Below are 215,497 nucleotides of genomic sequence, written 5' to 3'. Positions count from 1 at the left end.
CTCGTCCTCAAACGCCGGACGGGCTGGGTAACTCAGCCCCTCCGGCGTTTGAGGAGCGGGGTCTGGGGCGGAGCCCCAGAAGGATGGGACGGGTAGGGGCGGCGGGGGCGAGGAAAGTCCTACGCCAGACCCCGTCGTGCCACAGCCGGCGGACGCCACCCCGCGATCGACGCCACCATGTCCAGCACCTGCCGCGTCTCCGCCACCTCGTGCACCCGATACACCTGCGCCCCCAACCACGCCGACACCGCCGTCGTCGCCAGCGTCCCCACCACCCGCTCCTTCAACGGCTTGTCCAACGTCTCGCCCACGAAGTCCTTGTTGGACAGCGACACCAGCACGGGCCACCCGGTGTCCACCATCTCGCCCAGCCTCCGCGTCGCCTCCAGGCTGTGCCGCGTGCTCTTGCCGAAGTCGTGCCCCGGATCGATCATGATCGACTCCCGAGGCACCCCCAACCCGGCCGCCCGCTCCGCGAGCCCGACGGTCACCCGCAGAATGTCGGCCATGACATCGTCGTACGCCACCCGATGCGGCCGGGTCCGAGGCTCCGCCCCACCCGCGTGCGTACACACAAGCCCCACCCCGTACCGCGCCGCGACCTCGGCGAGCCGCGCGTCCACCCCACCCCACGCGTCGTTCAGCAGATCCGCCCCGGCCTCGCACACGGCCGCCCCGACATCCGCCCGCCAGGTGTCCACGCTGATGACGACGTCCGGGAACCGCCGCCGCACCTCCGCCACGAACCCGACGGTCCGCCGCGCCTCCTCCTCGGCCGTCACCTCTTCGCCCGGGCCGGCCTTGACCCCGCCGATGTCGATGATCGCCGCGCCCTCGGCCACGGCCTGCTCCACGCGCGCGAGGGCGGGCTCGTCGAGGAACGTCGCCCCTTGGTCGTAGAAGGAGTCCGGGGTCCGGTTCACGATCGCCATGATCACCGGCTCGTGCGCCTCGAATTCGCGCCTGCCCAGCCTGAGCATCCCCTGTGACCTCTCCTAGTACGAGCCCGTCTTCGGCCGCCTGCGACCCTAACTGTCAGACCCGCATGGCACGATCGGACCCTGACACATTCAGCTTCCGAACATCGAGTTTGGGGACCACAGCGATGGTTATGTTCTTGTTCCTGGTCGTCGCCCTGGCCGTCGTGGTGGCCGCGGTGACGCTGGCCGTGGTGGGCGGGGGAGAGAGCGACGGCCCGCTGCCCGAGGTGGCCCCCGAGCGGCTCCAGGACCCGCTGCCGCCGGACCGCCCGGTCACCCGCGCGGACGTGGACGAACTCCGCTTCCCCCTCGCCGCCCGCGGCTACCGCATGGCGGACGTCGACGACGCCCTGAACCGCGTCGCCGCCGAACTCGCGGAGCGCGACGCGCGCATCGCCGACCTGGAGTCCGCGCTGGCGGGCGCCCGTGCCGGTGCCCACATCTCCATGGAGAAGCCCGCGCACGGCCCGGGGGAGCAGCAGTGAGCGACGGCACCGCCCTCGCCGGCCCGGACGGCGCGCTGCGCTGCCCCTGGGCGCTGTCCACCGAGGACTACGTGGCGTACCACGACGAGGAGTGGGGCCGCCCGGTCCACGGCGACCAGGCCCTCTTCGAGCGGGTCAGCCTGGAGGCCTTCCAGTCCGGCCTCTCCTGGATCACGATCCTGCGCCGCCGCCCGGGCTTCCGTGCCGCCTTCGCCGACTTCAAGATCGAGGCCGTCGCCGCCTTCACCGACGAGGACCGCGAACGCCTCCTGGCCGACGCGGGCATCATCCGCAATCGCGCCAAGATCGACGCGACCATCGCCAACGCGCGCGTGCTCGTCGACTGGGCTCCGGGCGACCTGGACACCCTCATCTGGTCCCACGCCCCGGACTCCGCCACCCGTCCGGCCCCCAGGACGCTGGCGGATGTCCCGGCGGTCACCCCGGAGTCGACGGCTCTGTCGAAGGACCTCAAGAAGCGCGGCCTGCGCTTCGTGGGCCCGACGACGGCGTACGCGCTGATGCAGGCGTGCGGCCTGGTGGACGACCACCTGGCGGACTGCGCGGCCAGAGGCGACCGGTAACCGGCAGGGGTCCTTCCGAAGGCCGACACGCCCGGCGGAAACCCCGTGTCGGCCCTGCTCGCCCCGGTACCGGCCCTACCGGCCCAGGTACTTCGGCTTCTCCTTGTTCACGAAGGCCTGCACCGCGATCGCGTGGTCCTCGGACTGCCCGGCCCGCGTCTGCAGCTCGTCCTCCTTGTCCAGGGTCTCCGTCAGGGAGTGGGAGAGCCCGTAGGCCACCGCCTCCTTGATCGCCGCGTACGCCACCGTCGGTCCGACGGCGAGCGCGCGGGCCACCTTCTCGGCCTCGGCCCGCAGCTCGCCGGCCGGGACGACCCGGTTCGCGATCCCCAGCTCGTAGGCGTCCTGGGCGCTGATGCTGCGCGGGAAGAGCAGCAGATCGGCGGCGCGGCCGGGGCCCACCACGCGCGGCAGCGTCCACGAGATCCCGGAGTCCGCCGTCAGCGCCACCCCGGCGAACGAGGTGTTGAAGGCCGCCGTGTCCGCCACCACCCGGTAGTCGGCGGCGAGCGCGAACCCGAGGCCGGCGCCCGCCGCGACCCCGTTGACCCCTGCCACCACGGGCTTCGGCATCTGCGTCAGCGCCCGCACGATCGGGTTGTAGTGCTCCTTCACCGTGCTCATGGTCTGCCCGGAGCCGGTCTCACGGTCCGACGCCAGCAGCGTGATGTGCTCCTTGAGGTCCTGCCCGACGCAGAACGCCCGGTCGCCGGCGGACGTCAGCAGCACCGCGCGCACGGCGTCGTCGGCCGCCGCGGACTCGACCGCCTCGCGCAGGGCCACCTTCGTCGCGATGTTCAGCGCGTTCATCGCCTCGGGGCGGTTCAGCGTGATCGTCGCGAGTCCGTCGCCCACCTCGTAGAGCACGGTGTCGGCCATGGTGATGTCCCCTCCGGTGTCGCGGCTCGGGCGTACCGTCCGGTACGCCCCTGTCCGAAGGACAGCATGGCGGAGATCACCGTCCGGGGACCGGAGCGGTCGTGTGACCTGCGTCAAAGAAATCTCGACGGATTCCGGTCCGCGGAAGTCCGTGCGGCGGCGGAGTATCGCAGTCACATCGCCGAATTGAGTGGTTTTGCTCGCGCGCGTTGCCCAAGCGATGCCGACTGATGTTGGTCATCGGGTCCTGAGATGCGGGATAATGGCCTGGAAGCAATGTGTTCGATGCCGGTGTCGTGCGTCCCAGTCACTCGCTGTGGCCACGCGTGCCCTCTTGGGCCGTCGGCTTTGACGATGAGCTGGTTTCAGGAAGGGGAACGAGCATGGCGGCCATGAAGCCGCGAACGGGCGATGGCCCGCTCGAGGTGACCAAGGAGGGGCGGGGCATCGTCATGCGCGTTCCGCTCGAAGGCGGCGGTCGACTCGTCGTCGAGCTGACCCCTGACGAGGCCGACGCGCTCGGCGACGCCCTCAAGAAGGTCGTCGGCTGACGCGCACGCGACCAGACCCGTCACTGCCCCGGCATCGTCTTCGATGCCGGGGCAGCTGTTTGCCCGTCTTCCTGTTCCGTCAGCGCTTGACCGCGCACAGCAGGCCGTCGCCCACCGGCAGCAGCGACGGCACCAGTTCCTGGCTCTCGCGCACCGCGCGCAGCAGCTCGCGCAGCCGCAGGACCTCGGTGGGCTGCGGGCCCGAGTCGACTGTGCGGCCGTTGGCGAAGACGCCCTCGAAGACCACCAGACCCCCCGGACGGAGCAGGCGCAACGATTCAGCGAGGTAGTCGAGGAACTCCAGCCGGTCGCCGTCGCAGAAGACCAGGTCGTAGCCGGCGTCCGCGAGCCGGGGCAGCACGTCCAGGGCACGGCCCGGGATGAAGCGGGCGCGGTTGCTGGCGAAACCGGAGGCGCGGAAGGCCTGGCGGGCGAAGCTCTGGTGCTCGGGCTCGGGGTCCACGGTGGTCAGCACGCCGTCCGCGCGCATGCCGTGCAGCAGATGGACACCGGAGACGCCGGTGCCGGTGCCGATCTCCGCGACCGCCTTCGCGTCCACGGAGGCGGCCAGCAGACGCAGTGCGGAGCCCGTGCCGGGCGACACCGAGCGCAGCCCCGCCTCACGGGCCCGGTCCCGGGCCCAGCGCAGCACTTCGTCCTCGGCGACGTAGGCGTCGGAGAACGCCCAGCTCGTCTGCCGGTTGCCGGTAATGACCCTCTCCTGTCCCCGTGGTTGCCTGGGCGTGACTGTATCCGCTGGCGTCGGGAACCCGCAGATGGGACCAGGCGTTTAGAGGGGTGGAAGAAGGAGCGGGGGGACACAGTTGGATCACGAAGACGAGCAGGGGGACGAGCGGGGCCTCGAGCAACTGCTGACGCAGCCGCCCGAGCCACGCCGGTCCTCATCAAATTCTCGTAAAACCGCTTATCCGGAGCTAACGGGCGAGGTGGCTATGGTAGGGGCTCCACTGGACACCACCAGAGCCGACAGGGGAGGTGCGGCTGCGCCTATGGATCGGGGAGGAGTGCTGCGGCGCTTCCTCGGATCGGCGGGCAGGCCGAAATCCGTGAACGACACCGCTGCTGACCCCAGCCACGCCGCTGACCAGACCCAGACCGCGACTTTCTCCACCGACGCGGACGGGCAGGCGTGGACTCCGCCCACGTGGGAGGAGATCGTCAGCACCCACAGCGGCCGTGTGTACCGGCTCGCGTACCGCCTGACAGGTAACCAGCACGACGCCGAGGACCTCACGCAAGAGGTCTTCGTCCGCGTCTTCCGCTCCCTGTCCACCTACACGCCCGGCACCTTCGAGGGCTGGCTGCACCGCATCACCACCAACCTCTTCCTCGACATGGTCCGCCGCAAGCAGCGCATCCGTTTCGACGCGCTGGGCGAGGACGCGGCCGAGCGACTGCCCAGCCGTGAGCCCTCGCCCCAGCAGGTCTTCAACGACGCGCACTTCGACGCGGACGTCCAGCAGGCCCTCGACACCCTCGCTCCGGAGTTCCGCGCCGCGGTCGTCCTGTGCGACATCGAAGGACTGTCGTACGAGGAGATCGCCGCGACCCTCGGGGTCAAGCTCGGCACCGTCCGCTCCCGGATCCATCGTGGCCGTTCCCAGCTGCGCAAGGCCCTGGCGCACCGTTCGCCGGAAGCCAGGGCGGCCGAGCGCCGTTCCTCCTTCGTGCCACGGGTGCCCGCACTGGGGGGAGGGGGCGCGACCGCGTGAGTGGATCACGACCCAGCCCCGCCGAGGGGCGCTTTTCCGAGCAGCATCTGGGAGACCGACTCTCCGCCCTGGTGGACGGAGAGCTCGGTCATGAGTCGCGCGAGCGCGTCCTCGCCCACCTGGCCACCTGTGCCAAGTGCAAGGCCGAGGCCGACGCCCAGCGACGCCTGAAGAACGTGTTCGCGGAGGCGGCGCCCCCGCCGCCCTCCGAGAGCTTCCTGGCCCGTCTCCAGGGGCTCCCCGGGGTAGGTGACACGGACGGCGGTGGCTCGCCGTTCGGCGGGGGCGGATTCTCCGACGGCTTCGCCGCCCGCCCCACCGCCGGAGCCGGAGCAGGCGCCGGGACCTCCGGGGTCTTCGGACTGAGGCGCGCCGAGCGCTTCGAGTTCGGTTACGTGCCGGCCCGTCCGTACACCCCGGCAGCCGGGCCCGGTCCGCTCCCCATGCCCGCGGCGGCCGACCGAGGGTTCCGCATACACGACGTCAGCCGGCACGAGGCCGAGCGCTCCGCCTCGCGCGGAATGCGGTTCGCGTTCGTCGCCGCCGGCGCGGTGTCGCTGGCCGCGATCGCGCTCGGTGGCGTCACCAGCGGCGTCCCGACCGACACCGCGGACGCCCGCGGCGGCACCGGCACGGGCAGCAACGTGACGCCGATGCGCACGCAGGGCACGGGAGCCGCGACGGCGCCCGAGTCCCAGCGGCGCCGTGGCGCCGTCGGCCCCCTGCTCGCACAGGGCCAGAGCCAGCGCACGCTCGGCGCCCCGGTCGCCCCGACCTCGGTGTCCGCGCCCCTGCTGCCCGGTGTACCGAGCCCCGCGGTCGCCGGACGCGAGGAGACCATGCACACGCTGGCCACGCCTGTGGTGTCCGGTGTCGCGGCCATGTCCCCGCTGATACGTCCGCTCGGCACCACCTCGCCGTTCGCCCTGACCTCGTGGTCCACCACGCCGGAGGTCACGGCCCCCGGCAGCCTGCTCGCCGCACCCGTCCCCGACACGACCTCCGCTCCTTCCTCCCCCACCTCCCCCACCTCTCCGCGCACGGCCCGCTGACCGGCCCCTGCGCCACGGCTCGCGAACCTGGTTGAATCCTGTGAGGGCCGCGCCCTGTGCAGGCAGTCGGGCGCGGAGTCGACGAACCGCGACCGCCGACGACGAGCCGTGTCGCGGTCAGCTGTGGGGAGAGCAGTGAACGAGGGGAAGCCGACGAAGGCGAAGTGGTGGAATCGTCCACACCCGCAGGACCCTTCGGGGGCGGCGGGGACGGACGGTTCCACCGACGGTGATTTCGAGTTGGCCCGGCCCGCTTCCGCGGAAGGCGACTTCGAGTTGGCGCGGCCGGCTTCCACGGAGGGTGACTTCGAGTTGAGGCGCCCGGAGAGCGTGCCGCCGACAGAGGTACCGGACGCGCCTTCCCCCCAGGTTCCCGACGAGCGTCCCGAACCCCTGCACGCCCCCGACCCCTTCAGCACCCCGCCCTACGGCGAGCCGGGCCCCTGGGCCTCCGCCCCACCGGTCCAACAGCCGCTCCCCGCCGCTTCCCCCACGCCCGTGTCCACCCCCTGGCAGAACTACGACCCCTGGGCCGCCCCGGCCGCCCCCCTCCAGCAGACCGGCGCGGCCATCGACGGAGTCGCCTCGCGGCGTCGGCGCCTGCGGCGGGCCCTGGTCGGCGGGGCCGTGGCGCTCGCGCTGCTCTCCGGAGGCGTCGGGGGTGCCATCGGGGCGTATCTGGAGCGCAACGGCGGTGTGGGGGGCGTACAGCTGCCGCAGGCCGGCAAGGAGCCGGTCGGGCGGGCCGCGGACAGTGTGGCCGGGATCGCCGCGCGAGCCCTGCCCAGCGTGGTCACCCTGCATGTCACCGGTTCCGAGGAGTCCGGCACCGGCACCGGGTTCGTGCTCGACGACCTCGGGCACATCCTCACCAACAACCACGTCGTCGAACCCGCCGGTGCCTCCGGCGAGATATCGGTGACCTTCAACAGCGGGGACACCGCCAAGGCCACCGTCGTGGGACGGGACAGCGGATACGACCTCGCCGTGGTGAAGGTGAGCGGTGTGCGGGGGCTCAGCCCCCTGCCGCTGGGCAACTCCGACAACGTCCAGGTCGGCGATCCCGTCGTCGCCATCGGCGCCCCCTTCGACCTGGAGGGGACCGTCACCTCCGGCATCATCAGCGCCAAGTCGCGGCCCATCACGGCCGGCGACAGCGTCGACGGCAGTGACGTGTCGTACGTGGACGCCCTGCAGACCGACGCGCCGATCAACCCCGGGAACTCCGGCGGACCGCTGCTCGACTCGCGGGCCCGGGTCATCGGCATCAACTCCGCGATCCGTTCCGCCGACGACGGCTCGGACTCCGGCGGCGGCCAGGCCGGTTCCATCGGGCTCGGCTTCGCCATCCCCGTCAACCAGGCCAAGCGCGTCGCCGAGGAACTGATCAACACCGGCAGGGCGACCCACCCGGTCATCGGCGTCACCCTCGACATGGACTACACCGGCGACGGCGCCCGGGTGGGCACCAAGGGCAGCGGCGGCAACCCCGCCGTCAACGCGGGCGGCCCCGGCGACAAGGCCGGCATCAAGGCCGGCGACGTCATCACCGAGGTCGACGGTCAGCGCGTCCACTCCGGCGAGGAGCTGATCGTCAAGACCCGGGCCCACCGTCCCGGCGACCGACTGGAGCTGACCGTGCGGCGCGACGGCAAGGAGCTGACGATCTCGCTGGTGCTCGGCTCCTCCGACGGCGACTGAACCTCGTACCGACCGAACCTCGTACCGACCGATCCCCGACAGCAACTGACAGGAACCTCACACGTGAGGTCACGACCCCTGGTCCACAAGGCAAACAACCGGGAAAACCGGCATGCGGGCGCACTCGGAGCGCTCGGGACAGTACCGGTCGAAGCGGATCGCCGGGTACCGTGGATCCGGCCCGGACCACAAGGAGCATCAGGTGTTCAATGACATAGGACCGCTGGAGCTGGTGACGCTCGTTGTCCTCGCCGTGCTCGTCTTCGGTCCGGACAAGCTCCCCAAGGTCATCCAGGACGTCATGCGGACGGTGCGCAAGATCCGCGAGTTCTCGGAGAGCGCCAAGGAGGACATCAGGCAGGAACTCGGCCCGGAGTTCAAGGACTTCGAGCTCGAGGACCTCAACCCCAAGACGTTCATCCGCAAGCAGCTGGACAATGACGAACTGGGGCTCAAGGAGATCCGCAACGGCTTCAACCTGAAGAAGGAGATGGCCGAGGTCACGGACGCGGTGCAGAGCCGCGACGCCGACCGGTCGGACTCCTCCGGTTCCGCCTCCTCGTCCGGTTCGGCGGGCTCGTCCGGTGCCTCCGGCGGTCGTATCGACATGACCAAGAAGCCCGAGGACGACGACCGCCCGCCCTTCGACGCGGACGCCACCTGAGCCGTACGAACACGGCCGGTCACCTGCGTCGTACGTGACGCGTTTCATACCCGGTGGGGCCTTCGCGCGCCCTGAACCGGCCTCCTGAGCGACCCACGCGCCCGGCGGTTTCCCGGTTGCCCGCGGCGGGGTGGCTATGCTGCCGAGTTGTTGTGCGGGCCGGCGGCGAAAAAGCAACGCCGCCCGAAGGGGGGCGGGCCGCTTCGGCCCGACGAGAACGAGGAGGCGTCCGGGCACATGGAGACGACGAGTCAGGCGGTCGCACAGGCGCCGACCGCGGAGGGTGGACAACAGGTCCCCTCCGCCCGGCGCACGGTCGACGGCTACCTGCAGGCGCCCTTCCCGTGGTACGGCCTCGACGAGGCCTTCACGGGGCCGCGCTGGTTGATGCAGGTCGGTACGGCGGCCGACGGGGCCGTCGAGCACGGGTCGATCGGGCACGGTGACGAGCCCTCGGTCAAGAACGAATACGCGGTGGGCTCCGCCGGTGAGCCGAAGGAGAAGTTCGCGGTCGTCGTCACCGTCGCCGCGAGCCCGTCCCGGCGGAGTGCGGACGGGACGGGGTTGCTGGAGGCCACGTCGGTCTCCTCGGCGGCCTGGCTGGCCGGCGTGGGGCTGCTGTCCTTCACCTGGCCCGGGCAGATGGACCACTCGCTGCGGGACGACTGGCTGGACCAGCAGACGGAGACCGCCTGGGTTCTGGCGGACGACCTCGAGGGGGCTGACTGGTCGACCCTGTCCCTGCCCGTGGACGGGGTGCCTACGCCCTTCCACTACCGGGAGTCCGAGTTCGGGTGGGTTCTCGCCGGGTCCACGCCCGAGGGCGTGCATGTGGGGGCGTACGGGCGAGGGATGAGTGCCTATGGGCTCGCGTTCGCCGTGATCAAGGACATCGGCGCGTACGAGTAGCCGTTTGTGGGGAACTGCTCCGCCGGCGTGGCTGGTCGCGCCCACGCGGCGGAGCCGCACATCGATACGGCCCCGCGCCCCTTGGGTCCGCCGACTAGAACTTGTTCTTGGGAGTGATCCCGAGTGACAGTCCCGAGAGGCCCCTCTGCCGGCCCCCCAGCTTGCCCGCGATCGCCCGCAGGGCCGCGCCCGCCGGGGAGTCCGGGTCCGTCAGGACGACCGGTTTGCCCTCGTCGCCGCCCTCGCGGAGGCGGACGTCGATGGGGATGGAGCCGAGGACGGGGACCGAGGCGCCGGTCGTGCGCGTGAGGCCGTCGGCCACCGACTGGCCGCCGCCCGAGCCGAAGACGTCGACCATCTCGCCGCAGTGCGGACAGGGCAGGCCGGACATGTTCTCGACGACGCCGACGATCTTCTGGTGGGTCTGCACGGCGATGGAGCCGGCCCGCTCGGCGACCTCGGCCGCCGCCTGCTGCGGGGTCGTGACGACCAGGATCTCGGCGTTGGGCACCAGCTGGGCGACCGAGATGGCGATGTCGCCGGTGCCCGGCGGGAGGTCCAGGAGCAGGACGTCCAGGTCGCCCCAGTAGACGTCCGAGAGGAACTGCTGGAGCGCGCGGTGCAGCATCGGGCCACGCCACACCACCGGCGCGTTGCCCGGGGTGAACATGCCGATGGAGATGACCTTCACGCCGTTCGCCGACGGCGGCATGATCATGTTCTCGACCTGGGTCGGACGCCCCTCGGCGCCCAGCATGCGCGGCACGGAGTGGCCGTAGATGTCGGCGTCGACGACGCCCACCTTGAGGCCGTCGGCCGCCATCGCCGCCGCCAGGTTCACCGTCACCGAGGACTTGCCGACCCCGCCCTTGCCGGAGGCCACCGCGTAGACCCGGGTGAGGGAGCCGGGCTGCGCGAAGGGGACCTCGCGCTCGGCCTTGCCACCGCGCAGGGCGGTCGCGAGTTCCTTGCGCTGCTCGTCGCTCATCACGTCGAGGGTCACGTCGACGCGGCTGACACCGTCGACCGCGGCGACCGCATCGGTCACGCGTTGCGTGATCGTCTCCCGCATCGGGCAGCCGGAGACCGTGAGGTACACGGTGACCGCGACCGCTCCGTCCGCGTCGATCTCCACGGACTTGACCATCCCGAGCTCGGTGATGGGCCGGTTGATCTCGGGGTCGTTCACCGTCGCCAGTGCCTGGCGCACCGCGTCTTCGCTAGCCATAGGGTCGATGGTACGGCGCCGAGGGGGCCCTTCGGCCAGCCCCTCAACGGTCGTCTGCGTCACGCCCGGCGGACCGTTCTGCCGGGAATACGACGTGTCCGTCCCGCCGGCCCTCTATCTCCTTGACGAGGTCCTGCAGCTCGGAGCGGATCCAGTCGCGGGTCGCCACCTCGCCGAGGCCGATGCGCAGCGCCGCGATCTCGCGGGTCAGGTACTCGGTGTCGGCGATGGACCGCTCGTTCTGCTTGCGGTCCTGTTCGAGGTTGACCCGGTCGCGGTCGTCCTGCCGGTTCTGCGCGAGCAGGATCAGCGGGGCCGCGTAGGAGGCCTGCAACGACAGCATCAACGTCAGGAAGATGAACGGGTAGTTGTCGAAGCGCAGATCCCGCGGCGCGAAGATGTTCCACAGCACCCACGCGATGATGACGACCGTCATCCAGACGATGAACCGCCCGGTGCCCAGGAACCGTGCGATGCGCTCCGAGAACCGTCCGAAGGCCTCCGGGTCCCACTCGGGCAGGAGCCGGCGCCGCGCCGGCCGGGGCTGGTCCAGCCGGGCCCTCGCGCGCGTGCTCGCCGTCGCCCCCGCCGGGGTGCGCTCGCGGCCGTTCTCACGCTCAGCCATGCGCCGTCGCCTCCTCCCCTTCGATCGGTTCGTCGCGTCCATCGGGTTCGTCGGGTTCGGCGGGCTCTTCGGATTCCTCGGTCTCGTCGAGGTGGAACTCGGTCTCCCGCCAGTCCTCGGGCAGCATGTGGTCGAGTACGTCGTCCACGGTCACCGCGCCCAGCAGCGACCCGGCCTCGTCGACCACGGGCGCCGCGACCATGTCGTACGTGGCGAAGAACCCGGCGACGACGGGCAGCGCGGCCTTCGGGTCGAGGGTCTGGAGGCTGTCGTCGAGGATCGAGCTGACCAGCGTGTAGGGCGGGTCGCGCAGCAGGCGCTGGAAGTGGACCGTGCCGAGGTACTTGCCGGTCGGGGTGTCGTCGGGCGGCCGGCAGACGTAGACCTGGGCGGCGAGCGCGGGGGAGAGGTCGGCGTTGCGCACGCGCGCGAGGGCGTCGGCGACGGTCGCGTCGGGGCGCAGCACGATCGGCTCGGTCGTCATCAGACCGCCGGCCGTGTGCTCCTCGTAGGACATCAGGCGTCGCATGTCGGCCGCGTCGGAGGGCTCCATCAGGTTCAGCAGCCGTTCCTGGTCCTCCTCCGGCAGTTCGCCGAGCAGGTCGGCCGCGTCGTCCGGGTCCATCGCCTCCAGGACGTCGGCGGCGCGCTCCTCCTTCAGCTTGCCGAGGATCTCGATCTGGTCGTCCTCCGGCAGCTCTTCGAGGACGTCGGCCAGGCGGTCGTCGTCGAGGGCGGCGGCGACCTCGGCCCGCCGCTTGGGGGCCAGATGGTGCAGGACGTTGGCGAGGTCGGCCGCGCGCAGCTGCTCGAAGGTGGCCAGGAGGCTCTCGGCGCCCTGTCCGTGCTCCTCCAGGGAGAAGCCGGTGACCGCGGACCACTCCACCGTCAGCGTCTCGCCCCTGGCCCGCCTGAAGGCGCCGCCCTTCTTCCCCTTGCGCACGAAGACGCGGCCGACCTCCCAGTCCCGGCGGGCCGGCAACTGCTGCACCGACAGGTCGAGGACGGTCACCTCCTCGTCGGTCTCGGCGAGCGTGACCCGCCGGTCGAGGAGCTCACCGAACACGAGGCGCTCGGTGGGCCGTTGCTCGAATCGGCGGACGTTGAGCACGCCGGTGGAGATGACCTGGCCGGACTCGATGCCGGTGACCCGGGTCATGGGCAGGAAGATCCGGCGGCGCGTGGTCAGTTCGACGACCAGGCCGAGCACGCGCGGAGGGCGCCGGGCCACGCGCAGCATGACGACGACATCGCGGACCCGGCCCACCTGGTCGCCGTTGGGGTCGAAGACGGGAACGCCCGCGAGATGCGAGACGAAGATCCGGGAAGGGGCGCCCGCTGCCATGAACGCGCCTCCTTTTCTTCCTGTTTCCTACGGGTGTTCCGCATGGTTTCCTACGGGTGTTTCGTACGGTGTTCCTTTTCCGAATTGCCCGCTCGGACGGCCTTCAGGCTAGCCCGTCCCGATCGGGTCCGCCCTGGTAGGGGGTCCGGACGGACCGGCTCCGTTCGGTCCGCGCGGCCCCGGTACGCTGCCTCCGTCCCGCGACAGAAAGGCAGCCCCAGCCGTGACCGTGATTGCCCAGGGCCGTACCCGCAGAGTCGCGCTGGTGAGCGCGGTGTGCGCGCTGGTGGTGACGGGGACCGGGTTGCTCACGGGGTGCAGCGAGGATCCGGACGCGGGCACGAACGGGGTCGGCAAGCTGCCGGCCGCGACGATCCAGTCCAAGTCGAAGGCGGCCGCCGACTCCGCCACGGCGGTGCGGCTTGCCGGGAACGTCGTCACCAACGGGCGGACGTACACGCTCGACATGCGGCTGTCGGCCGACGGCGGCACCGGCTCGGTCACCTCGAAGGGGGTGGCCTTCGGGCTGCTGCGCGTCGGTGAGCAGCTGTACCTGAAGGCCGACGCGGCGTTCTGGAACCAGGCCGACGGCGGCTCGGACGCGGGCGCCGCGAGCTCGCTCGACGGCAAGTACGTGAAGGTGCCCAAGGGTGACCCCTCCTACCAGAAGTTCAGTGGCTTCACCGAGAAGGACGTCCTCCTCGACGGACTGCTGACGCTGCACGGCACGCTCGCGACGGCCGGCCACCACGAGCAGTCGGGCACCCGGACCATCCGCATCACCGGCGACGAGGGCTCAGGCGGCACGCTGGACGTCTCCCTGAAGGGCGAGCCCTACCCCCTCCGGCTGCAACGCGCCGGCGGCGCGGGCACCCTCACCTTCTCGGCCTGGGGCCAACAGTTCCCCCTGGCCGAACCGAAGGACGACGAAACGGTGGACTACGGCAAGCAGCTGCCGACGTCGTAGCGGGACCGAACTCGCCCTCGCCGTCAGCCACTTCCGCGTACCGACCGCTACTTCCGTCGCCGTTTGCGGAACAGCAGCCGCGGCAGCCCCGCCGGAGCCGGCTGACGCGTGGTCGCCGGTGAAGGCAGCGGCGCCTGCGCCAGATCCCCGTCGGGCAACGGCGCCACAGCCCCCGTAGGAACCAGGCGGAGCACCCGGCACTCGCGCGCCCAGCGCTCCGGCATCGCCTCGCCGTCGGGGGCGTTCAGCCGCTTGCCCTTCAGCTCGGCGACCGTCGCCTGCCACGCCTCGGAGTCCGGGGTGAGTTCGACGACCTGCGCCGACCAGGAGACCAGCCGGCCGCCCTTGTCCTTGCTGCGCACGGTGACGTCGGCGGAGCCGCCGTCGGTCAGCCCAGGCAGCGGCTGCTCGCCCGGACCGTCGCCGACCAGACAGGCCGCGCCCTCGTGCCAGACGTGCCACAGGGCGCGCGCAGGGACGCCGGGACCGTTGACCCAGACAAGGCCGGACTTCTTCGTGGCCTCCTCGACGAGGGCCTGGTCGAGCAGCTCGCTTGGCATCGGCTCCGCGGTCATGGGCGCAGCCTATCCAGCGCCGCTCCCGGCACCCTCACAGCCAGCCGTTGCGCTTGAGGGTGCGGTGGATGACCAGACAGACGCCCACGATGAAGGTCATCACCATCGGGTACCCGTACCGCCAGTGCAGCTCGGGCATGTGCTCGAAGTTCATGCCGTACACGCCGCACACCATCGTCGGTACGGCGATGATCGCGGCCCACGCGGTGATCTTCCGCATGTCCTCGTTCTGCGCGACGGACGCCTGCGCGAGGTTGGCCTGGAGGATCGAGTTGAGCAACTCGTCGAAGCCGATGACCTGTTCCTGGACGCGGGCGAGGTGGTCGGCGACGTCCCGGAAGTACTTCTGGATGTCCGGGTCGACCAGCCGCATCGGCCGCTCGCTCAGCAGCTGCATGGGCCGCAGCAGCGGCGACACCGCGCGCTTGAACTCCAGTACCTCACGCTTGAGTTGGTAGATCCGGGCCGAGTCGACACCGCGCGAGATACCGCCCCGCCCGGGCGAGAAGACCTCGGTCTCGACCTCGTCGATGTCGTCCTGCACGGCGTCGGCGACCGCGACATAGCCGTCGACGACGTGGTCGGCGATCGAGTGCAGCACGGCCGAGGGGCCCTTGGCGAGCAGCTCGGGGTCGTCCTGCAGCCGGTGCCGCAGCGCGCGCAACGAGCCCTGGCCGCCGTGCCGGACGGTGATGAAGAAGTCCCGTCCGGTGAAGCACATGACCTCGCCGGTCTCAACTACCTCACTGTTCGCGGTGAGTTGGTCGTGCTCGACGTAGTGGATGGTCTTGAAGACGGTGAACAGGGAGTCGTCGTAGCGCTCCAGCTTGGGGCGCTGGTGGGCCTGGACGGCGTCCTCCACGGCCAGCGGGTGCAGCCCGAACTCGCTTGCGATACCGGCGAATTCGGCCTCGGTCGGCTCGTGCAGACCGATCCACACGAAGCCCCCGTCGCGGCGCACCTGCCGCATCGCCTCGTGCGGAGTGCACGGCGTCGGCGTCACGACGCGGGTGCCGTCGCGGTAGACGGCGCAGTCGACGACGGCCGACGGAGTGCCGGGGTCACGGGTGGTGTCGTACGCGCCGGTGTCCTTGCGCAGCGAGGGACGCGACGGGCGTACTGCGGCACGCAGGTCACGGATCATCGACATGGCAGGCTCCTTCGTGACAGGCAACAAAGGGCGGCGGCGACGGGTGGAACTACCCGGAATGGGGACGTCCTGACTGCGGGTGTGTTTGGCACGTCCACAAAGCGGGGAGCACCGCATCGTCGCGGCAGCGGAGCTTCGTTGCTGGATCAGCTACTGCTTCAGATCAGACAGATCACAGAGATCAGGCAAAACGGAATGAAGTGCTCTTCCGTGCGAGGACGCGAGTGTGAGAGGCGGCGGTTGCCGGAGTCACAGCAGCTGCATCAGCGGGCGGAAGAACGAGTGGTACTGCACGGTCGACTTCGATCCATGACAGCCCCACCTCCTCCGGCCGGTCCCTCGTAAGGGAGTCTCAATCCCTCGAAAGGGAGTGGTGTCGGCGTCGGGACCTGATCGCGACGCTCAAGCGTGCTGCCCCGAACCACCGGGCAAGACTAGCAGTGACCCGAAGTGTCAAGCCGCCGCTTTGCCCGGTACTGACGAGTTCTATGCTCGCGACATGGTTGATGTTCTTCCTCTGGTCGAGGCCCGGTTGCGCACCGCGCTGGGCGAGCCGGACGCGCGCGCGGCGGTCACCTTCCTCGGCACGGACCGCGTCGAGGTGCTGCGCTTCCAGGAGGGCGACATCGTCCGCTACGCCACGCTCGGCATGTCCGCGCAGCCGATGAGCGACCCCGCCGCGATGCTCGCCGACCCGGTCGCGGGACCGCGCGCCGAACTCGTCCTCTCCGTCCGCGCCGGACTCGCCGATACGGACAAGGCGCTCCGCCCGCTCGCCGTGCTCGCCGCGTCTCCGCAGGTGGAGGGCGTGGTCGTGGCCCCGGGCGCCTCCCTCGACGTGGGGGAGCCGCTGTGGCCCGGCGCCCCGTTCACCTCGGTCCTGGTGGCCGAGCCGGGCGGACTGGTCGAGGACCTCGAACTGGACGCCCCCCTCGACCCGGTCCGCTTCCTGCCGCTGCTCCCGATGACCCCGAACGAGGCGGCCTGGAAACGCGTCCACGGCGCCCAGGCCCTCCAGGAGCGCTGGCTGACGAACGGGACGGACCTGCGGGATCCGTCCCGCAGGTCCGTCCCGCTGGAGTGAGCAAGCTCACCGGGCGGTGGCCGAAAAGCTTCAGTTGGCAAAGACCGTGACACTGTCCTCGACGGCGTGCCGCGTCTCCAGCTCCGCCGCCTCGTGCGTGAGCGCCTTGCGCCTTACGACGACCACGACCGCGCCCAACAACGCCGTGACCGCGGCGACCACGAACGGGATGTGGATGTCGCTCCACTCCTCGATCTTCGGCGCGAAGAACGGCGCCGCCGCTGCCGCGAACCACCGGACGAAGTTGTAGCCCGCGCTCGCCACCGGGCGTGGCGCGTCCGAGACACCGAGCGCCAGCTCCGTATAGACGGTGTTGTTCACGCCGATGAAGGCGCCGGACAGGATCGTGCAGACGACGGCCGCGGTGTGGTCGCCGTAGCCGAGGACCAGGACGTCCGCCGCGAGCAGCACCAGCGAACCGCCGAGCACCTTCAGCGAACCGAACCGCTCCTGCAGCCGCGGTGCCACGAACACGGAGAAGACGGCGAGCAGGACGCCCCAGGCGAAGAACACCGCACCCGACTTGTACGGGGTCATGTCCAGCACGAACGGGGTGAAGGCCAGCACGGTGAAGAACGTGTAGTTGTAGAAGAAGGACGAGGCCGCCGCGGAGGCGAGTCCACCGTGGCCGAGCGCCTTGATCGGGTCGAGGATCGAGGTCTTCGTCGTCGGCTTCGGCTGTTCCTTCAGGAACACCGTGATGCACAGGAAGCCGATCGCCATCAGGAACGCGGTGCCGAAGAACGGGTAACGCCAGCTGGCGTCGCCGAGCAGCGCGCCGAGGAGCGGGCCGCACGCCATGCCGAGGCCGAGCGCCGACTCGTACAGCAGGATCGCCGCGGAGCTGCCGCCCGCCGCCGCGCCGACGATGACGGCGAGGGCCGTCGAGACGAAGAGCGCGTTGCCCAGACCCCAGCCCGCGCGGAAGCCGACGAGTTCGGCGACGGAGTTCGAGGTGCCCGCGAGACCGGCGAAGACGACCACCAGCGCGAGCCCGAGCAGCAGGGTCTTGCGGCCGCCGATACGGCTGGAGACGAAGCCGGTGACCAGCATCGCGACGGCGGTGATCAGGAAGTACGAGGTGAAGAGCAGCGAGACCTGACTGGCCGTGGCGTCCAGGCCCTTGGCGATGGACGGCAGGATCGGGTCGACGAGTCCGATGCCCATGAAGGCGACCACGGACGCGCCGGCCGTCGCCCATACGGACTTGGGCTGTCGCAGGATGCTGGTCGCTCCCGCGTCGAATGGGTCGTCCATGCGGTCGTGCATGCTTCCTCCACCTCTCTCGCTGCTCTCCGACTGGGAGATAGTTGGTATATGCACATAGTAAGTTAGGTGGGCTAATTAATGCAAGCTACATGTAGTTCTGCTCGGTAAGGCTTCCGTCCGGACGGGTGATCGTCCTTGACGTGCGCGAGCGAGGGTAGGACCGTGGGGCCCTATGAGGGGCGAACCCAGTTGCCCGAAGTGTGGTGGCCGGGTCAGGGCTCCCGGACTCTTCGCCGATTCCTGGCAGTGCGATCTGCACGGGACCGTGCATCCGCTGCAGCCCGTGATCCCGCCCAGCGTCGAGGCCCTCGAAGTCGTCGTGCACCGCACGCAGGTGCCGGTGTGGATGCCGTGGCCGCTGCCGGTCGGCTGGCTGTTCACGGGCGTGGCCTGCGCGGGCGACGACCGCAGCGGGGGTCGTGCGACGGCCGTGGCGTGCTCCGGTCCCGGCCCGCTCGGCGGGATCGGGGAGCTGATCCTGGTCGCCGAGGAACTGGGTGTCGGCCTGGGCGCGCGGTACGCGGGGATCGACGGACCGGACCCCGGGCCGTACATGAACGTGGAGAAGCCGCCGCAGGCGAAGGTGCTCGCGGCCGGGCGGCCGACGCCGCTCTGGCATGTCGCCGGTGCCTCCGACGACCGGGCCGTGTTCGCGGGTGAGGCGCTCGGGCTGTGGCTGTGGGCCGTGGTGTGGCCCGAGCAGTCGGGATTGTTGATGTACGACGAGCTGGTGCTCACGGATCTGCGGGACGCGGGGGCGGAGGTGGAGCTGGTGCCTTGTGGGGCGTTGGCGCCGCGCTTGCTTCAGCCGTAGCGCCTACTGGGGTGGGGGTTCTGTTTTTGGGGCGGGTGCGGGTTGTGTCGGGCTGGTCGCGCAGTTCCCCGCGCCCCTGGGTCGGTTGGCGTAGCCGTTAGTCTTGGGCGGTCCCCTTTTCCGTCAACCCGCTGGAGTTCGCGTAGTGCGTATCGATCTGCACGCCCACTCCACCGCTTCCGACGGTACGGACACCCCCGCCGAGCTGGTGCTCAATGCCGCCGATGCCGGTCTTGACGTCGTCGCGCTGACCGATCACGACACCACGCGCGGGTACGCCGAGGCGATCGCCGCGCTGCCGGAGGGGCTCACGCTCGTCACCGGGGCCGAGCTGTCCTGTCGTATCGACGGGGTGTCCATGCACCTGCTGGCGTACCTCTTCGATCCGCAGGAGCCGGCGCTGCTCGCCGAGCGGGAGTTGGTGCGGGACGACCGGGTGCCGCGGGCCCGGGCGATGGTGGCGCGGCTTCAGGAGTCCGGGGTGCCGGTGACCTGGGAGCAGGTGGCGCGGATCGCCGGGGACGGTTCGGTCGGCCGGCCGCATGTCGCGACCGCGCTGGTCGAACTGGGCGTGGTGGCGACGGTGGACGAGGCGTTCACGCAGCAGTGGCTCGCCGACGGCGGCCGGGCCTACGTCCCCAAGCACGAGACCGACCCCTTCGAGGCGATCCGGCTGGTCAAGGCCGCCGGCGGTGTCACCGTGTTCGCGCATCCGGGCGCCAGCAAGCGCGGTCGTACCGTGCCGGAGTCCGCGATCGCCGAGCTGGCCGTCGCGGGGCTCGACGGCATCGAGGTCGACCACATGGACCACGACCTGGAGACGCGGGCGCGGCTGCGGGGCCTCGCGAAGGAACTGGGGCTGCTCACCACCGGGTCCAGCGACTACCACGGCAGCCGCAAGACGTGCGTGCTCGGCGAGTACGTCACGGATCCCGAGGTGTACGGGGAGATCACGCGGCGTGCGACGGGGGCGTTCCCGGTGCCGGGGACCGGCGGGGCCTGACACCCACGCCCGGTCGTCCACTTCCCCCTTTCCCGTTTCTCTCGCAAGGCCTGTGCTCACCCATGTTCGATGTCGCCGTCTTCGGCTCCCTCTTTTTGACCCTGTTCGTCATCATGGATCCCCCTGGGATCACCCCGATCTTCCTCGCCCTGACCGCCGGCCGCCCCGGCAAGGTGCAGAAGCGGATGGCCTTCCAGGCCGTCTGCGTCGCCGGAGGCGTGATCACCGTCTTCGGGCTGCTCGGGCACCAGATCCTCGACTATCTGCATGTCTCCGTGCCCGCGCTGATGATCGCGGGCGGGCTGCTGCTTCTGCTGATCGCCCTCGATCTGCTCACCGGCAAGACCGACGAGCCGAAGCAGACCAAGGACGTCAACGTCGCGCTCGTACCGCTGGGCATGCCGCTGCTGGCCGGACCCGGCGCGATCGTGTCCGTCATCCTGGCCGTGCAGAAGGCCGACGGTGTCGCCTCGCAGGTGTCGGTGTGGGCGGCGATCCTCGCGATCCACGTCGTGCTGTGGGTGGTGATGCGGTACTCGCTGCTGATCATCCGGGTCATCAAGGACGGCGGCGTGGTGCTCGTGACGCGGCTCGCGGGGATGATGCTCTCCGCGATCGCCGTGCAGCAGATCATCAACGGGATCACACAGGTGATCAAGAGCGCCTGAGGCGTTCGTATACGCAGAGGCCCTGTACGGCATCGGTGCCGTACAGGGCCTCTGAAGTGTGGTTGAGGGGTCCGCGTAAGTGTTACGAGGCCTTGGTCTCGGCGGGGCGGATCCACAGACGCTGTCCTATGGCGGCGGCCTGTTGCACGATCCGGTTGACGGAGGCGGCGTCCACGACGGTGCTGTCCACGGTGGTGCCGTCGACCTCGTCGAGACGCATGATTTCGAAGCGCATGGCTTCTCCCTTCGTCTGGTCATCCTCCTGAGGAGAACTACTTGGTTACTGATGTAGTCAACGGGGTGCGTGTTACAAACATTCCCTACGCTAAGGAAATTTTTCGAACGGCTAATTACTGACCGGTAAGAGACTCTCAAGGTGCACACAGGAGACTGACCGGGACCGGTTGTGTTCGCAGCGTGACCGCCGGGACAATGGAGGCAATGAGAGACGACGACCTGACGGCGCTAGGCGCCCGTATCGACCGCACGAACGAGCTGCTGAGACGCATGCTCGCCGAGGTGGCGAAGACACCCTCGACCCATGCGATCTTCGTCGACGCGGGCTACCTGTACGCGGCCGCGGGACGACTCGTCGCCGGCACGGAGGACCGCCGCTCCTTCGACCTCGACGCCGAGGGCCTGATCGAGGCGCTCATCGACAAGGCACGCACGATCTTCGCGGACAGCAGGCTGCTGCGGGTCTACTGGTACGACGGCGCCCGACGCCGCATCCATACCGCCGAGCAGCAGTCCATCGCTGAACTCCCGGACGTGAAGGTCCGGTTGGGCAACCTGAACGCCAACAACCAGCAGAAGGGCGTCGATTCACTCATCCGTACCGACCTCGAATCCCTCGCCCGGCACCGCGCCATCAGCGACGCGGCCCTGCTGGGCGGCGACGAGGACCTGGTGTCGGCGGTCGAGGCGGCGCAGGGGTACGGGGCCCGGGTCCACCTGTGGGGCATCGAGGCCCCCGAGGGCCGCAACCAGGCCGAGCCCCTCCTCTGGGAGGTCGACAGCCAACGCACCTTCGACCTCGACTTCTTCAAGCCGTACGTCGCCCGCCGCGCCGCCCCCGCCTACGAGACCACGGCGACCCGGCCCACCCGCGAGGACGTCCGCTTCGTCGGCGCCCAGATCGCGGCGAAGTGGCTGGCCGCGCGGGGGCGCGAGGCGTTGGTGGAACTGCTGCCGGGACACCCGTACCTGCCGGGCTCGGTCGACCAGGATCTGCTGGTCGAGGCGGAGGGCCTTCTCCAGTACTCGTTGCGCGGACAGGCCGATCTGCGACGGGCGCTGCGCGACGGGTTCTGGGAGCACTTGCAGACGCAGTACTAGGGTTCGTCTTCAAAGATCGTTAGGTGATGGATCATGGTGGCTTGATCTGCCGGAACGCTACGGGCCATGGCAGACCGTCTGCACCCGCTTCCGCCGCTATGCCCTCGACGCCGTGTTCACCCGAGCACTGCGGCAGAGCCAGGCCCAGGCGGACGCGGCCGGTGGCATCGACTGGCTCGTCCAGATCGACTCCACCATCGTCCGGGCCCACCAGCACGCAGCCGCTGCGGGCGAAAAGAGGGAAGCACCGGCAGGACGAACTGGACGATCACGCCCTCGGCCGGTCCCGAGGAGGGCTGTCTACCTGCGGCGACGCGGCATCGCGCACAGGCTCAAGGGCTTCCGCGGCACAGCCACCAGGTACGACAAGACCGCCACCTCCTACGAAGCAGCGATCGCACTCGCCTCGTTCCTGCTCTGGGCAAGATCTCTTTGACGGGCGGTCGTCAGAGCCCAAGGCCACCCGCGACCGAGACTGGCCCTAGATGTCCAAGGCCGGCCTGCACTCGCTGACCCAGCACCTGGCGATGGATCTCGCCTCCCACGGCATCCGAGTCAACGCCGTCGCCCCTGCCGTCGTACGCACCCCGATCTATGAGGAGTTCATCCCCAAGTCCGACGTCGACTCCGCGCTCGACGGCTTCAACTACGCGGCGATCTCGCGGACGACATCCCAGAACGCGTCGGTGCCGGGCGCTTCGGCGTGCGCGAGCAGGGCACGCCGAACCGCGCGCGCGTGAGCGGGACGGGCCGCGGCGAGAGCGGCCCGGCCTTCGTCCGTCGCGATGATCAGTACGCGTCTGCCGGGTCCGATCTCGCGTTCCACGAGCGCGCGTTCGGCCATCCGGGAGAGTTGCCGGGACAGTCGGGCGCGTTTCCAGTCCAGCATGATTCCGAGGTCCTGCTGAGGCATACGGCCGTCACCGTTCTCGATCACCCGGGAGAGCACGGCGAAGTCGGCCGCGGACAGTCCGGCCGCGCTGTGGATCTCGCGGGCGACCTCGGCGAGCACTGCGTCGTTCGCCCGTTTCCAGGCGACCCAACGCGCCATCTCGGAATCATTGAGGGGCTGCGTCATGGGGCCACCGTATCGGCAGGTTGCTGTGTAAACGGGTATCGGGTGCAGCGCGAACCCCGTTTGCATGCAATGGCGTTGCCAGGCGGCTCGGGCAGGCCAAAGCCCCGTTCCTGTCCGGACTGCCGCGGCTTCTGACGGTCTCGCGGCTCTCCGAACGGGGGACCACGGTGGCCTCCTGGCACCAGGTGCACGTTCTGCACGTCGCCCAGTGCTACGCCAAGCCCGGGAGCTCACGCGTTTGCCGTGCGGGCATGGCGGAGCAGGGCTTCGACGGCCCGGTCGACGTCGGCCTCGTCGGTGGCCCAGTCCGAGACCGAGATGCGCATCAGGCGCTCACCCCGATAGGTCGTACCGGTGAAGAACGCCGTTCCCTCGGCGCGGACCGCCGCCATGACGGTCTCGGCCAGGCGCCCGTGATCGCCGTCGAGGGCCCGCCACCGCACGAGGACCTGGTTCGAGGCGATCTCGTTGACGATTTCCGCCTGCCCGCTGGCCTGGAGAGCCTGTGCGAACCGGCGGGCCAGTGCTGTGACCCGGTCGACCAGCTCGGTGAGTCCGTCCCGGCCCAGAGCGCGGAGAGTCGCGTAGACCTGCACTCCGCGGGCGCGACGGGAGAATTCCGGGCCCCAGTCGAACGGGTCGCGGGCGCCCGTGTCCTGTTCGAGGTAGGACGCGGTCACGCTCATCGCGGCCCGGTGGGCAGCCGCGTTGCGGCAGAGGGCGATGCCGCAGTCGTAGGCGACGTTCAGGAGTTTGTGGCCGTCCGTCGACCACGAGTCCAGGCGTTCCAGCCCTCGGACCCGGTCGGCCATGGCGGGTGAGGCCGCGGCCAGCAGCATGACGGCGCCGTCGACATGGACCCAGGTCGGGTTTCCGGCTGCTCGGTGCGCGTCCGCCAGGTCGGCCACTGCCGAGAAGTCGTCAAAGGCGCCGGTGTTGACGTTTCCGCACTCCACGGCCATGATCGTCGGTCCGTGGATCGCGGCCAGTGCCTCCCGGAGCAGGTCCGGCCGGACACGGTCCTCGGAGTCGCAGGCCACGGTGACGACGGCCTGCTCGCCCAGGCCCAGGAAGCGCAGTGCACGCAGGACGGTGGCGTGGGCGCCTGCCTTCACCACCACGGTCAGCGGCGGCGCTCCACGCAGACCGCGCGCCTCGACGTCCCAGCCGACCTCCCGGAACACCTCGTGCCGGGCCGCGGCCAGGCAGGTGAAGTTCGCCATCTGCCCTCCGGTGACGAATCCCACCGAGCTCCGGGTCGGCAGGCCCAGCAGATCCACCAGCCACTGTGCCGCCAGTTCCTCGGCCACTGCCACGCCTGGCGCGCCGGCGAACATCGGCGCGTTCTGGTCCCACGCCGACACGAGGACCTCGGCGCCGAGCGCGGCCGGGTGAAGCCCGCCCACGACGAAGCCGAAGTAGCGTCCGCCGGCCTGACCGGTGATGTACGGCTCCATGTCACGGGCGAGTTCCCGCACGACCTGCTCCGCCGCGACACCGCCCGCTGTCGGAGGTCGGTCCAGCACCGAGAGGATCGCCTCGTGATCGGCCGCCGAGGGCAGGACCGGCCGGTCGGGAAGTGCTTGCAGGTGTTCCAGTGCCGCACGCGTCGCGGTGTCCAGCACCGACGTCCAGTCCACTTGTCGCATCAGGTCTCCATCCGTCTTCCGGGCCCCGGCGGGCCAGGCTTTCCTCTTGGGTCCGGCTGCAACGAGTCCTGGCGCGCAGGCCGCCGTCATCGTTTCCCATCACATGTGGGAGGCCGCAGACAGATCGGCCGAGCTCCGGATCTTCCAAATGAGGGATCACGTCACGGCATCACCCTACGTCCGAGTTGCTATGTAAACACATGCGGTCCATAGTGATTTACATGGCAACTCAAGACAAGCGCGCAGTGCTCATCACCGGCGGCGGCGCCGGTATCGGTCTCGGACTGGCTCAGCGGTATCTCGCCGCGGGCCACCGCGTCATGATCACCGCCCGCGGCGCCGACCGACTGGCTACGGCGGCCGGCCGTCTGCCCGGCATCGAGACCTTCCGCAACGACATCGCCGCCCCAGAGGAGCGGCAACGCCTCGCCGACCATGTCCGGCAGGTGATGCCCGAGCTGGACGTGGTGATCAACAACGCCGGCATCCAGCGACGCGTCGGCATCGCCTCGGACCGAGCCCCCTGGGCCGAGGCGCAGAACGAGATCGACATCCTGCTCGCCGCGCCGGTCCACCTCGGCCGCCTGCTCGTGCCGCACCTGCTGGCCCATGGCCGCCCCAGCCTGCTGATAAACGTCACCTCCGGCGGAGCCTTCTTCCCACAGCCGTTCGCTCCCCTCTACAGCGCGTCCAAGGCAGCGCTGCACAGCTACACCGTGAACCTGCGCCACGCCCTCAAAGCCACCCAGGTGCGTGTGGTCGAGCTGATCCCCCCGGCCGTGGCCACCCAACTCGCCGGACCTGGCCAGGCACACGGCGCCGATCTGGACGAATACTGCGACACCGTCTTCCCCCTCCTGGACGGCTCCCACGCGGAGGTCGGCTTCGGCGGCACCGCAACAGCGGACTTCGTCGCACAACGCGCCGCCGAGCAAAGCATCTTCGATGCCATGGCCGAGCGCCGGCCGGTGCCCGTCTTCGGGCTCGACGGCCAGGTCACGGACTAGTCCTCACTGCCCCGTACTGAAGGGCTGCCGCTCCTCGGGGAGGAGTCAAGTCCACGCTTGAAGACCAAACACGCACACATCTACCGTGATGACTTGACGATCACGCACATACGCATGGCTCGGTCTTCCACACGAGGTCGTCCCGTGGCCGCCCGCGGTATCAGTGGGTCACGTAACTCCCATTCGCGGTCGGTGAGTTCATGGCTCCGTATCAAGCCACCATGATCCATCACCTAACGATCTTTGAAGACGGACGCTGGTACTGGCTTCCAGTGGTGACCGGTACTGGTTTCTGCTGGTGCGCCCGGAATCAGCGGACGCCGTCCCAGAAGTCCGCGAAGGCGCGGGCCGTTTCCTCGGGGCGGTCGGTGTTGGGGGAGTGCTCGGCACCCTGGACGACCGTCCGACGGGCGCGCAGCCGCAGGGCCATCTCGTCGAGCAGCGTCACCGGCCAGGTGTCGTCACGCGCACCCGACAGGACGTGGAACGGCAGTGGTACGGCGGCCAGTTCGGCCACGCGATCCGGCTCGACGCACAACTGGCGTCCCGTGGCGATGAGTTGGGCGGGCTTGTTGCCCAACCAGCGGCGCCGCAGGTCTTCCTGGTCGTCGAGACCGTCGTCCAGCCCGCCCGCTTCCGTCTCCTCCGGCGGCTGCGGTTCCATGGCCTGGATCGCCTCCCACACCTCGGCCAGGGTCATCACGGCCAGCGCGTCCCGCAGCAGCTTCACGCGCTGCTGCTGCGAGGAGGAGATCTGGGCCGGACCGGAGGCCATGAGGGTCAGTGACCGGAAGGGCGAGTGGTCCAGGAGGACGGCGGCACGGGCGATCTGACCGCCGAGCGAGTGCCCGACCAGATGCACGGGCCCATCGTGGACGGCAGCGGCCTGGGCGAGCACGTCCCGCGCCAACTCCTCCTGCGCGTACGCCGATTCGTCATCCGCCGGCCCGTCTGACTCGTACTGTCCTCGCCCGTCCACGGCGACCGTCCGGTACCCGCGCGCCGCGAGCCGCTCGTGCAGCGGATTGAAGTCCTCCTTGCTGCCGGTGAACCCGGGCAGCATCAACGCCACACCCCGCGGCTCGACACCGGCGGCCACGGGTGCGTCGACAACGGCGAACTCTCCGCGCGCGGTGCGCAACGAGTACGCGCGGGCGCCGGGAGGCGGGGTGAAGGACGGAGGCCTGCTCATACGCCGAGGCTATCTGGCGGGTGTGACGGGGAGGGGGTCGGGCTGGTTCACGGGGGGTGTCCGGGGGTGGGGTGGAGGGGGGCTGGTCGAGGTGGGGCGGAGGGGGATGGTCGAGGTGGGCTGGGCTGGGCGGGGTGGCCGGGGTGGGGCGCGATTGGGCTCGGCGGATGTCCGGGGTGGGGTGGAGGGGGATGGTCGAGGTGGGCTGGGCTGGGCAGGGTGGCCGAGGTGGGGCGGGATTGGGCTCGGCGGGGCGGAAATCTCTCGGGGTGGAAATCCATCGGGTGGGAACCCCGGCGGGGTGGGCGGTGTACCAGAAGTGTCATGCGGTTCGGGGCGGACCGCGGCGGTGCGAGCGGGAGGGGGCGATCGGGGTGGAGCGAGCCGGGTGGGCGCGGAGTCGGAGCACGGGCGGGCCGAGGAGAGCGCGGTTCCCGACGAGGGCGTGGGCCGAAACGCCGACGGCCCGGCCCACAGGACGTGGGACGGGCCGTCGGGGAGAGTGCGCGGTCAGCTGTCCGCGGGCTCCGTGGCTGTGGCGGTCGCCTTGCGGGTACGCCGTACCGTCTTGGGCTTTGCCTCGGTCGGCTCCGGGACGGTCTCGGCGGTCGCCGCGGCCTTCCGGGTACGACGCGGCTTGGTCGCCGGCTCCTCCACGGACTGGGCCGGGATGTCGGCCGTGACGGCCGCCGCGGTCTTGCGGGTGCGGCGGGCCTTGGGCTTGGTCTCCGTGCCCTCCGCCGTGTCCACGACGGTCTCGGCAGCGGCGGCGACCTTGCGGGTGCGGCGCGGCTTGACCTCGGCCGGCGCCTCGATGACCTCGGCGGTCTCCGGGGCGGCGGTCACGGCCTTGCGGGTGCGGCGGACCTTGGGCTTGGCCTCGGTGGCCTCGGCCGTGTCCACGACGGCCTCGGCGGTCGCCGCGGCCTTCCGGGTACGGCGCGGCTTCGCCTCGGCCAGCTCCGTGACCTCCGCCACCGCCACCGCTTCCACGGGCTCGGCGGTCTTGCGGGTGCGGCGGGCCCTGGGCTTCGTCTCCGTGGCCTCCGCCGTGTCCACGGCGGTCTCGGCGGCAGCGGCGGCCTTGCGGGTGCGGCGCGGCTTGGCCTCGGCCAGTTCGATGACGTCGGCGACCTCGGTGGTCTCCGCGGCGACGGCCGGCTCGGCGGCCTTGCGGGTGCGGCGAGCCCTCGGCTTGGTCTCCACCGCTTCCACCGTGTCCACGGCGGTCTCGGCGGCAGCGGCGACCTTGCGCGTACGACGACGCGGGGCGGCGGGAGCCTCCGGCTCCGTCACGGTGACCGGGGTCGCCACGACGACCGGAGCTTCCACGACAACCGGAGCCGCTACTGCGACGGCGGCCTGCGTGGCCTCCACCGGCGTCTCCGCGGACCGGCGGGTCCGGCGGCGGCGCGACTTCGACGCGGTCTCAGGGGCGTCCAGGGCGGGGCCCTCCGCCGTGGTGACCGCGGCCTCGGCGGCCTCGGTCGGTACGGCCGCGACAGCCGTCACCGGCTCCGACGCACCGTTACGGGTACGGCGCCGACGACGCGGGGTACGCGTGCCGGTGGCCTCCTCGGCCTCGGGCACGGCGGACACCGGAGCGGTCGTGGCGGTCGCACCGTCCAGCGGCGTTCCGTTGCGCGTTCGACGACGGCTGCGGGGCGTACGCGCGGGACGCTCGCGGTCGCCGGAGCGGGACTCGTTCCGGTCACCCCGATCGCCGCGGTCACGGTCGCCTCGTCCGTCACGGTCGTTTCGACCGCCGCGGCCGCGCGGGCCGCCACGGCCGCCCGTCTCGCCCAGGTCCTCGAGCACCTCCGCCTCTAGACCGGCGCGGGTGCGCTCGGCCCGGGGCAGGACACCCTTGGTGCCCGCGGGGATGTTCAGTTCCTCGAAGAGGTGCGGGGACGTGGAGTACGTCTCCGGCGGGTCGTTGAAACCGAGGTCCAGCGCCTTGTTGATGAGCTGCCAGCGCGGGATGTCGTCCCAGTCGACGAGGGTGATCGCGATGCCCTTGGCACCCGCGCGACCGGTACGGCCGATGCGGTGCAGGTACGTCTTCTCGTCCTCGGGGGACTGGTAGTTGATGACGTGCGTCACGCCCTCGACGTCGATGCCGCGGGCGGCGACGTCGGTGCAGACGAGCACGTCCACCTTGCCGTTGCGGAAGGCGCGCAGCGCCTGCTCGCGGGCGCCCTGGCCGAGGTCGCCGTGGACCGCGCCGGCGGCGAAACCGCGCTGCTTGAGCTGGTCGGCGAGGTCGGCCGCGGTGCGCTTGGTGCGGCAGAAGACCATGACCAGGCCCCGGCCGTCGGCCTGGAGGATGCGCGAGACCAGCTCGGGCTTGTCCATGTTGTGCGCGCGGTAGATGTGCTGCGCGGTGTTCGCCACCGTCGCGCCCGCGTCGTCCGGCGCGGTGGCGCGGATGTGCGTGGGCTGCGACATGTAGCGGCGGGCCAGGCCGATGACCGCACCCGGCATGGTCGCCGAGAACAGCATGGTCTGGCGCTTGGCCGGCAGGAAGTTGATGATCTTCTCGACGTCGGGCAGGAAGCCCAGGTCGAGCATCTCGTCGGCCTCGTCCAGGACGAGCGCCTTGATGTGCTTGAGGTTGAGCTTCTTCTGGCCCGCGAGGTCGAGCAGTCGGCCCGGGGTGCCGACGATGACGTCGGTGCCCTTCCGAAGGGCCTCGACCTGGGGCTCGTAGGCCCGGCCGCCGTAGATCGCGGTCACGCGTACGTTGCGGACCTTGCCCGCGGTCAGCAGGTCGTTGGTGACCTGCGTGCAGAGCTCGCGCGTGGGGACGACGACGAGCGCCTGCGGGGCGTCGGTGAGGGCCTCGGGCTTGGCGCGGCCGGCCTCTACGTCGGCCGGGACGGTGACGCGCTCGAGGAGCGGAAGGCCGAAGCCCAGCGTCTTGCCGGTGCCGGTCTTGGCCTGGCCGATGACGTCCGTGCCCGAGAGGGCTACGGGGAGGGTCATCTCCTGGATGGGGAAGGGAGTGATGATGCCGACGGCTTCAAGCGCCTCGGCGGTCTCGGGAAGGATTCCGAGATCTCTGAACGTCGTAGTCAGGGTTTTGCCTCTTCTGTGTGCGCGGCGCGAGGCGAGCGAAGGGGTCGTTGACGGACCGTGCCGGGGACGTCGGCTGCCTTACGGACATCGGGCCGCAGGGCACGGGACCTCTGCCGACGCTCTAGCGCTCGTACCGCTGAGGGTTCCCTCCGTACTCCGTGCGCAGAGTGCGCACGGCCCAGAGGGCTGTCAGGTCGGAGCCGATCGGGCCACCGACCGGGCATCCTCAAACGTGCGGCCGCACGAGGTACGTCGTCGTTATGGACGTGCGTACTCAGCAGGCGCATTACCACCATACCCCGGAAACGTGCACACGCGATGGCCGAATTGGTCACGTAGTCGTCGTCACACTGATTGACCAGGGACTTCCGCCTCGCGGCGAGCGGGCTATTGTGCGCTTCATGACGACCTCTGACAAGCCTGACAACGCCTCCGACGCAACCGGGGAGACGACCGGAGAGGCGACTGCCGACGCCCCCGTCGAGCACACCGGGGTCGCCGCCCAGGACTGGGCGACGGCCGCCGCCGACCCGCAGTACCGTGCCGCGGTCGTCGACCTGCTCGGCGCGCTGGCCTACGGGGAGCTGGCCGCGTTCGAGCGGCTCGCGGAGGACGCCAAGCTGGCGCCGACGCTGGCGGACAAGGCGGAGCTGGCGAAGATGGCGTCGGCCGAGTTCCACCACTTCGAGAGGTTGCGGGACCGGCTCACGGAGATCGGCGAGGAGCCCACGCACGCGATGCAGCCGTTCGTCGCCGCGCTGGACGGGTTCCACCGGCAGACGGCGCCCTCGGACTGGCTGGAGGGGCTCGTCAAGGCGTACGTCGGTGACTCGATCGCGTCCGACTTCTACCGGGAGGTCGCCGCGCGGCTCGACACGGATTCGCGGGAACTGGTGCTGGCGGTTCTCGACGACACCGGGCACGCGGGGTTCGCGGTGGAGAAGGTGCGGGCCGCGATCGATGCGGAGCCGCGTGTGGGTGGGCGGCTCGCGTTGTGGGCTCGGCGGTTGATGGGGGAGGCGTTGTCGCAGTCCCAGCGGGTTGTCGCTGACAGGGATGCGTTGTCGACGATGCTTGTTGGTGGGGTCGCCGATGGGTTCGATCTTGCTGAGGTGGGGCGGATGTTCTCTCGGATCACTGAGGCGCACACGAAGCGGATGGCTGCGTTGGGGTTGGCTGCGTAGCGCTCTGTGGGGGTGGTTGCGGGGGGTTTCGCGGCTGCGGCCCGGTGGGGGCTGGTCGCGCAGTTCCCCGCGCCCCTAACTGCCTTAAAGCCAGGGCGACTTGTTTGCGCCGCCCGTCCCCTACCGCCTTACCGCCCTACGCCGGGGCTGAGCGCCTGCGGAGTCTGCGGCTCGGGCGCAGGAGCAGGGAGAGGGACGCGGCGGAGATTACTGCCGCGCCCAGGAGGATCACGAAGAGGTTGCCCGGGTCGAGGGCGCTGTGGGTGACGAAGGCGCCGAAGAGGGCGCCGGCGACGCCGGTGGCCAGGACCAGGGAACGGGTCGGTAGGCGGTGTGCCAGCCGATGGGATGTCACGGCCGCCAGCACCAGACCGAGAACGGCGGCGGCGAGCGCTTCCAACAACATCACGAGGGGTCCCTCCCACATGGCCTGCCTGCGCATCACGTTCGTAGGCCGTCATACCCGTGACCTGCGGAATGCAATCCTCCCCTGTGGATGACTTGTGCTCCGTTTGTGGAGAGGAGCAACAGGGAGAACAGCGGGGAGAACGGCAGAGGGGCCCGGCGACCGAAAGTCGCCGGGCCCCTCTGTTCGCGTGTGCCTAGAGCGCGCCGAAGCCCACCTTGCGCGGGGCCGCCTCACCCAGCTCGACGTAGGCGAGTCGCTCGGCCGGGACGAGGACCTTGCGGCCGTGCTCGTCCACGAGGGTCAGCAGCTGCGACTTCCCGGCCAGTGCCTCGGCCACGATCCGCTCGACCTCCTCGGCACTCTGACCGCTCTCCAGAACGATCTCGCGGGGCGCGTGCTGCACGCCGATCTTGACCTCCACGGCTATGTCCCTCCGACGGTCATGAAGTGCGCGACCTGTCCGCGCCCTACCCAGCACACATTAGCCCGGTGAGGGGACGTGCACGGTCCGCGCCCCAACGCCAGGAGCGAACAACGGACGGGAACAAACGGCCGCCCGGGGCCATGGTGGCGTCAGTGGTGCTGGTCGGTGCCGTGCAGCGGGAAGCCCGCGATACCGCGCCAGGCCAGCGAGGTCAGCAGCTGCACCGCCTGGTCACGCGGGACGCTGCGGTCGCTGTGCAGCCAGGAGCGGGCCACCACCTGGGCGAGCCCGCCGAGCCCGGAGGCCAGCAGCATCGACTCCGCCTGGGAGAGGCCGGTGTCCTCGGCGATGACCTCGCAGATCGCCTCGGCGCACTCGTTCGTGACCTTGTCCACGCGCTCGCGCACGGCGGGCTCGTTGGTCAGGTCCGACTCGAAGACCAGGCGGAAGGCGCCGCCGTCGTCCTCGACGTACGCGAAATAGGCGTCCATCGTCGCGCGCACGCGCTGCTTGTTGTCGGTCGTCGACGCGAGCGCCACGCGTACCGACTGGATCAGCGACTCGCAGTGCTGGTCGAGAAGTGCCAGGTAGAGGTCGAGCTTGCCGGGGAAGTGCTGGTAGAGCACCGGCTTGCTGACGCCCGCCCGCTCGGCGATGTCGTCCATCGCCGCCGCGTGGTAGCCCTGCGCCACGAACACTTCCTGCGCGGCGCCCAGCAGCTGGTTCCGTCGGGCACGGCGCGGCAGGCGCGTACCCCTCGGGCGCGCGGCCTCTGTCTGCTCGATGGCTGTCACGCCGCCTCCCAAAGTCGTCCTCTTGCGGTGAGCGCCGCGTCGCCATCGTACTTTTCGGTAACCGTGGTGTGCGCGGTGCGAGCGCAGAATTTCACGGACGGGACCGTGGTGATACCCGAAAAGGCGGTTTCGGACCTCTTCGATGTGGGCAAAAGAGCCTCTTCCGCCCGGTCAGGGGCCGTCGACTTCGTTGTCTTCGGTGGCAAGCGGTCGTCCTCAGCGGTAGTCGTCCTCGTCCAGCGAGACGACCCTGCGCTGTTCGATCAGGTCGGCCTCGGCCGCCCTGTCCTGATCGGCGTCCTCCAGCGGCTCGTCGCGGGCGGGCACGACATCGGCGTGCTGCTCCGCCGCGTCCGCCTCCGGTGCCTCCACGTCGATCGCCGTCGCTTCCTCGGCGCGCTCGTCCTGGAATGTCTCGGGATCGGTGGGGTCGATGGCCATGATGGGCTCCCTTCCTACGAATGTCCCCGGAAGAAGCAGGGGCTACAAGCGGGTGCCCTCTCCACGAGCGTAGGAGACACCGGATCCGGACGCTATGCGACCGTGCGCGCGATCTGTGACGGCGAACACACGAGCCCCTACGTGATCGTCTCGTAACATTGCCGCATGTCTTCGACCGAGCCGCCGTCCGTGCCGGCGTCCAATGTGCTCCCGAAGGTGTCTCCCGTCAGGGTCGCGGACGGCGAGCGGCTCAGATCGGTCGGGCTGCCGGGCATCACACTGACGATCCGTTCGCGACCCCCCGCGCGCGAAGGGCTGCCGCCCGCGCTCTACGTCCATGGCCTGGGCGGTTCCTCGCAGAACTGGTCGGTGCTGATGGAGCGCCTGGAGGGCGTCGTCGACGGCGAGGCCCTCGATCTGCCGGGCTTCGGCGACTCCCCGCCACCTGACGACGGCGACTACTCGATCACCGGGCACGCGCGCGCGGTGATCCGCTACCTCGACGCGGCCGGGCGCGGTCCCGTGCACCTCTTCGGCAACTCGCTCGGCGGCGCGGTCACCACGCGCGTCGCGGCGCTCCGGCCCGACCTGGTGCGCACGCTGACCCTCGTGTCGCCGGCGCTGCCCGAGATCCGCGTGCAGCGCAGCGCCGTGCCCACGGTGCTGATGGCGCTGCCCGGGGTGACCGGGCTGTTCACCCGGCTCACCCGGGAGTGGACGGCGGAGCAGCGCGTCCACGGCGTTCTGACGTTGTGTTACGGCGACCCCGGCATGGTGACGCCGGAAGGACTCCACGACGCCGTGGAGGAGATGGAGCGGCGGCTCCAACTGCCGTACTTCTGGGACGCGATGACCCGTTCCGCGCGCGGGATCGTCAACGCGTACACGCTGGGCGGCCAGCACGGGCTGTGGCGCCAGGCCGAACGCGTCCTCGCGCCCACCCTGCTCGTCTACGGTGGCCGGGACCAGCTCGTCGGCTACCGCATGGCACGCAAGGCAGCCCGCACCTTCCGCGACTCCCGCCTGCTGAGCCTGCCGGACGCGGGGCACGTGGCGATGATGGAGTACCCGGAGCTGGTGGCCCGCAGCTTCTGCGAACTCCTCGCCGATACGGGGGAGTCGGTGCCCTCCGACGCGCGGGGCGACTTGGCCGGTGGGGCCTCTGGTGCCTACGGTGCTGGTGTCGCCGACGACTCGTCAGTCGCCGGGCGCGGCGACGGTGGCGTCAAGGACGACGTCGCCGGCGAGAGCGCGAAACCCGAGCGCTCCAGGACTGTGGGTTCGAGGACGGGGCGTGCGAAGGTGGCCGGCGAGGGTGACGGAGTCGGCGAGAGCGCGAGGAGCTGAGGGGGGACGTGGGACGCCACAGCCGTCGCGGTATCGCCAAGGGCGAGGCCGCCGACAGCGCGGGGCGAGGTGCTCGGACGGCGCGATCGGAGTCCGGGGCCGGGTCCGCGGCTGCCGCGGGCGGGGAGTCGAGTGCGGCTTCCCGGCAGGGGCAGCAGCAGGATCGGCAACGGGAACAGGGGCAGCGGCAGTGGCCGGGTTCGGCTTCGGCTTCGGAGTCCGGGGCGGGTCCGCGCTGGGTGCCCGGCTTCGGTGCGGTGCCTCAGGTGCCCGGGCCTCGGCGCGGGGACGGTCCGGTTCCTGGCGCGGCTCCCGGAGCGTGGCAGCAGGGCGGCCGGCCTCAGCAAGGACAGCGGCAGGGGCAGCAACAGCAGCACCAACAGCAGCAGGGACAACAACAGGGACCGTGGCAGGGCTCGGGCGGTCCGGGCGGTCGGAGCGGAGCGGCACGGATGGCTGACGGGACGCCGGCACACGGCTTTCCGAGGGCCGCCGACGGGACGCCCGCGCGCGGGGTACCGCGCCTTCCCGATGGCACGCCCGCGCGTGGAGTGCCCTTCTTCCCGGACGGGACGCCTGCGCACGGTTTCCCTCGGCTTCCGGATGGCACGCCCGCGCATGGTTTTCCTCGCCTTCCCGACGGCACACCGGCGCACGGATTTCCCCGGCTTCCGGACGGCACCCCCGCCCATGGTTTTCCTCGGCTTCCCGACGGCACCCCCGCGCGTGGAGTGCCTCGGCTTCCCGACGGGACTCCCGCGCATGGTTTCCCCCAGGTACGTGGGGGGCACCCGCAGCAGCGTGAATCCGGTGGCGGGTGGGGCGAGTTGAGGGGCGCGGGTCCGGCGGGGCCCGGTACTGCGGCGCCGCGGCGGCGACAGGCGCCCTCGGGCGGTGCGCGGCAGGACTACGTCGACGCCTTCGGTGAGAACGACGACGTCTTCGCCCCGCGCGGCCGGACCGCGACGGACCTCTACGACTCCGGCACCGAGTGGGACCGCCGCACCGGCGTCGGTGTCCCCTCCGAGACCGACGTCGACGACCAGGGCGTGCCGCCGACCGGCGTGCCCGCGACGGCCAAGGGCGGCAAGGGGCGGGCCTTCACCGGTATCGCGGCCGCGGCCGTCGTCACCGTGCTGGCCGTCGTCGTCGCCGGCCAGGTCGCGGACGGACGTGACGACGAGGGCGTACGGACGCAGGCGGCCACGGATCAGGGGCGGGACGCCCGGGACTCGTCCTCGCGCGGGGACGGGCGGCCGACGCCGTCCTCGTCGCCGAGCGTGGCGACGCTGACGTACACGCAGAAGATGGACAAGAAGTACCCGCTGAGCGCCAAGCTCAAGGGGTCGGGGAAGTTCGACGCGATCCCGGGGATCGCCAAGGCGCCCGGCAAGGGGCAGAAGTACACGTATCGCGTGGACGTGGAGCAGGGGCTCGGTCTCGACGGGGAGCTGTTCGCCGCCGCTGTGCAGAAGACGCTCAACGACGACCGGAGCTGGGCGCACAACGGCGCCCGCACCTTCGAGCGCGTCTACTCCGGTGAGCCGGACTTCGTGATCACGCTCGCCAGCCCCGGTACGACCGCCGAGTGGTGCGCCAAGTCCGGTCTGGACACCACCGAGGACAACGTCTCCTGCGACTCGGCCGCCACCGAACGAGTGATGATCAACGCATACAGATGGGCACAGGGGTCGACGACCTACGGTGACGAGATTCATGCCTACCGGCAGATGTTGATCAACCATGAGGTCGGTCACCGGCTGGGCTACCACCACGTGACCTGTGACAAGAACGGCCAGCTCGCGCCGGTGATGCAGCAGCAGACGAAGTTCCTGGACCATGACGGGATCCACTGTCTGCCCAACCCCTGGGCGTACCCCGGAAGTTGACGCGCAGGGTGACCGGTGGTGCTTATGTCACATTGACATGCGTTGATCGGTCATACATATTGCTGCGCATGTGGTCTAGTCAATCCGTCGAGAACAGCGCCGCCATCGAGCTGGCGCTCATCGGCGTGACCCCGCTCTGCGTGGCCGACATCCACTGTCGCTGACGTTCGCCCCTGGGCGTTCGCGTCGCGATCTCTTCTCTCCGCCGTGACCCGGTCACGGCCTCTCGACGACCTGACGCCCGGGCAGACGTCTGTTCACTTTCGTCTCACCCCTTGTCAATCCGTCTCACCATTCGAGCCATGCGGTTCGAGCCACCCGAGAGGTCGTCATTCCGATGCGTCAACCGTCCGTAAACAGCCGCAGAGTGCTCGCGGCATCCGTAGGCCTGGTTCTGGCAGCGGGTGTCGCCGCCTGCGGACCGGACGACAACGATGCCAAGGGCTCCGGCGGCGGTGACTCCACGCCGCACAAGGGCGGCACGCTCACGGTCCTGAACTCCGACCCGCAGCAGGACTTCGACCCGGCCCGCCTCTACACCTCGGGCGGCGGCAACGTCCCGTCCCTGGTCTTCCGTACGCTCACCACCCGCAACCGCGAGAACGGCGCGGCCGGTGCCAAGGTCGTCCCGGACCTCGCCACCGACACCGGGCGCCCCAACAAGGACGCGACCGAGTGGACGTACACCCTGAAGAAGGGCCTCAAGTACGAGGACGGTACGGCGATCACGTCCGCCGACATCAAGTACGGCATCGAGCGGTCCTTCGCGCCCGAGCTGTCCGGTGGCGCGCCCTACCTGCGGGACTGGCTGGTCGGCGCGGCCGACTACCAGGGGCCCTACAAGGACAAGAAGGGCCTGTCGGCGATCGAGACGCCGGACAGCCGGACCATCGTGTTCCACCTGAACAAGCCCGAGGGCGAGTTCCCGTACCTGGCCACGCAGACGCAGACCACGCCCGTCCCCAAGGCCAAGGACACCGGCACGAAGTACGAGGAGCACCCGGTCTCGTCCGGCCCCTACAAGGTCGTCACGAACGAGAACGACGGTGAGCACCTCGTCCTGGAGCGCAACACGTACTGGTCGGCCTCGGTCGACGACGAGCGCAAGGCGTACCCGGACAAGATCGACGTACGGTCGGGGCTCGACTCCTCCGTGATCAACCAGCGGCTGTCGGCGTCCCAAGGGGCGGACGCGACCGCGGTCACCACGGACACCAACCTCGGCCCGGCCGAGCTCGCCAAGGTGTCCGGCGACAAGGAACTGGCCGCGCGCGTGGGCACCGGGCACTTCGGCTACACGAACTACATCGCCTTCAACCCGACGGTGAAGCCGTTCGACGACGCCAAGGTGCGCGAGGCGGTCTCGTACGCCATCGACCGCTCGTCCGTGATCAACGCGGCGGGTGGCTCGGCGCTGGCCGAGTCCGCGACGACCTTCCTGCCGAACCAGAAGTCCTTCGGCTACACGCCGTACGACCTCTTCCCGGCGGGGGCGACCGGCAACGCGGCCAAGGCCAAGGAGCTGCTGAAGGAGGCCGGTTACCCGAAGGGGCTCACCGTCACGCTGACGCACTCCAACAGCAAGGACTTCGAGACCAGCCCCGAGATCGCGACCGCGATACAGGACGCGCTCAAGAAGGCCGGCATCACGGTCAAGCTCCAGGGCCTGGAGGACAACGACTACCGGGACAAGATCCACAACGTGAAGACCGAGCCCGGCTTCTTCCTCGCCCACTGGGGTGCCGACTGGCCCTCCGGCGGTCCCTTCCTCGCCCCGATCTTCGACGGCCGACAGATCGTCAAGGATGGATCCAACTTCAACAACGGCCTGTTGAACGACAAGTCGGTCAATGCAGAGATTGACGCGATCAACAAGTTGACCGATCTTGACGCTGCCGCCAAGAGGTGGGGTGCACTGGACAAGAAGATCGGCGAGCAGGCGCTCACCGTGCCGCTGTTCCACCCCGTCTACAAGCGACTGGTCGGCCAGGACATCAAGAACGTCGTGATCAGCGACTGGACCGGTGTGCTGGACATCTCGCAGGTCGCGGTCAAGTAGCGCCGTGAGCGAGGCACTTGTCGCCGCCGAGACCCCCGGGACGGGCATCGAACCCGTCCCGGGGGTCTCGGGGGCCCGTCAGTTCTGGCGGCGGCTGCGCACGCAGCGCGCCGCCCTCGTCGCGGCGGCCGTCGTCGCGCTCCTGGTCCTGGTTGCGCTCGCCGCGCCGCTGCTCACGGCGATCGAGGGCCAGGACCCGACCACCTACCACCCCTCGCTCATCGACTCCGCGCGCGGCGGCGTGCCGATCGGGTCGTTCGGCGGGATCAGCGGCGACCACTGGCTGGGTCTCGAACCGCAGACCGGGCGCGATCTGTTCGCGCGGCTGGTCTACGGCGCCCGCGTCTCCCTGGGGGTCGCGTTCGCCGCGACCGTGATCCAGGTCCTCGTGGGTGTCGTGATGGGCATTGCGTCCGCGCTCGGCAGTGGATGGGTTGATCAACTGTTGAGCCGGATCACGGACATCTTTGTCGCCATGCCCTTGATGATCATGGCGTTGGCACTGCTCGCGATCGTCCCTTCGAGCTTCCCGCGGCCCGTGCTGGTCACCCTGGTCATCGGGTTCATCGCGTGGGGCAACATCGCGAAGATCGTGCGCGCCCAGACGCTCACCCTCAAGGGGCTCGACTACGTCTCCGCCGCCCGGCTCAGCGGCTGGGGCACCTGGCGGATCGCCCGCAGGGAACTGCTGCCAGGGCTCGCCGCGCCGGTCATCACCTACGCGGCGATCCTCATGCCGGTCAACATCAGCGTCGAGGCGGCCCTGTCCTTCCTCGGCGTCGGCGTGAAGCCGCCGACACCGTCGTGGGGACAGATGCTCACCGCGGCCGACGTCTGGTATCAGGCGGCCCCGCAGTACCTGCTGCTCCCGGCCGGCTCGCTGTTCGTCACCGTGCTCGCGCTCACCGTCCTCGGCGACGGTGTCCGCACCGCCCTCGACCCGCGCGCTGCGTCTCGCCTGAGCGTCGGCACGGGCCGCAAGCGCGAGGCGAAGGCAGGCAAGGCGGAGGGCGTGGTCGGCAAGACGGAGGGCGCGGCAGGCAAGGGTGCGTCCGAGGCCGGCCAGGCTGCGACCGCGTCCGAGGCCGGTAAGGAGGGCCCCGCATGAGCGGCTTCGGAGGCTTCGTCCTGCGTCGCGCCGTCGGCACCGTGGTGACCCTGCTGGCCATCTCGGTGATCGTCTACGTCGTCTTCTACGCCACCCCCGGCAACGTCGCCCAGATCACCTGCGGTCCGCGCTGCTCCCCGGAGCAGGTGCACCAGGTCGCCCAGCAACTCAAGCTCGACGACCCGCTGTACGTGCGCTACTGGCACTTCCTGCTGGGTCTGGTCGCCGGCCAGGACTACTCCACGGGCACCTCGGTGGAGCACTGCTCGGCGCCCTGCCTCGGGCTCTCGTACCAGAGCGACCAGCAGGTCATGGACATCATCCTGACCAAGCTCCCGGTGAGCCTCTCGCTGGTGCTCGGCGCGATGGTCCTGTGGCTGATCCTCGGCGTCGGCACCGGTGTGCTCTCCGCCTGGCGGCGCGGCCGGTTCACCGAGCGGCTGCTGACCGCCCTGACCCTGGCCGGCTGGGCCACCCCGGTCTTCGTCATCGGCCTCGTCCTGATGATCGTCGTCTGCGGCGAACTGCAACTCCTGCCCTTCCCGCAGTACGTGAAGTTCACCGACGACCCCGAACAGTGGGCGTGGAACCTCCTGCTGCCCTGGCTCTCGCTCGCCCTCATCGAGGCCGCGGCCTTCGCCCGGATGACCAGGGCGTCGATGCTGGAGACGCTGGCCGAGGACCACATCCGCACCTTCCGGGCCTACGGCGTCGCCGAGCGGACGATCGTCGGACGGCACGCCCTGCGCGGCGCGCTGGCCCCTGTCATCGCCCTCAACGCCAACAACGTCGGCTCGGCGATCGGCGGCGCGGTCCTCACCGAGACCCTCTTCGGCCTCCCCGGCATCGGCCAGGAACTCGTCCACGCCGTCGACGTGGTCGATCTGCCGGTCGTCGTCGGCATGGTCCTGGTCATCGGGTTCTTCGTGGTCCTCGCCAACGCCGTCGCGGACGTGCTGTACGCGCTGGCCGACCGACGGGTGGTACTGACGTGAGTGCGGGTGGTACCGATGTGAGTCCGGGTGGTCCTGAGGTGAGTCCGGGTGGTGCTGACGTGAATCTCGTCCAAGTCACGGATCTGTCCGTCGAGTTCGGCGACCTGCGGGCCGTCGACGGCCTCTCCTTCAGCCTGAGGCAAGGGGCCGCGGTCGCCCTGGTCGGCGAGTCCGGCTCCGGCAAGTCCACCGTCGCCTCGGCCCTGCTCGGGCTGCACCGCGGCACGGGCGCACGGGTCGGCGGCTCGATCGAGGTGGCCGGCGTCGACGTACAGAAGGCGTCCGAGGACGAACTGCGGCGGCTGCGCGGTGCGAAGGCCGCGATGGTCTTCCAGGACCCGTTGTCCTCGCTCGACCCGTACTACGCGATCGGTGACCAGATCGCCGAGGTGTACCGCGTGCACACGCGCGTGTCTCGGCGAGCGGCACGCGCGCGTGCCGTGGAGGTGCTGGACCGGGTGGGAATTCCGGACGCACAGCGCCGGTCGCGGTCCCGCCCGCACGAGTTCAGCGGCGGCATGCGTCAGCGCGCGCTCATCGCGATGGCGCTCGCCTGTGAGCCCGACCTGTTGATCGCCGACGAGCCGACCACCGCGCTCGACGTCACCGTCCAGGCCCAGATCCTCGACCTGCTGCACACGTTGCGCGAGGAGACCGGCATGGGGCTGCTGCTCGTCACGCACGACGTGGGCGTCGCCGCCGAGAGCGTCGACGACGTGCTCGTCATGCGGCACGGGCGCGTGGTGGAACACGGGGCGATCGCCGACGTCCTGGGGGCGCCCGTCCAGCCGTACACACGTGAACTGCTGGCTGCGGTCCCGCGCGTGGACGCGCCACGAGCACCTTCGCAGCCCTCGGAGGAGGTCGTCCTGGAGGCCGTCGGGCTCAGGCGTGAATTCGGGCGCGGGAAGCGGGCGTTCACGGCCGTGGACGACGTGTCGCTGACGATCCGGCGGGGCGAGACCGTCGGGATCGTGGGTGAGAGCGGCAGCGGCAAGACGACCCTCGGGCGGATGCTGGTCGGGCTGCTGGAGCCGACGGCGGGGGAGGTTCGATACGAGGGCCACGCGCGCGTGGGTGTGCGGCCGGCCGTGCAGATGGTCTTCCAGGACCCCGTCTCCTCCCTCAACCCCCGCCGCAGCGTGGGCGAGTCGATAGCCGACCCGCTGCGCGCGCGTGGCGAGCGGGACGAGAAGCGGATCAGGGGGCGCGTGACGGAACTGCTGGAGCGCGTGGGACTCGAAGGGGCGCACTACGACCGCTACCCGCACGAGTTCAGCGGGGGCCAGCGCCAGCGCGTGGGCATCGCGCGGGCGCTGGCGGCCGACCCGCGCGTGATCGTCTGCGACGAGCCCGTCTCCGCGCTGGACGTGACCACCCAGGCCCAGGTGGTGGCTCTGCTCGGCGAGTTGCAGCGCGAACTCGGACTCGCGCTCGTCTTCATCGCGCACGACCTCGCCGTCGTGCGGCAGGTGAGCGACCGGGTCGCGGTGATGCGCCGCGGCCGGATCGTCGAGTCCGGCCCGGCCGACGAGGTGTACGACAACCCTCAAGACCCGTACACCAAACAGCTCCTGGCCGCCGTACCGGCACTGGACCCGCAGGTCGCGGCCCGGCGGCGGGCCGCGCGACGAGAGCTGGCCGCCGCTTGACGAGAGCTGGCCGCTGCCTGACGGAACGTAACTGCTTGATCCCTTAGCGCGATCGAACGCGATCCGCACGGGAAAGTTACGACCGTTCACCCCTTCTGGTGGCGCGACGGACAACCGTCCGTCGCGCCACCGCCTTGTCCGCATACGTTCGTCCCGCTGCGAGTCGCCGGGTCAACGGCGGCTCCCCATACGGGAGATCGGGGGTGCACCTGTGCGCATCGGACTGCTTACGGAGGGTGGCTATCCGTATGTGAGCGGTGACGCCAGGCTCTGGTGCGACCGGCTCGTGCGCGGGCTCGGGCAGCACGAGTTCGACATCTACGCGCTCAGCCGCAGCGAGCGCCAGGAGGCCGAGGGCTGGGTCGAGTTGCCGCCCCAGGTCAGCCGGGTGCGGACGGCTCCGCTGTGGGGCGCGGAGGACGACGGGGTGAGCTACGGGCGCCGGGCGCGCCGACGGTTCGCCGAGTACTACGGCGAGTTGGCGGCCGCGCTGTGTGCGGGGGCCGGAGCGGGTGCGGGTGCGGGGAGTGTCGGGGGGCCTTCCGGTTCCTCGGGTTCCGCGGGCGACGCCTCTTCCGCGGGTGGCTCCTTCGATGCTTCCGGTTCCTCTCCCTCCGGTTCTTCCGAGGAGGCCTCCGCCACTCAGGCGGACCGTTTCGGCAGCGCTCTGTACGGGCTCGCCGAACTCGCCCGCGACGAGGGCGGACTGGTGGGCGCGCTGCGCTCCGAGGCCGCCGTGAGCGCCCTTGAGCGCGCCTGTCGTGCGCCCGGCGCCCTGCGCACGGCGCGTGAGGCGCGCGTACCCGATCTGCTCGCCGTGGCCGCGCAGTTGGAACGCGCCCTGCGCCCCCTCTCGCTCGACTGGTGCGAGGAGGACGGGCTCGGCTCGGTCGACCTGTGCCACGCGGCGTCCGGCGGCCCGGCCGCCCTGCCCGGGCTGCTCGCCCGCCACTTCTTCGGCGTACCCCTGCTGGTGACCGAGTACGGGGTGCGGCTGCGCACGCACTACCTGGCCGCCGCCGAGGCGCCCCCCGCCGTACGGTCCCTGCTCGCCGCCTTCCACGGCAGGCTCGCCGCCGAGATCTACGACCGGGCCACGATCGTCACGCCCGGCAACACGCACGCCCGCCGCTGGCAGGAGCGCTGCGGCGCCGACCGGGCCAAGCTCCGCACGGTCTACCCGGGCATGGACGCCACGCACTTCGCCGAGGTGGGGGAGTCCCCGGAGTGCGCGGACCCCGACACGCTGGTGTGGGTCGGGCGGGTCGAGCCCACCAAGGACCTGGTGTCGCTGCTGCACGCCTTCGCGGAGATCCGCAAGGAGGAGCCGAAGACCCGGCTGCGGATCGTCGGCACGCCGGCCGGCGAGGAGGGCGCGGCCTACCTGGGGCACTGCCGGGCGCTCGCCGCGCAGCTCTTCCCCGACGAGGCCGACGGGATGCACGCCGTCGGCGACAACCCCGTGTCCTTCGAGGAGATCGGCGGGCCGGAGGTGCCCTCGCCGGCCGACGCGTACGCCGCCGGTTCGGTGACCGTGCTGTCCAGCGTGGTCGAAGGCTTCCCGATCACTCTGGTCGAGGCCATGTTCTGCGGGCGGGCGACGGTGTCCACGGACGTCGGCGCGGTGGTGGAGGTCATCGGGGGCACGGGGCTCGTCGTACCGCCGCGCAACCCCCGGGCGCTCGCCGAGGCGTGCGTGACGCTGCTGCGCGACCCCGAGCGCCGTGCACGCCTGGGCGCCGCCGCCCGCGCGCGGGCGCTCGAACTGTTCACCGTCGAGCAGAACATCACGGCATTTCACGGCATTTACCTGGAGATCGTCTCGCAGACGCCGGTACGCCGGGTCGTCCTCGACGACACCGGGGAGCCGCTGCCGTTCGCCGCCCCCGCCGAGGCCCACGTACCGGGCCGCTGGACCGGCCCCGCCGCCCGCGTCGTCGCCCGCGGCGGACCCGGCTGGGCAGCGGGCGCCCCGGTTCGCGCGACGACGGCGACACCGGCCACGGCACCCGCCGCGACGCCTACCGCGACACCTGCTGCGGAGGGGGCCCGATGAGCGACTTGGGAGAACTGGACCGACCCGGCACGCCGACCAACCCCGGGGCGTGGGACGAACGGTCGGGGGAGTGGGTCGGCGGCGACGCGGATCCCAGCGACGGGGACGGGGGTGCGGCGCTTGGTGACGCGAGCGTGGGGCGTGGTGACGGGAGCGTGGGACAGGGGCGCACCGGCGCAGATGCTGCCGCAGCCTTTCCCGCAGCATCCGGCACCACAGCCGCCGCAGCCTCAACCTCGCCCACCGCACCGAGCTCCGAAGCCCCCGCCACCCGTCGCCGCGCCACCACCGCCGACCCTGTCAAAGCGCTGATGCACCGTCACCGTGACCTGTGCGAACGGGCCGTGGACCCGCTGGAGATCGCGGCAGGGCTGGAGGCGCACGGCGTCACCGATCGGACCGCGACGCGCTTCCGGCACCGGGACGTGTTCTCGCTCGCGGAGGAGATGTACGCCCGCGCCTCCCACGGCGAGGAGACGCGGCCGACCCCCGAGGCCCCCTCGGCCCCGGGCGCGCGCGCCGGCTGGGCCCTGCTCGCCCTCCTGCCGGGTGCGTTGTGCGCGGCGACGGTGATCGGCCTGCCCTTCACCCACGGTCGGCCGCGCCTGATCGTGGCCGTCGTCGGCGTTCTCGCCGTGGCTCTCGGCCTGCGCGCGGCGCTCGCCCGCGGCCCGCTGGGCATGCCCGACCGCACGTCTTCGGGACCTGCCCCGCACACCCCCGGCACCGGCCTGTGGGCGTGCTGGCTCGTCGCCTACGCCCTGTTCGGCGACGGGCTCCTGAGCGCGGCCGTCGGCGGCGGCCCCGACAGCCTGCCCACCGGCGCGGCCGACGGCCCCTGGCCCGTCGCGACCGCCCCCGTCCTGGCACTCACCCTCGCTTGCGCCCCCGCCGCCTGGAGCGCTCACCTGTTCACCGCGCGCGCCCGGCGCAGACTGACGGCCAGCCGCGGCTTGGCGGACTTCGCCGCCTCCGTACGGCCGCTGCTGCTCGGCACGTTCGCCCTGTTCCTGTGCGCCCTGGCGGCCCTGCTCGCCGTGTGCGCCACCGCACTGGACCAGCCCGCGGCCTACGCCCAGGCCCTGACCCTCGGCGCCCTCCTGTTCCTCGCCCGCCTCCTCACCACGCACGGCTTCACCCATGCACCCGCGCTCGTCCTCACCGTCACGGCCACCGCCGAGGCGGCAGCCCTGGTCACGGTCTTCGCGGCCCGCCTTCCCGGCTGCGGTTTCCTCGCCACCCCCGTGGAAGCCCTCGTCGACGCCACGGGCCCGGGCAGCGTCCCGGCCCTGGCCTGCGCGGCGGCCGCCCTGACCCTGCTGGTCCACACGACCCGCACCCTCACCCGGGCCTCGGCCCACGCACCGGCCGACCGGCCGTGCTGATCCGGCACGCCCCGCCCACCGCCCACCGCGCCGCGGGCGCCCGACCCCGAGGCAACGGCACCACCCTCGCTGAAGGAGAACACCAAATGATCACCTCCCGACCCGAACCCTCGGCTCCGGGAGCCGTGCGATGAGAGTCCTGCTGATCGGAGCCAACGGCTACCTGGGCCGCTTCGTCGCCGACCGTCTGCTCGCCGACCCGGCCGTCCAGCTCACCGCACTCGGCCGCGGCGACGACGCCGACGTCCGCTTCGACCTCGCGTCCGGCAGCCCCGGCGCCCTCACCCGCTTCTTCGACGCGGTCCATCCCGGCGTGGTCGTCAACTGCGCCGGCGCCACCCGAGGCGGCGCCCGTGAACTCGCGCGGCACAACACCGTCGCCGTCGCCACCGTCTGCGAGGCCCTGCGCCGCAGCGGCTGCGGCGCCCGGCTGGTGCAGATCGGCTGCGGCGCCGAGTACGGCCCCAGCCAGCCCGGCTCCTCCACCGCCGAGGACGCCGTGCCCCGCCCCGGCGGTCCGTACGGCGTCAGCAAGCTCGCCGCCACCGAACTCGTCCTCGGCTCCGGCCTGGACGCGGTCGTGCTGCGGGTCTTCTCACCGGCCGGTCCGGGTACGCCCGCCGGCTCGCCGCTGGGGCGGCTCGCCGAGGCCATGCGGCGCGCCATGCAGTCCGGCGACGGCGAGCTGAAACTCGCCGGCCTCGGCGCCCAGCGCGACTTCGTCGACGTACGCGACGTGGCGCGCGCCGTGCACGCCGCCTCGCTCTCCGCCGCCCAGGGCGTCATCAACATCGGCTCGGGCCGCGCCGTCCGACTGCGCGACGCCGCCGCCACGCTCGCGCGGGTGGCCGGATACGGCGGCGCCCTCCACGAACTGGACGGCCCGCCCGGCCCCTTGATGCGGTCGGGCATCGGCCACCCCCGCACCGAGTCCGACCACGCCTCCCCGGTCGCGTACCCGTACCCGGACGGCTGCGGCAGCTGGCAGCAGGCCGATGTGCGCACCGCGCGCGACCGGCTCGGCTGGCGGCCCCGGATCAACCTCGAAGAGTCCCTGGCCGACATCTGGATGGAGGCGGCATGCCGTATCTGACCAGCACCAGGGCAGGCACCGCGAGCACCGACGTCCGCACCGGGCTCGGCATCCCGGGCTACGCCCACCCCCTGGTCGCTCCCACCGAGTGGGCCGAACTCACCCGCCCGGGCACGCCCCTGCACTGGGTCGTCCTCGACGTCGCCGACGGCCCCGGCGCCCGCCCCGACCCGCACTGCCTGGAGGCGGCCGGGCGGCTGCGCAACGCGGGCGTGCGGGTCCTCGGCAACCTCGACAGCGCTTACGGGGCCCGCACCTTCGGGGAGCTGATCTCCGACGCGCACCGCTACCGCGACTGGTACCGGGTCGACGGCTTCCTCGTGGACCGCTGCCCGACCGAGCGCGCCTCGCTCCCGGAGATCGGCCGCACCGTCGACACGCTCCGCTCGATCTGCGACGACGCTCATGTCGTCCTCGGCCACGGCACCCATCCGCACCCCGGGTACGTCGAGTGCGGGGACCAGTTGGTGACCTTCGCCGGGTCCTGGAGCGACTACCGGTGGTCGCAGGTGGCCGAGTGGACCGCGGACCATCCACCCGAGCGTTTCTGCCACTTCGTCCACGGCGTGCCCGGCCCGCACCTCGAAGAGGCGCTGCGCATCGCCCGCTGGCAGGGCGCGGCGACGATCTACTTCACCGACCGCACAGACAGAGGCGGACGCGCCGATCCCTGGGAGACCCTGCCCGGCTACTGGGACGACATCGTCTCGCGGGTCGGGACGGGTGTCTCGGAATGAAGATGGGCATGGCAGTGTTACAGGGAGAACAACCGTAGTGATTGACCGATCAACGGAGTCCCCGTGTCGCTGCCACCCCTGGTCGAGCCAGCTGCTGAGCTCACCGTAGACGAGGTCCGCAGGTACTCCCGCCACCTGATCATCCCGGACGTCGGGATGGACGGGCAGAAGCGGCTGAAGAACGCCAAGGTGCTGTGTGTGGGCGCCGGCGGCCTGGGCTCGCCGGCGCTGATGTACCTGGCCGCGGCGGGCGTGGGCACGCTCGGCGTCGTGGAGTTCGACGAGGTCGACGAGTCGAACCTGCAGCGTCAGATCATCCACAGCCAGGCCGACATCGGCCGCTCCAAGGCCGCGTCCGCGCGCGACTCCGTCCTCGGCATCAACCCGTACGTGAACGTCGTCCTCCACGAAGAGCGGCTCGAGGCCGAGAACGTGATGGACATCTTCAGCCAGTACGACCTGATCGTCGACGGCACGGACAACTTCGCGACCCGCTACCTGGTCAACGACGCCTGCGTGCTGCTGAACAAGCCGTACGTGTGGGGCTCGATCTACCGCTTCGACGGCCAGGCCTCGGTCTTCTGGTCCGAGCACGGTCCCTGCTACCGCTGCCTCTACCCGGAGCCCCCGCCCCCCGGCATGGTCCCCTCCTGCGCCGAGGGCGGCGTCCTGGGCGTGCTGTGCGCGTCCGTCGGCTCCATCCAGGTCACCGAGGCCATCAAGGTCCTCACCGGCATCGGTGAGCCCCTCGTCGGCCGCCTGATGATCTACGACGCCCTGGAGATGCAGTACCGCCAGGTCAAGGTCCGCAAGGACCCCAACTGCGCGGTCTGCGGCGACAACCCGACCGTCACCGAGCTCATCGACTACGAGGCCTTCTGCGGCGTCGTCTCCGAGGAGGCCCAGGAGGCGGCCGCCGGCTCGACGATCACTCCCAAGCAGCTCAAGGAGTGGATCGACGACGGCGAGAACATCGAGATCATCGACGTCCGCGAGATCAACGAGTACGAGATCGTCTCCATCCCGGGCGCCAAGCTGATCCCGAAGAACGAGTTCCTCATGGGCACCGCCCTGGAGACCCTCCCGCAGGACAAGAAGATCGTCCTGCACTGCAAGACGGGTGTCCGCAGTGCCGAGGTCCTCGCGGTCCTGAAGTCCGCGGGCTTCTCCGACGCCGTGCACGTCGGCGGCGGCGTGATCGGCTGGGTCAACCAGATCGAGCCGGACAAGCCGGTCTACTAGGCGAACAGCCTGGTGTACCAGGCGAAGGCCTTCTCGAAAGGGGCTCGGCACCGTGGGTGCCGGGCCCCTTTCCGTTGCCCCGACTCGGGCCAGGGCCGCGAGCGTGCGGGCCGCGAGTGAAGGCGCTACGAGGCGCAGACCTTGCCGTCCTTCGGGACCGTCCCCTTCAGCAGATACGCGTTCACCGTGGAGTCGACGCAGTCGCTCCCGCTCCCGTACGCACCGTGCCCCTCGCCCTTCCAGGTGAGCTCCACGCCGACGCCCTTGCCCAGCTCGTCGGCCATCTTCCGGGCGCCCTCGTACGGTGTCGCCGGGTCGCCGGTGTTGCCGACCACCAGGATCGGCGCCGCGCCGGGCGCACTCACCTCCGGGGTGTCGTACTGCCCGGCCACCGGCCAGTCGTGGCACCAGCCGGCCGTGTCCCAGCCGAGGAAGTCCCCGAACACGGGCGAGATCTTCTCGAACGTCGGCAGCAGCTTCTTCGTCTCCTCGGCGGTCGGCCGCTGCTTGTCGTCCAAGCACGATATGACCCGTTGGGAGTGGGTCGTCGTGCCGTAGTGCCCCGAGGTGTCACGTTCGTTGTAGCCGTCGGCGAGGTCCAACAGCTCCGAACCGTCGCCTTGTTCGGCCGCGTCGAGGGCGCTGGTCAGCGTCGGCCAGCCGGCCTTGCTGTAGAGCGGCAGGACGATGCCGGTGACGGCCAGCGTCTGGGTGAGCTCGCGCCCGGACGACGTCGACAGCGGCTTCGCGTCGAGCCGGTCGAGCAGGTCCGCGATCTTCCGGGTGCCCTGCTTCGGGTCCTGCCCGGTCGACTTGAGGTAGTCGTCGAGGGCGCGCTGGAAGCCTCTGGACTGGTTCTCCGCGTGGCCCACGGTGTCGGCGCTGGGGTCGACGACCGCGTCGAGGATCAGCCGTCCCACGTTCTTGGGGAACAAGTGGGCGTACACACCGCCCAGTTCGGTGCCGTACGAGATGCCGAAGTAGTGCATCTTCGCGTCGCCGAGGACCTGGCGCATCAGGTCCATGTCGCGCGCGGTGTCCGTCGTCGACACGTGCGCCAGCAGCTTGCCGGTGGCGTTCTTGCAGCCCTTGCCGAAGTCGAGGGCGTCCTGGAAGTACGCCTTCTCCTCGGCCGGGGTGTCCGGGGTGGCATCGATGTCCTCGGCGGCCTCGATCGCCTTGTCGCCGCGGCAGCGCACGCCCTCGCTGCGGTCGACCCCGCGCGGGTCCCAGCTCACCAGGTCGTACCGCTCCCGCAGGGAGGAGGCCGTGGCCGCGTACGACGGCAGGGTGGAGACACCGGAGCCGCCGGGACCGCCGAAGTTGAACAGGAGCGAGCCGATGGGCTTGTCGCCACGGGACTTGCCGCGGATCAGCGCGAGGCCGATCGTCTCGCCGTCCGGCTTCGACCAGTCCAGCGGCACCTTGAGCGTCGCGCACTGCCAGTCGCTGCCCGGCGCAGAGGAGTCGGCGGTGGCCTTGCAGCGTCCCCAGTCGAGCCGCTGCGCGGTCAGGGAGGCGGGCAGGACGGCGCTCGTACCGGCGGAGTCGGAGGAGTCGGCCGACGGCGTGGCCGCCGCGCCCGTGTCTCCGTCCCCCTTGCCGTCGTCGGACGACGAGCCGCCGCTACAACCCCCCACCAGCAGCGCGGCGGCGGCCCCCAGCGCCGCCCACCGTACGAGTCGCGCCATGTGCGTTCCCCCCTCACGAGCCGCCGGCACATCGGCCGGCCGACGGCGGTCAGGCCATAGTAGGCGGATCACGCCGAGCCTGCGGAGAGCTGTGAATAACCTCCTGACCTGCACGTTTTCCTGGAATTCGGGAGATGGTGGGCAAGGCCGGGTTCAGGAGCAGACGGTGCCCGCCGCCGGTACCTTCCCGTCCAGCAGATAGCCGTTCACCGCGTTCTGCACGCACTTGTTCTTGCTGTCGTAGGCGCCGTGCCCCTGGCCCTTGTACGTCAGCTCGACGCCGACGCCCTTGCCGAGGGCGTCCACCATCTTGCGCGCGCCCTCGTACGGCGTGGCCGGGTCGCCGGTGTTGCCGACGACGAGGATCGGCGCCGAGCCGGCCGCGCTCACGTCGGGATGGTCGGCCGCGCCCGCCACCGCCCAGTCGGTGCAACTGACCATGCCCCACGCCAGGAAGTCGCCGAACAGCGGCGATGCGGCCCGGAACTCCGGCAGCTTCTCCTGCACGAAGTCCGAGGTGTACCGGGGCTTGTCGTCGGCGCAGTTGATGGCGATGTTGGCCGCCGAGATATTGCTGTACTCGCCGTTCTCGCTGCGCCCGTTCATCGAGTCGGACAGCAGCATCAGGATCCTGCCGTCCCCGTCGTACGCCTGCTCCAGGCCCTCGGTCAGGTACTCCCAGAAGTCCTTCGAGTACAGCGACTGCGCGATGCCGTTGGTCGCGGCGGTCTGGGTCAGCTCGCGCGGGAGGATGCCCGGGATCGGCTTGCTGTCGAGGTCCTTGAGCAGCTTGGCGATGCGGTCCTTGACGTCCTGCGCGGTGTCGCCGACCGGGCAGTCCTCGACCTTCGACGTGCAGTCCTTCGCGAAGTTGTCGAGCGCGAGCTGGAAGCCCTCGGCTTGGCCGAGCGAGCCCTGTTCGGAGTTCTGCGTGGGGTCGACGACTCCGTCGAACACCGCGCGTCCCACGTTCTTGGGGAACAAGTGGGCGTAGACACCGCCGAGTTCGGTGCCGTAGGAGATGCCGAAGTAGTGCAGCTTGGTGTCGCCGAGCACCTGCCGCATCAGGTCCATGTCGCGGGCCGCGTCGGTGGTGCGCACCTGCGGCAGCACCTTCTTGGAGTTCTTCTCGCAGGCCGCGTTGAACTTCTTGGTGTTGTCCAGGAGCGCGGTGCGTTCGGCTGCGTCGTCGGGGGTCGCGTCCTGCTGGAAGTACGCGTCGAGCTGCTGGTCGTTCTCGCACTCCACGGGGGCGCTGCGGCCGACTCCGCGCGGGTCGAAGCTGACCAGGTCGTAGCGGGTGCGCAGCTTCGCGTAGTCCGCGCCGAAGGCGGGCAGCGTGGTGACGCCCGAGCCGCCGGGGCCACCGAAGTTGAAGACGAGCGAGCCGATGCGCTTGCTCTTGTCACCGCTGGTCTTCGCCCGGATCAGTGCCAGACCGATCGTGTCGCCCTTGGGTTTGTCCCAGTCGAGCGGTGCCTTCAGGGTGGCGCACTGCCACTCGTCGCCGCCCGCCAGTGGCGAAGGGGCACCGCCGCCACCCTCCGCCTGGGACGGCGCCGGGCAGTCCTTCCAGCCGAGCGTCTGGGCCGACAGATCCTCGTCCTTGGGGTCGTCGTTGCCGCAGCCCGTCAGTACGGACGACAGCAGCACGACGGAGGCGGTCAGGGCAACGGCCCGCAGGCGAGGAGGGTTCGGCATGGTCCCATCCTGCGGTCGCACGCGACGGAGCGCTCGGGGCACGGGCCGTACGAGGTACGGCGCCCACGCGTGCGTACTGCGGGGTGACGCCGAGTGCGTACGCGAGGCGATGACGACTGCGACGTACGCGCGCGTACGTCCTACAGGGAGCCCTTGCGCGAGAGGTGGTTGAAGGCCAGCCAGCCCGGCAGCACCGGCAGCCACAGCGTCAGCAGCCGGAACAGCAGCACGGAGGGGGCGGCGACCTCCTTGGGGAGGCCGACGGCGATCAGACCGACCGTCAGGGTGGCCTCGACGGCGCCCACACCGCCCGGAGTCGGGGCCGCCGAACCGAGCGCGTTGCCGGCGAGGAAGACGACGGCGACGCTCGCGATGCTGATCGAGGTCCCCTCCTGGCCGAACGCGCGGATCGAGGCGTCCAGGCACATCACGAAGCAGGCGGTCAGCAGCAGCATGCCGCCGATGCCGGTGATGAGCTTCTGCGGCCGCTGGAGCACGTCCAGCATGCGCGGCACGACACCCGCGAAGAGCGACCGCACGCGCGTGACGACGAATTTGCGCAGGAACGGCACCGAGGTGACCACCAGCACGAGCACCGCGACCGTCAGCAGACCCGCGATGACCGTCCGGGACGGCGACAGCGACGGCGTCTTCTCGGTACCGGTCAGATAGCCGAAGGACAGCAGCATCAGGATGTGGCAGCCGAGTCCGAACAGCTGCGAGGCGCCGACGCTCGCCACCGCGAGCCCCGGCCGCACCCCCGCGCGCTGCAGGAAGCGCGTGTTGAGGGCGACACCACCCACGGCGGCCGGCGCGACGATCTTCACGAACGAGCCGGCGACCTGCGCCCCCACGGTCCGCAGGAACGGCACCCGCTCGGGCACGAACCCCAGCAGCGCCATCGCCGCCGCGAAGTAGCTCGCCGCCGAGAACAGCACGGCCGCCGCGACCCAGCCCCACTCGGCGTTGGCCACGAGCGGCCCCAGCTCGATGTGGGTGAGCTGCGTCAGCAGGAAGTACGCGCCGATGGCACCGGCGATGAAACTCATCAGCGTGCGCGGCCGCACCCGCTCCAGGCGAGCGGGCTCCACCGGTGCCTGCGGCCTGATCCGCAGCACCTCGTGCCGGATCAGCGTGAGCAGGTCGTCCTCGCGCGCCTCCTCCAGCGCGTCGTCGATGGCTCGCTTCTCGGCCCGCTGCTCCGCGCGCGCGGCCTTCTTGTCGGGCTTTTCGAGTACGGGCGTGGTGTGGTCGTGCCCGGCCGCGGCGAGGCGGGCCTGCTTGTCCTGGTGGGACGCCTCCAGAACCGCCTCACGCTCGCGCTGGGCCCGCTCCCGGGCCAGCCTGCGCAGGGTCGCGCGTGAGGTCCTGCTGAGCGCGATGGGCTGCAGCATCGGCAGGCAGTCGGCGACCGCGTCCGGGCCGAGCACGCTCACCGCGGAGGCCACCGCGCGCTCGGCGCCCACCCGCAGACCGAGGGTCACCAGCAGCTGCGAGATGTCCATGCGCAGCAGCAGATCGCCGGCCGCGATCTCTCCGACGCGCAGGTCGGTGAGGATCACCGTGCCGGAACGATCCACCAGGATCGCGTCGCCCACCAGCCTGCGGTGCGCGATCCGCCGGGACTGCAGGGCCTGCACCTGGCGCCACGTGTCGCGCAGCAGCTCGTCGGTGATCTCCTCGTCCGACATCGAGTCCAGGGTGCGCCCGCCGGTGTGCTCGTAGATGAGCATGACGGCGTCGGGGCCCAGTTCGGAGGTCGCGATCAGCTTGGGCGCGTTGGCGCCGGCCGCGATGGCCGCGTACGCGAGCAGCGCCTCCTGCTCCAGGGCCTGGCGCAGCGACTGGAGGCTGCTGCGGGTGGCGAAGCCGCGCAGGGTCAGATTGCGCCACGCGCGGTAGAAGAAGCCCTGAGCCTGCTGCTCGCGGTCGACCACCGTCACGTCGAGGGGTGGACCGTCTTCGAGGGTGACGAAGTAGCGCCGGCCGCGGTCGCCGGTCTCGGAGGTCTCCGGCACCTCCTCGCGCGCGGCGCTCACCGGGCGGAAGCCCACGTGCCGCAGCCCGGCCATCAGCGTGCGCCCGGTGGGACGCACGTTGGGCGAGCCGACCGCGTACAGCGTCCCGTAGGCGACGGTCCAGCCGATCAGGACCGTCAGGATGATCGAGAACGGCGTCGTGTACCCGGTGACGAGCATCGAGAAGGCGTCCAGGCACAGCACGATCCACAGCACCGCGCGCCAGCGCGGCCGGCGCGACATGCCGACGGCCGTCATGTAGGCGATGACCGGCGCGAGATAGCCGTGCACCGGGTCCGTGAGGGCGTGGATGTCACCGGGGGAGGGCTGGGTGAGCGCCTCCTGGATGGAGCCGGGGGCGGCCTTGGCGACCCAGAGGTCGGTGGCCAGGGTCACACCGTGCGCGAGGACCGCCGCGAGCACGCCGTCGGCGATGCGCAGTCCGTCGCGTTTGATCAGGCGCTCGATCGCGAAGGCGACGGGCACCAGGAGGATCGCGATGCTGGAGGCCAGACCGGCGATCTTGATGAGCAGATCGGGCGCCTGCCCGGTGCCCTTGTTGATGTCCTGTTCGAGACCGGAGGTGGTGCCGTGGGCGAACGCGGCGATCGCGAGGAGTACGGCGACGGCCAGCACGCCCACCAGGAGGCGCATCAGGTCGGAGGGGCGGTGCACGCGCGCGGGGAGCAGCGGTTCGTCGCCCTCGACCTCTTCGCTGTGCACCTCGTCGGTGCAGTCGGCGTCCTCCTGGACGCCTCGATCGACGTCCTTGGCGGCCGTCTCGTCCGCGGTCGTGTTTTCGCCGTCGGCGGTGTCCGGGCGCGACGAAGCGTCAGAGGTGCTTTCCGCATCCTCCGGGTGCGCACCCTGTTGCTTCATCGTCTCTTCTTGATCTCGTATCACCGGTCACCGCCCGCATGATGGTGGCATGCCCCACCGACACACGGGGGCATCAGGGTGCAAATGCGGGGGCGCACAGTCTGCCCGATGCGCCGTCTGGGGGCGAGGGACACCCACCGTGGCGGGCTCGTCACATTGTCGGTGGCGTGGTGCAGGATGGGCCGGATGAGCGAGGAGAGCCTGCCGCGGGACATCCACCCCGAGCCCCCGGACGCGCTGCCGGAGTACGCCGAGCGCGTCCTGGAGGTCACCGAACTGATTCCGCCCGGGCGTGTCATGACGTACGGAGACGTGGCCGAGTGGCTGGAGGAGGGCGGCCCCCGGCAGGTCGGCCGGGTGATGGCCCTCTACGGGAGTGCCGTTCCGTGGTGGCGCGTCATGCGCGCGGACGGCGTCCTGCTGCCGGGCCACGAACTGGAGGCCCTCGGCCACTACCGGTCCGAGGGCACGCCTCTCAAAGAGGCGAGCAGGGCCGCGGAGGGCCATCTGCCGCGCGTCGACATGAGGCGGGCGCGGTGGGACGGCGGCGAGCGCGCGGACGGTCACACCTGACAGCTTCCGGCATACGGCGCCCCCGGGTGCGCCGCGTGATCCGTACGGGGGAACGGGGGCACGTCCGTGGCATGACGTACGTTCGTGGAGCAGGGGGCGCACGTGACCCGCGTGCCGTGAGCGTCTTGTGGGAAGAAGCGGAAGCGCTGCTTCCAGGGAATCCGTCGGCGTAGCGTCGGCTGCACGCGTCCCGCTCACCCCGCGATCACCGCCCTGCACGCGCGGTGGCCCGACAACCAGCACAACCACCAGGACCGGCGAACCACGTGAGCTCCTCTTCCTCCACCAGGCGCCTGGCGCACCCCCAGGTGCGTCAGGGGGACCGTGGCGCTTACCGACTGGTACGAACCCCACCGGACCGACCGGCTCCCCCTCGTCTGGACGCGCCACAGCGCGCGGTGGTTGACCACCGGGCCGGACCACTGCTGGTCCTCGCCGGACCGGGCACCGGAAAGACGACCACGCTCGTCGAGTCGGTGGCCGCCCGGATCGACCGGGGCGCCGACCCCGGACGCATCCTGGTGCTGACGTTCAGCCGCAAGGCGGCCGTCGAACTGCGCGACCGCATGGCGGCCCGCACCGGAGCCGCCCGCGCCCCCCAGGCGACCACCTTCCACTCGTTCTGCTACTCCCTGGTCCGCGCCCACCAGGACGCCGATCTGTTCGTGGAGCCGCTGCGGCTGCTCTCCGGTCCCGAACAGGACGTCGCCGTACGCGAACTTCTCGCCGGGCAGCCCGACCTGGAAGGGCTGGGCCTCGCGCACGTGCGCTGGCCCGACGAACTGCGCGCCTGTCTGACCACCCGCGGGTTCGCCGACGAGGTCCGCGCGGTCCTCGCCCGCAGCCGCGAACTCGGCTTGGACGCGGGCGCTCTGGACGCCTTCGCCCGCCGCATCGGCCGCCCCGACTGGCGCGCCGCCGCCGCCTTCCTCGCCGAGTACCTCGACGTGCTCGACCTCCAGGGCGTGCTCGACTACGCGGAACTGGTCCACCGCGCGGTGCTCCTCGCCCGCCAACCCGAGGTCGCCGCACAACTGGCCGCGCGCTACGACACCGTCCTGGTGGACGAGTACCAGGACACCGATCCCGCGCAGGTACGGCTGATGCACGCCCTGGCAGGCGGCGGCCGCACCCTCGTCGCCTTCGGCGACCCCGACCAGTCGATCTACGCGTTCCGGGGCGCCGACGTGAACGGCATCCTGGAGTTCCCGGACGCCTTCCCGCGCGCGGACGGCCGCCCGGCGCCCGTCGAGGTCCTGCGCACCTCCCGCCGCTCCGGCGCCGGCCTGCTCACCGCGACCCGGCTGCTCACCCAGCGCCTGCCGCTGACCCGGCTCCCGGCGGAGAAGGTCCGCGCCCACCGCGAACTCGCCCCGGTCCGGGACGGCGGCCGCGTCGAGGTGTACACGTATCCGACGCCCGGTACGGAGCTCGACAACATCGCCGACATCCTGCGCCGGGCCCACCTGGAGGACGGCGTTCCCTGGGGCGAGATGGCCGTCCTGGTGCGCGCCGGGTCCCGCACGATCCCGACGGTCCGCCGCGCGCTCACCGCGGCCGGCGTGCCCCTGGACATCGACGGCGACGACCTGGCCCTGCGCCACGAACCGGCGGTGGCGCCTTTGCTGACGGCCCTTCGGGCGGTGGCGACGGCGGAGGCGGCGGGTCCCGAAGGGGGCGCGGAGACGACGGGTTCCGAGGCGGGCGCCGATACGACGGACCCCGAGGAGGGCGCGGATGCGGAGGCACCCGTGCGCTCGGACGGGGACGCCGATGCCGTACGCGCCTCGGAAGCCGATGACGTACGTGTCGCGGTGGACGCCTCCGAGGATGCCTCCGACGGGCCGCAACAGCCTCCCGAAGAGCCGCCGTCGGACACCTCCTGGCTCGACACCGAGACCGCCCTCTCCCTGCTCGCCTCCCCCCTCGCCGGCATGGACGCCGCCGACCTGCGCCGCCTCGGGCGGGCTCTGCGCGACGAGGAGCGGGCCGCCGGCAACGCGCTGCCGCCGCCGTCGGACGTCCTGCTCGCGCGGGCGCTCGCCGAGCCCGAGCGCCTGGTCGCGCACGACCCCGCGTACGCCCGGGGTGCCCAACGCCTCGGCGCGCTGCTGCGCAAGGCCCGTGAGCGACTGGCGGGCGGCGGCAGCGCCGAGGAGGCGCTGTGGGACCTGTGGGAGGGCACTCCGTGGCCGGCGCGTCTGGAGCGGTCCGCGCGGCGCGGTGGCGCGGCCGGGCGCAACGCCGACCGTGACCTCGACGCCGTGTGCGCGCTGTTCGCGACCGCCGCCCGCGCGGAGGAGCGCAGCGGTGGCCGGGGCACCCTCAACTTCCTCGCGGAGATCGACGCCGAGGACATCGCCGCCGACACCCTCACGCGGCGTGCCGTACGCCCCGACGCCGTACGCCTGATGACGGCGCACCGCTCCAAGGGCCTCCAGTGGAGCCTGGTCGTCGTCGCGGGCGTCCAGGAGGGCCTGTGGCCCGACCTGCGCCGCCGCGGCTCCCTTCTGGAGGCCGACCGCATCGGTCGCGACGGACTCGCCGAACCGCTCACCCCGGGCGCCCTGCTCGCCGAGGAACGCCGCCTCTTCTACGTCGCCGCCACGCGCGCGCGTGAGCGACTCGTCGTCACCGCCGTGAAGGCACCCGCCGACGACGGCGACCAGCCCTCCCGCTTCCTCACCGAACTCGGCGTCGAGCCCAAGGACGTCACCGGCCGCCCGCGCCGCCCCCTGTCCGTCGCCGCGCTCGTCGCCGAACTGCGCGCCACGACGGTCGACCCGCGCGTCTCGGACACCCTCAGGGAGGCCGCCGCCCACCGGCTGGCCCGCCTCGCCGCGCTCGCCGACGACGACGGCCGCCCACTCGTCCCGTCGGCCCACCCCTACCGCTGGTGGGGCATGTACGAGCCGACCGAGAGCAAGGTGCCGCTGCGCGACCGCGACCACCCCGTCGTGCTCTCCGGAAGCGCCCTCGACCAACTCGCCAACACCTGCGCCCTGCAGTGGTTCCTGGGCCGCGAGGTGAAGGCCGACGCACCCGCCACCGTCGCCCAGGGCTTCGGCAACGTCGTGCACGTCCTCGCCGACGAGGTCGCCTCCGGACACACCCCGGCCGACCTCGCCGTCCTCATGGAGCGCCTCGACTCCGTGTGGAACGCGCTCGCCTTCGACGCGCCCTGGAAGTCGGCGCAGGAGAAGGAGAACGCGCGCGTGGCGCTCGAACGCTTCCTGAAGTGGCACGTCATGGACCGCACCGGGCGCACGCCCGTGGCCAGCGAGCACGACTTCGACGTCACCATCGGAGCGGGCGACTACGAGGTGCGCATCCGCGGCCAGATGGACCGCGTCGAGGCGGACGGCGAGGGCCGTGCGTACGTCGTCGACTTCAAGACCGGCAAACAGGCCGTCAGCAAGGCCGAGGTCGTCCACCATCCGCAGCTCGCCGTCTACCAGCTCGCCGTCCGCGAGGGAGCGGTCGACGAGGCCTTCGACGGCGTACGGCCCGAGCCGGGCGGGGCCGAACTCGTGCAGCTGCGCCAGGGCGCCGCCCAGCGCGACGGCGGCGAGACCCTGCCCAAGGTGCAGGCGCAGGAGCCGCTGGAGGGGGAGTGGGTCGGCGACCTGCTCGCCACCGCGGCCGGCAAGGTCCTCGACGAACGGTTCACCCCGACCGCCGGACAGCACTGCTCGCACTGCGCGTTCCGGGCGTCGTGCAGCGCGCAGCCCGAGGGGCGGCACGTGGTGGAGTGAGCGCGCAGCCCGAGGGGGCCTTGGTGGAGTGAACGCGCCGGTGTGACCCGTCGCACCACACGTGCTGACCAGCATCTCTCCCGGCCCGAGGGGCGATTCGTCCGCCACTGTCAGTGCGCGCCGCTAGCCTCTCCGACATGCCCGCCCGTATCACCGATCCCGATCAGCTCAAGGAGCTCCTCGGCATCCCCTTCACCCCGGAGCAGACGGCCTGCATCGTCGCGCCGCCCGCCCCGCAGGTGATCGTGGCCGGAGCCGGGTCCGGCAAGACGACGGTGATGGCGGCCCGCGTGGTGTGGCTGGTCGGCACCGGTCAGGTCGCGCCCGAGCAGGTTCTCGGGCTCACGTTCACCAACAAGGCTGCGGGCGAACTCGCCGAGCGCGTCCGCAAGGCGCTCATCAAGGCGGGCGTCACCGACCCCGACGTCATCGACCCGGACAACCCGCCCGGCGAGCCGGTGATCTCGACGTATCACGCCTTCGCCGGCCGTCTCCTGACCGACCACGGCCTGCGCATAGGGCTGGAGCCGACCTCCCGTCTGCTCGCCGACGCCACCCGCTTCCAGCTCGCCGCGCGCGTGCTGCGCGAGGCGCCGGGCCCCTACCCGGCGCTCACCCGCTCCTTCGCCGACCTGGTCAGCGACCTGCTCGCGCTCGACGCCGAACTCGCCGAACACCTCGTACGACCCGAGGCCCTGCGCGCGTACGACGCCGGGCTGCTGCGGTCCCTGGAGAGCGTCAAGCTCACCAACGCCGACCTGCGCAAGGTCCCCGAGGCGGCCGCCGCGCGCCGTGAACTCGCCGACCTGGTGGTCCGTTACCGGGCTGCCAAACGCGAGCGCGACCTGCTCGACTTCGGCGACCAGATCGCCCTGTCCGCGCGGCTCGCGGGGATCCCCGAGGTGGGCCGGATCATGCGCGAGGAGTTCCGCGTGGTCCTCCTCGACGAGTACCAGGACACCTCGGTGGCCCAACGCATCCTGCTGGCGGGGCTGTTCGGCGGCGGCACCGGCCACCCGGTGACCGCGGTCGGCGACCCCTGCCAGGCGATCTACGGCTGGCGCGGCGCCTCGGTCGCCAACCTGGACGACTTCCCCGAGCACTTCGCGCACCCCGACGGCCGCCTCGCCACCCGCCAGTCGCTCAGCGAGAACCGCCGCAGCGGCGGCCGCCTCCTCGACCTGGCCAACGGCCTCGCCGAGCCCCTGCGCGCCATGCACGCGGGCGTGGAGGCCCTCCGCCCGGCCCCCGGCGCCGAACGCGACGGGACAGTGCGCTGCGCGCTGCTGCCCACCCACGCCGAGGAGATGGACTGGCTCGCCGACTCGATCGCCCACCTCGTCCGCACCGGCAAGGCGCCCGGCGAGATCGCCGTCCTGTGCCGCACCGCGACCGACTTCGCGCAGATCCAGGGCGCGCTCGTCGCCCGGGACGTGCCCGTCGAGGTGGTCGGCCTGTCCGGGCTGCTGCACCTGCCCGAGATCGCCGACCTCGTCGCCGTCTGCGAAGTGCTCCAGGACCCCGGCGCCAACGCCTCCCTGGTCCGCCTGCTCACCGGCCCCCGCTGGCGCATCGGCCCGCGCGACCTCGCCCTCCTGGGGCGCCGCGCCCGGTTCCTCGTCGCGCACGCACGCGTGGACGCCGGCGACGACCGGGACCGCCGGCTCGCCGAGGCCGTCGAGGGGGTCGACCCGTCCGAGGTGATATCGCTGGCGGACGCCCTGGACACCTTCCTGGAGATGCCGCTCGATGCCGAGCGGGACGACGACGGGCTGCCCTTCTCGCCGGACGCGCGCGTGCGCTTCGCCCGCCTCGCCGCCGAACTGCGCGACCTGCGCCGCTCGCTGGCCGACCCGCTGATGGACGTCCTGCACCGGGTCCTCGCCGTCACCGGCCTGGAGGTGGAGCTGTCGGCGTCCCCGCACGCGCTGGCCGCGCGCCGCCGCGAGACCCTCTCCAACTTCCTCGACGTGGCCGCCTCGTTCGCAGCGGGCGACGGCGAGGCCACCCTGCTCGCCTTCCTTGCCTTCCTGCGCACCGCCGCCCAGTACGAGAAGGGCCTCGACAACGCCCTGCCCGGCGGCGAGAACACCGTCAAGGTGCTCACCGCGCACAAGTCCAAGGGCCTGGAGTGGGACGTCGTTGCCGTCCCGGGCCTGGTCGCCGACAGCTTCCCCAGCGCCCGGGGCCGCGAGAAGTGGACCGCTCAGGGAAAGGCGCTCCCGCACGAACTGCGCGGCGACGCCGACACCCTGCCCGACATCGACTCCTGGACCTCCCGGGGCCTGAAGGACTTCCAGGAGTCCATGAAGGAGCACCAGCACACCGAGGAACTCCGGCTCGGCTACGTCACCTTCACCCGCCCTCGCTCCCTGCTCCTCGGCTCCGGCCACTGGTGGGGCCCCAGCCAGAAGAAGCCGCGCGGACCCTCCGAGTTCCTCCAGGACCTCTACGAGCACTGCGCGGCCGGCTTCGGCGAGATCGAGGCCTGGGCCGACGAGCCCGCCGAGGACGAGGAGAACCCGGCCCTGCATCAGGAGGGCGCCGACCAGGTGTGGCCCCTGCCCCTGGACGACGCCTCCCTCGCCCGCCGCCGCGCCGCCGCCGAGACCGTCCTCGCCCACCTGGAGGACCTCGCCTCCCACGAGGACGGCCATCCGGCGGCCACCCACGACCCCGACGACCACGGCGACCCGGACTGGCCGCCACCACCGGACGACGACCCGTACGAGGGCTACGAGGGACCGCCCGACCCGGACGGGGAGGAGTACGGCGCCGAGGACGAGGTCCCCTTCCTCGAAGAGGAGCCGACCGACTGGGACGCCCTGTCCCCGGACCGCCCGGCCGTCCCCCACCAGGCGACCGCCCCGGACCGCCGCCAGGCCGCGGCCCCTAACCGCGCCGAGCACGCGCGCGTACCTACGGAGCACACCCCCGTCAGCCCGGAGCGCTCGCGTGCCACCCCTCGCCGCCCCCGCCTCACCCCCGAAGAGGCCCGCGCCATCGCCTCCTGGGACCGTGACCTCGACGCCTTGACCGGCGAACTCCTGCGTGCCCGTGAGGCCGTCACCGACGTCACCCTGCCCGCGTCGCTCACCGCGTCCCAGGTCTTGCGCCTGGCCGCCGACCCGGACGGATTCGCACGGGAACTCGCGCGCCCCATGCCGCGCCCCCCACAACCCGCCGCACGCCGAGGCACCCGGTTCCACGCATGGGTGGAGGCCCGCTTCGAGGCGTTGACGCTGCCCATGCTGGAACCGGACGACCTGCCCGGCAGCGAGGCCGAGATCGCCGACGAGCGCGACCTGGAGGCCCTCAAGGACGCCTTCGAACGCACCGAGTACGCCCACCGCACGCCCTACCGCGTGGAGGCCCCCTTCCAGCTGGCCATCGCCGGCCGGGTGGTTCGCGGCCGCATCGACGCCGTCTACAAAGAGGGCGACGGCGACGCGGCGACGTACGAGATCGTCGACTGGAAGACCAACCGCACCCGCACCGCCGACCCCCTCCAGCTCGCCCTGTACCGGCTGGCCTGGGCCGAGCAGCGGGGCGTACCGCTGGAGTCTGTCGGCGCCGCGTTCCTGTACGTGCGCGGCGGCGACGTCGTACGTCCCGAGGGGTTGCCGGACCGGGCCGCCCTGGAACGGCTGCTGCTGGAGGAGCCGGACGGGCAAGCAAACTGTGAGGAACCGCCCACCGAGGATGTCAGCGCGGGCCGATAGGCTCGTGACCATGAGCCAGACCCCGGACAGCGCCGTCCGTACGTACATCGAGCAGCACAGCGCCGCCTTCCTCGACGAACTCGCCGAGTGGCTGCGCATCCCGTCGGTCTCGGCCCAGCCCGACCACGCGCCCGATGTCCGCAAGAGCGCCGACTGGCTCGCCGCCAAGCTCAAGGAGACCGGCTTCCCGACCACCGAGGTCTGGCAGACGCCGGGCGCCCCCGCCGTCTTCGCCGAGTGGCCCTCCGACCTCCCCGAGGCACCCACGGTCCTCGTCTACGGCCATCACGACGTGCAGCCCGCCGCCCGCGAGGACGGCTGGGACAGCGAGCCCTTCGAGCCCGTCGTCCGGGACAACCGCCTCTACGCGCGCGGGGCGGCCGACGACAAGGGCCAGGTGTACTTCCACGCGCTCGGCGTCCGCGCCCACCTCGCCGCCACCGGCCGCACCGCCCCCGCCGTCCACCTCAAGCTCCTGATCGAGGGCGAGGAGGAGTCCGGCTCCCCGCACTTCCGCGCCCTCGTCGAGGAGCACGCGGACCGGCTCGCCGCCGACGCCGTGATCGTGTCCGACACCGGCATGTGGTCCGAGGACACCCCCACGGTGTGCACCGGCATGCGCGGCCTCGCCGAGTGCGAGATCCAGCTGCACGGACCCGACCAGGACATCCACTCCGGCTCCTTCGGCGGTGCCGTGCCCAACCCGGCCACCGCCGTGGCCCGCCTGGTCGCCGCCCTCCACGACGAGCACGCACGCGTGGCGATCCCCGGCTTCTACGACGGCATCGTCGAGCTCACCGACCGCGAGCGCGAACTCTTCGCCGAGCTGCCCTTCGACGAGACGGAGTGGCTGCGCACCGCCAAGTCGCACGCCACCCACGGCGAGGCCGGCCACACCACCCTGGAGCGCGTCTGGGCCCGCCCCACCGCCGAGGTCAACGGCATCGGAGGCGGCTACCAGGGCCCCGGAAGCAAGACGATCATCCCTTCCTCGGCCATGGTGAAGCTCTCCTTCCGCCTGGTCGCGGGACAGGACCCCGACCACGTCGAGAAGGCCGTCCGTGCCTGGGTCGCCGCGCACCTGCCCACCGGCATCCGGCACGACATCGTCTTCGGCGCCGCCACGCGCCCGTGCCTGACACCGCTGGACCACCCCGCCCTCCAGTCCGTCGCCCGCGCGATGGGCCGCGCCTTCGAGAAACCCGTCCGCTTCACCCGTGAGGGCGGCTCCGGACCGGCCGCCGACCTCCAGGAAGTCCTCGGCGTGCCCGTGCTCTTCCTGGGCATCTCCGTCCCCTCCGACGGCTGGCACGCACCGAACGAGAAGGTCGAGCTCGACCTGCTCCTCAAGGGCGTCGAAACAGCCGCGTACCTGTGGGGCGATCTCGCGGAGACCTGGCGCCGTGCGCCCTGACCACCGCGCACCGTCCGGACTCACAGCATGCGAGGGGCACACTGGAAGAACCGTCCCGAACCGCTCGACCTGGCCGGACCCGGTCGCCTCCCGCCGTACGTCCCGCCGAACCGCCCGCCGAAACAACCCGTTCCCCTGGGGGAGTTGGAAGCACACGTGACCACCTGGACCGACCACACCGCCGACCGCCCCATCTCGCTCACCGCCCCGAGCGGCATCGACCGCGCCGCCCACCACCGGCTCGACGAGGCCTGGCTCGCGGCGGCGTGGAGTCACCCCACAACCCGCTGCTTCGTGGTCTCCGGCGGCCAGGTCCTCATAGACGAGACCCCGGACGGACGCACCGAGATCGTCATGACCCCCGCGTTCGAGGCGCCCCTGACCGAGGCACACCGCTACTTCCTGGGCACCGACGAGGACGGCGTCAGCTACTTCGCCCTCCAGAAGGACGCCCTGCCCGGCCGTATCGACCAGTCCGCCCGCGCGGCAGGCCTGCGCGAGGCCGGTCTGCTCCTGTCGCCGCGCGACGCGGGCCTCATGGTGCACGCGGTCGGACTGGAGAACTGGCAGCGCACCCACCGCTTCTGCTCCCGCTGCGGCGAGCGCACCGCCATCGCGGCGGCCGGCCACATCCGCCGCTGCCCGGCCTGCGGCGCCGAGCACTACCCGCGCACCGACCCCGCCGTGATCATGGCCGTCACGGACGACGAGGACCGCATCCTCCTGGGCCGTCAGGTCCACTGGCCCGAGGGGCGCTTCTCGACCCTCGCCGGCTTCGTCGAGCCCGGCGAGTCCATCGAGCAGGCGGTGCGCCGCGAGGTCTTCGAGGAGGCCGGCATCGCCGTCGGTCAGGTCGAGTACGTCGCCAGCCAGCCCTGGCCGTTCCCCTCCAGCCTCATGCTCGGCTTCATGGCCCACGCCACCTCGACCGAGATCGACGTGGACGGCGAGGAGATCCACGAGGCCCGCTGGTTCTCCCGCGACGAACTGGGCGCGGCCTTCGAGTCCGGCGAGGTGCTCCCGCCGTACGGCATCTCCATCGCGGCCCGCCTGATCGAACTCTGGTACGGCAAGCCGCTGCCGACGAGGAGCGTCTGACCGAACGAGGAAGGCGGCCTCCGAGACACACGTGCGTGGCTCGGAGGCCGCCTTCCTCTGCTGCGGCAGCGGGAGCGGTCAGACGCCGACCTTCTGCTTGACCTGCGCCAACGAAGGGTTGGTCAGCGTCGATCCGTCCGGGAAAAGAACCGTGGGCACCGTCTGGTTGCCCCCGTTCGCCTTCTCCACGAACAGTGCCGACTCCGGGTCCTGCTCGATGTTGATCTCTTCGTACGCGATGCCCTCGCGGTCCATCTGGCTCTTCAACCGGCGGCAGTAGCCACACCACGTGGTGCTGTACATCGTCACAGTGCCCGGCATGTCTCTCGCACTCCTCAGCTGCTCGGGGATCCGTCCTCGCAGAGAGGGAACGTACTTGAAAGGGCCACCATTCCCACACCCGGTGCGGCGCCGGGCGTGATGCCTGCCGCACCGGCGTGACGCCTGCCGCATTAGTACGACTGCGGGGGTCTCCCTGTGGACAACGGACTCACCTGTCTCCGGCGACCTGGCAGCATGGCCGTGTGACAGCAGCAACGCACTCCACGCTCTTCCCGCAGGTACCGGATTCGGCCGACGCGGTGCTCGAGGGGCTCGACCCCGAGCAGCGCGAGGTGGCCACCGCCCTGCGCGGTCCGGTGTGCGTGCTGGCAGGCGCCGGCACGGGCAAGACACGGGCGATCACCCACCGCATCGCCTACGGAGTGCGCGCCGGGATCCTGCACCCCTCCAGCGTGCTGGCCGTCACCTTCACCAACCGTGCCGCGGGCGAGATGCGCGGCCGGCTGCGCCAGCTCGGCGCCGCCGGCGTCCAGGCCCGCACCTTCCACTCGGCCGCCCTGCGCCAGCTCCAGTACTTCTGGCCGAAGGCGGTCGGCGGCTCCATGCCCCGGCTCGTCGACCGCAAGATCCAGCTCGTCGCCGACGCGGCGGCCGCCTGCCGCATCCGCCTCGACAGGGGCGAACTGCGGGACGTCACCGCCGAGATCGAATGGTCCAAGGTCACCCAGACCGTCCCCGCCGACTACGCCCTCGCGGCCGTCAAGGCGGGCCGCGACGCACCCCGGGACCCGGCGGAGATCGCCCAGCTCTACTCGGTCTACGAGGATCTCAAACGGGACCGTGGCGTCATCGACTTCGAGGACGTCCTGCTGCTGACCGTCGCCGTCCTCCAGGACCGGCACGACATCGCCGAGCAGGTCCGCTCCCAGTACCAGCACTTCGTGGTCGACGAGTACCAGGACGTCAGCCCCCTCCAGCAGCGCCTCCTGGAGCTGTGGCTCGGCGAGCGGGACAACCTGTGCGTGGTCGGCGACGCGAGCCAGACGATCTACTCGTTCACCGGAGCGACCCCCGACCACCTCCTGGACTTCCGCACCCGCCACCCCGGAGCCACCGTCGTCAAGCTCGTCCGCGACTACCGCTCCACCCCCCAGGTCGTCCACCTCGCCAACGGACTCCTCGCCCAGGCCCGCGGCCGGGCCGCCGACCACCGCCTGGAGCTGATCTCCCAGCGCGCGGCCGGCCCCGAGCCCGGCTACACCGAGTACACCGACGAGCCCGCCGAGGCCGAGGGCGCCGCCCGTCGCATCCGTGAACTCATGGACGCCGGTGTCCCGGCGAGCGAGATCGCCATCCTGTTCCGGACCAACGCCCAGTCCGAGACCTACGAGCAGGCGCTCGCCGACGCCGGTGTCCCCTACCAACTGCGCGGCGCCGAGCGGTTCTTCGACCGCCCCGAGGTGCGCAAGGCGAGCATCGCCCTGCGCGCGGGCGCCCGCTTCGGCGGCAACGACTCCCTCCTCGACGACGTCGTCGACCTGCCCTCCCAGGTGCGTGCCGTGCTGTCGGGGGAGGGCTGGACGTCCCAGCCCCCGGCCGGCTCCGGTGCCGCCAGAGAGCGCTGGGAGTCGCTGGCCGCACTGGTCAACCTCGCCCAGGACTTCGCCGCCGCCAAACCCGGCGCGAGCCTCGCCGACCTCGTCGCGGAGCTGGACGAGCGGGCCAACGCCCAGCACGCCCCCACCGTGCAGGGCGTCACCCTGGCCTCCCTGCACTCGGCCAAGGGCCTGGAGTGGGACGTCGTCTTCCTGGTCGGCGTCGCCGAGGGCATGATGCCGATCACCTACGCGAAGACCGACGAGCAGATCGAGGAGGAGCGCCGCCTCCTCTATGTCGGAGTCACCCGAGCCCGCGAGCGCCTGCACGTCTCCTGGGCACTCTCCCGCTCGCCCGGCGGCCGTCCGAGCCGCCGCCCGAGCCGCTTCCTGGACGGACTGCGCCCCGGCTCCATCGGCGCGGCCGGCCGCGCGGCCGCGGGCGGTCCGGGGGGCGTCGAGCGCGGCTTCACCACCAGCAGACCCGCTGCCGCCGTGCCGCGGCGCACCCAGCGCACGCCGGCTCGCTGCCGGGTGTGCGGACGCACGCTCACCGATGCCGGCGAGATGAAACTGATGCGCTGCGAGGACTGTCCGTCCGACATGGACGAGGGGCTCTACGAGCGGTTGCGCGAGTGGCGCGCCGTCCAGGCGCAGCGCAGCGGGCAGCCGGCCTTCTGCGTCTTCACCGACAAGACGTTGATGGCGATCGCCGAGGCCGTCCCGGACGACGACGGCGAGTTGGCACGGATCCCCGGCGTCGGCGTGCGCAAGCTGAACCGCTACGGGGCCGAAGTCCTGGCCATCTGCGCAGGCCAGGAGAGCGGGGAGGACGACGAGGAGGACTGATTCAAACTCGTCGAGAAAATAGTTTGCGCATGCCCCGGCAATCCCCATAGGTTCTTATCCACGGGGACGGAGGCCTTCTCGAAGGCCCCGATTCCGTGCTCTACTTACATATCCGTGGACTGGTTCACCCCAGTCCCCCCGAGACGCCGAGAGGAGGCGAGTCCAGTGATCAGCATCAACAGCAGCTACACCAGCGCCGTCAAAATGACCGATCGCTCGGTCGTCGCCTCCCTGTGCATTCTCGACGCCTCGTTCCAGGGCACCGGTCTGTCCGGCATCCGTGCCGCCCAGCCGGCGTCCTCCGTGTCTCTCGCGGGTCTCCCCGTCCTGGGTCTCCCCGTGAATGAGCGCAATGAGCGACCGACTAAGGCACTGGAAGCAGTAGCGGCAAAGGCGCAGGCCTATGCCTTTACGGCGACCGGTGCCGGAAGCCGGAAGAAGACGACGCAGCACCACCTGATGTGGGCCTTCCGTGGGCCAGAACCCTGGAGTGATCCAGCCTGATCGTCGATCAGGCCGGCGCCTTCAGGGCCGCGGAACCCCACCCGGGATCCGCGGCCCTTCTGTTTGTCCCCGAACGGGGACGACGGAGCGAAGGGGCCTCGGGACAGAAGCAGCACCCGGTACCCAGCCGCCACCCGGTCCAACAGGACCGGAATGACCAGACGAGGAAGACCGACCGTGCATCTCGAAGCGCACGCCCCGTCCGTACCGCCTTCCGAAACGATCTCCCCGCCCGGCCTCACGGAGGACTCCACCTTGACCGCGCTCACTCCGCTCACCGCGCTCACCGCGCTTGACGACGCCATCGAGAACCTCGGCGTACCCGTCCCCTGCCGTTCCTACGACCCGGAGGTCTTCTTCGCCGAGTCGCCGGCCGACGTCGAGTACGCCAAGGCCCTGTGCCGCACCTGCCCGCTGATCGAGGCCTGCCTCGCCGGCGCCAAGGAGCGGCGCGAGCCCTGGGGCGTCTGGGGTGGCGAGCTGTTCGTCCAGGGTGTCGTCGTCGCCCGGAAGCGGCCGCGTGGCCGCCCGCGCAAGAACCCGGTCACGGCATGAACATCGCAGGAACGATCGACCGCCCCGTCACGCACGACCCCAAGAAGCAGGCCCCGATGAAGCCGTCCACCAACGAGCCCACTGCCGGCTCCGCGATCGAAGACACCACCACCGGCGCGACCGACTCGCGCCAGAACAGGACCCGCGAGATGCAACTCATCCCAGAAGCCCTGGCTCGTGCGCATATGCACGACCGACTGCAGGAGGCGGAGAGCGAACGCCGGGCAGTGAGCCTGGCGTCCGCCCGCCGGATGCAGCGCCGGGCCGAGCGCGCCTCGAGGCGTGCCCGCCGTGCGCTGGCCATCGCCGTCATGCAGTAACCGATCACACCTGAAGCAGTGGCCTCCCGATCAGGGAGGCGAAAGCTCCCCGCGGGGGCCGGTCCGTCCGAACGGACCGGCCCCCGCGGTCATGTGGTACAGCCGCCGGGATCACGCCTCCGCGGCGGACTCCTCGGCCACGTCCGCCACGTGCTCCGTGTCCTCCGCGTCCACAACGTCCTCCAGGACGAACCCCGGCAGCCACTCCTCCAGTTCGTCGCGCAGACGGACCGTCGCGCCCAGCTGGCACAGGACGCCGATCGTGCTGAGCGTCACCCGGTGTATCAGCAGGTACGCGGGCGGCAGGTTGAGCTGCTTGCCGAGCTGGTGGGCGGGGGAGCGGGGGTCGGCGACACGGGCCGCCTGGCTGCGCATCCAGCCGCGGGTGAAGGTGAACTCGTCGGCCCGGGCCGGCTCGATGATCGGCACCAGGTAGTCGAGAACGGCGCTCGGGTCCAGCTCTATGGAGTCCTTGACGAAGCCCTCCGCGCACAGGAGTTCGTAGACCGCCTCCGCGTCTCCGTCGAGCGTCATCCGCAGGGAGTCCCCGATCGGGGTCGGTAGACCGCCCGGAAGCCGGTCGACCGTGCCGAAGTCCAGGACGCCCAGCCGCCAGTCGTCGTCGCCTGCCGGGCCGCCGGGCAGCAGACGGAAGTTGCCCGGGTGCGGGTCGGCGTGCAGGAGGCCGGTGCGGGCCGGGCCGGAGAACAGGAAGCGGGCCAGCAACTGCCCGGCGCGGTCGCGCTGTTCCGGCGTGCCCTCCGAGATGATCTCCGAGAGCGGGATCCCGTCCATCCACTCGGTGATCAGCACCTGCTCGCACTGGTGGACCACACCGGGCACCACGACATCCGGGTCGTCCAGGAACTCCTCGGCGTGCGTTTCCTGGGCCTGCGCCTCCAGGCCGTAGTCCAGTTCCTCCGAGACGCGGTCCTTCAGCTCCGCGATCAGGGGCTTGATGTCCATGCCCGGGATGAGCGGACCCAGGAGACGGGCGAAGCGGCTGAGCTGGTTGAGGTCGGAGAGAAGAGCCTCGCCTGCTCCCGGGTACTGCACCTTGACCGCCACCTCGCGGCCGTCGTGCCACACCCCGTGGTGCACCTGCCCGATCGAGGCCGCCGCCGAGGGCTTCTCCTCGAACTCCAGGAACAGCTCCTGCCAGTCCTTCCCGAGCCGCTCCTCCAGCACCGCGTGCACGGTGCGCGTCGGCATCGGCGGTGCCGCCTCCTGCAGTTTGGTCAGGGCCGCCCGGTAGGGGCCCGCGACCTCCTCGGGGAGCGCCGACTCGAACACGGACAGGGCCTGGCCGAACTTCATCGCGCCGCCCTTGAGCTCACCGAGGACCTTGAACAACTGGTCCGCCGTGCGCTGTTGCAGCTCGCGGCCGACGAGCTCCGCCGACTCACCGACGATCCGCTTGCCCAGTCCCCAGGTCGCCCGCCCGGCGAAGCCGAGTGGCAGCGCGGCCAGCTTGGCAGTACGGGTGACCGCCTTGCGGGGAAGATCAGACATGCGCCCTCCAAGTCCCAGCCGGTCGTGCCGTGTCTGCCTTACGGCGGGACTCCTTCGACGACCGATGCCCCTCCATTGTCTCGTGTGACTGCTCGTCCTTAGGTGTGTGTTCCCCCTTACCTTTCTCCGCACCTGTCTCGGCACCTCTCTCCGCGGCCCCGCACGGGCATGCCGGATGCGCCCAGACCGGTCGCGCATGCCAGTTCAGACCCGGTAGGGACACCTCCCAGCGGGCGCCCGTGCTCGAAGGCCGCTGGCCGTCGAGGAAGGTGAGCGCATGTGCTGCGGCCAGGCCGGCGACGGTCGTGGCCAGCGTCAGGTCGCAGGGCCGCGCCTGACGCGGTGCCCCGGAGCGCCACTGCGCGACCAGGCGTGGCCAGACCGGGTCCCGGTCGGTGCGCCCCTCGTGCAGGCAGCCCGCGCAGCCCGTCTCACCGGGCAGGACCAGGGGGCCCACGACACCGGTCGCCTCCACCACACCGGCGTACAGATGCGGGGTGCCCGCGGCGATCAGCGGTTGGGCCTCGGCGGGGGCGGGCGCGTGCACCGCGACATCGTCGCGCGGGGCCAGGATCACCAGGGAGAAAACGGGGTCGTCGTCCATGCGGGTCGACCGCGGACCCCGGCGCGGCGGGCGGTCCGGCGCGGATCGGCGTGCCGACCGCCGGGCGGCCTCGTCCCTGCGGTCGCCGACCGACTCGACGGGCAGTCCGCCCGGGGAGACGTCCCACGGCTCGACCCGGCCCACATCGCGCACGTCCACCTCACCGATCCCGGCACCCGCCAGCAGCGCGGCGATGACCGCACCCACCCGGCCCGCACCCCGAATCTGCACGCGCAGTGACCGGCGGGCGGCGAGGCGGCCCATCGCGTCGCCCGGCTCGGCGGTGAGCAGGGACAGGGAAGCCAGGTCCGGGCGCAGCCGGTCGAGGACGTCCTTCTTGCCGCGCAGGGTGTCCGCGGCCGGGCCGCCTCCCCTCGCGTCGTCCAGCAGGCCGGCCCTCGCCAGCCCCGCCACCAGCGCGTCGACCTGCCTGTCGGGCAGGTCCGTGCGACGGCCCTCCTCGCGCAGCAGCGGCAGCCCGCGGGTGCCGTTGAGCTGGTCCAGGAAGCTGCCGGTCGCCGTGTCCATCGGCCCCAGGGTCAGCGCGTGCGTCGGAGCCATCCCGAACTGCACGGTGTTGAGATCGCGCCAGGCCCGCCTGAACGCCGGCTTCACCACCGGAACCATCCGGTCGTCGATCGGGTCCTCGATGCGACCCGCCCGATTCCTCTGATCCACCTCGTTCATCCGGTCCGTCTGATCCATTCGGTCCATCGACTGCATGGCAAGCCCCCGTCGTACGTCCCCGTGAGCCGGTGGAGCCCGTCCTGCTTCCGCCGGCGAGAGTCAGCATGCCCGGACCGGGCGAGGGGGTGCCGAAAGTTGTCCACAGGGGGTGGATATTCGTCGTACAAATCAAACGCTCGGTGGGGGATCGCCACGGAACCGTCCCGGAGTCGGGACTTCCCACGTGTGCAACGGGTAACGTCGGGGCGTGCCCGCCGACCCACTGCACAGCGCCGGAATGCCACAGCGCAGTACGACGAGCCAGCCGCCGAGCGGCTCGGGGGCGAGCGCGATCGAGGTTCGCAGGAGCGCCCGTCGCCGTAGGACGGTCTCCGCGTACCGCGAGGGCGATCGCACCGTCGTACTGATCCCTGCCCGGATGTCCGAGGCGGAGGAGCAACGCTGGGTCACCGTCATGCTCGACAAGCTCGCCGCACAGGAAAGCAAACGGGTGCTCGGCGACGACGAGCTCGCGGAGCGCGCCGCGCGGCTGTCGGCCCAGTACTTCGAGGGGCGGGCCCGGCCCGCCTCGGTGCGCTGGGTCACCAACCAGAACACGCGGTGGGGCTCGTGCACCCCGGCCGAGGGCAGCATCCGGCTGTCGCACCGGCTGCAGGGCATGCCCGAGTACGTCGTCGACTATGTGCTCCTGCACGAGCTGGCACATTTGCTGGTGCCCGGACACGGGCCGCGTTTCTGGCGGCTTCTGGAGGCCTATCCCCGCACCGAGCGGGCCCGTGGCTACCTCGAAGGGGTGGTCGCCGCCGATCGGCTGCCGCATCCGCCCGGAGCCCGCGGCGACTGACGGCTCCTGGTTGGCGCACAGGGGTCTTGTGTACCGGGTCTGTACCGACTTCCTCCGGTGTCGGCGTTTGCCGTTAGCCTGACGCGACGCACTCGCATTCGGGATGGGGGACGGTCGTTACGCATGGCCAGGGAATTCCAACGCGGCCACAAGGCCAAGATCAGTGACCTCACTGCGGGCACCGATCTGTACGTAGGTGTGCAGATCGGCGGCCCCGGGCTGACGTTCGACATCAGCTGCTTCGGTCTGGACGCCGACGAACGGCTCTCGGACGACCAGTACTTCGTCTTCTTCAACCAGCCGAAGACTCCCGAGGAGTCCATCCAGCTGCTGGGCGCCCAGGCGGGCGACACGGAGTCCTTCCGGGTCACGCTCGACCGGATCCCGGCGAAGATCCACAAGCTGTCGTTCACGGCGACGCTCGACGGCGCCGGACAGATGTCGCAGGTCGCCCCCGGATACCTCCGGATCGTCGCGGGCGGCGAGGAGGTGGCCCGGTACTCCTTCAACGGCACGGAGTTCTCCACGGAGCGTGCCGTGATGCTGGGCGACTTCTACCTGAAGGACGTGTGGCGGTTCGCGGCCGTCGGCCAGGGCTTCGACGGCGGTCTGGACGCGCTGCTGAAGAACTTCGGCGGCGAGGTCGCCGAGGAGGAGGCGCCCGCGGCGCCCGCTCCGCAGCAGCCGCAGACCGGCGCCGCCCCCGGATTCGCCCCGCCCGCGTTCGGCGCCCCGGCGGCCCCGGCGCCTGCGCCCGCCCCGGCTCCGTTCTCGCCCCCGCAGCCCGCACCGCAGGGCTTCACGCCGCCTCCGGCCCCGGCGCCCGCACCGAACATGCACGGCGCGCCGACCGTCATCGCGCCGATGACCCCGCCCGGCGGCGCCCAGGTGCCGCCGCCCGCCCCGGCCCCCGCGCCCTACGGTCAGCCGCCCGGCCAGAGCGCCCCGTCGCCGCCCGGATACGGACAGCCCCAGGCACCGCAGGCGCCGCACGCCCCGGGCCCGCCGCCCGGCTACGGGCAGCCGACCCCGCCTCCGGGCTACGGTCAGCAGCCGCCCGCCTTCGGGCAGGTCCCGGGACAGCAGCAGGCGTACGGAGTTCCCCAGGGCGCTCCGCAGGGCGGTGCCGGTGTGACCGCGGCGCTCCAGCAGTTCAAGGAGACGCCCACCGGTCAGCGCTGGACGCAGCAGAACAAGAAGCTCGTCCGCGTCGACCTCGGCATCGGCGGCCAGCCCGTGCTCGCCCGGCAGGGCAGCATGGTGCTCTACCAGGGCAAGGTCGACTTCAGCTACAAGGGCGCCGGGTTCGCCGGCCGGCTCGTGGGCAACGCGACCGGCCAGGAGATGCAGCTGATGCGCTGTACCGGCCAGGGCCAGGTCTTCCTCGCCGAGGAGGCCACCCACCTGCATCCCGTCGAGCTCCAGGGCGACGCGATCTGCGTCTCCGCCGAGAACGTCCTCGCCTTCGACGAGAGCCTCCAGTACGAGGTCCGCCGGATCGAGGGGCACGGCATCCCCGGGGGCGCGCTGTTCACGATGCAGTTCCAGGGCACCGGCACGATCGTCGTCAAGACGCACGGCACGCCCGTGGTGCTGCCGGTCACGCCGACCACCTTCGCCGACTGCAACGCGGTCGTCGCCTGGTCGGCCGCCGCCCAGGTGATCGTCTCGAGTCAGGTCCGCATGCGCCGCAACGCCTACCCGGGCGACACAGGCGAGAGCGTCAACCTGCAGTTCCGGGCCGCCCCCGGCAACTTCGTCGTCGTCCAGCCCTACGAGGTCTGAGGGAGCCCGTCATGAACCAGCCGCTCGCGGGCTTCGCCCCCGCACCCGTCACCGCCCGGATGGAGAACCACGGCAACCACATGCTGAAGGTCGCCATGCAGTCCGGAAGCGACCTCTTCGCGCGCGTGGGCTCGATGGTCGCCTACGAAGGCTTCATCCAGTACGAGCCCAACCCGCCCGCCGTCCGCCAGATCGCCCGCGACTGGATGACCGGCGAGGGCGCCCCGCTGATGAAGTGCTCCGGCGACGGTCTGCTCTACCTCGCCGACTACGGCGCGGACGTCGTCGTCATCAACCTCAACGGCGACGGCATCTCCGTCAACGCCACCAATCTGCTCGCCTTCGACAGCCACCTCACCTGGGGTGTCGAGCGGGTCAAGGGCCTGGCGAAGTTCGCCGGACAGGGCCTGTGGAACACCAAGATCACCGGTTCGGGCTGGGTCGCGCTGACCTCCCGGGGCAAACCGATCGTCGTCGACTGCGGCGGCGGCGAGGACGAGACGTACGTCGACCCCGACGCGCTCGTCGCCTGGTCCCCGAACCTCAAGGTGAAGGGCAAGCGCAGCTTCAAGGCGCAGTCACTGATCGGCCGCGGCAGCGGGGAGGCCTACCAGATGGCCTTCTCCGGTCAGGGCATCGTCGTCGTCCAGCCCAGCGAGGACAGCACCGACCGCCTCCGGGTCCGGGGCTGAGGGGGAGCCAGAACCGTCATGCAGAGCTCGCTTTTCGCCTACAACGACCAGCAGACCCAGGAACGCTGGAGCCTGCAGAACAAGCAGATGCTGCGCGTCACCCTGGAGGGTCACGACGACATCCTCGCCCGCAAGGGCACGATGGTCGCCTACCAGGGGCTCGTCGAGTTCGACGCCGAGTACCAGAACACCCAGCAGGCGTACGCGCGTGCCGCCACCGGCGAGGGTCTCAACCTGATGCGCTGCCACGGGCAGGGCACGGTCTACCTCGCCAACCTCGCCCAGCACGTCCATGTGATGGACGTCGAGCAGGACGGACTCACCGTCGACAGCAGCTATGTGCTGGCGATGGACTCCTCGTTGCACCACGAGGTCATCGCCGTCGACAGCCAGTACGGCATCTCCGGCTCGGGCAAGTACCAGCTCAACATCACCGGCCGCGGCCGGGTCGCCCTGATGACCTCGGGTGCGCCGCTGCTGATGCAGGTGACGCCCGACAAGTACGTCAACTGCGACGCCGACGCGATCGTCGCCTGGTCGACCGGCCTGCGCGTGCAGATGCAGGCCCAGACGCACTCCTCCGGGGTGTGGCGCCGGCGCGGCAACACCGGTGAGGGCTGGGAGCTCAGCTTCATGGGCAGCGGGTTCGCACTCGTCCAGCCCAGCGAGCTGCTGCCGCCGCAGCACACCCAGATCGGCGGCGGCCTCGCCGCGCAGTACGGCATGGGGCAGCAGGGGGCGCGGGCGCAGAACCAGGGCAACGTCTGGAGCTGAGCCTCCAGGAGTCCGACGCAACAGGAGCACGACGTAAGGGGCGCCGGCCATCGCGGGCGCCCCTTACCCGTTCACAGCCTGGCGCGGGTCGCCTCCAGCAGCCGCAGGACCGACTCGTCCGCCACGTCGGCGACCTCGTCGTAGCCGAACCAGCGCAGGTCGAGGGACTCGTCGCTGATCTCCTGCACGGCGCCCGGGGGCGCCAGAACCGCGTACTGCACGTCGAAGTGCCAGTGGCACGGCGCCGGGATCGCGTGGCGGTCCAGCCGGACCGGGCCGCCCGGCAGCAGGGTCAGCCCGGAGATGCCGGACTCCTCCGTGGCCTCGCGCACGGCGGCCGCCTCCAGGGAGGTGTCCTCCGGCTCGCAGTGGCCACCCATCTGGAGCCACATCCGCAGCTTCCTGTGCAGGGTCAGCAGCACGCGCTCGCGCGAGGGATCGACCACCAGGGCGCTCGCCGTGATGTGACCCGCGTGGCAGGCCTTCCACAGGCCGTCCGGGTGCGCCTGGAGATGATCCAGATAGGCCTGGCGCAGCTCTTCCTGGCCCTCGTACCCCTTCAGTACGAGGACCGCGTCGTCGTACAGGCTCACTCGCCGTCGTCGCCCTTGACGTCGCCCTCGGTGTCGTCCTTCTTCAGGTTCGGCTTCTCGGCGGAGCCGTCCGCCGCCTCGCCGAGCATCTTGTCGAGCTCGGAGAAGTCCAGCTGCTCGCGGTGCACGAAGCCGTCCGGGTCGTCCAGGTCGGAGGCGGTCGGCAGCATGTCCGGGTGGGCCCACAGGGCGTCCCGGCCGTCGACCCCGCGCGCGTCCGTGAGGGACGCCCACAGGCGGGAGGCGTCGCGCAGCCGGCGCGGGCGCAGCTCCAGGCCGATCAGCGTGGCGAAGGTCTGCTCCGCCGGGCCGCCCGTCGCACGGCGCCGGCGCAGGGTCTCGCGCAGCGCGTCCGCCGACGACAGACGCGGCTTCGCGGCCGCGTGGACCACCGCGTCCACCCAGCCCTCGACGAGCGCCAGCGCCGTCTCCAGCCGGGCCAGGGCCGCCTTCTGCTCGGGCGAGTCCTCCGGCTGGAACATGCCCTGCTGGAGGGCGTCCTGCAGCTGCTCCGGGTTCTGCGGGTCGAACTGGCCGACCACGTCCTCCAGCTTGGCCGTGTCTACCTTGATCCCGCGCGCGTACCCCTCGACCGCGCCGAACAGGTGCGAGCGCAGCCACGGCACGTGCGCGAAGAGACGCTGGTGGGCGGCCTCGCGCAGGGCGAGATACAGCCGCACCTCCTCCTTGGGCACGCCGAGGTCCTTGCCGAAGGCCTCGATGTTCACCGGCAGCAGCGCGGCCCTGCCCGCCGGGCCCAGCGGCAGCCCGACGTCCGAGGAGCCGACGACCTCGCCCGCGAGCACGCCGACGGCCTGCCCGATCTGCGTGCCGAACATGGCGCCGCCCATCGAGCGCATCATGCCGATCAGCGGGCCCGCCATGGCCTGCATCTCCTCCGGCAGGACATCGCCCATCGCCGCGCCGACGCGCTCCGCGACCGGGTCCACGAGCTCCTGCCACGCGGGCAGGGTCGCCTCGACCCACTCCGCGCGGGACCACGCCACCGCGGAGCCGGAGCCCGACGGCAGGGAGGTCGCGTCGTCCAGCCACAGGTCGGCCAGGCGGACGGCCTCCTCGACCGCGGTGCGCTCGGAGGGGCCGACGCTCGCGTCCTTGGTGCCGTCTTCGGTGCCCTGGGCCACGGTCTGGCGGGCGATCTGTTTGGCCATGTCCCAGTTCACCGGGCCGCCCTCGTACGAGAGCATCTGGCCCAGTTGCTGGAAGGCCGCGCCCAGGTCGTTGGGGTTCAGCGAACCGAACATGGCTGCGAGCGGATTGTCCGCACCGGGGCCGCCAAAGCCGCCGGCGCCGGGCAGCCCGCCAAATCCGAACGGGTTGGCCGGGCCCTGACCACCACCGCTCTGCTGGTCCTTCTTCTTGCCCTCGTCGCCGTCGTCCGGCTCCTCCGGCGGAAGGCCGAATCCGAATGGGGTGTCACTCACGGGATTCCTCGGCTGGTAAGGCCACCGGTTGCCTCCGGCGGCACGACTGCCCGATAACACCACCCAGCGTAGACACCGCGGACCGATCGGGCCTCGGTGCTTCGCCGACTCGCGGCCTGCGGCAGGATGGATGCCACCTGGTACGTACGCGTCACTCGCGCTCGTACTGAAGACAACCGCTGGAGACGCCCGGTGAGTTCCCCAGATCCGCAGGTTCGCGCAGCGCGAAACGAATCAACCCCGCCCGCCTTGCGCGGGCCCGTCGTCGCGGTCACCGGCGCCGCGACCGGCATCGGAGCGCTGCTCACCGAGCGGCTGGCCGCCTCGCGGGAGATCAAGCAGGTCATCGCCATCGACGAGCGGCGGGGCGAGTGCGCGGCGGCCCAGTGGCACATCCTGGACGTACGGGATCCGGCCATCGCCGACAAGCTGCGCGGCGCGGACGTCGTCGTGCACCTCGCGCTCGACCTGGACCTGGAGACCGACGCCGCCGCCCGGACGGCGTACAACGTCCGGGGGACGCAGACCGTGCTGACGGCGGCCGCCGCGGCCGGGGTCCACCGGGTCGTGCTGTGCACCTCCGCGATGGTCTACGGGGCGCTGCCGGACAACGAGCTGCCGTTGTCGGAGGATGCCGAGCTGCGTGCGACGGCCGAGGCCACCGGCGTCGGCGACCTGCTGGAGATCGAGCGGCTCGCCCGGCGCGCGCCCCGGGCGCACCCGGGCCTCAATGTCACCGTCGTGCGGCCCGCCGTCCTCGTCGGTGGCACCGACACCGCGCTGACCAGGTACTTCGAGTCGCCCCGGCTGCTCGTGGTGGCCGGTTCGCGGCCCGCCTGGCAGTTCTGCCACGTCGAGGACCTGTGCAGTGCCCTGGAGTACGCAGTCCTGGAGAAGGTCGACGGGGAACTCGCCGTGGGCTGCGAGGGCTGGCTGGAGCAGGAAGAGGTCGAGGAGCTCAGCGGGATCCGGCGGATGGAGCTGCCGTCCGCAGTCGCGCTCGGCGCGGCGGCCCGGCTGCACCGCATCGGGCTGACACCGTCCCCGGCCGGTGACCTGGCCTACACGATGTACCCCTGGGTGGTCAGCGGGAGCCGGCTGCACGACGCGGGCTGGCGGCCGCAGTGGACCAACGAGGAAGTGCTCGCGGAGCTTCTCGAGGAGGTCACCGGGCGGCACACGGTCGTCGGCCGGCGGCTGGGCCGCAAGGACGCGACCGCGGCCGGTGCGGCGGGCGCGACGGTGGCCCTGCTGGGCGCGGCGGCCGTGGTGCGGCGCGCGCGGAAGGCACGGCGGCGGATCTGATCCGCGTGCTCCCTGCGGCGCGCCCCCTGTAGGAGGCTCCAAGGCGGCACGCGTGCGTGCCTGGTGAAAGTGCTATTCCGCGTCGTCGCGCGCGTGAGGCACGATGGAGTCATGGCATCCACGAGCGACCACCCCGGTGAGCAGGCCGCGGACGACCCCATCAGGCTGATCGCGATCCGCGACACGGCCCTGTCCGTGGACGAGGTCTTCAAGGCCGTCGGGGACTCCGCCGCCGGCGGGAGCACGTTGTTCGTCGGAACCGTGCGCAATCACGACGGCGGTGCGGACGTCGAGCGGCTCGGGTACTCGTGCCACCCCAGCGCCGAGGCCGAGATGCGGCGGATCGCCGAGAAGGTCGTCGCCGAGTACCCGGTGCGGGCTCTGGCCGCCGTCCACCGCATCGGCGACCTGGAGGTCGGTGACATCGCCGTCGTCGTCGCGGTGTCCTGCCCCCACCGGGGCGAGGCCTTCGCCGCGTCACGGAAGCTGATCGACGACCTCAAGCACGAAGTGCCGATCTGGAAGCACCAGACGTTCTCCGACGGCACCGAGGAGTGGGTCGGCGCCTGCTGACCCCCTTCGGCTGCTGCCGACCCCCTCGGCGCCTGCCGACCGGCGCGCGCCCCCGCGCGAACCACTGCGCGGCCTTCTTGGCGCTCCCTCCGGTTGCGTAACCGGACCCCGGGCATGAGCGTTGTCAGTGCGGCTGGTTAATCTGCTGATCAGTCAGTTCACGCGGACGCTCACCGGGGTTGGGAGGTCGACATGGGAGCGCTTGTCTGGTTGTTGATTCCGTTCATCGCCGCGGTCGGCGCCGGCCTGTGGGGCAGTTGGGCCAACCGCACCCGCAGAGTGCGCAGCGACGGCCCCGAGCTGGACGGATACGCGCGGTTCCGCGAAGCCATGGAGAAGTCCGAATCGCACACCTGACGCCCCGGCACCGGGAGCGGGGGTGGGGCTGACGGTGCGCTGACAGTGACGTCCCGTACTGTCATGCCATGCCACGCCGCACCGCGACGATGCTCGCCTCCACCCTGATGCTGATCGCGCTCCTGTGTGCGGGAGTCTTCATCCCCGTGCCGTATTCGGAGATGTCACCGGGGCCGACCGTGAACACGCTCGGGGACCACGACGGCGAGCCGGTGCTGCAGATCTCCGGCCACAAGACGTACGCGGCGACCGGCCACCTGAACATGACGACCGTCCGCGTCACCAGCGCCGACTACCGGATGAACCTCGTCGAGGCCGTGTACGGCTGGCTCGCGCACGACAACAAGGTCGTCCCGCACGACACGCTCTACCCGGACGGCAAGACGGAGGAGCAGTCGACCCAGGAGAACGCCGAGGAGTTCAGCCAGTCCCAGGAGAGCGCCAAGGTCGCCGCCCTGCGGGAGCTGAAGGTCCCGGTGAAGTCCTGGGTGATCGTCTCCACGGTCGTCAAGGACTCCCCGGCCGAGGGCAAGCTGCACGCCGGTGACGTGATCAAGGCCGTCGACGGCACCGCCGTCAAGGAGCCGACCGACGTCGCCGGCCTCGTGACCAAGCATCAGCCGGGCCAGGACGTCGTCTTCACGATCGTGCCGGCCAAGGAGCAGGCCGCCGCCGAGAAGGCGAACAAGACGGCGACCAAGACGCAGGACATCACGCTCACCACCACCGCCTCGGACGACGCCGGTGAGAAGCGCGCGATCGTCGGGATCTCCGCCGGGACCGACCACACGTTCCCGTTCACCATCGACATCAAGCTCGCCGACGTCGGCGGACCGAGCGCCGGTCTGATGTTCTCGCTCGGCATCTACGACAAGCTCACCCCGGGCAACCTCACCGGCGGCAAGTTCGTGGCCGGCACCGGCACCATCGACGACGAGGGCAAGGTCGGCCCGATCGGCGGCATCGAGATGAAGTTGGTGGGCGCGCGCAGCAAGGGCGCCCAGTACTTCCTGACGCCGGCCGACAACTGCAAGGCCGCCGCCAAGGACACCCCCGACGGCCTCACCCTGATCAAGGTGAAGACCATCGACGACGCCCTCGGCGCGCTGAAGGACATCCGCTCCGGCAAGACCTCCGCCCTGCCGAAGTGCACGACCTCGTAGCCGAACGGACTCCCCGGCACCCCTCGTAGGAGCCGCTACTCCTCGAACGTGGCCGCCAGTGCCTCCGCGAGGCCCGGTACCAGGTCGCCGCCCGTGAGGACCTCCGTCGGCGTGTCCTTCTCGCGCAGCCGCAGGGCCGAGTCGCGGGCGCCGTCACGCAGCACTGCGACCGTCATCCGGACCTCCTGGCGGCTGGGGTGCTCGGCCACCCACTGGGCGAGCTTCTTCTCGTTCAGCCCCTCGGGGACAGACGCCTCGGCGGACGGCGGCAGCATCAACCGCTCCACCGTGAGCGCGCAGCCGACCACCGCGTCGGGCCAGGCGATCGTGCCGAGGAACTCGTCCAGCGGTTTGCCGGCCGGGATCTCCTCCTGCTCGATCGGGGTGAGAGCGGTGACTTCCTGTTCGTCCGTCAGGCCGAGCTGGGCCGCGAGGGCGGGTTCCTGGACCCGCAACCGTGCGGTGTCTACGAGGGCGAAGAGGCGGGCGGGCTGGTCCCAGCCGAGGCCGGAGACGTACTCGTCGATCTCGAGTACGGCCCGGGTGAGCGGGCTCGCCGCCATGGGAGTGTTGGACATGGTCACAATCCTGCCTCGTTCGTCACCTGAATCGGGAACCGAGTAAACGGTGAGTAAGTTGCATAGGTGTGGGCCCGCGATCACGGGGGGCCACGGAAGGTCCACGAACACGCGGGCCTGACGGATCGACAGCGAACTTCGAGGTGCGCACCTTGGCTTTCCAGATGCCCGACCGCGGCGGAGGCCCGACGGGGCCGCGGATGAGAGTGGGCCGTCCTTCGCGGCGCGTCCGGACCCTGCTCATGACACTGGGGGTGCTGGCCGTCCTCGGCATGGCGTTCACCATGTTCGCGGGCTTCTGGACGGACTGGCTCTGGTATCGGTCCGTGCAGTACTCGTCGGTCTTCACCACCACGCTGTGGACCAAGATCGGCCTGTTCTTCGTCTTCGGCCTGCTGATGGCCCTCGCGGTCGGCTTCAACATCTGGCTCGCGCACCGGCTGCGGCCGCCGCTGAGCGCCATGTCGATGGAACAGCAGAGCCTGGACCGCTACCGGATGGGCATCGCGCCCTACAAGAGGTGGCTGCTGCTCGGCATCACCTCCCTGGTCGGACTGATCGCCGGCGCGTCGGCGTCCAGCCAGTGGCGCACCTGGCTGATGTGGGTCAACGGCGTGTCCTTCCACCAGAAGGACCCGCAGTTCCACCTCGACGTGTCCTTCTACGCGTTCGACCTGCCCTGGTACCGGTTCCTGCTCGGCTTCGGCTTCGCCGCCGCGATCCTCTCCGTGATCGCCGCCGCCCTCACCCACTACCTGTACGGCGGGCTGCGGGTCACCTCTCCGGGCGCGCGTGCCACGGCCGCCGCGACCGGGCACCTGTCGGTGCTGCTCGGCATCTTCGTCGCCCTCAAGGCGGTCGCGTACTGGCTCGACCGGTACGGCCTCGCGGTGAAGTCCAGCGACTTCAAGGCGACGGACAACTGGACCGGCCTGCGGTACGTCGACGCGAACGCCTATCTGCCGGCCAAGACGATCCTGTTCTGCATCGCCGTCATCTGCGCGCTGCTGTTCTTCGCCACCCTGTGGCGGCGCACCTGGCAGCTCCCGGTGATCGGCTTCGGCCTGATGGTGCTCTCGGCGATCCTCATCGGCGGGCTCTACCCGGCGATCGTCCAGAAGTTCCAGGTCCAGCCGAACGAGCAGGCCAAGGAAGCGCCGTACGTCGAGAAGAACCTCAAGGCGACGCGCGAGGCGTACGGCATCGACGACGCCAAGGTCACCGAGTACTCGGGGACCAGCAACACCGCGGACAAGACCAAGCTGCGCGACGACGTCGACTCCACGGCGAGCATCCGCATCCTGGACCCGAACATCGTCTCGCCGACCTTCCAGCAGCTCCAGCAGATCAGGAACTACTACGCGTTCCCGACCAACCTGGATGTCGACCGCTACAGCAAGGACGGCAAGGACCAGGACACGGTCATCGGTCTGCGTGAGCTGAACCTCAACGGCATTCCGAAGAACAACTGGATCAACGACCACTTCCGCTACACCCACGGCTACGGCGTGGTCGCCGCCAAGGGCACCACGGCCGACTCCGAGGGCCGCCCGGTCTTCACCGAGTCCGACCTCCCCTCCAAGGGCGACCTGGGCTCGTACGAGCAGCAGATCTACTACGGCGAGAAGACCACCACGTACTCGATCGTCGGCGGTCCCCAGAAGGAGATCGACTACTCCGACGACAGCGGCGAGAAGACCACCAGCTACACCGGCAAGAGCGGGGTCAACCTCTCCAACCCGATCAACCGGGCCGCGTACGCGGTGGCGTTCAGCGAGCCGCAGATGCTCTACTCCGGCGCGATCGGCGAGGGTTCGCGGATCCTGTACAACCGCACGCCCAAGGAGCGCGTCGAGGCGGTCGCCCCGTGGCTGACCATCGACGGCGACGCCTATCCGGCGGTGGTGGACGGCCGTATCCAGTGGATCGTCGACGCGTACACCACGACGAACGGATACCCGTACGCCTCCCGTACGACCCTCGGTGACACGACGGCGGACTCGCTGACCGCGACGAACAACTCGCGTGCGGTGGTGGCCCAGCAGAACCAGGTCAACTACATCCGCAACTCGGTGAAGGCGACCGTCGACGCGTACACCGGCCAGGTCAAGCTCTACCAGTGGGACACCGAGGACCCGGTCCTGAAGACCTGGATGAAGGCGTTCCCGAACACGGTGAAGGCGAAGTCCTCGATCTCGCCCGAGCTGATGGCCCATCTGCGGTATCCGCAGGACCTGTTCAAGGTCCAGCGCGAGCTGCTCACCCGCTACCACGTCAAGGACGCCCAGACGTTCCTGTCCGGCAGCGAGGTGTGGCAGGTGCCCGACGACCCGACCAACAAGTCGGGCAACGCGGTGCCGCCGTACTACCTCAGTATGAAGATGCCCGACCAGGCGTCCCAGGCGTTCTCGCTGACGACGACCTTCACGCCCAACGGCCGGGACAACCTGAGTGCGTTCATGACGGTCGACGCCGAGGCGGGCAGTACCGACTACGGCAAGATCAGAGTGCTGAAACTGCCGACCAGTACGACCGTCAACGGGCCTAAACAGGTGCAGAGCCAGTTCAACTCCGAACAGGACATCGCCGAGTCGATCAAGCTGCTCAAGGGCGGCGACTCCGAGGTCGAGTACGGCAACCTGCTCACGGTCCCGTTGGACGGCGGACTGCTGTACGTGGAGCCCGTCTATGTGCGCGGTGGCGGACTCAAGTACCCACTGCTGAGAAAGGTGTTGGTGACCTACGGAGGCAACACCGCCTTCGAGGACACCCTCGACGAGGCCCTCAACAAGGTCTTCGGAGCGGAGGGTCCGGTCACCACACCACCGGACGACACCACCACCAACCCGCCACCGACGTCCAACAACCCCACGGTCCAAGAGGCGTTGAACGACGCCCAGAAGGCCTTCGACGCCGGCCAGGCGGCCCTGAAGAAGGGCGACTGGGAGGCGTACGGCAAGGCGCAGAAGGATCTGGAGGACGCGCTGCAGCGTGCCGAGGACGCGCAGTCCAAGGCCGACAAGACCAGCGGCAGCGGTGGTGGGAAGAGCAGTGCCAGCCCCAGCACCAGTCCCAAACCGAGCACCAGTCCCAGCGCGACGAGCAGACCGAGCAGCAGTCCCGGCAGCACCTGACCGGGGCCGCACGGCACTTGACCGGCCGGATGACCGGTCAAGTGCCCCCCTCGCACCGTGGTACGGTTGCCACACAACGGCGCGGGGTGGAGCAGCTCGGTAGCTCGCTGGGCTCATAACCCAGAGGTCGCAGGTTCAAATCCTGTCCCCGCTACTGCAGTTCGAAGGCCCGGATCCTTTACGGATCCGGGCCTTCGACGTGTGCGAACGCATGTACCGAGCCCGAGTTGGCCGTGCCGCTGCGGGGAGTTGAGGGAACTGTGTTTGACTTGTCTCTCTGTGGGCATGTCGACAAAACGCTGAAGTGACCTCACTGGCTGCGGTATACCAGGTGTACCCAGGTTGCAGGTGGTGCGACGATGGACGTTATGGGGGACAAGGCAACTCTGTTCGAGACAGGGCGATTTGTGCAGCCCTCCGGGCAGGACGATGCCGTGGAGGCCGCCGAGGAGGCTGCCGAGGAGCTTCGTCAGCGGCTCGCGGCCGAGGCCGGCGACGCCGAGGCGAAGAGTGTCCTCGGGGCCATGTTGCTGCGCCGTGGCGACCTCGACGGTGCCGAGCCCCATCTGCGTGCCGCCACCGCGGCCGGTGACCGTGCCGCCGCCAACAACCTGGGAGTCCTGCTCCACCAGCGCGGATACGCCGACGAGGCCGCCGGCTGGTGGCGGATCGCCGCCGTCGCCGGATCGGCCGCCGCCGCGCACGCCCTCGGGCGCCACCACCGCGAGCGCGGGGACGAGCCCGCCGCCGAGTACTGGCTGCGCCAGTCCGCCGAGCAGGGCCACCCGCTGGGCGCCTACGCGCTCGCCGATCTGCTGGAGCACCGCGGTGACGCGGGCGCCGAGGACTGGATGCGGGCCGCCGCCGAGCGGGGGCACCGGGAGGCCGCGTACCGACTGGCGCGTGCGATCGACCGCCGGGCCGCGCACGAGAGCGAGACCGGGACCGGGTCCGACAACGGCGCCGCGCTGCTCGCCGAGGCCGAGCGGTTCTACCGGCAGTCCGCCGCGCGCGGGCACCGGCGGGCCGCCCTCCAGCTCGGCGCGATCCTGGAGCGGCGCGGCGAGCTCAAGGAGGCCGGGCGCTGGTACCTGACGTCCGCCAAGGACGGCGAGGCGCGGGCCGCCTGCGCCCTGGGCTTCCTGCTGCGCGACGCCGGCGACACCGAGAGCGCCGCCGTGTGGTGGCTGCGCGCTGCCCAGGACGGCGACGGGAACGCCGCCAACGCACTGGGCGCCCTGCACGCCGAGCGCGGCGAGACCCAGACCGCCGAGCGCTGGTACCGCGCGGCGATGGACGCGGGCGACGACAACGGCGCGTACAACCTCGGGCTGCTCTGCGCCGAGCAGAGCCGCACCGCGCAGGCCGAGCAGTGGTACCGGCGCGCCGCCTACGCCGGACACCGCGAGGCGGCGAACGCGCTGGCCATCCTGCTCCTCCAGGGCGGCGACACGGCAGGCGCCGAGCCCTGGTTCTCCAAGGCCGCGGAGGCCGGCAGCGTGGACGCGGCCTTCAACCTGGGCATCCTGTTCGCGGGCCGCGACGAGGACGAGGTCGCGCTGCGCTGGTACGAGCGTGCCGCGGCGGCCGGACACACCGAGGCGGCGCTGCAGGTCGGCATCGCCCGGCTGCGCGACGGCGACGAGCGCGCGGCCGAGCGGCATCTGCGGTGCGCGGCCGGCGGCGGCAGCCCCGAGGCGGCGTACCGGCTGGCCACCGTGCTGGACGCGCGGCGCCCGCCGGAGCCGGCGCACGAGCTGGGCGAGACGGTGCACGAGAAGACCGAGTGCGAGGAGTGGTACGAGCGCGCGGCCTCCCAGGGGCACCGGCGTGCCCAGGTGCGCGTCGGCATGATGGCCGCGGCCCGCGGCGATGTCGTCGAGGCGGCCCGCTGGTACCGGGCGGCGGCCGAGGCCGGCTCCCGCAACGGCGCCTTCAACCTCGGGCTGCTGCTCGCCCGGGAGGGCAGCGAGCCGGAGGCGGCGGTGTGGTGGACCCGCGCTGCCGACGCCGGGCACGGCCGTGCCGCGCTGCGCCTCGCCCTGGTCTACGCGCGGCGCGGCGAGCTGGCGGAGGGGCAGCGCTGGGCCGACCGCGCGGTGACGCTGGGGCCGGCCGAGGTGAGTAAACGGGCGGCCCGGCTGCGGGACGCCCTGGGCCAGGAACTGTCGGCCTGAACGGCGTAAGCCCTGGTCAGAGGCTTATCCGAGGCTGCCTGTTAATCGATTTGCTTCTGCTCGCGTGGCTGACGTAATGTTGCGTTTACCGACGCGGGGTGGAGCAGCTCGGTAGCTCGCTGGGCTCATAACCCAGAGGTCGCAGGTTCAAATCCTGTCCCCGCTACTGAAGGCCGAAGGCCGGAACTCATCAGAGTTCCGGCCTTCGGTATGTTCCCGGGTGCTCACGGCACGTGGCCGACCGCCTCCTCGTACAGCGACCGGTCCACCGTCTTCGACTCCGGCAGCGGATCGCCCGTCGCGACGCCCTGCGCCCGGTAGGCGGACTGGAGGCGGGTCGTGGTGCCCTCGCGGATCTCCCAGTCCATACGGAGCGACGGGGTGGACTTCAGGACCGCCTCGTCGGTCTTCAGGAGCTTCGCGAGATAGGCGACGAAGCCGGCGTCTTTCTTGTAGTCGTTCGCGAAGTACGTGTTCACCGTGCGGATGTACGCCCGCAGCAGGGCCACCCCGGCGTCCACGTCGTCGTGCAGCAGGCTGCGGCCGTACAGCATGCCCCCTAGGGGCTCGCCGAGCGGCTGGCCGCCCAGGAAGGCGTATCCGGGCTTTCCGTCGACCTTGCGCCAGATCGGGTCGAGCAGCCAGGCCGAGTCGACGCCGCCGTTCTGGAGGGCGGTGAGGACGTCGGCGGAGCCCAGCTGGCGGTACTGGATCTTGTCGAGGCCGCCGCCGTGTCCCTCCAGGGTCTTCTCCATGGGGTACGCGATCACGGAGCCCTTGCCGATCATCGTGCCGAGGCTGCGGCCCGCGAGCCGGACCCGGTCCGCCGTCTCGCCGTCCTTCAGCCGTGCCCACAGACCGCTCTTCGACTTCGCGGCGGGCGAGAAGTTCCCCGCGACCCACTTGATGTCGAAGCCGCCCTTGATGCCGTTCATCACGGCCGCCTCCGGGGCCGCCCACATCGCGTCGATGTCCCCCTTGGCCAGCAGCGGCAGCGCGTCCGGCGTCGGCAGGACCTTCAGGGTGACGTCCAGGCCCTCCTTCTTGAACTCGCCCTTGTCCAGGGCGACTTCCAGCGGCGCCACGTACTCGGCGCTCAGCGTGCCCGTCGCGATCGTCACCTTCCGCGTCTTGGCGAGGGGGTGCGGGCCGGGCGCCAGCGGCATGCAGCGGGCCGGCAGGCGGTCGGTCGCCAGGTTCGCCGGGTCCGTCCAGGACGTCTTGCCGCAGCCGTCGACGGGCTGGATGGTGCGCCCGCCCCTGCCCGCCGTCGCCCCGGCGTCGTCCGGGTACGGCGTCGACGAGCAGGCCGCCGACGCGAGCAGCGCGGCCACGGCCGCCGTCACACCGTAGGCACGCCCGCGACCGTGCCAGCCGTACTCATGCCTTCTCATGACTGTCCCCTTCCCCGGTCCCGAGGTGCCCATGGCGTCAGCAACCGGCCCGCGATCCGCACCAGTTCGGAGAAGAGCACCCCGAGGACGGCGACGCAGACGATGCCGACGAACATCACGTCGTTCTGGAACAGCGCGCGCGAGTCGAAGATCAGGTGGCCCAGGCCGTCGCTCGCCGCGATCTGCTCCGAGGCGACGATGACCAGGACCGCCACGCCCGCCGCGATCCGTGCGCCGACCAGGACCGCCGGCAGCGAGGCCGGCAGCAGGACGTGCCGGAACATCTGCCAGGGCGAGGCGCCGAAGACCCGGCCCGCGTCGAGGTGGCCGGACGGGATCGCGATCACCGCGGACATCGTGGAGATCCAGACGAAGAAGAACACCGTCGCCGCCACCAACGCCACCTGCGGGCCCTCACCGAGACCGAACATGTTCAGGAAGACCGGCAGCAGCGCCAGCTTCGGGACGACGTAGAGGGCGTCCAGGAGGGGCTCAAGTGCTGCTCTGATCAAGGGCAGTGAGCCCATCAGGAGGCCCAGGGCGTAACCCGCCGCGGTGCCGATCGCGTAGCCGCCCAGCACACGCTTCAGGGTCGCCCACACGTCCGGCCACAGGTCACCGGCGGCGGCCCGGTCCCAGCCGTCGGCCAGGATCGTGGAGGGCGCGGGGTAGACGCGGGCGTCGATCCACCGCTGATCCGCGGCCAGTTGCCACCACAGGATCAGTACGAGGGGTACGGCCGCCGCCAGCGACAGCTCCAGGGCGCGCCGGCGGCGGTGGGTGCGTACGGGGTGGAGTTCCTCGGGGCCCGGGCGGCGGACCAGGACCGATTCGGGCTGTCTGCCGGGGGCGATCGTCGTCATGCCGGCACCGCCTCTTTCCGCAGCAGTTCCCACAGTCGGCTCTTGAGGGCCGTGAACTCGGGCGCCGAGCGGATGTCGCCGGTGCGCGGGCGGGGGAACGGCGGGCGGTGCTCGGCGATGATCCGGCCCGGGCGGGCCGACATCACCAGGACGCGGTCGCCCAGGACGATCGCCTCCTCCAGGCTGTGGGTGATGAACAGCGTGGTGGTGCGCAGGGCTTGGGTGATCTCCAGCAGCTCGTCCTGGAGGATCATGCGGAGTTGGGCGTCCAGGGCGGCGAACGGCTCGTCCATCAGCAGGAGTTCGGGCTCGACGGCGAGGGCCCGGGCGATCGCCACGCGCTGGCGCATGCCGCCGGAGAGGGTCGCCGGGTAGGCGTCGGCGAACTCCGCCAGGCCCATGCGGGCCAGCCAGTCGGCCGCGCGGGCGTTCGCCTCGCGGCGCGGGACGCGCTGGACGTCGAGGCCGAAGCGGACGTTGGCCTGGACCGTCTTCCAGTCGTAGATGCCGTAGTCCTGGAAGATCATCGCCGCCGGGCGGGGCGACGAGGCGCGGATCGCCAATGTGCCGGTGCTCGGGCGCAGCAGGCCGGCGGCGATCCGCAGCAGCGTGGACTTGCCGCAGCCGGAGGGGCCGACGACGCAGACGAACTCGCCGGGGGCGACGGTGAGTTCGAGGGGGCCGAGGGCGTCGACCGCGTGCGGGGCGCGGCCGAAGACGCGGGTCAGGTCGGTGGCGTGGAGTTTGGGGTGCGGGTCTCCCACGGTTGCTCCTTGCGGAGTTCGTTACGGAGTGGAGGGTGACGGAGTGGAGGGTGCCGCACGACGATATGACGGGTCGTCAGATTGAGGAAGCCTGTAGACGACAACAGAAACCCGGCATCCATGGAGGATGCCGGGGCTTCGAGGGAACTCGGGTGTGGCTAGGCCGCCGAGCAGTTCGGGCAGACGCCTCGGTACGTCACCTCGACGTCCGAGACCTTGAAGCCGAAGCGCTCCGAGTCGGGGAGGTCGGCCAGCGGGTTGCCGCTCGGGTGGACGTCCTTGATCGTGCCGCACTGGGCGCAGACCAGGTGGTGGTGCGGCTGGTGCGCGTTCGGGTCGTACCGCTTGGCGCGCTTGTCGGTGGAGACCTCGAGAACCTCGCCGAGGGAGACCAGCTCGCCCAGCGTGTTGTACACCGTCGCCCGGGAGATCTCGGGGAGCTTCGCGACAGCGCGCGCGTGCACCTCGTCGGCGGTCAGGTGGACGTGCTGGCCGTCCAGAACCTCGGCCACGACACGCCGCTGTGCGGTCATCCGCCATCCGCGTCCGCGCAGCCGCTCCAGAAGGTCACTCATGCAGGTCAGTTTAACAGCGGGAGGCCCAGAAGCCGAACAGGTGTGACTTTGGAGCCTGCCCGGTCTTGGACTTTGTCCACGGTGGCGCCCGCGAGGGCGCCACCGCGCGATCAAGCCGGTACGTGCTGCCGGGCCGGGACCCAGCAGCGGATGATGTCGCGGACCGAGACGATGCCGACGGCGTCGCCGCGGTCGAGGACGACGAGGTGGCGGAAGCCGCCGTGGGTCATGGCCGCGGCCGCCTCTTCCAGCGTCCAGGACGGGGCGGCGAAGACGACGTCGGTGGTGGTGTGGGCATGGGCGCGTTCGGAGTCCGGGTCCTGGCCGAGGCCGATGGAGTTGAGGATGTCGCGTTCGGTGAGGATGCCGATGCCACCGGCGTCGGGGTCGAGGACCACGGCGGCGCCGATGCGGCGGGCTGACATCAGGGCGGCTGCCTGGCGGAGGGTGTGGGCGGGACCGATCGTGAGCACCACGGTGCTCATGGCTTCGCGGACGAGCATGGGCTGCGAGTCACCTCCCGGGAACCCCTGATAGTTCAGGGATTCACAAGTTCACAAATTGAGGGTGCCCTCAGAGTCCCAGGTAAAGCAACGGTCAACAAGAGGGCGCGCACGGCCAATTGAGGGCGTGCGTGCTCATGTGTGCTCGCCCGCTGGTGCCGGCGCGCCCCTCGGTCACGCGGCTCAGTAGCGCTGGTTGAGGTATCCCAGCAGCTCGTCGTGCAGCAGCCCGTTCGACGCCGCCGCGTTGCCGCTGTGCGGGCCGGGGCGGCCGTCGAGGCCGGTGAACTCGCCGCCGGCCTCCGTCACGATGATCGCGTTGGCGGCCATGTCCCACAGGGACAGCTCCGGTTCGGCGCAGATGTCCACCGCGCCCTCGGCGACCAGCATGTACGGCCAGAAGTCGCCGTACGCGCGCGTGCGCCACACCTCGCGGGTCAGGTCCAGGAAGCCGTTGAGGCGGCCCTGCTCCTCCCAGCCGGAGAGCGAGGAGTACGCGAAGGAGGCGTCCGTCAGCTTCGAGACGCGGGAGACGCGCAGCCGGGAGGCCGAGGAGAGGCTGCGGCCCGTGAAGGCGCCGTGGCCCTTGGCGGCCCACCAGCGGCGGCCGAGGGCGGGGGCGGAGACGACGCCGACGACGGGCCGGTAACCGCCCTCGGCGGCCTCCATGAGGGCGATCAGCGTGGCCCACACGGGGACCCCGCGGACGTAGTTCTTGGTGCCGTCGATCGGGTCGACCACCCAGCGCCGGGGGCCCGTGCCCTGGACGCCGAACTCCTCGCCGAGGAACGCGTCGCGCGGGCGGCCGCGCTGGAGCTGGCCGCGGATGATCTCCTCGGCCGCCTTGTCCGCCTCGGTCACGGGAGTCATGTCCGGTTTCGTCTCGACCTTCAGGTCGAGCGCCTTGAAACGGCCCATGGTGGCCGAGTCGGCGGCGTCCGCGAGGACGTGGGCGAAACGGAGGTCATCCTGGTAGTCCGGCATGGAACGCACGCTATCCGTCGGCGTCGCGCCGGTGCCAGCGTCCCCACCTCACGGTTTGGCGGCACATTGACGGGCCGCGGCCGATCGGTCCACGGGGTGTGACGGCACGTAGTGTCCGACGGGCGCCCCCCAGTGCGCTCGCGAACCCTTGACAGTGCTCCCTCGCGCGTCAAATCTGGGCGCAGAGTGCTCCGCCCGAGGGAGGCGATGATGCCTGCAGCGCGGGAATCCCTACTGGACGCCGCCTATACGGCGTTGGCCCGTCGGCCGTGGTCCACGGTGCGGATGGTGGACGTCGCCGCCGCGGCCGGTGTGTCCCGGCAGACGCTCTACAACGAGTTCGGCAGCAAGGAGGGGCTCGCCCGGGCCCTGGTCAGACGAGAGGCCGACGGCTATCTGGCCGGCGTCGAACGGGCGCTGGCCACCCACGCCGACGCCCGCGACCGGCTCACCGCGACCGCCGAGTGGACGGTGTCCTCGGCCCGCGAGAACGCGCTCGTACGGGCCATGCTGACCGGTTGCTGGAGCGAGCGGCTGCCCTCGCCGACGCTGTCCGCGGTGCCGTCCTCCTCGGCCGTACCGGCGCAGCGGCGGGCCGACGGTCCGCTGCCCTCGCCCGGCGACTTCGTGGCGATCGTCCGCGACCGGGCCGTGATCCAGCTCTCCGCCCCCGGCACCCCCAAGTCGGAGACCGCCGACCTGACCCGCTCCTGCGAACTGGTCACCCGCCTCGCCCTGTCCTGCGTCTCGGCGCCGCCGGGGGAGGGAGGCGTGTCCGACCTGATCCGAACGGCCCTGTCCCGCCAGCCGGCCTGACGGGGCCCGGCGGCCGTGCGGCGGAGAGTCGCAGGCGTCGCGAGCGGCCGGACGCGCTCACCCACCGCCTCGACGGCGTGAGAACCCCGGCCGCGCTGTCGTCTCGCCGACCGCCGGCTCGGCCTTCCCCTGCCGCGCTCGGGCGCGGAGGAAGCGGAGGAATTCGCCGCGCCGCCGCCGCGACGGAGGTTCCCGGCGATGCCCCTGCGTCGCGCGACCGCGCCTGCCGGGTCACGCCCGATCCGGCCAGGGCGCCCGGCACCCGCAGCCGACCTGATCCGCCGGACGGCCCTAGTGCGCCGAGCCCGACAGCTGGAGGCCGATCACGCCCACGATGACGAAGCTGATCGAGATGAGCTTCAGGGTGGAGACCAGGTCGCCGAGGAAGATCATTCCGTAGATCGCGGTGCCGGCCGCGCCGATGCCGGTCCAGACGGCGTATGCGGGGCCGACGTCGAGTTTCTTCAGGGACAGGGTGAGCAGACCGAAACTGCCGAGTGCGAAGACACAGAACGCGATCGTGGGCCACAGTCGCGTGAAACCGTGCGAGAGCTTGAGGCACACGGCGAATCCTGTCTCCAGCAACCCGGCCACCACCACCAGCAGCCACGCCATGTGCTTGTCCTCCCGTATGCGGCTCGGTGCGATTATGCACTTGCCGCACACAGGTAGCGCCAAACAACGCGGAGGTCAGTCGCCTTCCTTCCGCTCCCGGGTGGAGAGCAGCCGGCGCAGCGAGTACAGCCGGGCCGGGTCCGCGTGCCCCTCGGCCACCCACGCGTCCAGCGCGCAGTCAGGCTCGTCGTGACTGCACGCGCGCGGGCAGTCCGCGGTGCCGGGCTCCAGGTCGGGGAACGCCTTGATGACCCGGGACGGGTCCACGTGGTGCAGGCCGAAGGAACGGACGCCGGGTGTGTCGACGACCCAGCCCGAGTCGTCCGGCAGCGGGATCGCGCGCGCCGACGTCGTGGTGTGCCGGCCGCGTCCGGTGACGGCGTTGACGATTCCGGTGCTGCGCCGCCGCTCCAGCGAGACCAGCGCGTTGACGAGGGTCGTCTTGCCGACCCCGGAGTGCCCGACGAACGCCGTGATCTTGCCGTCCAGCTGCTTGCGCACCCGCTCCACCGCGCTGCCGTTCTCCAACTCCTCGCGGCTCGTGACGACGTAGGGGACGCCCAACGCGCCGTACATCTCCAGGAGTTCGTCGGGCGGGGCCAGGTCCGACTTGGTCAGGACGAGCAGCGGGTCGAGGCCGCCGTCGTAGGCCGCGACCAGGCAGCGGTCGATCAGGCGTGGCCGGGGTTCGGGGTCCGCCAGGGCCGTGACGATGGCCAGCTGGTCGGCGTTGGCGACGACCACGCGCTCGTAGGGGTCGTCGTCGTCGGCCGTGCGGCGCAGCACCGAGGTGCGTGGCTCGATGCGGACGATCCGGGCGAGGGTGTCCTTGTCGCCGGACAGGTCGCCGATGATCGCGACCCGGTCGCCGACCACCGCGGCCTTCCGGCCCAGTTCGCGGGCTTTGATCGCCATCACGACCCGGTCCTCGACCAGACAGGTCAGCCGGCCCCGGTCCACGGTGAGGACCATGCCCTCGACCGCTTCCTCGTGCTTGGGCCGGATGTTCGTACGCGGCCGGTTGCCCTTGCGGTTGGGGCGCTGACGGATGTCGTCCTCGTCGGTGTTCTTGCCGTAGCGGCGCATGACTGGTTCCCGTGCCCCTACGCCCCGAGCATCCCGGTCCACAGGTCGGGGAAGTCCGGCAGGGTCTTCGCCGTCGTCGCCACGTTCTCGATCTGCACGCCCTCGACCGCGAGGCCGATGATCGCGCCGGCCGTCGCCATGCGGTGGTCCTCGTAGGTGTGGAAGATCCCGCCGTGCAGCCGGCGCGGGCGGATGTGCAGGCCGTCGGCGGTCTCGCTGACGTCACCGCCGAGTTCGTTGATCTCCTTGGTGAGCGCGGCCAGCCGGTCCGTCTCGTGCAGGCGCAGATGCGAGACACCGCGCAGGGTCGAGGGGGAGTCCGCGAGGGCGGCGACCGCCGCGATGCCCGGGGTCAGCTCGCCGACCTCGCTCAGGTCCACGTCGATGCCGTGGATCGCGCCGGATCCGGTGAACTCGAGCCCGTACTCGGTGAGTTCGCAGGAACCGCCCATCTCGGTGAAGATCTCGCGCAGCTTGTCGCCCGGCTGGGTGGTGCGGGCCGGCCAGTCCGGGACGACCACCTTGCCGCCGGTCACCAGGGCCGCCGCCAGGAACGGCTGCGCGTTCGACAGGTCCGGCTCCACCGTCAGGTCCCGGCCGAGGAGCGCGCCCGGCGTCACCCGCCACACGTTCGGCTCGCCGCCCGACTCCGGGGTGTCCACCTGGGCGCCGACCGCACGCAGCATGTCGACCGTCATCCGGATGTGCGGCAGCGAGGGCAGCGACGAACCGATGTGCCGCACCTCGACGCCCTGGTTGAAGCGCGGCCCGGACAGCAGCAGCGCCGACACGAACTGCGAGGAGGAGGAGGCATCGATCTCGACCGGCCCGCCGTCCAGCGCCCCGCCCCCGTGCACCGTCAGCGGCAGCGTGCCGCGCCCGTCGTCGTCGATCCGCGCACCGAGCACGCGCAGCGCGTCGATCACGCCGTGCAGCGGACGCTCGTACGACCTCGGGTCGCCGTCGAAGCGGACCGGACCGTCGGCAAGGGCGGCGACCGGGGGCAGGAAGCGCATGACCGTGCCCGCGTTGCCCACATCCACCGTCGCCGGGCCGTGCAGGCCGGTCGGGAGCACCCGCCAGGTCTCGCCCGTGCCGTCCGGGCCGACCCCCTCCTCGATGTCCACACCCATCGCCCGCAGGGCGGCCGCCATCAGCAGCGTGTCCCGCGAACGCAGCGGGCGGCGCAGCCAGCCGGGCTCCGAGGCCAGCGCGGCGAGGACCAGGGCCCGGTTGGTGACCGACTTGGACCCCGGCACGTGGACCGTCGCGCGGACGGCTCCGCTCGCGTGCGGGGCGGGCCAGAGTGAGGTGTGTGCGGGGTTTACGGTCATGCGCTCCACCTTAGTGGCTGTCGGTGACCGGAGATCTTGATCAAATGCGGCGAAACCACGGCGAAACAACGGCATGGGAAGTGCCGTGCATATATGCGCTCACCCGGTCCTGTCCGGCCGGCCGGGGCCGCCGCCGCTCAGACGTCGAGCAGCCAGCGCCCGCCGCCGATGAGCGCGCACAGTGACACCGCGTGGAACAGGAAGAACCACAGCCCCGCCGGTACGTGGGTCAGCCGCGAGAGCTGGTCCGCGTCCGAGTCGCCCGCGCCGCCGCGGCTCCGCTTGGCCTGCAGCTCGAACGCCGGGCGCACCCCGCCCACCAGCAGGAACCACACCACCGCGTACGCGAACGCCGCCTGCACCTGCGGCCCCGCGAGCCACGACACCACCAGGAACGTGCCGCCCGTGAGGACCACCGTCAGCGCGCCGTACGCGTTGCGGATCATCACCAGCATCGCCACCAGCAGCGCCGTCGCCAGCCACAGCAGCAGCGTGATGTGCCCGGCGGCCAGCAGCGCGGCGCCGCCGAGGCCGAGCAGCGGGGGAGCGGTGTAGCCGGCCGCCGCCGTGAGGATCATGCCGAGGCCGTGCGGCTTGCCGCGGCTGACGGTCAGGCCGCTGGTGTCCGAGTGCAGTCGTATGCCGTTGAGCTGCCGGCCGGTCAGCAGCGCGACCAGTCCGTGGCCGCCCTCGTGGGCGATCGTGATGGCGTTGCGCGACAGCCGCCACAGGCCGTGCGGGACGATCACCGCGAGCGCGGCGACCAGGGTCGCGATCACCACCCACAGATCAGGATCGGGCTGGGTGCCGAAGACCCGGTCCCAGAGGTCGGGCAGCGAGGTGGCGGCGAGGCTGTCCATGTTCGGCGGTGGCTCCCTCTGGTGACGCGGAATCTGGCAGTGTTGCACGTATGTGCGGACGGTATGCAGCGAGTCGTGGACCCGAGGATCTCGCAGGAATCTTTGAGATCGAGAAGTGGGAGCCCGAGGAGACGCTGCCTCCCGACTACAACGTGGCCCCGACCAAGGAGGTCTACGCAGTCCTGGACCGTCCTCTTAAGGACGTGCCCGATCCGCGACCGGTTCGCCAGCTGCGCAAGCTGAAGTGGGGCCTGGTCCCGTCCTGGTCGAAGACGCCCGAGGGCGCCGCCCGGATGATCAACGCCCGCGCCGAGACGGTCCACGAGAAGCCGTCGTACAAGCGGGCCTTCGCCACCCGCCGCTGCATCATCCCGGCCGACGGCTACTTCGAGTGGGTCACCGGCACGCAGGAGCGGGATCTCGAGGTCGAGGGGAAGAAGAAGCGGCCGCGCAAGCAGCCCTACTTCGTGCTGCCCGCCGACGGCTCGGTCTTCGCGATGGCCGGCCTGTACGAGTTCTGGCGGGACCGGACCCTGCCCGACGACCACCCGCTGGCATGGTGGGCGACCTGCTCGGTGATCACCACCGAGGCGGAGACCACCCCGCTCGCCGTCGCCCCCGAGGAGGGCCCGCGCGCCCTCGCCGACATCCACCCCCGGATGCCGCTCATGCTCACCCCCGACCGCTGGGACACCTGGCTCGACCCGTCCCGCTCGGACGTCGAGGACCTCCGCTCCCTGCTCGTGCCCCCGCCCACCGGCCTGATGCGCGCCTACCCGGTCTCCACGGCGGTCAGCAACGTCCGCAACAACGGCCCGGAGCTGCTGAAGGAGCTGGAGGGGCCCGAAGAGGGCACACTCTTCTGATGTGACGACGAAGATCATCAAGACCGGGATCGCGACGGAGATCGTGACCGAGATCGTGACCACGGACGCGGGGGACGCCCGTGTCACCTGGCACCCGGCGAAGAAGCCCCGGCTGGTGCTGGCCGTGAGCCACGGCGCGGGCGGCGGCATCGAGGCGCGGGACCTCCAGGCCCTGGCCGCCGTCCTGCCCGGGCACGGAGTGAGCGTCGCGCTCGTCGAGCAGCCCTGGCGGGTGGCCGGCAAGAAGGTCGCGCCGGCGCCCAAGACCCTCGACGTCGGCTGGCGGGGCCTGTGGCCCGCGCTGAGCGCGCCCGGGCTCCCGGTGGTCTCCGGCGGACGCAGTGCCGGCGCCCGGGTCGCCTGCCGTACGGCGACCGAGCTCGGCGCGCATGCCGTCCTCGCCCTCAGCTTCCCGCTGCATCCGCCGGGCCGCCCGGAGAAGTCCCGCGCCGGGGAACTGCTCGGATCCGGGGTGCCCACCCTCGTCGTACAGGGCGGCAACGACCCCTTCGGCCGGCCCGAGGAATTTCCCGACGGGGAGTTCGAGCTGGTCGAGGTGCCCTTCGGGGATCACGGGTTCGCGGTGCCCAAACGGGCGGACATCGGCCAGGACGAGGCGCTGGGGATCATCACGGACGGTGTCGTCCGGTGGATCACGTCACTCGGGTAAAGAGCGGGAATGTGCGGCGGCGGCCCACTGTTGAGCGGGACAGAAGTGCTGAACAAGCAGCACTTGAAGCAGTGGGAGAGGAAGTCCGCCGTATGGGTTCGACCATCTGCCCGAGCCGTGACAGCCGCACTGACCTGGACTGGACGGTGCTGACTGCGGCCAAGACCACCCCGATTCGAGGGGCGGCGGGGACGGGTCGTCGTCTATCCTCCGAAGCTGGTGGGGCCGGTCTCGGTGCCACCCGCAATCTTGAGGAGGTGGGTCCGGTCACTGGGATCGACGCAGGGACCGACAACGGCCAGGCGGAGCTGCCCGAGGGCCAGGGCGTCAGCGCGGAGTCGACCACGGAGCGCCGTGCGCGCTTCGAGCGGGACGCGCTCGAATTCCTCGACCAGATGTACTCGGCGGCGCTGCGCATGACGCGCAACCCGGCCGATGCGGAGGACCTGGTGCAGGAGACGTACGCGAAGGCGTACGCGTCCTTCCACCAGTTCCGCGAAGGCACCAACCTCAAGGCGTGGCTGTACCGGATCCTCACGAACACGTTCATCAACTCGTACCGCAAGAAGCAGCGCGAACCCCAGCGCTCCGCGGCCGAGGAGATCGAGGACTGGCAGCTCGCCCGGGCCGAGTCGCACATGTCGACGGGTCTGCGCTCCGCGGAGTCGCAGGCGCTCGACCATCTGCCGGACTCGGACGTGAAGGAAGCGCTCCAGGCGATCCCCGAGGAGTTCCGCATCGCCGTCTATCTGGCCGATGTAGAGGGCTTTGCGTACAAGGAGATCGCGGACATCATGGGGACACCCATCGGAACGGTGATGTCCCGGCTGCACCGGGGCCGCCGTCAACTTCGCGGCATGCTGGAGGACTACGCCCGTGAGCGCGGGCTCGTCCCGGCCGGTGCCGGAGAGTCGAACGAAGCGAAAGGCTCGGGCTCATGAGCTGCGGAGAGCCGCACGAAACGGACTGCAGTGAGGTCCTCGACCATCTCTACGAGTTCCTCGACAGCGAGATGCCGGACGTCGACCGCGCCAAGTTCAAGCAGCACTTCACCGAGTGCTCGCCGTGTCTGGAGAAGTACGGTCTCGAAGAGGCCGTGAAGAAGCTGGTCAAGCGGTGCTGCGGTCACGACGACGTACCCACCGACCTGCGCGCCAAGGTCCTGGGGCGGCTCGATCTGATCCGCTCCGGGCAGGCGGTGCCGGACCACGACGTCGCCGCGGCCCCGCAGGAGTCGTAGCCTCCCGCAGGAGTCGCAGCCTCCCCGGACCCCGGGTTGAACGGGCTGTCGTCACTCGAACGTGCTAATCGGCGGGTCATCGGCCCGCGGACTCCCCCTGTGCCGCCCTAGGCTCCTGAAGTCTGGGCAGGCTCGGCCGGGGAGGGGCGTGATGGAGGCGGTTCCGGCACGGGCTCGTGCGTACGTCGCCTGTGCGGTCCTCGGTGCCCTGTCCTGTCTGCTGCCGCTCCCCACGGTGGAGACGCCGTGGTGGGCCGTCGGGTTGCTCGCCCTTGTGTACGCCGGGTGCGAGCAGGCCGCGGCACGGTGGCGGTTCGCCGGCACCTTCTACCCCGTCCTGCTCGCCGGCGCGTTCCTGCTGCCGCCGCCCGCCGCGGCCCTGGTCCCGCTGCCCGGGGCGCTGCTCTCCCGCGTCGACCAGCGCCAGCCCTGGCTGCGCCGCCTGTGGCGCGCCGCCCAACTGGCCCTCGCCGTATGGGCGGCGGCCCGCGTGCACTGGGCGCTGGGCGGCCGGGACGCGGTCGTCGGCTCCGACTTCCCGTACGCGCTGGTCCCCGCCGGGGCCGCGGTCCTCGCCTTCTGTCTGGCGCTGACCGTGCTCGACGGCGGGATCCGCGCGTTCGCCGAGCGGGTGCCCGTACGGCGGGCCTGGCGGGGGCTGTTCCTGCGTTCCCTCGCGCCGATCGCCGTGCACGGGCTGGCCGGGCTGATGATGGCCGTGCTGTGGCGCAGCCGGTACGGGCCCGTCGCCGCGCTGCTCGTGCTGCTGCCGATGTGCGTGTCCTGGTGGGTCTTCGCGCAGTACCACCGCGAGCGCGCCGCCCACCAGGCCACCATCCGGGCGCTGGTGCAGGCCGTCGACATCAAGGACGGCTACACCCGCGGACACAGCGAGCGGGTCGGCCAGGCCTCGATGATGATCGCGCGCGAACTGGGCATGGACGACGCCCGAGTTGAAGTACTCCGCTTCGCCGGCATCCTGCACGACGTCGGCAAACTCGGCGTCCCCACAAGGCTGTTGCGCAAGGACGGCCCGCTCACCCCCGAGGAGCGGCGGGTGATCGAGCTGCACCCCGAGTACGGACACGAGATGGTGCGCGGCATCGGCTTCCTCGGCGAGGCCCGGGCCGCGGTGCTCCACCATCACGAACGGCTCGACGGCAGCGGCTATCCCTACGGGCTGATGGGTGGTCAGATCCCCGAGCCCGCAAGGGTGGTGGCCGTCGCCGACGCCTTCGACGCGATGACGTCCACCCGCTCCTACCGCAGGGCCCGCCCGGTCGCCGCCGCGCTGGAGGAGCTCCAGCGGTGCGCGGGCGCCCAGTTCGACCCCCGGATGGTCACTGCGCTGACGCGTGCCCTGGCCAGGGACGGCTGGCACCCGGCGGTCACGGCCGACGAGGAACGGGACGCGTACGTCGTCCCGGGCTCGCCGGTCTCCGGTCGGTCGGGGGTGGGGTGATGCCGGCAAGGGGCATGCCGATGAGCGCTCCTCCCTCGCTGAAGCAGCTCATCCACGCCGCCGCCGCGCTCCTGGCCGCCGGTTCCCTCGGCGTCACCCTCTGGACCGGCCTCGACGAGCGGCCGGCCGCCCTCGCCTTCGGGGTGCTCATCACCGTCGGCGAGCTGACCCGGTGGACCGGTGCGCGGGTGCGGGAGGCCGCGCCCCTCGGAGCCGCCGGGGCACTGTCGTACGCGCTGCTCGGCGCGGACGCCGGACGGCCCACCGAGCACGGGGTCGCGCAGATCGTCACCGTCGTGTGCGCCGCCTCGCTGCTGGGCAGCGTGCCGCACATCGCCCGCGGACAGGGACCGGTCCTCGACCATCTGGCCCGCCGGGTGCTGACCGTCGCGTTCGCCGCCGTCTGCTTCCAACCCCTCTACAACCGGGGCGTGTTCGGCGAATGGGTCGGCCCCGCCTACGCCCTCCTCCTGCTCGCCCTGCTCTCCCTCACCGCCCTGTGCGACTGCGTGCTGGCCGCCGCGCTGGCCCGCTCCCGCACCGGCTGGCCCTTCGGCCCGCTGCTCCGCGACGAACTGCGGGCCCTGCTCGGCATCGGCTCCGCCGTGTGCGCCACGGGCGCGGTGATGGCGCTCGCGGTGGCCGTCGTAGGACTGTGGGCGCTCCCGGTGTTCTCGCTGCCCCTGCTGCTCACCCAGCTCTCCTTCAAGCGGTACGCGGCCGTGCGCACCACCTACCGGCAGACCATCGCCTCCCTGGCCCGCGCCACCGAGATAGCCGGATACACCCCCGCGGGGCACGCCCGGCGGGTGGCCGAACTCAGCCGGGCCGTCGGCCGCGACCTGGGGCTGACCAGGCCCGAGCTCACCGTCCTGGAGTACGCGGCCCTCATGCACGACATCGGCCAGCTCAGCCTCGTCGACCCGGTGCCGGCCGGCGCCACCGCCGTCTTGCCCGCCGCCGAACAGCTCCGGATCGCGCTGCTGGGCGGGGCCGTCGTTCGCCAGACCGGGGTGGACGCGGCGGTCGCCGTGGTCGTGGAGCGGCAGGCCGACCCCTATCGGGAGCAACCGGTCGCCGCCAGGATCGTGCGGGCCGTCAACGCGTACGAGGAGAAGGTGCAGGGCGCCGGTCCCGGCGGGCCCCTCACCGCCCTGGAGGAGCTGCGTCTGGCCACCGCCGGGGACTACGCGCCCGAGGTCGTGGAGTCGCTGGCCCGCGTCCTGGCACGGGACTGTCTGACCCTGCCCATGGCGGGGTAACCCATGGGTAATGAGCGGCCTCCCAGACCTACGTGGTTGGATGCGAAAGAGAATGAGAAGGTGTCCGGGGGCAGCACTGGCCAGCCCACAGAACGGAACTGGCAGGCGGGAATCGTGAGGATCTTCGGCAAGGGACGGCACCGGCCCTCCGCCTCCTGGCGGCAGGCCACCGATCGCGCCTTCACGCTGATCGGCGACGGCCGCTACGAGGACGCGGGCGCGCTGCTGACACGTGCCGCCGATCTGGAACCCTGGCTGTCCGAGTCCTGGTTCAACCTCGCCCTGCTGCACAAGTTCCGGCACGACTGGGAGCAGGCCCGGGCCGCGGGCCTGCGGGCCGTCGCCCTCCTCGACCGCGAGACGGGTGCACCTGACTGGTGGAACGTCGGCATCGCGGCCACCGCCCTCCAGGACTGGCCGCTCGCCCGACGGGCCTGGCAGGCGTACGGGCTGCGGGTACCGGGCGGTGCGACGAACTCCGGCGAACCGGTCGGGATGGACCTGGGCAGCGCGGCCGTACGACTGTCCCCCGAAGGGGAGGCCGAGGTCGTCTGGGGCCGGCGGCTCGACCCCGCCCGGATCGAGGTCCTGTCGATTCCGCTGCCGTCCTCCGGGCGGCGCTGGGGCGAGGTCGTCCTGCACGACGGGGTGCCGCACGGCGAGCGGACCACGACCGCCGGGCACGCCTACCCGGTCTTCGACGAGATCGAGCTGTGGGCGCCGTCGCCCGTGCCGACGTGGGTGGTCCTCCTCGAGGCCGCGAGCGAGGCGGACCGGGACGCGCTGGAGCAGTTGGCGGCGGACGCGGGATTCGCCGCGGAGGACTGGTCGTCGTCGGTGCGGTTGCTCTGTCGGACGTGTTCCGAGTCGCGGATGCCGTCCGACGAGGGTGACGGGGAGCATCTCGATCCGCACGATCACAGTGAGCCGGGGCATCCCGGGCCGCTGGGGCATCGGACGGACGGGCAGATGTGGGTGCCGGAGCGGGAGTGCGGGGTGGCTGCGCCGGCTTCGCTGGTACGGGGGTTGCTGGACGGGTGGGTTGCCGATAGTCCTGACTCTCGGGACTGGCGTGACCTGGAAGAGGTTTGTTAGGGAGCGTTGTCGACCGCGGGTCCGTTGTGGCTGGTCGCGCAGTTCCCCGCGCCCCTTGCGGGGCGCTCGCACGTACCCTGTATCAGCATCTTGAACCCCGTTTTACTGAGGAAGGCATACGTCGGCATGGCGCAGCAGGACACCGATCAGCAGCACGTGGGCGTGCTTCCCGTGGACGACGAGGGCTTCGTCATCGACGTCGAGGAGGCGGAGGAGCGGGAGAACGCCTGGCGGGAGCGGGGTGTCTCGCGGCCGATCACCGTCGTCGGGAATCCTGTGCTGCACAAGGAGTGCAGGGACGTCACCGAGTTCGGCGACGAGCTGGCGCAGCTGGTCGCGGACATGTTCGCCTCGCAGCGCACCGCCGAGGGCGTGGGCCTGGCCGCCAACCAGATCGGCGTCGACCTGAAGGTCTTCGTCTACGACTGCCAGGACGACGAGGGCAAGCGGCACGTGGGCGTGGTCTGCAACCCCAAGCTGGTCGATCTGCCCGCAGAGAAGCGGCACCTGGACGAGAGCAACGAGGGCTGTCTGTCGGTGCCCACCGCGTACGCGCCGCTGGCCCGCCCCGACTACGCCGAGGTGACCGGGCAGGACGAGCAGGGCAACCCGATCAAGGTCCGCGGCACCGGCTACTTCGCGCGGTGTTTGCAGCACGAGACCGATCACCTCTACGGCTACCTCTACATCGACCGGCTCTCCAAGCGTGAACGCAAGGACGCGCTGCGGCAGATGGCCGAGAACGAGCCGCGCTACCCGGTCGTCGCGAACGACTGACACCCCACAGGACCCGTCCGTACGGCGTCTGTTCAGGCATCCCTGCCGGAACAGGCGCCGTTCGTGTGTGCGTCGCACGTTCGATCGCGTATGCGCATCTAGTGATCCAGATTCGGTCACGCAAGGGGGTGTTCTAGGCATCGTGGGGTAGTGAAGGGAGCAAATCCGTTCCCAGAACGGTCAGTTGTGGTGCTGAATAGTAAGTGCGGGGATGCGCAACGGCGTGCGCCCGGCACGGCGGGAGGGGCGTACGCCGACTTGGCGGCTGAGAGGGGTTTGTTCGTGCCTGCTTTCCCACACAGCACCACATCGACAGCGATCGCGGTTCCACCGTCACTTGCTCTTCCGGTGATCGAGGCGGCGTTTCCCCGGGAACTGCATCCGTATTGGCCTCGACTCCAGGAGAAGACCAGGACCTGGCTGCTGGAAAAGCGCCTGATGCCGGCGGACAAGGTCGAGGAATATGCCGACGGTCTGTGCTATACGGACTTGATGGCCGGGTACTACCTGGGTGCCCCCGACGAGGTACTCCAGGCGATAGCGGACTACAGCGCGTGGTTCTTCGTCTGGGACGACCGACATGACCGAGACATCGTCCACCGGCGACCCGCCGAGTGGCGGCGGTTGAGGTTCCGCTTGCACGCGGCGCTGGATGCTCCCGAGAAGCATCTGCACCACAAGGACTCCCTGGTCGCGGGGCTCGCGGACAGCGTGGCGCGGCTGTACTCGTTCCTTCCCGGAACGTGGAACGCCCGTTTCGCGCGTCACTTCCACGAAGTGATCGAGGCGTACGACCGGGAGTTCCACAACCGTATCGAAGGGATCATCCCGACGGTCGAGGAATACCTCGCACTGCGCCGGCTCACCTTCGCACACTGGATCTGGACCGACCTCCTGGAACCGAGCGCGGGCGTGGAACTCCCGGACTCGGTAAGGAAACACCCGGCATTCCGGCGGCCCGCGCTGCTCAGCCAGGAATTCGCCGCGTGGTACAACGACCTCTGCTCGCTTCCCAAGGAAATCGCGGGCGCCGAGGTCCACAATCTCGGAATCAGTCTCGTCACCCACGAGGGACTGACACTCGAAGAAGCGGTCGCCGAAGTGAGGCGACGCGTCGAGGAATGCATATCCGAATTCGTCGTCGCGGAACGCGAAGCATTACGGTTCGCCGACGAACTCGACGACGGCACGGTGCACGGAAAAGAACTCGGCACCGCCGTCAGGGCCTGCGTCGCCAATATGCGGAACTGGTTCAGTTCCGTCTACTGGTTCCACCACGAGTCCGGCCGTTACATGGTCGACAGCTGGGACGACCGGTCCACACCCCCGTACGTCACCAACGAAGCGGCAGGTGAGAAATGACCGTCGAGTCTGTGAAGCCCGCGGCCGTCCAGGCCCCGGAGCTGCGCGAACCGCCCCTCGCGGGCGGCGCTGTCCCGGTCCTCGGCCACGGCCTGAAACTGGTCCGCGACCCGCTGGCCTTCATGTCCCGGCTGCGCGAGCACGGCGACGTCGTCCGGCTGAGGCTCGGCCCCAAGACGGTGTACGCGGTCACCACCCCCGCCCTCACCGGAGCCATGGCGCTCAGCACCGACTACAAGATCGACGGCCCGCTCTGGGAGTCCCTGGAGGGCCTGCTCGGCAAGGAGGGGGTCGCGACCGCCAACGGCCCGCGCCACCGGCGCCAGCGCCGCACCATCCAGCCCGCCTTCCGGCTGGACGCCATCCCCGCCTACGGCCCGATCATGGAGGAGGAGGCGCACGCGCTCACCCGGCGCTGGCGGCCCGGCGAGACCGTCGACTGCACCTCCGAGTCCTTCCGGGTCGCCGTGCGCATCGCGGCCCGCTGCCTGCTGCGCGGCGACTTCATGGACGAACGGGCGGAGCGGCTGTGCGTCGCGCTCGCCACCGTCTTCCGCGGCATGTACCGCCGGATGGTCGTCCCGCTCGGGCCGCTGTACCGGCTGCCCCTGCCGGCCAACCGGGAATTCAACCGGGCGCTGGCCGATTTGCACCTGCTCGTCGACGAGATCGTCGCCGAACGTCGGGCATCTGGTCAAAAGCCGGACGATTTGCTGACGGCATTGCTGGCGGCGAAGGACGACAATGGCGACCCCATCGGGGAACAGGAGATCCACGACCAGGTCGTCGCGATACTCACCCCCGGCAGCGAAACCGTCGCCTCCACGATCATGTGGCTGCTCCAGGTCCTCGCGGAACACCCGGAACACGCGGACCGAGTGCGCGACGAAGTCGAATCCGTCACCGGCGGCCGGCCGGTCGCATTCGCCGACGTCCGCAAGCTCACGCACACCAACAATGTCGTCGTCGAGGCCATGCGTTTGCGCCCCGCCGTATGGATATTGACGCGACGGGCGGTCGTGGACACCGAGCTCGGTGGCTATCGCATTCCGGCCGGGGCCGACATCGTGTACAGCCCGTACGCGATCCAGCGCGACGCGAAGTCGTACGCCGACAACCTGGAGTTCGACCCCGACCGCTGGCTGCCGGAGCGGGCGGGGGACGTGCCCAAATACGCCATGAGCCCGTTCAGCGTCGGCAACCGCAAGTGCCCCAGCGACCACTTCTCGATGGCCCAGCTCAGCCTGATCACGGCGGCGGTGGCGAGCGCGTTCCGCTTCGAGCAGGTGGCCGGGTCCAACGACACCACCCGGGTGGGCATCACCCTGCGCCCGCACAGCCTGTTGCTGAAACCCGTACCGAGGTGAGGGGTGGGGGTCAGGCGGCCTCCTCGGAGCCCGAACCCCGGAAGGTGCGTCGGTAGGCGTTGGGGGTGGTCCCCAGCGCCCGGACGAAGTGATGGCGCAGCGCGGCCGCGGTGCCGAACCCCGTTCGGCCCGCGATCGCGTCCATCGTCTCGTCCGTCCCCTCCAGCAACCGCTGCGCCAGCAGCACCCGTTGACGCAGGATCCAGCGGTAGGGAGTCGTCCCGGTCTCCTGCTGGAAGCGGCGGGCGAAGGTGCGCGGCGACATGTGGGCGCGCTCGGCCAGCTGCTCCACGGTGACCTCCTCGTCCAGGTGCCGCTCCATCCACACCAGCACCTCGGCGACCGTGTCGACCTGGGAGCGGGGCAGCGGCCGCTCGATGTACTGCGCCTGACCGCCGTCCCGGTGCGGCGGGACCACCATCCGCCGGGCGATCTTGTTGGCGACCTCGGGGCCCTGCTCCTTGCGCACGATGTGCAGACAGGCGTCGATGCCGGCGGCGGTCCCCGCGGAGGTGATCACCGAGCCCTCGTCGACGTACAGGACGTCGGGCTCCACGCTCAGCCCCGGGTACGCCAGCGCCAGCTCGTCCGCGTGCCGCCAGTGCACCGTGCAGCGCCGGCCGTCCAGCAGCCCGGCCGCGGCCAGCACGAAGACGCCGGAGCAGACGCTGAGCACGCGCGCCCCGCGGTCCACCGCGCGGCGCAGCGCCTCCAGCAGCTCGGGCGGGAACTCCCGGCTCTCGTAGCAGGACCCGGCCGGTACGGCGATCAGGTCCGCCGACTCCAGACGCTCCAGGCCGTGCTCGATGTTCATGGTGAAGCCCGCGTGGGAGTTCAGCCGCGGGCCCTCGGCCGAGGCCACCGCGAAGTCGTACACCGGCAGTCCGTCGTCACTGCGGTCGGTGCCGAACACCTCGCAGACGACGCCCAACTCGAAGGGGTTCACACCGTCCAGGACGATGGCGGCCACGTTTTTCAGCATGTCTCCACTGTGCCTCGGCATTGGCAGGAAGTCGAGGGTCTACGGCAGTCCTGCCACTGACGGTAAGGAGTCAAACGCGCGAGAGTGGTGTCCATGGATACCGCACAGATAGAAGGACTGATCGGAATGCTTGCTGTACTCGCCCTCCTCGTCCTGCTGGTGCTCCCGTCCGCCATCGGCATCGCGCACGACCGCCGCATCGACCGGCAGATCCGCGAGGCCGAGCTGGCCCGCCAGGAGCACCCGGAGCCGGCCCGCCCCGCACGGCGGCACGGCTACCTCACCACCACGGCGACCCACCACTCCTGAATGCCCTTGCAGGAGATCCGGCCGGACCCGGCGCCGCACAGCGGACGCGTCGAGCTCAGCCGGATCTTTCCTGTGGAGACGGCCTTGTAGGCGCCGCTCGCGTCACCGGGTTGCAGCACGATGCCGCTGTTGGTGGCCTCCAGACCGGCGCCCTCGGTGGTCAACGGCTTCCACGGGCGCTCGGCGGTGCCGTCCAGTTCGACCCGGACGACCTGCCCGGTCGTGAGGCACACGGTACGACCGCTGTCGTCGGCGCCGAGCGAACCGGAGACGGTCGCGCACTGCGAGGGATCGGCGGTCGGAGGCTCGGTCGTCGGGGACCGGGTCGTCGGGGACTGACTGGCCGACGGACTGGCCGTCGTGGGACCGGCGGTCGTGGGACTGGCCGACGTGGACGGCGACACACTGCCCGCGGAACTTTCGTCGCCGCCGGAGTCGCTGCCGCAGCCGGCGAGCACGAGCGTCAGGGTGGTCAGGGCCGTCAGGGCGAGAGCGGGGGTCGTGCGGTGAATACGCATGGGGCCTCCTCTGCCATTGGACGTATGACCCGTACGCCTGGATCCACGCCGGAGCCCTCTTGTACGCACGCCGGAGCCCCGGCCGCGAAGGCGGCGACCGGGGCCCGGGGTCTCGTGGCGGTCGTGGAGGTCAGCTGGTCGTGACGGCGGTGTCGTCGACGACGAAGCTGGTCTGGAGCGAGGAGTCCTCGACACCGCTGAACTTCAGGGTGACGGTGGAGCCGGCGAACGAGGACAGGTCGAAGGACTTCTGGGCGTAGCCGGTCGCCTTGTTGAGGTTGGAGTAGGTGGCCAGGGTCGTCGACCCGGCGGTGACCGTCAGCTTGTCGTACGCGCTGCTGGTGGAGGTCTCCGCGGTGTCGACGTGCAGGTAGAAGGTGAAGGTGGCCTTGCAGCCGGTCGGCACGGTCACCGACTGGGAGAGCGTGTCGGTGTGCGTGGAGCCGTACCCGTCGAGCCACGCGAAGTAGGAACCGCCGTGCGCGCTCTCACCGCTGTCGTTGGTGATGACCCCGCTGGACGAGGTCCAAGTGGTGGCACCCGACTCGAAGCCGGCGTTGCCGAGCAGCTGGGCCGAGGTGCAGGTCCCGCCGCCGGAGCCGACGGTCCAGGTGAAGGACGTCGAGCCGGTCGCGCCGGTGGAGTCCTTCGCGGTCACGGTGACCTGGTACGTGCCCGCGGTGGACGCCGTACCCGAGATCAGGCCGGTCGAACTGCCGATGGACAGCCCGGTCGGCAGCCCCGAGGCGCTGTAGGTGAGCGTGGCGCCGGCGCTGTCGCTCGCGCTGATCTGGAGGCTGACCGAGCTGCCGGTCGTCGTCGACCGGCTGCCCGGGTTGGTGACGGTCACCGTGTTGCCGGTGGTGGTGCCCGAGGCGAAGGCGGTCGTGCCGTTCGGGGTGCCCCAGCCGGTCGGACCGTCGTAGCCGGTGGCCGCGGTGCAGAAGTAACTCGTGGAGCAGGAGCCGTTGTTGCCGCTGGTCACGTCGTACAGGTTGCCGGTGTGGCTGTACGGGTACTTCGCCGGGTAGTCACTCGAACCCGGGGTGCCGGCGAGCGCGTACACGCCCGCGATGATCGGCGCCGAGGCACTCGTACCGCCGTACACCGCCCAGCCGGAGCCGCCGTAAGTGTCGTACACGGCCACGCCGGTGGCCGGGTCGGCGACCGCGGAGACGTCCGCCTCCATGCGCTTGCTGCACCCGGTGTCGGTCTGCCAACTCGGCTTGGCGTCATAGGCGGAGCAGCCGGACCCCGTCCCCTCGCTGCTGCTGGTCTTCCACACGGACTCGGTCCAGCCGCGGGAGTTGGAGGACGTGGACAGCGCGGTGCCGCCGACTGCCGTCACGTACTGGGAGGTCGCCGGGTACTCGGCGCCGTACGCCTCGTCGCCCGAACTCACCGTGATCGCGACACCGGGGTGCTTGAAGTACGCGGTGTCCTCGCTGGTCTGGGAGGAGGCCTCGTCGCCGCCCCAGCTGTTGGACACGAACTTCGCGCCGAGCGCGACGGCCTCGTTCTCGGCGGTGCCGAGGTCGGAGTCGTTCGCCGAATTCGCTTCTACGAGCGTGATGTTGCAGTTGGGGCAGACCGCGCTGACCATGTCGATGTCCAGCGCCTCCTCACCCGCCCAACCGGTGTCGTTCGAGGGCAGCGAGGTGGTGGAGCCGGTCTGACTGACCTGCTTGAAGCAGCCGTTGGCCTTCGTGCACGCCGACAGGCCGTACTGCGAGCGGTAAGTGGCCAGGTCCGACTCGGCGTTGGGGTCGTTGTACGCGTCCACGACCGCGACGGTCAGACCGGAACCGCCGGTCGAGGGCAGGTTGTAGGCGCTGTGCAGATTGGCCGGGCTGAGCCCCGAGGGCGCGGCGGCGAGCGCGGCGGCCAGGCTCTGCTTGATGTCGGTACGCCGCTGCGCGAAGCAGGACGCGTGTCCCGGGGCGGCGGTGGCGCACAGGTGCGTGGTCGGCACCTTCTGGCCGGCCTTGCCGGTGGAGTGGAAGGTCTGGCGGGAGGGGGAGGTGAGGGCGGCCGTGTTCTGGGTGACGCGGGAGGTGTGGGGAGCGGCGGACGAGGTGGCCGGGGCGGTCTGCGCCCCGGCGGCCGGTGCCGCCATCAGGCCCGCGACGGTGAGGGCGAAGGCGGGAACGGACAGGGCCAGAAGTCTTCGCAGACTCCGGCGGCGCTTGCTCGGGCGTGACTCACGCATGGGGTACTGCCTCCAACGATGGGGTTTCGGCAGGCCCGTGACGCGCGTAGCGGCGGCAGAGTGCGCAGTCATGAGCATGACATCTCGAACACCCTGTGCTGCCGCTATGCATGGCATGAACAGGACGGCCAGAACGTAACCGGGGGTGAGGAGGCGGAACCAGATGCGCCGGGAGAACTTTGCCGCCGCATAGCAGGTCCATGGACGGCCCATGGAAGCTCCATGGGCCGTCCCAGGACTTGAGGTCAGAAGTCCTCGTCGAGGTCGACCGAGCCCTCCACGGCCACCTGGTACGCCGACGGGCGGCGCTCGAAGAAGTTCGTCAGCTCCTGCACACCCTGCAACTCCATGAAGGAGAAGGGGTTCTCGGAACCGTAGACCGGCGCGAAGCCCAGCCGCTGGAGCCGCTGGTCGGCGACGCACTCCAGGTACTGGCGCATCGACTCGGTGTTCATGCCCGGCAGTCCCTCACCGCACAGGTCGCGCCCGAACTGCAGCTCCGCCTCGACGGCTTCCTTCAGCATGTCGGTGACCTGCTGCTGGAGCTGGTCGTCGAAGAGGTCCGGCTCCTCCTTGCGGACGGTGTCGACGACGTCGAACGCGAAGGACATGTGCATGGTTTCGTCCCGGAACACCCAGTTCGTGCCGGTCGCCAGACCATGCAGCAGCCCCCGGCTCCGGAACCAGTACACGTAAGCGAAGGCCCCGTAGAAGAACAACCCCTCGATGCAAGCCGCGAAGCAGATCAGATTGAGGAGGAAGCGGCGGCGATCGGCCTTGGTCTCCAACCGGTCAAGCTTCTCGACCTCGTTGATCCACCTGAAGCAGAACTCGGCCTTCTCGCGGATGGAGGGGATGTTCTCCACCGCGTCGAAGGCAGCCGCCCTGTCCTCCGGGTCGGGGAGGTAGGTGTCCAGGAGGGTCAAGTAGAACTGGACGTGGACTGCCTCCTCGAAGAGCTGGCGGCTCAAGTAGAGCCGGGCCTCGGGGGAGTTGATGTGCTTGTAGAGGGTCAGTACGAGGTTGTTCGCCACGATCGAGTCGCCCGTCGCGAAGAACGCGACCAGCCGGCCGATCATGTGCTGCTCACCCGGCGTCAGCTTCGCGAGGTCGGTGACGTCCGAGTGGAGGTCGACCTCCTCGACGGTCCAGGTGTTCTTGATGGCGTCCCGGTAGCGCTCGTAGAAGTCGGGGTAGCGCATGGGGCGGAGGGTCAGCTCGAAGCCGGGGTCGAGCAGGTTCTTGGCTTCGGTCGTCATTATTGGCAGGCCTCGCAGGACTCGGGGTTTTCCAGGGAGCAGGCGACCGCGTCGGGGTCAACGGCCTGCTGGACGGGGACGGTTGCTTGGGCCTGGGCGGCGCGGGCGATCCGGGTCGCCGGCCGCGAGCGCAGGTAGTACGTCGTCTTCAGGCCCTGCTTCCACGCGTACGCGTACATCGACGAGAGCTTGCCGATGGTCGGGGTTTCCAGGAAGAGGTTGAGGGACTGGGACTGGTCCAGGTACGGGGTGCGGGCCGCGGCCATGTCGATCAGGCCGCGCTGCGGGATCTCCCAGGCCGTGCGGTACAGCGCGCGGACCTCCGCCGGGATCCAGGCGAAGCCCTGCACCGAGCCGTTGGCCTCGCGCAGCGCCTCGCGGGTGCGGGCATCCCAGACGCCGAGGCGCTTCAACTCGTCGACCAGGTAGGAGTTGACCTGGAGAAACTCGCCCGACAGCGTCTCGCGCTTGAACAGGTTGGAGACCTGCGGCTCGATGCACTCGTAGACGCCGGCGATCGAGGCGATGGTGGCGGTGGGGGCGATCGCGAGGAGGAGGCTGTTGCGCATACCTACCCTGGCGATACGTTCCCGCAGTGCCGCCCAGCGCTCCGGCCAGGTCAGTTCGACGTCGTAGTGGTCGGGGTGCAGGACGCCCCGGGCCGTGCGGGTCTTCTCCCAGGCGGGGAGGGGGCCGTTGCGTTCGGCCAGGTCCGTCGACGCCTCGTACGCGGCGAGCATGATGCGCTCGGCGATGCGGGTGGAGAGGGCCTTGGCCTCGGGGGAGTCGAAGGGCAGGCGGAGTTTGAAGAAGACGTCCTGGAGGCCCATGGCGCCGAGGCCGACGGGACGCCATTTCGCGTTGGAGCGGCCCGCCTGCTCGGTCGGGTAGAAGTTGATGTCGACGACCCGGTCGAGGAAGGTGACGGCCGTGCGGACGGTCTCGTCCAGCCGGTCCCAGTCGATGTCCCGGCCGACCACGAAGGCGCCGAGGTTGACCGAGCCGAGGTTGCAGACCGCGGTCTCGCCGTCGTCCGTGACCTCCAGGATCTCCGTGCAGAGGTTGGAGGAGTGGACCGTGTGGCCCGGCTCGGCGGTCTGGTTGGCGGTGCGGTTGGCGGCGTCCTTGAAGGTCAGCCAGCCGTTGCCGGTCTGCGCGAGGGTGCGCATCATGCGGCCGTAGAGGTCGCGGGCCGGGATGGTCTTGCGGGCGAGCCCGGCGGCCTCCGCCTTGCGGTACGCGGCGTCGAACTCCGCGCCCCACAGGTCGACGAGTTCGGGCACGTCGGCGGGGGAGAACAGCGACCAGACGCCGTCCTCGTTGACCCGGCGCATGAACTCGTCCGGGATCCAGTGCGCGAGGTTGAGGTTGTGCGTACGGCGGGCGTCCTCACCGGTGTTGTCCCGCAGCTCCAGGAACTCCTCGATGTCGGAGTGCCAGGTCTCCAGGTAGACCGCGGCCGCGCCCTTGCGCCGGCCGCCCTGGTTCACGGCGGCGACGGAGGCGTCGAGTGTCTTGAGGAACGGGACGATGCCGTTGGAGTGTCCGTTCGTGCCGCGGATCAGTGAACCCCGGGAGCGGATGCGGGAGTAGGCGATGCCGATGCCGCCGGCGTGCTTGGAGAGGCGGGCGACCTGGTGGTAGCGGTCGTAGATGGAGTCCAGCTCGTCCAGCGGGGAGTCGAGGAGGTAGCAGGACGACATCTGGGGGTGCCGGGTGCCGGAGTTGAAGAGCGTGGGGGAGGAGGGGAGGTAGTCGAGCCGGCTCATCAGGCGGTAGAGCGAGGCGACTTCGTCCAGGGCGCGCGTGCTGTCGTCCTCCGCGAGGCCGGCGGCGACGCGCAGCATGAAGTGCTGGGGGGTCTCGACGACCTTGCGGGTGATGGGGTGGCGCAGCAGGTAGCGGCTGTGCAGGGTGCGCAGGCCGAAGTAGCCGAAGCGGTCGTCGGCGGTGCGGTCGATCAGTTCGTCGAGGCGGGCCGCGTGGACGCGGACGAACTCGGCGGTGCGGTCGGCGATGAGGCCCTCGCGGTGGCCGACGGCGACCGACTCGGTGAACGACGTCACGCCCTGCGAGGCGGCCTCGGCGCGGATGGAGACGGTCAGCAGCCGGGCGGCCACCTGCGAGTAGGCGGGGTCCTCCGAGATGAGACCGGCGGCGGCCTCCGTGGCCAGCTCGCGCAGTTCGGCCTCGTCGGCCTGCGCGGACCGGCCGCGCAGCGCGGCGGCGGCGACCCGGCCGGGGTCGGCGTCGGGGAGGTCGGCGGTCAGCTCGGTCAGGATCCGCAGCAACGCGGTACCGGGGCCGTCGGTCTCCGGCGCGGTGACTGAAGCCGGGTCGGCTGGCGCGATGGTCACGTGGGGCTCTCCCTCGCTGGGCACGGGGGCCAGGCGGAGGGCAGGGGGCAGCCACGAGCGCACGACGGCGTCGCGTCCCCGGCCCATTCCACGAGGCCCGGACGTCATGGCACCCGACCGGCTTGGTCGGGCGCGCTGTCGGCAGGTCCTCGGACTGACGCCCATACGTGTGCGAACACGCATGAGTACACCGTTGCGGGACAGTTCCGGATTCGCACCGGATTCCCCTGCGACGACAGCGAGCATGAGCATACATCTTGTGCTGGGTTGTAGGAGCACCCCTAGATGTTGTGTCGCGCGCCGACTTCGGAGCGTGTCAGAACGTCAACTGATAGGTGAGCAGCACGAAGTCGCCGGCCTCCGGAATGGGGTTCCAGTCCCGTTCCGGGACGCGGACGAAGCCGAGGCGTTCGTAGATGCGGTGGGCGGCGCGCATGGTCGGCTGGGTGGACAGGACGATGCCGGTGCAGTCCTCGGCGGCTCGTGCGCGGTCGACGCAGGCGCGGACGAGTGCCTCGCCGGCGCCCCGGCCGCGGGCCGCCCGGTCGACGGCGAGCATGCGGATCTCGGCCTCGGTGGGGCCGGCCCGCTCGGCCATGTGCGTGCCGGCCGTGACGAAGGTGACCCCGCCGAGGATCCGGTCCCCGTCCGCGGCGACCAGTACGTCGGCGACGGCCGCCCGCTTGGCCACGTCTTTGAGCTCGCCGAGGTACCAGTCGCTCTCGCCGAAGGTCAGCAGGTCGTCCTGGAGGTAGGCCTGGGCGGTGATCTCGCCGAGGGTCTCGTATTCGGTGGGGTGCGCTGCCCGGATCACGATGTCCATGCAGGCGAGTGTGCCCGACGGGTACGACAACGGGCCGCCGGATTTTCTCCGGCGGCCCGATGACCCGTTGACCGGGAGCGTCTAGTGCGAGGTCCCCGCCGTGGCCGGCGGCAGTTCCACCTCCACGCCCGGGTCGCCCGCGTCCGCGGTGTAGTCGCCCGGCTGCGTCTCGTCCACGCCCTCCGGGGCCTTCAGTGCCTTCAGGACGAAGGTCAGGACCACCGTGACGACGACGTTCAGGACGAACGCCGTGAGGCCGATGTAGCCGATCTCGCCGATGCCGGGGATCTCCTTGGAGGAGCCGCCGAAGTGCTTCTGGGTCGGGGAGGCGACGCCGTACGCGGCGGCCGTGCCGTAGATCATGCCGACCGCCCAGCCGGCGAGCAGGGCCCAGCGGTGGAACCAGCGGGTGAACAGGCCGCCGACCAGGGCCGGGAAGGTCTGGAGGATCCAGATGCCGCCCAGGAGCTGGAAGTTGATGGCGACCGTCTTGTCCATCGTCAGGACGAAGACCAAGGCGCCGACCTTCACCAGCAGGGACACCAGCTTGGAGACCTTGGTCTCCTGGGCCGGGGTGGCGTCCGGCTTGATGAAGTCCTTGTAGATGTTGCGGGTGAAGAGGTTCGCGGCCGCGATGGACATGATGGCCGCGGGCACCAGTGCGCCGATGCCGATCGCCGCGAAGGCCACGCCCGCGAACCAGTCCGGGAACATGTCCTCGAACAGCTGCGGGATCGCCAACTGCCCGTTGCTGACCTTCACTCCGGCCGCGATGGCCATGAACCCGAGCAGCGCCAGCAGGCCGAGCATCAGTGAATACAGCGGCAGGATCGTGGTGTTGCGGCGGATCACCTCACGGCTCCTGGAGGAGAGCGTCGCGGTGATCGAGTGCGGGTACATGAAGAGCGCGAGCGCGGAGCCCAACGCCAGGGTGGCGTACGTCCATTGACCCGCCTCGGCCGGCGCGAGGGCGCCGCGCGGCTTGCCGGTCGCCGGGTTGGTCTGCGCGAACGCCTCGCCGGCCTTGGCGAAGATGTCGTCGAAACCGCCCAGCTTGATCGGGATGTAGATGATCGCCACCGCGATGACGATGTAGATCAGCGTGTCCTTCACGAACGCGATCAGCGCGGGCGCGCGCAGTCCCGAGGAGTAGGTGTACGCCGCGAGCACGCCGAAGGCGATCAGCAACGGGAGGTCCTTCACGAACCAGTTGGTGTCGTCACCCCCGCCGACGCCCATCACGTCCAGGACCGCCTGGATGCCGACGAGTTGGAGCGCGATGTACGGCATCGTCGCGAGGATGCCGGTGACGGCCACCGCGAGCGAGAGGCCCTTCGAGCCGAACCGGCCGCGCACGAAGTCGGACGTCGTCACATAGCCGTGCTTGTGCGAGACCGACCAGAGGCGGGGCAGGAAGGTGAAGATCAGCGGGTAGACGAGGATCGTGTACGGCACCGCGAAGAAGCCGGCCGCGCCGGCCGCGTAGATCGCCGCCGGGACCGCCACGAACGTATACGCCGTGTAGAGGTCGCCGCCGAGCAGGAACCAGGTGACCCAGGTGCCGAACGACCGTCCGCCCAGGCCCCATTCGTCGAGGCTGGCCTCGTTCTCGGCCCGGCGCCAGCGGGCCGCCAGGAAGCCGACGACCGTGACGGCCACGAAGAAGAAGATGAAGACGGCGAGCGCTACGCCGTTCACGCCGTCGTTCACTTGGCGGCACCCTTCGTGCGGGCGCGCTGGTCACGCTGCCACAGCTGGTACGCGGTCATGGTCAGCGCGGTGGAGATCAGCACCCACAGCATCTGGTACCAGTAGAAGAAGGGGATGCCGATGAACGTCGGGTCGGTCTTGGCGTAGGAGCCGACCCAGAGCATCGCCACGAACGGGGCGATCAGACAGAGGGCGATCACCACGCGGACCGGTGTCACCACCGGTGGTTTCACTTCGGGCACTTCTGACATTCCGCGGCTCCGTCCCCTCACTGGCCACCAGGGATCGCCTGTGATCACCTGGGTAACGCGCAGGCAATGTAGGTCACGGTGTCACGGATGCGGAAGACCTCGTCCGCATATCGGTATGTCGATTCTGTGAAGGCCCGACAGATGGCCCAACGGGGCTCCGCGAAAGGCTCTCAGCAGCAACGGAAGCCCTGTCGCGGGTCCGCTTCCTGACGGTCCGTGCGCATCCGTTCGAAGGCCTTCCGCGTGGGTACCTCGGCCTGTGGATGGCCCTTGCGCAGGTGGACGACGTAGCGGTCGTACGCCGACTCGTCGGTCAGCTCGCGCACGTACCAGCGCACGCTTCTAAACGCCCGACGGAGTGACCGCATCGCGTTCCTCCTCCTTCTCCTTGTGGGTCGGGAAGAGGCCGGCCGGGGCCAGGATCCTGGACTCGACATAGGGCGCCTCGCTCAAGGTGGACAGCGCGGGCCGGCGGACGTGCCGGACACAGACCCGCAGCGAGTCCGCGATCACGACGATGATCAGGACCGCGAGGACGGCGGTGAGGACGCCGTCCACCGTGGAGTTGGTGACCACGGTGTGCATGTCGTCCATGGTCTTGGCGGGCGGTAGCACCTTGCCGGAGTCGATCGCGTCCTGGAAGACCTGGCGCTGCTTGAAGAAGCCGACCCGCGGGTCGCTGGAGAAGACCTTCTGCCAGCTCGCCGTCAGCGTGACCGTGGCGTCCCAGGCGAGCGGGATCCCGGTGATCCAGGCCCACTTGAGGCGGCCGGACTTGACCAGCAGGGTCGTGCAGACGGCGAGGGCGACCGCGGCCAGGAGCTGGTTGGAGATGCCGAAGATCGGGAAGAGCTGGTTGATCCCGCCGAGGGGTTCGTGGACACCGACCCACAGGAAGTAGCCCCACAGCGCGCACACGATCGCGCTGGTGATGGCCAGGCCGGGCTTCCAACTCACGTTCTTGAAGGGCCTGATGACGTTGCCGAGCATGTCCTGGAGCATGAATCGGCCGACCCGGGTGCCGGCGTCGAGCGCGGTCAGGATGAACAGCGCCTCGAACATGATCGCGAAGTGGTACCAGAAGGCCCGCAGGCTCCCGCCGGTGACCTTGGAGAAGATCTCCGAGACACCGACGGCCAGCGTGGGCGCGCCGCCCGTGCGGGAGAGCAGGCTCGACTCCTCGACCCGCTGCGCCGCCCGGGCGAGCGCGTCCGGTGAGATCTGGTAGCCCCAACTCCCCACCACCTGCGAGGCGTTCTGCACGGTGGTGCCGATGACCCCGGCCGGCGCGTTCATCGCGAAGTACAGACCGGGGTCGATGATGCTCGCCGCGAGCAGCGCCATGATCGCGACGGAGGACTCCATCAGCATGGAGCCGTAGCCGATCATGCGGACCTGCGTCTCCTTCTGGATCATCTTCGGCGTCGTACCGCTGGAGATCAGCGCGTGGAAGCCGGACAGCGCCCCGCAGGCGATGGTGATGAAGACGAAGGGGAAGAGCGAGCCGGCGAAGACCGGGCCGTTGCCGTGCCGGGCGAAGTCGGTGACCGCGTCCATCTTCAGCGTCGGCAGGGCGATGACGACCCCGAGGGCGAGCAGCGCGATGGTGCCGATCTTCATGAAGGTCGAGAGGTAGTCGCGGGGCGCGAGCAGCATCCAGACCGGCAGGATCGAGGCGATGAAGCCGTACGCGACCAGCCAGACCACCAGCGTCGAGGGCGCGAGGGTGAAGGTGTCGGCCCAGGAGGACTCGGCGACCCAGCGGCCCGCGACCAGGGCGAGCAGCAGCAGGCCCACGCCGATGAGGGAGACCTCGGCGATCCGGCCGGGGCGCAGGACCCGCAGGTAGAAGCCCATGAACAGGGCGATGGGGATGGTCATCCCGATGGAGAAGGTGCCCCACGGGGAGGCGGCGAGGGCGTTGACGATGACCAGGGCCAGCACACCGAGCAGGATGATCATGATGGCGAAGGCGGCGATCAGGGCCGCCGCGCCGCCGAAGGGGCCGATCTCCTCGCGGGCCATCTGCCCCAGCGACCTGCCGTCGCGGCGGGTGGAGAAGAACAGCACCACCATGTCCTGGACCGCGCCGGCGAAGACGACCCCGGCGATGATCCAGATCGTGCCGGGCAGATAGCCCATCTGCGCGGCCAGCACCGGGCCGACCAGGGGGCCCGCGCCGGCGATCGCGGCGAAGTGGTGGCCGAGCAGGACGCGCCGGTCGGTGGGGTGGAAGTCGATGCCGTTGTCGAGGCGTTCGGCCGGGGTGGCGCGGGTGCCGTCGACCTTGAGCACCTTCTGCGCGATGAACTTCGCGTAGAAGCGGTAGGCGATGGCGTAGGTGCCGAGGGCGGCGGCGACCATCCAGGCGGCCGAGACGTCCTCGCCCCGGGAGAGCGCTAGCACGGACCAGCCGGTCGCGCCGATCAGCGCGACAAGGGTCCAGATGGCGATGGAGCGGACGTTCGCGGTACGCACTGGGATGTCCTCCCGTCCATGCGGCGACGGGAGGAACGTAGAGCAGGAAAGGGAGTTGCGCTACACCGCGTGCACCACGCGGTGTGCGCTGTCGCAAGTCGCGACCGGCTCAGTGGCGCGAGTTGTCGAGTTCTCCCGGTCCGGTCCGTGGTGCTGCCGGCTCAGTCCTGCGGGCGCTTGAGGCGGGCCACGAACTTGTAGCGGTCGCCGCGGTACACCGACCGCACCCACTCCACCGGCTGCTCGTCCCGGTCCAGCGAGTGGCGGGACAGCATCAGCATCGGCAGCCCGACGTCGGTGCCGAGCAGGCCGGCCTCGCGCGGGGTGGCCAGCGAGGTCTCGATGGTCTCCTCGGCCTCGGCCAGGTGGACGTCGTAGACCTCGGCCAACGCCGTATAGAGGGACGTGTACTTGACCAGAGACCTGCGCAGGGCCGGGAAGCGCTTGGCGCTGAGGTGGGTGGTCTCTATGGCCATCGGCTCACCGTTGGCCATGCGCAGCCGCTCGATGCGCAGCACCCGGCCGCCGGTGGTGATGTCGAGCAGGTCGGCGAGCCGGTCGTCGGCGGTGATGTAGCCGATGTCCAGGAGCTGCGAGGTGGGTTCGAGGCCCTGGGCGCGCATGTCCTCGGTGTACGAGGTGAGTTGGAGCGCCTGCGAGACCTTGGGCTTGGCGACGAACGTGCCCTTGCCCTGGATCCGTTCCAGGCGCCCCTCGACCACCAGTTCCTGAAGCGCCTGGCGGACCGTGGTGCGCGAGGTGTCGAACTCGGCCGCGAGGGTCCGCTCGGGCGGCACCGGCGTACCGGGCGTCTGCGTCTCCGTCATGTCGAGCAGGTGTTTCTTCAGGCGGTAGTACTTGGGCACGCGCGCGGTACGGACGGTCGCCCCACCCTCGTTCTCCGCACTGCTGACGTCGGTGCTCATGGTCTGCCTTCCCGCTCCGGATGCGGCTCGTTTCGTGATCCCCTCTGTATACCGTCGCCACCAGTTTTGGTCTAGTCCACAGAGCCAAGTGGTCTAGCGGAGGAGCGTACTCCGGGGCCAGGGTTTTCGCTGCCTTCTTACTTAAAGGTTCCTGCATATGTAGGTCCCATAACGGCTGGTCAGGGCGGTTTCGAGCACCCTTGACAGGGCATCTGGTCTGGTCCAAGCTCCCGGTACTGGTCTACACCACTGGTCCAGGTCCCGGCCTAACGCGATGCGGGGAGGCCAGGGGGGTTTGTGGCATCCCTGAGGAGGGTGGCGTGAAGCGCAAGCTGATAGCCGCGATCGGAATCGCGGGAATGATGGTCTCCATCGCGGCATGCGGGGACAGCGACAGCAAGGACAAAGGGTCGGACAGCGCGGACGTCAAGTCGCTGACCGTCTGGCTCACCGTCGACGCGCAGAACAACTGGCCCGAGCTGGTGAAGGCCGCCGACGCCGCGATCGTGAAGAAGCACCCCGGCATCAAGATCAAGCACGAGTACTACGGCTGGCCGGACAAGAACACCAAGCTCGACGCGGTCCTGGCCACCGACAAGGTGCCGGACGTGGTCGAGATGGGCAACACCGAGATGCTGGCCTACATGGTCAAGGGCGCCTTCGCCCCGTTGGACGCGGCGAAGTTCGACAACTCCTCCGCGTGGCTGGACGGCCTCAAGGCCTCGGTGGAGTACGACGGCAAGACCTACGGCGTGCCGTACTACGCGGGTGGCCGCGTCGGCAACTGGCGCAAGGACCTGTTCGCCTCGGTGGGCGTCAAGACCGCGCCGAAGACGTACGCGGAGCTGACCTCCGCGCTGGACAAGGTGCAGAAGAAGGAGGGCGACAAGTTCTCCGCCTGGTACCAGCCCACCCGTGACTGGTACGCGGCCATGTCCTACGTCTACGACGCCGGCGGCTCCATCGCCAAGGAGGACGGCGGCCAGTGGAAGGCCAACCTCTCCTCGCCGGAGTCCATCAAGGGCCTCACCGAGTTCAAGAACGTCATCGACAAGTACATGCACGGTGACAAGACCAAGGACGAGTCCGACCGTTACATCGTCTACGGCCAGGGCAAGTCCGGCATGATCTTCGGTGCGGCCTGGGAGGGCGCGACCGCCGCCGACCCGAAGAACGACAAGACCGGCAAGCTCAAGGACAACCTCGAGAACTTCGTGATGCCCGGTCCGTCCGGCAAGAACATGCCGGTCTTCCTGGGCGGTTCCGACCTCGCCGTCCCGGTCAAGTCGAAGGCTCAGGCCGTCGCCGCCGAGTGGATCAACGCCTTCACCGGCACCACCGGCCAGAAGGGCCTGATCGCCAAGGGCAACCTGCCCAACAACAAGACCGACCTCGCCCCCCTGAAGTCCGACCCCGCCACCGAGGTCCCGGCCACCGCGGCCGAGTCCAGCTGGTTCGTGCCCATGGCACCCGGCTGGGGTCAGGTCGAGAAGGCCCAGGTCCTGCAGACCATGCTGCAGAGCATCGGCACCGGCAAGAAGTCGGTCGAGGACGCCGCGAAGGAAGCGGACGCCGCGATCGACAAGGTCATCAACACCAAGTGACCTGAGAAGCAGGGCCTCGCCCGGGGGGCGGGGCCCTGCTCCTCGTACGACCTGAGGGACCGCTGAGGAGCGCGCGATGAGTGCCGCAGACACGACCACCCCTGCCAAGGTGCCGACCCCGCGCCAGGCACCACCACCGGACGTTCCGGACCGGCCGAGGAGAAAGCGGACCAACGGCGGAGCCGGGACGCCCTGGCTGCTGCTCGCGCCCTGCCTGCTGATCCTCGTCCTGGTGATGGGCTATCCGCTGGTCCGCCTGGTCACCCTGTCGTTCCAGAAGTTCGGGCAGTCCCAGCTGTGGGGCTTCCAGCCGGCCGAGTCGGTCGGGTTCGACAACTTCACCAACGTGCTGGGCGACGGCGAGTTCTGGCAGGTCGTCATCCGCACGGTGATCTTCGCGGCCGGCTGCGTCATCTTCACGATGGTCGCCGGCATGCTGATCGCGCTGCTCCTTCAGAAGGTCTCCGGCTGGGTGAAGACCCTCGTCAACATCGCCCTGGTGGCCAGCTGGGGCATGCCGATCATCGTCGCCACCACCGTCTTCAAGTGGCTCTTCGACGCCGACTACGGCGTCCTGAACGCGGTGCTCAGCAAGCTGCCCGGGGTCGAGCTGATCGGCCACAACTGGTTCGCCAGCGGACCGCAGGGCCTCGCCGTGATCATGCTCCTGGTGGTCTGGGGAGCCGTCCCCTTCGTCGTCATCACGCTCAGCGCCGGTCTGACCCAGGTCCCCAAGGAACTGGAGGAGGCCGCCCGGCTCGACGGCTCGGGCGCGTTCAGCGTCTTCCGCTACGTCACCCTGCCGATCCTCAAGCCGATCATCGTGATGCTCACGACCCTGTCGGTCATCTGGGACATGGGTGTCTTCCCGCAGGTGTTCGTGATGCGCAACGGCCATCCCGAGCAGGAGTTCCAGATCCTGACCACCTACTCCTACGACCGTGCCTTCGTCGTCAACGACTACGGGCAGGGCTCGGCGATCGCCCTGATCACCGTCGTGCTGCTGCTGGGTGTGGTCGCCGTGTACATGCGCCAGATGCTCAAGATCGGAGAGGTCGAATGAGCGCCATCGCTTCCCTGGGCCGCCGTCGCAACCGGCAGGGCCGGTCGAAGGCCGGCTGGAACCTCCTCGGTCTGCTGGTCTTCCTCGTCGCGGGCTTCCCCGTCTACTGGATGATCAACACGGCGATCAAGCCGGCCAAGGACGCCATCGACCCGGACCCCAGCCTGCTGCCCACCGGCTTCACCCTGTCCAACTTCGACCGCGCGCTGGAGATCGCCGACTTCTGGGGCCCGGTCGGCCGCAGCCTCATCGTCTCCCTGACGGTCGTCGCGATCGGCATCGTCGTCGGCCTGCTGGCCGCGCTCGCCATCTCCCGGTTCGCCTTCCGCGGCCGGAAGATCGTGATCGTCGGCATTCTCGCGGTACAGATGGTCCCGCTGGTCGCCATGATCATCCCGGTCTTCCTGCTGCTGAACGACCTGGGTCAGTACGACAAGCTCTCCGGCCTGATCCTGACCTACCTGACGTTCATCCTCCCCTTCACGGTGTGGACGCTGCGCGGTTTCATCGTCAACATCCCCAAGGAGCTGGAGGAGGCCGCGATGGTCGACGGCTGCTCCCGCACCGGCGCCTTCGTCAGGGTCGTCTTCCCGCTCCTGGCCCCCGGCCTGGTCGCCACCTCGGTCTACGGCTTCATCCAGGCCTGGAACGAGTACCTGTACGCCCTGATGCTGCTCAGCCAGGAGAAGCAGACGGCGACCGTCTGGCTCGGCAACTTCACCACGAAGCACGGCACCGAATACGCGCCGATGATGGCCGGCGCCACCATGATGGCCGTGCCGATCGTGGTCCTCTTCCTCCTAGTCCAGCGCAAGATGGCCGCGGGTCTGACCGCCGGCGCCGTGAAGGGATAACGCCCCCTGATGACGACTCTCGCCCACGGCGCGGACACCCTGACGCGCGACGCCCTGACGGTCCTGCAACCCGGCTTCACCGGCACCACCGCACCCGACTGGGTGCTGCGCAGGCTCGGCGAAGGACTCGCCTCCGTCGGTCTGTTCGGCCGCAACATCGCCACCCCCGAGCAAGTCACCGCGCTGACCGCCCAGTTGCGGGCCGAACGCGACGACGTGCTGGTGGCGATCGACGAGGAGGGCGGTGACGTCACCCGTCTCGAAGTGCGCACCGGCTCCTCCTACCCCGGCAACCTCGCGCTCGGCGCGGTGGACGACGTCACGCTGACCCGGGAGGTGGCCTACGACATGGGCCGCCGGCTCGCGGCCTGCGGTGTCAACCTCGACTGGGCCCCGTCGGCCGACGTCAACTCCAACCCGTCCAACCCGGTGATCGGCGTACGTGCCTTCGGCGCCGACACCGCCCTGGTCGCCCGGCACACCGCGGCCTACGTCACCGGCCTCCAGGCCGCCGGCGTCGCCGCCTGCACCAAGCACTTCCCCGGCCACGGCGACACGGCCGTCGACTCCCACCACGCGATGCCGAGGGTGGACGTGTCGGCGGACGTCCTGGCGGACCGCGACCTCTCCCCGTTCCGGGCCGCGATCGCAGCCGGCTCGCGGGCGATCATGAGCGCCCACATCCTGGTCCCGGCCCTGGACGCGGACCTCCCCGCGACCCTCTCCCGCCGCATCCTGACCGACCTGCTGCGCACCGAGCTCGGCTACACCGGCCTGATCGTCACCGACGGCATCGAGATGCAGGCCATCGCCGCCGCCTACGGCATCGAACGCGGCAGCGTCCTGGCCATCGCGGCCGGCGCCGACGCGATCTGCGTGGGCGGCGGCCACAGCGACGAGGAGACGGTGAGCCGCCTGCGCGACGCCCTGGTCGCGGCCGTACGCTCCGGCGAACTCCCCGAGGAACGCCTGGCGGACGCGGCGGAACGGGTACGCGAACTGGCCCACTGGACAGCGACAACGGCGAGCAAGGAGCCGTACGCCTCCGACGCGGACGAGGTCGGTCTGGTCGCCGCCCGCCGAGCGGTACGCGTCACCGCCGCCCCGGACACCGCGTTCACCCCGCTCACCGAGGCGCCCTACGTGGCTCTCCTCACCCCGGTCCCGAACATCGCGGTCGGCGACCACACCCCGTGGGGCGTGGCGGCACAACTGGCCGCGCTTCTCCCCGGTACGGAGACGGACAGCTACTCCGGCGAGAACGCGGCCGAGACGATCCTGACGACGGCCGGCACCCGCCGCATCGTCGCGGTGGTCCGCGACGAACACCGCCACGACTGGATGGCGTCCACTCTCGACACACTGCTCGCGGCCCGCCCCGACACGGTCGTCGTGGAAATGGGCGTACCGATGTCTCCACCGCGAGGCGCCCTGCACGTGGCAACTCACGGAGCGGCAAGGGTCTGCGGCCAGGCGGCAGCGGAGATCATCGCGGGCGCGTAGAGGTTTTTGCTTTGAGGGGCGCGGGGAACTGCGCGACCAGCCACAACGGTCGCGCACCCCGCACTCAACAGAACCAGGCAGACGAAACCGTGTCCGTTAAATCCCTTGCCACGCAGGCTTGTTGACGAAGGTATGCCGGAAATAGTCCGCCAACTTCAACTTGGAAGCGGCCCCCTCGTCGACGACAACCGTCGCATGCCGGTGGAACTGCAAGGCTGACGCAGGGCACACCGCAGCAACAGGCCCCTCCACAGTCGCCGCCACCGCATCCGCCTTGCCCTCACCAGTCGCCAGCAACACCAAATGCCGCGCTTCCAGAATCGTGCCGATTCCCTGAGTGATCACGTGATGCGGCACCTGATCGATATCGCCGTCGAAGAACCGCGCGTTGTCCACCCGAGTCTGCTCGGTCAACGTCTTGATCCGCGTACGAGAAGCAAGCGAGGAACAGGGCTCGTTGAACCCGATGTGCCCATCGGTCCCGATCCCGAGCACCTGCAGATCGACACCGCCGGCCTCGCTCAGCGCCTTGTCGTACGCCTCACAGGCCCCCTGCACATCGGCAGCCGTCCCGTCCGGCCCCATGAACGCGTCCATGGAGACCCCCAACGGCTCCAGCACCTCGCGCCGCAGCACCGAGCGGTACGACTCCGGGTGCTCGGCCGGCAGCCCCACGTACTCGTCGAGCTGGGCGACCCGCGCCCGCGAGGCGTCCACATCACCGGAGCGCACCTTGGCCGTCAGCGCCTCGTAGATGGGCAACGGCGTCGAGCCGGTGGCCACGCCGAGCAGGGCGTCCGGCTTGCGCCGCAGCAGCTGTGCCATGGCCTCGGCGATGAGCTCGCCGCCCGACTTGGCGTCCGGAACGATGACAACTTCCACGCTGGGCCTGCCGATCTGAAGAGTGCCATGTGGTTTAGACCAATAGTGAGTCCAATCTAACAGAATCGGGTCTGTCCTCCCAGGTGGAACCTGCTGTTCTCCCAGGTGATCGGGCGGCACCCGCATTCCACCCGGAGGACGGGCATCATTCGCCGTGGGGGAGTCGAATGAGCCCCACCCGCACCCGGCCCGCTCGGAGGAAACCCATGACCGCCACCACACCGGATCCCCAGCGCGACCTCCCGGTCGACCTCCCGGGCGGGATCATGGCCCGCGAGATGGCCGAGCAGCCCGCCGTGCTGCGCCGCATCCTCGCCGAGGGTGCCCCCGGCATCCGGCAGGTGGCCCGGGAGATCGCCGCGCGCAACCCCCGCTTCGTCCTGCTCACCGCCCGCGGCACCTCCGACAACGCGGCCCTCTACGCCAAGTACCTCCTGGAGATCCGCCTCGGCCTGCCCTGCGGACTCACCTCGATGTCCACCACCACGGCCTACGGCGCTCTGCCCGACCTCACCGACGTCCTGGTCGTCACCGTCAGCCAGTCCGGCGGCTCCCCGGACCTGGTGGCCTCGACCCGCGCCGCCCGCGAGGCCGGTGCGATCACGCTGGCCGTCACCAACAACCCCGACTCACCGCTGGCGGGCGTCTCCGAGTACCACATCGACATCCTGGCCGGACCGGAGAAGGCCCTCCCCGCCACCAAGACGTACACGGCCTCCCTGCTCGCGCTCTACCTCTTCGTAGAGGGCCTGCGCGACGGCGACGGGGCCCCCGCCCAGGTGCTCCCCGACCTCGCCGAGCAGCTCCTCGCCCGGCAGGACGAGATCCGCGCCCTCGCCGGCCGCTACCGCTTCGCCGAGCGCATGGTCATCACCTCGCGCGGCTACGGCTACCCCACGGCCAAGGAGGCGGCCCTGAAGCTGATGGAGACCAGCTACATCCCCGCCCTCTCCTACTCCGGCGCCGACCTCCTGCACGGCCCCCTCGCCATGGTCGACAACGTCTCGCCGGTCATCGCGGTCGTCACCGACGGCAAGGGCGGCGAGGCCCTCCAGCCCGTCCTGGACCGGCTGCGCGGACGCGGCGCCGACCTCGTCGTCATCGGCCCCAAGAGCCAGGTCGAGCAGGCCTCGGCCGGCTTCGTGCTGCCCACCGAGGGCGTGGCCGAGGAGGTCCAGCCCATCCTGGAGATCCTCCCGCTCCAGCTCCTGGCCTACGAGGTGACGATCGCCCGCGGCCAGGACCCGGACGCGCCCCGCGCCCTGGCGAAGGTGACGGAGACCCGCTGAGATCGCCTCGCCGACCACCCCCGCACAGGAACCCCCACGGGTTAGGCTGCCGTCGGGGAAATAACAACAATCAACAGGCTTCAACGCATGGACACGCAGAGTGGTCTAGTCCAGAATTGAGGCGCTGGACGCACAGCCGCGAGACTTCCGCCTTCCCCGCACAGGAGGGCGGACCGAGGAACCGGAGCTCTCTGCCCTGACTGCCCCGGGTCCTCATCCTTCGGCCGACCGGGATCGCACACCCCACGGCCGTTGTTGCTCCGGGCTGCGGTGCCGGGAGGGTTGAGGGTCCCTCCCAGGCGCCGCGGCCCGCGGGTGTTTTTACGCCCCTCACATACCCCCAGGTACGCTCGCCACGTGCCCTCCATGAACGAACTGGTCCGCCAGCACACCGCACTCGACGACTCCGACCTCGAGTGGCTGCATCTGCTGGTCTCGGAGTGGCAGCTGCTCTCCGACCTCTCCTTCGCCGACCTGGTCCTGTGGGTGCCCACCCGCGACGGCACGCGCTACGTCTCCGTCGCCCAGATGCGCCCCAACACCGGCCCCACCTCCTACCACGACGACATGGTCGGCCACCTCGTCCCGCGCGGCCGCCGCCCCATGCTGGACGCGGCCCTGGACGAGGGCCGGATCGTGCGCGAGGGCGACCCCGAGTGGCGCGAGGAGGTCCCGGTCCGGGTCGAGTCGATCCCGGTACGACGGGAGGGGCGCGTCCTGGGTGTCATCGCCCGCAACACCAACCTGCTGACCGTGCGCACCCCGAGCCGCCTGGAGCTGACGTACCTCCAGAGCGCCTCGGACCTCGCCCAGATGATCGCGGCCGGCGCCTTCCCGTTCGCGAACCAGCAGATGGACATGGATGCCGCGCCCCGCGTCGGCGACGGCCTGATCCGCCTCGACGCGGACGGCATCGTCCAGTACGCCTCACCGAACGCGCTGTCGGCGTACCACCGCATGGGCCTCGCCTCCGACCTGGTCGGCCAGCACCTGGGCCGGACCACCGCCGAACTCGCCCCGACCCGGGGGCCGGTGGACGAGGCGCTCGCCAAGGTGGCCAGCGGCTGGGCACCGCGCGAGTTCGAGATCGAGGCGCGCGACGGGGTCATCCAGTTCCGTGCCATCCCGCTCAAACCCAAGGGCACGCGCATCGGTTCGCTCGTCCTGCTCCGTGACGTCACCGAACTGCGTCGCCGCGAGCGGGAGTTGATCACCAAGGACGCCACCATCCGGGAGATCCACCACCGGGTGAAGAACAACCTCCAGACGGTCGCCGCCCTGCTGCGGCTCCAGGCCCGGCGCATCGAGTCGGACCGTGGCCGGGAGGCCCTGGAGGAGGCGGTGCGGCGGGTCGGTTCGATCGCGATCGTGCACGAGACGCTCTCCCAGAACCTGGACGAGCGCGTGGAGTTCGACGAGATCGCCGACCGCGTCCTCGCGATGGTCGCCGAGATCTCGCCGGGCAAGGTGGCCGGCCGGCGCAGCGGCCGCTTCGGCATCCTGGACGCCGAGGTCGCCACTCCGCTGTCGATGGTCCTGACCGAGATCCTGCAGAACGCCCTCGAACACGGCTTCCGCGAGGGCGACACCGGCACGGTCGAGGTGTCGGCCGTCCGCGGCGGCACCAGCAAGGAGGCCCGCCTCCTGGTCACCGTCCAGGACGACGGCGTCGGCCTGCCCGAGGGCTTCGACCCGCACACCGACGGCAACCTGGGTCTTCAGATCGTACGGACCCTGGTGGAGGGCGAGTTGGGCGGCACGTTCGACATGGTCCCGGCGCCGGAGCGGGGGACCCGGGTGATCCTGGACGTGCCGGTGGAAGCCGACAAGTAGTCAACTCCCGGGAAAAGCCAGGGAGAAGCCCGGGATGAGCCCGGGGACAGCGGAAAGGTCCGGGGACAGCAAAGGGCCCCGGACCTTGTGTGGTCCGGGGCCAGTGCTCGTTGCTGCTCGTTCGCAAAGCGTAAGCGCATCGGGGGTACTGCGCGCTGCGGCTCGGGGGCGGGAGATGCGTACTCGCTGTACGCGCCGCCAAGCTCAGGCTTGTGGGGCGGGTGTTGTCAGGCGGTTGCCTGACGGGCCCGGTTGCGGGCGGCACGGCGCTTCATCGCGCGACGCTCGTCCTCGCTGAGACCACCCCAGACGCCGGAGTCCTGACCGGACTCGAGCGCCCACTGCAGACACTGATCCATAACGGGGCAGCGACGGCAGACGGCCTTGGCTTCCTCGATCTGCAGCAGCGCAGGACCGGTGTTGCCGATGGGGAAGAAGAGCTCGGGGTCTTCCTCGCGGCAAACGGCGTTGTGACGCCAGTCCATGGCTGCTACCTCTCCTTGGTATTACGTGCGGGTTGCTTGTGAATGTGAACGCTTTCACGAATCCCTCAACAAGTGAAGGGCCGAACGCCAGGTTCGCTGGCGGGGTCCTGTGGATTGAAGAGGGGTTCCGGTGATCCGTGGAGGCCGGTGTTGCGGGCCGTCTCGATCGCCACGTAGAGACTCGCAAACCTCAGCGGCGGATACAACCCCTTCTGGAAAGTTTTTTTTGATTCCTCGGTGTCGACTAGGTCACAGCCGTACTTCCATGGGGTGGACCCTGGCCTAAACGTTCGAGTGAAAGGACTTCAGCCCTTTCTGCTCACACAATCACACGCAGTGCACGGCGTACGCCTGTGAACGTCACGCTCGTGCGCAGTCCGAGGTGGTCGCCGTCCATCTGAAGGGGCAGGGGGACCTTCGAATGCAAGGTGAACTGGTCCAGGTCGTGCAGGGTGACCGCGTGCTTGCCGTGCGCTCCGCGTTCGGGGGACGAAGTGAGCAATTGTGTGGCATACCGGGCGGCGGAGACCGTGGACATGCGGCTGAGACCGAGTACGTCGAGCCCGGTATCGAACGAAGCCTTAGGCGTTGCGTACACCGGACGATTACCCAGATACGTCCACGGTGAGGTATTGCAGATTATGGAGGCCACCAGATCGGTCACCGGTTCGGCGTCGGGCCGCTCCAGTGTGATCGTGCCGTGCCGGCGATTGGGCTCCTGGATGAACTGGCGTGCGACCTGGCGCAGGTAAAGGGCGTGCGTGGATTTCTTTCCCCGCTCCCGCTGTTGCTCGACCCGGCCGACCACACCGGCGTCGAAGCCGAGCCCGGCGCAGAAGGTGAACCAGCGCGAGGGCACCGCCTCGTCCTCGGTGCCCGGGGTGCCGGCGGCGAGGCCCATACCGACCGTCCGTTCACTGCCCTCGCGCAGGGCGTCGAGCAGGGCGCCGGTCGCCTCGACGGCGTCGTTGGGCAGGCCCAGGGCGCGGGCGAAGACGTTGGTGGAGCCGCCGGGGACCACGGCGAGGCGGGGCAGACCGTTGGGGTTGGGGCCCGCGTGCAGCAGGCCGTTGACCACCTCGTTGACCGTGCCGTCGCCGCCGAGGGCGACCACCAGGTCGATGTCCTCGCTGTCCGCCGCCTGTCGGCCCAGGTCGCGCGCGTGGCCGCGGTACTCGGTGGTGACCGCTTCCAGCTTCATCTCGCTCGCGAGTGCATGAATCAGGACATCGCGCGTACGTGCGCTTGTGGTGGTTGCCGCCGGATTGACCACGAGAAGTGCACGCATGAGTTGCAGCGTACCTACTGGGTGGTACTCGGCACAGGTCGAGTAGGGATCAGGTAAGAGCAGAGGACGTGAGCCTCACCACGGCGGACGCTCCGGCCCGCTCCGGACGGTGCCGCCCCCGGGACTACCCTTCAGAGGTGACCAGTGAGCAGACTCCCACCGCTTCGGACAGCACCGACCCGCGCCCGCGCCGCCTGACCTACGCCGCCGCGCTCGCGGGTCTCGAGGGAATCGCGTTGGCCGTCGGGGGCCTGTGGATGCTCGTGGAGGGCCTGGCCGGCGACCCCGACGACCGCGGGTCCGCCGTCACCGGCGGCATCACCCTGGCCGTCCTCGCACTGCTGCCGCTGCTCGCCGCGCGCGGGCTGCTGCTGCGCCGCGGCTGGAGCCGGGGCCCCGCCGTCATCACGCAGATCATGGCGCTGCCGGTGGCCTTCACCCTGCTCCAGGCCGACAGCATCGCCATCCCGGCCGGGATCGCACTCGCCGTCGTGGCCGTGGCCGCACTGGTACTCCTGGTAAACCCGGAGACGAACCGAGCCCTCGGCATCCGGGGCCCGGGCGGAGCACAGGGCGACCAGAAGTAGCCAGGGCGTCGGGGCGACCGTAAGCAGCTCCTGCCTCAGGGCGACCGTAAGCAGCCCCTGCCTCAGGGCGGCCGCAAAGCGGCCCCGGCCCCGGCGCGCCCCTACTCCTCGACGAGCAGCTTTTCCCGCAGCTGCGCCAGCGTGCGCGCGAGCAGTCGGGAGACGTGCATCTGTGAGATGCCGACCTCCTGGGCGATCTGCGACTGCGTCATGTTGCCGAAGAACCGCAGCAGCAGGATCCGCTTCTCGCGCGGCGGCAGATCCTCCAGCAAGGGCTTGAGGGACTCGCGGTACTCGACGCCCTCCAGGGCCTCGTCCTCCGCGCCCAGGGTGTCCGCGACGGCCGGGGACTCGTCGTCGGTGTCGGGGACGTCCAGCGACAGCGTGGAGTACGCGTTGGCGGACTCCAGGCCCTCCAGGACCTCTTCCTCCGAGATGCCCAGCTTCTCGGCCAGCTCGTGGACCGTGGGGGAGCGGCCGTGCAGCTGCGAGAGCTCCGCCGTCGCCGTGGTCAGCGACAGGCGCAGCTCCTGGAGCCTGCGCGGGACGCGGACCGCCCAGCCCTTGTCACGGAAGTGCCGCTTGATCTCGCCGACGACCGTCGGGGTCGCGTACGTCGAGAACTCGACGCCGCGCTCCGGGTCGAAGCGGTCGACCGACTTGATCAGGCCGATGGTGGCGACCTGGGTGAGGTCGTCCAGCGGCTCGCCGCGGTTGCGGAAGCGGCGGGCGAGGTGCTCGACGAGCGGCAGGTGCATGCGGACCAGCCGGTTGCGCAGGTCCGCGTACTCCGGGCTGCCGTCCTTCAGCGTGCGCAGCTCGATGAAGAGCAGACGCGCTCCGCTGCGGTCCCGTGGGTCGTGGTGCGTGGCCTGCTGGACGCTCGGTGCGCCCGGCTGGACGCCGGGAGCGCCCTGTTGGACGCTCGGCGCGCCCTGCCCGTCGGCCTCGGGGTTTCGCTCGTGCTCGCTCATCGTCCCGCCCGTTGTCCTTCTCCGAGCGCCGGCCGCCGGACGGAGCGGGGGGATCCCGGTCCGTCCGTCCACGGGCGCGCTCTGCACGGCACCTTCCCGATCCCGCAGCCCGTCCGGGGAAGCGGTCTCCGAGGAGTCCTCCTCCGGATGCGGCCGGGCCTGCTCGGGGATGCCGGCCATACCGTCGATGCCGTCACCAATGCGTCGGGACCCGCCTGTGCCCTCGGCCGGCAGCTCCCGTGTGCCGCGCTCTTCGTCACGCACCGGCCCGTCCCCTGTCCTCACGCCGGCCCGGGTCCCGCGCCGCGCTGTTTGTAGAGGCTGATCGAAACGGTTTTGTCGTCGTCCACCGCGGAGGAGACCTTGCCTGCCAGGGCGGACAGGACGGTCCAGGCGAAGGTGTCCCGCGCGGGGGCGTGACCGTCCGTGGTCGGCGCCGAGACGGTCACCTCCAACGAGTCGTCGACAAGCCGGAAGACACAACTGAGCACCGAGCCGGGCACGGCCTGCTGGAGCAGGATCGCGCAGGCCTCGTCCACAGCGATGCGCAGGTCCTCGATCTCGTCGAGGGTGAAGTCCAAACGGGCCGCGAGGCCGGCCGTGGCCGTACGCAGCACCGACAGGTAGGCACCCGCAGCCGGCAGCCGGACTTCCACGAAGTCCTGGGTCGCGGGCTCGCCTGCGATCTGGGACACCCTCACCTCCAAGGTGGTACAAGCATTTCAGGGCCGAGGGTCGCCCCCCGGGGTAACGCGACGTGTGCTTCAGCGGTGACGCTATCGCGCTCCGAACTTTCCTGTCCCCAGGACCCCAACCCCTTGCTGTCACTCATAGTAAACCTTCGGATACGCTCCGTGGCTAGGGGGTCGGCGGGCCCAATTGGGAAGAGCGCGCGCCGGGTTGACGTACCCAGACGTCAGACCGTCGAACCGTCGGTGAAGCGGAGTCGTGCCGCGTCACACGAGCACATGGTCCACGAAGCACCAACGCCAGCTCTCACCGGGTTCGAAGGTCCGCATGATCGGATGACCGGAATCCTTGTGGTGCTCGGTCGCGTGCCGTCCCGGAGACGAGTCGCAGCAGCCGACATGGCCGCAGGTGAGGCACAGCCGGAGCTGGACCGGATGCGTACCGTCCCGTAGACACTCGGGGCAGGTTTCGTTGAGCGGTCCGGGTTGCGGGTGCGGCAGCGCGTCGGCATGCGTGCACTGTTTCATGATTGCCAGATTACGACGGCCGTGCGGATGGCCGCGCGGAAAACCAGAGGGCGGGCGAGGACGATGGACGTGATGCCACTGCTGTTGCTGGTGGCGGGCAGCGCCGCGGTGGCCGCGGCGGCGCGGCGCACACCGGTGCCGGCGCCGCTGCTGCTGGTCGCGGCGGGCCTGGTGGTCTCGTACGTCCCCGGAGTGCCGGGGTACACCCTCGATCCTGACGTAGTACTGCCGCTCGTGCTCCCGCCGCTGCTCTACACCTCGGCCACCGACAGCTCCTACCTCGACCTGCGCGCGCAACTGCGGCCGGTCGCGCTGCTGTCGGTCGGGTACGTGCTCTTCGCGACCTTCGTGGTCGGCTGGGCCGCCTACCAGATCGTGCCGGGGCTGCCGTTGACCGCGGCACTGGTGCTGGGCGCGGTGGTGGCGCCGCCGGACGCGGTCGCGGCCACGGCGGTCGCGCGCCGGGTCGGACTGCCCTCCCGGGTCACCACGATCCTTCAGGGCGAGTCCCTGGTGAACGACGCCACCGCGATCACCGCCTACCGGGTCGCGGTCGCCGCCGCGGTCGGTGAGGGCGCGACCTGGGCGGGCGGGATCGGCGAGTTCCTGCTGGCCGCGGTCGGCGGCGTGGGCATCGGCCTGATCCTGATGGTGCCGCTCCACTGGCTGCGCACCCACCTCAAAGAAGCGCTGCTCCAGAACACGCTCTCCCTGCTGATCCCGTTCGTCGCGTACGCGGTCGCCGAGCAGGTGCACGCCTCCGGTGTGCTCGCCGTGGTCGTTGTCGCGCTCTACCTGGGCCACCGCAACTGGGAGGTCGACTTCGCGACCCGCCTCCAGGAGGAGGCCGTCTGGAAGATGGTGGCATTCGTCCTGGAATCAGCGGTGTTCGCCCTGATCGGCCTGCAACTGCCCGTCGTCCTCAAGGGCCTTGGCGCCTACGAGGGTGGCCGGGCCGCCTGGTACGCGGTCGCCGTCTTCCTCGTGGTCGTCGCCTCCCGCTTCATCTGGGTCTATCCGGCGACCTTCCTGCCACGGATCCTTTCGGCCAGAATCCGCAGACGCGAGGAGAACCCCACCTGGAAGGCGCCGTTCGTCATCGGCTGGGCCGGCATGCGGGGCGTGGTCTCGCTGGCGATCGCCTTCTCGATCCCGGAGCACATGCACAACGGCGAGGAATTCCCCGGCCGCAACCTCATCCTCTTCCTGACCTTCACGACGGTCATCGGCACCCTCGTCGTCCAGGGCGTCACCCTGCCCCCGCTGATCCGCCTGCTGAAGCTCCCCGGCCGCGACACCCAGGCCGAGACCCTCGCCGAGGCCAACGCCCAGGCGCAGGCCTCACGAGTCGCCGAACAGCGCCTGGACGAACTCCTCGCCGACGAGAGCAACGCGCTCCCGCCGCCCCTCGCCGACCGCCTCCGCTCGGCCCTGGAACGCCGCCGCAACGCGGTCTGGGAACGCCTCGGCCAGGTCAACCCCATCACCGGCGAATCCGTCGACGACACCTACCGCCGCCTGTCCCGCGAGATGATCAGCGCCGAACGCGCGATGTTCGTCCGCCTCCGGGACGGCCGCTACATCGACGACGAGATGCTGCGCACGATGCTGCGCAGACTGGACCTGGAGGAGGCGGCGGCCTTCCGAGAGGCGGCGTGAGGCTCCGCCGGAAGCGCGGGGTGAGGGCGTCGACCGGTCGCGGTGATCGAACCTGACCGGCGGCGACCGAAATCCGGATGCGCCGGCTCGCGGGGCGGTCGCATACTCCCGGCATGGCTCCGCCCTCCGGCCGCTTCCGGGACCCGCGATGCACCGCTGACGACTTCCTCGGCTCGATCGTCGTGTGCTGCCCGGGCTGCGCGAAGGCCGCCCGTGTGGTTCCGGAGCCGGGGGCCTACGACCCCCGGGCCCGGATGCTGTTCAGGCCTCGACGTCTCGTCTGCCGCGGCTGTGGGCTGTCGCGGATGTGGAGCGGCCGCGAGGTCGCGCCGGCCCGCGGCTCGGCCGGTCCCGTGACGGATCCGTACTTCGGCACGCCGCTGTGGCTCCAGGTCGAGACCCGACACGGGTGGCTGTGGGCGTACGACCTCGAACACCTCGACCTGATCAGCCGTTTCGTCCGGGCGCGGCTTCGTGAGCGGGCGCCCTGGTACGACACCGGACGGAAGATGACGCTGGTGGCGCGCCTGCCGGTGTGGATCAAGCGGGCGAAGAACAGGGACGACGTCCTGCGTGCCGTAGGCCGGCTCAGGGAAAGGGCCGTCCGGTGATGACCGCCGCCACCGTCGTCCCGCGCGGGAACGCGCCTTCGTCGGCAAGGACGACAAGTGCGTACAGCGACTTGGCGACATACACCCGCTCGACGGCCACCCCGTGGCGCTCCTCGAAGTCGTCCGCGAACGCGTCGAGTTCGGGAGTGGTACGCGCGTAGCCGCCGAAGTGGAAGCGGTCGTCGAGGGTCCAGTCGCCGCGCGGGCCGCCGAAGGCCGCGTGTTGCAGGGACCGTATGTCGGCGCCCAGGAAGCCGCCTTTGAGGACCGGGATGCCCAGGGCGCGTTGGCCGGGGGCGAGGCCTGCCGCCAGGCCCGCCAGGGTGCCGCCGGTGCCGCAGGGGAGGGCGACGACGTCCGCGTGGCCGCGCAGTTCCTCACCCAGGGCCCGACAACCGCGTACCGCCTCGGTGTTGCTGCCGCCCTCCGGGACGACGTAGGCGTCCGACGCGTCGGCCTCGCGCAGCACGCGCGCGAGGGTGTCGGGGTCGGTCTTGTGGCGGTACGTCGACCTGTCGACGAAGTGGAGTCGCATGCCGTCGGCCACGCAGCGGGCCAGTGAGAGGTTGAGGGGGCGGTCCGCCAGTTCCTGGCCGCGGACCACGCCGATCGTGGGCAGGCCGAGCAGGCGGCCGGCGGCGGCCGTGGCCCGGAGATGGTTGGAGTACGCGCCGCCGAAGGTGACGACGGGGCGGCCGGCCGCGGCGGTGAGGTTGGGGGCGAGTTTGCGCCACTTGTTGCCGATCAGCTCCGGGTGGATCAGGTCGTCCCGCTTGAGGAGGAGACGGACGCCGTGGCGCGCGAACCGCTCGTCGGCCAACTCCTGGAGAGGGGAGGGGAGTCGGGGGTGCAGGGCGGCTGCCAGGTCGGGGGCGGCGGGGTTGTCGGAGCCGGTCACCCGGCCATTGTCCCGGCCGTGGGGCGGTCCCGCTCGTTCGGTGTTCGACGTGCCGATCGACTATGCGTCCGACTCTTCCCAGCCGCTGGTGATCCATTCCCGCTCTTTCGTGTAATAGCACCGGCACGCTCCGTGATGGAAGGGTTGCCCGTGCACATTGATGCTCCGGCGCTGACCGGCGCCGGTGCAGACCGGGAGGGCAATTCTCATATGTCGGTAGGCGAAGAGGTCCGTACGGAGCAGGGCAAGCCGCAGCAGAGTCTCGGCACGGCTGCCGCGCGGAACCTGGCCACCACGACCAAGTCCGCGCCGCAGATGCAGGAGATCAGCTCGCGCTGGCTGCTGCGGATGCTGCCGTGGGTGAACGTCCAGGGCGGTACGTACCGGGTGAACCGGCGACTGAGCTACGCCGTGGGGGACGGGCGGGTCACATTCGTGAAGACGGGGGACCGGGTCGAGGTCATCCCCGCCGAGCTGGGCGAACTGCCGGTCCTGCGCTCCTACGAGGACGAGGAGGTGCTCGCCGAACTCGCCCAGCGCTGCCGGCAGCGGGAGATCGCGGCGGGCGAGGTGATCGCCGAGTTCGGCAGCCCGACCGACGAGGTCTACCTGTTGGCACACGGCCGGGTCGAGAAGATCGGCCAGGGCCCTTACGGCGACGACGCGGTCCTCGGCGTGCTCGCCGACGGCGCCTACTTCGGCGAGGCGGCCCTGCTGGGCCCGGACGCCATCTGGGAGTGCACGGCCCGCGCGGTCACCGCCTGCACGGTGCTGACGCTGACCCGCTCGGACGTCGAGATGGTCGCCGAGCGCTCCGACTCCCTGCGCGAGCACCTCCAGCACGCGCGCTCGATCCCGGAGCAGCGCACCAACAAGTTCGGCGAGAAGGAGGTCGACCTCGCGGCCGGCCACTCCGGCGAGCCGGACATCCCGCACACCTTCGTCGACTACGACGCCCGGCCGCGCGAGTACGAGCTGAGCATCGCGCAGACCGTCCTGCGCATCCACTCGCGCGTGGCCGACCTCTACAACCAGCCGATGAACCAGACCGAGCAGCAGCTGCGGCTGACGGTCGAGGCGCTGAAGGAGCGCCAGGAGCACGAGCTGGTGAACAACCGCGAGTTCGGACTGCTCAACAACTGCGAGTACGACCAGCGCCTCCAGCCGCACGACGGCGTGCCAGGACCCGACGACCTGGACGAGCTGCTCACCCGGCGCCGCGGCACCAAGCTGCTGCTCGCCCACCCGCGCGCGATCTCCGCGTTCGGGCGCGAGCTGAACAAGCGCGGACTGGTCCCGGAGACCATCGAGGTGGCCGGAAACCGCATCCCGACCTGGCGCGGTGTGCCGATCTACCCGTGCAACAAGATCCCGGTCAGCGAGGCCCGTACGACCTCGATCATCGCGATGCGCACCGGCGAGGCCGAGCAGGGCGTGATCGGGCTGCAGCAGGCGGGCATCCCGGACGAGATCGAGCCGAGCCTGTCCGTGCGTTTCATGGGCATCAACGAACAGGCGATCATCAACTACCTGGTGACGGCGTACTACTCGGCCGCGGTCCTGGTGCCGGACGCGCTCGGCGTTCTGGAGAACGTCGAGATCGGCCGCTGGAGGTGACGTTTCTGCACCTCCGGGCCGTGTCCGCGCCGGTCGGGGAGGGTAGATCTCGGTCGTACGCGCCCAGCGGCAGCGGAAGCTCCACCGTCCGCGGACTGACCGAGGGAGATCCCATGGCCGAGTTCAGGACGGCGGAGCAACAGCCGGCGGCGGAGCAGTCGTCCGTCGCCGGGCCGTCGCTCGACGGGCACGAGGCGGCGGAAATCCTGGAGCGCACCCGGGCGTCGGTCGACCCCGAACTGCGCGCCGCCATCGACTCGTTGCCCGGCTCCATGCGCCGGATCGCGCTCTACCACTTCGGCTGGGAACACGCGGACGGCACACCGGCGGCGGGCAGCGCGGGCAAGGCGATACGCCCGGCGCTGGTCCTCACCGCGGCCGCCGCTCTCGGCGGACCGGGGGCGCGAGCATCGGCCGTACGGGCAGCCGCGGCCGTGGAGTTGGTGCACAACTTCACGCTGCTGCACGACGACGTGATGGACCGCGACACCACCCGCCGGCACCGGCCCACCGCGTGGACCGTGTTCGGCGACGCCGACGCGATCCTCGCCGGGGACGCGTTGCAGGCGCTGGCCCTGGGGCTGCTCGCCGAGGACCCGCACCCGGCGTCCTCGGCGGCCGCCGCCCGACTCGCCGCCTGTGTCGTCGAGTTGTGCGCGGGACAGCACGCGGACACGGCGCTGGAGCGGCGGCACCCCGGCGAGGTCACCCTCGACGAAGTGCTGACGATGGCCGAGGCCAAGACGGGCGCCCTGCTGGGGTGCGCGTGCGCCCTGGGCGCGCTGTACGCGGGGGCGTCGGACGACGACGTCGAGGCGCTGGACGCGTTCGGCCGCCAGGCCGGGCTCGCCTTCCAGTTGATCGACGACGTCATCGGCATATGGGGCGACCCGAAGCGCACCGGCAAGCCGGCCGGCGCGGACCTGGCCGTCCGCAAGAAGTCCCTGCCCGTCGTCGCCGCGCTCACCTCGGGCACCCCGGCGGCTGCCGAGTTGGCCCAGCTGTACGAACTCCCTTACGCCAAGGAGGATCTGGAGCGGACGGTGCTGGCCGTGGAGCGGGCCGGCGGACGCGACTGGGCGCAGGTCCAGGCGGCCGACCGGATGGCCCGCGCGATGGACGAACTGACCCGCGCGGTCGCCGACCCGGAGGCGGCGGGCGGACTGCTGGCGCTGGCGGAATTCGTCACGCGGCGCAGCAGTTGAGCCGGAACGCGGATACCGGGCAGCCACAGGACCGGTTCAGCCGAAGCGCGGATACCGGGCGGCCACCGGACAGATAGCGGAGGCAGGATCTGGGCAGGTATCTGGACCCCGGACCCGATCGACCGATCATGCGGCTCCTGACCCCGCACGGTCGGCGTCGGCTCCGGTTCGGGCGGGTCCCGCACATCCCCACGGTGTGCGGGGCCCGCCCTTGTACGCCCACCCACACTCGATAGGGTCAACGCCCGTACAGCCAAGGCTGGTTGAGACGAGGGGTGGGGCGATCCATGGGCGTGGTGATCCGGACGGCGGGCGAGGGCGACCGGGAGCTGGTGGTGCGGCTGCTGGACGAGGCCTTCCAGGAGGATCCGGTCAGCAACTGGGTCTTCCCCGGCGAGGAGTACTTCCGGGCGACCCATCACCGGCTGATGGCGGCCTTCACGGACATCGTGTTCGCCGAGGGCCGGATAGACATCGCCGAGGACGGCGCCGCGTGCGCGCTGTGGCTGTCCGTGCCCGCGGGGGAGCACGCCGACTCCGACGGTGAAGCCGGCTCCGACGGCGAGGACGACGGGCCCGTCCAACTGCGCGCCGCCGTCGACCCGGAGAACGAGCGCGTCGAGCTGATCGGCCGGCTGACGCAGGACATCCACCCCACCGACCGCCCGCACGAGTACCTGTGGATGATCGGCGTCGCACCGGGGCGCCAGGGCGAGGGCCTCGGCGCCGCGCTCATCGGCCACGAGCTCGACCGCTGCGACCGCGAGGGCCTGCACGCGTACCTGGAGGCGAGCAGCGCCCGCAGCCGCGCCCTGTACGAACGTCTCGGCTTCGCACTCGCCGACCGCCCCCTCGACCTGCCCGACGGCCCGCAGATGTGGCCGATGTGGCGCGAGCCCCGTATCTGACGTATCTCGCGAGCCCCGTGTCCGACGTACCGGACGTATCCGACTACCGGACGTATCCGACGCGAGCCCGCCGCCGCACGGACGGGCCCCGCACCTCAGGGGCCCTCCTCCGGCACCACCGTCGCCACGATCCGCTCCACCAGTCCCTCCGGCACACCCACCCCGGGCAGTACGCCGTCCAGGACGCCCGGCAGGGTCAGGTGCTCCAGGATCAGGCCGAGCATCGCGAGGTAGAGCACGGTGACCGTCTCGTCGCCGCCCGGCAGACCCGCCGCCCGGTGGAACGCCATGCCCTCCTCCAGGTCGGCGCGGACCGACTCGGTGTAGGAGGCGCGCAGTTCGGGCCGCCGGGTGGCCTCCAGGCGCATCTCCAGGAGGGCGAGATAGCCCGTCCGGTCGCCGGTCGCCCGCGCCATGATGTCCCGCATGAGGGCGGCGACCAGGGCCCGGTCCTTCGGCGCCTTCATCAGCTCGCCGGTCACCTCGGGGTCGGGCGCGAGGCGCAGGTGCAGCCGGGCGTCGATCTGGCGGAGCAGTTCGTCGCGGCCGGTGAAGTAGTTGGAGGCCGTGCCCGCGGGCACCCCCGCCTCGGCGTCCACCGCGCGGAACGTCAGCCCCCGCGCGCCCTCGCGCGCCAGCACCTCGACGCCCGCGTCGACGAGAGCGGCCCTGCGCCGCGGGTTGCCCGCCATACGGAATCCCCTCTCCTGCCTGACCGGATACGCCCGGCTCGAACCCGTTCCGGGGTTCACCCGGAAACACCCTTGCGACCACTACAACTGAAGTACTACAACTGAAGTGGTTCACACGGCATCCGCAGCCTACGGAAAGAGCACAGCTTGCGAAAGCTCACCTACTTCATCGCCTGCTCCATCGACGGCTTCATCGGCGACCCGGCCGGTGACGCGACGTCCATGTACGCCTTCGTCGACGAGGAGTTCCTCGGCTTCCTCGCGGCGGAGTACCCCGAGACCCTCGCGACCCAGGGCCGTCGCCACCTCGGCCTCGACGACCTGCCCAACAAGCGGTTCGACACGATCGTCCAGGGCCGGGCCAGCTACGAGCTCGCCCTGAAGGAGGGCGTCACCAGCCCCTACGCCCACCTGCGCCAGTACGTGGCCTCGCGCACGCTCGACGCGTCCCCTGACCCGGACGGCGAGATCATCTCCGAGGACCTGGCCGGCCGGGTCCGCGCGCTGAAGGCGGAGGACGGCGAGCTCGGCGTCTACCTCTGCGGCGGCTCCCGGGTGGCCGGCGAACTGCTCGACGAGGTCGACGAGTTGGTCATCAAGACCTACCCGCAGGTGTACGGCTCCGGTATGCCGATGTTCGGCGCAGGCTTCTCCGTCACCGACTTCACCCTGGAGTCCGTACGCGCCTTCACCAACGGCGTCCTCGTCCGCACGTACGCGCGCAAGCGCTGACCGTCCTACGCTGAGGGCATGGACAGCTCAGAGCACGTCTGTCCGGCCTGCGGACAGCCTGTGGAGACGGTCGTCCGGCGCCACAAGACGCTGGGCGCGTGGGTCCCGCGATGGGTGGCGGGACCGTGCAGGAACCCCGAGTGCGAGACGTTCCCGAACCCGGCGGAAGAACCCCCGGAAAAAAAGTCCTGAGAAATATCCTCACCCCTGTCGAGAACCTGGACCCGGCTCCGACGTCCCCCGTGAGAAGCCGCCCACGACCGGGCGGCACGAGCCGAAGGAGCGGACTCATGAAGTACCTGGTCATGGTGCAGGGCACACAGGCGGAGTACGACGGCATGCAGGGCAAGCCCAGCCCGGGCTGCCCGGCCTGGAGCGAGGCCGAGATGCAGGCGATGTTCGCCTACATGGGCGCCCTCAACGACGACCTGTCCGAGTCGGGTGAGTTCATCGACGCGCAGGGGCTGGCCGAACCGGCGAAGACCCGGCTGGTGACGCTCGGCGAGGACGGCAAGGCCGTGATCACCGACGGGCCGTACAGCGAGACCAAGGAGCTGATGGCCGGCTACTGGGTCCTGGACTGCGCGAGCCTGGAGCGCGTCACGGAGATCGCCGAACACGTCACCCGCTGCCCCCAGCCCGCCGAGGCCGTCAGGCGCGCGGTGGTCATCCGGCCCATCCCGGACGGCGCCGGGGACATCTGAGCCGGATGCGCGACACCACCGGGAGCACCGGCATCGAGGACCTGCTGCGCCGCCACGCGCCGCAGGTCCTCGGCGCGCTGGTGCGCCGGTACGGCCATTTCGACGCGGCCGAGGACGCCGTACAGGAAGCGCTGCTCGCGGCGGCCGGGCAGTGGCCGTCGGCGGGCGTGCCGGACAACCCGCGCGGCTGGCTGATCAAGGTCGCCTCGCGGCGGCTGACGGACGCGTTGCGCGCCGACGAGGCCCGCCGGGCGCGCGAGGAGCGGGCCGTGGCCCTCGAACCGCGCGCGCCGCTCACCGCCGGGGACCGGGCCCCGCGCGAGGACGACACCCTCTCGCTGCTCTTCCTGTGCTGCCACCCCGACCTGCCCCCGCCCGCCCAGATCGCGCTCACCCTGCGCGCGGTCGGCGGCCTGACCACCGCCGAGATCGCCCGCGCGTACCTGGTCCCCGAGCCGACGATGGCCCAGCGCATCAGCCGGGCCAAGGCGAAGGTGCGCGGCGTGCGCTTCGGCCGCCCGGACCACTGGCAGCACCGGCTGCCCGCCGTCCTGCACACCCTCTACCTGATCTTCAACGAGGGCTACACGGCGACCTCCGGTACGAGCCTTCAGCGCCGTGAGCTGTCCGGCGAGGCGATCCGGCTGACCCGGACCGTCCACCGGCTGCTGCCCGAGGACGGCGAGGTGGCCGGACTGCTCGCCCTGATGCTGCTCACCGACGCCCGCCGCGAGGCCCGCACCGGCCCGCACGGCGAACTCGTCCCGCTCGACGAACAGGACCGCGAGCGCTGGGACAAGTCGGCGATCGAGGAGGGCGTCGCGCTGGTGACGGGCGCGCTGGCCAGGGGACCGGCCGGGCCCTACCAGGTGCGCGCGGCCGTCGCCGCCCTGCACGACGAGGCACCGGACGCCTCGGCCACCGACTGGCCCCAGATCCTCGGCCTGTACGAGGTGCTGGTCCGTCTGGTCCCCGGCCCCGTCGAGCGCCTCAACCGTGCCGTCGCCGTCGCCATGGTCGACGGCCCGCACGCCGGGCTCGCGGAACTCACCGTCCTGGAAGGGGAGTTGGGCCACCGCCCGGACGCGGTGCGCGGACATCTCCTGGAGCGGGCCGGGGCGTACGAGGAGGCCCGCGCCGCCTACGAGTCGGCCGCCGGGCAGACCCTGAGCCTGCCGGAGCAGCGGTATCTGCGGGCGCGGGCGGCGCGGCTGGGGCCGTGACGTGTCGGGGCGGGACGGTGATGTGTCGGGGGCGGGGCGGTGAGGTGTCGGCGGCGGGGGCGCGCCCCGTACCGTGATCGCATGCCCGAGCCGATCCTGCACCTGACCGAACGCTCCCACTGGGACGCCGCCCGCGCGACGGGCACGTACGAGATCTCGACGCGTGGCCGGACCCTCCGGGAGGAGGGCTTCATCCACTGCTCGACCCGCGCCCAACTCCCGCGCACCGCCGCCGCGTTCTTCGCCGGCCTGGACGACCTGGTGGTCCTGGTCGTCGACCCCGATCTGCTCGACGTACCCCTGAAGTACGAGTCCGCGAAGCCCGGCGGCGAGGAGTTCCCGCACGTGTACGGGCCGATCCCGGTGGCCGCGGTCGTCGACGTGGAGCCGTGGACGTGACCGGCTTACCGCGCGGCCGGGTGTGGCGCCGGGCGCTGCTGGTGTGGGCGGTCGTCGTGGTCCTCGGGGGCGGACTGACGTTCCTGCTGCGGGACGCGGCGGAGTCGGCGTCGCAGCTCGGGCCGCGGGAGAGCAGCCCGAGTCCGTCGCTTCCGGAGGGCTGGGAGAGCCTGTGCCCGCAGGTCACGGCCACGGCCACCGCCGACCGGGACGGGGACCATGACGCAGGCGTCCTGTGCTTCATCAGGACCCGGCCGTAGCGGCCCCCTTCGGCAGTCCGCCCGTCTCCGGGTCCCGGCCGGTCAGGCAGTACAGGCCGCCCGTCGGGTCGCGCAGCACCGTCCAGTGGGTGCCGCGGGACACCAACTCGGCGCCCAGGCGCTCGTGTTCGGCCCGCGTGGCGTCGATGTCGGCGCAGGCGAGGTCCAGATGGGCGGAGGCCGGCCGCTCCTCGTCGAGGCGTTGCAGGAGGATGCGGATCGGCAGGCCGGCCGGCGGCTCGATCACGTGGAACTCGGGGTGCGAGCCGGGCCGTGACTGCCAGTCGGCCAACAGGGCGCTCCAGAAGGCGATTTCGGCGTCGAAGACGGACGGCGCGAGGTCGAGGCACACCTGGTCGAGACGGCTGCCGCGTACGACTGAGGGCCGGGTCGACTCCCCGTGCCACTCCACGGCACAAAACAACTGCCCACCGGGCGACCGCAGTACGGCCAGCGTCGTCCCATGATCGGCGACCAGCTCCGCGCCCAGCCCGAGCGCCGTCCTCGCGAACTCCCCTACGTCGTCCACCGCGAGGTCGAGATGCGCGCCGCCCGGGCCCGAGGAGACCCCCTGCACCTTGACGCAGGCGTCGGCCCCGTCGTGCAGGAGAGTCGTGAACTCCTTGTTCTCGCCACGGAGCTCGGAGAGCCGCGTGTCCGTGACGGCCGTCCAGAACTCGCAGGCGGGACCGAAGAGTTCGTACGGCCGGTCCACGAACGCGTAGGTCCACCGGACCTGTCGGCTCATCCCTTCCGCTCCATGAACCGCAACATGTTCCCCGCCGGGTCCCGGAACGCGCAGTCACGCACTCCGTAGGGCATGTCCGTCGGCTCCTGGATCACCTCGGCGCCGGATTCCCGGACGCGCGCGAAGAGGGCGTCGCAGTCCTCGGTGGTGAAGTTGACCCCGCGCAGCATGCCCTTGGCCAGCAGCTGCTCCATCGCCTCGCGGTCGGCCGGGGAGAGGTCCGGGTTCGCCGCGGGCGGCTCCAGGACGATCGACACGTCCGGTTGCAGCGGCGACCCGACGGTCACCCAGCGCATCCCCTCGTACTTGACGTCGTTGCGGATCTCCATGCCCAGGACGTCGCAGTAGAAGGTGACAGCCCTGTCGTGGTCGTCGACGGCGATGAAACAGTTGCTCAGTTTCAGGTCCATGGATCCAACCTAAGGTCGATACGGCGTCACGTCCGGCGGGGGCGTGTGTACGCCCGCACCACGCAGGGCGGGATCTCCGCGCTCTCCTCGTGCGAGCGGGCCCGGTAGGAGCTCGGCGTCTCGCCCACCAGCTCGGTGAAGCGGGCGCTGAACGAGCCGAGGGAGGTGCAGCCGACCGCCATGCAGACCTCGGTGACCGTGAGGTCCCCGCGGCGCAGCAGCGTCTTGGCGCGCTCGACCCGGCGGGTCATGAGGTAGCCGTACGGGGTCTCGCCGTAGGCGGTGCGGAAGCTGCGCTGGAAGTGGCCCGGCGACATCAGCGCGGTGCTCGCGAGGGCGGCCACGTCGAGGGGCTCGGCGTACTCGCGGTCCATCCGGTCGCGGGCCTGCCGCAGCCGTACCAGGTCGTCGAGATTCACCATGTCAGGATCGCACGATCCTCACTGCACGGGCGCCGGGTCCTGAACCTGCCTTTGCCTTGAGTTCGCCTGCTGTACGGAAGCGCTTGTTCCCATAAAGGAATGGACCACATCACGTTCCTCGTGGCCGTCGTCATCGTCACGGCCCTGGCCTTCGACTTCACCAACGGATTCCACGACACCGCGAACGCGATGGCCACCTCCATCGCCACCGGTGCCCTCAAGCCGAAAACCGCCGTGCTCATCAGCGGGGTGCTCAACATCGTCGGCGCCTTCCTGTCGACGGAGGTCGCCAAGACGATCTCCGGTGGCATTGTGGACGACACCCTGGTCACACCGGGGATGATCTTCGCCGGGCTCATCGGCGCGATCCTGTGGAACCTGATGACCTGGCTGGTCGGTCTGCCGTCCAGTTCCTCGCACGCGCTGTTCGGCGGTCTGATCGGCGCGGTGTGGGTCGGCGCGGGGGCCGACGGCGTCCACTTCGACAAGGTGGTCGAGAAGATCCTGATCCCCGCGGTCGCCTCGCCGATCGTGGCGGGTGTCGCGGCCCTGCTCGCCACCTACCTCGCCTACAAGCTGACCGCCCGGGGCCGCAAGGAGTCGGTGACCAAGGGCTTCCGGCTCGGTCAGATCGCCTCGGCCTCGCTGGTCTCGCTCGCCCACGGCACCAACGACGCCCAGAAGACGATGGGCGTCATCACCTTGACCCTGATCTCGGCGGGCGCCCTCGGCCACGAGGCGGGCCCGCCGGTGTGGGTGATCGCGTGCGCCGGTCTCGCCATCGGCCTGGGCACCTACCTGGGCGGCTGGCGCATCATCCGCACCATGGGCAAGGGGCTCACCGAGATCCAGTCCCCGCAGGGCTTCGCCGCGGAGACGGCCTCCACGACCGTCATCCTCACCTCGGCCCACCTCGGCTTCGCGCTGTCCACCACGCAGGTCGCCTCGGGCAGCATCCTCGGCGCGGGCCTGGGCCGGCGTCTGGCGGAGGTCCGCTGGGGCGTCGCCGGCCGGATGGCCGCCGCCTGGCTGATCACGCTGCCGTGCGCGGCGCTGGTCGGTGGTGTCTCGGCGGCCGCGGTCAAGCACGGCGGCAACTTCGGCACGGTCGTCGTCGCGCTGGTCGGCGCCGCGGTCGCCGCCGGCATCGTCGTCCTCTCGCGCCGCAACCCGGTGCACGCCGACAACGTCAACGACCACCACGAGGTCGCCGTCCGCACCGCGGCACCGACCCACGTCGGCACCGCCGCCTGAGCCAGGGAGACCCGACATGAATCTCGACTGGAACGCACTCGGCCAGGTCGCCGCGGTGAGCATCGGCGTCACGGTGGCCGTGGTCGTCGTCTTCGCCCTCGGCGTCCTCGGTCTCGCCCGTTTCGAGGGAGCGCGGGAGGATGGCGGGGGCACGTCGACCGTCGGCGCGGCCCAGGCCGGGCTCTGCTTCCTGGCGTGTTTGGCCGTGGTGGCGTACGGGATCTATCTCATCGTGCCGCAGTTCCACTGACGCCGATGACCCCACCACAGGAGGAGGACGGGATGACGACGCAACCCCTGCTGTCCGACCTGAAGGTCGACTACAGCGACCCCGACGAGCCCGTGCTCATCCGCCCGGACGGAAGCCCGGTCGACACCTGGCGGGAGAACTACCCGTACCCGGAGCGCATGGAGCGCAAGGAGTACGACTGGCACAAGCGGCTCCAGCAGATCGAGCTGCTGAAGCTGCAGAGCTGGATCAAGGAGACCGGGCGCCGGCTCGTCATCGTCTTCGAGGGACGGGACGCGGCCGGCAAGGGCGGCACCATCAAGCGGTTCACGGAGCACCTCAACCCGCGCGGGGCACGGGTGGTGGCCCTGGAGAAGCCCACCGAACGCGAGAGCGGCCAGTGGTACTTCCAGCGCTACGTCCAGCACCTGCCCACCGCCGGCGAGATAGTTCTCTTCGACCGGTCCTGGTACAACCGGGCCGGCGTCGAACGCGTCATGGGCTTCTGCTCGGACGACGAGTACCGCCGCTTCATGCGCCAGGCCCCGCTGTTCGAGCGGATGCTCGCGGACGACGGCGTGGACCTCATCAAGTTCTGGTTCTCGGTCTCCCAGGGCGAACAGCGCACCCGCTTCACCATCCGCCAGGTCGACCCCGTACGGCAGTGGAAGCTCAGCCCCATGGACCTCGCGTCCCTGGACCTCTGGGACGACTACACCGCCGCCAAGGTCGCCATGTTCCGCGAGACCGACACCGAACACGCCCCCTGGACCGTGGTCAAGAGCAACGACAAGAAGCGCGCCCGCGTCGAGGCCATGCGCAGCGTCCTGGCCCGCTTCGACTACCACGACAAGGACGAGGAGGTCGTGGGCAGCCCCGACCCACGCATCGTGGGCGAGGCGGCGGGCCTGCTGGAGGCGGGCGAGGACGACCAGGGGATCTTCGAGAGCGCCTGAGGCAGGTCCGCACGCCGAAGGGGCCCGGCCAGAACTTCGGCCGGGCCCCTTCGGGATGCCCGTCGACCTGCGATGGTGCACCGATCGCCGGTCTGTGGACGGGAAGTCCGTCAGGCCTTCTTGGTCTCCCAGAAGATCTTGTCGATCTGGGCGATGTAGTCGAGGGCCTTCTGGCCGGTCGCCGGGTCGGTGGACGCCTTGGCGGCCGAGAGGGCCTTCAGGGTGTCGTTGACCAGCTGGTGCAGCTCCGGGTACTTCTCGAAGTGCGGGGGCTTGAAGTAGTCGCTCCAGAGCACGGAAACGTGGTGCTTCGCGAGCTCGGCGCGCTGCTCCTTGATGACGATGGCGCGCGCTTGGAAGTGCGGGTCGTCGTTGGCGGCCATCTTGTCCTGCACGGCCTTCACCGACTCCGCCTCGATGCGGGCCTGGGCCGGGTCGTACACACCGCAGGGCAGGTCGCAGTGCGCGCTGACCTTCACCTTGGGGGCAAACAGGCGGGAAAGCATGGAGCATTCCTTCCTCGTGATCGTCTTCTCAGGTGGGACATTACTCCCTGGGAAGCTTGATTTCGCGGGTGCCCCCTAGGGCTTAGGACAAAAGTCCAGGGTCAGACTGAGACTGGTGGACGAACGACCGGGGAGGTGCCGGGGATGCCGGAGCTGTCGCAGGAGATCGAGCGGGGTAGGGCGCTGCTGCCCTTTGGGGTGGCCGAGGTGACCGGGCCGTCGATGGTGCCCACACTGCGGCACGGGGACCGTCTCGTGGTGCGGTGGGGGGCCAGGATCCGGCCCGGTGACGTGGTCGTCCTGCGGCATCCCTTCCAACAGGACCTGCTGGTCGTCAAGCGCGCGGTGGAGCGCCGCGACGGCGGCTGGTGGGTGCTCGGCGACAACTCGTACGCGGGCGGGGACAGCACCGACTACGGCGCCGTCCCCGAGGACCTGGTGCTGGGCAAGGTGCGTTTTCGCTACCGGCCGCCCAAGCCGGATCAGCGCTCGCCGCTGGCGGTGGCCCGCTGGGTGCTCTCGGCGGCCCGGCCCGTGCTCTCGGGCCGGTCGGCCTCCAGGCGCTTGCGGGCCCGGTAGGCGGCCACGTTGGCGCGGGTCGCGCAGCGGTCGGAGCAGTAGCGCCGGGAGCGGTTGGTCGAGGTGTCCAGGTAGGCGTTGCGGCAGGGGGGCGCCTCGCACAGGCCGAGCCGGTCCACGCCGTACTCGGTGAGGTGGAACGCCAGGCCCATCGCCGCGATCGCCGCGTAGCCCGCCGTCGCGTTGGACGGGTGGTCCGCCAGGTGCATGTGCCACAGCGGACGCCCGTCGTCGTCCCGGAAGTTGTGCCCGGAGATCTGCGGGCTCACCGGGAACTCCAGCAGCAGCGAGTTCAACAGGTTCACCGCGAGCGTCTCGTCCCCGCCGTCCGCCGCCTCGAAGACCGCCCGCAGCCGCGCCCGGACCGAACGGAAGCGCGTGACGTCGGCGTCGGTGGTGCGCCGCGCCGACTCCTGGTTGGCACCGAACAGCTCCCGCACGGCCTCGACCGAGGTCAGCCCGTCCGTCCCCCGGGCCGGCTCCTCGGTGTTGACGAGACGTACGGCGTAATCCGAGTAATAGGCCAGTTCCACTTGTAGTCCTTACAGAGGCGCTCTATGGTCGTGGGTGCGGTCGGGTAACAGCCGGTCGTGTATCCAGGGTATTACGCGGCTGAAGGGAAGAGGGGATTCCATGGCCACTGCGACCGGAACCGACTGGCAGTCCTGGCAGGAGAGCTGGGACCGGCAGCAGGAGTGGTACATGCCGGACCGCGAGGAGCGGTTCCGGATCATGCTGGACATGGTCGAGGCCTTCGCCGGCCCCGAACCCCGCGTCCTCGACCTCGCCTGCGGCACCGGCAGCATCACCGCCCGCCTGCTCGCCCGCTTCCCTAACGCCACCAGCACCGGCATCGACCTCGACCCCGCCCTGCTCGCCATCGCCCGCGGCACCTTCGAGGGCGACGACCGCGTCACCTTCGTAGAGGCCGATCTCAAGGATCCCGACTGGCCCACGCGACTGCCCCACGCGTCGTACGACGCCGTCCTGACCGCGACGGCCCTGCACTGGCTGCACACCGAACCCCTCGCTGCCCTCTACGGGCAGATCGGCGAACTGGTTCGCCACGGCGGCGTGTTCATGAACGCCGACCACATGATCGACGAGACCACGCCCCGGATCAACGCGGCCGAATCCGGCCAACGTCACCGGCAGATGGACCAGGCCCTGCGCAACGGCGCCCTGGACTGGGCCGAGTGGTGGCAGCGCGCCGCCCAGGACCCCGTCCTCGCCGCCCCCACCGCCCGCCGCTTCGAGATCTACGGCGCCCACGCGGACGGCGACATGCCCTCCGCCCAGTGGCACGCACGCGTGCTGCGCGAGAAGGGGTTCGGGGAGGCGCGTCCGGTGTGGTGCTCGCCGTCGGACACGCTGCTGCTCGCGCTCAAGTAGGCCGGCCCATACGGAAAGGGGCGGTACGGAGATCTCCGTACCGCCCCTTCACCGTCGTACCGCTACAGCACCTTGGACAGGAACGACTGCGTCCGCTCGTGCTGCGGGTTGGTCAGGACGTCGCGCGGGTTGCCGGACTCGACGACCACACCGCCGTCCATGAAGACCAGGCTGTCGCCCACCTCGCGGGCGAAGCCCATCTCGTGGGTGACGACGATCATCGTCATGCCGGACTCGGCGAGGTCGCGCATGACGTCGAGCACGTCACCGACCAGCTCCGGGTCCAGGGCCGAGGTCGGCTCGTCGAAGAGCATCAGCTTCGGGTCCATGGCCAGGGCCCGGGCGATGGCGACGCGCTGCTGCTGGCCGCCGGAGAGCTGCGAGGGGTAGCTGCCCGCCTTGTCGGCCAGGCCCACCCGCTCCAGGAGCTGACCGGCGCGCTCCCGGGCCGCGGCCCTGCTCGCGCCCTTGACCTGGATCGGCGCCTCGACGATGTTCTCCAGCGCCGTCATGTGCGGGAACAGGTTGAAGCGCTGGAAGACCATGCCGATGTCCCGGCGCTTCAGCGCGACCTCGCTGTCCTTGAGCTCGTACAGCTTGTCGCCCTTCTGGCGGTAGCCGACCAGCTCCCCGTCGACGTACAGCCGCCCGGCGTTGACCTTCTCCAGGTGGTTGATGCACCGCAGGAAGGTCGACTTGCCGGAGCCGGAGGGGCCGATGAGGCAGAAGACCTCGCCGGACTTCACCTCCAGGTCGATGCCCTTGAGGACCTCGACCGGACCGAAGGACTTGTGCACGCCCTCGGCCTTGACCATCGGGACGCCGGTGTCGCGCACGGGCGCCGCTGCTTTCTGCTCGGTCATGCCGTGGCTCCCTTCCTGCTGAACACGGGTGCCAGGTTGGTCCTGATCCGCTGCCACGGCGTCGGCGGCAGGCTGCGGCTGGAGCCGCGGGCGTAGTACCGCTCGATGTAGTACTGCCCCACGCTCAGCACCGAGGTGAGGATCAGGTACCAGGCGGCGGCCAGGAACAGCATCTCCACCGGGGCGCCGGAGGTCTGGCCGATGTCCTGGGCGTAGCGCAGGAGTTCGTAGAACTGCACCGCCGAGACCAGCGAGGTGGTCTTCAGCATGTTGATGACCTCGTTGCCCGTGGGCGGCACGATCACGCGCATCGCCTGCGGGATGACGATCCGGCGCAGGGTCTTGCCGTGGCTCATGCCCAAGGCGTGCGAGGCCTCGGTCTGGCCCTCGTCGACCGAGAGCAGACCGGCCCGGCAGATCTCCGCCATGTACGCGGCCTCGTTGAGGCCGAGGCCGAGCAACGCCGTCAGGAGCGGCGTCATGAAGTCCGACCAGTAGTTCTTGTAGATCGGGCCGAGGTTGATGTACTCGAAGACCAGACCCAGGTTGAACCAGACGAAGAGCTGGACCAGGACCGGGGTGCCCCGGAAGAACCAGATGTAGAACCAGGCGATGGACGAGGTCACGGGGTTCTTCGACAGCCGCATGACGGCGAGCAGGATGCCACCGACGATGCCGATCACCATCGACAGCACCGTCAGGAGCATCGTCTGGCCGACGCCCTTGATGATGCGGTGGTCGAAGAAGTAGTCCGGAACGGCGTTCCAGTTGATCTTGCCCTGGCCGAACGCGTAGATGATCGCGACCAGGAGGGCGATCGCGATGACGGCCGAGATGTACCGCCCGTAGTGCCGGACCGGGACGGCCTTGATGGCCTCCGGTCCGGCCGGGGGAGTGTCCTGCGGCTCCGCCGTCTTGTCGATGTCAGCAGTCACGGGGATTGCCTCTCAGTGTCCGCGGGCCGCGGTCACTTGCCGCCGTTGACGGCGGCGGCCGTGACGGCGCCGTCGGCGACGCCCCACTTCGTGATGATCTTGTCGTACTCGCCGTTCTTGATGATCGCGTCGAGCGCGGCCTGCAGGGCGTCCCGCAGCTGCGTGTTGTCCTTGGCGACCGCGATGCCGTACGGGGCGGCCTCGACCTGCTCGCCGACGATCTGGAAGTCCTTGCCGCCGCCCGAGGTCTTCACCGCGTACGCGGTGACCGGGAAGTCGGACGAACCGGCCTGGGCGCCGCCCGAGCGGACCCGGGTCTGGGCCTGCTGGTCGTTGTCGAAGGACTCGATCGACAGCTTCTTGCCGCTCGGACACTTCTTGGCCTCGGCCTTGGCGAGGTCCTCGGAGACCGTGCCGCGCTGCACCGCGATCTTCTTGCCGCACAGGTCGGCCCAGGTCTTGATGCCCTGGTCGTCGCCCTTCTTGGTGTAGATCGAGACACCGGCGGTGAAGTAGTCGACGAAGTCGACGCCCTCGCCGACCTTCTTGCCGGTCTCGGAGTCGACACCCTCCTGGCGGTCCTTGGTGTCGGTCATCGCGGACATGGCGATGTCGTAGCGCTTGGAGCGCAGACCCGTGATCAGGGTGTCGAAGGTGCCGTTCTCGAACTGGAACTTCACGCCGAGCTGCTTGCCCATGGCGTCCGCGAGGTCCGGGTCGATGCCGACCGTCTTGCCGGAGGAGTCCTTGAACTCGACCGGGGCGTAGGCGATGTCGGAGCCGACCTTGACGACCCCCTTGTCGCGGATCGCCTGGGGGAGCTTGGCGGCCAGCGGGGCCGAGCTGGTGGACGCGCTGCCGCTGTCGGAGCTGTCCTTGTCCTTGGTCTGGTCGCCGCAGCCGGCGAGCAGCAGAGTGCCTGCGACCGCGATCGCACCCACTGCGGCCAGGCGGTGGTGCGCGGCGGTGGTACGAAGCGTGGAGCGTGCGGTCATCTTGGGTTCCTCCGGCGGATGGGTTGATTTGCCGACAGGTCGACAGTGCCGTTGGGTCGACGAGAACACACGGCTTCGGGTGTCGCGACCTTGTGTGATTACGGCATCTTGCCATTCGGACTGAGCCGTTCAAGGTGCCAGCCATGTCAAAATCGGATAACGGGTGACCCCCGAACCGCGCCGGTTCGGTACGACATGTCCGGACCATCTGCGGGAATCCACTGTTCCGGCCGGAAGATCTTCGGCGCATCCCAGGATGCGGACCGGCGCCCCGAGGCGTTGATCACTGCTTAGGCGCCGGTCAGAGGCTTGTCGAGGACGTGTCCGCTTATTTCATGACGATTCTTGTCATCGAGATGTGACCTTCTCAACCCGCGATGTGACCTTGCGCCGAATGGACTCGTCCTCGGCGCGGGACGTCCGGTAAGAAGGTGCTTTACACCCCTCATCCGGGGCCCCGGGCGCGTGTGCGACGCGCCCGTCGCGTATGACCCGTACGCACCAATCACGTGGGCATGCGCGGTCCCGCCCACTTCTCACCCGAAGTGGCCCACCCTCAACCATTGAAGACTTAAGGGGTAAAACAAAGTGGCAGCGGAGATCGTCAATCCTCGCAGCGACAACAAGCCGGGACATAGCGACCAGGACGGCGGGGCCGAGCCCCTCGATTCCTTCGACCCGGCGTTCGCGCTCCACCGTGGCGGCAAGATGGCCGTGCAGGCCACCGTGCCGCTCCGGGACAAGGACGACCTGTCCCTGGCCTACACGCCCGGCGTCGCGCGCGTGTGCACCGCCATCGCCGAGCAGCCGGACCTGGTCAACGACTACACGTGGAAGTCGTCCGTGGTGGCCGTCGTCACCGACGGCACGGCGGTGCTCGGCCTCGGCGACATCGGCCCGGAGGCCTCCCTCCCGGTGATGGAGGGCAAGGCCATCCTGTTCAAGCAGTTCGGCGGCGTGGACGCGGTGCCGATCGCGCTGGCCTGCACCGGCGTCGACGAGATCGTCGAGACCGTGGTGCGCCTCGCCCCGTCCTTCGGTGGCATCAACCTGGAGGACATCTCGGCGCCCCGCTGCTTCGAGATCGAGCGCAAGCTCCAGGAGCGGCTCGACATCCCGGTCTTCCACGACGACCAGCACGGCACGGCGGTCGTGACGCTGGCCGCCCTGCGCAACGCTGCGCGGCTGAGCGGGCGGTCCATCGCGGATCTGCGGGCCGTCATCTCCGGCGCCGGCGCGGCCGGGGTCGCGATCGCGAGGATGCTGGTCGAGGCCGGTATCGGCGATGTCGCGGTCGCCGACCGCAAGGGCGTCGTCTCGGCCGACCGGGACGACCTGACCTCCGTCAAGCGCGAGGTGGCCGGCTTCACCAACAAGGCGGGCCTGACCGGCTCCCTGGAGGACGCCCTGTCCGGCGCCGACGTCTTCATCGGCGTCAGCGGCGGTACGGTCGCGGAGGCGGCCGTCGCCTCCATGGCGAAGGGCGCGTTCGTGTTCGCCATGGCCAACCCGGACCCCGAGGTGCACCCCGACGTCGCGCACAAGTACGCGGCGGTCGTGGCGACCGGGCGGTCCGACTTCCCGAACCAGATCAACAACGTGCTGGCGTTCCCGGGTATCTTCGCCGGCGCGCTGCAGGTTCGGGCCTCTCGGATCACGGAGGGGATGAAGATCGCGGCGGCGGAGGCGTTGGCGGGTGTCGTTGGCGATGACCTCGCCGCGGATTACGTGATCCCGTCGCCGTTCGACGAGCGGGTTGCCCCGGCGGTGACCTCGGCGGTGGCTGCGGCTGCTCGGGCCGAGGGCGTTGCCCGTCGCTGACGGTTCGGTTGTGCGGGCCGGTGGGGGTGCGCGTCCTGGGGGCTGCGCCCCCAGACCCCCATCGGCCTGCGGCCTCGTCCTCAAACGCCGGACGGGCTGAAGAAGGCCAAGCCAGGCCGGCTGAGAAGGAACGCCGGACGGGCTGAAAAATCCCAAGCGCTGGTCGGCGTTCATGGCAAGAGGGCGTGTGTCACAGCGCCCATCGGTTCCCCGCGCAACCGGCGGAGCCTATCGTCGACGCCATGTTCGCCGTCTACGCCGCCCGAATCGACCGCGACCAACCGCTCGCCGGACTGGAGTCGGGGGACCGACCCGCCCCCGAGGCCCGTCCCGGCTGGAGCACCGTCGATGTCAGGGCCGCCTCCCTCAACCACCACGATCTCTGGTCGCTCCGGGGCGTCGGACTCCCGGAGGACCGGCTGCCGATGATCCTCGGCTGTGACGCCGCCGGTGTCGACGCGGACGGCAACGAGGTCGTCCTGCACTCCGTTATCGGCCAGAGCGGTCACGGCGTCGGCCCGAAGGAACCCCGCTCCATCCTCACCGAGCGCTACCAGGGCACCTTCGCCGAGCAGGTCGCCGTCCCGACCTGGAACATCCTGCCCAAGCCGAAGGAACTCTCCTTCGCGGAGGCCGCCTGTCTGCCCACGGCCTGGCTCACGGCGTACCGCATGCTCTTCACCAACGCCGGTGTCCGCCCCGGCGACTCGGTCCTCGTCCAGGGCGCCGGCGGCGGGGTCGCGACCGCCGCGATCGTGCTCGGCAAGGCCGCGGGGCTGCGGGTCTTCGCCACCAGCCGGGACGAGGCCAAGCGGAAGCGGGCGCTGGAACTCGGCGCGGTCGAGGCGGTGGAGTCGGGCGCGCGGCTGCCGCAACGCGTGGACGCCGTCATCGAGACGGTCGGCGCGGCCACCTGGTCGCACTCGATCAAGTCCCTGCGTCCCGGCGGCACGGTCGTCATCTCCGGCGCGACGAGCGGCGACCGCCCCTCGCACGCCGAACTGACCCGCATCTTCTTCCTCGAACTCAAGGTCGTCGGCTCCACGATGGGCACCAAGGACGAGCTGGAGGACCTGCTCTCCTTCTGCGCCGCCACCGGCGTACGTCCCGTCATCGACGAGATCCTCCCGCTGGACCGCGCCCGCGAGGGCTTCGAACGACTGGAGTCCGGCGACCAGTTCGGAAAGATCGTCCTCACGAACGGCTGACCCCACTCTTCGCCTCTTTTCTTCTCTGCGCCGACGGCCGACCTGTGGTTCACGACGGGTCGGCCGTCGGCGTTTGTCAACTGTGGTTGACAGGCGAGGGGTGTCAACGTAAGTTGACATCATGACCGAAGCAACGGATCTCGCCGAGCGCGCGGGCGATCGCGATCCACGGGTCGGCCTACGGGCCGTCAGCGCCCTGCGCCGCCTGCTGGAGCAGTTGGAGGCGGTACAGGTGCGCAACGCCCGCAATCAGGGCTGGTCGTGGCAGGAGATCGCCGCGGAACTCGGAGTGAGCAGGCAGGCCGTGCACAAGAAGTACGGGAGGCATTGATGTTCGAGCGGTTCACCAAGGACGCCCGCACGGTGGTCCAGGGCGCGGTGGAGCAGGCGGAACGGTCGGGGGCGCGGTCCGTGGACGCCGAGCACATACTGCTCGCGCTGCTGGACCGCGAAGGCAGCCGCGCGTCCTTCGCCCTGGCCGCGCTCGGCGTGACCGACCCCGAGCACAAGGAGTCCGTACGCCGGGCCCTGGCCGAGGCACGACGCCGGGCCGGCTTGTCCCAGGCCGAGGCGGAGGCCCTCGCCGGGCTGGGCATCGACGTCTCGGAGATCGTCGCCCGGGTCGAGGAGGTCCACGGAGTCGGGGCGATGTCCGGGGACCGGGGGAGCGGCGGTCGGGTGACCGGCGGTCGCGGGCCTGGAGGCCGTGGGTCCGGCAGCCGCGGGCTGGGGCGCCGGCCCTTCGAACGGGGCGCGAAGGACGTCCTCGTACGAGCACTGCGCGCCACCCTCGCCCACGGCGACCGGCACGTCGGCGACGAACATCTTCTCCTGGCCCTCACCGTCATGCCGGGCGTACCGGGCGAGGTGCTCGCCGATCACGGCGTGACGCACGAGTCGCTGTCGCGGGTGCTGTACGGAGCGGGTGCCGACGGCGGCGAGGCCAAGGCCGGCTGATCGGGCCGGGCGCCGGACAGCGGCGATCAGCGACGACCAGGGCTCGGCGAACAGGGCGGCGAAGATGTGGCCGTGGGGGTGTCAGGGATGGGTACTGGGGTTGGGCCTGCCGAGAATGACCTGGTCCTTCGAAGGAGAGCCCATGACTGCGTCCGAACCGGCGTCCGATCCGGTGTCCGAGACCGTATCCGTGTCCGAGCCCGTGCCGCTCGTCCTCTTCCCGGCGGACGGAGCCGTGCGGGACGCCGTGACCAAGGTGGGCGGGCAACCGGTGTGGCTGGCGGAGCCGCAGTGGCCGCTGTCCCGGGGGACCGGGCGACCGATGGAGTTCCTGGGGCAGTTCGCCCTGGCGGGCGGTCGGCTCGCGTACCTCTTCATGACCGGGAGCGGCAACGACTCCGTCGACGGCACCTTCGACCCTGAGGGCGGGGAGAACGCCCTCGTGATCCAACCCGACGGCCGCGTCCCTGAGTTCGTGACCGTCGAGGAGCGGGCCGAGGGGCCGAGCGCAGGCGCCGACCATCTGCCGGGTGCCGCCGCTGCCGAGGGGGACGGGGAGAGCCGTCGGCCCTGGCAGTTCCTCGGCGGACCCGGGGTCGAACCGCACTGGCTCCAGGGCGAGGAGCCTCCCGGCGACGACTGGTCCCTGGTCGTCCAGCTCGACTCCGGCAAACTGCCCTTCGACGTCGACTTCGGCGACTCGGGCGTCGGTTACGCCTTCCTCGCCCCGGACGGCAAGGAGGGCCGGTTCCTCTGGCAGTGCATGTGACTGGCGCGCTGTATGCGGCCGGCGGCGCATGCGGCTGGTGGCGCGTGTGACTGGCGCCGGCTGTGAGGGGCCGGCCGGGCGCACTGTGGGGTGCGCCTGGTGCCGTCCCGCTCGCCCGCTCGCCCGCTCGCTCAGGCCTTCGGCGTACGCAGTATCGCCCCGATGTGCGCCGCCGCCGTCGACAAGTGGCGGCGGGCATCGCGCAGTTGGTCGTCCGTGACCCCGTGATCCCGGGCCGCGTCGCGGATGTCGTCCCGGAAGCGGTCGAGCAACCGGTCGAGGTCACGCGCCGCGTCACCGGTCGTCGAGTCGTCGTGCGCCCAGCTCGGCTCGAACTCGGCCGGGAAGTCCTCAGGCGTCTGCGAGTAGTCGGGCTGCGTGCCGGAAGCGTCCGCACCCGCACCGGTGGTACCAGCGCCGGCGCCCGCTCCCGCGCCACCCCGCCCGAACCCGAAGTCCTTCCCGAACTCCTTGCCGAAGTCCTTCCCGAACTCGCCGAACTCCTTGGCCAGTTCGGTCAGCCCCTCGCGCACCCCGGTCGGCCAGTCGCCCCGCGAGAAGTGGTCCTGCACCTGCTCCTGGACCCGCTTGCCGATGCGCTGCAACTCCTCCTGCGCCTGGGCCCGGGCCCGCTCCTGCGCCTCCTTGGCCTGGCGCCGGGCCCGCTGGGCCTCGTCACGGGCCCGCCGGCTCTCGTCCTTGGCCCGCCGGGCCTGTTCCTTCCACTCCTGCTTGACCCGCCGCATCTCCTCCTTGGCGACGCGCCAGGACTCCTTGTCGGTGAAGTCCCCGAAGTCGCCCGCGGGACCGGCGTGTTCGCCATCCCCGCGGCTCCTGGCGCCGGCACCGCTGCGGGCCTCGCTCGCCGCGGCCCGCATCTCGCGCCGCAGATCGCCCGCCGCGCCGCGCACATCGGCGCGGATCTCGGCGGCCAGCTCGGCCACCGACTCGCGGATCTCCAGCTCCAGGTCGGCCAGTTCGCCGCTGCGGTCGGCGAGTTCGGCGCGGCCCGCGTCGGTGATGGCGTACACCTTGCGGCCGCCCTCGGTGGTGTGGGTGACCAGGCCCTCCGCCTCCAGCTTGGCGAGACGGGGGTAGACGGTGCCCGCCGACGGCGCGTACAGCCCCTGGAACCGTTCTTCGAGGAGGCGGATCACCTCGTAGCCGTGGCGCGGGGCCTCGTCCAACAGCTTGAGCAGGTAGAGGCGCAGGCGGCCGTGGGCGAAGACGGGGGGCATGTCAGAGCACCTTCTTGTCGGTCGTACCGTCGGTCGGGGCGTCACTCGTGCCGTCGCCCGGGCCGGAAACGGAATTGTCCCCCGAGTTGCTGTCAGGTTCGGCCGACGGGTCGATGTCGTCGGTGGCGTCCGTGCTGTCGTGCTTGGTCAGCAGGTCGGCGTCCCGGGCCGCGTCGCCGGAGCTCGGAGCCGCATCCGGAACCTCAGCCTCGAAGTCGTCGACCTTCGCCTCGAAGTCGTCCGGCGTCGAGTCCCAGGGCCCGTCCTCAGGCCCGTCCTCCGTCGGAGGTCGCCGCAGCAGGGCGATGGAGCCCGAGACGGTGGTCGCTTTCAGGCGGCCGCTGCCCGAACCGAGCCGGCCGGTGATCCGCTTGGCGCCCCACTGGCCGCTCACCCGCAGGTCCTCGAAGGCGTTGGAGACCGAGCCGCTCGCGGTGTTGGCCTCCACCTCCGCGTCCGCCGGGTGCGGCAGCCGGATGGCGATCTCGCCGGAGACGCTCGTCAGGCTGACGTCGGTCGGGCGACCGGCCGGGTCGAGGTCGACGATCATCGAGCCGCTCACCGACTCCGCCTTGACGGAGGAGCCCGCGCCCTCGACGACGGTCAGATCACCGGAGACGGAGTTGAAACGGAGGTCGCCGCTGAGGGCCTGCGCCTCCACGTTCCCCGAGACGGTGTCCGCGCGGACCGGGCCGGTGAGCCGTACCAGCGTGGTGTCGCCGGTGACCCCCTTGACCTCCGCGCGCCCGTCGAGCCCGGAGACCACGGCCGCGGCGCCGACCACGCCCACCTCGACGCGGGTGTCCACCGGAACGGCCAGGGAGACGACGGCGGAGCGCCGCCAGCCCTTCCGGTCGAGCCACTTGAGGAAGCCCTTCCAGGGCAGATCCTCGTAGGCGACCGTGAGGGTGCCGTCCCGCTGGGTCACTGTCAGGGGAGGTCCCTCGATCCGGGAGACCTCCAGGCGGGCGGAACCTTCCTCGGTGCCCACCACGTTCACCGTTCCGTTGACGACTCGCACATGCAGCTCTCGCACGGGCTCATCGAACGTGAGCTTCCTCGGCTCTGCGACGGACCACTCGGACATGTTCCGGACCTCCCCGTCCTGACGCGCCATATCGCGTCTTCCGCTATTCACGATATATCGCGGTCGAGGAAAGTCAAGCCACTCGTTTGGGGGATATCGACCCCTAGGGGATGCCTTCGGGAGGGTCTAGGGAGGGCTCGGGGAGAGTCTGGGCGAGGTCTCGAAATGCCCCAGAGAGTGACCAGGCATGACAAATTGCCCTAGCGTGCGCGCATGCGTCGGCGCTTCGGAACGAACCGCTACTCGTCGTCCTCGTCGTCGTCCAACCGGGCCAGCCACGTCGCCAGCCGCTCCACCGGCACCTCGAAGTCCGGATTCAGATCGACGAACGTCCGCAGCTGCTCGGCGAGCCACTCGAAGGTGACTTCCTCCTCGCCGCGCCGCTTCTCCAGTTCTTCGATGCCACGGTCCGTGAAGTACATGGGTCAAGGATAAGTGGGCGGAAACGGCCGGGCCGCACCCCCGGATCGGGGGTGCGGCCCGGCCGCACGTGACAGCGGGTGGGGCTTACGCCTCGAACACCTCACGCACCAACTGCTCCTGCTCCGACTGGTGCCGCTTCGCGGAACCGACCGCCGGCGACGACCCGTGCGGACGCGAGATCCGCCGCAGTCGCTCGCCGTGAGGCACGTCCGCGCCGACCGCCAGGTCCAGGTGGTCGATCAGGTTGAGGGCGATGAACGGCCAGGCGCCCTGGTTGGCCGGCTCCTCCTGGGCCCACAGGTACTTCTCGACGTTCGGGTACTTGTTGACCTCCGCCTGGAGCTCCGCACCCGGCAGCGGGTACAGGCGCTCGACGCGGATGATCGCCACGTCCGTGATGCCGCGCTTGGTGCGCTCGGCCTCCAGGTCGTAGTACAGCTTGCCCGCGACGAAGACGACCTTGCGGACCGCGGCCGGGTCGACCGTCGAGTCGCCGATGACCGGGCGGAACTGACCCGACGTGAACTCCTCCGTCTTCGACGCGGCGGCCTTGAGGCGCAGCATCGACTTCGGGGTGAAGACCACCAGCGGCTTGTGGTGCGGGTTGTGCACCTGCCAGCGCAGGAGGTGGAAGTAGTTCGACGGGAGGGTCGGCATCGCGACCGTCATGTTGTTCTGGGCGCAGAGCTGGAGGAAGCGTTCCACGCGCGCGGACGAGTGGTCCGGGCCCTGGCCCTCGTAGCCGTGGGGGAGCAGGAGCGTGACGCCGGACGTCTGGCCCCACTTCTGCTCCGCCGCCGAGATGTACTCGTCGACCACCGTCTGCGCGCCGTTGACGAAGTCGCCGAACTGCGCCTCCCACATCACGAGCGCGTCGGGGCGGGCCAGCGAGTAGCCGTACTCGAAGCCCATGACCGCGTACTCGGACAGCAGGGAGTTGTAGACGTTGTAGCGCGCCTGCTCCTCCGCGAGGTACTGGAGCGGGGTGTACTCCGCGCCCGTCTCACGGTCGATCAGGACCGCGTGCCGCTGGCCGAAGGTGCCGCGCTGCGAGTCCTGGCCGGAGAGGCGGACCGGGGTGCCCTCCAGGAGAAGGGAGCCGACGGCGAGCGTCTCGCCCATGCCCCAGTCGATCGTCCCGTCCTCGACCATCGACGCCCGGCGCTGCAACTGCGGCAGCAGACGCGGGTGTACGTGGAAGTAGTCCGGGATGTTGACCTGGGACTCGGCGATCCGCTTGACGGTCTCCGCGGAGATCGCGGTGTTCACGGCGACCGGGAACTCCGCCTGCGGGTCCGAGATCGGGCCGGCGCTCGGCTGGGCCGTGACGGCCTCGCGGACCTCCGTGAAGACCTTCTCCAGCTGGCCCTGGTAGTCCTGGAGGGCCTGCTCGGCCTCTTCCAGGGTGATGTCGCCGCGACCGATGAGGGACTCGGTGTAGAGCTTGCGCACCGAGCGCTTCTTGTCGATCAGGTCGTACATCAGGGGCTGGGTGAAGGCCGGGTTGTCCGACTCGTTGTGACCGCGGCGGCGGTAGCAGATGAGGTCGATCACCACGTCCTTGTTGAACGCCTGACGGAACTCGAAGGCCAGGCGGGCCACACGGACCACGGCCTCCGGGTCGTCGCCGTTCACGTGGAAGATCGGGGCCTCGATCATGCGGGCCACGTCCGTCGCGTACATGGAGGAACGCGAGGACTCGGGGGCCGCGGTGAAGCCGACCTGGTTGTTGATGACGATGTGGACCGTGCCGCCGGTGCGGTAGCCGCGCAGCTGCGACATGTTCAGCGTCTCGGCGACCACGCCCTGGCCAGCGAAGGCCGCGTCACCGTGCAGGGCGACCGGCAGGACCGTGAAGTCCGTACCGCCCTTGTTGATGATGTCCTGCTGGGCGCGGGCGATGCCCTCGATGATCGGGTCGACCGTCTCCAGGTGGGAGGGGTTCGCGGCCAGCGAGACCTTGATCTGCTCGCCGTCCAGGCCCGTGAAGGTGCCGTTGGCGCCCAGGTGGTACTTGACGTCGCCGGAGCCGTGCATCGACTTCGGGTCGAGGTTGCCCTCGAACTCGCGGAAGATCTGCGCGTACGACTTGCCGACGATGTTCGCCAGGACGTTCAGGCGGCCGCGGTGGGCCATGCCGATGACGACCTCGTCCAGGCGGGACTCGGCGGCCGAGTCCAGCACCGCGTCGAGCAGCGGGATGACGGACTCGCCGCCCTCCAGGGAGAAGCGCTTCTGGCCGACGTACTTCGTCTGCAGGAAGGTCTCGAAGGCCTCCGCCGCGTTCAGGCGGCGCAGGATGCGCAGCTGCTCCTCGCGCTCCGGCTTGGTGTGCGAGCGCTCGATGCGGTCCTGGATCCACTTGCGCTGCTTGGGGTCCTGGATGTGCATGAACTCGATGCCGGTGGTGCGGCAGTACGAGTCGCGCAGCACGCCGAGGATGTCGCGCAGCTTCATCAGGGACTTGCCGGCGAAGCCGCCGACCGCGAACTCGCGCTCCAGGTCCCACAGGGTGAGCCCGTGCTCGGTGATGTCCAGGTCGGGGTGCTTGCGCTGGCGGTACTCCAGCGGGTCGGTGTCGGCCATGACGTGGCCGCGGACCCGGTAGGAGTGGATCAGCTCGAAGACGCGGGCGGCCTTGGTGACGTCGTCGTCGTGCGAGGCGTCGATGTCCTTGAGCCAGCGGACCGGCTCGTAGGGGATGCGCAGCGCCTCGAAGATGTCGTCGTAGAAGCCGTTCTCGCCGAGGAGGTAGTTGGCGACGACGCGCAGGAACTCGCCGGAGGCGGCGCCCTGGATGACCCGGTGGTCGTAGGTCGACGTGAGCGTCATGACCTTCGAGATGCCGAGCTTGTTCAGGGTGTCCTGGGAGGTGCCCTGGAACTCCGCCGGGTAGTCCATGGAGCCGACGCCCATGATGACCGACTGACCGGGCATCAGACGCGGCACCGAGTGGACCGTGCCGAGGCCGCCGGGGTTGGTCAGGGAGACCGTCACACCGGTGAAGTCGTCCATGCCCAGCTTGCCGTCACGCGCACGGCGGACGATGTCCTCGTAGGCCTGCCAGAACTCGAAGAAGTTCAGCGTCTCGGCCTTCTTGATGCCCGCGACGACCAGCTGGCGGTCGCCGTTGGGCTTCACCAGGTCGATGGCGAGGCCGAAGTTGATGTGCTCCGGCTTGACCAGGGTCGGCTTGCCGTCCTTCTCCGCGAAGGAGTAGTTCATCGACGGCATGGCCTTGATGGCCTGCACCATCGCGTACCCGATGAGGTGCGTGAAGGAGATCTTCCCGCCCCGGGCGCGCTTGAGGTGGTTGTTGATGACGATGCGGTTGTCGAAGAGCAGCTTCACCGGGACCGCGCGCACGGACGTGGCCGTGGGCACCTCCAGCGAGGCGTTCATGTTCTTCGCGACGGCGGCGGCGGGGCCGCGCAGCGTCACCAGCTCCGGGCCCTCGGCGGGCGCGGTCTGCGCGGCCGGCTTGGCCACCGCGGGCTTCGCCTGCGTCGGCGCGGGAGCCGTGGCCGGCTTCGCGGCCGGAGCCGCGGCGGGCGCAGCAGCCGCGGCTGCCGGCTTCGGGGCCGCGGGGGCCGGCGCGGGAACCGCCGGGGCGGCCGCGGCCGGCGCGCTGGGCGCCGCCGGAGCGGGAGCCGGAGCCTGATTCGTCGGGGTGGTCGCTACGGCCCCCGCGGCCGCAGTGCCCGCCGGAGCCGGGGCGGCAGCGGCGCCCGGCTTGTAATCGGCGAAGAAGTCCCACCAGGCTCGGTCCACCGAGTTCGGATCCTGGAGGTACTGCTGATAGATCTCGTCGACGAGCCACTCGTTGGGGCCGAACGCGGCAGCGGGGTTCTTCCCCGTTGCTTGGTCGGACTCGGTCGAGATGGTCGAGTTACTGGGGGACTGTGACGACACGGCGGCAACCGCCCTCTTCCGCTTCACAAGGTGATGGACAGCGGGAATTAAGGCTACGCCCCCATGACCGCGAAGGTCAGGCCGGGCCGGTTCATCGTCGTGTAAGTCACACCGGAAATCGTGTTTCGGGCCGTGAAATGGCGGGAAACAAGCGTGGTTCCGCTCTGGAACGAGGTGGCCGGAACGCGCGAACGCAGGCCCTGCGCACCGAACGGGCGGGCCTGTCGCAGATCACACGTGCCCGTCAGCGCGGACGCACCTGGATCTTGAAGTTCCGGATCGGACTTTACGTCAACTTGGTACGGAAGTCTCTCCCGGAAGGGTGACGAGGATCCGGCAACCCCGCTCGGATTCGGCCACTCCGATCCGGCCGCCGTGCAGATCCACGGCCCAACTGGCGATCGCCAGGCCCAGTCCCGTACCCCCGTCGCTGCCCGGGCCCTTGGAGGTGCCCGCGCCGCCCCGGTTGAAGCGTTCGAAGACCCGGTGCCACTCGGAGCGCGGGATGCCCGGACCCTCGTCGAGGACCTCCAGCTCCAGCGACTCCGGCAACGTCCCGCGCCGCGCCTTCACGACCACCCGGCCGTGCGCCGGGCTGTGCTTGACCGCGTTGTCGATGAGATTCGCCACGACCTGGTGGATCCGCTCCGGGTCCGCGTGCGCGGTCAGCTCCGGCGGCGAGACGTCGAGGTGCAGATGGACGTCGGTACGGGTGTGACTCCCGGAGCCCGACGCGATGCCCGCGCGCGCGGGCACGGCCATGTTGGCCTCCTTCAGCACGCCCGAGAGGTACGGCCACACCTCGAAACGCCGCTTGCGCAGCGGTACGACGCCGTTGTCCAGGCGGGACAGGTCGAGCAGCGTCTCCACCAGCCGCCCGAGGCGCTCCGTCTGCTTCAGGGCCGTGCGCATGGTCTCGGGGTCGGCGGGCGAGACACCGTCGACGATGTTCTCCAGGACCGCCCGCAGGCCGGCGATGGGCGTGCGCAGCTCGTGCGAGACGTTCGCCACCAGCTCCTTGCGCTGCCGGTCCTGGGCCTCCAGCTCGTCGGCCATGACGTTGATCGTCTGGGCCAGGTCACCGAGCTCGTCGCGCCGGTTCTCGCGCACCCGGCGGGTGTAGTCGCCGCGCGAGATGGACCGGGCGACCGTGTTCATGTCGTCCAGCGGGGCGGTGAGGGAATGGGCCACGAACTGCGTTATCAGCAGTGTGGCGATCATCGAGAAGACCGTGATGAAGCGGAGCTCCGTCTTGGTGTGCACCGCGATCATCGACAGACCGGTGGTGATCAGCACCGAGATGACGACGAGACCGCCGAGCTTGGTCTTGATCGAGAACGGGCGTACGCCGCCCCAGGGTTCCTCCCCGGGGCTCCTCCGTGCGGTCGGCCGCCCGTCGCTCATGGCGTCGGTGTCTCCAGCGCGTAGCCCACACCGTGCACCGTGCGGATCCGCTCGGCGCCGATCTTCCGGCGCAGCGCCTTGATGTGGCTGTCGACGGTCCGGGTGCCGGAGGCGTCCGCCCAGTCCCACACCTCGGCCAGCAACTGCTCACGGGAGAGCACCGCGCGCGGGGTGTTGGCCAGGCAGACCAGCAGGTCGAACTCGGTGGGAGTGAGGTGCACGTCCTCACTGCGCACCCGCACCCGGCGCTGCGCGTGGTCGATCTCCAGCTCGCCCAGGCGCAGGATGCCCGAGCGCGGGGTGGACGCGGCCACCACGGCCCGCTCCACCCGGCGCAGCAGGACGTGCACGCGCGCGGCCAGCTCGCGCATCGAGAACGGCTTGGTCATGTAGTCGTCGGCGCCGACCCCGAGCCCGACCAGCATGTCGGTCTCGTCGTCGCGCGCGGTCAGCATCAGCACCGGCACCGGGCGCTGGGCCTGCACGCGGCGGCAGACCTCCAGGCCGTCGAAGCCGGGCAGCATGATGTCGAGGATCAGCAGATCGGGCTGCCAGGCCTCGGCGGTGTCGACGGCCGACGGACCGTCGACCGCGGTCTGCACGACGAAACCTTCGGCGCGCAGACGGGCCGCGATAGCGTCGACGATGGTCGGGTCGTCCTCGACCACCAGCACCCGGCGCTGTGCGCCCGGGGTCGTCGCCGTGCTGCTGTGTGCGGTGTGTGTCTGCTCCATCGCCCGCCCCTGAGTTGCTTTCCGGAATCCGTGGGGTGATCCGTTGACTGCCCATGCCTGAGCATGCTTGCGATTGACGCTTGAATGATCCGCGCCAAGGCAGCAGGGTACGGGGAGTAACGGTGCCACGGCTATCCAGGTCGGACAGCGAGGTGCACGACGTCCGGAACTCCCCGGGCAACCGGGATCTCTTCGGTACGCACCCGTTGGAACCCGGCATTCCGCAGTGTTCCTTCAAATTCCGGAGAGGGCTGCGCCGACCACACCGCGAGCACCCCACCAGGCCTCAAAACCCTTGCGCAGCCTGCGAGTCCGGCCGCCGAGTAGAGCCCGTCATTGCCCTCGGTGACGGTCCAGCCCGGACCGTTGTCGATGTCCAGGCACAGCGCGTCATACGTGGCGCAAGTCTCATTGACGTGATCGAGCAGGTCGGTCTCGGTGATCCGGGTGCGCGGATCGGCGACCGCCTTGGTCGAAATACCGGACAACGGCCCGTCTAAATGCCAGTCCACGACGGCGTGCTCCCGCTCCACGACCGTGATGGCCCCCCAGCGCGGGTTCGCTGCCGCGTGTGCGAGCGAGAAGCCGACGCCCAGCCCGCCGATCAGCAGCTCCGGCCGCTCCCGATCGTCCAGCGCGCCGAGCGCCGCGTCGACCAGCAGCCGCTCCGAGCGGCCGTCCGAGGTGTCCATCAGGAAGCACCCGTTGGCGATGATCTGCAACAGCTCGCCGTGCCGACGCAGCACGACCTCGCCGTACGGCCCCTCGCGCCGGTCCAGGACCACTGGGCTGTCGTAGAAGGTGGTCATCGGCCCATCCTGCACGAACTCGGCTTGACGACCACGGGAATTAACGGTTGACCACCCGTGACCGGCGGACGTCCCGGAAGCCTGAGAGGTTCCTGAGAATCGCCTCCCGCGTGGCGTCGGTCATAGACAGAGACCCTGGGGGCGTCGAAGGCTGGAGGTGAAACGGAAGGAGCGCCTCACCGTGGAACCCGCCACCCCGACCGACGCGAAGGCCTCCGGCCTGCTGGACGGAGTACCGAGGCAGCGGAGCCGCTGTGCCGCGTCCACCGGTGATGTGGACGGGACGCCGGTACCGATATCCCCGGCGAAGGCTCTTCGAGTCCCGCGCGTCTGGCGTCTCCTCCCCACCCCCACCGGCACACCGTTCACCTTCGGCTTCGCGATCGTCCTCGCCCTCACCTCACTCCTGGTCGCCGACGCGGCACCCTCTCTTGTGCACGCCCTGCACCAGGGCTCCAGCACGGACGTGGCCCACCTCGTACGGACCCCGATGCTGGTGCTGCTCACCAGCGCACTGTGGATCGCGGGCGGGATCGTCACGCCGTACGCCGTCCTCTTCCTGCTCGTCCTCACCGCGCTGGAGCGGCGGATAGGCGGGGCGCGTACGGCGGTCGTCTTCCTGACCGGCCACATCCTGGCGACCCTCGCGACGGAGGTCCCGGTGGGGCTCGCGGTGCTGGTCGGGCACCTGCCGGACAGCTCGCTGCACCGGATGGACTACGGCATCAGCTTCGGCGTCGCGACGTGTGTCGGGGCGCTGGCCGGACTGGTGTCCCCGTGGGTGCGGTGGCCGTTGGTGGTGCTGTTCGGCGGAATGCTGATCGAGGACCTGATCGAGTTCACGGATCCCCTGACGAACTGGGGGCACGTGTTCTCGCTCGCGATAGGGCTGGCGATGTGGCCGGTGGTTCGCCGGTGGCGGGTCGTTGGGCGCTCTACTGGGCTGCCGCGTGCTGTTGTCGGGCGGCTGCCGACGCGTCGTGGCTGATCGCGCAGTTCCCCGCGCCCCTTAGGTCGTGAACTTGGCGCTGGTCAGGAGGGCGGCGGTGGTCCAGCCGAGGTGCTCGTACAGTGCTCGTCCGTCGGGGGTGCCCGCGAGGACGCCGGTCCGGGCGCCTTGTTCGGCCGCGGTCGCCTGAAGGGTGCGTACTACGAGGCCCCCCAACCCCCTGCGGCGATGAGCCGGGGCCGTCTCCACCCTGTCCACCACGGCCGTCGGCCCGCTGACGCCGACCTGTCCGCGGGCCGCCAGGGCGCCGTCCGGGGCCGTCACCACTGCCTGGGTGACGGGGCCGCGGGTCCAGGTGCGCAGCCGGTAGCCGTCCGGCGCGGCCGGCGGTGCGTCCCGGGTCAGCGGTACGGACATCAGGAACCCCGGGTTCGGGTCGATCCACCACCCCGGGCCCAGCCACCCCTGTACCAGCGTCGGATCCGTGAACACCTTCAGCCAGACGCCGTACCCCGTCACGGAGTCCGCCACCTTCCGTACGACGGTCTCCTCGACGTCGTCGCCGATGTCCCCCAGCACCCTCCGGGAGACCTGCTCGACCTGCCCCACGTCGACGCTCCACCCCCACGGCTCCTCGACGGGCGGCGCGGCCCCGCGCGACAGAACCCATCCGCTCACCCAGGCGCGTACGAGGTCGTTCACAACATCCTCCGGTAAGGATTGATCGGGCCATCAGGGTATTACGTGATCCTGGATCGGCGACACCCCTCAAATGCAGCCCGGCACAAACCCAGCCCGTCCGGCGTTTGAGGACAAGGCCCCTTCAGGGCCGGCGCGGGGGTCCGGGGGCGGCGGCCCCCGGAAACGCCCAGCTCAACGCCGGTTTGCTCACAGCGAACAGTGGACCGGGAACATTGGCGGAGCCCCACGCATTGAGTCGGCATAGCTCAACTTGAATGCCGAAGGGGAGATCATGGCTTCGACGTCCACACCGCTCACCCTGCCCGTGCTGCCGCTCGACGGCGAGGTCGTGCTGCCCGGCATGGTGGTTCCGCTGGATCTGAACGACACCGATGTACGTGCCGCGGTGGAGGCCGCGCAGGCAGCCGCCCGGAACGAGCCCGGAAAGCCGCGGGTGCTGTTGGTTCCACGGATCGACGGGACCTACCCGAGCACCGGCGTGCTCGGCACCGTGGAGCAGGTCGGCCGGCTGGCCGACGGTGACCCGGGTGCCCTGATCCGCGCCCGCGGCAGGGTCCGGATCGGCGCCGGTACCACCGGACCGGGTGCCGCCCTGTGGGTCGAGGGCACCCGGATCGAGGAGACCGTGCCCGAGCCGCTGCCCGGTCACGTCACCGAACTTGTGAAGGAGTACAAGGCGCTCGCCACCGCCTGGCTGCGCAAGCGCGCCGCCTGGCAGGTCGTGGACCGCGTCCAGGCCATCGACGACGTGGGCCAGCTCGCCGACAACTCCGGTTACTCGCCGTTCCTCACCACCGATCAGAAGATCGAGCTGCTGGAGACCAGCGACCCGATCGCCCGCCTCAAGCTCGCCACCCAGCAGCTGCGCGACCACCTCGCCGAGCAGGACGTGGCCGAGACGATCGCCAAGGACGTCCAGGAGGGCGTCGACAAGCAGCAGCGCGAGTTCCTGCTCCGCCGCCAGCTGGAGGCGGTCCGCAAGGAGCTGCGCGATCTGAACGGCGAGCAGGAGGGCGAGGAGTCCGACGACTACCGCGCCCGCGTGGAGGCCGCCGACCTGCCCGAGAAGGTCCGTGAGGCCGCGCTCAAGGAGGTCGAGAAGCTGGAGCGGTCCAGTGACCAGTCCCCCGAGGGCTCCTGGATCCGCACCTGGCTGGACACGGTCCTCGAACTGCCGTGGAACGAGCGGACCGAGGACGAGTACGACATCCGGGGCGCCAAGGCGATCCTCGACGCCGAGCACTCCGGCCTGGAGGACGTGAAGGCGCGCATCACCGAGTACCTGGCGGTGCGCAAGCGCCGTACCGACCGCGGTCTGGGTGTCATCGGCGGTCGGCGCGGCGGTGCCGTCCTGGCCCTCGTCGGCCCGCCCGGCGTCGGCAAGACCTCGCTCGGCGAGTCCGTCGCGCACGCCATGGGCCGCAAGTTCGTCCGCGTCGCCCTCGGCGGCGTCCGCGACGAGGCGGAGGTCCGCGGTCACCGGCGTACATACGTCGGCGCGCTGCCCGGCCGGATCGTGCGGGCCATCAAGGAGGCCGGTTCGATGAACCCGGTCGTCCTGCTGGACGAGATCGACAAGGTCGGCTCGGACTTCCGCGGCGACCCCGCGGCGGCCCTCCTGGAGGTCCTGGACCCGGCGCAGAACCACACCTTCCGCGACCACTACCTGGAGGTCGAGCTCGACCTGAGCGACGTGGTCTTCCTGGCGACGGCCAACGTGCTCGAAGCCATCCCGGAGGCCCTCCTGGACCGGATGGAACTGGTCCGGCTCGACGGCTACACCGAGGACGAGAAGGTCGTCATCGCCCGCGACCACCTGCTCCCGCGCCAGCTGGAGCGGGCGGGTCTGAACGAGGACGAGGTGGTCATCGACGAGAGCGCCCTGCGCAAGCTCTCCGGCGAGTACACGCGCGAGGCGGGCGTCCGCACCCTGGAGCGCTCCATCGCACGGCTGCTCCGCAAGGTCGCGGCACAGCACGAACTCGGCGAGCGGAAGCTGCCGTTCACCGTCACGGACGAGGACCTGCGCGCCCTGATCGGCCGCCCGCACCACGTCCCGGAGTCGGCGCAGGACCCGGCCGAGCGCCGTACGGCGGTCCCGGGTGTCGCCACCGGCCTCGCGGTCACCGGCGCCGGCGGAGACGTCCTGTTCGTCGAGGCGTCCCTCGCGGACCCGGAGACGGGCGCGGCGGGCCTGACCCTCACCGGTCAGCTGGGCGACGTGATGAAGGAGTCGGCGCAGATCGCGCTGTCCTTCCTGCGCTCGCACGGAGCCGAACTGGAACTGCCGGTCGCGGACCTGAAGGACCGCGGCGTGCACATCCACTTCCCGGCGGGCGCGGTCCCCAAGGACGGCCCGAGCGCCGGCGTCACCATGACGACGGCCCTGGCGTCGCTCCTGTCGGGGCGCCTGGTCCGCACGGACGTGGCCATGACGGGCGAGGTCTCGCTGACCGGCCGGGTGCTCCCGATCGGCGGCGTCAAGCAGAAGCTGCTGGCCGCGCACCGGGCGGGCGTCACCACCGTCATCATCCCCAAGCGCAACGAACCCGATCTGGACGACGTCCCCGCGGAGGTCCTGGACAAGCTCGACGTCCACGCCGTGACCGACGTCCGCCAGGTCCTGGAACTGGCCCTGTCGCCGGCCACCAACGGCGCGGAGACGGAGTCGGAGGTTCCGGTGGCGGCGTGACGGACGCCAACGGATAGGGGAAGGCCCGGGTCCCGTGAGGGAGGCCCGGGCCTTTTTCTTACGCCCTGTCTCATGTCCTGTCCGCTGTCCTGTCCGCTGTGCTGTCCGTGTCAGCCGTTGGCAAGGGCCACGACCCGGTCCAGCGCCCCGTTGAACTTGTCGTGGTCGCCCACGGTCGGTCCGGACGAGGTGTACTGCCACATCGTGTAGTAGCTCCACCCGGCCGGCAGCGTCCCCGGGGCGGTGGCGTACCGGGCGATCCACAGCGGGTTGGCGGTGGCGAAGCCGGCGTAGTCGCCGGTGCACTGGGTCCACCAGCTGGTGGCGGTGTAGATGACGGCGTCACGGCCCGTGCGGGCCTTGTAGGTGTTCAGGAAGTCGGCGATCCAGCTGACCATCGCGGCGGCGGTCTTGCCGTAGCAGGCGGCGCCGTAGGGGTTCCACTCGATGTCGAGGACGCCGGGCAGGGTCCTGCCGTCCCGGGACCAGGCGCCGCCGTGGTCGGCGAAGTAGTTGGCCTGGGTGGCGCCGCTGGTGGTGTCGGGGGTGGCGAAGTGGTACCCGCCGCGGATCATGCCGACGTCGTAGGAGCCGTTGTACTGCTGGGCGAAGTACGGGTTCGTGTAGTACGTGCCTTCCGTCGCCTTGGTGTACGCCCACCGGACCCCGCTGCTCCACAGGGTCGCCCAGGCGACGTTGCCCTGGTAGCCGGAGACGTCGACGCCCTCGGTCTGGGTGGCGTCACCGGGAACCGGCGTGCCGGCGCTGCCGTCGTGGGAGAGGACGCCGATGCCCATCCGGGCGGAGCCCCGGGCGGGGGTGTCGGCGGCGGAGGCCGGGACGGCGAGGACGAGGGTGAGGGCGGCGAGCAGGAGTCCGGTGAGGAAGGTGAGGAGGGTGGGGGAGAGGTGTCCGGGGCGGGCCGATCCGGGTCTGTGCACGGGCATGGCGTGCCTCCGAGGGAGAGGTGGGGGGAACGGCCTCTGCTGGCGTGAGCATGCCAGTCAAGGTCTGGTGGAGACGCTACGCAGCTCGACGAGCAGGTGGGAAGAGGGGCCAGAGGCTGCCGTTGGTCTAGCCCTGCGAAATACTTGCCGAGCTGCGGCGACGACGGCGTTCGGCGGAAACTTTCAGGACCGGGAAACCCCGGGAACAGCGAGGCAGGGGCTGACGTGGACGACGGTACGAACGGTGACGAACACCGTGTGGAGGCACAGGTGACACCGAGCGGCGCGGACCAGGAGCACCTTTCCGCCCCGAGCGGCGCCGACCAGGAGTACCTCTCCCTGGAGCGCGAACTGACGGTCCTGCTCCGGCGCGCCCGGGCCAGCCAGGGCGAGATGGCCCGCGAGGTCCACCCCGACCTGGAGACCGCCGCGTACGGCCTCCTCGTACGCCTCGACGAGCGCGGCCGGCAGCGGGCGACCGAGCTGGCGGCCTACATCGGCGTCGGCAAGGCCACCATGTCCCGGCAGCTGCGCGCCCTGGAGGAGCTCGGCCTGATCGCCCGCGAACCCGACCCCGCCGACGGCCGCGCCTGGCTGGTCGACCTCACCGAGGAGGGCCGCGGCCGGGTGGCCAAGGTCCGCGACGCCCGCCGCGCCCGGTACGTCAGCCAGCTCGCCCACTGGGACCGGCGGGAGGTCTCCGAACTGGCCCGGCTGCTGGCGCAGTTGAACCGGCAGGTGGAGAAGTAGCGCCCGGAATCGGGAGCCGGAAGCGGCACCCGGAATCAGCACCCTCGTACCGCGACCGCCCCCGCACGGCTCCCCTCACACCTCCGCGAACACCACCGTCGCGTCGTCGTGCGTCTTGCTCCGTCGCAGGAACACCCGCTCGGTGTCCGCGACTTCGAGTGCACGCACCCGGGCGACCAGTGCCGCCGCCCCCTCCTTGCGGACGAACCTGAAGCAGTCCTCCCAGTCGCCCTCGTGGAACTTCTCCACCCAGCGGGTGGCCCCGTCGGTCAGCGCGACCAGGGTGCGGACCTCCGTGCGGGGCATGGTGCCGGTCACCGCGCGCCCGGCCACCGAGGGATCCGCGGCCGCCGTGAAGAAGCCGCCCTCCTTGTTGCGGACCGCGGAGTCCACCAGGGCGTCCGTGGCCAGGGCCGAGCGGGGGAGGCGGGCGATGCGGTCGTCGAGGAGAGGGGAGACCGAGCCCGTCGGGGACTCGACCAGGAGGGCCGAGTCCGACAGGACCAGGTACTCGACCGACTCGGCCGACCAGCGGGCGACGACCACTGTGGCCTGTGGGGTGCGTGGGTGAGAAAGGTCACAGGTGTCCGCGTGGGCCGCCGCCGTACGGGCGATCGCGCGGGACAGGGCCTCGGCGAGCGGAACATCCGGGCGGGAAACGGTCAGTTCGGTCAGTGCGCCGCCGAGGCGGGCCGTGAACCAGGGGACGGAATGCAGACACCCCGTGCCGTCCTTCGGCGGTGTCACCCCGTCCAGGACGACGAGCGAGCCGCCCTGGCCGGAGGCGGGCAGCGTGACGCTCGCGAAGTCCTCGTTGGGGCGGGCCGGATCGCCGGCTTCCGATACAAGTTCCGTACGCATCCGGCCAGTCTGCACGACGTCTTCACAGGCTTCACCAAAGGCTGGCACGGGTCGCCGAGTTGACACACCCGTGCAGGTCAGAAGCCAGTTTTGGGGTGGAATCCGATGATCGCGGAAGGCGTGGCGGCACATAGTGCCACCGCCCGCCGCAGACGTCCAACCGGCCCGCCGGAAGCGGCCGTCCGGGATGCCGGAGGAACTTGCCCGCCAACTCCCCTCCGATGTTCACTCCTTCGGGTGGCGGGTCCGGTGATGCGCGACCACTGCCCACCGGCACTGGGAGGGTCGGGGACCGGTGGGGGCACCCCCTGCGCCCGCTCGGCCGGGAGCATGGGGGAGGGTGTACGCACAGTCGGCAGGAAGTGACGCGACGTCACCCCGCCCTTGGGTATCACGAGTCAGGAATGCGAGCACCGGTGCAGAAGACGCGGCCTCGTCGCACAGGCAAGCAGACGGCCTCCACAGGGAGCACGGAACACGCCCCCGAGACCGTCACCGGCAAGGGCCGCCCCACCCACGTACGCAACCGGCTGATCGTCGCCGTGGCGGTCGTGGCCGCGGCCGTCGCCGGGGCCGGGGCGCCCACCGTTCTCACCGCGTCCGGTCGACTGAGCGACTCCCAGGACCTGGTGACGTTCGCCGAGCAGACCCAGGACGCCCTCGCGCTGGCCCACTCGCTGGCCGACGAGCGCGACGAGGTGACCTCGTACATCGCCGCCGGGCGGCCCAAGTCCAAGGCCCCCTCCGAGGACAGCGGCGCCCGCGTCGACCGCCAGGTCGAGGACCTGCGCGCCGACACCGACCTGCCGGCCGCCCTGCGCGGCGACCTCGATGGCATCGCGACCCTGCGCCGCGCCGCGCTCACCGGGCAGAGCAGCGCCCTGGAGGCGCACAACGCCTACTCCGCCGCGATCACCGAACTGCACCGGCTCGCCGAGGAGTTGGCCGAGCGGATGCCGGCCCGCGCGGGCTCCGGCGGGTACGCGCTCGCCGAGTTGGACTCCGCCGTCCAGCAGGCCGCCGCCGCCCGCGGACTGCTGCTCGCCGCGCTGAACGTGCCGCGCAGCACGCAGAGCGCCGTCGACCCCGTCACCGGTCTGCCGACCACGACCACCACGTCCTCGGCCGCCGACACCAAGACGCGCGACGCCCTGACCGCCGCCGCCCAACAGGCCCGGCTGCGCTCCGACTCGGCGCTCGCCGACTTCCGCGACACCGCGCCCAAGGCCGCCCGCGAGTCCTACGACTCCACGGTCACCGGTGCCGAGGTCAACTCCGCCGAGAAGTACCTCACCGCCCTCACCGACCAGCCCACGCTCACCGACGGCGAACTCTCCACCAGCGTGAAGAAGGCCGACGCCGCGCTCTCCGCCCGCGTCGACCTGATGCGCGGCGCCGAGTCCGCCCTCTACGAGCGCCGCAGCAAGCAACTCGCCGGGCTGCGCGACGACGACGTCACCGCGCTGGAGATCCGGATCGCCGCCCTCGGCGCGCTGGTCCTGCTCACCATCGGCATCGCCACCGCGATGGCCCGCACCCTCACCCGCCCGCTCTCCGTGCTCCGCCGCGGCTCGGCCCGCCTCGCCCAGGCGGAGAACCCGGCGGCCGAGGAGCCCATCACCTTCACCGGCCGCAACGACGAGTTCGCCCAGGTCGTCCGCTCCGTCAACGCCCTGCACGCGCACGCGGTCGCCCACCACGAGCGCGTCACCACCCTGGAGTCCGACCGCAAGCACCTGGTCGGCCAACGCCAGCGGATGGCCGACGCCCGCGAGGACCTGCGTACCGAAGTCGCCGACTCCGCGGCCCAATTGGAGCGGCTGCGGGCCAGCATCGGCTCCACCTTCGTCAACCTCGCGCTGCGCACGCTCGGCCTGGTGGAACGTCAACTCACCGTGATCGAGGGCCTGGAGGAGCGCGAGCAGGACCCCGACCGCCTCTCCACCCTCTTCAAGCTCGACCACTTCGCCACGGTCATGCGCCGCCACAGCGAGAACCTCCTGGTCCTCGCCGGCACCGAACACGTCCAGCAGAGCGCGGGCCCGGTCCCGCTCGTGGACGTCGTACGCGCCGCGGTCAGCGAGATCGAGCGCTACGAGCGTGTCCGCATCGCCGCCCTCCCGCCGCACGCCCACGTGGCCGGCTTCGCCGCGGACGACCTCTCCCACCTGCTGGCCGAACTCATGGAGAACGCCACCTCGTTCTCCCCGCCCGACCGTCCCGTCGAGGTCTCCGGCTGGCTCCTGGAGAGCGGCGAGGTCATGCTCTCCGTCCAGGACGAGGGCATCGGCATGGCCCCCGACCGCATGACCCGCCTCAACACCCGCCTGGCCGAGTTCGATCCGGCCTCCCCGTACGAGCAGGAGGGCGAGGACGGCCTGGGCCTCGGCCTCTACGTCGTGGCCCGCCTCGCCCACCGTCACGGCGCCCGGGTCCAGCTCCGCGAGCAGAAGCAGGGCGGGGTGGCGGCGGTGGTGGTGATCCCGAGCCCCCTCCTGGCGCAGAACCCCACGGCCGCGGTCCCTTCCTCCGCGGCCAAGCCCCCGGTCCCCGGCGGCACCCACACCTTCTCCCTCCCGGGCGCCGACGCCGAGGCCAACTCCAACGTCCTCCACACCCGCCCCAAGCCGGGCGACCCGCTGGTCGAACTGGCCGAGAAGGCGATGGAACACGCGGAGACGAGCACGGAGACGCCTGCGCAGGCGAGTACGGAGCCCCCGGAGCGTCCGTCGGAAATGACGATGGAGCTGCTGGTCCCCACGCCGGCACCGACGTCGCCCTCCGCCACGACGCACCCGTCGGCCGCCGACGGCGATTCCGCCCCACAGGGGCCACCCGCACCCGACGACGAAAGCCGCACGGGTGGTGCGGGTGAGAACACTCCCGCCGAAGGCGAAGCCGAGGCGGCACACACCCGCACACCTGACGGCCCGGACGAGGACCCCGTCACAGCCAAGGGCCTCCCCAAGCGCACCCCCAAAATCACCGCCCCCACCCAGACCCCACGCCAGCGAAGCACCGGCGTCGACCCGGAAGCCCTCCGCAGGAGACTCGGCGGGTTCCGCCAAGGCGCCCAGGCCGGTCACCGGGACGTACAGGCGGAGATCGCCGAACAGACAGGCCAGACCAAGCAACCGGCCGCAGGATCACCCACATCCGACGTCGCCACGGGGGGCACAGTCGAGGAGGCAAGCAGTTGACCGCGCCCAGTACCTTCGGACTGAGCAGTGAAGCCCGAAACCTGCACTGGCTACTGACCAACCTGGTCGAAGAGGTCCCCGGCATCCAGTCGGTCGCGGTCGTCTCCTCCGACGGCCTGCTGCTCCTCTCCTCCGACCCGGAACGGAACACGGAGGCCAGGGAAGCCCTGGAGACCAAGCGCACCGGACCGCGCGGCTCCGCCGCCGACCTCGCCACCATCGTCTCCGGCATCGGCAGCCTCACCGTCGGCGCCGCGAAACTGATGGACTCGGGCCCGGTGAAGCACACGATGGTCGCGATGGACGACGGCAGCCTCTTCGTGATGTCGATCAGCGACGGCTCGCTGCTCGGCGTCCACGGCTCCGCGGACTGCGACATGAGTGTCGTGGCGTACCACATGGCGCTCTTCGTGGGCCGGGCCGGCCACGCGCTGACGCCCGAACTCCGCAGCGAGCTGCGGAAGTCCATCGAGTCCGAGGAATCCGAGGCGTCCGAGTCGACGGGGAGCACCCGATGAGCCCTGACCCGAAGAAGCTCCCGGTACGCGGCGGTGAGCGCAAACCCGCCCGCGTCCGTCCCTACTCGCTCACCGGCGGCCGCACCCGCTTCGGTCACGTACTCCTCGTGGAGACGTTCGTCGCGGCGCTCGAAGCGCCCGAGGAGCGCAAGGAGTTGACGAATGGCTCCCTCAACACCCGGGTCATGCCGGAGATGCGGGCCATCGTCGAACTGTGCCGCCGTATGCGCACGGTGGCCGAGATCGCCGCGCTGCTGAAGATGCCGCTCGGTGTGGTCCGCGTGCTGCTCAGCGATCTCGCGGACCAGGGAAAGATCCGTGTGTACGGCACCGGTACCGGTCACGGTACGGGCCGTCCCGACCGCGCTCTGCTGGAAAGGGTGCTGAGTGGACTCCGTCGTCTCTGACGCCGCCGCCTCCTTCGGCGTCACCCCGCTCCCCGATGACGAGGAGCAACTGCGGTCCTGGCAGACGGACCGCACCCGTGCCCCCGTGGCCACGAAGATCGTGGTGGCGGGCGGCTTCGGCGTCGGCAAGACGACGCTGGTCACCGCCGTTTCGGAGATCACGCCCCTGCAGACCGAGGCGTTGATGACCGAGGCGAGCGAGGAGACCGACGATCTCTCCGGCACGCCGGGCAAGTCGACCACCACCGTGGCCATGGACTTCGGCCGCCTCACGCTCGACGACGACCTGGTGCTCTACCTGTTCGGCACGCCGGGCCAGCAGCGGTTCTGGTTCATGTGGGACGACCTGGTGCGCGGCGCGATCGGCGCGGTCGTCCTCGCGGACACCCGACGTCTCAAGGACTGCTTCCCCGCCCTCGACTACTTCGAGAGCTGCGGGCTGCCGTACGTCGTCGCGGTCAACCACTTCGACGGCAGCGAGCGGTTCGAACCGGACGACGTACGGGAGGCGTTGACGATCCCCGCGCACATACCTGTAATGATCATGGATGCGCGTCGGCGGATCTCGGCGATCGAGACCCTTCTGTCCCTCGTCGGCCACGCACTGGACGTCACCCCCGAGTGACCGCCCTTTAGGAGACACCACCCGCATGCGGAAGATACTCGTCGTCGGAGCCGGCCAGGCCGGTCTCCAACTCGCCCTCGGACTCCAGTCGAACGGGTACGAGGTCACCCTGATGTCGAACCGGACGGCGGACGAGATCCGCTCCGGCCGGGTCATGTCGACGCAGTGCATGTTCCATACGGCACTGCAGCACGAGCGCGATCTCCAGCTGAACTTCTGGGAGTCCCAGGCCCCGAAGATCGAAGGACTCGGCGTCTCGGTCGCGGCCCCCGGCTCGCACGACCCCGGTCCGACCCAGCGGGCCATCGACTGGGTGGGCAGGCTCGACGGGTACGCGCAGTCGGTCGACCAGCGGGTGAAGATGGCCGGCTGGATGGAGACGTTCGCGCAGCGCGGCGGCCAACTGGTCATCCACGGCGCGGCGGTCTCCGACCTCGACTACTTCGCCCGTACGTACGACCTGGTGCTGGTCTCGGCGGGCAAGGGCGAGCTGGTCTCCATGTTCGGCCGGGACGCGTCCCGTTCGCCGTACAGCGAGCCGCAGCGGGCCCTGGCCGTCTCCTACGTCCACGGTCTCGGCCCGCGTCCCGAGCACCCGGACTACGACGCGGTCCGCTGCAACCTGGTCCCGGGCGTCGGCGAGTTGTTCGTCATGCCGACCCTCACCACCTCCGGCCGCGCGGACATCCTGTTCTGGGAGGGCATACCCGGCGGCCCGCTCGACGTCTTCAACGGCGTCAAGGACCCGGCCGAGCACCTCTCCCTGACCCTGGAACTCATGGAGAAGTTCACGCCGTGGGAGTACGCGCGGGCCACGAAGGTCGAACTGACCGACGCCGGCGGCACGTTGGCGGGCCGGTACGCGCCGACGGTCCGCAATCCGATCGGCCGGCTGCCCGGCGGGGGCCTGGTCCTCGGTGTCGCCGACGTCGTCGTCGCGAACGACCCGATCACCGGTCAGGGCTCCAACTCCGCGTCCAAGTGCGCGGCTTCGTATCTCGCGTCGATCCTCGACCAGGGTGAGAAGGAGTTCGACGAGACCTGGATGCGGGCGACGTTCGAGCGGTACTGGGAGACGGCGCAGCACGTCACCAAGTGGACGAACGCGATGCTTGCTCCGCCGCCGGAGCACATCCTCAACCTGATTGGTGCGGCAGGGCAGTTGCAACCCGTCGCCGACCGGTTCGCCAACGCGTTCAACGACCCGGCGGACTTTGAGAACTTCTTCTATGAGCCGGAGAAGACGGGGGCTTACCTGGCCTCGGTGGCGGGAGCCTAATCGCCGTACGGGGTGCGGAGGGACGGCGGCTGCGGGTCTGTTGTGGCTGGTCGCGCCCACGCGGCGGCAGCCGCAGCATCGACACTGCCCCGCGCCCCTTGAGGTTGGTCATCTGGACGTACTGCTCCCAGGATCGGGAAAGACGCCACCGGCGAGACCTTGATCTTCTCGCCCGTTCTGGGGGCTTGGATCATCATGCCCTCGCCCAGGTACATCGCCACGTGGGTCGCCTCGGGGAAGTAGATGACCAGGTCGCCCGGGCGGAGGTCCTTCAGCGGGATCCTCGGCAGCTGCGCCCACTGCTCCTGGCTCGTCCGGGGGATCGGGGCGCCCGCGTGGCCCCACGCCTGGGACGTCAGGCCCGAGCAGTCGTACGTCTCGGGGCCCTCCGCGCCCCACTCGTACGGCTTGCCCAACTGCTGCACGGCGTACCGCACCGCCCGGTCGCCCTCGCGTGACGGCTCGTGTTCGTCGCTCAGCGCGCCGGACGCGACGAGCTGCTGCTGCGCCTTGTCCACGCCCTTCTCCTCCAACTCGGCGATGTCGGCGAGCTGTTCGGGGGAGAGGGAGACGAGGAGTTCCTGGACGTCCTTGAGGAGCTTCTGTACGTCGTCCCGGTCCTTCTTCTGGCGGGCGGCGAGGGAGAGGCGGTCGTCGAGGGCCTTGCGGGCCTTCCGGGCCAGTCCGTCGGCCTTCTTCTCGGTGCCGGTGAGGCGGCCGAGGGTCTCGGCGCGTTCCCGGGAGACCTGCTCGATCACATGGCCCTGGTCGAGGGCCTGTTGGGGGTTGCGGGCCAGCAACAGGCGGACGTACGGGGAGATGTCGGTGCTGTTCTGGTACTGCTGTCGGGCAAGGCGGCCGGCCGCGCCCCGGCTGTCGTGCAGCGAGAGGCGGGTGCGGGCGAGTTCGCGGTCGAGGCGGTCGACCTCGGTGTGCTGCTTGCGCAGCTTCTCCTCGGTGGCGTTGTACGTCTCGGTGGCCTGTTCGGCCTCCCGGTACAGCTTCTGAAGGTCCGTCAGCAGCCGGGAGACGGGCCGCACGCCGGGATCCGGCTCGGGCACGGCCACCGCGGGCAGCGGCGCCAGGACGGTGCCGGCCGCCACCGCCGCCGTACACACCAGACGCAGAAGCCTTCCTGACACGTCATCACCTCCGGTGCGGGCAGCCCCTCTGCCCCGCACCGTGAGCTTCAGACGTGGACGCGGGCCGCGCGCGCCGGGTGTGGGCGGCTTGGCCCAACCTCGTCACCCGTCGGTGTCGTCCGGCTTGCCGCCCGGCGTGGCGTCGGGCTTCGACCACGGCCACTTGAGCCTGTCCGTGGGCTTGCCCTCGGGGTCGTACTCGTACTTCCAGCCCTTCTGGAGGCCGAGCCGCTTGCTGAAGCCGCGCGGCACGCGGCGGTAGACGTGGACCGTGGGCGGGCCGCCGGCCGCGTCCGGGACCGGGATGCGGTAGGTCTTGGGCGGATGCCCGGTGGCGCCCACCAGGACCGGCAGCACCCGGCCGTCCATCGGGCCGCCCTCGAAGGGGGTGTCTTCGCTCTTCACGGCACCAGTGTCAGACATCCCCGGCCAGCGCCTCGACCAGGGCCGCGGTCTGCGGGTCCCGGTTCGCGGTCACCGACAGGACGGCCGCGAACTGTTCCACCAGCCAGTCCCGCAACTCGTCCACCGGCGGCTGCTTGCCCTCGTCGAGCCAGATCAGGGAGGCCGCCTCGACCGCGGTGATCCACATCCGTACGGTCATCCGCAGCGGCAGGCCGGGGTCCGTGACGCCGAGGTGGCTGAGGATGTGCTCGGCGGCGGCCCGGCGGACGCCGTCCACGATGGCGGTCGTCCGGGACGTCGAGACCACGCTGCCGCCCTGGAGCAGCGCGCTGAAACCGGCGTCGTGCTGGTCGACGAAGGCGAGGTACCGGTCCAGGGCACGGGAGAGGCGGGGCAGCAGGGCGCCGTCGCGGGGTTCGTTGAAGCACTGCCGGAGTTCGTCGGCGGCGGACCTGAGGGCGGCCTCGTAGAGCTGCTGCTTGCCGCCCGGGAAGTACCGGTAGACCAAGGGGCGGGAGACTCCGGCCGCTTCCGCCACGTCGTCCAGGGAGACCTCTTCCGGGGTGCGGTGCGCGAAGAGGCCGAGGGCCGCGTCGAGGAGTTGGCTTCGGCGCTCCTCGACACTGAGCCGACGGTAGGCAGGAGTAGGAGCGGCGGGGGTCATGCCATGCAGCGTAGTCGTGCGGCTGCGGGTTCGTTGTGGCTGGTCGCGCAGTTCCCCGCGCCCCCAGGTTGGCATCCTCACCTACGCCAAGAGGCCCGACGCCTTCCACAGCCGGCGCCCCGCACCCCTCAGCACCCCGATGTCGTCCAGGAAGTCCGTCAGACGCTTCGCGCCCGTCTGCATGACCTCCCGGCGGTGGCCGCTGGCCTTCACCTGGGCCATGGCCTCGCGCTTGTCCAGGCCGACGTTCGCGTAGACCTCGGGGTTCACGAAGGCCACCGAGAAGATGCGGGCGAACTCGCCGGAGGTGACCCGGGTGTACTCCTGGGACCACTTCGGCGCCGTCACCATCTGGCGCCGCAGCTCCTCACGGGCGTACCGGACGTGCCGTGCCTCCTCCACCACGTGGATGCGGGTGACGCCCCGGACCAGGGTCTGCACCCGCTCGTCCGGGAAGGTCAGCCGCTGCATCCAGTCGAGGACCTCCTCGCCGAGCAGCGTGGCGGTGAAGGAACTCGGCGTGGTGGAGATGGTCTTGAACAGCCGCCCCATGTTCTGGTGCACCCGGCTCACCGGGTACCAGGGCGTGTCGCCCCGCGAGATCAGCCGCGCGAACATCTTGGAGTGCCGGCACTCGTCCTCGATCTCCGTCAGCGCGTACCGCACGTGCGCACTCGTGGCCGCCTTGTCGTACACGTGCCGCACCAGCAGCTGCATCAGGATCAGCTCGAACCAGATGCCGAGCGAGGCGAGCGCGGCGGCCTCGTGCTGGGAGAGCAGGATGCGCTGCTCCTCGCCCATCCGCTTCCACAGGGGCGTGTCGTACAGCGACACCAGCTCCGGCGGCCAGAACCACTTGCCCTCCTCGAAGGGCGCGTCCCAGTCGAGCTCCTTGTCCGGGTCGAAGGAGTGCTTGGCGGAGGAGTCGAGCAACCGCTCTGCCACCTGCTCCCGGTCCTTGAGCAGCCCGAGCGCGTCACGCAGGCCGTCCAGGTCGGCGGCTTCCGTCTGGGTCGTCATGGTTCTCCCACCTTGTTACCCGGGGTCACATCCTCCTCGACTTATGAGACTGCTTGTCAGCAAGCACGTCAATCCCCTGGGCGTGACTTGTCGCGGGAAACGGTGAGCGGAAGGTGAAGGCGTACGGCGTGGGACCGTCGGCGCGCAGGCGCAGCAGCCGCTCCTCCGCCTCCGCGACCGTCGGCCGGTGCCCGGCCGGCACCCACCACAGGACCACCATCGCCTCCCGCACCCGCTCGAACCACTCCCGGCGGCGGGCCAGCATCTCCCGGTGGCGGCCCGCGTACATGTACGCGGTCAGGGAGCCGAGGTCCTGCCACACCGACATGTTGATGATCAGCCACTCGTCCCCGAGCACGGGTACGTCGGTCGCGTTGCCCGAGTCGCTCTCCAGGCGCCAGACGAAACCGTCGGCGCCGTCCGCGTCGGCGTTCACCGGGTCGAGGCTGTCGACGAAGTCCTTCAACTGCGGTGAGTCCAAAGGGGCCTTGAGGCGGCCGATGTTGACCTGGGCGAGCTGGTACGCGGCTTCAGCCGTCGATGACGTCATGTACCGAACGGTAGGTCGGGGCGAACCGCGCCCGAAACCCCGTATCTCACGGACTGAGAACCGCCTCCATCACCGCCCGGGCGATCGGCGCCGCCACCCCGCCGCCCGTGATGTCCCCCCGGATCGCCGACGCGTCCTCGACCACCACCGCCACCGCGACCTTCGGCTCGATGTCGCGTTCACCCTGTGCCCAGGACACGAACCAGGCATACGGGGTACCGGAGTTGCCGACGCCGTGCTGGGCGGTGCCGGTCTTGCCGCCGACGATCGCGCCGGGGATGGCGGCGTTCGTGCCCGTGCCCTCCGTGACGACGTCCTCCATCAGCTCCTTCATCCGGACCGCGGTCGCCGGGTGCATGGCCTGGCGGACCGGACGCGAGCCCGCCGACCCGACCGTGTCGCCGTCGTCCGTCGTCGTCCGCTCCACCAGGTACGGCGTCCGCACCTGCCCGCCGTTGGCCACCGCTCCCGCGACCATCGCCATCTGCAGGGGCGTGGCCCGCGTGTTGTACTGCCCGATCGACGACAGCGCGAGCTGCGCCTTGTCGACGGAGGTGTCGAAGGTGCTCGGCGCGACCGAGAACGGGACGCGCAGGCCCGTGTCGTTGAAGCCGAAGCCCGTCGCCGTCGCCGCCATGTCCGAAACCCCCACGTCCACGCCGAGTTTGGCGAACACCGTGTTGCACGACCACTCGAAGGCGGTCCGCAGCGAGGCGTCCTCGCATCCGTCGGACTCGTTGGTGAGGGAGGTGGTGGTGCCGGGGAGGGTGAACGGCGCGGGGGAGTCGGTCGGCGCGTCCACGTCCGTGATCACCCCGGCGTCCAGCGCGGCCGCCGCGGTGACCACCTTGAAGGTCGAACCCGGCGGATACGTCTGCCGGATCGCCCGGTTGAGCATCGGCTTGTCCGGATCGCCGTTCAGCCGCGCCCAGGACCGCTCCGTGGCCGCGGAGTTGCCCGACAGCACACCCGGGTCGTACGAGGGTGTCGACACCAGCGCCAGGATCCTCCCGGTCGACGGCTCCACCGCCGCCACCGCCCCCTTGCGCCCGCCGAGCCCCGCGTACGCCGCCCGCTGCGCGGCCCGGTCGAGGGTCGTGACGACGTTGCCGCCGGGGCTCTGCGCCCGCGTGAGCTGGTTCCACAGCGGGAACGGCGTGAGCATCGGGTCGGTCCCGGCCAGCACCGCGTCCTCGGAGTGCTCCAGGAACGCGGTCCCGTACACCTGCGAGGCGAAGCCGGTGACGGGCGCGTACAACGGCCCGTCGGTGTACGTCCGTTCGTAGCGGAGCTGCTCGCCGGTGTCCCGTGAGCCGGTGATCTTGCCGCCGTCCACCAGGATGTTGCCGCGCCGCTGCTCCCAACGGGCGATACCCGCACGCCGGTTGGCGGGGTTGTCGTCGTAGGACCGGGCCTGGAAGACCTGGATGCGGGTGGCGTTGACCAGGAGCGCCACGAGCAGCAGGGCGCAGAAGACGGCCGCGTGCCGGATGTACCGCGTCATGGGCCCACCTCGATGTACCGCGTCACGGGCCGGCCTCCCTGTCGTACTGACCGCGTGCCGAATCGCTGATGCGGATCAGCAGCGCCACGATCGCCCAGTTGGTGACCACCGAGGAGCCGCCCTGGGCGAGGAAGGGCATCGCCATGCCGGTCAGCGGGATCAGTCCGGTCACCCCGCCCGCGATGACGAAGACCTGGAGCGCGACGATCGACGCCAGGCCGACGGCGAGCAGCCGGCCGAAGGGGTCGCGCAGGGCGAGGCCGGCCCGGAAGCCGCGCTCCACCAGCAGGCCGTAGAGGATGAAGAGCGCGGACAGTCCGGCCAGGCCCAGTTCCTCGCCGGCCGTGGCCAGGATGAAGTCCGACTTGGCGGCGAAGCCGATCAGGATGGAGTGGCCGAGGCCCAGGCCCGTGCCGAGGACCCCGCCGGCCGCGAACGCGAAGAGGGACTGCGCGAGTTGGTTGGGCCCCTGCCCGGCGTCGATCGACGCGAACGGATGCAGCCAGTCCTGCACCCTGCTGTGCACGTGCGGCTCCAGCCAGCCGACGGCCACCGCCCCGAGCGAGGCCAGCACCAGGCCGACCGCGATCCAGCCGGTGCGGCCGGTGGCGACGTACAGGAGGACGACGAACAGGCCGAAGAACAGCAGCGAGGTACCCAGGTCACGTTCCAGGACCAGGACGCCGACGCTCAGCAGCCAGACGGCGACGATCGGGCCGAGCACGCGCCCGGTGGGCAGTTGGAGCCAGCCCACGCGGCGGCCGGCGTAGGCGAGCGCGTTGCGGTTGGCCGCCAGGTACGCGGCGAAGAAGATCGCGAGCAGCACCTTCGCGAACTCGCCCGGCTGGATGGAGAATCCGGCGATCCGCAGCCAGATCCGGGCGCCGTTGACCGCCGGGAAGAAGATCGGCAGGAGCAGCAGGCCGAGCGCGCCGACCACGCACACGTACGCGTACCGCTGGAGCACCCGGTGGTCGCGCAGGGCCAGCACGACGACGGTGAACAGGGTCACGCCCAGCGTGGACCAGACGAGTTGGGTGGGGGCCGCGCGATCGCCCGGTGTCTCCAGGTCCAGCCGGTAGATCAGGACCAGGCCGACCCCGTTGAGCAGCACGCCGATCGGCAGCAGCAGCGGATCGGCGTACGGGGCGCGCACCCGTACCGCGACATGCGCCAGCAGCGCGAGCGCGCCGAGCCCGGCGCCGTAACCGGCGGCGCCGGGCGGGACGGTGCCGTGCTGGGCGAGGCCGACAGCGCAGTAGCCGTACACCGAGAGCAGTACGGCCAGGACGATGAGGGCGAGTTCGATGCCACGGCGTCGGGGCAGGCGTACCGCGGGAGCGGGAGCATCCGCCTCCACCACGGTGATTCCGGCCTTGGTCATGTCCGGAACCTACCCAAATAGTGCGTCTTGTGACCTCAGGGCGTCAGCACCAGCGTGGCGAGGGCCCGAGCGTCTTGATGTACCGGGCGGAGCCCCAGGCCCACGTGCCGTCCGTGAGCAGGTACCAGTTCCGGTTGCCCTGGATGTTCTGGCCCCGGGTCTTGCAGAAGATCCTGACGTGGTCGCCCCGGTAGGCCACCCGGATCACCTGGCCGCCGCGGTTCGGCGCGCTGCGCAGCAGCAGCTCACTCGCCGTCACGACACCCCGGTACAGCCGGGGGTTGTTCTGGTGGTCGTTCCAGTCCCCGCGGTCGTCGAAGCCCTCGTCCTGCCTGCTGACCCCCGGGTCGTCACCGCCGTCCCAGTCGTCGTCGGCCAGCGCGGGAGTGGTGGCGACGGACGCGAGAAGCGCACCGGAGGCCGCGGCTATGGAGAGGCGGGTGAGGGTGTGACGCAGGGACATGGAGACCTCCGTGAGGGGGAGTGGGAGCCGCAAAGCGGACTAATCGCCACATTAGGAGGAGGGTGGCGGGATCGCCCGCCAAGCTGGGCCAATAGATGCCGCGAGCCGGGGCGCCCCGTCAGGGGCGCGGATAACTGCGCGACCGGCCCCCACCGGCCCGCGGCAAACGAACGACCGTCTCCTCAGTCCCCGCAACCGAGAGTCAGAGTCGCCACGGCTCCACCATCCACCGCATTGGAAAACTCAAGCCGCGCCCCCAACACCTCCGCCTGCCCCGCCGCGATGGTCAACCCCAGCCCGTGCCCCCGAGCACCCCCTTCCGTACGGAACCGCTGCGGCCCGTGCGCCAGCAGATACTCCGGGAACCCGTCCCCGTGATCCCGCACGACCACCACACCCTCGCGCACCGTCAGGGACACCGGCGCACGCCCGTGCCGCTGCGCGTTGGCGACGAGATTCCCCAGCACCCGTTCCAGCCGCCGCCGATCCGTCTCCACGCGCGCGTCCCGCTCGACGATCACCTCGGTGTCCGTCCCGGACGCCCGCACCACCCGCTCGGCCAACGCCCCCAACTCCTCGGTGTCCACCTCCAACCGCTCCCGCCCGGTGTCCAGCCGCGAGATCTCCAGCAGATCCTCGGTCAGCGTCCGCAGCGCGGCCACCCGGTCGAGCACCAGCTCGGTCGGCCGCCCCGGCGGCAGCAGTTCGGCCGCCGCGTGCAACCCGGTCAACGGCGTCCGCAACTCGTGCGCCACATCCGCGGTGAACCGCTGCTCGCTCAGCAACTTCCCCTGCAACGAGCCCGCCATGGAGTCCAGCGCGGCGGCCACCGCGGCGACCTCGTCCTGCGGTCGCGTCGGATCCTTCGTCCGTGAGTCGTCGACCCGCGCGTCCAGATCACCGGTACTGATCCGCCGCGCCACCTGCGCCGTCGCGTGCAGCCGCCGCGTCACCCGGGTCACCGCGAACGCGCCGACCAGCAGCGTCGCCCCGATCGCCAGCGCCGACGACCACAGGATCGCCCGGTCCAGCCCGACGATGGTGCGTCTGCCCTGCGCGTAGTCGACCCGTACGGCCAGCGCCCGCCCGCCGTCGACCGGCCCGGCCGCCCACATCGTGGGGCGTCCGCGGTGGTCGGCGACCATCGTGCCGCGCTCACCGCCCGCCGCCAGCGTCCGCAGCCGCGCGGGCATACCCGGCGGATCGACCCCGGCACCCGGCATCAGCGTGTCCCCTGCCTCGAACGACTCCGTGGCGTCGCCCAGCCGGGACAGCGCGAGATCACGGGCCTGGCCGACGATCTGGTCGCTCACCGAGACATGCACGAGGACGCCGAGCAGGGCGGCGAGCGCGCAGCACATCACGGTGATGAACACGGCGGCCTTGACCGCGAGGGTGCCGGCCCAGTGCGGAAGCGCGAGCCTCATCCGGCGCCCACCGAAGCCGACGGGGAGACCGTGGGGGAGGCCGAGGGGGACGGGGTCACCGAGGGCGGCACACGCCGGTCCCGCTTTCCGCCCTTCCCACCCCCCGTGCGGAGCATCTCGTCGTGGGTCAGCAGCATCACGCGCTGGTCCGGGTCCCAGGTCCACTGGAAGCGGTACTCGTAGTCGGCGATGTCGGACGGCGAGTGGATGATCACGGACCGCCCGGCCAGTTCGACCCCGCTCACCGCGTCGTCGTTGGACATGACCTGGACCAGCCGGTCCGACTCGAAGGTGTAGACGCGCACGGCCGTCTGGTTGCCGGGCAGCAGCCGGAACCCCAGCGTCAGGTCGTCGCGTCCGTCACCGGTCAGATCGCGGTAGTACGGCTTGAGGACGGGACAGTTCCCGTGCCCGGCCCCCTCGGCGCAGTCGGCCAGCCGACGGGTCGTCCCGGCGTACGGCGCCTTCGCGCTCGTGTAGTCGTCCGGATGACGCCGGATCTCCTCGCGCACGACGGCGACCGGGTCCACCTTGTGGATGTCGTCGCCGGGTGCGGTGATGCCCCGGACCAGCTCGGACTCGCCGTCGTCGTAGTTCCAGGCGGGGCTGGTGGCCGGGGAGAGGTGGGGCCACAGCTTGGCCGGACTGGTCGCCGTCGGCGTCGCGCCGGCCCCGCGCAGCCCGCCCGTGTCACCGCAGGCCGCCGTGACCGCCGCGGTCGCCGTCAGCAGGGTGACGGCGAGGGCGGTGCGCGCGGGACGGGTGCGCGCGGGGCTGGTGCGGGGCACGGTGCTCCTGGGTGCGAGGGTGATCGATGACCCAGTACACCCTATTCATCCGGAGAATTCGCCCGGAAAGTCGGCCCGGGAACACCGTGTGACACCTGGAGAACGCCTTGGCGCGGACGCCTCTCCACCGCCCGCTACTCCGTCAGCTCCTCCAGCAGCCGTGCCGTCGAAAGGCCCGTCCGCAGATAGTCCACGAACAGCTCGTTGTGCAGTGCCCAGGGCGAACGCCGGCCCCTGATCAGCCGTATCGCCTCGTCGGCGGAGCCGCCGCGCCGGACGAGCGTCTGCGCGACGACGAGGCCCGAGCGGTTGTAGCCGCTGTAACAGCGGACGAGGACCTTTCGGCCCTCGTCCATCGCGTCGCTCGCGGCCCGTGCGAGGCGGATGACGCCCGCGAGCTGCGTCCCGTCCAGCGGCCCGTCCGGTATCGGCCACACATGGTGCTCGACGCCGGGATCGGGCCCGTGCCCCGGCAGCCTGAGCAGAGTCTGGACGAGGTCGAACTCGTCCCGCACCACAGCGAATTCGAGTTGTCCGGAGAGCCCCTTGAACTCGTGCCCGCCCATCCACAATCCGGGCACGATCTCGCTCCACGGGGTGTCCGGAGCCGGTACGTCGGGTTGCTTCCTGCGGGTACGCAACAACGCCTCCCCAACTCCACGCCCAACTGGTCTCAAAGGTAACCGGGTTCTTGCCCGGGGAGCACCCCGCCTGTTCCCATGGTCAAGGGGTGATGGTGCATGACCGGACTACGCGTCGTACCCGCCTGGCGGCATGGCCAGGAGCGGCTCTACGTCTGTCTCACGGACGGCAGGAACATCGCCTGGTACGACCGGGAGGCGGCCAGGGTCAATCTGCTCAGCGAGGACGAGAGAGAAGACGTCCTGGAAGCCCTGGGTCCCTTCCTCACCGGCCCGGTGACGGTGGGCCCGCCACCCGTCCCGACCCCGGCCGAACTGGCCCGGCTCTCCCTCCATCCGGACGACGACCTGGCGCCCAACCGCCCCGGTGAGGCGCTGCTGGTCGACCTGGACCGGGAACCGGCGCCGTCCCATCGGCTCCGCGCGGACCCGCGCCGCCGGGCCCTGACCGCGGAACAGACGGTCGGCGAGGCACTGGACCGGCTGGACGGCGCGGGCTGGCACGCCCTGCACTCGGTCCCGCTGCCGGGCGGCGACCGTGTCCACCACCTGGTGATCGGGCCGGGCGGCCTGTTCGCCGTGCACACGCTGTACGCGCGCAAGCAGCGGGTGACGGTCGCCGATCCGATGGTGGCGCTGGGCCGCCGCGAGCCCCAGCCGCTGCTGCGCCGCGTCCGGGCCGACGCCGACCGCGCCTCGTACGCCCTGACGGCCGAGGTCCATCCGGTACTGGCCCTCGCCGGCCCCGCCGACGTCTCGGTCACCGCACCGCTCCGCGAGGTCCGCGTCCTCCAGGACACCGAACTCTCGGACCTCGCCCGCCTCGGCGGAGTCCTCAAACCGGCGGACGTGGAGGCCCTGCACGCGATGGCCCGGGACCGGGGGACGTGGGTACGGGTCTGAGGGGGCGGGGGGTGCGGGGTGCCTCCGGCGGTTGAACGGGGGTGGGGTGAGGTGTCTTGGACGGTCGGAGATGGGGCGTTGCGAGGTGTCCTGGATAGGCGGAGAGGGAGCGTTGCGAGGTGTCCTGGACAGGCGGACAGGCGGACAGGGGGCGTCGGGAGGTTCTTTCGGCGGCTGAGCGTGGGGCGGTGCGCCGAGCCGGTGGTGCCCGCGTGCCCGCGGAAGCAGGGCTTCCGTCCCGCCGGCCTCGGCAGTGGCGGCGGCCGGGCGGAGACGCCGGCCGCTCTTCCGTCGCCGTCCCTCACCTTCCCCCGCTGAGCTCACGGCAGTGAACCCGCCCCGCCCGGCTCCATGAGCGGGGCCAGCAGGTCGCCGTACTCCTCAAGGCGTGGGGCGATGTCCGCGGCCCGGAAGGTCAGCCGATCCGGGTCCTGGCATTCCTCGACCTCGGCCCACGTCACCGGAGTGGAGACGGTGGGCTCGGGGCGGGCGCGCAGGGTGTAGGGGGTGGCGGTCGTCTTGCGGGCCGCGTTCTGGCTCCAGTCGACGAACACCTTTCCCGGCCGCAGGCTCCGCGTCATCCGGTGCACGACGAGCCGGGGCAGGGCGCGCTCGGCCTCGACGGCGAGCTGTCTGGCGTACTCGCTGACCCGCTCGGACGGTGTCGGCCGCAGCGCCGCCAGCAGGTGCAGCCCCTTCGCCCCGGAGGTCTTGGCGTGGGCGTCGACACCGTCCGCCGCGAGCCGCTCGCGCAGCCACAGCGCGACCTCGCAGCAGTCGACGATCGTGGCGGGCGCCCCCGGATCGAGATCGAGGACGATCCGGTCGGCCTCCCCGGGCGCGCCGATCACCCACTGGGGCGTGTGGAACTCCGTGACCAGATTGGCCGCCCACATCAGACTCGCCAGATCCTGTACGAGCACCATCCGCGCCGGCCCCTCCGACCGCGGCACCTCGGCGGTGGTGACCCAGTCGGGCGTACCCGGCGGAACGTTCTTGGTGAAGAACACCTGCCCGTCCGGCCCGTCGGGATAGCGGAGGAACGAGACGGGCCGGTCCCGCAGATGAGGCAGGAGCGCGGCGGCGGTGGTGGCGTAGTAGTGCAGCACCTCGCCCTTGGTGAAGCCGGTCGCCGGATACAGCACCTTCTCCAGGTTGCTGAGCGCGAGCCGTCTCCCCTCCACCTCTGTGATGGGCGTCATACGATGAGAATCTCACGCGATTGGTCAGAGACCTGAGCAAACCGACCGAAAGGGTGCTGCACGTGAGATCCATATGGAACGGCGCCATCTCGTTCGGCCTGGTCAGCATCCCGATCAAGCTGGTGAACGCCACCGAGAGCCACTCGATCTCCTTCCGCCAGATCCACACCGAGGACGGCGGCCGCATCCGGTACCGCAAGTACTGCGACCTCGAGGACCGCGAGGTGACCTCCGCCGAGATCGGCAAGGGGTACGAGGACGCGGACGGCACGATCATCCCGATCACCGACGACGACCTCTCCCACCTCCCGCTCCCCACGGCCAGGACGATCGAGATCGTGGCCTTCGTCCCGGCCGACCGGATCGACCCGCTCCAGATGGACGCGGCGTACTACCTCGCGGCGGGCGGCGCCCCTGCGGCGAAGCCCTACACCCTCCTGCGCGAGGCCCTGAAGCGCAGCAACAAGGTCGCGATCGCCAAATACGCCCTGCGCGGCCGGGAACGCCTCGGCATGTTGCGGGTCGTCGACGAGGCGATCGCCATGCACGGCCTGCTCTGGCCGGACGAGGTCCGCGCCCCTTCCGGCGTCGCCCCGGACGTCGACGTCACCGTCAACGCCAAGGAACTCGACCTGGCCGACGCCCTCATGGACATCCTCGGCGAGGTCGAACTCTCCGACCTGCACGACGAGTACCGCGAGGCGCTGGAGGAGGTCATCGCGGCCAAGGCGGCGGGCGAGTCGATCCCCGACGCCCCGGCGCCCGCGTCCGGCGGCAAGGTCCTGGACCTGATGGCCGCCCTGGAGAAGAGCGTCCGGGCGGCACAGGAGTCCCGGGGCGAGGGATCGCCGGCACGGGAAGGGGACGTATCGGAAGAGGCCCCGGCGAAAGAGGCTCAGGTCCGGCGGCTTCCGCAGCGCAAGTCCGCGCGGACGGCACCGAAGCAGACGGCCGGCAAGAAGTCGACGTCCACGGCGACGAAGAAGACGGCCGCGAAGAAGACGACGGCGTCCGCCGGGAAGTCGACGGCGAAGTCGGCGCAGGGGACGAAGAAGACGGCGGCGAAGAAGACCACGGCCGTGAAGAGGACGACGGCGGCCAAGACCACGGCCAAGAGCACGGCCAAGAGCACGGCCAAGAGCACCGCGAAGAAGGCGACGCCCCGCAGGCGTTCGGCCTGACGCACCCCCTCGGACCGGGCCTGATCCGGGCCGGCTGTCGCTCGACGTCACGCTTTCGTCATGGCGGTGATCAGCCGGACGCAACCGTTTCCTATAGGAAGCCGGGCTAGGGTTGGCCGCTCCAGCGGCGAGGTGTGGGAGGGCCCGATGGCATCGATGACTCCGATGGGGCTGTTCGGCCGGGAGCAGTCGCTGAACGCCATCGACGGCCTCTTCGACCGGCTGCGCGGGGAGGCCTCGATCGACGCCTGGGGCCCCGAGGGCGGGGCGATCGAGCGCACGCTGCTGCTCGTCGGCGAGCCCGGCATCGGCAAGACCTCGCTCCTGGAGGCCGGGGCCAGGAAGGCCAAGGACCTTGGCGGACAGGCCCGTTGGGTGGTCGGCCGGCCCGAGGAGGCCGGGCTCGCCTTCAGCGGACTCGACGCCCTTCTGCACCCCTGGCGCAGGACCCTGGACGGCATCGACGCCGAGGACCGGTCGATCCTTCGGACCGCCCTGCGCGGGGGAGAAGCGGCCACCGGCGGAACGCTCGCGCTGGCCGGGGCGCTGCTGCGCCTGCTGTCCACGTGGGCCGACACCGGACCGGTCCTCGTGATCATCGACGACCTCCAGTGGCTCGACCAGTCCTCCCACGACCTCCTGAGCCTGTGCGCCCGCCGCCTCGAGGGCGAGCCCGTGGGCTTCCTCCTCGCCTCCCGTCCTACGGGACTGCCGGCCGGGTGGATGCGCCAGAGCACCCTGCACCGGCTGGAGGACCTCGACGAGATCCAGGCCGCCCGCCTCCTCGACTCCCTCGCGACACCGCCGGAGGGCCGCACCCGCCGACAGGTGCTGCGGCAGGCCGGCGGCAACCCGCTCGCCCTGGTCGAACTGACCCGCGCGGCGGCCACGCGCCCGCTCGGCGAGGAGTGGGTCGGCCTCGAACTCCCCCTCACCGAACGCCTGGAGCAGCTCTTCGCCGCCGACCTGGAGGCCCTCCCGCGCCCGACCCGCCGCCTCCTGACCCTGGCGGCCGTCGCCGACCTGCCGGACATGGCGGCGCTGGCGGAGATCCTGGGCGATGTCTTGCTGCCGGATCCGGACGAGGTGGGGACGGAGGGGAGGGAAGCGGAGGGCAACCCCGGCAACTCTCGGGAGGAGGGCGGGGGTTCGCTGGGCGTGCCGGCCAACTCCCAGGAAGCGGGTATGGGTTTGCAGGGTCCGCCGGTCAACTCGGAGGAAGCGGGCAGGGGTTCGCAAGGTTCGCCGGACAACTCGCAGGACCAGCAAGGCAACGCGCAGGACCCCCACGCCCCGACCCGTCGAGCCCAGGTCGCCCGTGCCGCCGACGAAGCCTGGGCCGTGGCCGAGAAGGCCGGGCTGCTCACCCTCCGGGAGGGCGTCGTCCGGTTCCGGCATCCCCTCGTCCGGTCGGCCGTGCTGGCCGCCGCGCCGTTCGACGAGCGGTCCCAGGCGCACCGGCTGATCGCGTCCGTGCCCGACCTCGACGAGGACCGCCGGGCCTGGCACCGGGCCGCCGCGATGGTCACGGCGGACGAGGGCGTCGCCGCCGCTCTGGAGGCCACCGCGGAACGCGCCCGCCGCAGAGGCGGTTACGCGGCGGCCGCGATGACCCTGGAACGGGCCGCCCAGCTCAGCCCGCGCACGGAGGACCGGGTCCGCCGGCTCAACGCGGCCGCGGAGTTCGCCGCGTGGGCCGGCCATCCGCGCTGGGTGGCCGAACTCACCTCCACCGTCGCCGCCATCGCGGACACCGACGAGGCCCGCGTCCTGGCCGACACGATGGGCGGGTGGGCCTTCGTGCTGACCAGCCGGCACGGCGAGGCGATGGACCGCCTGATGGCGGCCGCCGACGCCTCGTGGCCGGAGCGGCCCGACCGGGTCATGGACGCGCTCGGCACCGCGGCCACGGTCGGCTACCAGAGCGGCGACCCACGCTTCCGCGCGGCCATCCTGGACCGCTACCGGCGGCTTCCGCCCCGGGAGCCGACCTTCGACTCGGCCTGGATCCTGGCCGGTTGCGACGTTCTCGACGCGCGCGAGGAGGCCCTCGCCCACCTGCGCCACGCGGCCGCCCAGGAGGACAAGTCGCTCATGGCCTGGGCCGCCCTCGGCGCCGCCGCATGGGCGCTGGACGAGACCGAGTCGGCCGTACAACTGCTCGGCACCATGCTGGAGATCTACCGCCAGACCTCCACCGCCGGAGCGAACGCCACCGTCGCCTCGGCGCACGCGCTCGCCCTCTTCGAGGTCGGCCGCTGGCCCGCCGCCCTCGCCAGTCTGAGCGAGTCCGACCGGGCGGCGTCCGCCGCCGGCGGGATGGAGATCGCCACCGTCAGCAACCACATCCTCGCCAGCACGCTCGCCGCCGTGCGCGGGGACAGCGAGCGCGCCAAGCAGACGCTCGCCGACGCCGTCCGCGACTACGACCTGCGCGGCACCCGCACCTTCGACATACGCGCCCGTCAGGCGAGCGCGCTGGCGGCGCTGGCGGAGGGCGATCACGAGGCCGCGTACTTCCACCTCAGCCGCTACTTCCACCGCGACGGCAGCCCCGTGCACTTCCACAGCTCCTACCACGGACTGGGCGACCTGGCGGCCGGCGCCGTACGCACCGGCCGGTCCGAGGAGGCCCGGGTCACGCTCGACACGGCCATGGGGCAGCTGCCCGCCAAGATCTCGCTGCGGCTGCATCTCATCCTGTGCCGGGCCCAGGGGCTGCTCACCGACGACGCCACGCGCGCCGAGGAGCTGCTGCGCGAGGCGGCGTCCACCCCCGACGGGGACCAGTGGCCCTTCGAACGCGCCCTCGCGCTCGCCGACTTGGGGGAGTGGCTGCGCCGCCGCCAGCGGCCGGCCGACGCCCGCGCGCCCCTGGGCGAGGCGCTGGAACTCTTCCAGGGACTCGGGGCGGTGCCCTGGGCCACCCGCACGGCGGCGGAGTTGCGGGCCACCGGCGTCGACACCGCCGAGGGACGGCGTCCGGACGCGACGATGGAACTCACCCCGCAGCAGCTGGCCATCGTCCAACTCGCCGCACAGGGACTGTCGAACAAGGAGATCGCGGCCCGGCTGTTCCTCTCGCCGCGCACGGTCGGTTTCCACCTCAACCGGGCGTTCCCCAAGCTCGGGGTCACCTCACGCTTCCAACTGCGGGACGTCGTCGCCTGAACGGGCAGCGGGACCGGCCCGTCGACTGCCTGAGTGGGCAAGTCAGGTCGTCTGACAGAAGCCGCCGAAAGCCCCCTCGCTCCAGACTGACGACAAGCCGCGGGCGTACTCGAAGCCCGCGCGAACCGTTCCTCTCGGCTGCCGAGACAGCGGCGCAGCGCACCGTGGCGCCCTACCCAGAACACAGGGGGAGTGCAGGATGAGCCGCACGATTTCCCGCTTGCCCGGACCTGACAGGGGGCTGTTCCGCTCGCCGTCGGACCTTCGCACCGGCGCCGACACGGTGACGGGCGTGCCCTCCGCGGCGGACGCGCAGGCCGCCTTCCGCCTCGTAGGACGGACGACGGAGCTGCGGGTCGTCCACTCCCTGCTCACCGCGGCCGTCGACCGGGGCGCCGCGCTGATGCTGACCGGAGCGGCCGGGGTGGGCAAGACCGCGCTGCTCGACGTGGCGGCGCAGAGGGCGGCCGAGGCGGGCTTCCGGGTGTTGCGGGTCACCGGATCGCAGTTCGACCGGACCGTCAGCTTCGCGGGACTGCACCAGATGCTTCAGCCGCTGTCGGAGGAGATCGCGGCCCTGCCGTCCCGGCAGGCGGCGACCCTGCAAGCCGTGCTCGGACTGTCCGAGGGGCAGCCGGTCGAGTTCATCGCCATCGCCAGCGCCGTACACGCCGTGCTCTCCCAAACCGCCACCAGGGCACGGCCGTTGGCGCTGATCGTCGACGACGCGGCCTGGCTGGACCGGCCCAGCGCGATGGTGCTGGGGATCGTGTCCCGTTACGTACGCACCGGATCGATCGCCCTGCTGGCCGCGTCCCGGACCGGCGACGAGTCCTTTCTGAGCGGCACCGGAATGGCCACGCACGAGATCCAGCCGCTCGACGACATCGCGGCGACCGCGTTGGTGGCGCAACGATTCCCCGCCCTGACCCCCCGAGTCCGCCGGCGGCTGGTCGCGGAGGCCCGCGGCAACCCGCTGGCCCTGCTCGAACTGCCCGGCACGCTCAACAAGCCGCAGCAGACCGAGCGCAGCACCCTGCCCGCCGTCCTCCCCCTGACCGAACGGCTCAAGCGGATCTACTGCGAAGGCGTCAGCGCCCTTCCGGCCGGCACCCGCAAGCTGCTCCTGCTCGCGGTCCTGGACGGCTCGGGCGACCTGCGCACCCTGCGGCGCGCGATGGCGAGCCCGGACGCCCAGCCGGGACTGTGCCCCGCCGAGCGCGGTGGACTCGTGCAAGTCGACGTCGAGACAGGGAAGTTGCTCTTCCGGCACCCGCTGACCCGGTCCGCCGTCATGGAACTGTCGACCAGCGCCGAGCGCCGGTGGGCCCATCAGGTGCTCGCCGAGGAGTTCCCGGCCGGCTCCGAGCGCCGGGCCCTGCACCTGGCCGACGCGGCGGTCGGACCCGACGAGCACGTGGCCGTCCTGCTGCACGAACTCGCCTACGGCACCCTGCGCCGCGGGGACGCCGTCGGCGCCATCAACGCCCTGCTGCGCGCCTCGGAACTCAGCGCCACCGGGGCGGGCAAGGGACGCAGGCTGGCCGAGGCGGCCTGCCTGGGGGCCAACGTCACCGGCGATCTGCTCCACGTGCGCGACCTCCTGGACAACGCCACCGGCGCGGACTCCCGGGCCACCACGTCCCTGCCGGCCGCCGTCGCCGCGGCCAGCCAACTCCTCAACGGGGAGGGCGACGTGGACACCGCCCAGCGGCTCCTGGTCAACGCGCTCGACAACGATGCCACCCTGCGGCAGAGCGACGACACCATGCTCTCCGAGGCGCTGCACACACTACTCAGGGTCTGCTTCTTCAGCGGCCGCCCCGACGTGTGGCAGCGCGTCGACACCGCGCTGAATCGCCTCCACCCCAACACCCCGGACCCTCAACTCCCCGTCCTGCGGGCTACTTTGGGCGACCCGGCCCATCTGGCCCTGCCCGCACTGCCCCGCCTCGACGAACTCGTCTCGGGCCTCCACCGCGAGACCGACCCCACCAGGATCCTCCGTACGGCCGCCGCCGGCGCCTACGTCGACCGCCTGCCGGGCAGCCGCAGTTCACTCCGGCGGGTCGTCGACGACGGCCGCGGGGGAGGCGCCGTCACCCTGGCGATCGAGGCGCTCTTCCTCCTGGCCAACGACGCCTACGTCACCGGCCAGTGGGACGACATCACCGGCCTCACCGACGAGGGCCTGGGCTGGTGCACGACGTACAACTACCGCCTTCAGGCCTGGCCGGGACGGTTCCTGCGGGGCCTGTTGGCTGCGGCCCGGGGCGACGACAGGACCGCCCGCACCGTCGCCGACACCCTCGTCTCCTGGGGGAACCCGCGCGGCCTGGGCATCCTGCGCACCTACTCCGCGCACATCAAGGCCCTGTCGGCGCTGGGCAACGCGAACTTCGGCATGGCGTACTACCACCTGACGTCGGTGACGGAGGCCGGCCGACTCACCTCCCCGCACGACCTGTGGCTCCTCTGGGACTTCGTCGAGGCGGCGGCCCACAGCGGCCACCACGCGGAAGCGGCGGCGCACTTGGAGGCGATCGGAGCGCTGGGAATCCGCTCGCTCTCGCCACGCCTGGCGATGATCGCGGACGGCGCGGCAGCCATAGCCGACCAGGGCTCGGTGGACCGGGACCTCTTCGAACGCGCCCTCGCGACCCCCGACGCCGAGTGCTGGCCCTTCGACCTGGCCCGTATCCACCTCGCCTACGGCGAACGCCTCCGCAGAGCCCGGGCCAGCGTCGCGGCCCGCCCCCACCTGACCGCAGCCCTGGCCACGTTCGAACGCCTGGGCGCGGCCCCCTGGACCACCCGAGCCGCGAACGAACTCCGAGCGACAGGCCTCCAGCCCCGCCCCACCGACCCGACGGAGTCCCGCCCGTCCCCCCTCACTCCCCAGGAATGGCACACGGCCCAACTGGCGGCGACAGGCCTGACGAACAAACAAATAGCGGCCCAACTGTTCCTGTCCCCCAGAACAGTCGCGGCCCACCTACGCAACGCGTACCCGAAGCTGAACATCACGTCGAGGGCGGGGTTGCGGGATGCGCTTACGGGGTTGGCGGGGGAGGGGGAGGGCTAGGGGAGGGGTGGCGGTGGGGTGGCGGTGGGGTGGTCGAGGGGCGCTGAGAAGGCAGCGGAGGGCTCGCGGAGAGGTGGTCGAGGGGGGAGCGGAGAACTAGCGGAGGGGCACTGGAGAGGCAGGGAGGGGTGGCGGAAGGTTAGAGGCCGCGCAGCGATCGCGCGAACGGTTGTTCGCCTGCTCAACTGACCCGATACTGACCCGATGTTGATCAACCTGATTCTCCGAGTCCTGCCCTTCTGGATCCGCGAACCGCTCCTCATCGCCGTCTGCCTCTTCTTCTCCGGCCTGGCCCTCTACTGGTACTTCATGGTCGGAGAGTGGCAACGAGCCGCATTCGGCGTCGCGTTCCTCGCGGTCGCGGTCCTGCGGGCGTTCGTCTTCCGCCGCGAGTGGAGATCCCGCCCGAGAGCCGACCAGCCGGCAGCATGAACCTGCACCCACGGGTCCGCCGGGGTATGCCGGTGAGGTTGTCCACTACCCCGTGCGTCAGCTGCGGGGTGAGCGGGCGGGTGGGGAGTGGATGGGCGGCTTCGGTACGGGTGGCGCCGAAGACGAACAGCAAGTCGTCGCGCGTGAGGTCGGGGCGCAGGGCACCGGCCGGCTGGATCCGCTCGATGATGCGGTCGGTGGCGGCCCGGAGGAACGCTCGCGTACGGCCGCAGGTTGCACAGGGCGGCCGTGAGTCACGCTGGCCCGCCGGGCGCCGTGGCCTCCTTGGCCGGGGCGCGGTCTTCTCGGCAGGTTGCCGTTGCCGTGGGTCGGACGACCTGAACTGGCTCTGCTCACCGGCGCGTTGACACCGGGAGCGGAGTCGCATCCGAACGACGCGATCCTCCAGGACGGTTGCCCGCCAGAGCAGCCGAGGCGGGAGTGATCCACCGCCGGTACCTTCGGTGCCCTCCTGGCTAGGCTGAGGGCATGACGGAACGTCCGGATTTCGGCGGGATGCTGGCACGGTTGTTGGACCACCGAGGTCTAGGCGCACAGGAGTTGGCCGACCGAGCCGACTCGACCGCCGACGAGGTCCGGGCGGTGCTCGCGGGAGAGCCCCCCGTCGAAGGGCTGCACCAAAGGCTCGCGCCCGCGCTGGGTTTCCACGCCGTCGACCTGTTCATCCTGGCCGGGCTGGCGATCCCGGACGACCTGGCTCCACTGGACGCCGAGGCCGGTCGGTGGGCGTCTCACCTCGTGATGAACGCGGTGCACCTCCCAGCGGCGGGACGGCGTGAACTCCTACAGATCATCCGCTCCCTGCCGCAGGAGGAACGGCGTTCCACCTTCATCCCGACGGGGCTCGCACCCCTTCCCGAAGACTCAAGGCCGGGCGATCAGGTCATCCGCATGTTCTGGTACCGCAACCTGAACTGGACAGGCATGGCGCACACCCTCTCGGTCGTCACGCCCACGTACCTGTCAGCGTCCACGTACGGTGTGATCAGCGATGGCCGCAAAGGGCTGACACCCCGCCTGGTGACGGACTTCGCGGCCCTACTGGGCATTGACGCCTCCGAACTGGCCAAGCTGACGGGCATCCATCTGCCCGAGTCGCCACCACCCGCGCCCCCAGAAGCCGTGGACGCTGCGGCATTGCTGTGGGAAATACGACGCTTGTCCGCAGCCCAGACCCAACATGCCGCCGAGCTCGCGCGTTCCATGCGCGGCGAACCCGCCGATTGGTACACCGTCAACTTGCCCGGATCGTGACATCTGCCGACCCCGCCCAAGCCGCAACAGGCTTTGGTCCTGCCGCCGGTCTGGACACTCAGCCCGCACTGAACGGTTGGGCAATGAACTAGGCCCTGGCGAGCCTAAGAGCTCGTAACGCGATCATGGCGAGACATTGTCTAGCCTTGCCGGGTGTCGTCCCTCGCTGTTACTGCTACCTCTTACTCATCGGCGCCTTCCGCTCTCGTCTATGCAGCACTCCTGGACGCAGAATCCTGGCCGTCGTGGACCTCCTACTACGAGGTCCAGTGGGAGTTGCCCGCGGGCGTCGAGCGACCGGCACGCGTAGATGACCTTCGCACCATTCGTTCCCGCCTTGGGCGGGTGTGCTGCCGTGAGCGCATTGTCGAGTTGGTTCCCGACCAGCGGTTCAGCTACGAACAGGCCGCCGGGCTGTTCGCGTCTCACCGGGGGTCTGTGGACCTGGCCCGAGCACCCCACGGCGGCACCAACATCACCTGGTCAGCAACCTACCGGCATGCCCTCCCACTTCTGGGCACGCTCAGAAGACGGCGCCTGCAGGTATTGGTCCAAGATCTCGCGTCATACGCCAATTCAATCGTGAGTCGACACTCCTAGAAGTGTGTGCCGGGTTCATGATCTGGTCTTCTTGAGCCGCCGCCAGCAGATCAGGCTACTGGCCAACGAGGGGAAGGCGTCATGGAGTTCGAGGCGTCGTTCCCATCGAATGGCAAGGCGTTTGAACTGGCGGAGCGGGGCGAAAGTCTGCTCGACGACGTAGCGGAGCTTGCCCAGGCCCTTGATATTCGGAGCACCCTTGCGGGATATCACCGGCATGATCCGGCGACGCCGCAGCTCGCGCCGCACGGCCTCCGAGTCGTACGCCTTGTCACCCAGGATGGACTCGGACCGCCTCCTTGGCCGACCGCCGCGATGCCGTCGACCAGGGCCAGGGCCAGGGTCTGGGTGATGTCGTTGACGTCGGCCGCGGTGGTGACGGCGTGCAGCGGGGTGCCACGTCCGTCGCAGATCAGGTGGTGCTTGCTGCCTGTCTTCCGCCGGTCGACCGGCGACGGACTGGTTGCGGTTCCCCCTTTTTCGCGCGAACACGGGAGCCGTCCACGCGCGCGGGTCCAGTCGAGTTCACCGGCCGCGTTCAGCTGGGCGAGCAGCGGCCGGTGGAGCTGGTCGAAGACTCCGTCCTGTTGCCAGCGATCCAGCCGTCGCCAAGGTCTGCCCGGAGCCGAACCCCAGCTCCGGTGGCAGGAGTTGCCAGGCCACGTCGTTGAACAGGTCGTACAGAATGCCCTGCAAACAGAGTCTGTCCGGAACTGGTCTCGATCCCGGAGACCGCTCCGGCCAGGGCGGGAGCAGCGGTTCGATCAGCGCCCACAAGTCGTCGTCCACGATCCACGGCCGAGTGCTCACTTCCTCACCAACGGCAGGATCATCACACCGGTCACGCTCGACCAGGACCCTTCAACAAGATCGCGTTATGAGCTCTAAGACGCCGTTTCTGATGATGGTCGACCTGCGTGCTGGCCAGCATGAATCTCCTGCTAGAACACAGCTATGACGTACAGGTTCACAGCTCGTGCAGTGGCGGCAGAAGTCGACCCCGACAACGACGTGATGACGGCCGGTGTCGCCGAAGACGGGGACGGTGAGGGCTTCATCCTGTTGTTCATGAGCAACATCAGCGAACCCTCCCGTCAGACCGTGTCGCTCGGACTGGACACTCATTGCCTTGTGACGCAGGACCAGGGAACGGCCTATGGCTGCGTCCGGGAGATCGCACTGTCGAACAGACTGCTCGCCGTGTCGCTGGTCTCCGCTTCGTTGGACGATCTGGGCCTGGACGACGCCGAGATCGAGGCAGAACTCGACGTGCCGGACGAGGACATCGAGCGAATGCGGGAGGTACTCGCCCAAGTGCTGGCGTTCGGGCGGATAGACGCTCGCCCCAGGCGCGTCGACCTGTAGGCGCGTATTCCGCGTCATAGCCACCGGTAGCCGATGAGGGCAGTCGCGATACCGATGAAGGCCAGGAAGTGCTCGGGTTTTCGCTCATAGCGGCGATGACGGCGGCGGTAGCCGGCCAGCAAGGACACGGTGCGCTCGACCACCCAACGGTGTCGCCCAAGGCGTTGCGAGGACTCCATGCCCTTGCGGGCGATGCGGTGGCGGATACCGCGTTCACGCAGCCATTTCCGCAGGAGGTCGTAGTCGTAGCCCGTGTCGGCATGCAGCTTGGCCGGACGGCGTCGGCGTGGGCCCCGGCGGGAGCGGATGGGAGGGATGCCCCGCACGAGCGGCTGCAGGCCGAGGCTGTCGTGGGTGTTGGCGGCGGAGATCCCCAGTGAGATTGGGAGTCCGTTGCGGTCGGTGATCAGGTGGATTTTCGATTCGGGCTTTTTCTGCCCGCACGTTGACGGAGTCGATCGCGCACCGCGACCAGTCCAGCTCGCCATGGGTACCGAGTTCGTCCAGGATGACGCGGTGGAGTCGGGCCCAGACCCGGTCCCGGCTCCACTGAGCGAAACGCCGGTAGACCGTGGGCCAGGCCGGGCAGAACACCGGTGGCAGTTGCCGCCAGGTGCAGCCCGATGTGGCCACGAAGGTGATTGCTGCCAGGGCCTCGCGGTCGCCGACCCGTCGCCGGCCGCCACCCTGCGAACGCTTCAACTCAGTTGGTGGCACCATTCGTCGGAACAGAACCCACAGCTCTTCCGGCACCAACCGCTCGACCAAGATCCGTCATGCACGACTCAACGAACGATCACGCCATAAGAAACAGCGCCTAAGAAGGGCTGGCGCCTGGTGGGCTTCTACGCGGTCATGTACTTCACGGGTCTCCGTCCGAGTGAGGGCGTGGGACTCGGCAAGGCTGATTGCTTCCTTCCGGAGAAGGGGTGGGGAGTTCTGACGCCTCACGACACGCACCCAGTGTCGGGCAAGCAGTGGACAGACAGCGGCGAGCGCCACGACAAGCGCGGCCTGAAGTCGAGGGAGGCCAAGGAAGGCCGTCCGGTCCCGATTCCCCCGCCACTTGTGGCCATGCTCCGTGCTCACCTGAAAGAGTTCGGCACGGCCAAGGATGGGCGGCTCTTCACGAACGAGTGGGGTGGACTCGTGGGCAGCAGCACCTATTGGCGCGTGTGGCGGGACGCTCGGAAGTACGCGCTCCCGCCGGACCTCCTAACGTCCATCCTCGGAGGAGAGGGCGGCCGTATGACCTGCGGTACACCTGCATCACGACGTGGCTAAACGCCGGCGTACCCGTGGCCGAAGTCGCCCGTCGAGTCGGCAACTCGCCTAAGGTAATCCACCGCGTCACTGGGTCCGGCTCTTGACGTCTGGCACTTCAGCTCGCGTGTGTGCATGCCCTCTGACCTGCGACGGAGACGGGCTGAGGGTTGACAGAGCCACAGAGTGTGTCGGAGGCGTGTCGCGCCAGAGCCACTCCCCCCGAAGGTTGGCACTGAACCGGCATTCTTGGGCAGAAGCCCGTCCACTGTGATCACCGGTCTCGCTCACCAGCGGCCTGACGAAGCCCACGACTCTGACCAGATCAGATGTCGTGGGCTTCTGCCGTTGTTGGTCGGCGTCCGCTGACCTTGTGCTGCCCAGAGGTGGCCCGGACTTCGCGCGACGCGATCTACTCGGGAATAATTCGTCTCTAAATATTACATAAGCCGCAAATTGACGTGCATGAACTTCCATCAACCGCTAGTCCCTCTTTGGGGTCGTTCAATACACTAACTGCATGTCCGAATTGATCAGCTTCGCCCTGGGCGTGATCTCAGGATTACTAACGAATGTCATCTGGATCCGGAGAGGCCGCCTCAGATCGCTAGCGGAGGGCATCAGGCAACCGAAATATGAACCACTAGGATTCACCTCTTCTGAGGTTGGGTTATTCCCTCTAAATCGCTGGACTTTCGCTAGGCCGTTGCAGCGGAACCACCTACAGGTCTCAGTAGTCGATGCGCGTCCACGGCAGCAGTGGTTCAATGAAGGCGAGTGGCAACAAATCGCAGACGAGTACCATAGTCGCTATACCGGTGACATTGGTTTCTTGATTGATGCATCGATTGATCACCGGGAAAGCCGCGAGGGTGAGGACTTTCGATACACAATCACTCCATGCGACTATAGCGAGCACTTGGCGACAGTCGAGTACCTGCGACGTCATCCCGACGCGCAATCCAGGATTCGCGCTAGTTTCGTAGACGGAGGCATTATTGACTTCGCTCGAACGTCACCACCAACGTCAGTCAAAATTAATGTTGCTGTCCTAAATTTGGATAATGAGTTTCTAGCGGTGCAACGTTCAGGCGCCGTAGATTTTAAGCGGGGCGTATGGACGGTCGGTCCCAATGAAGGTATGAAACTCGCCTCGCGTGCGACGCCGGGAAATCCCCCAGAAGATTTCTTTGACCTCGGTGAACGTTGCCTGAGGGAGGAGCTTAATCTCGAACCTGTAGACTACAGTGGAATCAACATTTCATGGGTTGGGTATGAGGTAAAGACAATCCAACTGAAAGTCTATGCACAGGTTCGCACCCATCTCTCAAAGCGAGAGGTGAATGAGCGGCTACTTTCCTCGCATAGCCTATTCGAAGCGCAAGATACAGAGTGGATCCCATTCAAAAGAAAATACGTGATGGATATTGTGAGAAATTGGGAAAATGGTGACGTCGAAGGTCGAAAATGGTCATCGAGTGCACCCCACACCCTTCAGGAAATGTGGAGGATGCGTCACTTGCTCAGACTGACGGATCATCCCTAAGGGGTGTCCCGCAAAGGCTGACTGGGGCTCGCGCCAAGCGCTGAGCGGGATACTCGCGAGACTCCGAAGCGGGGTTGTGACAGCCTGCGGACATGCCAGAGCTGCGCGTTCATACAGGCCGTCACCACGCCATCCAGTTCCACTACGCCTTGCCGGACGACGCATGGCGTGTGGAGCTGAGCGAGGCCGCCCCGGCGCCGACCGCGTTGGCTGAGATCCCCAACGCGGAAACGCATTTGCCTGGAGCGGCCTTCCTGGTGGCGGTGATACCCGACGAGGATCCGGACCTGGAGCCGACCGTCCACATCCACAGCGGCACGAGCACGTCATCCCCTACGAGATCATGCGCTGGTTCATGGAGCGCGTGGCAGAGCAGGTTGAACGCTGCCGCATCGCGTGCGAGCAGGGAGAACCTGAAGCAGTGGAATGATCACGCAGTGTCTGGTGTGATCACGGCGTCGGAGCCGTCCTGGATAGCCCCGTTCAGCGGGCTGAGCCCGCGTCAGTTCGGCAAGCTGATTGCCGCGTTGCGGCGCGAGGGAGCGGATCCGGTGCGCAGGGGCCGGCCGTGGAGCCTGCAACTAGAGGACCGAGTGCTGCTGGTCGCCGCGTACTGGCGGACGAACCTGACACTGCGCCAACTGGCGCCGCTCTTCGGGGTGTCCAAGTCCGCGGCGGACCGCATCATCGACCACCTCGGAGCCGCGTTCGCCCTCCAGCAACGCAAGCGGTTCCGCAAGGACACCGTGCTGATCGTGGACGGCACTCTGGTCCCCACCCGTGACCACAGCATCGCCGAGCAGTCGAAGAACTACCGGTATTCGACCAACCACCAGGTCGTCATCGACGCAGACACCGGCTGGTCGTCGCGGTTGGCCGGCCGTTGCCCGGCAACCGCAACGACTGCAAGGCGTGGGATCTGTCCGGTGCGAAGGCCACCGTCGGCAAGACCACGGTCATCGCGGACGGCGGCTACCGGGGCACCGGCCTGGTCATCCCGCACCGCCGCGAACCCGGCCAAGCCCAACTCCCGGCCTGGAAAGAGGAACACAACACCACCCACCGCAAGGTCCGCGCCCGCGTCGAGCACACCTTCGCCCGGATGAAGACCTGGAAGATGCTCCGCGACTGCCGCCTCAAGGGCGACGGCGTCCACCACGCGATGCTCGGCATCGCCCGCCTGCACAACCTCACCCTCGCCGGGTGACGACGAACAGACAGGTCAACGGACACGTGGAAGATCATTTGCGGGACAAGCCTTAGGTAGGCTGCGGCCGGTGATCAGGTGTGGCCTCAGGAGGCTGCTCCAACTGCAGCTCTTTCTTCCGTTGCTCTTCTCGGATTCGTTCGACCTCTTCAGCGAACTGGGTTGATGCTTCTTCGGGTGCTAGATTTTTGTATCGCCGAATGCGCAGCGAGTAGGCCTGAATCTCCAGATCTATCGAGTCCGCTGTCTGTTGAAGATTGAGACTGCGCTCTCGGAATTTGAAGTACGCGATGATTCCCGCGGAGATGCTAACCAGTGCGCTAAGGACCACAGCAAGCCAACTCCAAACACCCTGCTCCGCTGAGGCAGTCGTGCTTACAGAGGTGAGGATGGAACCGACGATGACGGTAAGTTGGAAGAGGTTGTGTCTCCCTCTGTATTTCTCGGCGCTCCGTCGATACTCATCACGAAATCTGGGTACGGATTCGTAGTAGAAATGGAAGGCGCTGGGGAGATCTGCCGTCGCTACATCCCTGGCTTGGAACCATGCCCTCTCTACCTCAAGTTGGCGCAGCTCTACCGTTCTTTTTGTTATCTCGGTTCGCCGATTCCACCAGAAAGCAATGGATGCAAGTGTTGAAATGATGAGGCCTGCCGGGCCAAATTCGTTCAAAACTACGCGACCATCGCCAGGGTGAGAGAAGTCAATTAGATAATTCCCTGCAACGATGCTGCCGAGGATTGTTGAATTTCCAGCTACTAACCAAAGCAGTGTGAACCGTTTAATGAATCTGGCTGTGGATATCTCGGATTCGATTTCGATGAGGCGCTGGTCGATATCTGAAACCGTTGGAATTGTTGCCACTCGTCCCCCAGCCTTGATCTCGCGCGAGCAGTAGCAGGTCATCGACGTGATCGTTTAGTCAGCCAATGAAGCTAGCACCCGAAGGTCAAGGCTGTTGGAGTCAAGTGCTTGCTTGGGCTCCAGGAGGACGCACCGGTCCCACACGCTCCTCACACGCGGCCAATGGGTGACAACGAGAAAGAGCGGGAGTCAGTGAGACTGACTCCCGCTCTTCCATCTAGGCATCCGCCCAGCTCAGCGCGTGATTCTTGCTGGCTGTGTGGCGAGTGCCCCCGGCAGGATTCGAACCTGCGCACACGGCTCCGGAGCCCAGATGAGACCGTGACGCCTTCGGGGACGTGACCTGCGGGGGAGCGGCATCCGTGGGTCCCACCGACCAAGGTCATTACGCCCCTATTACGTGGGCGGCCTGTCGAGCGGCGGAGCGGCGCCGTATGGTCGGAGGCATGATCTCGGGCAGCGGCGGGGGCCAGGACGGCGGCACGGAGTTCACGGCGGAGGGCCTTGCGGCTGTCCTGCGCGAGGCGTGTGCGACAGCCGAACTGGACTCGGACGGCGCCGAGTTGCTCCGGCTCGGCTCCAACGCCGTGTACCGCTTATCGACGTCACCGATCATCGTCCGGATTGCTCGTGACCCCGATGCCCTGGAAGAGATGGAACGGGTGGTACGGGTAGCGCGGTGGCTGGAGACGGAGAACTTCCCGGCTACTCGGGTGCCGGCGGGCGTCACACAACCGTTGGTGGTCGGCGGCCTGGTGGTGACCTTCTGGGAGAGCGTGCAGGAGCGGGAGGAGTTCGCCACGGTGGGCGAACTGGCCGACCTGCTCCGCCGGTTGCACTGGCTTGAGGAACCTGAGTCTCTGAGACTCCCGTACTTCGATCCCTTCGCGAAGCTGTCGGCGTCCATGAGGCAGATGGACGGCGTCACGGAGGATGACCGCACCTTCCTGGAGGAGAGAGCCGCAAGGCTCAACAAGGACTACGACCGCCTGGACTTCGTGCTTCCCTTCGGGATGATCCACGGGGACGCGAACATAGGCAACGTGCTCCGTCACCGGGACGGCCACGCGGTGCTCATCGACCTGGACGGCTTCGCGTTGGCTCCGCGGGAGTGGGATCTGATCCTGACCGCGATGTTCTACGACCGGTACGGCTGGCACACGAAGGCTGAGTACGACGAGTTCGTTCACCGGTACGGCTTCGACCTGATGAACTGGCCCGGCTATGAGACCTTGGCGGATCTCCGGGAACTGATGATGGTCGTCTGGCTCGGCCACCAGGTCGCCGGCAGCGACCGTTCCGCGGCGGAGTTCGCGCGGCGTGTGCGGTCACTGCGTACCGGCGAGGGTCGAGACTCGTGGGGCCCCTTCTGAAACGTGGTCAGAGGCTGAGCTGCGCCCCTGACGCGACCCACAACCTGTGCTCCTGGACCTGCTCCGCGAAGTCCCGAGAGACCGCGTTGTCGCTGGCGGCAGCAAGATTCGTCCGGAACTCGGCGAGGTAGGTGACGCAGCGGGCCGACTTGAGTTGCTCTCCGAGATCGAGGGCATCAAGGGCGACGCGGCAGGCTTCCTCGGTCTCGCCGGCTCGTAAGTGGGCGTCGGCAAGAACCATGGTCGCGAAGAAGTCGCTTCGCACGTGGCTTCCGCTCATGGCGTTCTCGGCATGAGCCACGGCTTGGCGGGCGCTGTTCACGTCACGGAAGCAGTGCGCGGCCTCGGCAGCAAGCTCCGCCTCGTCGAAGTAGCTAATCCACTCCGGCTCGTCGTCGCTGTTGCGACTCTCCAGGGACCTGGTCGCCGCGCTCAGTGCGGCCTCGCATGCGGCGACGTCACCGGTACGAGCAAGGGCGCGGGCCTCCATGGCGTGGAACTGGGCGCGCAGGGTCGGCGTGGCCACCGGCGAAATACCCATCAGCGCGGCTCGGGCGAGCGTTGCGCCGTGCGTGTACTGGCCGAGGAATGTGGCCTGATGACTCATCGCGGAGAGGATGCTTCCCGCAAGTCGTCGGTCGTTGGCGTCCTGGGCCAACCGGAGTGCCTGGAGGAAATACCGCTGAGCGAGGCCGTGATGGCAGGAGTCGTAGGACATCCAACCGGCAAGCAGCGTCGCTTCGGCGGCAGTTGAGAAGAGGGCTCGCCCTACTTGCTCCGTGTACTTCCCTCGCAACATCGGCAGAACGTCGTTACTGAGGTACTGGATTACGGCATGCCGCGCGTGATCCCCGCCGAACTGGTCGTCGAGGCGGGCGAACATGTCCGCAGTGGTCTTCACGGCGGCGACGTCCCCCAGCCCAACACGCTGACCCTCTGTGCGAGGGCGGGGAACTGCGGGCTCGGGAGCCACCAACCAGCGCAGGGACGCTTCACTCCATGCCGGCTCGGACGGCTCGGCTTCCAACAAAGGCTCGTACCGGTTGAGGTCGGCTCGCCACAGTTTCCCGACGGCTTGGATCGCCGCATCCGGACTGGCCGGGTAGCCGGCATCCAAGAGGGCCGAGTCCTGCTGCGAACTGTGGCTCAGCCCGAGTTCCGAAGCACTGACCCCGTAGACGTCACAGAGGAGCGGGCCGTAGAAGTCGTCCGGCGTACTGTGCCCGTTCTCCCAACTGGCAATACGGCGCTTGACGCTCGCATCCGACGGAAGTTGATGACCCCGCCGCGCGGCAGCCTGGCGCAGTTCGCGCACCAATCTCGGCTGGCTCCACCCTCGACCCGTGCGGGCCTCGCGTAAGTGAACGCTGATCGACTCCATCAGGGGACGTGTCCGTTCCTTCCCTGCACGGGTGTTGGTACGACGACTCGTTCTGGGCATCGAATGTACGCGCCCGTCACCGTCTGTGGCAGGCGACTAACAGAGATCGTCCCCGAGACCGGGGTGACGAGGGATGACGCATCACGCGCTGACACGTCATCCCTCGTCCACACTCGTCATCTGCCCTGGTCAGGCCAGGCGCCCTCAGTCTGGAGTCACAGCGGCGCCGAGCCGCAACGCACTCCGACCGAGGTGGGATGACGTGCAAAGGATGACCAGCAGGGGAGTGGAGTGGCTCTCTGCGGCGGCCGACGATCCGGAGAAGTGCCGAGCGGTCTGGACGGAGGATCCGCGTAGGCCCTGCATGTTGCCGACGGGGCGGCTCTTCGACGTAGTCGTGGTGAACGAGCGTCTCGGCCTGGAGACCTTCGACCAACTGCTCCGCCGAGGCGCGCCGTTCGGTCCTGCTCTGGTGGACCACAAGGCCCGTTGCGTCGGGTTCTTCCTCTCCTCGGACAGCCAGGAATCCTTCACTCATTACCTCGGTAGAGAGACGCAGACCCCACCCTTCTACCGATACCTCAACACCAAATCCGTGGTCGTTGTCCCCGGCCCGATGCCCATGGCAGGTGACCGGTATCAGTGGCTGAGGGCTCCGACGCGGCGACCGCAGGCGAACCCTCTGCGCCCCGTCGCACTCGCGACCATGCTCGTAGCCGCTGCCGAACTCCTGGCACGGGCGGACCGATACGCGGAGGAGTACGGCTCGCCGTACGCGGCTGTTGCAGCTCTTCCTGACGGGGCGTCCACCGATGGGGGATGACGCGGCTGACCGCCATGACGCCGCCGATTGGTCGCCCCTGGACAGCGACGGTTGGTACTCGGCACGGAACGCAACAACGGCTCTTCGCGATGTCCTCATCCGAGCCGGCATGGAGAAGGACTTCCCATACCTCCGAGCGGACTTGAACGCCTTCGGACACGGCCTCGTGGAACTCGGCCGTGTCTCACCGGCGACTGCGGAGCACCTGGCTGAGCTCATGCGTCTCGCGCTGTTATCCGCCTCGGAGGAGCGAGACGAACGCGGACGCGCCCCCGAGGAACGACAGGAAACGGAGCGGAAGTTATGACCGACCGGCGAGGAGTGATAGCCAAGCGCGCGGAAGACCTGATGCCCGGCGTCCCCTACGTCCGCGGTTGGGCGCAGGCCCGGCGAAGCGCGGCCACGTTGGCCGGGCAACTCAAGGCCCTCGGGTTGGACTCCGACTTCCCCGCGCTGTCCGCCGACGTGAACGTGTTCGGCGATGGCCTGGTGCGTCTCGGAACGGTGCGTCCAGAGGCGGCGCTGTTACTGGCCGAGCTGATCGGGGTGGGGCTTGCGATGGGTACGCAGCAAGCTGCGCGCCGGCCATCGACGGAGGCTCCTTACATGCGGGCCTCCGCGGTCTGAGTCGGCGAACCACAATCCCCGGCTCGTCGCGGTCGGAGCAAGCTCCCGCGACCGGTCGGCCCCATGCCCCGCACGGCATCTCGTTCCCCCGGCGAGTGCTGTGCGGGGCATCGATCTGTTCAGCGCCGTTGTGGTCGTGGTCTGCCGCTCGGCCGGGACCGGCGCCCCAGCGCCGCAGCCCGGACGAACGGCAGACCACCGAGACAGATGTCGATTCGGCGTATGGGGCATTCGCTGGTCACTCACGCTGAGCACTTGCTTCGGAAGCCCAGGGGTTCCGGGCTGGGTTAGACGCTGAGAGTCGCGTGCACTTGTCCGCCGGAAGTCTCACTGCCCAGTGTCTTCGTCTTCCGACACGGTCATCTACGACCCGAGGCAGTTCGGTTGCCTGCTCGGCTCTGGTTGCAGGCCTAAGCCAAGCAGAGAATTGCGCGCTTCAGTTCAACGGCGGTCTGACCAGGACCCTATTTCCAACACGCTCTGCACACCTCTGTACGGCAGTGCCATGTGTTTGTCGCCGATGCTGCGCTCCGAGCATCGCGCGGGACTTCATTGAGGTGACTTACAGAAGAGTTGAAGTCCCTCCGCCACTTGAGCTCCCTCTGTCATACTTCCAAGCCAACTAGACTGGTTACTAGGGGCTTTGGGGGGAAAGTGCCTACATCTCCTGCTGGTGGTGCGACGGGTTCCGGTGGTGCGGTGCCGGGTCAGTCCGGTGCTGCGCCTGGTGGTGCGACGGGTTCCGGTGGTGCGGTGCCGGGTCAGTCCGGTGCTGCGCCTGGTGGTGCGACGGGTTCCGGTGGTGCGGTGCCGGGTCAGTTAC

196 protein-coding genes, 2 tRNA genes, 4 pseudogenes and 1 riboswitch are annotated in these 215,497 nt (G+C 70.2%); of the genes and pseudogenes, 112 read left to right on the top strand and 90 right to left on the bottom strand.

The features are described 5' to 3' along the window. Positions 1 to 119 precede the first annotated feature (119 nt). Positions 120 to 980, bottom strand: a complete 861-nt coding sequence (gene folP / locus ACWD5F_RS40310) for a dihydropteroate synthase (protein WP_451261168.1) — start codon at positions 978 to 980, stop codon at positions 120 to 122. 131 nt (positions 981 to 1,111) lie between these two features. Between folP and ACWD5F_RS40305 the strand changes: the two genes are divergently transcribed. After that, a complete protein-coding gene (locus ACWD5F_RS40305; RefSeq protein WP_401714396.1) occupies positions 1,112 to 1,465 on the top strand; it encodes a DivIVA domain-containing protein in 354 nt (117 codons plus the stop codon). Beyond that, complete coding sequence (locus tag ACWD5F_RS40300; RefSeq protein WP_451261167.1) at positions 1,462 to 2,049, top strand: DNA-3-methyladenine glycosylase I; 588 nt, start codon at positions 1,462 to 1,464, stop codon at positions 2,047 to 2,049. Before ACWD5F_RS40305 ends, ACWD5F_RS40300 begins: the two co-directional genes overlap by 4 nt. A gap of 75 nt (positions 2,050 to 2,124) precedes the next feature. On the opposite strand, the gene chcB is transcribed toward ACWD5F_RS40300, so the two are convergent. Then, complete coding sequence (chcB, locus tag ACWD5F_RS40295; protein ID WP_451261177.1) at positions 2,125 to 2,934, bottom strand: 2-cyclohexenylcarbonyl CoA isomerase; 810 nt, start codon at positions 2,932 to 2,934, stop codon at positions 2,125 to 2,127. A 377-nt stretch (positions 2,935 to 3,311) separates the two neighbouring features. Between chcB and ACWD5F_RS40290 the strand changes: the two genes are divergently transcribed. Continuing rightward, on the top strand, positions 3,312 to 3,479 hold the full coding sequence (locus ACWD5F_RS40290) for a DUF3117 domain-containing protein (RefSeq protein WP_003966491.1): 168 nt from the start codon (positions 3,312 to 3,314) through the stop codon (positions 3,477 to 3,479). Between the two features lie 79 nt (positions 3,480 to 3,558). Here the strand turns inward: ACWD5F_RS40290 and ACWD5F_RS40285 are convergent, their stop codons facing one another. Next, positions 3,559 to 4,191: an O-methyltransferase gene (locus tag ACWD5F_RS40285; protein WP_123997922.1), complete on the bottom strand. Its 633-nt coding sequence runs from the start codon at positions 4,189 to 4,191 to the stop codon at positions 3,559 to 3,561. Positions 4,192 to 4,504: 313 nt separating this feature from the next. Here ACWD5F_RS40285 and sigE point away from each other — a divergent pair, with 313 nt between their 5' ends. From sigE to ACWD5F_RS40260, 5 genes are all read left to right on the top strand, one after another. Further along, positions 4,505 to 5,212, top strand: a complete 708-nt coding sequence (gene sigE, locus ACWD5F_RS40280) for an RNA polymerase sigma factor SigE (RefSeq protein WP_401714395.1) — start codon at positions 4,505 to 4,507, stop codon at positions 5,210 to 5,212. Beyond that, positions 5,209 to 6,264: an anti-sigma factor family protein gene (locus ACWD5F_RS40275; RefSeq protein ID WP_451261166.1), complete on the top strand. Its 1,056-nt coding sequence runs from the start codon at positions 5,209 to 5,211 to the stop codon at positions 6,262 to 6,264. Before sigE ends, ACWD5F_RS40275 begins: the two co-directional genes overlap by 4 nt. A 135-nt stretch (positions 6,265 to 6,399) precedes the next feature. Beyond that, positions 6,400 to 7,965: a trypsin-like peptidase domain-containing protein gene (locus tag ACWD5F_RS40270; RefSeq protein ID WP_451261165.1), complete on the top strand. Its 1,566-nt coding sequence runs from the start codon at positions 6,400 to 6,402 to the stop codon at positions 7,963 to 7,965. A 202-nt stretch (positions 7,966 to 8,167) separates the two neighbouring features. Beyond that, positions 8,168 to 8,629: a sec-independent translocase gene (locus ACWD5F_RS40265; protein WP_451261164.1), complete on the top strand. Its 462-nt coding sequence runs from the start codon at positions 8,168 to 8,170 to the stop codon at positions 8,627 to 8,629. Between the two features lie 237 nt (positions 8,630 to 8,866). After that, the gene (locus ACWD5F_RS40260; protein ID WP_451261163.1) at positions 8,867 to 9,538 is read left to right on the top strand and encodes a hypothetical protein; all 672 of its coding nucleotides are present in this window, start codon (positions 8,867 to 8,869) and stop codon (positions 9,536 to 9,538) included. Between the two features lie 94 nt (positions 9,539 to 9,632). Here ACWD5F_RS40260 and ACWD5F_RS40255 read toward each other — a convergent pair whose 3' ends face one another. From ACWD5F_RS40255 to ACWD5F_RS40245, 3 genes are read right to left on the bottom strand one after another with little or no spacing between them, the layout of a single operon-like run. Beyond that, on the bottom strand, positions 9,633 to 10,766 hold the full coding sequence (locus tag ACWD5F_RS40255; RefSeq protein WP_451261162.1) for an Mrp/NBP35 family ATP-binding protein: 1,134 nt from the start codon (positions 10,764 to 10,766) through the stop codon (positions 9,633 to 9,635). Positions 10,767 to 10,809: 43 nt separating this feature from the next. Beyond that, a complete protein-coding gene (locus ACWD5F_RS40250) occupies positions 10,810 to 11,391 on the bottom strand; it encodes a DUF1003 domain-containing protein (protein ID WP_401713185.1) in 582 nt (193 codons plus the stop codon). Then, the gene (locus tag ACWD5F_RS40245) at positions 11,384 to 12,736 is read right to left on the bottom strand and encodes a magnesium transporter MgtE N-terminal domain-containing protein (protein WP_451261161.1); all 1,353 of its coding nucleotides are present in this window, start codon (positions 12,734 to 12,736) and stop codon (positions 11,384 to 11,386) included. Before ACWD5F_RS40245 ends, ACWD5F_RS40250 begins: the two co-directional genes overlap by 8 nt. Before the next feature lie 223 nt (positions 12,737 to 12,959). Here ACWD5F_RS40245 and ACWD5F_RS40240 point away from each other — a divergent pair, with 223 nt between their 5' ends. After that, the gene (locus tag ACWD5F_RS40240; protein ID WP_451261160.1) at positions 12,960 to 13,703 is read left to right on the top strand and encodes a hypothetical protein; all 744 of its coding nucleotides are present in this window, start codon (positions 12,960 to 12,962) and stop codon (positions 13,701 to 13,703) included. Positions 13,704 to 13,750: 47 nt separating this feature from the next. Here the strand turns inward: ACWD5F_RS40240 and ACWD5F_RS40235 are convergent, their stop codons facing one another. Together ACWD5F_RS40235 and ACWD5F_RS40230 are read right to left on the bottom strand one after the other, a co-directional pair. Next, on the bottom strand, positions 13,751 to 14,263 hold the full coding sequence (locus ACWD5F_RS40235) for a hypothetical protein (RefSeq protein WP_451261176.1): 513 nt from the start codon (positions 14,261 to 14,263) through the stop codon (positions 13,751 to 13,753). Positions 14,264 to 14,312: 49 nt separating this feature from the next. Beyond that, positions 14,313 to 15,428, bottom strand: coding sequence for a magnesium and cobalt transport protein CorA (locus tag ACWD5F_RS40230; RefSeq protein WP_451261159.1), 1,116 nt, complete (start codon positions 15,426 to 15,428; stop codon positions 14,313 to 14,315). Between the two features lie 499 nt (positions 15,429 to 15,927). Here ACWD5F_RS40230 and ACWD5F_RS40225 point away from each other — a divergent pair, with 499 nt between their 5' ends. After that, positions 15,928 to 16,512, top strand: coding sequence for a suppressor of fused domain protein (locus ACWD5F_RS40225; protein WP_451261158.1), 585 nt, complete (start codon positions 15,928 to 15,930; stop codon positions 16,510 to 16,512). 30 nt (positions 16,513 to 16,542) lie between these two features. Here ACWD5F_RS40225 and ACWD5F_RS40220 read toward each other — a convergent pair whose 3' ends face one another. Continuing rightward, complete coding sequence (locus ACWD5F_RS40220) at positions 16,543 to 17,769, bottom strand: MFS transporter (RefSeq protein ID WP_451261157.1); 1,227 nt, start codon at positions 17,767 to 17,769, stop codon at positions 16,543 to 16,545. A gap of 184 nt (positions 17,770 to 17,953) precedes the next feature. On the opposite strand from ACWD5F_RS40220, the gene ACWD5F_RS40215 reads away from it, so the two are divergent. From ACWD5F_RS40215 to ACWD5F_RS40205, 3 genes are all read left to right on the top strand, one after another. Further along, positions 17,954 to 18,595: a DUF6758 family protein gene (locus ACWD5F_RS40215; protein ID WP_401713169.1), complete on the top strand. Its 642-nt coding sequence runs from the start codon at positions 17,954 to 17,956 to the stop codon at positions 18,593 to 18,595. Between the two features lie 145 nt (positions 18,596 to 18,740). Then, positions 18,741 to 19,598 carry a PHP domain-containing protein gene (locus tag ACWD5F_RS40210; RefSeq protein ID WP_401713166.1) on the top strand — a complete coding sequence of 286 codons (858 nt, stop codon included), beginning with the start codon at positions 18,741 to 18,743 and terminating at the stop codon, positions 19,596 to 19,598. Between the two features lie 62 nt (positions 19,599 to 19,660). Continuing rightward, positions 19,661 to 20,266 (top strand): MarC family protein, encoded by a 606-nt coding sequence (locus tag ACWD5F_RS40205; RefSeq protein ID WP_451261156.1) that lies wholly within the window; start codon positions 19,661 to 19,663, stop codon positions 20,264 to 20,266. Between the two features lie 82 nt (positions 20,267 to 20,348). On the opposite strand, the gene ACWD5F_RS40200 is transcribed toward ACWD5F_RS40205, so the two are convergent. Beyond that, positions 20,349 to 20,501, bottom strand: coding sequence for a hypothetical protein (locus tag ACWD5F_RS40200; RefSeq protein ID WP_019058373.1), 153 nt, complete (start codon positions 20,499 to 20,501; stop codon positions 20,349 to 20,351). Positions 20,502 to 20,698: 197 nt separating this feature from the next. On the opposite strand from ACWD5F_RS40200, the gene ACWD5F_RS40195 reads away from it, so the two are divergent. After that, entirely contained in the window at positions 20,699 to 21,604 is a 906-nt protein-coding gene (locus tag ACWD5F_RS40195) for an NYN domain-containing protein (protein WP_401713162.1), read from the top strand. A 485-nt stretch (positions 21,605 to 22,089) separates the two neighbouring features. Then, positions 22,090 to 22,344 (top strand): SDR family oxidoreductase, encoded by a 255-nt coding sequence (locus ACWD5F_RS40190; protein ID WP_451261155.1) that lies wholly within the window; start codon positions 22,090 to 22,092, stop codon positions 22,342 to 22,344. Here the strand turns inward: ACWD5F_RS40190 and ACWD5F_RS40185 are convergent. After that, positions 22,251 to 22,682, bottom strand: coding sequence for a MarR family winged helix-turn-helix transcriptional regulator (locus ACWD5F_RS40185; protein WP_451261154.1), 432 nt, complete (start codon positions 22,680 to 22,682; stop codon positions 22,251 to 22,253). The genes ACWD5F_RS40190 and ACWD5F_RS40185 overlap by 94 nt on opposite strands. A 230-nt stretch (positions 22,683 to 22,912) precedes the next feature. Next, positions 22,913 to 24,331, bottom strand: coding sequence for a pyridoxal phosphate-dependent decarboxylase family protein (locus ACWD5F_RS40180; protein ID WP_451261153.1), 1,419 nt, complete (start codon positions 24,329 to 24,331; stop codon positions 22,913 to 22,915). Between the two features lie 221 nt (positions 24,332 to 24,552). Between ACWD5F_RS40180 and ACWD5F_RS40175 the strand changes: the two genes are divergently transcribed. Beyond that, entirely contained in the window at positions 24,553 to 25,338 is a 786-nt protein-coding gene (locus ACWD5F_RS40175) for an SDR family NAD(P)-dependent oxidoreductase (RefSeq protein WP_451261152.1), read from the top strand. Positions 25,339 to 25,648: 310 nt separating this feature from the next. Here ACWD5F_RS40175 and ACWD5F_RS40170 read toward each other — a convergent pair whose 3' ends face one another. Both ACWD5F_RS40170 and ACWD5F_RS40165 read right to left on the bottom strand, forming a co-directional pair. After that, positions 25,649 to 26,530, bottom strand: a complete 882-nt coding sequence (locus ACWD5F_RS40170; protein WP_451261151.1) for an alpha/beta fold hydrolase — start codon at positions 26,528 to 26,530, stop codon at positions 25,649 to 25,651. A 510-nt stretch (positions 26,531 to 27,040) separates the two neighbouring features. Next, a complete protein-coding gene (locus tag ACWD5F_RS40165) occupies positions 27,041 to 29,515 on the bottom strand; it encodes a DEAD/DEAH box helicase (protein ID WP_451261150.1) in 2,475 nt (824 codons plus the stop codon). Between the two features lie 494 nt (positions 29,516 to 30,009). On the opposite strand from ACWD5F_RS40165, the gene ACWD5F_RS40160 reads away from it, so the two are divergent. Next, positions 30,010 to 30,792: a ferritin-like fold-containing protein gene (locus tag ACWD5F_RS40160; RefSeq protein ID WP_451261149.1), complete on the top strand. Its 783-nt coding sequence runs from the start codon at positions 30,010 to 30,012 to the stop codon at positions 30,790 to 30,792. A 136-nt stretch (positions 30,793 to 30,928) separates the two neighbouring features. Here the strand turns inward: ACWD5F_RS40160 and ACWD5F_RS40155 are convergent, their stop codons facing one another. From ACWD5F_RS40155 to ACWD5F_RS40140, 4 genes are all read right to left on the bottom strand, one after another. Continuing rightward, positions 30,929 to 31,198 (bottom strand): hypothetical protein, encoded by a 270-nt coding sequence (locus ACWD5F_RS40155; protein ID WP_451261175.1) that lies wholly within the window; start codon positions 31,196 to 31,198, stop codon positions 30,929 to 30,931. A 196-nt stretch (positions 31,199 to 31,394) separates the two neighbouring features. Then, entirely contained in the window at positions 31,395 to 31,622 is a 228-nt protein-coding gene (locus ACWD5F_RS40150) for a DUF3107 domain-containing protein (protein WP_123997903.1), read from the bottom strand. Positions 31,623 to 31,774: 152 nt separating this feature from the next. Beyond that, the gene (locus ACWD5F_RS40145) at positions 31,775 to 32,419 is read right to left on the bottom strand and encodes a TetR/AcrR family transcriptional regulator (RefSeq protein WP_123997902.1); all 645 of its coding nucleotides are present in this window, start codon (positions 32,417 to 32,419) and stop codon (positions 31,775 to 31,777) included. Positions 32,420 to 32,635: 216 nt separating this feature from the next. Continuing rightward, the gene (locus ACWD5F_RS40140; RefSeq protein WP_451261148.1) at positions 32,636 to 32,860 is read right to left on the bottom strand and encodes a hypothetical protein; all 225 of its coding nucleotides are present in this window, start codon (positions 32,858 to 32,860) and stop codon (positions 32,636 to 32,638) included. A 165-nt stretch (positions 32,861 to 33,025) separates the two neighbouring features. Between ACWD5F_RS40140 and ACWD5F_RS40135 the strand changes: the two genes are divergently transcribed. The 12 genes from ACWD5F_RS40135 (at position 33,026) to moeZ (ending at position 48,423) form a co-directional block, all read left to right on the top strand. Then, entirely contained in the window at positions 33,026 to 34,207 is a 1,182-nt protein-coding gene (locus tag ACWD5F_RS40135; RefSeq protein WP_451261147.1) for an alpha/beta fold hydrolase, read from the top strand. 452 nt (positions 34,208 to 34,659) lie between these two features. Continuing rightward, positions 34,660 to 36,096: a DUF3152 domain-containing protein gene (locus tag ACWD5F_RS40130; protein WP_451261146.1), complete on the top strand. Its 1,437-nt coding sequence runs from the start codon at positions 34,660 to 34,662 to the stop codon at positions 36,094 to 36,096. Between the two features lie 68 nt (positions 36,097 to 36,164). Continuing rightward, positions 36,165 to 36,260, top strand: a complete 96-nt coding sequence (locus ACWD5F_RS40125) for an Ms4533A family Cys-rich leader peptide (RefSeq protein WP_401713139.1) — start codon at positions 36,165 to 36,167, stop codon at positions 36,258 to 36,260. Between the two features lie 173 nt (positions 36,261 to 36,433). Beyond that, entirely contained in the window at positions 36,434 to 38,155 is a 1,722-nt protein-coding gene (locus ACWD5F_RS40120) for an ABC transporter substrate-binding protein (protein ID WP_451261145.1), read from the top strand. Positions 38,156 to 38,159: 4 nt separating this feature from the next. Next, a complete protein-coding gene (locus ACWD5F_RS40115; protein WP_451261144.1) occupies positions 38,160 to 39,263 on the top strand; it encodes an ABC transporter permease in 1,104 nt (367 codons plus the stop codon). Beyond that, complete coding sequence (locus ACWD5F_RS40110; RefSeq protein ID WP_450352765.1) at positions 39,260 to 40,258, top strand: ABC transporter permease; 999 nt, start codon at positions 39,260 to 39,262, stop codon at positions 40,256 to 40,258. Before ACWD5F_RS40115 ends, ACWD5F_RS40110 begins: the two co-directional genes overlap by 4 nt. A gap of 59 nt (positions 40,259 to 40,317) precedes the next feature. Beyond that, positions 40,318 to 41,910, top strand: coding sequence for a dipeptide ABC transporter ATP-binding protein (locus tag ACWD5F_RS40105; protein WP_451261143.1), 1,593 nt, complete (start codon positions 40,318 to 40,320; stop codon positions 41,908 to 41,910). 250 nt (positions 41,911 to 42,160) lie between these two features. Next, entirely contained in the window at positions 42,161 to 43,966 is a 1,806-nt protein-coding gene (locus ACWD5F_RS40100) for a glycosyltransferase (RefSeq protein ID WP_451261142.1), read from the top strand. Then, positions 43,963 to 45,351, top strand: coding sequence for a hypothetical protein (locus ACWD5F_RS40095; RefSeq protein WP_451261141.1), 1,389 nt, complete (start codon positions 43,963 to 43,965; stop codon positions 45,349 to 45,351). Before ACWD5F_RS40100 ends, ACWD5F_RS40095 begins: the two co-directional genes overlap by 4 nt. Before the next feature lie 130 nt (positions 45,352 to 45,481). Then, the gene (locus tag ACWD5F_RS40090; protein WP_451261140.1) at positions 45,482 to 46,444 is read left to right on the top strand and encodes an NAD-dependent epimerase/dehydratase family protein; all 963 of its coding nucleotides are present in this window, start codon (positions 45,482 to 45,484) and stop codon (positions 46,442 to 46,444) included. Beyond that, complete coding sequence (locus ACWD5F_RS40085) at positions 46,432 to 47,181, top strand: spherulation-specific family 4 protein (protein WP_401713115.1); 750 nt, start codon at positions 46,432 to 46,434, stop codon at positions 47,179 to 47,181. The genes ACWD5F_RS40090 and ACWD5F_RS40085 overlap by 13 nt, the downstream gene beginning before the upstream one ends. A gap of 63 nt (positions 47,182 to 47,244) precedes the next feature. Further along, on the top strand, positions 47,245 to 48,423 hold the full coding sequence (gene moeZ, locus ACWD5F_RS40080; protein WP_451261139.1) for an adenylyltransferase/sulfurtransferase MoeZ: 1,179 nt from the start codon (positions 47,245 to 47,247) through the stop codon (positions 48,421 to 48,423). 125 nt (positions 48,424 to 48,548) lie between these two features. On the opposite strand, the gene ACWD5F_RS40075 is transcribed toward moeZ, so the two are convergent. From ACWD5F_RS40075 to ACWD5F_RS40065, 3 genes are all read right to left on the bottom strand, one after another. Then, entirely contained in the window at positions 48,549 to 50,114 is a 1,566-nt protein-coding gene (locus ACWD5F_RS40075) for an alpha/beta hydrolase (RefSeq protein WP_451261138.1), read from the bottom strand. A 153-nt stretch (positions 50,115 to 50,267) separates the two neighbouring features. Continuing rightward, positions 50,268 to 51,815: an alpha/beta hydrolase gene (locus ACWD5F_RS40070; RefSeq protein WP_451261137.1), complete on the bottom strand. Its 1,548-nt coding sequence runs from the start codon at positions 51,813 to 51,815 to the stop codon at positions 50,268 to 50,270. 140 nt (positions 51,816 to 51,955) lie between these two features. Continuing rightward, positions 51,956 to 54,712 carry a lysylphosphatidylglycerol synthase domain-containing protein gene (locus ACWD5F_RS40065; protein ID WP_451261136.1) on the bottom strand — a complete coding sequence of 919 codons (2,757 nt, stop codon included), beginning with the start codon at positions 54,710 to 54,712 and terminating at the stop codon, positions 51,956 to 51,958. Positions 54,713 to 54,898: 186 nt separating this feature from the next. Between ACWD5F_RS40065 and ACWD5F_RS40060 the strand changes: the two genes are divergently transcribed. From ACWD5F_RS40060 to nudC, 5 genes are all read left to right on the top strand, one after another. Next, positions 54,899 to 55,285 carry an MGMT family protein gene (locus ACWD5F_RS40060; protein ID WP_451261135.1) on the top strand — a complete coding sequence of 129 codons (387 nt, stop codon included), beginning with the start codon at positions 54,899 to 54,901 and terminating at the stop codon, positions 55,283 to 55,285. Positions 55,286 to 55,551: 266 nt separating this feature from the next. Further along, positions 55,552 to 59,040: an ATP-dependent helicase gene (locus ACWD5F_RS40055; protein WP_451261134.1), complete on the top strand. Its 3,489-nt coding sequence runs from the start codon at positions 55,552 to 55,554 to the stop codon at positions 59,038 to 59,040. Between the two features lie 137 nt (positions 59,041 to 59,177). After that, a complete protein-coding gene (locus ACWD5F_RS40050; RefSeq protein ID WP_451261133.1) occupies positions 59,178 to 62,762 on the top strand; it encodes a UvrD-helicase domain-containing protein in 3,585 nt (1,194 codons plus the stop codon). A gap of 10 nt (positions 62,763 to 62,772) precedes the next feature. Continuing rightward, positions 62,773 to 64,176, top strand: coding sequence for a dipeptidase (locus ACWD5F_RS40045; protein WP_451261132.1), 1,404 nt, complete (start codon positions 62,773 to 62,775; stop codon positions 64,174 to 64,176). Between the two features lie 156 nt (positions 64,177 to 64,332). Further along, on the top strand, positions 64,333 to 65,274 hold the full coding sequence (gene nudC, locus ACWD5F_RS40040) for an NAD(+) diphosphatase (RefSeq protein WP_402352036.1): 942 nt from the start codon (positions 64,333 to 64,335) through the stop codon (positions 65,272 to 65,274). A 78-nt stretch (positions 65,275 to 65,352) separates the two neighbouring features. Here the strand turns inward: nudC and ACWD5F_RS40035 are convergent, their stop codons facing one another. After that, complete coding sequence (locus tag ACWD5F_RS40035; RefSeq protein ID WP_401713088.1) at positions 65,353 to 65,595, bottom strand: mycoredoxin; 243 nt, start codon at positions 65,593 to 65,595, stop codon at positions 65,353 to 65,355. A gap of 203 nt (positions 65,596 to 65,798) precedes the next feature. On the opposite strand from ACWD5F_RS40035, the gene ACWD5F_RS40030 reads away from it, so the two are divergent. The 4 genes from ACWD5F_RS40030 to ACWD5F_RS40015 all read left to right on the top strand — a co-directional run bounded on the left by ACWD5F_RS40030 (position 65,799) and on the right by ACWD5F_RS40015 (position 69,379). Next, the gene (locus ACWD5F_RS40030; protein WP_451261131.1) at positions 65,799 to 68,000 is read left to right on the top strand and encodes an ATP-dependent DNA helicase UvrD2; all 2,202 of its coding nucleotides are present in this window, start codon (positions 65,799 to 65,801) and stop codon (positions 67,998 to 68,000) included. A 165-nt stretch (positions 68,001 to 68,165) separates the two neighbouring features. After that, a complete protein-coding gene (locus tag ACWD5F_RS40025) occupies positions 68,166 to 68,504 on the top strand; it encodes a hypothetical protein (RefSeq protein WP_401713082.1) in 339 nt (112 codons plus the stop codon). Positions 68,505 to 68,681: 177 nt separating this feature from the next. Continuing rightward, complete coding sequence (locus ACWD5F_RS40020) at positions 68,682 to 69,059, top strand: WhiB family transcriptional regulator (protein ID WP_401713079.1); 378 nt, start codon at positions 68,682 to 68,684, stop codon at positions 69,057 to 69,059. Further along, entirely contained in the window at positions 69,056 to 69,379 is a 324-nt protein-coding gene (locus ACWD5F_RS40015; protein ID WP_401713077.1) for a hypothetical protein, read from the top strand. The genes ACWD5F_RS40020 and ACWD5F_RS40015 overlap by 4 nt, the downstream gene beginning before the upstream one ends. Positions 69,380 to 69,490: 111 nt before the next feature. Here ACWD5F_RS40015 and ACWD5F_RS40010 read toward each other — a convergent pair whose 3' ends face one another. After that, entirely contained in the window at positions 69,491 to 70,891 is a 1,401-nt protein-coding gene (locus ACWD5F_RS40010; RefSeq protein WP_451261130.1) for an ABC1 kinase family protein, read from the bottom strand. After that, positions 70,884 to 72,122: a TOMM precursor leader peptide-binding protein gene (locus ACWD5F_RS40005; protein WP_451261174.1), complete on the bottom strand. Its 1,239-nt coding sequence runs from the start codon at positions 72,120 to 72,122 to the stop codon at positions 70,884 to 70,886. Before ACWD5F_RS40005 ends, ACWD5F_RS40010 begins: the two co-directional genes overlap by 8 nt. Positions 72,123 to 72,429: 307 nt before the next feature. Between ACWD5F_RS40005 and ACWD5F_RS40000 the strand changes: the two genes are divergently transcribed. The 4 genes from ACWD5F_RS40000 to ACWD5F_RS39985 all read left to right on the top strand — a co-directional run bounded on the left by ACWD5F_RS40000 (position 72,430) and on the right by ACWD5F_RS39985 (position 76,277). Beyond that, a complete protein-coding gene (locus ACWD5F_RS40000; protein WP_401713071.1) occupies positions 72,430 to 73,026 on the top strand; it encodes a M48 metallopeptidase family protein in 597 nt (198 codons plus the stop codon). A gap of 123 nt (positions 73,027 to 73,149) precedes the next feature. Beyond that, complete coding sequence (locus ACWD5F_RS39995; protein ID WP_451261129.1) at positions 73,150 to 74,811, top strand: TerD family protein; 1,662 nt, start codon at positions 73,150 to 73,152, stop codon at positions 74,809 to 74,811. 11 nt (positions 74,812 to 74,822) lie between these two features. Continuing rightward, complete coding sequence (locus tag ACWD5F_RS39990; protein ID WP_401713065.1) at positions 74,823 to 75,503, top strand: AIM24 family protein; 681 nt, start codon at positions 74,823 to 74,825, stop codon at positions 75,501 to 75,503. An 18-nt stretch (positions 75,504 to 75,521) separates the two neighbouring features. Then, complete coding sequence (locus tag ACWD5F_RS39985) at positions 75,522 to 76,277, top strand: AIM24 family protein (protein ID WP_401713062.1); 756 nt, start codon at positions 75,522 to 75,524, stop codon at positions 76,275 to 76,277. Positions 76,278 to 76,348: 71 nt separating this feature from the next. Here ACWD5F_RS39985 and ACWD5F_RS39980 read toward each other — a convergent pair whose 3' ends face one another. Then, positions 76,349 to 76,870 carry an NUDIX hydrolase gene (locus ACWD5F_RS39980; protein WP_451261128.1) on the bottom strand — a complete coding sequence of 174 codons (522 nt, stop codon included), beginning with the start codon at positions 76,868 to 76,870 and terminating at the stop codon, positions 76,349 to 76,351. Further along, complete coding sequence (locus ACWD5F_RS39975) at positions 76,867 to 78,315, bottom strand: zinc-dependent metalloprotease (RefSeq protein ID WP_451261127.1); 1,449 nt, start codon at positions 78,313 to 78,315, stop codon at positions 76,867 to 76,869. The genes ACWD5F_RS39980 and ACWD5F_RS39975 overlap by 4 nt, the downstream gene beginning before the upstream one ends. Positions 78,316 to 78,507: 192 nt before the next feature. Between ACWD5F_RS39975 and ACWD5F_RS39970 the strand changes: the two genes are divergently transcribed. The 4 genes from ACWD5F_RS39970 (at position 78,508) to ACWD5F_RS39955 (ending at position 81,713) form a co-directional block, all read left to right on the top strand. Continuing rightward, complete coding sequence (locus tag ACWD5F_RS39970) at positions 78,508 to 79,620, top strand: SDR family oxidoreductase (RefSeq protein ID WP_401713054.1); 1,113 nt, start codon at positions 78,508 to 78,510, stop codon at positions 79,618 to 79,620. A 111-nt stretch (positions 79,621 to 79,731) separates the two neighbouring features. Then, positions 79,732 to 80,193, top strand: coding sequence for a molybdenum cofactor biosynthesis protein MoaE (locus tag ACWD5F_RS39965; RefSeq protein ID WP_451261126.1), 462 nt, complete (start codon positions 79,732 to 79,734; stop codon positions 80,191 to 80,193). Between the two features lie 192 nt (positions 80,194 to 80,385). After that, positions 80,386 to 80,550, top strand: a complete 165-nt coding sequence (locus tag ACWD5F_RS39960) for a hypothetical protein (RefSeq protein ID WP_401713048.1) — start codon at positions 80,386 to 80,388, stop codon at positions 80,548 to 80,550. Positions 80,551 to 80,618: 68 nt separating this feature from the next. Beyond that, positions 80,619 to 81,713: a YlbL family protein gene (locus ACWD5F_RS39955; protein ID WP_451261125.1), complete on the top strand. Its 1,095-nt coding sequence runs from the start codon at positions 80,619 to 80,621 to the stop codon at positions 81,711 to 81,713. Between the two features lie 35 nt (positions 81,714 to 81,748). Here the strand turns inward: ACWD5F_RS39955 and ACWD5F_RS39950 are convergent, their stop codons facing one another. After that, positions 81,749 to 82,291: a PPA1309 family protein gene (locus tag ACWD5F_RS39950; RefSeq protein ID WP_451261124.1), complete on the bottom strand. Its 543-nt coding sequence runs from the start codon at positions 82,289 to 82,291 to the stop codon at positions 81,749 to 81,751. A gap of 164 nt (positions 82,292 to 82,455) precedes the next feature. On the opposite strand from ACWD5F_RS39950, the gene ACWD5F_RS39945 reads away from it, so the two are divergent. The 4 genes from ACWD5F_RS39945 (at position 82,456) to ACWD5F_RS39930 (ending at position 87,768) form a co-directional block, all read left to right on the top strand. Next, positions 82,456 to 85,425, top strand: coding sequence for a UPF0182 family membrane protein (locus ACWD5F_RS39945; protein WP_451261173.1), 2,970 nt, complete (start codon positions 82,456 to 82,458; stop codon positions 85,423 to 85,425). Between the two features lie 80 nt (positions 85,426 to 85,505). Continuing rightward, positions 85,506 to 85,579, top strand: a tRNA-Met gene (locus tag ACWD5F_RS39940). A 205-nt stretch (positions 85,580 to 85,784) separates the two neighbouring features. Then, entirely contained in the window at positions 85,785 to 87,602 is a 1,818-nt protein-coding gene (locus ACWD5F_RS39935; RefSeq protein ID WP_451261123.1) for a tetratricopeptide repeat protein, read from the top strand. A gap of 92 nt (positions 87,603 to 87,694) precedes the next feature. Then, positions 87,695 to 87,768 (top strand) — tRNA-Met (locus tag ACWD5F_RS39930). 58 nt (positions 87,769 to 87,826) lie between these two features. Here the strand turns inward: ACWD5F_RS39930 and ACWD5F_RS39925 are convergent. The 6 genes from ACWD5F_RS39925 to hisN all read right to left on the bottom strand — a co-directional run bounded on the left by ACWD5F_RS39925 (position 87,827) and on the right by hisN (position 92,685). Next, a complete protein-coding gene (locus ACWD5F_RS39925) occupies positions 87,827 to 88,996 on the bottom strand; it encodes an ABC transporter substrate-binding protein (RefSeq protein WP_451261122.1) in 1,170 nt (389 codons plus the stop codon). Next, positions 88,993 to 89,859, bottom strand: a complete 867-nt coding sequence (locus ACWD5F_RS39920; RefSeq protein ID WP_451261121.1) for an ABC transporter permease — start codon at positions 89,857 to 89,859, stop codon at positions 88,993 to 88,995. Before ACWD5F_RS39920 ends, ACWD5F_RS39925 begins: the two co-directional genes overlap by 4 nt. Continuing rightward, positions 89,856 to 90,623 carry an ABC transporter ATP-binding protein gene (locus ACWD5F_RS39915; protein ID WP_401713031.1) on the bottom strand — a complete coding sequence of 256 codons (768 nt, stop codon included), beginning with the start codon at positions 90,621 to 90,623 and terminating at the stop codon, positions 89,856 to 89,858. Before ACWD5F_RS39915 ends, ACWD5F_RS39920 begins: the two co-directional genes overlap by 4 nt. A gap of 158 nt (positions 90,624 to 90,781) precedes the next feature. Continuing rightward, positions 90,782 to 91,198: a Fur family transcriptional regulator gene (locus tag ACWD5F_RS39910; RefSeq protein ID WP_123997860.1), complete on the bottom strand. Its 417-nt coding sequence runs from the start codon at positions 91,196 to 91,198 to the stop codon at positions 90,782 to 90,784. A gap of 110 nt (positions 91,199 to 91,308) precedes the next feature. Next, positions 91,309 to 91,701 carry a CBS domain-containing protein gene (locus ACWD5F_RS39905; RefSeq protein ID WP_401713028.1) on the bottom strand — a complete coding sequence of 131 codons (393 nt, stop codon included), beginning with the start codon at positions 91,699 to 91,701 and terminating at the stop codon, positions 91,309 to 91,311. Positions 91,702 to 91,884: 183 nt separating this feature from the next. Continuing rightward, the gene (gene hisN, locus ACWD5F_RS39900; protein WP_123997858.1) at positions 91,885 to 92,685 is read right to left on the bottom strand and encodes a histidinol-phosphatase; all 801 of its coding nucleotides are present in this window, start codon (positions 92,683 to 92,685) and stop codon (positions 91,885 to 91,887) included. 207 nt (positions 92,686 to 92,892) lie between these two features. On the opposite strand from hisN, the gene ACWD5F_RS39895 reads away from it, so the two are divergent. Next, positions 92,893 to 93,501: a TetR/AcrR family transcriptional regulator gene (locus ACWD5F_RS39895; RefSeq protein ID WP_401713024.1), complete on the top strand. Its 609-nt coding sequence runs from the start codon at positions 92,893 to 92,895 to the stop codon at positions 93,499 to 93,501. A 291-nt stretch (positions 93,502 to 93,792) separates the two neighbouring features. On the opposite strand, the gene ACWD5F_RS39890 is transcribed toward ACWD5F_RS39895, so the two are convergent. The 4 genes from ACWD5F_RS39890 to ACWD5F_RS39875 form a co-directional block, all read right to left on the bottom strand. Further along, entirely contained in the window at positions 93,793 to 94,116 is a 324-nt protein-coding gene (locus ACWD5F_RS39890) for a DMT family transporter (protein WP_401713021.1), read from the bottom strand. Positions 94,117 to 94,191: 75 nt separating this feature from the next. After that, positions 94,192 to 95,202 (bottom strand): ribosome small subunit-dependent GTPase A, encoded by a 1,011-nt coding sequence (gene rsgA, locus ACWD5F_RS39885; RefSeq protein ID WP_401713018.1) that lies wholly within the window; start codon positions 95,200 to 95,202, stop codon positions 94,192 to 94,194. Positions 95,203 to 95,219: 17 nt separating this feature from the next. Continuing rightward, on the bottom strand, positions 95,220 to 96,536 hold the full coding sequence (aroA, locus tag ACWD5F_RS39880; RefSeq protein ID WP_401713015.1) for a 3-phosphoshikimate 1-carboxyvinyltransferase: 1,317 nt from the start codon (positions 96,534 to 96,536) through the stop codon (positions 95,220 to 95,222). A 137-nt stretch (positions 96,537 to 96,673) separates the two neighbouring features. Then, positions 96,674 to 97,396, bottom strand: a complete 723-nt coding sequence (locus ACWD5F_RS39875; RefSeq protein WP_451261120.1) for a M50 family metallopeptidase — start codon at positions 97,394 to 97,396, stop codon at positions 96,674 to 96,676. Between the two features lie 50 nt (positions 97,397 to 97,446). Between ACWD5F_RS39875 and ACWD5F_RS39870 the strand changes: the two genes are divergently transcribed. The 10 genes from ACWD5F_RS39870 to ACWD5F_RS39825 all read left to right on the top strand — a co-directional run bounded on the left by ACWD5F_RS39870 (position 97,447) and on the right by ACWD5F_RS39825 (position 107,497). Then, positions 97,447 to 98,262: an SOS response-associated peptidase gene (locus ACWD5F_RS39870; RefSeq protein WP_451261119.1), complete on the top strand. Its 816-nt coding sequence runs from the start codon at positions 97,447 to 97,449 to the stop codon at positions 98,260 to 98,262. A gap of 40 nt (positions 98,263 to 98,302) precedes the next feature. Then, positions 98,303 to 98,932, top strand: a complete 630-nt coding sequence (locus ACWD5F_RS39865) for an alpha/beta hydrolase family protein (protein ID WP_451261172.1) — start codon at positions 98,303 to 98,305, stop codon at positions 98,930 to 98,932. Positions 98,933 to 99,189: 257 nt separating this feature from the next. Beyond that, a complete protein-coding gene (sigR, locus tag ACWD5F_RS39860; RefSeq protein WP_221297653.1) occupies positions 99,190 to 99,873 on the top strand; it encodes an RNA polymerase sigma factor SigR in 684 nt (227 codons plus the stop codon). Beyond that, the gene (gene rsrA / locus ACWD5F_RS39855; RefSeq protein WP_123997849.1) at positions 99,870 to 100,172 is read left to right on the top strand and encodes a mycothiol system anti-sigma-R factor; all 303 of its coding nucleotides are present in this window, start codon (positions 99,870 to 99,872) and stop codon (positions 100,170 to 100,172) included. The genes sigR and rsrA overlap by 4 nt, the downstream gene beginning before the upstream one ends. 151 nt (positions 100,173 to 100,323) lie before the next feature. Further along, positions 100,324 to 101,634, top strand: a complete 1,311-nt coding sequence (locus ACWD5F_RS39850; RefSeq protein WP_451261118.1) for an HD-GYP domain-containing protein — start codon at positions 100,324 to 100,326, stop codon at positions 101,632 to 101,634. A 20-nt stretch (positions 101,635 to 101,654) separates the two neighbouring features. After that, positions 101,655 to 102,896: an HD-GYP domain-containing protein gene (locus ACWD5F_RS39845; RefSeq protein WP_451261117.1), complete on the top strand. Its 1,242-nt coding sequence runs from the start codon at positions 101,655 to 101,657 to the stop codon at positions 102,894 to 102,896. A 114-nt stretch (positions 102,897 to 103,010) separates the two neighbouring features. Further along, a complete protein-coding gene (locus ACWD5F_RS39840; RefSeq protein WP_123997846.1) occupies positions 103,011 to 103,991 on the top strand; it encodes a tetratricopeptide repeat protein in 981 nt (326 codons plus the stop codon). Positions 103,992 to 104,117: 126 nt separating this feature from the next. Further along, a complete protein-coding gene (gene def / locus ACWD5F_RS39835; protein WP_451261116.1) occupies positions 104,118 to 104,768 on the top strand; it encodes a peptide deformylase in 651 nt (216 codons plus the stop codon). 282 nt (positions 104,769 to 105,050) lie between these two features. After that, a complete protein-coding gene (gene cyc1 / locus ACWD5F_RS39830) occupies positions 105,051 to 106,130 on the top strand; it encodes an epi-isozizaene synthase (RefSeq protein ID WP_402351944.1) in 1,080 nt (359 codons plus the stop codon). Beyond that, positions 106,127 to 107,497, top strand: a complete 1,371-nt coding sequence (locus ACWD5F_RS39825; RefSeq protein WP_451261115.1) for a bifunctional albaflavenone monooxygenase/terpene synthase — start codon at positions 106,127 to 106,129, stop codon at positions 107,495 to 107,497. Before cyc1 ends, ACWD5F_RS39825 begins: the two co-directional genes overlap by 4 nt. A gap of 10 nt (positions 107,498 to 107,507) precedes the next feature. Here ACWD5F_RS39825 and ACWD5F_RS39820 read toward each other — a convergent pair whose 3' ends face one another. Then, positions 107,508 to 108,479, bottom strand: coding sequence for a helix-turn-helix domain-containing protein (locus ACWD5F_RS39820; RefSeq protein ID WP_451261114.1), 972 nt, complete (start codon positions 108,477 to 108,479; stop codon positions 107,508 to 107,510). A gap of 126 nt (positions 108,480 to 108,605) precedes the next feature. Between ACWD5F_RS39820 and ACWD5F_RS39815 the strand changes: the two genes are divergently transcribed. Then, the gene (locus ACWD5F_RS39815; protein WP_401712986.1) at positions 108,606 to 108,788 is read left to right on the top strand and encodes a hypothetical protein; all 183 of its coding nucleotides are present in this window, start codon (positions 108,606 to 108,608) and stop codon (positions 108,786 to 108,788) included. On the opposite strand, the gene ACWD5F_RS39810 is transcribed toward ACWD5F_RS39815, so the two are convergent. The 10 genes from ACWD5F_RS39810 to ACWD5F_RS39765 all read right to left on the bottom strand — a co-directional run bounded on the left by ACWD5F_RS39810 (position 108,755) and on the right by ACWD5F_RS39765 (position 121,319). After that, positions 108,755 to 109,306 carry a hypothetical protein gene (locus tag ACWD5F_RS39810; RefSeq protein ID WP_451261113.1) on the bottom strand — a complete coding sequence of 184 codons (552 nt, stop codon included), beginning with the start codon at positions 109,304 to 109,306 and terminating at the stop codon, positions 108,755 to 108,757. The genes ACWD5F_RS39815 and ACWD5F_RS39810 overlap by 34 nt on opposite strands. Positions 109,307 to 109,436: 130 nt before the next feature. Further along, positions 109,437 to 111,515: a putative Ig domain-containing protein gene (locus ACWD5F_RS39805; protein WP_451261112.1), complete on the bottom strand. Its 2,079-nt coding sequence runs from the start codon at positions 111,513 to 111,515 to the stop codon at positions 109,437 to 109,439. A gap of 245 nt (positions 111,516 to 111,760) precedes the next feature. Beyond that, positions 111,761 to 112,774, bottom strand: coding sequence for a ribonucleotide-diphosphate reductase subunit beta (locus ACWD5F_RS39800; RefSeq protein ID WP_451261111.1), 1,014 nt, complete (start codon positions 112,772 to 112,774; stop codon positions 111,761 to 111,763). Continuing rightward, complete coding sequence (locus tag ACWD5F_RS39795) at positions 112,774 to 115,131, bottom strand: ribonucleoside-diphosphate reductase subunit alpha (protein ID WP_451261110.1); 2,358 nt, start codon at positions 115,129 to 115,131, stop codon at positions 112,774 to 112,776. Before ACWD5F_RS39795 ends, ACWD5F_RS39800 begins: the two co-directional genes overlap by 1 nt. Before the next feature lie 123 nt (positions 115,132 to 115,254). Beyond that, positions 115,255 to 115,383: riboswitch (cobalamin riboswitch) on the bottom strand. A gap of 64 nt (positions 115,384 to 115,447) precedes the next feature. Then, positions 115,448 to 115,954, bottom strand: a complete 507-nt coding sequence (locus tag ACWD5F_RS39790; RefSeq protein WP_451261109.1) for a GNAT family N-acetyltransferase — start codon at positions 115,952 to 115,954, stop codon at positions 115,448 to 115,450. A gap of 81 nt (positions 115,955 to 116,035) precedes the next feature. Further along, positions 116,036 to 117,664, bottom strand: coding sequence for a monocarboxylate uptake permease MctP (gene mctP, locus ACWD5F_RS39785; RefSeq protein WP_451261108.1), 1,629 nt, complete (start codon positions 117,662 to 117,664; stop codon positions 116,036 to 116,038). Continuing rightward, on the bottom strand, positions 117,661 to 117,915 hold the full coding sequence (locus ACWD5F_RS39780) for a DUF3311 domain-containing protein (protein ID WP_401712961.1): 255 nt from the start codon (positions 117,913 to 117,915) through the stop codon (positions 117,661 to 117,663). The genes mctP and ACWD5F_RS39780 overlap by 4 nt, the downstream gene beginning before the upstream one ends. A 170-nt stretch (positions 117,916 to 118,085) precedes the next feature. Beyond that, positions 118,086 to 118,283: a YbdD/YjiX family protein gene (locus ACWD5F_RS39775; protein WP_451261107.1), complete on the bottom strand. Its 198-nt coding sequence runs from the start codon at positions 118,281 to 118,283 to the stop codon at positions 118,086 to 118,088. Continuing rightward, positions 118,258 to 120,393, bottom strand: coding sequence for a carbon starvation CstA family protein (locus tag ACWD5F_RS39770; protein ID WP_451261106.1), 2,136 nt, complete (start codon positions 120,391 to 120,393; stop codon positions 118,258 to 118,260). Before ACWD5F_RS39770 ends, ACWD5F_RS39775 begins: the two co-directional genes overlap by 26 nt. Positions 120,394 to 120,554: 161 nt before the next feature. Further along, the gene (locus ACWD5F_RS39765; RefSeq protein WP_123997833.1) at positions 120,555 to 121,319 is read right to left on the bottom strand and encodes a GntR family transcriptional regulator; all 765 of its coding nucleotides are present in this window, start codon (positions 121,317 to 121,319) and stop codon (positions 120,555 to 120,557) included. A 320-nt stretch (positions 121,320 to 121,639) separates the two neighbouring features. Here ACWD5F_RS39765 and ACWD5F_RS39760 point away from each other — a divergent pair, with 320 nt between their 5' ends. The 4 genes from ACWD5F_RS39760 (at position 121,640) to ACWD5F_RS39745 (ending at position 126,343) form a co-directional block, all read left to right on the top strand. Beyond that, the gene (locus ACWD5F_RS39760) at positions 121,640 to 122,923 is read left to right on the top strand and encodes an extracellular solute-binding protein (protein WP_451261105.1); all 1,284 of its coding nucleotides are present in this window, start codon (positions 121,640 to 121,642) and stop codon (positions 122,921 to 122,923) included. A 76-nt stretch (positions 122,924 to 122,999) separates the two neighbouring features. Next, positions 123,000 to 123,986: a carbohydrate ABC transporter permease gene (locus ACWD5F_RS39755; protein WP_401712951.1), complete on the top strand. Its 987-nt coding sequence runs from the start codon at positions 123,000 to 123,002 to the stop codon at positions 123,984 to 123,986. Then, complete coding sequence (locus tag ACWD5F_RS39750; protein WP_401712948.1) at positions 123,983 to 124,840, top strand: carbohydrate ABC transporter permease; 858 nt, start codon at positions 123,983 to 123,985, stop codon at positions 124,838 to 124,840. Before ACWD5F_RS39755 ends, ACWD5F_RS39750 begins: the two co-directional genes overlap by 4 nt. A 9-nt stretch (positions 124,841 to 124,849) precedes the next feature. Next, the gene (locus tag ACWD5F_RS39745; protein ID WP_451261104.1) at positions 124,850 to 126,343 is read left to right on the top strand and encodes a glycoside hydrolase family 3 protein; all 1,494 of its coding nucleotides are present in this window, start codon (positions 124,850 to 124,852) and stop codon (positions 126,341 to 126,343) included. 96 nt (positions 126,344 to 126,439) lie between these two features. On the opposite strand, the gene nagB is transcribed toward ACWD5F_RS39745, so the two are convergent. Continuing rightward, a complete protein-coding gene (gene nagB, locus ACWD5F_RS39740; RefSeq protein WP_451261103.1) occupies positions 126,440 to 127,225 on the bottom strand; it encodes a glucosamine-6-phosphate deaminase in 786 nt (261 codons plus the stop codon). Between the two features lie 206 nt (positions 127,226 to 127,431). On the opposite strand from nagB, the gene ACWD5F_RS39735 reads away from it, so the two are divergent. Together ACWD5F_RS39735 and ACWD5F_RS39730 are read left to right on the top strand one after the other, a co-directional pair. Then, complete coding sequence (locus tag ACWD5F_RS39735) at positions 127,432 to 128,514, top strand: SIS domain-containing protein (RefSeq protein WP_451261102.1); 1,083 nt, start codon at positions 127,432 to 127,434, stop codon at positions 128,512 to 128,514. Positions 128,515 to 128,871: 357 nt separating this feature from the next. Further along, entirely contained in the window at positions 128,872 to 130,347 is a 1,476-nt protein-coding gene (locus ACWD5F_RS39730) for a sensor histidine kinase (protein ID WP_401729681.1), read from the top strand. A gap of 227 nt (positions 130,348 to 130,574) precedes the next feature. Here ACWD5F_RS39730 and ACWD5F_RS39725 read toward each other — a convergent pair whose 3' ends face one another. Both ACWD5F_RS39725 and ACWD5F_RS39720 read right to left on the bottom strand, forming a co-directional pair. Then, positions 130,575 to 130,832: a WhiB family transcriptional regulator gene (locus tag ACWD5F_RS39725; protein ID WP_010353616.1), complete on the bottom strand. Its 258-nt coding sequence runs from the start codon at positions 130,830 to 130,832 to the stop codon at positions 130,575 to 130,577. Positions 130,833 to 131,151: 319 nt separating this feature from the next. Continuing rightward, a complete protein-coding gene (locus ACWD5F_RS39720; RefSeq protein ID WP_401729683.1) occupies positions 131,152 to 132,120 on the bottom strand; it encodes a diacylglycerol/lipid kinase family protein in 969 nt (322 codons plus the stop codon). A 137-nt stretch (positions 132,121 to 132,257) separates the two neighbouring features. On the opposite strand from ACWD5F_RS39720, the gene ACWD5F_RS39715 reads away from it, so the two are divergent. Further along, positions 132,258 to 132,707, top strand: a complete 450-nt coding sequence (locus ACWD5F_RS39715; RefSeq protein WP_451261101.1) for a hypothetical protein — start codon at positions 132,258 to 132,260, stop codon at positions 132,705 to 132,707. 101 nt (positions 132,708 to 132,808) lie between these two features. Here the strand turns inward: ACWD5F_RS39715 and ACWD5F_RS39710 are convergent, their stop codons facing one another. The 3 genes from ACWD5F_RS39710 to ACWD5F_RS39700 form a co-directional block, all read right to left on the bottom strand. Continuing rightward, positions 132,809 to 133,966 carry a SigB/SigF/SigG family RNA polymerase sigma factor gene (locus tag ACWD5F_RS39710; protein WP_451261100.1) on the bottom strand — a complete coding sequence of 386 codons (1,158 nt, stop codon included), beginning with the start codon at positions 133,964 to 133,966 and terminating at the stop codon, positions 132,809 to 132,811. Then, positions 133,963 to 134,376 carry an ATP-binding protein gene (locus tag ACWD5F_RS39705; RefSeq protein ID WP_030784224.1) on the bottom strand — a complete coding sequence of 138 codons (414 nt, stop codon included), beginning with the start codon at positions 134,374 to 134,376 and terminating at the stop codon, positions 133,963 to 133,965. The genes ACWD5F_RS39710 and ACWD5F_RS39705 overlap by 4 nt, the downstream gene beginning before the upstream one ends. A gap of 261 nt (positions 134,377 to 134,637) precedes the next feature. Continuing rightward, complete coding sequence (locus tag ACWD5F_RS39700; RefSeq protein WP_401729689.1) at positions 134,638 to 134,898, bottom strand: UBP-type zinc finger domain-containing protein; 261 nt, start codon at positions 134,896 to 134,898, stop codon at positions 134,638 to 134,640. A 63-nt stretch (positions 134,899 to 134,961) separates the two neighbouring features. On the opposite strand from ACWD5F_RS39700, the gene ACWD5F_RS39695 reads away from it, so the two are divergent. Further along, complete coding sequence (locus ACWD5F_RS39695) at positions 134,962 to 136,557, top strand: Na+/H+ antiporter (RefSeq protein ID WP_401729691.1); 1,596 nt, start codon at positions 134,962 to 134,964, stop codon at positions 136,555 to 136,557. Between the two features lie 113 nt (positions 136,558 to 136,670). Continuing rightward, a complete protein-coding gene (locus ACWD5F_RS39690) occupies positions 136,671 to 137,168 on the top strand; it encodes a hypothetical protein (RefSeq protein WP_451261099.1) in 498 nt (165 codons plus the stop codon). On the opposite strand, the gene ACWD5F_RS39685 is transcribed toward ACWD5F_RS39690, so the two are convergent. Beyond that, on the bottom strand, positions 137,146 to 138,066 hold the full coding sequence (locus ACWD5F_RS39685; RefSeq protein ID WP_451261098.1) for a 1-aminocyclopropane-1-carboxylate deaminase/D-cysteine desulfhydrase: 921 nt from the start codon (positions 138,064 to 138,066) through the stop codon (positions 137,146 to 137,148). The genes ACWD5F_RS39690 and ACWD5F_RS39685 overlap by 23 nt on opposite strands. A gap of 210 nt (positions 138,067 to 138,276) precedes the next feature. Here ACWD5F_RS39685 and ACWD5F_RS39680 point away from each other — a divergent pair, with 210 nt between their 5' ends. The 3 genes from ACWD5F_RS39680 (at position 138,277) to ACWD5F_RS39670 (ending at position 141,796) form a co-directional block, all read left to right on the top strand. Further along, positions 138,277 to 139,683: a family 2B encapsulin nanocompartment shell protein gene (locus tag ACWD5F_RS39680; protein WP_450357430.1), complete on the top strand. Its 1,407-nt coding sequence runs from the start codon at positions 138,277 to 138,279 to the stop codon at positions 139,681 to 139,683. A gap of 113 nt (positions 139,684 to 139,796) precedes the next feature. Further along, positions 139,797 to 140,888: a family 2 encapsulin nanocompartment cargo protein polyprenyl transferase gene (locus tag ACWD5F_RS39675; RefSeq protein ID WP_451261097.1), complete on the top strand. Its 1,092-nt coding sequence runs from the start codon at positions 139,797 to 139,799 to the stop codon at positions 140,886 to 140,888. 287 nt (positions 140,889 to 141,175) lie between these two features. After that, complete coding sequence (locus ACWD5F_RS39670; RefSeq protein ID WP_451261096.1) at positions 141,176 to 141,796, top strand: GNAT family N-acetyltransferase; 621 nt, start codon at positions 141,176 to 141,178, stop codon at positions 141,794 to 141,796. Positions 141,797 to 141,891: 95 nt separating this feature from the next. On the opposite strand, the gene ACWD5F_RS39665 is transcribed toward ACWD5F_RS39670, so the two are convergent. After that, positions 141,892 to 142,488, bottom strand: coding sequence for a TetR/AcrR family transcriptional regulator (locus tag ACWD5F_RS39665; protein ID WP_451261095.1), 597 nt, complete (start codon positions 142,486 to 142,488; stop codon positions 141,892 to 141,894). A 147-nt stretch (positions 142,489 to 142,635) separates the two neighbouring features. Here ACWD5F_RS39665 and ACWD5F_RS39660 point away from each other — a divergent pair, with 147 nt between their 5' ends. The 5 genes from ACWD5F_RS39660 (at position 142,636) to ACWD5F_RS39640 (ending at position 145,806) form a co-directional block, all read left to right on the top strand. Next, positions 142,636 to 143,220, top strand: a complete 585-nt coding sequence (locus ACWD5F_RS39660) for a dihydrofolate reductase family protein (protein ID WP_451261094.1) — start codon at positions 142,636 to 142,638, stop codon at positions 143,218 to 143,220. A 290-nt stretch (positions 143,221 to 143,510) separates the two neighbouring features. Next, complete coding sequence (locus ACWD5F_RS39655) at positions 143,511 to 143,924, top strand: YciI family protein (RefSeq protein ID WP_451261093.1); 414 nt, start codon at positions 143,511 to 143,513, stop codon at positions 143,922 to 143,924. Between the two features lie 5 nt (positions 143,925 to 143,929). Continuing rightward, positions 143,930 to 145,147 carry an RNA polymerase sigma factor gene (locus tag ACWD5F_RS39650; protein WP_451261092.1) on the top strand — a complete coding sequence of 406 codons (1,218 nt, stop codon included), beginning with the start codon at positions 143,930 to 143,932 and terminating at the stop codon, positions 145,145 to 145,147. A gap of 81 nt (positions 145,148 to 145,228) precedes the next feature. Further along, positions 145,229 to 145,546 carry a DUF952 domain-containing protein gene (locus ACWD5F_RS39645; protein ID WP_451261091.1) on the top strand — a complete coding sequence of 106 codons (318 nt, stop codon included), beginning with the start codon at positions 145,229 to 145,231 and terminating at the stop codon, positions 145,544 to 145,546. Next, on the top strand, positions 145,543 to 145,806 hold the full coding sequence (locus ACWD5F_RS39640; protein WP_451261090.1) for a hypothetical protein: 264 nt from the start codon (positions 145,543 to 145,545) through the stop codon (positions 145,804 to 145,806). The genes ACWD5F_RS39645 and ACWD5F_RS39640 overlap by 4 nt, the downstream gene beginning before the upstream one ends. On the opposite strand, the gene ACWD5F_RS39635 is transcribed toward ACWD5F_RS39640, so the two are convergent. The 3 genes from ACWD5F_RS39635 to ACWD5F_RS39625 are packed head-to-tail and all read right to left on the bottom strand — an operon-like array spanning position 145,790 to position 147,386. Further along, positions 145,790 to 146,554, bottom strand: a complete 765-nt coding sequence (locus tag ACWD5F_RS39635) for a VOC family protein (RefSeq protein ID WP_451261089.1) — start codon at positions 146,552 to 146,554, stop codon at positions 145,790 to 145,792. The two genes, ACWD5F_RS39640 and ACWD5F_RS39635, sit on opposite strands and share 17 nt — an antisense overlap. Then, positions 146,551 to 146,964, bottom strand: a complete 414-nt coding sequence (locus tag ACWD5F_RS39630; protein ID WP_451261088.1) for a VOC family protein — start codon at positions 146,962 to 146,964, stop codon at positions 146,551 to 146,553. The genes ACWD5F_RS39635 and ACWD5F_RS39630 overlap by 4 nt, the downstream gene beginning before the upstream one ends. 26 nt (positions 146,965 to 146,990) lie before the next feature. After that, entirely contained in the window at positions 146,991 to 147,386 is a 396-nt protein-coding gene (locus ACWD5F_RS39625) for a helix-turn-helix transcriptional regulator (RefSeq protein WP_451261087.1), read from the bottom strand. 99 nt (positions 147,387 to 147,485) lie between these two features. On the opposite strand from ACWD5F_RS39625, the gene ACWD5F_RS39620 reads away from it, so the two are divergent. Genes ACWD5F_RS39620 through ppk2 form a run of 3 tightly spaced genes read left to right on the top strand, consistent with a single transcriptional unit; the run spans position 147,486 to position 149,825 of the window. Next, positions 147,486 to 148,640, top strand: a complete 1,155-nt coding sequence (locus tag ACWD5F_RS39620) for an anion permease (RefSeq protein ID WP_451261086.1) — start codon at positions 147,486 to 147,488, stop codon at positions 148,638 to 148,640. A 16-nt stretch (positions 148,641 to 148,656) separates the two neighbouring features. Further along, positions 148,657 to 148,890 (top strand): hypothetical protein, encoded by a 234-nt coding sequence (locus ACWD5F_RS39615; protein ID WP_451261085.1) that lies wholly within the window; start codon positions 148,657 to 148,659, stop codon positions 148,888 to 148,890. Between the two features lie 32 nt (positions 148,891 to 148,922). Next, the gene (gene ppk2, locus ACWD5F_RS39610) at positions 148,923 to 149,825 is read left to right on the top strand and encodes a polyphosphate kinase 2 (protein WP_401729718.1); all 903 of its coding nucleotides are present in this window, start codon (positions 148,923 to 148,925) and stop codon (positions 149,823 to 149,825) included. 110 nt (positions 149,826 to 149,935) lie between these two features. Here ppk2 and sodN read toward each other — a convergent pair whose 3' ends face one another. Then, the gene (sodN, locus tag ACWD5F_RS39605; RefSeq protein WP_019058247.1) at positions 149,936 to 150,331 is read right to left on the bottom strand and encodes a superoxide dismutase, Ni; all 396 of its coding nucleotides are present in this window, start codon (positions 150,329 to 150,331) and stop codon (positions 149,936 to 149,938) included. Between the two features lie 144 nt (positions 150,332 to 150,475). Here sodN and sodX point away from each other — a divergent pair, with 144 nt between their 5' ends. Beyond that, positions 150,476 to 150,910, top strand: a complete 435-nt coding sequence (sodX, locus tag ACWD5F_RS39600; RefSeq protein WP_451261084.1) for a nickel-type superoxide dismutase maturation protease — start codon at positions 150,476 to 150,478, stop codon at positions 150,908 to 150,910. Here the strand turns inward: sodX and ACWD5F_RS39595 are convergent. Next, entirely contained in the window at positions 150,814 to 151,443 is a 630-nt protein-coding gene (locus ACWD5F_RS39595; RefSeq protein WP_401729722.1) for a CGNR zinc finger domain-containing protein, read from the bottom strand. The genes sodX and ACWD5F_RS39595 overlap by 97 nt on opposite strands. 100 nt (positions 151,444 to 151,543) lie before the next feature. Here ACWD5F_RS39595 and ACWD5F_RS39590 point away from each other — a divergent pair, with 100 nt between their 5' ends. Continuing rightward, the gene (locus ACWD5F_RS39590; RefSeq protein WP_451261083.1) at positions 151,544 to 152,302 is read left to right on the top strand and encodes a methyltransferase domain-containing protein; all 759 of its coding nucleotides are present in this window, start codon (positions 151,544 to 151,546) and stop codon (positions 152,300 to 152,302) included. A gap of 62 nt (positions 152,303 to 152,364) precedes the next feature. Here ACWD5F_RS39590 and ACWD5F_RS39585 read toward each other — a convergent pair whose 3' ends face one another. Genes ACWD5F_RS39585 through ACWD5F_RS39575 form a run of 3 tightly spaced genes read right to left on the bottom strand, consistent with a single transcriptional unit; the run spans position 152,365 to position 155,095 of the window. Beyond that, on the bottom strand, positions 152,365 to 153,117 hold the full coding sequence (locus ACWD5F_RS39585; RefSeq protein ID WP_401729739.1) for an amino acid ABC transporter ATP-binding protein: 753 nt from the start codon (positions 153,115 to 153,117) through the stop codon (positions 152,365 to 152,367). 44 nt (positions 153,118 to 153,161) lie between these two features. Further along, the gene (locus tag ACWD5F_RS39580) at positions 153,162 to 154,100 is read right to left on the bottom strand and encodes an amino acid ABC transporter permease (RefSeq protein ID WP_451261082.1); all 939 of its coding nucleotides are present in this window, start codon (positions 154,098 to 154,100) and stop codon (positions 153,162 to 153,164) included. A gap of 32 nt (positions 154,101 to 154,132) precedes the next feature. Continuing rightward, entirely contained in the window at positions 154,133 to 155,095 is a 963-nt protein-coding gene (locus tag ACWD5F_RS39575) for an ABC transporter substrate-binding protein (protein ID WP_451261081.1), read from the bottom strand. A gap of 588 nt (positions 155,096 to 155,683) precedes the next feature. On the opposite strand from ACWD5F_RS39575, the gene ACWD5F_RS39570 reads away from it, so the two are divergent. From ACWD5F_RS39570 to ACWD5F_RS39550, 5 genes are all read left to right on the top strand, one after another. Next, entirely contained in the window at positions 155,684 to 156,916 is a 1,233-nt protein-coding gene (locus tag ACWD5F_RS39570) for an NAD(P)-dependent malic enzyme (protein ID WP_401729729.1), read from the top strand. A 242-nt stretch (positions 156,917 to 157,158) separates the two neighbouring features. Further along, positions 157,159 to 158,124: a zinc-binding dehydrogenase gene (locus tag ACWD5F_RS39565; protein WP_401729731.1), complete on the top strand. Its 966-nt coding sequence runs from the start codon at positions 157,159 to 157,161 to the stop codon at positions 158,122 to 158,124. A 121-nt stretch (positions 158,125 to 158,245) separates the two neighbouring features. Further along, positions 158,246 to 158,455 carry a helix-turn-helix domain-containing protein gene (locus ACWD5F_RS39560; RefSeq protein ID WP_123997798.1) on the top strand — a complete coding sequence of 70 codons (210 nt, stop codon included), beginning with the start codon at positions 158,246 to 158,248 and terminating at the stop codon, positions 158,453 to 158,455. After that, a complete protein-coding gene (locus tag ACWD5F_RS39555; RefSeq protein WP_451261080.1) occupies positions 158,455 to 159,081 on the top strand; it encodes a Clp protease N-terminal domain-containing protein in 627 nt (208 codons plus the stop codon). The genes ACWD5F_RS39560 and ACWD5F_RS39555 overlap by 1 nt, the downstream gene beginning before the upstream one ends. A gap of 142 nt (positions 159,082 to 159,223) precedes the next feature. After that, positions 159,224 to 159,850 carry a hypothetical protein gene (locus ACWD5F_RS39550; protein ID WP_451261079.1) on the top strand — a complete coding sequence of 209 codons (627 nt, stop codon included), beginning with the start codon at positions 159,224 to 159,226 and terminating at the stop codon, positions 159,848 to 159,850. A gap of 131 nt (positions 159,851 to 159,981) precedes the next feature. Here the strand turns inward: ACWD5F_RS39550 and ACWD5F_RS39545 are convergent, their stop codons facing one another. The 7 genes from ACWD5F_RS39545 to ACWD5F_RS39515 all read right to left on the bottom strand — a co-directional run bounded on the left by ACWD5F_RS39545 (position 159,982) and on the right by ACWD5F_RS39515 (position 169,457). Continuing rightward, a complete protein-coding gene (locus tag ACWD5F_RS39545) occupies positions 159,982 to 161,088 on the bottom strand; it encodes a helix-turn-helix transcriptional regulator (RefSeq protein ID WP_451261078.1) in 1,107 nt (368 codons plus the stop codon). Between the two features lies 1 nt (position 161,089). Beyond that, positions 161,090 to 162,175: a DUF4097 family beta strand repeat-containing protein gene (locus tag ACWD5F_RS39540; protein WP_451261077.1), complete on the bottom strand. Its 1,086-nt coding sequence runs from the start codon at positions 162,173 to 162,175 to the stop codon at positions 161,090 to 161,092. Positions 162,176 to 162,414: 239 nt separating this feature from the next. After that, positions 162,415 to 162,597: a DUF6104 family protein gene (locus ACWD5F_RS39535; RefSeq protein ID WP_019058231.1), complete on the bottom strand. Its 183-nt coding sequence runs from the start codon at positions 162,595 to 162,597 to the stop codon at positions 162,415 to 162,417. A gap of 85 nt (positions 162,598 to 162,682) precedes the next feature. Then, the gene (locus ACWD5F_RS39530; RefSeq protein WP_451261076.1) at positions 162,683 to 166,510 is read right to left on the bottom strand and encodes a multifunctional oxoglutarate decarboxylase/oxoglutarate dehydrogenase thiamine pyrophosphate-binding subunit/dihydrolipoyllysine-residue succinyltransferase subunit; all 3,828 of its coding nucleotides are present in this window, start codon (positions 166,508 to 166,510) and stop codon (positions 162,683 to 162,685) included. Between the two features lie 291 nt (positions 166,511 to 166,801). After that, positions 166,802 to 167,914 (bottom strand): HAMP domain-containing sensor histidine kinase, encoded by a 1,113-nt coding sequence (locus ACWD5F_RS39525; RefSeq protein WP_401728920.1) that lies wholly within the window; start codon positions 167,912 to 167,914, stop codon positions 166,802 to 166,804. Next, positions 167,911 to 168,648 (bottom strand): response regulator transcription factor, encoded by a 738-nt coding sequence (locus ACWD5F_RS39520; RefSeq protein WP_401728919.1) that lies wholly within the window; start codon positions 168,646 to 168,648, stop codon positions 167,911 to 167,913. Before ACWD5F_RS39520 ends, ACWD5F_RS39525 begins: the two co-directional genes overlap by 4 nt. Before the next feature lie 131 nt (positions 168,649 to 168,779). Continuing rightward, positions 168,780 to 169,457: a spermidine synthase gene (locus ACWD5F_RS39515; RefSeq protein ID WP_451261075.1), complete on the bottom strand. Its 678-nt coding sequence runs from the start codon at positions 169,455 to 169,457 to the stop codon at positions 168,780 to 168,782. Between the two features lie 181 nt (positions 169,458 to 169,638). Here ACWD5F_RS39515 and ACWD5F_RS39510 point away from each other — a divergent pair, with 181 nt between their 5' ends. Continuing rightward, on the top strand, positions 169,639 to 170,445 hold the full coding sequence (locus ACWD5F_RS39510; protein ID WP_451261074.1) for a rhomboid-like protein: 807 nt from the start codon (positions 169,639 to 169,641) through the stop codon (positions 170,443 to 170,445). A 21-nt stretch (positions 170,446 to 170,466) separates the two neighbouring features. Here ACWD5F_RS39510 and ACWD5F_RS39505 read toward each other — a convergent pair whose 3' ends face one another. Further along, complete coding sequence (locus ACWD5F_RS39505; protein ID WP_451261073.1) at positions 170,467 to 171,108, bottom strand: GNAT family N-acetyltransferase; 642 nt, start codon at positions 171,106 to 171,108, stop codon at positions 170,467 to 170,469. Between the two features lie 271 nt (positions 171,109 to 171,379). Here ACWD5F_RS39505 and lon point away from each other — a divergent pair, with 271 nt between their 5' ends. Next, the gene (gene lon, locus ACWD5F_RS39500; protein ID WP_123997786.1) at positions 171,380 to 173,800 is read left to right on the top strand and encodes an endopeptidase La; all 2,421 of its coding nucleotides are present in this window, start codon (positions 171,380 to 171,382) and stop codon (positions 173,798 to 173,800) included. 110 nt (positions 173,801 to 173,910) lie between these two features. Here lon and ACWD5F_RS39495 read toward each other — a convergent pair whose 3' ends face one another. Beyond that, the gene (locus ACWD5F_RS39495) at positions 173,911 to 174,747 is read right to left on the bottom strand and encodes a lysozyme (RefSeq protein WP_451261072.1); all 837 of its coding nucleotides are present in this window, start codon (positions 174,745 to 174,747) and stop codon (positions 173,911 to 173,913) included. Positions 174,748 to 175,017: 270 nt separating this feature from the next. Here ACWD5F_RS39495 and ACWD5F_RS39490 point away from each other — a divergent pair, with 270 nt between their 5' ends. Beyond that, complete coding sequence (locus ACWD5F_RS39490) at positions 175,018 to 175,497, top strand: MarR family winged helix-turn-helix transcriptional regulator (protein WP_451261171.1); 480 nt, start codon at positions 175,018 to 175,020, stop codon at positions 175,495 to 175,497. A gap of 75 nt (positions 175,498 to 175,572) precedes the next feature. On the opposite strand, the gene ACWD5F_RS39485 is transcribed toward ACWD5F_RS39490, so the two are convergent. Then, positions 175,573 to 176,358, bottom strand: a complete 786-nt coding sequence (locus ACWD5F_RS39485; RefSeq protein ID WP_451261071.1) for a protein phosphatase 2C domain-containing protein — start codon at positions 176,356 to 176,358, stop codon at positions 175,573 to 175,575. Positions 176,359 to 176,774: 416 nt separating this feature from the next. On the opposite strand from ACWD5F_RS39485, the gene ACWD5F_RS39480 reads away from it, so the two are divergent. From ACWD5F_RS39480 to ACWD5F_RS39460, 5 genes are read left to right on the top strand one after another with little or no spacing between them, the layout of a single operon-like run. Then, on the top strand, positions 176,775 to 179,558 hold the full coding sequence (locus ACWD5F_RS39480) for a nitrate- and nitrite sensing domain-containing protein (RefSeq protein ID WP_451261070.1): 2,784 nt from the start codon (positions 176,775 to 176,777) through the stop codon (positions 179,556 to 179,558). Further along, a complete protein-coding gene (locus ACWD5F_RS39475) occupies positions 179,555 to 180,076 on the top strand; it encodes a roadblock/LC7 domain-containing protein (RefSeq protein WP_401728907.1) in 522 nt (173 codons plus the stop codon). The genes ACWD5F_RS39480 and ACWD5F_RS39475 overlap by 4 nt, the downstream gene beginning before the upstream one ends. Then, on the top strand, positions 180,073 to 180,483 hold the full coding sequence (locus ACWD5F_RS39470; RefSeq protein ID WP_401728906.1) for a DUF742 domain-containing protein: 411 nt from the start codon (positions 180,073 to 180,075) through the stop codon (positions 180,481 to 180,483). Before ACWD5F_RS39475 ends, ACWD5F_RS39470 begins: the two co-directional genes overlap by 4 nt. Then, positions 180,464 to 181,108 (top strand): GTP-binding protein, encoded by a 645-nt coding sequence (locus ACWD5F_RS39465; RefSeq protein WP_401728904.1) that lies wholly within the window; start codon positions 180,464 to 180,466, stop codon positions 181,106 to 181,108. Before ACWD5F_RS39470 ends, ACWD5F_RS39465 begins: the two co-directional genes overlap by 20 nt. A 25-nt stretch (positions 181,109 to 181,133) precedes the next feature. Beyond that, positions 181,134 to 182,387, top strand: coding sequence for a styrene monooxygenase/indole monooxygenase family protein (locus ACWD5F_RS39460; protein WP_451261069.1), 1,254 nt, complete (start codon positions 181,134 to 181,136; stop codon positions 182,385 to 182,387). Here ACWD5F_RS39460 and ACWD5F_RS39455 read toward each other — a convergent pair. From ACWD5F_RS39455 to ACWD5F_RS39405, 11 genes are all read right to left on the bottom strand, one after another. Continuing rightward, positions 182,384 to 183,529, bottom strand: a complete 1,146-nt coding sequence (locus ACWD5F_RS39455) for an NlpC/P60 family protein (protein ID WP_451261068.1) — start codon at positions 183,527 to 183,529, stop codon at positions 182,384 to 182,386. The two genes, ACWD5F_RS39460 and ACWD5F_RS39455, sit on opposite strands and share 4 nt — an antisense overlap. 102 nt (positions 183,530 to 183,631) lie before the next feature. Continuing rightward, a complete protein-coding gene (locus ACWD5F_RS39450) occupies positions 183,632 to 183,952 on the bottom strand; it encodes a hypothetical protein (protein WP_451261067.1) in 321 nt (106 codons plus the stop codon). Further along, a complete protein-coding gene (locus tag ACWD5F_RS39445; RefSeq protein WP_451261066.1) occupies positions 183,945 to 184,598 on the bottom strand; it encodes a TetR/AcrR family transcriptional regulator in 654 nt (217 codons plus the stop codon). Before ACWD5F_RS39445 ends, ACWD5F_RS39450 begins: the two co-directional genes overlap by 8 nt. 81 nt (positions 184,599 to 184,679) lie before the next feature. After that, positions 184,680 to 185,618: an AurF N-oxygenase family protein gene (locus ACWD5F_RS39440; RefSeq protein ID WP_451261065.1), complete on the bottom strand. Its 939-nt coding sequence runs from the start codon at positions 185,616 to 185,618 to the stop codon at positions 184,680 to 184,682. 25 nt (positions 185,619 to 185,643) lie between these two features. Next, positions 185,644 to 186,168 carry a DUF3291 domain-containing protein gene (locus tag ACWD5F_RS39435; RefSeq protein WP_451261064.1) on the bottom strand — a complete coding sequence of 175 codons (525 nt, stop codon included), beginning with the start codon at positions 186,166 to 186,168 and terminating at the stop codon, positions 185,644 to 185,646. 46 nt (positions 186,169 to 186,214) lie between these two features. Further along, entirely contained in the window at positions 186,215 to 187,672 is a 1,458-nt protein-coding gene (locus tag ACWD5F_RS39430; protein ID WP_451261063.1) for a peptidoglycan D,D-transpeptidase FtsI family protein, read from the bottom strand. A gap of 22 nt (positions 187,673 to 187,694) precedes the next feature. Beyond that, positions 187,695 to 189,056, bottom strand: coding sequence for an FtsW/RodA/SpoVE family cell cycle protein (locus tag ACWD5F_RS39425; protein WP_451261062.1), 1,362 nt, complete (start codon positions 189,054 to 189,056; stop codon positions 187,695 to 187,697). Positions 189,057 to 189,099: 43 nt separating this feature from the next. Then, positions 189,100 to 189,519, bottom strand: coding sequence for an SH3 domain-containing protein (locus ACWD5F_RS39420; protein WP_451261061.1), 420 nt, complete (start codon positions 189,517 to 189,519; stop codon positions 189,100 to 189,102). Positions 189,520 to 189,701: 182 nt separating this feature from the next. Continuing rightward, a complete protein-coding gene (locus tag ACWD5F_RS39415; RefSeq protein ID WP_451261060.1) occupies positions 189,702 to 190,946 on the bottom strand; it encodes an ATP-binding protein in 1,245 nt (414 codons plus the stop codon). Continuing rightward, positions 190,943 to 191,734, bottom strand: a complete 792-nt coding sequence (locus ACWD5F_RS39410; protein WP_451261059.1) for a hypothetical protein — start codon at positions 191,732 to 191,734, stop codon at positions 190,943 to 190,945. The genes ACWD5F_RS39415 and ACWD5F_RS39410 overlap by 4 nt, the downstream gene beginning before the upstream one ends. Positions 191,735 to 191,868: 134 nt before the next feature. Continuing rightward, on the bottom strand, positions 191,869 to 192,375 hold the full coding sequence (locus ACWD5F_RS39405; RefSeq protein ID WP_451261058.1) for a protein-tyrosine phosphatase family protein: 507 nt from the start codon (positions 192,373 to 192,375) through the stop codon (positions 191,869 to 191,871). A 99-nt stretch (positions 192,376 to 192,474) separates the two neighbouring features. Between ACWD5F_RS39405 and ACWD5F_RS39400 the strand changes: the two genes are divergently transcribed. Further along, entirely contained in the window at positions 192,475 to 193,278 is an 804-nt protein-coding gene (locus ACWD5F_RS39400; RefSeq protein WP_451261057.1) for a nuclease-related domain-containing protein, read from the top strand. Positions 193,279 to 193,598: 320 nt separating this feature from the next. Here the strand turns inward: ACWD5F_RS39400 and ligD are convergent, their stop codons facing one another. Further along, positions 193,599 to 194,480, bottom strand: a complete 882-nt coding sequence (ligD, locus tag ACWD5F_RS39395; RefSeq protein ID WP_451261056.1) for a non-homologous end-joining DNA ligase — start codon at positions 194,478 to 194,480, stop codon at positions 193,599 to 193,601. Positions 194,481 to 194,542: 62 nt separating this feature from the next. Here ligD and ku point away from each other — a divergent pair, with 62 nt between their 5' ends. From ku to ACWD5F_RS39365, 6 genes are all read left to right on the top strand, one after another. Then, complete coding sequence (gene ku, locus ACWD5F_RS39390) at positions 194,543 to 195,661, top strand: non-homologous end joining protein Ku (protein ID WP_451261055.1); 1,119 nt, start codon at positions 194,543 to 194,545, stop codon at positions 195,659 to 195,661. A 147-nt stretch (positions 195,662 to 195,808) separates the two neighbouring features. Continuing rightward, on the top strand, positions 195,809 to 198,832 hold the full coding sequence (locus ACWD5F_RS39385; RefSeq protein WP_451261054.1) for a LuxR C-terminal-related transcriptional regulator: 3,024 nt from the start codon (positions 195,809 to 195,811) through the stop codon (positions 198,830 to 198,832). A 220-nt stretch (positions 198,833 to 199,052) separates the two neighbouring features. Continuing rightward, positions 199,053 to 201,917, top strand: a complete 2,865-nt coding sequence (locus ACWD5F_RS39380) for an AAA family ATPase (RefSeq protein ID WP_451261053.1) — start codon at positions 199,053 to 199,055, stop codon at positions 201,915 to 201,917. A 204-nt stretch (positions 201,918 to 202,121) separates the two neighbouring features. Next, entirely contained in the window at positions 202,122 to 202,349 is a 228-nt protein-coding gene (locus ACWD5F_RS39375) for a hypothetical protein (RefSeq protein WP_451261052.1), read from the top strand. A 489-nt stretch (positions 202,350 to 202,838) separates the two neighbouring features. After that, complete coding sequence (locus tag ACWD5F_RS39370; RefSeq protein ID WP_451261051.1) at positions 202,839 to 203,624, top strand: hypothetical protein; 786 nt, start codon at positions 202,839 to 202,841, stop codon at positions 203,622 to 203,624. Between the two features lie 153 nt (positions 203,625 to 203,777). Further along, the gene (locus ACWD5F_RS39365; protein ID WP_451261050.1) at positions 203,778 to 204,224 is read left to right on the top strand and encodes an SRPBCC family protein; all 447 of its coding nucleotides are present in this window, start codon (positions 203,778 to 203,780) and stop codon (positions 204,222 to 204,224) included. Positions 204,225 to 204,239: 15 nt separating this feature from the next. On the opposite strand, the pseudogene ACWD5F_RS39360 reads toward ACWD5F_RS39365, so the two are convergent. After that, positions 204,240 to 205,016 (bottom strand): annotated as a pseudogene (locus tag ACWD5F_RS39360) (IS5 family transposase). Between the two features lie 189 nt (positions 205,017 to 205,205). On the opposite strand from ACWD5F_RS39360, the gene ACWD5F_RS39355 reads away from it, so the two are divergent. Then, a complete protein-coding gene (locus ACWD5F_RS39355) occupies positions 205,206 to 205,589 on the top strand; it encodes an Imm10 family immunity protein (protein WP_451261049.1) in 384 nt (127 codons plus the stop codon). Positions 205,590 to 205,603: 14 nt separating this feature from the next. Here ACWD5F_RS39355 and ACWD5F_RS39350 read toward each other — a convergent pair. Beyond that, a pseudogene (locus ACWD5F_RS39350) lies at positions 205,604 to 206,357 on the bottom strand (IS5 family transposase). 54 nt (positions 206,358 to 206,411) lie between these two features. On the opposite strand from ACWD5F_RS39350, the pseudogene ACWD5F_RS39345 reads away from it, so the two are divergent. The 3 genes and pseudogenes from ACWD5F_RS39345 to ACWD5F_RS39335 all read left to right on the top strand — a co-directional run. Continuing rightward, positions 206,412 to 206,938, top strand: a pseudogene (locus ACWD5F_RS39345) (tyrosine-type recombinase/integrase); the annotation flags it as partial. Positions 206,939 to 207,372: 434 nt separating this feature from the next. Next, positions 207,373 to 208,398, top strand: coding sequence for a hypothetical protein (locus ACWD5F_RS39340; protein ID WP_451261048.1), 1,026 nt, complete (start codon positions 207,373 to 207,375; stop codon positions 208,396 to 208,398). Positions 208,399 to 208,835: 437 nt separating this feature from the next. Beyond that, a pseudogene (locus tag ACWD5F_RS39335) lies at positions 208,836 to 209,605 on the top strand (transposase). A 52-nt stretch (positions 209,606 to 209,657) separates the two neighbouring features. On the opposite strand, the gene ACWD5F_RS39330 reads toward ACWD5F_RS39335, so the two are convergent. Then, a complete protein-coding gene (locus ACWD5F_RS39330) occupies positions 209,658 to 210,512 on the bottom strand; it encodes a DUF4231 domain-containing protein (protein ID WP_451261047.1) in 855 nt (284 codons plus the stop codon). A gap of 404 nt (positions 210,513 to 210,916) precedes the next feature. Here ACWD5F_RS39330 and ACWD5F_RS39325 point away from each other — a divergent pair, with 404 nt between their 5' ends. After that, positions 210,917 to 211,843, top strand: coding sequence for a phosphotransferase family protein (locus ACWD5F_RS39325; protein WP_451261046.1), 927 nt, complete (start codon positions 210,917 to 210,919; stop codon positions 211,841 to 211,843). A 7-nt stretch (positions 211,844 to 211,850) separates the two neighbouring features. Here ACWD5F_RS39325 and ACWD5F_RS39320 read toward each other — a convergent pair whose 3' ends face one another. Then, positions 211,851 to 213,224 carry a hypothetical protein gene (locus tag ACWD5F_RS39320; RefSeq protein ID WP_451261045.1) on the bottom strand — a complete coding sequence of 458 codons (1,374 nt, stop codon included), beginning with the start codon at positions 213,222 to 213,224 and terminating at the stop codon, positions 211,851 to 211,853. A 262-nt stretch (positions 213,225 to 213,486) separates the two neighbouring features. Here ACWD5F_RS39320 and ACWD5F_RS39315 point away from each other — a divergent pair, with 262 nt between their 5' ends. From ACWD5F_RS39315 to ACWD5F_RS39305, 3 genes are read left to right on the top strand one after another with little or no spacing between them, the layout of a single operon-like run. Further along, positions 213,487 to 214,047 (top strand): bifunctional DNA primase/polymerase, encoded by a 561-nt coding sequence (locus tag ACWD5F_RS39315; RefSeq protein WP_451261044.1) that lies wholly within the window; start codon positions 213,487 to 213,489, stop codon positions 214,045 to 214,047. Next, complete coding sequence (locus tag ACWD5F_RS39310) at positions 214,037 to 214,354, top strand: hypothetical protein (RefSeq protein ID WP_451261043.1); 318 nt, start codon at positions 214,037 to 214,039, stop codon at positions 214,352 to 214,354. The genes ACWD5F_RS39315 and ACWD5F_RS39310 overlap by 11 nt, the downstream gene beginning before the upstream one ends. After that, positions 214,351 to 214,674, top strand: a complete 324-nt coding sequence (locus ACWD5F_RS39305) for a hypothetical protein (RefSeq protein ID WP_451261042.1) — start codon at positions 214,351 to 214,353, stop codon at positions 214,672 to 214,674. The genes ACWD5F_RS39310 and ACWD5F_RS39305 overlap by 4 nt, the downstream gene beginning before the upstream one ends. Positions 214,675 to 215,497 lie beyond the last annotated feature (823 nt).

Source organism: Streptomyces sp. NPDC002499, from assembly GCF_053595415.1.
This window is presented reverse-complemented; position numbering and strand designations above follow the sequence as displayed.

Bases quoted from the DNA above. Each gene is read 5' to 3' on its own strand.
- ACWD5F_RS39615 (WP_451261085.1), top strand. From the start codon at position 148,657: ATGAATCTCGACTGGAACGCACTCGGCCAGGTCGCCGCGGTGAGCATC.
- ACWD5F_RS39755 (WP_401712951.1), top strand. From the start codon at position 123,000: ATGAGTGCCGCAGACACGACCACCCCTGCCAAGGTGCCGACCCCGCGC.
- ACWD5F_RS39965 (WP_451261126.1), top strand. From the start codon at position 79,732: ATGGCATCCACGAGCGACCACCCCGGTGAGCAGGCCGCGGACGACCCC.
- ACWD5F_RS39635 (WP_451261089.1), bottom strand. From the start codon at position 146,554: ATGAGCCGACAGGTCCGGTGGACCTACGCGTTCGTGGACCGGCCGTAC.
- ACWD5F_RS39665 (WP_451261095.1), bottom strand. From the start codon at position 142,488: ATGGCGGGCAACCCGCGGCGCAGGGCCGCTCTCGTCGACGCGGGCGTC.
- ACWD5F_RS39420 (WP_451261061.1), bottom strand. From the start codon at position 189,519: ATGTCCCTGCGTCACACCCTCACCCGCCTCTCCATAGCCGCGGCCTCC.
- ACWD5F_RS39630 (WP_451261088.1), bottom strand. From the start codon at position 146,964: ATGGACCTGAAACTGAGCAACTGTTTCATCGCCGTCGACGACCACGAC.
- sodN (WP_019058247.1), bottom strand. From the start codon at position 150,331: ATGCTTTCCCGCCTGTTTGCCCCCAAGGTGAAGGTCAGCGCGCACTGC.
- ACWD5F_RS39450 (WP_451261067.1), bottom strand. From the start codon at position 183,952: ATGTCTGACACTGGTGCCGTGAAGAGCGAAGACACCCCCTTCGAGGGC.
- ACWD5F_RS40135 (WP_451261147.1), top strand. From the start codon at position 33,026: ATGTCTTCGACCGAGCCGCCGTCCGTGCCGGCGTCCAATGTGCTCCCG.
- ACWD5F_RS39990 (WP_401713065.1), top strand. From the start codon at position 74,823: ATGAACCAGCCGCTCGCGGGCTTCGCCCCCGCACCCGTCACCGCCCGG.
- ACWD5F_RS39415 (WP_451261060.1), bottom strand. From the start codon at position 190,946: ATGAGGCTCGCGCTTCCGCACTGGGCCGGCACCCTCGCGGTCAAGGCC.
- ACWD5F_RS39870 (WP_451261119.1), top strand. From the start codon at position 97,447: ATGTGCGGACGGTATGCAGCGAGTCGTGGACCCGAGGATCTCGCAGGA.
- ACWD5F_RS39585 (WP_401729739.1), bottom strand. From the start codon at position 153,117: ATGGTCAAGGCCGAGGGCGTGCACAAGTCCTTCGGTCCGGTCGAGGTC.
- ACWD5F_RS40060 (WP_451261135.1), top strand. From the start codon at position 54,899: ATGAGCGAGGAGAGCCTGCCGCGGGACATCCACCCCGAGCCCCCGGAC.
- ACWD5F_RS39540 (WP_451261077.1), bottom strand. From the start codon at position 162,175: ATGTCCGAGTGGTCCGTCGCAGAGCCGAGGAAGCTCACGTTCGATGAG.
- ACWD5F_RS40165 (WP_451261150.1), bottom strand. From the start codon at position 29,515: ATGACCCTCCCCGTAGCCCTCTCGGGCACGGACGTCATCGGCCAGGCC.
- ACWD5F_RS40190 (WP_451261155.1), top strand. From the start codon at position 22,090: ATGTCCAAGGCCGGCCTGCACTCGCTGACCCAGCACCTGGCGATGGAT.
- ACWD5F_RS39905 (WP_401713028.1), bottom strand. From the start codon at position 91,701: ATGCTCGTCCGCGAAGCCATGAGCACCGTGGTGCTCACGATCGGTCCC.
- ACWD5F_RS40205 (WP_451261156.1), top strand. From the start codon at position 19,661: ATGTTCGATGTCGCCGTCTTCGGCTCCCTCTTTTTGACCCTGTTCGTC.
- ACWD5F_RS39520 (WP_401728919.1), bottom strand. From the start codon at position 168,648: ATGGAGCAGACACACACCGCACACAGCAGCACGGCGACGACCCCGGGC.
- ACWD5F_RS40195 (WP_401713162.1), top strand. From the start codon at position 20,699: ATGGAGGCAATGAGAGACGACGACCTGACGGCGCTAGGCGCCCGTATC.
- aroA (WP_401713015.1), bottom strand. From the start codon at position 96,536: ATGACCGTAAACCCCGCACACACCTCACTCTGGCCCGCCCCGCACGCG.
- ACWD5F_RS39330 (WP_451261047.1), bottom strand. From the start codon at position 210,512: ATGACCTGCTACTGCTCGCGCGAGATCAAGGCTGGGGGACGAGTGGCA.
- ACWD5F_RS40235 (WP_451261176.1), bottom strand. From the start codon at position 14,263: ATGCCAAGCGAGCTGCTCGACCAGGCCCTCGTCGAGGAGGCCACGAAG.
- ligD (WP_451261056.1), bottom strand. From the start codon at position 194,480: ATGACGCCCATCACAGAGGTGGAGGGGAGACGGCTCGCGCTCAGCAAC.
- ACWD5F_RS39925 (WP_451261122.1), bottom strand. From the start codon at position 88,996: ATGAGAAGGCATGAGTACGGCTGGCACGGTCGCGGGCGTGCCTACGGT.
- ACWD5F_RS39430 (WP_451261063.1), bottom strand. From the start codon at position 187,672: ATGACGCGGTACATCCGGCACGCGGCCGTCTTCTGCGCCCTGCTGCTC.
- ACWD5F_RS40160 (WP_451261149.1), top strand. From the start codon at position 30,010: ATGACGACCTCTGACAAGCCTGACAACGCCTCCGACGCAACCGGGGAG.
- rsgA (WP_401713018.1), bottom strand. From the start codon at position 95,202: ATGCGCCGCTACGGCAAGAACACCGACGAGGACGACATCCGTCAGCGC.
- def (WP_451261116.1), top strand. From the start codon at position 104,118: ATGGCGCAGCAGGACACCGATCAGCAGCACGTGGGCGTGCTTCCCGTG.
- ACWD5F_RS39425 (WP_451261062.1), bottom strand. From the start codon at position 189,056: ATGACCAAGGCCGGAATCACCGTGGTGGAGGCGGATGCTCCCGCTCCC.
- ACWD5F_RS39325 (WP_451261046.1), top strand. From the start codon at position 210,917: ATGATCTCGGGCAGCGGCGGGGGCCAGGACGGCGGCACGGAGTTCACG.
- ACWD5F_RS39810 (WP_451261113.1), bottom strand. From the start codon at position 109,306: ATGCGTATTCACCGCACGACCCCCGCTCTCGCCCTGACGGCCCTGACC.
- ACWD5F_RS39910 (WP_123997860.1), bottom strand. From the start codon at position 91,198: ATGAGTGACCTTCTGGAGCGGCTGCGCGGACGCGGATGGCGGATGACC.
- ACWD5F_RS39960 (WP_401713048.1), top strand. From the start codon at position 80,386: ATGGGAGCGCTTGTCTGGTTGTTGATTCCGTTCATCGCCGCGGTCGGC.
- ACWD5F_RS39700 (WP_401729689.1), bottom strand. From the start codon at position 134,898: ATGAAACAGTGCACGCATGCCGACGCGCTGCCGCACCCGCAACCCGGA.
- ACWD5F_RS40290 (WP_003966491.1), top strand. From the start codon at position 3,312: ATGGCGGCCATGAAGCCGCGAACGGGCGATGGCCCGCTCGAGGTGACC.
- ACWD5F_RS40140 (WP_451261148.1), bottom strand. From the start codon at position 32,860: ATGGCCATCGACCCCACCGATCCCGAGACATTCCAGGACGAGCGCGCC.
- ACWD5F_RS40245 (WP_451261161.1), bottom strand. From the start codon at position 12,736: ATGGCAGCGGGCGCCCCTTCCCGGATCTTCGTCTCGCATCTCGCGGGC.
- ACWD5F_RS39655 (WP_451261093.1), top strand. From the start codon at position 143,511: ATGAAGTACCTGGTCATGGTGCAGGGCACACAGGCGGAGTACGACGGC.
- ACWD5F_RS39545 (WP_451261078.1), bottom strand. From the start codon at position 161,088: ATGCCCCCCGTCTTCGCCCACGGCCGCCTGCGCCTCTACCTGCTCAAG.
- ACWD5F_RS39800 (WP_451261111.1), bottom strand. From the start codon at position 112,774: ATGACGACCGAAGCCAAGAACCTGCTCGACCCCGGCTTCGAGCTGACC.
- ACWD5F_RS39950 (WP_451261124.1), bottom strand. From the start codon at position 82,291: ATGTCCAACACTCCCATGGCGGCGAGCCCGCTCACCCGGGCCGTACTC.
- ACWD5F_RS39590 (WP_451261083.1), top strand. From the start codon at position 151,544: ATGGCCACTGCGACCGGAACCGACTGGCAGTCCTGGCAGGAGAGCTGG.
- ACWD5F_RS39495 (WP_451261072.1), bottom strand. From the start codon at position 174,747: ATGCCCGTGCACAGACCCGGATCGGCCCGCCCCGGACACCTCTCCCCC.
- ACWD5F_RS40175 (WP_451261152.1), top strand. From the start codon at position 24,553: ATGGCAACTCAAGACAAGCGCGCAGTGCTCATCACCGGCGGCGGCGCC.
- ACWD5F_RS40035 (WP_401713088.1), bottom strand. From the start codon at position 65,595: ATGCCGGGCACTGTGACGATGTACAGCACCACGTGGTGTGGCTACTGC.
- ACWD5F_RS40130 (WP_451261146.1), top strand. From the start codon at position 34,660: ATGGCTGACGGGACGCCGGCACACGGCTTTCCGAGGGCCGCCGACGGG.
- ACWD5F_RS40215 (WP_401713169.1), top strand. From the start codon at position 17,954: ATGAGGGGCGAACCCAGTTGCCCGAAGTGTGGTGGCCGGGTCAGGGCT.
- ACWD5F_RS39775 (WP_451261107.1), bottom strand. From the start codon at position 118,283: ATGCGGTCACTCCGTCGGGCGTTTAGAAGCGTGCGCTGGTACGTGCGC.
- ACWD5F_RS39515 (WP_451261075.1), bottom strand. From the start codon at position 169,457: ATGACCACCTTCTACGACAGCCCAGTGGTCCTGGACCGGCGCGAGGGG.
- ACWD5F_RS39690 (WP_451261099.1), top strand. From the start codon at position 136,671: ATGGCTCCGCCCTCCGGCCGCTTCCGGGACCCGCGATGCACCGCTGAC.
- ACWD5F_RS39895 (WP_401713024.1), top strand. From the start codon at position 92,893: ATGATGCCTGCAGCGCGGGAATCCCTACTGGACGCCGCCTATACGGCG.
- ACWD5F_RS39575 (WP_451261081.1), bottom strand. From the start codon at position 155,095: ATGACCGCACGCTCCACGCTTCGTACCACCGCCGCGCACCACCGCCTG.
- ACWD5F_RS40120 (WP_451261145.1), top strand. From the start codon at position 36,434: ATGCGTCAACCGTCCGTAAACAGCCGCAGAGTGCTCGCGGCATCCGTA.
- ACWD5F_RS39560 (WP_123997798.1), top strand. From the start codon at position 158,246: ATGACCGAAGCAACGGATCTCGCCGAGCGCGCGGGCGATCGCGATCCA.
- ACWD5F_RS39845 (WP_451261117.1), top strand. From the start codon at position 101,655: ATGAGCGCTCCTCCCTCGCTGAAGCAGCTCATCCACGCCGCCGCCGCG.
- folP (WP_451261168.1), bottom strand. From the start codon at position 980: ATGCTCAGGCTGGGCAGGCGCGAATTCGAGGCGCACGAGCCGGTGATC.
- ACWD5F_RS39650 (WP_451261092.1), top strand. From the start codon at position 143,930: ATGCGCGACACCACCGGGAGCACCGGCATCGAGGACCTGCTGCGCCGC.
- ACWD5F_RS40170 (WP_451261151.1), bottom strand. From the start codon at position 26,530: ATGAGCAGGCCTCCGTCCTTCACCCCGCCTCCCGGCGCCCGCGCGTAC.
- ACWD5F_RS39765 (WP_123997833.1), bottom strand. From the start codon at position 121,319: ATGAGCACCGACGTCAGCAGTGCGGAGAACGAGGGTGGGGCGACCGTC.
- ACWD5F_RS39720 (WP_401729683.1), bottom strand. From the start codon at position 132,120: ATGCGTGCACTTCTCGTGGTCAATCCGGCGGCAACCACCACAAGCGCA.
- ACWD5F_RS39875 (WP_451261120.1), bottom strand. From the start codon at position 97,396: ATGGACAGCCTCGCCGCCACCTCGCTGCCCGACCTCTGGGACCGGGTC.
- ACWD5F_RS39825 (WP_451261115.1), top strand. From the start codon at position 106,127: ATGACCGTCGAGTCTGTGAAGCCCGCGGCCGTCCAGGCCCCGGAGCTG.
- ACWD5F_RS40065 (WP_451261136.1), bottom strand. From the start codon at position 54,712: ATGAAGCAACAGGGTGCGCACCCGGAGGATGCGGAAAGCACCTCTGAC.
- ACWD5F_RS40230 (WP_451261159.1), bottom strand. From the start codon at position 15,428: ATGTCGATGATCCGTGACCTGCGTGCCGCAGTACGCCCGTCGCGTCCC.
- ACWD5F_RS40090 (WP_451261140.1), top strand. From the start codon at position 45,482: ATGAGAGTCCTGCTGATCGGAGCCAACGGCTACCTGGGCCGCTTCGTC.
- ACWD5F_RS40125 (WP_401713139.1), top strand. From the start codon at position 36,165: ATGTGGTCTAGTCAATCCGTCGAGAACAGCGCCGCCATCGAGCTGGCG.
- ACWD5F_RS39435 (WP_451261064.1), bottom strand. From the start codon at position 186,168: ATGACGTCATCGACGGCTGAAGCCGCGTACCAGCTCGCCCAGGTCAAC.
- ACWD5F_RS40045 (WP_451261132.1), top strand. From the start codon at position 62,773: ATGAGCCAGACCCCGGACAGCGCCGTCCGTACGTACATCGAGCAGCAC.
- ACWD5F_RS39645 (WP_451261091.1), top strand. From the start codon at position 145,229: ATGCCCGAGCCGATCCTGCACCTGACCGAACGCTCCCACTGGGACGCC.
- ACWD5F_RS39890 (WP_401713021.1), bottom strand. From the start codon at position 94,116: ATGGCGTGGCTGCTGGTGGTGGTGGCCGGGTTGCTGGAGACAGGATTC.
- ACWD5F_RS39955 (WP_451261125.1), top strand. From the start codon at position 80,619: ATGCCACGCCGCACCGCGACGATGCTCGCCTCCACCCTGATGCTGATC.
- ACWD5F_RS40255 (WP_451261162.1), bottom strand. From the start codon at position 10,766: ATGGCTAGCGAAGACGCGGTGCGCCAGGCACTGGCGACGGTGAACGAC.
- ACWD5F_RS39305 (WP_451261042.1), top strand. From the start codon at position 214,351: ATGACCGACCGGCGAGGAGTGATAGCCAAGCGCGCGGAAGACCTGATG.
- ACWD5F_RS39565 (WP_401729731.1), top strand. From the start codon at position 157,159: ATGTTCGCCGTCTACGCCGCCCGAATCGACCGCGACCAACCGCTCGCC.
- ACWD5F_RS40005 (WP_451261174.1), bottom strand. From the start codon at position 72,122: ATGGTTCCGGTGGTGAAGCCGGCGTTCAGGCGGGCCTGGCGCGATCTC.
- ACWD5F_RS40200 (WP_019058373.1), bottom strand. From the start codon at position 20,501: ATGCGCTTCGAAATCATGCGTCTCGACGAGGTCGACGGCACCACCGTG.
- ACWD5F_RS39670 (WP_451261096.1), top strand. From the start codon at position 141,176: ATGGGCGTGGTGATCCGGACGGCGGGCGAGGGCGACCGGGAGCTGGTG.
- ACWD5F_RS39725 (WP_010353616.1), bottom strand. From the start codon at position 130,832: ATGGACTGGCGTCACAACGCCGTTTGCCGCGAGGAAGACCCCGAGCTC.
- ACWD5F_RS40185 (WP_451261154.1), bottom strand. From the start codon at position 22,682: ATGACGCAGCCCCTCAATGATTCCGAGATGGCGCGTTGGGTCGCCTGG.
- ACWD5F_RS39320 (WP_451261045.1), bottom strand. From the start codon at position 213,224: ATGGAGTCGATCAGCGTTCACTTACGCGAGGCCCGCACGGGTCGAGGG.
- ACWD5F_RS40250 (WP_401713185.1), bottom strand. From the start codon at position 11,391: ATGGCTGAGCGTGAGAACGGCCGCGAGCGCACCCCGGCGGGGGCGACG.
- ACWD5F_RS39340 (WP_451261048.1), top strand. From the start codon at position 207,373: ATGTCCGAATTGATCAGCTTCGCCCTGGGCGTGATCTCAGGATTACTA.
- ACWD5F_RS39675 (WP_451261097.1), top strand. From the start codon at position 139,797: ATGGCCGAGTTCAGGACGGCGGAGCAACAGCCGGCGGCGGAGCAGTCG.
- ACWD5F_RS39400 (WP_451261057.1), top strand. From the start codon at position 192,475: ATGACCGGACTACGCGTCGTACCCGCCTGGCGGCATGGCCAGGAGCGG.
- ACWD5F_RS39470 (WP_401728906.1), top strand. From the start codon at position 180,073: ATGAGCCCTGACCCGAAGAAGCTCCCGGTACGCGGCGGTGAGCGCAAA.
- ACWD5F_RS39385 (WP_451261054.1), top strand. From the start codon at position 195,809: ATGGCATCGATGACTCCGATGGGGCTGTTCGGCCGGGAGCAGTCGCTG.
- ACWD5F_RS39625 (WP_451261087.1), bottom strand. From the start codon at position 147,386: ATGGTGAATCTCGACGACCTGGTACGGCTGCGGCAGGCCCGCGACCGG.
- ACWD5F_RS39790 (WP_451261109.1), bottom strand. From the start codon at position 115,954: ATGGACATCGTGATCCGGGCAGCGCACCCCACCGAATACGAGACCCTC.
- ACWD5F_RS40180 (WP_451261153.1), bottom strand. From the start codon at position 24,331: ATGCGACAAGTGGACTGGACGTCGGTGCTGGACACCGCGACGCGTGCG.
- ACWD5F_RS39695 (WP_401729691.1), top strand. From the start codon at position 134,962: ATGGACGTGATGCCACTGCTGTTGCTGGTGGCGGGCAGCGCCGCGGTG.
- ACWD5F_RS39485 (WP_451261071.1), bottom strand. From the start codon at position 176,358: ATGCGTACGGAACTTGTATCGGAAGCCGGCGATCCGGCCCGCCCCAAC.
- ACWD5F_RS39945 (WP_451261173.1), top strand. From the start codon at position 82,456: ATGCCCGACCGCGGCGGAGGCCCGACGGGGCCGCGGATGAGAGTGGGC.
- ACWD5F_RS40155 (WP_451261175.1), bottom strand. From the start codon at position 31,198: ATGTTGTTGGAAGCGCTCGCCGCCGCCGTTCTCGGTCTGGTGCTGGCG.
- ACWD5F_RS40110 (WP_450352765.1), top strand. From the start codon at position 39,260: ATGAGCGGCTTCGGAGGCTTCGTCCTGCGTCGCGCCGTCGGCACCGTG.
- ACWD5F_RS39995 (WP_451261129.1), top strand. From the start codon at position 73,150: ATGGCCAGGGAATTCCAACGCGGCCACAAGGCCAAGATCAGTGACCTC.
- lon (WP_123997786.1), top strand. From the start codon at position 171,380: ATGGCTTCGACGTCCACACCGCTCACCCTGCCCGTGCTGCCGCTCGAC.
- ACWD5F_RS39820 (WP_451261114.1), bottom strand. From the start codon at position 108,479: ATGCTGAAAAACGTGGCCGCCATCGTCCTGGACGGTGTGAACCCCTTC.
- ACWD5F_RS40070 (WP_451261137.1), bottom strand. From the start codon at position 51,815: ATGCCGAACCCTCCTCGCCTGCGGGCCGTTGCCCTGACCGCCTCCGTC.
- ACWD5F_RS40220 (WP_451261157.1), bottom strand. From the start codon at position 17,769: ATGGACGACCCATTCGACGCGGGAGCGACCAGCATCCTGCGACAGCCC.
- sodX (WP_451261084.1), top strand. From the start codon at position 150,476: ATGCCGGAGCTGTCGCAGGAGATCGAGCGGGGTAGGGCGCTGCTGCCC.
- ACWD5F_RS40075 (WP_451261138.1), bottom strand. From the start codon at position 50,114: ATGGCGCGACTCGTACGGTGGGCGGCGCTGGGGGCCGCCGCCGCGCTG.
- ACWD5F_RS39535 (WP_019058231.1), bottom strand. From the start codon at position 162,597: ATGTACTTCACGGACCGTGGCATCGAAGAACTGGAGAAGCGGCGCGGC.
- ACWD5F_RS39805 (WP_451261112.1), bottom strand. From the start codon at position 111,515: ATGCGTGAGTCACGCCCGAGCAAGCGCCGCCGGAGTCTGCGAAGACTT.
- ACWD5F_RS39460 (WP_451261069.1), top strand. From the start codon at position 181,134: ATGCGGAAGATACTCGTCGTCGGAGCCGGCCAGGCCGGTCTCCAACTC.
- ACWD5F_RS39445 (WP_451261066.1), bottom strand. From the start codon at position 184,598: ATGACCCCCGCCGCTCCTACTCCTGCCTACCGTCGGCTCAGTGTCGAG.
- ACWD5F_RS39850 (WP_451261118.1), top strand. From the start codon at position 100,324: ATGGAGGCGGTTCCGGCACGGGCTCGTGCGTACGTCGCCTGTGCGGTC.
- ACWD5F_RS39620 (WP_451261086.1), top strand. From the start codon at position 147,486: ATGGACCACATCACGTTCCTCGTGGCCGTCGTCATCGTCACGGCCCTG.
- ACWD5F_RS39745 (WP_451261104.1), top strand. From the start codon at position 124,850: ATGACGACTCTCGCCCACGGCGCGGACACCCTGACGCGCGACGCCCTG.
- hisN (WP_123997858.1), bottom strand. From the start codon at position 92,685: ATGCCGGACTACCAGGATGACCTCCGTTTCGCCCACGTCCTCGCGGAC.
- ACWD5F_RS39920 (WP_451261121.1), bottom strand. From the start codon at position 89,859: ATGACGACGATCGCCCCCGGCAGACAGCCCGAATCGGTCCTGGTCCGC.
- ACWD5F_RS40095 (WP_451261141.1), top strand. From the start codon at position 43,963: ATGAGCGACTTGGGAGAACTGGACCGACCCGGCACGCCGACCAACCCC.
- ACWD5F_RS40225 (WP_451261158.1), top strand. From the start codon at position 15,928: ATGGTTGATGTTCTTCCTCTGGTCGAGGCCCGGTTGCGCACCGCGCTG.
- ACWD5F_RS39525 (WP_401728920.1), bottom strand. From the start codon at position 167,914: ATGAGCGACGGGCGGCCGACCGCACGGAGGAGCCCCGGGGAGGAACCC.
- ACWD5F_RS39440 (WP_451261065.1), bottom strand. From the start codon at position 185,618: ATGACGACCCAGACGGAAGCCGCCGACCTGGACGGCCTGCGTGACGCG.
- ACWD5F_RS40015 (WP_401713077.1), top strand. From the start codon at position 69,056: ATGAACATCGCAGGAACGATCGACCGCCCCGTCACGCACGACCCCAAG.
- ACWD5F_RS39370 (WP_451261051.1), top strand. From the start codon at position 202,839: ATGACGGAACGTCCGGATTTCGGCGGGATGCTGGCACGGTTGTTGGAC.
- ACWD5F_RS39310 (WP_451261043.1), top strand. From the start codon at position 214,037: ATGGGGGATGACGCGGCTGACCGCCATGACGCCGCCGATTGGTCGCCC.
- ACWD5F_RS39375 (WP_451261052.1), top strand. From the start codon at position 202,122: ATGTTGATCAACCTGATTCTCCGAGTCCTGCCCTTCTGGATCCGCGAA.
- rsrA (WP_123997849.1), top strand. From the start codon at position 99,870: ATGAGCTGCGGAGAGCCGCACGAAACGGACTGCAGTGAGGTCCTCGAC.
- ACWD5F_RS39985 (WP_401713062.1), top strand. From the start codon at position 75,522: ATGCAGAGCTCGCTTTTCGCCTACAACGACCAGCAGACCCAGGAACGC.
- ACWD5F_RS39750 (WP_401712948.1), top strand. From the start codon at position 123,983: ATGAGCGCCATCGCTTCCCTGGGCCGCCGTCGCAACCGGCAGGGCCGG.
- ACWD5F_RS39735 (WP_451261102.1), top strand. From the start codon at position 127,432: ATGACCGCCACCACACCGGATCCCCAGCGCGACCTCCCGGTCGACCTC.
- ACWD5F_RS39550 (WP_451261079.1), top strand. From the start codon at position 159,224: ATGACTGCGTCCGAACCGGCGTCCGATCCGGTGTCCGAGACCGTATCC.
- ACWD5F_RS39555 (WP_451261080.1), top strand. From the start codon at position 158,455: ATGTTCGAGCGGTTCACCAAGGACGCCCGCACGGTGGTCCAGGGCGCG.
- ACWD5F_RS39680 (WP_450357430.1), top strand. From the start codon at position 138,277: ATGTCGGTAGGCGAAGAGGTCCGTACGGAGCAGGGCAAGCCGCAGCAG.
- ACWD5F_RS40085 (WP_401713115.1), top strand. From the start codon at position 46,432: ATGCCGTATCTGACCAGCACCAGGGCAGGCACCGCGAGCACCGACGTC.
- ppk2 (WP_401729718.1), top strand. From the start codon at position 148,923: ATGACGACGCAACCCCTGCTGTCCGACCTGAAGGTCGACTACAGCGAC.
- ACWD5F_RS40050 (WP_451261133.1), top strand. From the start codon at position 59,178: ATGCCCGCCCGTATCACCGATCCCGATCAGCTCAAGGAGCTCCTCGGC.
- ACWD5F_RS40305 (WP_401714396.1), top strand. From the start codon at position 1,112: ATGTTCTTGTTCCTGGTCGTCGCCCTGGCCGTCGTGGTGGCCGCGGTG.
- ACWD5F_RS39935 (WP_451261123.1), top strand. From the start codon at position 85,785: ATGGACGTTATGGGGGACAAGGCAACTCTGTTCGAGACAGGGCGATTT.
- ACWD5F_RS40010 (WP_451261130.1), bottom strand. From the start codon at position 70,891: ATGTCTGATCTTCCCCGCAAGGCGGTCACCCGTACTGCCAAGCTGGCC.
- ACWD5F_RS39780 (WP_401712961.1), bottom strand. From the start codon at position 117,915: ATGTCAGAAGTGCCCGAAGTGAAACCACCGGTGGTGACACCGGTCCGC.
- ACWD5F_RS40260 (WP_451261163.1), top strand. From the start codon at position 8,867: ATGGAGACGACGAGTCAGGCGGTCGCACAGGCGCCGACCGCGGAGGGT.
- ACWD5F_RS39815 (WP_401712986.1), top strand. From the start codon at position 108,606: ATGCTTGCTGTACTCGCCCTCCTCGTCCTGCTGGTGCTCCCGTCCGCC.